The organism is Bradyrhizobium sp. SZCCT0231, from assembly GCF_018130245.1.
In the GTDB taxonomy this organism is placed as follows: Bacteria; Pseudomonadota; Alphaproteobacteria; order Rhizobiales; family Xanthobacteraceae; genus Bradyrhizobium; species Bradyrhizobium japonicum_F.
In genome coordinates, this window is the sequence record NZ_JAFCKP010000002.1 from 56,257 (window position 1) to 286,942 (window position 230,686).

A 230,686-nucleotide genomic window follows, 5' to 3' on the forward strand; every position below is an offset into this window, starting at 1 on the left:
GCTGCAAAGATCGTCACGGCGGCGTAGTCCGAACGCAGGCATCGCGCGGCCGGGTGCGGAATGAACACCAGATCGGCCAAACGGCCGGCTGTCACTGCCGAGAGCCGGGCCGGCGACAGCGGCACGGCGTCGGTGGCGTGATAGGCATCGAGCCAGGCCCGCTCGATGCGCGCGACGTCGGCGAGCCAGGGCATGGTCCGCGCATGCTCGTACTGCGCGATGAATTCCGGGAAATCGCGGCCGTATTCGAACAGCAGCGGCGATGTCGGCGGATCGCTGCGCACATGGAAGCGCGCCATGGCGCGGAAGAAGTCGGTGCCGGTGATGCGCTGCACTGCCGGATAGATCGCGGCCAGTGCGTCGATCAGGCTGACCGTGACGTTGTTGCGGTAGACGTCGTAGCGCCGGTTTGCGGCCTTGCCGCTTGGGCCTGTCACGACATCGGGCGTGCTGCGCGCCGGATCCAGCAGCGCCGGCGCGAACGAAGCGGCGAAAGACAGGCCGGATTCAGGCAGCATGACGGTCTCCTGCCATTGCTGTGGACTGATGGCGGTCGAGGATCGCCTGTGCGGCAGCGGCCTCCGCTTGCAGCACCGGCCAGTCCGGAATCTTGCTGTCCCATTCGATCAGCGTCGGGACGGCCCCGCGGCGCCGGACCACGATCTCGTAGAGCTTCCAGACGGCGTCGGCGACCGGGCCGTCGTGGCTGTCGATCAACAGCAGGTCACCTTCGTCGTCGGCCTGCTCGGCATGACCGGCGAGATGAATTTCCCCGACGCGAGACAACGGGAAGTCCGCGAGGTAGTCGAGCGCCGCGTATCCCTGATTGGTCGCGGAGACGAACACATTGTTGACGTCGAGCAACAGGCCACATCCGGTGCGCTCTGCAATGGCGCGGATGAAGTCGGTCTCGCGCATCGACGATTCGCGGAAGGCGACATAGGTGGAGGGGTTTTCCAGCAGCAGCGGGCGCCGGATCGCCTCCTGCACCTGGTCGATGTGATCGCAGACGCAAGCCAGCGTCGCTTCGGTATAGGGCAGGGGCAACAGATCGTTGAAGAAGCTGGTCTCATGCGTCGACCAGGCGAGGTGCTCGGAGACCAGCGCCGGCTGATAGCGCGCGACCAGGCTACGGAAGCGCGCCAGATGCGCCTTGTCGAGCGGCCGGGGTCCGCCGATCGACATGCAGACGCCGTGCAGCGAGAGCGGATGGTCGCGGCGGATCGTCTCCAGCGCACGATGCGGCGGGCCGCCGGCGCCCATGTAGTTCTCGGCGTGGACTTCGAAGAAGCCGCGCCTAGGTCCGCCCTCGAGGATGGCCGGGAGGTGCTCGGGCTTGAAGCTCGTCCCGGCAACGCCGCCGATCGGCGTTGCGAAGCGGAGCGGCATCGCTGCTGGTCGGACCGGTTTGAACACCGTGCTCATCGTGCTGCTCCGTTCGCGCTTCCCGTCGCGCCGGCCGTCAGACCGGCTTCAGCGAGCCCTTCTTGCCGCCCGGCAGCTCGATGCTGGTGCAGGTGCCGCCCTGCACGAATTTCCAGGCGTTGCCCTGGAAGTCGACGGTCGAGGTGCCCTGGCAGGTCGTGCCGGGTCCCGCCGCGCAATCGTTCTGGCCCTTCAGCGCAATGCCGAAGCACTTCTCTTTCTTGGCGGCGACGGCGGCATCGGCTTCGGCCTTGGTCAGGGGGCCGGCGGAGGCAAAGGTCGCGAGCGCGGTCGACACCGCACCGGCGAGGACGAGGGAGGTGACGGCATGTTTGGCAGACATCGAGGTTCTCCTGTTCGAATGGTGTCGCCCGGCAGACGAGCGCGCATGATCTCCTTCGCTCCGCGCACCGCCTGCGTTACGGGCAGGCTGCTCACGAATCCGTGAGACCGATTGGATCGGGCGCACGGGCGGTGCGCTTGGGCGGGGATTAGCGGGCAAGCGTCGGCGCAAAGCCAATGCCCAGCTTCTATCGAGACGTTAGCCTCCCGGCATTGGCGACCGGCGCCCGCTCCTGCCAGACGTAACGAACGAGCGTCGGCGGCCGTAAGGCAGTGTCGGTGACTCGCAACGAGGCGCAGGCGAAGACAGCGATGAAGGTCGATCCCGAACGACGGCTTCATGCGATCGCGGGGCTGACGGTCAGCATCCGCCTTGCGGTGTCCGCGCTGGTGCTGGCTGCGATCCTGCTGACCGCGGCGCTCTCCAGCCTGTTGTGGTGGCGCACGGCGGAGGCGACCAGCCGGCAGCTCGCCTCGACCATCAACGAGCAGATCGTGGCGGCGGTGCGCAAGGAGGTCTCGGCCATCGTCGACGAGGCGCGCGCCGCGCACACCGCGATCCGCACGCTGTTCCTCCAGAACGTGCTCGACACTCGCGAGGCCGACAAGCGCGAGTTCGTCTTTCTCTCGCAATTGCAGTCGCAGGCGACGATTTCCTGGGTCGCGTTCGGCTGGCCCGACGGCTCCTTCTTCGCCGCGCACAAGCTCGGCGATCGGCGCCTGGAAATGATGGAGATCTCGCTCACGGATCACCAAGGCCAGCGCCGCGTCGACGAATATGACGTGGTGCCCGGCGACATCGAGTTCGCCAACCGCCGCTTCGAGCCGACCGGATTCCATGTCGCCGACCAGGCCTGGTTCAAGGCCGGGCTCGGCGCGGACGGGCCGCAATGGTTCAGGGTGTTGGACCATGCGACCGGCGAGCGGCCGTCGATCGCTTTCGCCGGCCCGATCGACGTCTATCAGGAGCGGCAAGGCGTGCTTGCCGTCATCATCGAATACACCAGGCTCGCGCGTTTCCTGTCGCAGCTCGAGGTCGGACGCACCGGCACCGCCTTCATCGTCGATGGCAGCGGCGAGCTCGTCGCGGCGCCGGACAAGGAGGCCGACGAGCTGCACCCTGCGCGCGCCGATATCACGCTGCTCCCGCTGGCGCGCGCAGCGCTCGACAAGGCGGGAGAGGCCGGCCGCAAGGAGGCCTGGCGGAGCCGGCTCACGTCAGGCGGCGCGGCCTATGAGGTTGCGCTGACGCCGCTGCCGTTTCCCGGCTGGTCGCTCGCGACCGTCATCCCCGAGGCCGAATTTCTCGGGCCGGTCGAGACGACGCTGCACCGCCTGATCCTCGGCCTTGCCATCGGCGCCGTGCTCGCGGCGCTGGCCTCAGCGATGCTGGCGCGGTCCGTCATCGCCGCGCCGCTGTCGCGCGTCGTCGGCGAGCTTCGCCATGTCGAGGCCTTCGCGCTGGAGCAGGTCCGCCGTCATCCGTCGCGGCTCAAGGAGATCGCGAGCCTGTCCGGTGCGATCGCCGAGATGGCGGCCAGCCTTTCCGCCTTCCGCAAGTTCATCCCGGCGGATCTCGTCCGCGGGCTGTTGCGCCAGGGCGTCGAGGCGAGGCCCGGCGGCAGCGTCCAGGAGCTCAGCGTGATGTTCATCGACATCGCCGGGTTCACCGGGCTGTCGGAGCGGCTCGGCGACCGCGTGGTGCCGCTGCTGTCGCGCTATCTCGACCTCACCTCCGAGATCATCGTCGCCAATGGCGGGACCATCGACAAGTTCATTGGCGATGCCGTGATGGCGTTCTGGGGCGCACCGCAGCCGCAAGGCGATCACCCCGTGCGATGCTGCCGCGCGGCGCTCGCCTGCCGCAGGGCGATCGAGGAGTCGGGCCTCGTCGACGATCTCGGCCAGCCGCTCCAGATTCGGATCGGCATCAATTCCGGCCGCATGCTGGTCGGCAATATCGGTTCGGAGCTGCGGCTGAACTACACCGTGATCGGCGATGCCGTGAACGTTGCCAGCCGGCTCGAAGGCGCCAACAAATCCTATGGGACGCAGATCCTGATCGGCGCGGCGACCGAGCGTCTGGCGCGCGGCGCCGTCATCACGCGGGAGGTCGACAGCGTCGCAGTCTACGGACGCGAGGAGGGGCTCTCCGTTCACGAGCTGATCGGGATGGTGGACGAGACGGCGCTTGGCAGCGACACGATCGGCTGGATCGCGGACTACGAGCGCGGCCTCGCCGCCTATCGCGCGCGCCGGTTCACCGACGCGCTGGCCGAATTCGAGACCGTATTGAAACGGCGCGGCCACGATCGTCCGGCCGAGCTGATGCGTGACCGCTGCCGGCAGCTCGCCGTAGCCGCGCCCGACGTCACTTGGCGGCCTGTGGCGGCATTGGCATCGAAATAGCGCAATCACCCGCGGGCCTGTAGCCCGGATGAAGCGCAGCGTAATCCGGGGCCGGTGCTTCACGGCGCGAGCTGACCCGGATCGCGCTGCGCTTCATCCGGGCTACAAACTCGGGTACATATCCCGACTTTCCTTGACGAGCTCAAGACATGAAAACGACGCTGCTCAACCCTGAAAACTACACCCGTTCGCCGTGGAAGAACGGCGGCGGCATCTTTACCGATATCGCGGACGCTCATCGGGTCGGTGCGCCGCAGAAGAACTGGGACAGCCTGCTCTGGCGCTTTGCGTCGACGCCGATTGTCGCGCCCGGTCCCTTCTCCCATATGCCCGGCATCGACCGCTTGCAGATGGTCGTCGAGGGGCGCGGGCTGGTGCTGAAGGCGCCCACGCAGGAATTCGACGAGCGTGAAGCTTTTACGACCGTGCGCTTCACCGGCGAGCTCGAGATCGTGACCGAGCTCGAGGCCGGTCCCGTCGAGGTCGTGAACCTCATGGCGCGGCGCGGTGCGGCTGAGATCGATCTCGTCGCGCTCAAGGAGCCCGGCGACTTCCGGCTCGCCGCCGGCACGCATCTGGTTTACGCGCCGCGCGGCGAATGCCGCATCCGTCTCGACAATGAGGATTTTGCGATTCCCCACGCCGGCACGCTGAAAGTCGAACTGGCCGGGCCATCCCAGCTCGCGCTTGTCTCAGGTCCGGTGGTGCTGGGCTCGATCCGGCTCCTCGGCTAAAACCCCAAACCGCTGCGCACAATCCGTGCAATTGGCTAGGTTGACGCCGCCCGGCCGGAGCACGATATCTGCTTCGCCAAAGACCGCAGCTCGAGGGGCAGGATATGAACGCGCCGCACAACCATGTCCCCACGCAGGCCGACGGCGTCGTCGACTGGCTGACCAACGGAACGCGCGACGAGCGCTTCATCGACGACATCTTCGCGCAGATGTGCATCCGCCTCCAGCAGGCGGGCATTCCGGTGAAGCGCGCGACGCTCCACATCCTGATCAATCACCCGCAATGGCTGGGGGCCCGCATGATGTGGTCCGACGGGATGCGCGAGGCGGAGATTGCGCTGGTCGACTATGACGTTCGCGAACGGGCCGAATATATCGGCAGTTCCGCCAACGAGATTCATGACGGCGCCGCCGAGGTGCGCGAGCGGCTCGCGCAGGATTCCTCGCTCAGCCGCAAGCACGCCCTCTATGACGAGATGCGGGCCAAGGGCCTCACCGACTACGTCGCCTGGCCGCTCTACCATACGCTCGGCAAGCGGCACATCGTCACGTTCGCGACCGATCGGCTCGGCGGGTTCGACGATGCGCATGTCGCCGGCCTGAAGAAGCTGTTGCCGGTGCTGGCGCTGGTCAGCGAGATCCGCGTCAAGAACCGCCTGGCACGGACGCTGCTGGAGACCTATGTCGGCTCCCACGCCAGCGAGCTGATCCTGGCCGGCGCCACGAGGCGCGGCAGCGGCACGACAGTGCGCGCCGCGATCATGATCTGCGACCTCAGGGATTTCACCAAGATTTCCGACAATTGGCCGCGCGATGACGTCATCGACCTGCTCAACGACTATTTCGACGCGATGTCGGAGCCGATTGCGCGGCACGGCGGCGAGATCCTGAAATTCATCGGCGACGGACTGCTCGCCATCTTCCCGCTGCATGAGCCGAACGCCTGCGCCAATCTGCTGCATGCCGTGGCCGAGGCCCGCAAGGCCATGGCCGCGCTGAACGAACGCAACAGCGGGACCGGCCGCGCGCCGCTGAACTACGGCATCGGCGTGCATGTCGGCGACGTCATGTACGGCAATATCGGATCATCGAGCCGGCTCGACTTCACCGTGATCGGCCCGGCTGTCAACATGGCCTCCCGCCTCGAAGCGCTGACCAAGACGGTCGGCAAGAACGTGCTGCTGTCACGCGATTTCGCCGAACTGGTGGCGAAGCAGTTCGAGCTGGAGCATGTCGGCAGGCACGAGGTGCGCGGCTTCAGCGAGCCGATCGAGCTGTTTGCGTATCAGGGGTGAGGCCGGCTAGCGCATATGATGTGTTGGACGGTCTGAGCAAGCGCCTCGCCCTTCGAGACGACCGCTTCCAGCGGTCTCCTCAGGACGAGGCCAATTGGCATCAGGCCCGCTGAAGGTGCTGCCGTATTCTCCGCGCTCGTCCTGAGGGCCCACCATGGGCCGGAGCCGCTCAGGCGCCGCCAATCGGCCGGACGACGGTTCCGCTCCCGCCGCAGGTGGCGCAGGGGGCGCCGGCGCCGCTTGTTCCCGCTATTTCTCGACCGCCCCCGACCAGTCCTTGAAGCCGCCGACATTGTAGACCTTCTCGTACCCCATATCCTTCAGCACCTTCCCGGCCAGCGCCGATCTGCCGCCGGACGCACAATAGAGGATGACGGTCTTGGTCTTGTCGAACGCCTTGTCGTGATAGGGCGACTCCGGATCGGCGCGAAACTCCAGCATCCCGCGCGAGACATGCACGGCGCCGGCAATCTTGCCGCTGGCGGCGACCTCCGGCGCATCGCGAACGTCGACGACCAGCGTGTTGCCGCTTCCGATCATCTCGGCCGCCTGCTCTGACGTGATCTTCGGCACTGCCGCGTTCGCAGCTTCCAGCATTTGCTTGACACTCGTTGCCATCGGTTCTTTCTCCTGCCGCCCCCAAGGGGACGATAGAGGGCAGGATAGCACATCGATTTGGATTGCGCCTCCATCCAGTTGATGGACGCCGCGCTGCGCAAACGGGCGTTCGCCGGCCCCCGCCATGTGCGGAAGCCGTGCGTCGTGCAGATGCGCAATTGAAGGCGCCTTGTTGAAAGAGATTGCGGCGCGAGACTCGTAAGCTGATTTCGTTGGCGGCCCGGACCACGAATGCCGCCCGCTTCATCGGGAGGCGAGGCAAGCCCCGGTGCAACAGAAGAGGTGATCGGCGACATCAGGCGCGACAACGAAAGGAGACGTCAATGCCAACCTGCTCTGGAAATCTTCATGATCGACCCGGACGCTGTGCCGTCTGCGACGGCAGGTTCGGTCTCGTCAGGTATTATGCATGGCGCAAGCCTCTGTGCTCGAAGACGTGCGTCGAGCGCTTCGCGACGCGCCGCCGGGACGATCGCGACTGGCTGGGACGTCTCCCGATCGCCTTCGAAACAGCTCCAGAGAACCGCGCGAGGATGCCATGACGCCCCAGATGTCACGACGAGGCAAGCAATATATGGAAACGGCGCAGAGCCTGCTGCGCGCGGCGCGGAGCATGACCGACGAGGTGGTTGCGACGCGGCTGAAGCTGCTGGCCGATGATTATCAGCGGCGCGCCGAAAAGGCCTCGAGCGCCGATGCCGCCAAATCGGTGACGCGCTCGGCCGCAAGAGCGGAATACGACTGGTCGAAGGAGCTCGCGTGAGATGATCAGGATCATCGCCGTGCTCTGCAGCCTCTCGTCGCCGACGAACTGTCGTGAACAAATCGTCACGACCTCGGATTTCGCCGACGTGACGATGCAGTCCTGCCTGATGGGCGCGCCGCAGCTCGCCGAATGGATGGCGCAGCATCCGGCCGAACGTCTGGCCGCATGGCGCTGCACGATCGGCAAGCAGGGCGGCGGCGGAGGAATTTAGGACGCGAGCTTAGGGCGCGGCGGGCGGCATGGCGGGTTGGCAGCACTGTTGCCAACGCCGGGTAGTGCGACTACGCTTTGCGAAAAGCTACGCCCAAACGGTCTTTGGCCGCACGTTCATGCCGAAATTCCTTCGCATCGGGGTCCATCAGTCGAACGTCTCGGGGTACACGTCGAAGGCGTGGTGCGTCAGGCGCGTTGGCTCGGCGGTCTTCCTGAAGTGGGGCGCCGTGGAGGTGCATGGCGCCGGCGATGGGCGCAAGGTCTATTGGTCGCGTCTGCCGCAGGAGAAGACCGTTCGTTGCGGCTCCGCGCAGCGCGCGCAGGACTACACCAATGCCGCGATCGCGCGGCGCCGCAATCATCGCTACGAGCCGCTGACCGGACCCATCGCGAACCGGCGCCCGTCGGCCGCACGCAGCACCGAGCTCAAGCAGGCGCTCGCCACCATCCTGATCGTCGACATCGTCGGCTCCACCGCGAAGGCCGCCAAGCTCGGCGATGCGCGCTGGACCAAGGTGATGGGCCACTACTACGCCGCCGTCCGCAAGGAGCTGAAGAGCGCGCGCGGCAAGGAAGTCGTCACCACCGGCGACGGCGTGCTGGCGACATTCAGGAAGCCCGCCGCCGGCATCGCTTGCGCGACCGCGATTCAGAAAGCCGTGCGCACGCTCGGCCTCGAGATCCGGGTCGGCCTGCACGCCGGCGAATACACCATCAGCGGCGGCGAAATGGTCGGCCTCGCCTTCCACATCGGCACCCGCGTCGCGGCGAAGGCGCGCGCCGGCGAGGTGCTGGTGTCGAGCGCGGTGAAGGAGCTGATGACGGCGCAGTCCGCGGTGAGCCTGCGGGATCACGGCGTGCACCGGCTCAAGGGTGTGCCGGAGCGGTGGAGGCTGTGGCGGGTGGAGGGGTGAGGGAGCCTAGACAGCCCTCGCGAGGGCTGCGCCCGGGGAGAGGGCTCCGGCCATTCAAGTTTCCGATTTCATGTTGGCGAAACAGTCCCGCAAATAAGCGGCAAACGGGCGCCTTCCCTCGTCCTGGCTCCAATTGTCAATGGCAAGGCGAAAGGCTCCGATGGACATCATCGCAACAATGCGCAGTGCCGGTCGCCGCTTGGGCTGCGGCCACATCGCGCAGAGCGCGTCGAACACCGCCTGCTCCTTCTGCGCGTATTTGGTGGCCTCTCGGGCGCGAAGCGTCTCATTGGCGCGGATGAACCGGTCGATCTCCATCATTTGTTTGCGGGCCTGAACGGTTTCGTAGGACGCTGTGAGCTTTACCAGCGCGTTCTTGACCGCTTCGAGCGGTGTCTGCTTGGTTGATTGCTCCAGAATGGCCCGCCGTATGGCTTCGGCAAGGCCGCCTTGCCAGGCCAGGATGATGTCTTCCTTCGACTTGAAATAGTAGAAGAAGGTCCGACGCGAGATTCCTGCTTCCTCGGCGATAGCGTCAAGTGTCGTCGCCTCATAGCCATTTCGAAGGAAGAGCCTCAGCCCGGTGTCCGCGATGCGTCGCAACGTCTCGCGGCGCTTTTGCTCCCTCAGTCCTTCCCTCTTCGGAGATGTGTCCTCTCCGGCTTGTTTCGACATGAAATGGCCTCATTAAAAATTACACTTAGTGCGATAATTTTTCGCATCAAGTGCGAAGTTACTGCACGTGCGGTCGAGCAGCAAGGTTCGGCCGGCTCGAGGCGTCCAGACCAAACGAAGTGGATCAAGATGACTGCGGACATGGACGGTCCGGCGAACGACCGGGATGCCAATGCCTCGCGCTGCGATTGCTCTGGGGCCGAGCCTGTTTCGCTGCAACCGGAGTTCGGGAAGGGCCAGCGCATGCGCAGCTCCGGCAATATCGAGCTTCTTCGCCGTAGCCGCGCCGGTGACGTCGCCACCGGCCATCGCCGAAATGCGGTGCACCGGCCTCGCCGTGCAATCGGCAGGCCACACGGCCTGCAAACTGCCGTCCGGGCAGCACGCGACGTGCGAGCCGGTCATCCCGCCGAGCCTCGCGCCGATGGCGTGGTGCAGGTCTCGCGTGGGGAACGTGACGAGCGTCGAATCGTCACCCGGAGCCTTGCCGGCGCGGTCAAGGCAATGCGGTCGCCGTACCTCGGCAACATCGGCATCCTCATCCTGCTGTGCGCCATCTCGTTCCATCCCTGCTTCGATCTGGCGAAGGTCGTTTCAAACAGTTTCCTGTGCCTCGGTGCGAAGGCGGCGTTCGCCGCGACCGTCAATCTCGTGGTGGACGAGTGGACGCCGACGATCCAGGCCTTTCTGGCCGGCCGCCTTCTGCGCTGGATCGGTCTTAGCCTGCTGCTCGCGCTGCTTCCCGTGCTGACCGTCATCCGCGCCGGGGTGCCGGCGCAGGTGCGGTCATTGGCCGCCCGCATGCTCGTTCGGCTGCGCGGTGCCCTGAGAGCTTCGCTGCGGCCGCTGAAGCGCGCGGCGCCGCAAGGCCGCAGTGCAGGCGCCGTTCACGAGAAGGTCAACACTCTCAGGCGGTACGAAGCTTGAAAATTACACTAAGTGTAATTTAATGCACCGGACGTGATGTTGTGCCGTGGGAGGTGGCCCGATGCCCGGCTGGAATGCGAGCGATATTCCGTCACAGCGGGGGCGCTCCGCCGTCGTGACGGGTACGGGTGGCCTCGGTTACGAAGATGCGCTCGCGCTCGCGTGTGCCGGAGGCGAAGTGATCATTGCGGGCCGCAATGCCTCCAAGGGAATCGACGCCGTCGCGCGCATCCGATCCCGTCAGCCGAAGGTGAACGTCCGGTTCGAACAGCTCGATCTTGCGGATATTCGTTCGGTTCGGGCCTTCGGCTCCCGTTTGCGCGCCGAACGGGACAGTCTCGACCTGCTCGTCAACAATGCCGCGGTCATGACGCCCCCCATCCGGCAGATGACGGCCGACGGGTTCGAGCTGCAGTTCGGCACGAACCACCTCGGCCATTTCGCGCTGACGGCCGAGCTTCTCCCGCTGCTGCGAAAAGGCGTTGAGGCCCGTGTCGTCACCGTTTCCAGCGTGGCCGCGCGCGGCGGAGCGATCGAGTTCGACAATCTTCAGGCTGAGCGTCGCTACGAGCCGATGCCGATCTACAGCCAGTCCAAGCTTGCGAACCTGATGTTTGCGTTTGAGCTGCAGCGGCGGAGCCGGACATTCGGCTGGGGCATCACCAGCGTTGCGGCCCATCCCGGCGTGTCGCGAACCGACCTGATTCCGAATGGCGGCGGCAGGATGAGCCTCGCCGGCCTGGCGCGGAGCGCCCTGTGGTTCCTGTTTCAGCCGGCGGCGCAAGGTGCGCTGCCGACGCTGTTCGCGGCGACATCGCCGGACATTGTCCCCGGCGGCTACTACGGGCCGGACAAGTTCGGCGAAACGCGCGGTTCGCCGTCCGTGGCGCACGTGCCGCCACAGGCCGATGACGACGCCGTTGCGTCTCGTCTGTGGGACGTCTCGGCAAGACTGACCGGCGCGAGCTTCGCGACGGAGTCGTACCGCACCCACGCGAGGACAGATCCGTGCACGTGATGCGGCCTCGCGCAGGTATGATGCGCCTTGCGCTATCCGGGCTCGGTGCCTGCTGGGTCGTGCTCGCCATCCCGGGCCCGGCGGCCGCGGATGGCGATATTCGCGCCTCATACGCCGTCACGCTCGTCGGCCTGCCGTTGGCGAACGCGACGCTCGATCTGGCGGTTCGCGGCAACGTCTACACGGCCCGCGTCACCTATCAGAGTGCCGGCGCAACCAGGCTCTTGAGCGATGCGGCCGGCGTGGCGGCATCCAGCGGCGCATACAGGGACGGCCGCCTGATCCCCGCAGGCTTCGATCTTGATTATCGGAACGGCCGGCGCAGGCAAAAAGTCACCCTCGGCATGACCGAGGGCGTCGTCAAGACAATGACGATTGATCCTCCGCTCGAGCTGACATCGGATCAGCCCGCGATCGAAGCAAAACACCTCAATGCAGTTGCCGATCCCCTGAGCGCACTTCTCATCCCGGCCGGGAGGGGTGAGGACAAGGCGCAGATCGATGCTTGCGATCGGACCTTGTCGATCCTCGACGGCTTGCGCCGCTACGATGTCCGTCTCGAGCTGCAAGCCACCGGCTCCACCGACCGCAAAGGCTTCTCGGGGCCGACGACGACCTGCCGCGTCGTGCTGAAGCCATTGGCCGGGAGGATCGGCGGAGGCGCAAATGCGAGGGCGGCAGGTGCGGATCCGAGTCAGATCGAGGTCACCTACGGCCGAGCCGTTACACTCGACCTGCACGTTCCGATCTCGCTTCGCGCTCAAACGCGGTATGGCGCCGTCAGCGTTGCCCTGAGGGAATTTGCCGACGGCGGTCCGAAACCCGGCGCACCTCGATGAAGCTGAGCAAATGGTCGCCTGGCAGGACGAAGCAGGGGACTGCAACATGACACGTCGAAATCTGATGCTGGTCGCTTTGGGAATTTGCCTGATGAGCGCTCCTGTCAACGCAACGCCGCCCAACAAGGTGCTCGGCGCCTGGAGTATGGTCTCCGCCCAGATCGATCCCGAAGGCAAGAACCTGCCGGCGTATGGCGTGCGGCCGAGCGGGCTTTTGACCTTCACGCCGGACATGCACTACATCGCGGTGATGACGGATTCGGACATCCCGCGCTTTGCCTCCAACGTGCGGGGTGGGGGCACCGACGCGGAAAACCGCGCGGCCATGGCAGGCAGCATCGGCTTTTTCGGCACCCACACGGTCGATGAGAACGGCGAGTTCAGCGGCAACAACGTTGAAGGCTCCACGTTCCCGAACTGGGTCGGCAGCGTTCGGACGCGGAAGGAATTGCGTATGGTGGTCGACGGCGACCTCATGACCGAGAGTTTTCAACGGCCTGACGGCACGAAGATCGTCATCAGGTGGCAGCGGGTCCGCTAAAGCATGATGGTGTGCCGGAGCGGGCCGACCACCTTCTTTTGCCGGTTCGATTCAAAATCTTACGTACGGCCTTGCCCATACTCTCGCCTCCGCATTCCGTGTGGACCAGCGTTTGAAATACCGTAATGCGGTCTTCCGTTTCCGCGACGGACGAACGGGTGCTAATCGCTACGGGACGCTACATCGGCGAAGGTTTCGATGATGCCCGGCTCGACACGCTCCTTCTTGCTTTGCCGATCTCATGGAAAGGGACGCTCGCACAATATGTCGGACGTTTGCATCGGTTGTATCCGGCCAAGCGCGAGGTCGTCGTCTATGACTACGTCGAATCCATTGGCGGGCCCGGCAGGACTCGAACCTGCAACCTGACCGTTATGAGCGGCGTGATGAAGCTCAGCTTCGTTGATTTTGCTGTGTTTTCGTTTGAATTCGATCGCGTTCGCCACGTTCTGTTGATGTCGTTTCTGGTGCGAAACTGGTGCGGGACAGGGCGCATTGCTGGCGCGCGTGCCGTCGCATTCTAGCATTTGCAGCAAGACGTAGGTGATGCTACAGATTACAGTTAAGGCACTTACATGAACTGCTGAAAGGCTGAATTCAATGCAAATTCGCACACCTTCGCGCCGCCGCTCCGGTTCGACCGATCGGGCGGCAAATGCCGCCCTCTGCGTCCCGACAGCAGTCATGTTCTGCCTGATCGGAGCGATGGGGCCTGCGCTCGCGCAACAGGGCTCCGAGAGCACGGTGGCAGCTGCCGCGATACTTCCTCGCGATCTCAGTCCCTGGGGCATGTTCACGCAGGCCGACATCGTCGTGAAGGTCGTCATGGTCGGGCTCGCTTTCGCCACGTTGGTTACCTGCACCGTCTGTCTGTCCAAGACGGTTGAACTGTTCAGCGCGCGGCGAAATGTGAGGCGGGCCCTGCGCGATCTTGCTATGGCGCGGAGCCTGGACGAGGCGGTGAAAGCCGTCCGCGAGGGACCCGTGGCACGGTTGCTCGAGGGTACTGTCGCCGAACTTGATCTGAGCACCGATCGGATGGACAGGGAAGGAATCAAGGCGCGGATCGCTTCCCGTCTGCAGCAGATCGAGGCGGCTGCAGGCCGGCGCATCGCTTTCGGCACGGGTGTGCTGGCGACCATCGGAGCAACCGGTCCCTTTGTGGGCCTGTTCGGCACGGTCTGGGGAATCATGAACAGCTTTATCGGCATCTCGAAATCCCAGACCACCAACCTCGCGGTAGTTGCGCCCGGCATTGCAGAGGCGCTGCTGGCGACCGCACTCGGGCTCGTCGCTGCTATCCCGGCGGTGGTGATCTACAACCTGTTTGCGCGCCAGATCGGTGCGTATCGCGCGCTGCTCGGCGACGGCTCGTCGGAAATCGCGCGCCTTGCGGCCCGGGATCTCGATGGCGGCGCTATCGCGCCCAAGCGACTACGGCTCGCGGCGGCGGAGTAAGTTGATGGCGATCAATCTCAATCAGGCCGGCGGCGATCTCGCCGAGGTCAACGACATCAACGTGACGCCGTTCATCGATGTCATCCTCGTGCTTCTCATCATCTTCATGGTTGCCGCGCCGCTTGCGACCGTCGATATCGCCGTCGACCTGCCGGCGTCGAATGCCCAGCCGCATCCGCGTCCGGACAAGCCGGTCTATCTCACCGTCAAGCCGGATCTCTCCTTGTCGGTCGGCGACGAGACGGTCAGCCGTGCCGCGCTCGCCGGCGTGCTCGATGCAGCCACCAACGGTCAGAAGGACGCGCGAATTTTTCTTCGCGGCGACAAGATGGTTCCCTACGGCGAGATCATGCGGGTCATGAATGGGCTGCGCACGGCCGGCTATCTGAAGGTGGCGCTGGTCGGGCTGGAGCAGACGACCGAACCATGAAGCGTCTCGCCGCCGAAGATGCGTCGGATCTGAAGCGCTGGACCTACAGCAGCCTCGTCGTCCTGACCATGTACAGTGCACTCGCTGCTTCGCTCGCGACGTGGCAACGGCCCGACGATCTCGAGCCGGCCGAGCCGGCCGGCGCCGTGGTGGTCGATCTTGCGCCGCTGCCCGCCGCGCCGTCGACCACGCCGACCGACATGCCGCCCGGGCCGGAGCAGGCGATGTCCGAGGCGCGCCCCGAGGCGAAGCCGGAGGTCGCACAGCCCGACGATGCGCCCGAGCTTCCGCAGGCTGCCAATCCGGAAGCCGTCGTCGATGCGCGAACCAAGGCGCAGCCCGACGCCGCACCGGAGCAGCAGGCCGCCGCGGCGACGTCGGCGCCGCCGGCCGTGTCGGAACGCATCGCGCCGGCGGCTGCAGCGCCGACCCAGGGAACGCCGAACCTGAAGGATACGCAGGCGGTCGCGACCTGGCGTTCGCAGATCCAGGCACTGGTCGAGCGCAACAAGCGCTATCCCGAAGCTGCCCGGTCGCGCCGCGAGCAGGGCATTGCGCAGGTCCGCTTCACGCTGGATCGCAACGGGATGGTTGGCGATGCGCGGGTGATCCAGGGTTCGGGTTCGGACGCGCTGGACGGCGAAGCCATTGCACTCCTGAAACGCGCGCAGCCGTTTCCTGCGCCGCCCGATACGTTTGTCGGCGACGTCGTGGTGGTCAGGCTGCCGATCCGGTTCACCGTCAAGTAAGGACTGCGCTCCGTTTCGCGCATCCTTTGACCGGGGTGAAACTGAACGGCAGCAGAGATGGGGCGCAGGTCCAATCGAACCTGATCCCGCTTTAATCCCAGGCGGTCGTCGTGCCGAACTTGTAGTTGACGCCGAGGCGGACGGAGTCCGTCCTGACCTGCGCATCGGAATCAAACGACGTTGCCATGCCGGCGGCCATGTTCGGCGTGGCGCGGAATGAACCGAGATCGGCGTGAAGATACTCGACCCGTCCGGTCCAGTTGCCGACCAGCCTGCTTTCCAGCCCGGCGCCGACGGCCCAGCCGAAGCGGAATGTGTCGACATTGAACGGCGACGTCGTCGCAGTCCCGGTCGCGGTGAAGCCTGACACCGTTCCCGATGAATTCACGGTCCCGAACGGAACGCCGGCCGTGACATAGGCGAGGGTCGCAGGCGTCACCGCGACGCCGACGCGGCCGCGCAGCGAGGCCATCCAGTCGAGCCGATAGTTCATGCTGGACGTCATCGGCGCATCGAGCGGGAGCAGCGCTGCATTGCAGGCTGCTGTCGGGCACGTGGTCGTCGACCGGCCGTGCTGGTTGGCGTAGACGAAATCGCCTTCGATGCCAGCCACCATCCGCCCCATCGTCCAGTTGTAACCGGCCTGGACGCCGAGTCCTGCATGATCGAGCCCGGCGCTCGGGCGTTCGCCATAGAGCGGGGTCTGGCTGGCATTGTCGATGAAGCCCGCATAGGTCTTTGCGGCACCCCACGAGTATCCGGCGCTGCCGCCGGCATAGAAGCCGCTCCAGTCCCACGATACGGCGGACGGCGCCTGACGGAAGGTCGATGGTGTATCCTGCTCGCGCGCGGCGCCAATCCTCGTGTTCGCGGGCGCATCGGCACCATATTTGACGTTGAGGAACAGCTTGACCGTCCGGCCCGGCTGCAGGATCTCGTCCTTGTGGAACTGCACGGAGTTGCGGATGTCGGCATTGAGAAGATTGTCGCCGACCAGGCCGGTTGCCAATTCCACCGCTCCCCAGGGAGAATCCTTCCAGCGCTGCCGATGCTCGATCTGGAGCTTGAGCAGATTGTAGCCGTCGGTCGGCGTGTCGAATTGCGCAAAGTCGTTCTGCCTGAAGGCGTGCAGCAGGTTCAGGCGCGCATACCAGGCGTCGCTGCGCCAGTACACGCCGCCACCGAGCCGCATCGGCGGGATGCGCGGCACGTTGCTGCCGTCCGTGAAGGTGGCGCGCACCATGTCGAACTGGCCTTCCAGTCCGAAAATGCCGCCGGAGAGCGGCGACACATCCCATTGCCATGACAGTTCGCCACCGCGGAAGATCGCGTCGCGCTGGGAGTAGGCGACCTGGATGTAGTCACCGGTCCCGCCGGCCGCGCAGGTCGCAAATGTCGCCCCGCAGAAATTGCCGGTCGCCTGGCCGAAGATGAACCTGTCGTAGCGGGTGTAATAGAGGTTGGCGTCGAACCTGACATCGCCGAGCGTTCGCTTCAGGCCGATCTCCGCGGTGTTGGCGGTTTCGAGCGAGAGGTCGGGATTGCCGATCTTGAAGGTTTTCTCCGAGTCGTCGGGGCCGCTTGCGAACAGTTCGAGTGCGCGCGGCGCACGCTGGATCCGCTGCAGCGTCAGGCTCGCCTGGAGATATGACGGAAGATCCTTGATCGCCCCGAAGCTGAGGCTGGTCGGGAGGAAGCTCGATCGGGATGGCGAGCTCGAAGGTTCGTTCGGCGGCGGAAGGTAGCTCGATGGAAATCCGAACGAGGTGCCGGCAACCTCGACGGATTCGATGCGGGCGGCGAACTGGGTTCGCACCGTATCGGTGTGCCTCAACTCCTCGAACAAGTACCCGGCGGCGGTCGTGGTCTGCGCCGGAAGCAGGATCGCCTGGCCGATCGTGTCGAGGCGTTGATAGGCGCCCTGCACGCCGACGATGCCGGTCAGTGCGCCGAGCGGCGTCGCTACGGGTTGGCTCTCCACCTCGACCTTGCCTTCGGTCTGGCGATTCTTGAACGTCGCGCCGATGGTCTGGAAATCTCCGAAAGCGGTCTGGTTGAGAGCGACCTCGTCGTGGCGGTAGTCGGAGTAGCCGAGCCAGTAGCGGACGGCGGCCACCGCCATTGCATCCGGACGATACTCGCCCTTGCTCATGATCTTGGTCTGCTCGAGATTGTTGTGCTGCTGGCTCTCGGACGTGGCGATGCCGGGGACGTGGTAGTCGCTCGTGAAGCGGGAGATCGACAGGCCTGCATATCCGCCGTCGAACAGATAGGAACCGCCGATCGCCGCGCCCGCGCTCTGCATCGACGAGTTCGGCTGCCGCCCGGTGAAGGCCGGCGCCGGGCTGGGCGGCGCGAGATAGGGGTAGCTCGGGATGCGATAATCCTGCGCGCCGCGGCCGTAAACATCCGCGTGCACGGCGGCGTTGCCGGCACCCGCGTCGAGCAGCAGGCCGCTTTCCCAGCCGTTGTCGACCGAGGTGACGGCCGACCGTAGCTCGGCGGCCATTCCGCCGACCGGCGCGGCAGTCGGAATCCGGTTGTTGGTGACGTCGACGATGCCGCCCACGGCCTGGGAGCCGAAGCGCAAGGCGCCGGGCCCGCGAAAAACCTCCGTCCTCTGCAGCGCCAGCGGATCGAGCGGAACGGCGTGGTCCTGCGCGATGTCGGAGACGTCGACGCTGCCGATGCCGTTTTCCTGGATCCTGACCTTGGCGTCGGACAGGCCGCGTAGAACGGGGCGCGAGGACTGGGTCGAAATACCGGCCGAGGTTGCTCCGGGTGCGGTGAAAAACAGATTTCCGAAGCTCGGGCTCGTGCTCGCCTGGATCTGGTCGCCGGTCAGCGCCGATGGCGCGAAGGGCGGAGGGCTGGATGCGACCGCGGGCGGCGTTGCCGGTGCGCTGCGTGTTGGGGTTGGCCGGCCGGTCGGCTCATTGCGCGTGGCACGGCGCGCCGGCCTTGGCTGCCGAGCTTCGACCGTAACCTGAGGAATGTCGACTTCTGCCGGACTGCCGGCCTGTGCCGGCCGCTCCGCGGTGGCTGGCGAAGCGGGTGCCGCGGGCGTTGCGGACGGCGGCGCGTTCGATGGATCCGGCGTCGCCGACGGCTCGGACTGGGCGGCGGGCGGCGCTGACGGGCCGCCGGTCGAGGGCGGGGCGGCCTGCTGGGCTGCCGCGATCCCGTGCAAGCAGATCAGGGCGACCGACGTCGTGCCCAACAGGGACCGACGAGCAACGCAAACACGCATCCTGACCTCCAACACCGTCAACAGCCTTAGTAAAGGCACCAATATGTAGCTCAAGCTACAATTGAAGGGCTTGGATACTAAGTCAAGGTGGGGTTGCTGCAATTGCGAAGCTGTTGCAAGAAAGCGACAGGGCAAAACCGCCGGCTTGCAATGTCCTGCTGGGGAGCCCATGGTCCGTCGGCCATCAATACGGATTCTCCAATGAGCCGGAAGGCTTCACCGACTCGCAATCCCTTGCTGCATGCCCTCCCGACGGAACAGGCACAGGCGCGACGCTTTGGGAAGGCCCGTACGGCGCGGTCGACGGCGATCCTGGAGGACTATGTCGAGTTGATTGCCGATCTGATCGAATCGACGGGCGAAGCGCGCGCCACCGACATCGCGCGACGACTAGGGGTGTCGCATCCCACCGCGATCAACACGATCGCCCGGCTGAAGCGCGAGGACCTCGCCACGGCGCGCCCCTACCGCGGAATTTTCCTGACCGAGAAGGGTGAAGCACTCGCAAGGCGGGTGCGTGCGCGGCACCGTCTCGTTCTCGAAGTGTTGCTTGCACTCGGCGTGCCAAGGGAGACCGCCGAAGCGGATGCCGAAGGCATAGAGCACCACGTATCGGAGGGGACCCTTAAGGCCTTTTCGGAGTTCCTCAAGGAATCTCGGGTCAAGAAGGCGAGTTGACAGAAGTCTCGCTGCCGCAAGATGCTTGCCGGGCCCTGCTTGCCATGGATGCAGCCCTAGCGACCGTCCGCTTTGCTGCCATTGGCGGGTAGCTGGTTGAGCGTGAAACAGGTCTCCCTGGATCCCATCGCGACGCAGCTGCTCATCAATCCGGATCGTTCGAATGCGCGCAAGCTCTTGCGGACTGTTGCCCGCGAGATCGGACGACGATTGTCCTGAACATGCTTCACGACGGACTTGATGGTGGCCGGTCGCCTCTCGCTTTCCAGCAGCAGGTCGATCAGAGAAACCCGTTGTCTGGTCGGGCGGATGCCGAAATCGATCAAGATATTGCGAAGTTCATCATCCGACACGAGATGGCCCCTTGGTGTAGTACAAGCTACATTATCAAGCCTTGGCATCAAGGGTCAAGCTGCGAGTCTTCCCGTGGGTTGCGTGAGGGGTTGACTGCGAAAGCATGGCGACGAGCGGGGCATTTCCGGTGCGGTGGCCAAGAGGCCGCGCAATGAAAGCCTGCTAGGCCGTTGGTGGTGGGCCCGGCAGGACTCGAACCTGCAACCGAAACCGGTGCGGCTGTCCCCTCGATGCTATTGCGAACCACCTGGATATTATATGGTACATGTCCATTATATAGGACAGGAATGTCAGGTGGTGGCCCCCACAAGATACCCGTCGTGTTTAACCGCACGCCGGGCGGGGCTGAGGTCGTGCGGGACTGGCTGCGGGGCTGGACGACGCCGACCGTCAAGCCGTAGGCCTCGACCTCATGCGCGTTCAATACCGCTGGCCGGTGGGCATGCCGCTGTGCCGTGCGCTGGGCGACGGCTTGTGGGAAGTGCGTACCTCGCTGCCCAGCGGCCGGATCGCCCGCGTCCTGTTCAGCGCGCAGCAAGGCCGCATCCTGGTCCTTCACGGGTTCATCAAGAAAACCCAGAAGACCCCGCCGGACGATCTGGCCCTTGCGCGCCGCAGAAACCGTGAGTTCGAGAAATGAAGGAGGCCGACATGGCCGGCAAGAAGACCGTGGCGAGGAAGAAGAAAGCCGTTCGCTCCACCGCCAAACTCACCACGCTCGATGATTTCCTTGGCGAAGAGGGCAAGCGCGACGAGTTCGAAGCCATCGCCGTCAAGGAGGTCCTCGCCTGGCAGATCGAGCAGGCGATGAAGGAGAAGAACATATCCCGCAACAATCTGGCTCAGCGCATGAAGACCTCGCGCAGCCAAATTGGACGCCTGCTCGACCCCAAGGACGGTAATGTCACGCTGACCACGCTTCAGCGCGCAGCGAGGATGGTCGGACGGTCGTTAAGGTTGGAGCTGGTTTGAGATGACCCGAGATCTCACTGAGTGGGATTAAGGGCCTCGCTGTCTACATCCGCGCTCGCTTCGCGGCGAAGTGGCGTCCGCGAAGATAGTGAAACGCTAGCTATGGTGCATGGTAGAGTTGGAGAAAACGTGGGGGAATATCTTGTTCAAGCGTTGGCTCAGACGTAAAAGGGCTTTGCTCGGTTTTGCCTTTAAGAAGCCTGTTGGCATCAAGGATGTAAGAGATCGGATAGCCTACCAAGCGCTATGGACAAGCCGCCTCTCCGCTTTTTTGAGCCTTCTTGCCGTTGTGTTAAGTGCTCTCGTTGCGTTTGTGGCGATCGGCAGTTTGCGGCTGAACTCGCAGACGGCCGAACAAGCGCGACGTTCCTCCGAAGCTCAGATACTCGCCAATAAGACTTTGGCCGACGCTGCAGCTCGCCAGGCAGAAGCTTCCATCTCAGCTGCAAAAACGTCTAGGGACAGTCTAGTTGCCAACCAACGCGCTTGGATCGGGCCTTCCGATGCAAGCATCCGCGATTTCAACATCGGAGGGCCACTCAAGGCCAGCGTTACGTTTACCAATACAGGTCGTGAGCCCGCGCCAACCAACACTAGCCTTACGCCCAAACTCTTCACGATTGAGGAATGGAACAACGGTCTCGCTGTTCAGGACATTGAGCGCTCTAAGTCGGAATGTCTGCAAAGCCCATTCAACAACCAAACCGCCCGAGTAACCTTTCCGACGACTGGCTTCACTACATTCCAACTAGGCTATGACGGCACCCAGCTTTCTCTTCGCGATGTACAAAAACTTTCCGTCACTGCAGATTTAGCTGGAGGAAAGCAAGTTGTGGTTTTCAAAGGATGCTTCGTGTATGTAACGATCGAAGAAGTTAGACGTACATCTTTCTGCTATTTCTATCAATTCAAGGTTTCCAGCCTCGACCATCTGAATTATTGTACGGTTGGGCAGGCGGCAAACTAGTTTACGGCGACATCGCTCTTAACTCACGCCACGTCGCGCAAAGCGAACGAGGTGAATTAAATGCAGCGTCATCGTGACCTCCTCGCAATTCTAATGGCTAGCCGTTTCGACCGGGCATCAGGCGTCTTATCTTCTTAGCGTTGGCGCCAATCGCAGCGCTCCTCGCACGGCTGCCGATAAGCCTCTTCGTGGTAACAACTCGGGGTGTCGCCCTTCTCCTGTTCGCGAAGAAGGTAGCGCTCCCGCGCATGTGGGCTGCAACTATTATCACCCTAAGGCCACGATAGCGGCGCAAGAAGTTCAGCCCCCATCGGACACCAGCGACATCTCCGTTACGGTGACAGTGCTGGCAATTCTCGCCTTCCGTTCCGATCAAAGCAACGAGCGGTAAGTTAGTGCACCGTCACCGTATGCCGAAGTATCTTCTAATTCCCGGTCGAATAACCCTGAAAGGCCGCCTCAGCTGCCGGCCTCTTTCAACGCTGCCCAGGGCGCTTCCGGGGTAAATCCAAGTAGTAGCGCCCTGCGATGAGCGCGTTCTTTACGCCTCCGTGACTGTCGCGGTTTTTGAGTTCACGTGGAACGTTCGCTACGTCGGCCAATTTCCGCCAGATGTCTCGAAACTTGAAGCTAATCCATGGTTTTGCGCTTGCCTCATAGATGATTACGGGCCCTGATTTCGGGAGCGCTCCCCGAAGTTCACTCCAATAGAAGTCGACAACATGACCTAATTCTTCCCGCACCATCGGTGCCTGTTTCAGGTCAATGCGCCCATTACATGTCGCCCCCTTGTGGGTAAGAATCCAATTCGCGTCTATTTGCTCCCACCTGAGTCCGCCAACCCAAACCCTGTCTCCATCCTCAAAGCCAATTGGTTCCCGTGCTTCCGAGCGCGGCAGCCACTCGCCGATAACCTCTCGCTGAGGAAGCATGAGTTCATACTGGAGCGCTTGCGCTAATGCGATGGAAAAATACCCGACTTCCCTGGCCTTCGCTCGGACCGCGTTGGCGTGTTCTTCTGTCAACTGCGTAGCGCGTGGCCGAACACTGCGAGTGCTTATATTGTCCAGTGCGATAAGGACGCGGTAACATTCCTCGTCTTCGGCACTAAGAAATCCATGCCTCACGATCGCTCTAAGCTGGCCAATGAAAGCGTTGCCTACTGCGAACTTTCGGCCATCCGTCCACCGCCTATACCACATTCCGAGCGTTTGACCGTTGATCGACGATAAGGCCCGATTTCCGAAGTCTTTCTCAAGGCGTGACAGATAACGCTCTCGGTCGATTCGGACTTTGAAACTCAGCTTGTGGTGATTGGAATTCTCGTCGTGTTTGTATGCTCTGATCAAGTCAGCGACGGTGCGAGACATGGCACTAGCTCAGTAGAACATGGTCAATGCAAGCCAAGAGGCAAGAACTGGATAAAGTAGGAAGATCATCAAGACCGCGATGAGTGCGCCGACAATTCCTGCCAAGCCCTCACCTCGTATGCGGGTACCTAAAGTTCGAACTTCAAAACGTTGATCTTTCACGACGTGGTTCTCCATTGAAAAACTCGAGAACCACCTGCGAGCGTTGGCTCCTAATGGATGCTTGCTCTGTCAAATTTTGACAAGGCCATCTGCGACATTTCTCCAAGATGTTGGGTTTTCAATGACTTACGTCCGCACGCATCAGCCTGTCGCTCACGGAAAAAGAGTGCGGGTCAGTAATTGCGGGGAGCCATTGCCGCTAAGTCGCTGCCAATCTTCAGGAAGTTCTGAGCGATCCCGCGAATCGCTCGCTGAAGTCCCAAGAGTTCGGGCCTGACGGGAACGAAGCGGCACCGGATGCTCCGGGAGATATAGCCTCTCTTGGTGGGCCCGGCAGGACTCGAACCTGCAACCAGACCGTTATGAGCGGCCGGCTCTAACCATTGAGCTACAGGCCCCGCCGCGAGGCGGCCGCGGCTAGGCGGCCGGCAACGGTGCGCGGTTCGTTTACAGGGCCTGAGGCGGGGGTGCAATCCTCAAGCGTTTTCAAGGCGAAGGGGTCCTGGGTTCGCGTCAGGAACGCGTCAGACAATACGGCCCGATCGAGGCGGAACGCCGGGCTGCGTGGAAAGCGCCGCACGTCGGAGGATCGCCGAATTCGGAATAATCGCATTCTGCCACTGTTTTGCCCGACGAGTCAAACGGCCGTCGCGGTCATCCGGCCGGCGCCGATTTTGCAGCTTCCTTAAGCCCCTGCGATTGCTCACGTCTTCTACTGTGCATGGGGTTGTTTTCGCAACTTTGTTGTGAGAGGGCCTGTTGGCCCCCTCAAATGTCGTGCGGCGAGCTCGGCGGCGGGGCCGCCGCCTAGTCCACCGACACCCCGGCGAACTCGACCACCTTGCGCCACTTCTCGGTTTCGCCCGCGACCAGCTTGCCGAAGTCGGCGGGGGTCATCGGCCTGGGGATGCCGCCGGTCTCGGCGAGGCGCGCCACCAGCTTCGGGTCCTTCAGCGCTTCGCCGACGGCCTTGTTGAGGATCTCGATCACCTCGGGCGGGGTGCCCTTCGGCGCGGAGATGCCGTAGAAGCCGACCGATTCGAAGCCCGGCACGGTCTCGGCGATCGCCGGCACGTCGGGCACGCTCGGCCAGCGCTGCGGCGAGGTCACCCCTAACGCGCGGACGTTGCCGCCTTTCACCTGCTCCATCGCCGAGGGCAGATTGTCGAAGATCAGCTGCACCTTGTTGGAGATGATGTCGGGGAAGGCGACGGCCGAGCCGCGATAGGGCACGTGCACCATGTCGCACTTCGTCATCACCTTGAACAGCTCGGCCGACATGTGCACCGAGGTGCCGTTGCCGGAGGAGGCAAAGGAGATCTTGCCCGGGTTGGCCTTGCAATAGTCGATGAACTCCTGAACCGTCTTCGGCGGAAACGCGTTGGAGACGACCAGCATGTTGGTGAGCTGCATGATGCTGGCCACCGGCACGGTGTCGCGCAGGAAGTCGAACGGCAGCTTCTTGTAGAGCGAGGCCGAGATCGCGTTGTTGGGCGCGACGAACAGCAGCGTGTAGCCGTCCGGCGGCGAACTGATCGCGGCGGCGGCGGCGATGTTGCCGCCGGAGCCGGTGCGGTTCTCGACGATGACCTGCTGGCCAAGCCGGTCCGACAGCCACTGCGCCATGATCCGCGCCACGATGTCGACCGGACCGCCGGCGGAAAAGCCGATCAGCCAGTGCACGGGACGGTCGGGGTAGCCGGCTGAGGCGGGAGGGGTGGCGCTGAAAAGACCTAACAGGACTGCGAGCCCGAAAACACCGTGACGCAAAATTCGCAACATGACACCTCCCATTGTTCTATTGTCGTTGGCTGCATGCTTTCACAAAAACGGGTCGCTGCCTACATCGTCTCTGAGTCGGTGTTGACGCAGGCTCGTTAGGGACGACCATGAGATTCGCGATGATCCTCATCAGTGCGGCGCTGCTCGCAAGCCCCGCCGCCGCCCAAACCGGAGGCACGGCCATTCCGACCGCGACGATCAGCTCAACGATCAGTTTGGGCACCGCAACCCCCGGCGGCGGCTTTCCGCTCTATGGCAACGCCTTCGCCGAGGTGATGAACGCGGCCGATCCGGAAATTTCCATCGTCCCGCGCAACACCAAGGGCAGCAACGAGAACATCCCGCTGCTGGGGAAGGGCGAGCTCGATCTCGCGCTGGTGGCGGGCGAGCCGGCCTATGAAGCCTTTGCCGGCATCGGCCGTGCGCCGGTGCGCTTGAAGATTCTTACGGCGATCTATTCCAACCCCGGCATGTTCGTGGTGCGCGCCGACAGTCCCTACAAGACGATCCGCGATCTCGTCGGTCAGCCCGTCGCGTTCGGCGCCAAAGGCTCGGGCCTGCCGATCCTGGCGCGCTATGTGCTGGACGGACTCGGCCTCAAGCAGGACGAGGACTTCAAGGCCGTCTATCTCGACCGCGCCGGCGACGGCCCGGCGATGGTCGAGGACGGCCGCGTCGCCGCGCTGTGGGGCGCCGGCATCGGCTGGCCCGGCTTTGCCGCGGTGGCCTCCAGCGCATCAGGCGCGCGCTTCATCGCGCCAGCTGCGGACGAGATCACGCGCATCCGCGCCAGGCATGCGTTCCTGAAGCCGCTCACCGTGCCGGCCGGCAGCTACCCGAAGCAGACCGAGCCGATCGCTTCGCTCGGCTCCTGGAGCTTCGTCCTCACCCGCGAGGATTTGTCCGACGATGTCGCCTATCGGCTCGCAAAGACGCTGCACGGCGTCGAGGCGACGTTCTGCAAGAGGCTCGCGCAGGCCTGCGAGACCAATGCCGCGAACACGGTCGCGGCCGCACCGAAGGTGGAGCTGATCCATCCGGGTGTGATGAAGTATTTTCGCGAGGTCGGGGTGGTGAAATAGCGAGTGGCGAGTTGCGAATGGCGAATGGAGGCATCCTCATTCGCTACTCCCTATTCGCCACTCGCCAGCGTCACTTCTTCACCATCGCACAGGCCGGGTCGGGCGGCCCGAACGCCTTGTCGCCGGAGATGGTCGTGAGGATCTTGTAATAGTCCCACGGATATTTGCTCTCCTCCGGCGTCTTCACCTGCACCAGCCAGAGGTCGTGCACCATCAGATTGTCCTCGCGAAGCTTGCCGTTGCGGGCGAAGAAATCCTCGATCGGCTTCTCCCGCATCTTGGCGGCCACTTTCAGCGGATCGTCGGTGCCGGTCTCCTTGATGGCGTTGAGATAGTGCATCACGCTGGAGTAGACGCCGGCCTGCCACATCGACGGCATCTTGTTCATCTTGGCGAAATAGCGCTTCGACCATTCGCGGGTCTTGTCGTCCATGTCCCAGTAGAACGACGTGGTCAGGAGCAGGCCTTGCGCGGCCTGCAGGCCGAGCCCGTGGATGTCGGTGATCAGCGCCAGCAGCGCCGCCATCTGCTGGCCGCCCTTGAACACGCCGAACTCGGCGCCGGTCTTGATCTCGTTCATGTTGTTGGGGGGACCGGCGGCAATGCCGATGATCTTGGCCTTGGAAGCTTGCGCCTGCAGCACGAAGGAGGAGAGGTCGGGCGTTGCCAGCGGCGGCCGCACCGAGCCCAGCACCTTGCCGCCATTGGCGGTGACGACGCTGGAGGCGTCGCGCTCCAGCGAATGGCCGAAGGCGTAGTCGTCGGTGACGAAGAACCAGCTGTCGCCGCCGCGCTTGACCACGGCATCCGCGGTGCCGACCGCGAGCGCGCGGGTGTCGAACACCCATTGGATCGCGTAAGGCGAGCAGAACTTGCCGTGGAAATCCGCGGTGCCGGTGGAGTGGGTGATGAACAGCCGCTTCTTCTCGCTCGCGATGTTCTGCACCGCGAGCCCGACCGCCGAGACCGGCACGTCGACGATCAAATCGACCTGATCGACGTCGAACCAGCGCCGCGCGATGGCGCCGCCGACATCGGCCTTGAGCTGGTGGTCGCCGATCACGACGCTGATCGGCTTGCCGAGCACGGTGCCGCCGAAATCGTCGATCGCCATCTGCGCTGCGGTCACCGAGCCCTGGCCGGTCGGCGCCGAGGCCGGGCCGTTCATGTCGGTGAGCACGCCGATCTTGACGACGTTGTCGGAAACCTGCGCCATTGCCGTGCCCGGCAGCAGCGCTGCTGCGAGTGCGGCCGCGACCGGCAGTCCAAATCTGGTTGGATTCACGCTTGTCCTCCCTGAGCCGGCTCGTTGGCCGGTGTTGCATCCGGGTATGCCCGGCTGAATTGGTTTCTTTTGCAACTATTCGGGGGCAGGCGTCAACGTCAGGCAGCGAAGCGGATCAGTCCTGCGGGCGAAGGATCGTAGCCGGTCAGCTCCTCGGCACGCTGGCGCAGCCGCCGTTCGTTCAGGAAGCGGAGCAAGGTCTGCATGGCGGGACGGAAATAGCTGCGCTGCCGCATCGCAAGGTCGAAGTTCTCCCAGACCAGCGGCACGAAATCGAGACCGGCGGAGCGCGCCGCGCCGCGCGTCGCGATGCCGCAATCGGCCTGGCCGGCGCGGACCAGTTCGGCAAGATCCGGGCCGGTCAGCGCCGGCGTCTCGATGCGGCGCAAATCCCGCGTCGAGGCGCCGGCGCGCTTCAGCAGCACGTCGAGCAGCATCTGCGCGCCCGTGCCCTGTTGCCGCGTCGCCATCCGGGCGCCGGTTGCGAGCACGTCGGTCAGGCCGTGCAGGCGCTTGGGATTGCCGTGTGGCAACACGAGACCCGCTTCGCGGCGCACGAACGCGACCAGCACCGCATCATGCAGGTCGGGAGCTCCCCGCAGGGCTTCGACACTGGCATCGCTGGCGAGATTGTCCGAGGCGTCCAGGGCGTGGAAGTGCACGGCCGCGGCCATCACCTCATTGCGCTGCAAGCGCTCGAGCCCGCGCGCGCTGCCCTCGCTCATCGATCCGAGCCCAGAGCCGGATTCGCGCAGGCTCCAATCCAACAGCTCGTCCTGGCTGCCGCCGAAGACCGGCGGCGGCTCCGCGATCAACATGCCGGCCGGACGCGCGAGGCCCGACAGGACCCAGAGGTCGAGCTCATGCCGTGGGAAGAGCCATTTCCCCGTCACCTTGCTGCAGGGGATCGCACCGGTGGTGACGAGTTCGTAAAGCTTGCGTTCGCCGAGCCGAAGGTAATCGGCGGCTTCGCTGGTCGTCAGGAATTCCATCCTGCATTCCTATGCAAATTCTTGCTTCTTTTTGACGTCCGACGCAGGTGGAATTCTGCATTTCAGATTTTTGTCCGCGGGAACCATGCCCGATCATCTCGCTGCTTTGCAACACATCCGCACGCGCGATTTCTGCTTTGGTGAATCGATCGCTCGCGCGGCGCGGCGGCGTTGCCGAAATTTCCCGGCTGGGCCGCGTGAAAACGCGTCACGAGCGCGGCGCAATCGATCATCATCATGATCGCGTCATTGCCAAGGGGAACCCCGATCATGGGCCGCCTGTCCGTTGCATTTGCGCTTCTCTGCGGCCTTGCCGCGGGCGTCGCGGCGTCGTCCGCGGAGGACCGCGGCATAGTCCTCGCTACGACGACGGCGACGCAGGAATCCGGCCTGCTCGACTATTTGGTGCCGCTCTTCCGCGACAAGACCGGCATCGACGTCACCGTGATCGCGCGGCGCGCCGACGAAGTGCTCGACGGGGCGCGACGGGGCGAGGTCGACGTCGTGCTGATGCACGCACGGCCTCAGGAGGAGAAATTCGTTGCCGACGGCTTCGCCGTGAAGCGCTACGACGTGATGTACAACGACTATGTGCTGATCGGGCCGAAGAGCGATCCCGCGGGCGTGAAGGGCAAGGACATTGCGACGGCGCTGAAGGCGATCGAGGCCAAGGGCGCGCCGTTCGTGACGCGTGGCGATCGGTCGGGCACTCACGCCGCGGAGCTCGCGCTTTGGATCGTCGCCGGCATCGACATCGCCGGCGCCAAGGGCCCCTGGTATCGCGAGGCCGGGACGGGCATGGCCTCGGTGCTCGCGGCCGCGCGCGCCGCGAATGCCTATGTGCTGTCGGATCGCGGCAGCTGGATCGCCTTTGGAGATCGCGGCGATCTCGACATCGTCGTCGAGGGCGACCGGCGGCTGCTCAACCAGTATGGCGTGATGCTGGTGAACCCTGCGAAGTTCCCGAACGTGAAGAAGGACCTCGCGCAGACCTTCATCGACTGGCTGACGTCCCCGGAGGGACAGACGGCGATCGCCGGCTACAAGGTCGACGGGCAGCAGCTGTTCTTCCCCAATTCGGACAGGTCGGGCGGCTGAGGCCGGCATCGCCGGCGGTTGCCAAACCTGACGATGCATGGTCCATCATGGCGCATGACCCAGCGCCTGCCGTCCTCGCTCACGCCGCTCGACACCGCGCTCGCCGCTGTGCTGCGAGGCGTCGATCCCGTCGCGCCGGTGGAGGTGCCGCCGGCGGAAGCGATCGGCGGCATCGCGGCGGGCACTCCGCTGCTTGCCGCCTATCCTTCGCGCGACATCGCGGCCGCAGACGGTTGGGCGCTATCCGCCAATGATCTCGTCGGCGCGTCCGCTTACTCGCCGCTGCCTTTGACAGAAGCACCGTCGTGGGTCGAGGCCGGTGACGCGATGCCGGCAGGATGCGACTGTGTGCTCGATGCCGACGCGGTGGAGGTGTCGGGGCCGCTTGCCCAGGTGCTGGCGGAGGGCGTGCCCGGACGGGGCGTCCGGCGCGCCGGCAGCGACATCGTGGAACGCACGCCTGCCGGCGCCGAGGGCTATCCGGTCGGTGCGACGAACCTGCTGCTCGCGCGCGTTGCGGGCCTGGAGAAAATCGGCGTGCGGCGGCCCCGGCTGCGCATCGTCAACGTGCCGGGCGCAACGGCAACGATGCATCTGATCGCCGGGATCGCGCGCGCAGCGGGATTGGACGTGGAAACGCGTCAGGCTCGTGCACGCGATGAAGCATCGATTGCCGATGTGCTTGATGCGTCCTCCAGCGATCTTCTGCTGTCCATCGGCGGCAGCGGCGTCGGACGCCAGGACGCCGCCATCACGGCTCTGGCGCAGCGCGGCGAGGTGATGGCGCACGGCCTTGCGCTCCAGCCCGGGCGCACCGCCGCCGTCGGACGGCTGGGACAAGTTCCCGTCGTCGCCTTGCCCGGCTCGCCCGATCATGCGCTTGCGGTGTGGCTCGCGCTGGTGCTGCCGCTCGTCGACCGCCTCTCGGCGCGTCGGCCGCGCCCAAAAGTGTCCCTGCCGCTCGCGCGAAAAATCGCATCCAGTGTCGGCATCGCCGAGATCGCTCTGCTGGCCGAGGAACCTCGTGCCTGGATGCCGCTTGCCGTGGGCGAATGGCCGCTTCAGGCAATCGCCCGTGCGGACGCATGGCTGCTCGTTCCCGCCAGTGACGAGGGATTTGCGGCGGGTACGCCGGTCGATGCGCATCCGATGCGGGAGTGATATGGGTCCCGGTATGACGATGATCCCGAAATCACCAGACCCCAGCGCGATCGAGCAGGAGCAGTTCCTCAAGATCCTCTCGCGCGAGGAGGCCTTGGCGCGCTTCGAGGCGGCCTTGTTCCCGCGCGCGCTTCGGAGCGAATCGTGCAAGCTCGCTGCTGCGCTCGGCACGGCACTCGCCGAAGACGTCACCGCGCCGATCGACGTGCCGCCGTTCGACCGCTCCAATGTCGACGGATTTGCCGTGCGCTCCGCCGACCTTGCGACGGCCGGCGAGGGCGCGCCGGTGCGCCTTGCGCTGAATGGAGAGACCATTCATTGCGGCACCGTGCCGTCGCTACAGGTGGCGGCCGGGACCGCGACGCCGATTGCCACCGGCGGTCCGCTGCCGCGCGGCGCCGATGCCGTGGTCATGGTCGAGCACACCCAGCCGGCCGGCCTGGATGCGATCGATGTCCGTCGCGCCGTCTCGCCCGGGCAATTCGTCTCCTACGCCGGGTCCGACATCGCGCGCGGCGAGGCGCTGCTGCGCGCCGGCACCATCATCGGCTCGCGCGAGATCGGCATGCTGGCGGCTTGCGGTATTGCCGAGGTGAGTGTCGCGCGCAGGCCGCGGGTTGCCGTGATCTCCACCGGCGACGAGCTGGTCCAGCCCGGCGAGGCGCTCGCCCCCGCGGAAATCTACGACACCAACGGTGCCATCGTCGCGGCCGCGATCGACGAGAACGGCGGCGAGGCCATCTTCCTCGGCGCCATTCCCGACGATGAAGCCAGGCTCGAGGCGGCCATGCGGCGCGCGCTTGAAGACGCCGACATGCTGGTGCTGTCGGGCGGCACGTCGAAAGGCGCGGGCGATCTCTCCCATCGCATCATCGGCCGGCTCGGCGCGCCCGGCATCATTGCGCATGGCGTTGCGCTCAAGCCCGGCAAGCCGCTGTGCCTTGCGGTGTGCGACGGCAAGCCTGTCGTGATCCTGCCGGGCTTTCCAACCTCGGCGATGTTCACCTTCCACGACATGATCGTGCCGGTGCTGCGCAGGATGGCCGGACTGCCGCCGCGCTCCGATGCAAAGGTCAATGCGACCGTGCCGGTGCGCATCGCCTCCGAGCTCGGCCGCACCGAATTCGTCATGGTCTCGCTGGTCCAGGGCAGGGATGGCCTGATCGCCTATCCCTCCGGCAAGGGGTCTGGCGCGATCACGTCGTTTGCGCAGGCCGACGGCTTTCTGCGCATCGATGCGCTGGCGGACCAGATGGCGGCCGGGACTGAAGCCGAGGTGACGCTGTTCACGCCGCATGTGCGCGTGCCCGATCTCGTCATCGTCGGCAGCCATTGCACCGGCCTCGACCTCGTGACCGCACCGCTCGCGCATGCCGGCCTGACCGTGCGCTCGATTGCGGTCGGCAGCCTCGGCGGCCTCGCGGCGGCCAAGCGCGGCGAGTGCGATCTCGCGCCGATCCACCTGTTCGATGACAAGAGCGAGACCTACAACACGCCTTACCTCGTCGAGGGGCTCGAGCTCGTCCCCGGCTGGCGGCGGATGCAGGGCATTGTCTTCCGCAAGGGCGACACGCGCTTCGAGGGCCTGAACGCGAAAGATGCGGTCGCTGTCGCGCTCGCTGACGCCACCTGCATCATGGTCAACCGCAACCAGGGTGCCGGCACGCGCATCCTGATCGATCGGCTGCTCGGCGGCGCCCGGCCGGAAGGCTATTGGAACCAGCCGCGTTCGCACAATGCGGTGGCGGCGGCCGTGGCGCAGCACCGCGCCGACTGGGGCATGACCATTGCGCCGGTCGCCCATGCGGTCGGCCTCGGTTTCATTCCGCTGGCGGAAGAGCATTACGACTTCGCGCTGGTGACGGCGCGCAAAGACCGGCCGGCAGTGCAGGCCTTTCTCGATGCGCTCGGCTCGGACGAGGCGCGCGCGGCACTCGAGCGAGCGGGTTTCCGGCCTGCGTAGCGACCCTGCAGGATACCTCGCGCGTCCTACGTCTGGCTGACGTCGCGATTATCTGGGTGCAGCTCCTCAACGAGTTCCCGAAATCGTAAGTTCGCTACGACGCATCATCCAGCGCGGCCAGCCGTTCCGCCTCGGCGATGTCCTCGACCGTGTTGGCATTGAAGAACGGGTCGAGCGGCTCGTTCGGCCATGTCACCGTTGCGAGCGGATAGCGCGCGGTCCAGCGGTCGATCTTGCGGAGGTCTTCGACCACCAGCGCCTGGCGCAGCTCGTCGCGCAAGGCGACGTGCCACAGCCCGATCACCGGATGCGACTGCTCACCTGATGCGGCGACCGCGAGCTGCGCGTTCTCACGCGCGCGCGCGTCATGCAGCCGTGCGACGAGATCGCGCGGCAGGAACGGGCAGTCGCCGGCGGCGCTGAGCACCCATTCGATCTCCGGCCGGTTCGCCGCGGTCCAGTCGAGCGCCGCGAGGATGCCGGCGAGCGGGCCGGGAAAGCCGGGCACGTCGTCGGCGACGACTTGCAAGCCGAACGCGGCGAAGCGGGCGGGATCGCCGTTGGCGTTGAGTATCAGCCCGCTGCACTGGGGCGAAAGGCGCGCGATCACGCGCTCCAGAATGGTGCGGCCGCCGATGGTGCGCATCGGCTTGTCGCCGCCGCCCATGCGCCGCGCCAGGCCGCCGGCGAGCAGCACGCCAAGAGTCGGCGGAATGCCTGTCGGCGGAATTTCAGTCGTCACCACCTTCACCCTTGCGCTTGTGCTTGGCCGACTCCTCCTCGACGTAAGCGAGGTTTTGGTCGTAGACGATGCGCTCCTCGCCCGCGAGCGCGATGAAGCGCTTGCCGCGGGTCCGTCCCACCAGCGTCAGTCCGACCTGCCTTGCGAGGTCGACGCCCCAGGCGGTGAAGCCGGAGCGCGACACCAGGATCGGAATGCCCATGCGCACGGTCTTGATCACCATCTCCGAGGTGAGGCGTCCGGTGGTATAGAGGATCTTGTCGGAGGGATCGACGCCGTGGCGGTACATCCAGCCTGCGATCTTGTCGACGGCGTTATGGCGGCCGACGTCCTCGGTGTAGCAGAGCGGGGTGCCCTCCTTGCACAGCACGCAGCCATGGATCGCGCCGGCCTCGAGGTACAGCGAGGGCATGGTGTTGATGGTCTGCGTCATCTGGTAGAGCCAGGAGGTACGCAGCTCCGCCTTCGGCAGCGCGACGCTCTCGACCGCCTCCAGCAGATCGCCGAAGGCGGTGCCCTGCGCGCAGCCCGAGGTCTGCGTGCGCTTCTTCAGCTTGGCCTCGAAATTGGTGTGGTGTGAGGTGCGCACGACGACCACCTGGAGGTCGTCGTCGTATTCGACCTCGGTGACCACGTCACCATATTTCAGCATGTTCTGGTTCAGCAGGTAGCCGAGCGCCAGATATTCGGGGTAGTCGCCGATCGTCATCATGGTGACGATCTCCTGGGCGTTCAGGTAGAGCGTCAGTGGCCGCTCCATCGGGACCTTGATCTCGACCCTGGCGCCGGTCTGGTCGGTACCGGCCACGCTCTGGGTCAGGCGCGGGTCGTCCGGATTGGGGACGATCAGGGGCACCGGGGCTTTGTCGATCTTCATCATGGCGGCGAGGTTAGCATGACATTCGGGTCAAGCCGATATAAGCATGGCAGGGAATGGGCAAAATGCCTCCGCTCGTCATTGCGAGCGGAGCGAAGCAATCCAGAATCTTTCCGCGGCGGCAGTCTGGATTGCTTCGCTCCGCTCGCAATGACGGGGATAGGCCGGCGGGTTCCATCGGCTGACGAGCCATTGGCGGAGATCGAAGGGCATGAAAGTCATCGGCCTTGCAGGCTGGAGCGGTGCGGGCAAGACCACGCTGTTGACGCGGCTGATCCCGCATTTCAACGCGCAAGGCCTGCGCGTCTCCGTCATCAAGCATGCGCATCACCGGTTCGACGTCGACGTGCCCGGCAAGGATTCCTGGCGCCATCGCGAGGCCGGCGCGGCGGAGGTGCTGGTTGCTTCGTCAAACCGCTGGGCGCTGATGCATGAGTTGCGCGGGGCGGCCGAGCCGCGCCTGCCGGAGCTGCTCGGGAAGCTCTCTGCGGTCGATCTCGTCGTGGTCGAGGGCTTCAAGCGCGAGCCGCATCGCAAGATCGAGGTGCATCGTGCCGCCAACGGCAAGCCGCTGCTGTTTCCGGACGACCCGGGAATTGCCGGGATTGCGAGCGACGTCGCGGTTGAAACCCGGCTGCCGACCGTCCATCTCGATGATATCCCCGCCGTAGCCGCGTTGCTGCTCCGGGCGGCGATGCCGATCGAGGAAGCGGTGGCAAGAAGCACCGCCATACGCTGACGAGGCACCATGGCGCAACTGTCGGACGATTGCTTTGCCTTCGGCGGACCGATGATGTCGGTCGACGAAGCCGTTGGCCTCATCACGACGCGCGTCAACGCGATCGCCGATATCGAGACTGTGGCGCTGGTCGAGGCCGACGGCCGCGTACTCGCGCGCGATGTGGCCGCTCCTTTGCCGCTGCCGCCGTTCACCAACTCCGCGGTCGATGGTTACGCCGTGCGCAACGCCGACCTTCCGGCAAGCGCAGAGCAGGCGTTCCCGCTCGACGGTCGCATCCAGGCCGGCGGCCTTGCGCAAGCGCCGATCAAGCCCGGTCACACCGCGCGCATCTTCACCGGCGCGCCGATGCCGCCGGATGCGGAGACCGTCTTCATGCAGGAGGACGTCCGCATCGATGCTTCAGGCAGGATCGTATTGCCGCCGGGGCTGAAGCCCGGCGCCAATGTCCGTCCCGCAGGCGAGGACATTCCGCAAGGTCAGGTCGCGCTCCGCGGCGGCCAGCGCTTGCGGCCGCAGCATGTCGCCCTTGCCGCCGCGTTCGGCCTGACAAGGCTCGACGTCGTCAGGCGCATCCGTGTCGCCGTGTTCTCGACCGGTGACGAGCTGGCCTCGCCCGGCGAGCCGCGCGCCGCCTCGCAGCTGTTCGATTCCAACCGCTTCATGCTGATGGCGATGCTGCGGCGGCTCGGCTGCGAGGTCAGCGATCTCGGCATTCTGCGCGACGAGCGAACGTCGCTTGCGAGCGGCCTGAAGCAGGTTGCGGGTCACCATGACCTGATCCTCACCACCGGCGGCGTCTCGACCGGAGAGGAGGATCACGTCAAGACGGCGGTCGAGAGCATCGGCTCGCTGGTGCTGTGGCGGATGGCGATCAAGCCCGGTCGTCCGGTGGCGATGGGCATCATCGACGGCACGCCGCTGATCGGATTGCCCGGCAATCCCGTCGCGAGTTTTGTCACCTTCGTCCATGTGGTGCGACCGACTGTGCTGGCGCTGGCGGGGAGCCTGCCGGAGCCGCTGACGCCCATCCCGCTGCGGGCGGCGTTCACTTACAAGAAGAAGGCAGGCCGGCGCGAATATGTGCGCGCCTCGCTGCGGCGCGCGCAGGACGGCGGGCTCGAGGCGATCAAGTTCCCGCGAGAAGGGGCCGGGCTGCTGTCCTCCCTGGTCGAGACCGACGGCCTCGTCGAACTCGGCGAGGACATCACGAATGTCGAGCCGGGGCAGGACGTGGGCTTCCTGTCCTACGCCGATCTGCTCTAGAGGCCTTCCGTTGACGCCATCGCTTCGTCCCGCCATGTTGCGGCCATGACCAGAACGACGCTCGACCTCACCGGACTGAAATGCCCGCTGCCCGCCCTGAAGACGCGCAAGGCGCTCAAGCCTTTGCAGCCGGGCGATCAGCTCGAGGTTCACTGCACCGATCCCTTGTCGGTGATTGACATTCCGAACCTGATTCGCGAGACCGGCGACAAGGTCGAGATCACCGAGCGCAACGAGGCGCGCATCGTGTTCCTGGTCGAAAAGAGCGTCGCCCCGTAGAAAGGCGAATGTTCACGGCGGCGACGTTTGACTATGCTGCGCCCGCGGGGGAAACGGCCGGAGCTTCGCTGCAATGCGAAAGGCGCCGGCTATCGCCGTGGATGATCTCAAACCCAAGACTTTCAAACCCAAGACGTTCAAACCCAAGACGTTCAAACCGAAGACATCGGGCATGACTTTCTCAACATCGAGGGCAAGCGCAGCCGCAAGTCCCGCGGTGGGCCGCGAGCCTGCCGTCAAGCTCGGCAAGACGGCTGCAGGGCCGGAGTTCAGCGCGCTGGCGCAGGCCTCGATCCTGATCGTCGACGACGAGCCGGGCATGCGCAATTTCCTGGTGCGCACGCTTGCGCCGCGCTGCAAGCTGGTGGACGAGGCGGCCGATACCGACCAGGCCTCGCGCAAGCTCGATTCCAACCGCTACGACGTCGTCATTCTCGATAACATCATGCCAGGCAAGAATGGCGTCGATTGGCTCGCCGAGCAGCGCGCCGTCGGCTTCTTCGCCGACGCCATCCTGATCACCGCCTATGCCGACCTCGACACCGCGATCCAGGCCCTGCGCGCCGGTGCTGCCGATTTCGTGCTCAAGCCGTTCCGCTCCAACCAGATCCTCAACGCGGTGGCACGATGCCTCGACCGTGTCCGCCTCCAGCGCGAGAACTATGTCCTGCGCTATGCCTTGCGTGCCTCGTCCGACCGCACCTTTCTGCGCGACAATCTGATCGGACAGTCGGCAGCGACGCTGCGCGTGCGTGAGACCATCGCGCGCGTCGCGGGCCTGCCGACCTCGATTCTCCTCACCGGCGAATCCGGCACCGGCAAGGAAGTGGCAGCGCGTTCGATCCACTCGCTGTCCGACCGCGCCGACAAGCCCTTCGTGCCCGTGAATTGCGCGGCGATCCCGCCCGAGATGATCGAGGCCGAGCTGTTCGGACACATCAAGGGCGCCTTCACCGGTGCCGATTCCGGGCGCGAGGGCTTATTCCTGTATGCGCATGGCGGCACGCTGTTCCTCGACGAGATCGGGGAGCTGCCGCTGCCGATGCAGAGCAAGCTGCTCCGCGTGCTCGAAGACCGCCGCGTCCGTCCGGTTGGCTCCGAGCGTGAGGTTCCGGTCGACCTGCGCTTCATCTTCGCGACCAATGCCGAGCTGCAAAGGGAAGTCGAGAAGGGCCGTTTCCGAGCCGATCTGTTCTACCGGCTCAACGTGATGCAGATCCGCCTGCCGCTCCTGAAGGATCGCGGCGATGACGTGCAGGAGCTTGCCGCCATCTTCATGAGCAAGCTGTCGGTTCAGCTCGGCATGCCGCCGGTGCCGATCGACGCCTCGGTGCGGGCGGCGCTCGCAAGCTACGACTGGCCGGGCAATGTGCGCGAGCTGCGCAACCTGATCGAGCGCACGCTGATCCTCGGTGCCTTCCCCGACGATTTCGCCGGTCCCCGCAACAACGGTCAGTCGGCGCCTGCCGACAGTCTCGCGGAGCTCGAGCGCCGTCACATTCTCGGCGTGCTGAAGGAGGTCAATGGCAATCGCGAGGAGGCGGCGCGGCGCCTCGGTATCTCGCGCAAGACCATCGACCGCAAATGCGCGTTGTGGGATGTCTGATGCTGCCGGCCGCAGCGGCGAGCCCGTGCGGGGACGCTCCGTCCGCTTCCGGCTGCTAGCGATCGCGCTGCTGCCGATGCTGGTCATCCTGCCGCTCCTCCTCGGCGTTGCGATCTATCGCTGGAACGCGAAATTCGACGCGACCCTGATCTCCAAGGTGAACGGCGATCTCACCATCGCCCACCAATATCTCGCCCGCATCCTGGAAAAGACCGGCGTCCAGCTCCGGGCGCTCAGCCTGTCGGCCCGCTTCCACGAGGTGCTGGGGCCGGATGCGCGCGGCTCGCTCCAGGATCTGCTCGACGAGACCCGCAAGGAGATCGGTCTCGATTTCCTCTATCTGACCAACGATCGCGGCGATGTCCTGGCCTCGTCGCCGCCGTTGCAGCATCGACCGAGGAGCGACTGGCCGATCATCAAGTCGGCGCTGTCGGGCCAGGTCCCTGCGACGGGCGTCGACATTTTCGGCAATGACGAGCTCGCCGCGATCTCGCCGGCCCTGGCCGAGCGCGCGCGCCTGGACCTCGTGTCGACCCCGAACGCGGTGCCGACCGACCGCAGCACGGAGACGCGCGGCATGGTCGTGCATGCGGCCAGCCGGGCGATGCTGCCTGACGGTGGCGCCGCTGCGCTGGTCGGCGGCACCCTGCTCAACCAGAATCTCGAATTCATCGATACGATCAACGATCTCGTTTATCGCGCGGCGAGCCTGCCGGAGGGCAGTCAGGGCACCGCGACGCTGTTCCTGGACGACGTGCGGATATCGACCAATGTCCGTCTGTTCGAGGGACGGCGCGCGCTCGGTACGCGCGTGTCGGCGGCGGTGCGCTCGGCCGTGCTGGGCGAGGGGCGCACCTGGCTCGACAGCGCTTTCGTGGTCAATGACTGGTACATCTCCGCCTACGAGCCGCTGGTCGACAGTTATGGCAAGCGCGTCGGCATGCTCTATGTCGGCTTTCTGGAGAAGCCGTTCAGCGAAGCCAAATACCAGACATTGCTGATCATCGTCGCGGCGTTCATCGTCATCACCGCCGCGACCGTCCCGATCTTCCTGCGCTGGGCGAGCTCCATCTTCATGCCGCTGGAGCGCGTCACGGCGACGATCACCGAAGTGGAGCGCGGGAACCTCTCCGCCCGCACCAAGATGCCGGTGTCAGGTGACGAGATCGGCCGCGTCGCGGTTCATCTCGACAGCCTGCTCGACCAGATCCAGGAACGCGACCGACAGCTCCGGGAATGGAATGAGGAATTGAACGTCCGCGTGCGGGAGCGCACGCGCGACCTCGAGCACGCCAATCTCAAGCTCGAGGCAACCACCAAGCAGCTCATCATGTCCGAGAAGCTGGCTGCGATCGGCGAGATCACCGCAGGCGTTGCGCACGAGATCAACAATCCGATCGCGGTGATGCAGGGCAATCTCGACGTCATCCGCAGCGTGTTCGGGGCCGATGCCGACAAGGCGAAGGTCGAGTTTCGCCTGCTCGACGAGCAGATTCACCGCATCAGCCAGATCGTGACCAAGCTGTTGCAGTTTGCAAGGCCGGAGGAATATGCCGGCTATGTCGAGTGCCACGCGCCGGCAAACATCATCTCCGACTGTCTGCCGCTGGTGCAGCATCTTCTGAACAAGACCGAGATCGCCGTGGTCAGGGACGACCGCGCCAGCCGGCTCGTGCTGATGAACCGCAACGAGCTGCAGCAGGTCCTGGTCAATCTCATCGTCAACGCGATCCACGCCATGCCGGAAGGCGGAACCCTGACGCTCCGCGCCTTCGATGCCGAGCGCGACGGCCAGCAAGGCGTCGCCATCGAAATCACTGATACCGGCATCGGCATGAGCGCTGAGGTGATCGAAAAGATCTTCGATCCTTTCTACACGACGAAACAGCGGCAAGGCACCGGGCTCGGCCTCTCCATCAGCCAGACGCTGATCAAGCGCCAGGGCGGACAGATCACGGCCGAAAGCCGCGTCGGTTCCGGGAGTACATTCACGGTGTGGCTGCCGGAAGCGGCCTGACTGGACATTTTGTCCGGGGATTTCAGGACATTCTGTCCTCTGCAGTATATTGCGTTGCGGGAAGTCGTTGAATCGTCACGATGCGGCTTCTGGCACGTGCGTTGCTCATCTCACGACAGGGTGTTGAGGGGGATGAGGGCGCGATAGCCGTCACGGCAACGCTGTTTGCGAGGCGACGGGACGTCACCTGCGATCAGCTGCTTGCTCGGCGCACATGAGGCGGTGCGCATCAGACGTTCTCCTTCGACATGAAGTCCGACCTGTCGTGCGCGGCTGCCAAGCACGCACACGACCGGTCTCAAACCGATGTGCCGGCAAGGCCGCGCTTGGGAGGGAATGCTTATGACGACTGCCGATACCGTTCTTGCACCGGTTGGTGCTTCCGGCTTCCTCGATCGTGAACGCACGATCGCGACGGCCGGCTTCAATCGCTGGCTGGTGCCGCCGGCGGCGCTGTGCATCCATCTCTGTATCGGCATGGCCTACGGCTTCTCGGTGTTCTGGCTGCCGCTGTCGCGCGCAATCGGCATCGCGGCGCCTAAGTCATGCCCGGACATGTCGCTGTGGCAGGAGCTGTTCACAACGAGCTGCGACTGGAAGGTCGCCAGCCTCGGGTGGATGTACACGCTGTTCTTTGTCCTGCTCGGCGTCTCCGCCGCGATCTGGGGCGGCTGGCTCGAGCGCGCCGGTCCGCGCAAGGCGGGCGTCGTCGCCGCCTGCTGCTGGGGCGGCGGGCTTTTGATCGGTGCCTTCGGCGTCTACGTCCACCAGCTCTGGATCATGTGGCTTGGTTGCGGCGTGATCGGCGGCGTCGGACTCGGGCTCGGCTACATCTCCCCGGTGTCGACGCTGATCAAATGGTTTCCCGATCGCCGCGGCATGGCGACCGGCATGGCCATCATGGGATTTGGCGGCGGTGCCATGATTGGAGCGCCTCTGGCCAATCTCTTGATCAACTACTTCAAGACGCCCACCTCCGTCGGTGTCTGGGAGACCTTCGTCACGATGGGGGTGGTCTATTTCGTCTTCATGATGATCGGCGCCTTCGCCTATCGCGTGACTCCGGCCGGCTGGAAGCCCGAGGGCTGGACGCCGCCGAGCGAGAAGAAGTCGATGATCACCGAGCACCACGTGCACCTCGACAACGCGCACAAGACGCCGCAATTCTGGCTGATCTGGTGGGTGCTCTGCTTGAACGTCTCGGCGGGCATCGGCGTGATCGGCATGGCCTCGCCCATGCTCCAGGAGATCTTCGCGGGCAAGCTGATCGGGCATCCGGAGCTGACCTTCAGCCAGCTTTCGGTTGAACAGAAAGCTGCGATCGCGGCGATCGCTGCGGGCTTCGCCGGTCTCTTGTCGTTGTTCAACATCGGCGGCCGCTTCTTCTGGGCCTCGATGTCGGACCTCATGGGGCGCAAGAACACCTACTACACGTTCTTCGTCCTCGGCATCGCGCTCTATGCGCTGGCGCCGACCTTCGCGGCGATGGGCTCGAAGCTGCTGTTCGTGGTCGGCTTCGGCATCATCCTGTCGATGTATGGTGGCGGCTTCGCGACCGTGCCGGCCTATCTCGCCGACATGTTCGGCACCCAGTTCGTCGGCGCCATCCACGGCCGGCTGCTGACGGCATGGTCGACGGCGGGCATCATCGGCCCCGTCGTGGTCAACTACATCCGCGAGTTCCAGCTCGCGGCCGGCGTGCCGCGCGACCAGCTCTACAACACCACCATGTACATCCTGTGTGCGATGTTGATCGCAGGCCTGATCTGCAACTACCTGATCAAGCCGGTCGATTCGAAGTGGCACATGAAGGACGCCGATGTCGCCAAGTTGCAGGCGGCGAGCGCCAGCGCTGCAGCCGCAGGGCCGCACGGCTCCTACGGCATCGGCTTTGGCGGGCTCGACGCCAGGGCGGCGCTGTTCTGGGCCTTCGTCGGCGTTCCCCTGGCTTGGGGTGTGTGGAAGACGCTGGAGAGCGCGGTCAAGATTTTCTGATCGCACATTCATCGCGAGCGGGAGCGCTCCATGGGTGCGCTCCCGCCGTAGCTTCGGAGCGGGACTTCGATACGATTTCGCTATCGCAGCATAGGAAGCCTTTATTGATCTCAGGACCAATTCAGGCTTCGTTCTGTCAGTTGGCGCGTTGGACGAACGCAAGGCCGTGTCCGGGCAGCGATCCAGGGGTTGCTCTTGGGCTGCTCTTGGGCTGCGCTTAACTGCTTCCTTGAACATGATAATTTAATTGGCATTTGGCATGCCAGAGGCTAGAACTGGAGCCGTTCTAGAAGCGAGATCGAGACGAATCGATGAGCCACGACGTGCACAAGGTCCGCCCGTTCGAGCATCCCGGTGAGGGACGCCGACGCGCCAAGGCGACCCCCAAGGGGCGGCAGGTCGATCCCACGGCCGCGCACGAGATCGAGCTATTGCTCGGCGACCGGCCGCGGCGGCGCGATCTCTTGATCGAATATCTGCACCTGATCCAGGACAAGTACCACCAGATCTCGGCTGCGCATCTGGCCGCGCTCGCCGACGAGATGAAGCTCGCCTTCGCCGAGGTGTTCGAGACCGCGACCTTCTACGCGCATTTCGACGTGGTGAAGGAAGGCGAGCCCGATATCGCGCCGCTGACGATCCGCGTCTGCGATTCGCTGACTTGCGCGATGCTTGGCGGCGAGAAGCTGCTCGAAGATCTGCAGAGCGCGTCAGGTCCCGGCATCCGCGTCGTGCGCGCGCCCTGCGTCGGTCGTTGCGATACTGCGCCCGCCGCTGAAGTCGGTCACAACTTCGTTGACCACGCCACCGTCGCCAATGTGATGGCGGCGGCCAAGGCCGGCGACACTCACGCGCATCTGCCCAAATATGTCGACTACGAGGCCTATGTCGCCGGCGGCGGCTACAAGCTGCTGGGCCGCCTGCGCTCGGGCGAATTGTCGAAGGACGATCTCCTGAAAGCGCTCGACGACGCTTCGCTGCGCGGCCTCGGCGGCGCCGGCTTCCCCACGGGGCGCAAATGGCGCGCGGTGTTGGGAGAGCCCGGGCCGCGGCTGATGGCGATCAACGGCGACGAGGGCGAGCCGGGCACGTTCAAGGACCGCTATTACCTCGAAACCGATCCGCATCGCTTCATCGAGGGCATGCTGATCGGCGCGCATGTGGTGCAGGCCTCCGACGTCTACATTTATCTGCGCGACGAATATCCGGCCTCGCGCGAAATCCTCGAGCGCGAGATCGCGAAGCTCCCGCCGGGCGGGCCGACGCTGCACATGCGGCGCGGCGCCGGCGCCTATATCTGCGGCGAGGAATCCTCGCTGCTGGAAAGCATCGAAGGCAAGCGCGGCCTGCCCAGGCACAAACCGCCGTACCCGTTCCAGGTCGGCCTGTTCGGCCTGCCGACGCTGATCAACAACATCGAGACGCTGTGGTGGGTGCGCGACATCGTCGAGAAGGGGGCCGACTGGTGGAAGGGCCATGGCCGCCACGAGCGTCATGGCCTGCGCAGCTTCTCGGTCTCGGGCCGCGTCAAGAATCCCGGCATGAAGCTCGCGCCATCAGGCATCACCGTGCGTGAGCTGATCGACGAATATTGCGGCGGCATGGCCGACGGCCATCAGTTCTACGCGTACCTGCCGGGCGGTGCCTCCGGCGGCATTCTGCCCGCGTCGATGGACGACATCCCGCTCGATTTCGGCACGCTGGAGAAATACGGCTGCTTCATCGGCTCGGCCGCGATCGTCATCCTGTCGCACAAGGACAGCGTACGTGCGGCTGCATTGAACCTGATGAAGTTCTTCGAGGATGAGAGCTGCGGCCAGTGCACGCCGTGCCGCGTCGGAACCCAGAAGGCGGCGCTGCTGATGCAGAGGCCGGTCTGGAACCGCGCCCTGCTCGAAGAATTGAGCCAGGCGATGCGCGATGCCTCGATCTGCGGGCTCGGACAGGCGGCATCGAATCCGCTGTCCTCCGTGATCAAATATTTCCCTGACGAGTTCAAGGAAGCGGCCGAATGACCAAGATTACGTTCGAGCTCGACGGCAAGCAGGTCGAGGCCAAACCCGGCGAGACGATCTGGCAGGTCGCAAAACGGCAGGGCCGCGACATCCCGCATCTGTGCTATTCGCCGGCACCGGACTATCGCCCCGACGGCAATTGCCGCGCCTGCATGGTCGAGATCGAGGGCGAGCGCGTGCTGGCGGCGTCCTGCAAGCGCACCCCGTCGGTCGGCATGAAGGTAAAGACCGAGAGCGCCCGCGCAACTGCTGCGCAGAAGATGGTGATGGAGCTGCTCGTCGCCGACCAGCCGGCGCGCGAGACCTCGCACGATCCGGAGTCGAAGTTCTGGCACTGGGCCGAGGCGACTGGCGTCACCGAAAGCCGTTTCCCCGCCGCCGAGCGCTGGGCGACCGACGCCAGTCATCCGGCGATGCGCGTCAATCTCGATGCCTGCATCCAGTGCGGCCTGTGCGTGCGCGCCTGCCGCGAGGTCCAGGTCAACGACGTCATCGGCATGGCTTATCGCAGTCACGGCTCGAAAATCGTGTTCGACTTCGACGATCCCATGGGCGAATCCACCTGCGTCGCCTGCGGCGAATGCGTGCAGGCCTGCCCGACCGGCGCGTTGATGCCGGCCGTGATGCTCGACGACAAGCAGACGCGCGTCACCTATGCCGACAGGAAGGTGGATTCGCTCTGCCCGTTCTGCGGCGTCGGTTGCCAGGTGACCTACGAGGTCAAGGACGAGAAGGTAATTTATGCCGAGGGCCGTGACGGTCCCGCCAACCACAACCGTCTTTGTGTGAAGGGCCGCTTCGGCTTCGACTACATCCACCATCCGCATCGCCTGACAAAACCGCTGGTGCGGTTGCCGAATGCGAAGAAGGACGCCAACGACCAGGTCGATCCGGCCAATCCCTTCACGCATTTCCGCGAGGCGAGCTGGGAGGAAGCGCTCGACATCGCTGCCAAGGGCCTCGTCAAGATCCGCGACGAGAAGGGCGTCAAGGCGCTTGCCGGCTTCGGCTCGGCCAAGGGCTCGAACGAAGAGGCCTATCTGTTCCAGAAGCTGGTGCGTACCGGTTTCGGCTCGAACAATGTCGACCATTGCACCCGCCTGTGCCACGCCTCGTCGGTGGCAGCGCTGTTCGAAGGCCTGAGCTCGGGCGCGGTGTCCGCGCCGTTCTCCGCCGCGATGGATGCCGAAGTGATCTGGGTGATCGGTGCCAACCCGACCGTGAACCATCCGGTCGCCGCGACCTTCATCAAGAACGCGGTCAAGCAGAACGGCGCCAAGCTGTTCGTGATGGATCCGCGCCGGCAGGCGCTGTCGCGCCATGCGACCAAGCATCTGCAGTTCAAGCCCGGCTCCGACGTCGCGATGCTGAACGCGATGATCAACACGATCATCACCGAGGGGCTCACCGACGATCAGTACATCGCCGGCTACACCGAGGGTTTCGAGGACCTCAAGGAGAAGATCAAGGAATTCACGCCGGAGAAGATGGAGCCGATCTGCGGCATCCCGGCGCAGACGCTGCGCGAGGTCGCGCGCACCTATGCGCGCGCAAAATCCTCGATCATCTTCTGGGGCATGGGCATCAGCCAGCACGTCCACGGCACCGACAATGCGCGCTGCCTGATTGCGCTGGCGCTGATCACCGGACAGGTCGGCCGCCCCGGCACCGGCCTGCATCCGCTGCGCGGCCAGAACAACGTGCAGGGTGCCTCCGACGCTGGCCTGATCCCGATGTTCCTGCCGGACTACCAGCCGGTCAGCCGCGACGACTTGCGCGGCGCCTTCGAAAAGCTGTGGCAGCAGGATCTCGATCCCGTCCGCGGCCTGACCGTGGTCGAGATCATGAACGCGATCCATGCCGGCGAGATCACGGGCATGTATATCGAGGGCGAGAATCCCGCGATGTCCGACCCCGATCTCCAGCATGCCCGTGAAGCGCTCGCCATGCTCGATCATCTCGTGGTGCAGGATCTCTTCGTCACCGAGACCGCTTTCCACGCCGACGTGATCCTGCCGGCCTCCGCCTTTGCCGAGAAGGACGGCTCCTTCACCAACACCGACCGCCGCGTGCAGCTCGCGCGCCAGGTGATCAAGCCGCCGGGCGATGCGCGGCAGGATCTCTGGATCATCCAGGAGATCGGCAAGCGCATGGGCCTGTCGTGGAATTATTCCGGTCCCGGCGACGTCTACACCGAGATGGCGGAGCTGATGCCGTCGCTGAAGAACATCAGCTGGGAGCGGCTGGTGCGCGAAGGCGCGGTCACCTATCCGGCCGACGCTCCTGACAAGCCCGGCAACGAGATCATCTTCACCACGGGCTTCCCGACCGCGAGCGGTCGCGGCAAGATCGTGCCGGCGAAGGTCATCCCGCCGGACGAGATTCCCGACGACGAATATCCGATGGTGCTGTCGACCGGCCGCGTGCTGGAGCACTGGCACACGGGCTCGATGACGCGCCGCGCCCAGGTGCTCGACCAGATCGAGCCCGAGGCGGTGGCGTTCATGTCGCCGAAGGACATGCGCAGGAAGAAGCTCGCACCCGGCGACTTCATTCGCCTGGAGACGCGCCGCGGCGCCGTCGAGGTCAAGGTGCGCTCCGACCGCGACGTGCCCGAGAACATGGTGTTCATGCCGTTCTGCTACGCGGAAGCGGCGGCGAACCTGCTCACCAACCCGGCGCTCGACCCGTTCGGCAAGATTCCGGAGTTCAAGTTCTGCGCAGTGCGTGCCGAACGCGCGGAGATGCGGGACGCGGCGGAGTAGGGGAAGTTCTCGGCGGAGGCCGCGTGGCGCCCTCAAACTCCGCTGTCGGCCTCGCGCACGAGACTTGCCGCAGAAACCGCTGTCATGCCCCGGCTTGACCGGGGCATCCAGTACGCCGCGGCTGATGTGGTGAGAGCGAGCGCTCCAATGCGGGCCTCTGGAATACTGGATCGCCCGGTCAAGCCGGGCGATGACACCGAGGGTGGGGCGCGCATACAGTGCCCACACCGTCATTGCGAGCGAAGCGAAGCAATCCAGACGGCCTCCGCGGCAGGATCCTGGATTGCTTCGTCGCTTCGCTCCTCGCAATGACGGTGCTACATGTGACGCATGTCCAAAGTCACCCCAGCCACGCGCGCGCTTGACGCCGCCGGTGTTGCCTTCACCGTTCACACCTACGACTATGATCCCGACGCCGAGAGCATCGGGCTCCAGGCGGCCGCCGCACTTGGCGAGGACCCGGCGCGCGTCCTGAAGACGCTGATGGCGCTGGTGGACGGCAAGCCGGTCTGCGTGATCGTGCCGTCCGACCAGGAGGTCTCGATGAAGAAGCTCGCCGCGGCCGCGGGCGGCAAGTCGGCGCAGATGATGAAGCCGCCCGAGGCGGAGCGCGTCACTGGCTACAAAGTCGGCGGCATCAGCCCGTTCGGGCAACGCAAGCAGGTCGGCACAGTGATCGAGCAGAGCGCGCTCGCGCATGACCTGGTCTATCTCAACGGCGGCCAGCGCGGCTTGCAGGTGCGGCTGAAGCCCACCGAGGTTCGGGATGCTCTGAAGGCGGCTGTGGCGGATGTGCTGGCTTGAAGGCGATGGGGCGGGATCATGAGGTGGCCACTGTTCCTGTGGCTTCAGGTCCTGCTCTGCCTGCCGGCCGAGGCGCATCAGATCAACCTTGCGACGGCGCGCGTGGCGCTGGCCGGCGATCGCACGGTGAGCGTCGAACTGGGACTGAAGGGTAGCGATGTCGATCGCCTGATCGGTTCGAGGATCCACGATGCGCGCCAGGACGCGGTCGATCCCGCCGCGGTCGAAGCGGCCAGGGCCACAATCTTGGAATATCTCGACAGGCACTTGGTTGTGACGGGCGGCGGCACTGCTTGCCCGCGGCGCGATGCCGCGATCCTACCCGATGGTGACGGCGTCATTTATCGCACCAGTTTCGCTTGCGCGAACGCGCCCGGCGATATCGTCTATCGTTCCACTGTGCTGACCGAGACGGACAAGACCGCGCGCCAGGTGGTGCTGATCGCGCAAGGCAAGTCCGAGGCGCAGGCCTTGCTCGACGCCGCCACGACGACGGTTACGCTCTCCACGGCGCCGCCGTCGCTGGTCTCGACCATGCAGCGCTATCTCGTGACGGGCATCGAGCACATCTTCCTCGGCTACGATCACATCGCATTCTTGGCTGCAGTCGTCTTGTGGGCACGCAGGCTCGTTCCGGTCATCAAGATCGTCACCGCCTTTACCGTCGCCCATTCCTTGACGTTGTCGCTGGCGGCGTTGAACGTCCTGGTCATCCCCAGCCGCATCGTGGAGCCCGCGATTGCGGCTTCGATCGTGTTCGTCGCAGTCGAAAACTTCTTTTCGCGCGATGTCGACAGGCGCTGGCGCGTGGCTTTTCTGTTTGGCTTGATCCACGGCTTCGGCTTCGCCGGCGCGCTTCGCGAGATCGGCCTGCCGCCTGATGCGATCGTCCCGGCGCTGGCCGCCTTCAATGTCGGCGTCGAGATCGGGCAGATCGCGATCGTCGCGTTGATGTTGCCGGTGCTTGGCTCGCTGGACAGGCTGACCGCGGTCGGCCGGGAGGAGCCGGCGCGGACGGCGCGGCTGGTCTACACGATGTCCGCCGGGATCGGACTTCTGGGCGGCTATTGGCTGCTGACGCGTGTGTTCGAGGCGTGATCGCGTCGGCGATAGGCCTATTGCTTCTGCAACAGTTTCAGCCGACAGCGCAGCGCCTCGCGAATATGCGCACGCGCCAATTGCTCCGACTTGTCTCCGTCGCGCGCGGCGATGGCTGCAATGATCGCCTGGTGCTCGCCGTGGCTCGTCCTGGGACGGCCTGTGACCGTGAAAGTGGTTGGGCCGAGCAGGGCGATCCAGTCCTGCAATTCCCGCGACGCGTTGTCGAGATAGCGGTTGCGCGCGGCGCGGCAGATCGCCTCGTGGAAGGCACGATTGAGCCGCGCCATCTCGGCTGCGTCGGTTGCGGATGCTTCGACAAAGGCCTGCTCGATATCGCGGAGCGCGTCGATCTCCGGCGCTGAGGCGTGCTCGGCGGCGAGGCGCGCGGCGGCGCCTTCCATGATCTCGCGCATGGCGTAGAGCTCGAGCACCTCTGAAATGTCCAGGTTGCGGACGATCAGCCCGCGGCCGCCGGCGGGCTCGACGAAGCCGCGCGCCGCGAGCCGGCCCAGCGCTTCGCGAACCGGCGTGCGGCTGACCTTCAGCCGCTGCGCGACCTCCTCTTCGCGCAGGCGGTCGCCGGCGCGGTAGCTGCCGGCCTGGAGCGCCTCGCACAGCGATCGGAATACGGCTTCGCCGAGCGCAACGCCGCCGCTGCGCGCGATCGTTCCACCTGCCTTTACGGGCCGTCTGGCCATTGTCCCTCGATGCGCATCCTGCCCATGCAGAGATGCCGCTTGCGCCGTTTATGTATATCTTTGTATACAAAGGTGCGCAATGGCGGATCGGCTCGATCGAGACCGCCTGCTCGCAGAATGTCTCCAATTTCGTCGCATCGGGCAGACGGCATGAGCAGCAAATACGACGTGCTGGTGATCGGCGGCGGCAATGCGGCCCTGTGCGCGGCGATCAGCGCCCGACGCGGCGGCGCCTCGGTGCTGGTGCTCGAAGGCGCGCCAAAGTTCTACCGCGGCGGCAACACCCGCCACACCCGCAACATGCGCTGCGCCCATGATGCTGCGACCGAGATCCTCACCGGTCCCTATACCGAAGAGGAATTCTGGGAGGACCTGCTGCGCGTCACCGGCGGAGAGACCGACGAGGTGCTGGCGCGCCACATGATCCGGGAGTCCAAGGACATCCTGAACTGGATCGTGGAACAGGGCGTGCGCTGGCAGCCCTCGCTCGGGGGCACGCTGAGCCTCGGCCGCACCAACTCCTTCTTCCTCGGCGGCGGCCGGGCGATGCTGAACGCGTTGTATCTCACCGCGGAACGGCTCGGTGTCGCCGTCGAATACGATGCCGAGGTCGCCGACCTCGCGATCGAGGACGGCATGTTCCTCGCCGCGCGCCTCGAGCGGCCGGTCAGGGGTGAGACCGAGATCCGCGCGACGTCGCTGGTTGCGGCGGCCGGCGGCTTCGAGGCCAACATCGAATGGCTGAAGCAATATTGGGGCGAAGCCGCCGACAATTTCCTGATCCGCGGCACGCCCTATAACCGCGGCTCGATCCTGAAGATGCTGCTCGACAAGGGCGTGCAGGAGGTCGGAGATCCCACCCAGTGCCACGCGGTCGCGATCGACGCCCGCGCGCCGAAATTCGACGGCGGCATCATCACGCGGCACGACTCGGTCGTGTTCGGCATCGTCGTCAACAAGCACGCGCAGCGCTTCTACGACGAAGGCGAGGACATCTGGCCGAAGCGCTACGCGATCTGGGGCAGGCTGGTCGCGGCGCAGCCCGACCAGATCGCGTATATCATCTTCGACTCGACCGTCGTCACCAGCTTCATGCCGACGCTGTTTCCGCCGATCGCCGGGCAGACTGTGGCCGAGCTCGCCGGCAAGCTGGAGCTCGATCCGGCCGCGCTGGAGAAGACCATCACCGAGTTCAACGCGGCGGTGCGGCCCGGCACCTTCGATCACACCATCCTCGACGACTGCCGCACCGAGGGCATCACGCCGCCGAAGACCCACTGGGCGCGCCGGATCGAAACGCCGCCTTATCTCGCCTATCCGGTCCGTCCCGGCATCACCTTCACCTATCTCGGCACGCGCGTGAACAAGGAGGCGCGGATGCTGATGAAGGGCGGCAAGCCGTCCGCCAACATGTTCGCGGCCGGCGAGATCATGGCGGGCAACGTGCTCGGCAAGGGCTATGCGGCCGGCATGGGCATGACCATCGGCAGCGTGTTCGGGCGGATCGCGGGACGGGAAGCGGCGAAACATGCACGGAACTAGGATTCTCGACGAAGCCGACCGTCTGATGACGGTCTGCAATTCCTGCCGCTACTGCGAGGGCCTGTGCGCGGTCTTTCCGGCCATGGAGATGCGCCGCGCCTTCTCCGACGGCGACCTCAACTATCTCGCCAATCTCTGCCATTCCTGCGGCGCCTGCTATGTCGATTGCCAGTTCTCGCCGCCGCACGAGTTCGACGTCAACGTCCCCAAGACGCTGGCGGTCGCGCGCGCGGAATCCTATGCGGCCTATGCCTGGCCGCAGGCGCTGTCCGGCGCCTTCGCTCGCAATGGCCTCGTCATCAGCATCATCGCCGCGCTCAGCATGGCGGCCTTCATCCTCGGCTTCGCCGCGCTCAACGACCGCAGCGTGCTGTTCGGAGTCCATACCGGTCCAGGCGCGTTCTACAAATTGATGCCGCACAATGCGATGGCCGTGCTGTTCAGCGCCGCCTTCCTCTACGCGATCCTCGCCCTCGTCATGAGCATGCGCGCCTTCTGGCGCGACATCGGCGCGCCCATCGGCAATCGTGCCGATAGCGGCTCGATCTTTCAGGCGATCCGCGACGCCGGCGAGCTGCGCTATCTCCATGGCGGCGGCGTCGGCTGTTACAATGAGGACGACAAGCCCACTGACCGGCGCAAGCTCTATCACCACCTGACCTTCTACGGCTTCATCCTATGCTTTGCAGCGACGTCGGTGGCAACGCTCTATCACTACCTGCTCGCGCGCGAGGCGCCATATCCGTGGTGGGATCTGCCCGTGGTGCTCGGCACGCTCGGCGGCATCGGCCTGATCATAGGCCCGATCGGTCTGTTCACGGCCAAGATGCGGCGCGATCCGGCATTGCTTGACGAGAGCCGTTACGGCATGGACGTCGGCTTCATTGCCATGCTGTTCCTGACCGGCGTTACGGGCATGCTGCTTCTCATCCTTCGCGAGACTGCCGCAATGGGGCCGCTGCTCGCGCTGCATCTGGGCGCGGTGTTCGCGCTGTTCATCACCATGCCCTACGGCAAGTTCGTGCACGGCATCTATCGCTTCGCCGCGCTGGTGCGCTACGCGCAGGAGCGGCGCAGCGAAGGCGGGACTTGAGCGGGCACGAGCCGACCTATGTCTTCGCGGCTCGCGCCCTGCGTCGCGCCGACCTGGCGCATCTCTCTTACGCCACCTCGCGCTCCGGCGCGGACGCCTGTTCGCGGGCCATCGCCGTTGCCGTGACATAGTCGGTCTTGCCGGTGCCGAGCAGCGGCACCTTGTCGACCACCATGATCGTGGCGGGCACCGTCAGCTCGGACGCGCCGATCGCCTTGGCCTGGGCCTGCATCGCGCTGCGCTCGGCGTTCTTCTCCGTGGTCAGCAGCACGATGCGCTCGCCCTTGCGCTGGTCGGGGATCGACACGGCAACCGAGCCGGCCTGCGGCCACAGCGCCGTCGCGATGGCTTCGACCGCCGACAGCGAGACCATCTCGCCTGCGATCTTCGCAAAGCGCTTGGCGCGGCCCTTGATGGTGATGAAGCCGGCTTGGTCGATCGCAACGATATCACCAGTGTCGTGCCAACCCTCGGCGAGCACTTCGAGCACGCCGGGATTTTCGGCCCTGAGGTAGCCGAGCATCACGTTCGGCCCACGGACCGAGAGGCGGCCGCCTTCCTCGATGCCAGGAACCGGATCGAGACGGCTTTCCATCAGCGGCGACAGGCGGCCGACGGTGCCGGGACGGTTGGCCATCGGCGTGTTCATCGCCAGCACCGGCGCCGTCTCGGTGACGCCGTAGCCTTCGAGGATGCGGATGCCGTAGCGCTCCATGAACACCTGCCGCGTGCGGTCCTTGACCGCCTCGGCGCCAGCGATCACCAGGCGCAGGGTGCGGAAGTCGTAAGGGTGTGCCGAGCGGGCATAGCCGGTCAGGAACGTGTCGGTGCCGAACAGGATGGTGGCGCCGGTCTGGTAGATCAGCTCGGGCACGATGCGGTAGTGCAGCGGGGAAGGGTACATGTAGATCGGAATGCCCGCCAGCATCGGCATCATCATTCCGCCGGTCAGCCCGAAGGAGTGGAACACCGGCAGCACGTTGAACACCTTGTCATTGGCATTGGCGTCGACCCGGGCCAGCGCCTGCGCCGCGTTGGCGAGGATGTTGCGGTGGGACAGCACCACGCCCTTCGGCGTTCCTTCCGAACCCGAGGTGAACAGCACGACGGCCGGATCGTTCGCCTGGCGGGACACGCGCGGCGCGGTGCCGGCGAGCAGGCCCTTGATCTTGTCAGTCGTGCCGATCGAGGCGCGGACGTCCTCGAGATAGACCACGCGCGCTTCCGCCGAGATCGCGGCCATCAGCTTGTCGAGCTTGCCCTTCTCGATGAAGGCCTTCGAGGTCAGCACCGTCTTGACCTGCGCGGCCTTCATGGCGGCGAGGACGTTGACCGGGCCGGCCGAGAAGTTGAGCATCGCCGGCACCCGGCCGATGTTCTGCAGCGCCATGAAGACGACGGCGACGCCCGCGGAGTTCGGCAGCAGCACGCCGACATTCTCGCCGGCGGCGGTGCCGCTCTCCAGCTTCCGGCTCAGCACCTGCGCGCCGAGGATCAGCTTGCGATAGGTCAGCTTGGTGCCGAGCGCGTCCTCGATGATGACCTTGCCGGTGTCGCGGTCGCGATAGGCGTGTCCGAGTGCTTCGAACAGCGTGTGATCGAGCATGGCGTTCTTGACGAGGGCGTCGATCATGACGTCCTGGAGCGCGGCGCCGGCGGCATTGCGGCGCGCCTTGCCCTTGAGCGTTTCATCGACCGGGAGCTTGACGGGCGGCAGGATCGTGACCGTCACCCGCGGAAACCAGGACCGCTTGATCTGGCTAGAGTTGAGATAGCTGAGATACGAGCGCTGCGCGCCTTCGATGCGAACCGGCACGACCACGGCATCGGCCTTGTCTGCGATCATCGCGGTGCCGTCATAGACCTTCATCAGCGAGCCCGAGACGGTGATGCGACCTTCCGGGAAGATCACGACAGGCTCGCCCGCGGCGACGAGCTTGATCAGGTCGCGGGCGGCCAGCGGCTTGGTCGGATCCATGGTGTAGTGCTTGACCACGCGCAGGAACGGTTTTGCCCACCAGGCCTTGGCGATGCCGGTGTCGACCGCGAAGCTCGCGTCGATCGGCAGCACGGCGTGCAGCAGCGGGCCGTCGACCAGGCTGACATGGTTGGGCGCGATCAGCATGCGCGTGCCCGGAGGCGGCAGGTTCTCGAGCCCGCGAATCTCGGTGCGGAACAGCGCGCGGAACAGCAGTCCGCCGAAATCGCGCACGCCTTCCTTGCCCCACTTCGTGAGGACGAACCAAACCGCGCCAAAGCTGGCGACGCCGAGGCCGAAGAAGATCCAGCCGACATGGAGACCGGCCGCCTGCAGCAGCGCGACGAACAGCGAGCCGATCACCATGAAGGCGGCCTGCAACACGTTGCCGGCGGCGATGATGCGCGCGCGCTCGGAAGGCTCCGACCAGGCCTGGACCGCGGCAAAGGACGGAACGACGAACAGGCCGCCGCCGAATGCGAAGGCGACGAAGTCGGCCAGCATGCGCAAGCCCGCGAACGAGGTGGCGAAGCCGAGTGCGGTGATGTCGTGCCCCTTGGCGGTCACGCCGATGGCGAAGGCGAGATCGAGGCCGGCAAAGCCCATGATGATGGCGCCGATCGGCACCAGCGCGAGGTTGGGGCGGACGTGGCTGAGGCTGGCGGCAAACAGCGAGCCGATGGCGATGCCGATCGCGAAGGTCGCAAGGCACAGCGTCACCACGCCCTCGGTGCCGCCGACCACCTCCTTGATCAGCGCCGGCAGCAGCGACAGCACGATGGCGCCGACCAGCCAGAACCAGGAGACGATCACGGTGCCGTCCCAGAGGCGATGGTCGGCATGCAATGTCCTGAGCAGGCTCACCGTCGAGGTCCAGGGATTGGCATCGACGGGCAGATCGGGCGCGGAGGGCGTTGTCTGCGGAATGCGGGACGCGAACGCCCAGGACAACACAGCCAGCACGACCACGGCGGAGGCGACCCAGCCCATATGTGCGGAGCCGGCCACGAACTGGCCGCCGGCGACGGTGCCGAGCAGGATCGCCATGAAGGTGGCGCCTTCGACCAGCGCGTTGCCGGTCGCGAGCTCGCCGAGCTCGAGCTGGTCCGGCAGCATGGCGTATTTCACCGGGCCGAACAGGGCGGCGATGGTGCCGAACAGCGCGAGCGCGGCGAACAGCAGCGGCACCGAATGCAGGAAGAAGCCGGCGGCGGCGAAGGCCGCGGCAAAAATCTCGGCGAATTTGAGCCGCCTTGCGACGACGGATTTGACGTATTTGTCGGCGAGCTGGCCGCCGAGCCCGGACAGGATGAAGTAGGGGAAGATGAAGACGGCGCCTGCGACCGTCACCAGGGCATCGCCGTGGCCGGTCGCCGCGCTGTAAAGCAGGATGATGACGAGCGCGTTCTTGAGCACGTTGTCATTGAGCGCCGAGAAGAATTGCGCCCAGAACAGCGGCGCGAAACGGCGTGACGACATCAATTCCCTGATCATGACTAATCCTGTCTGGAAAGGCAGCCTGAGGTTGTACGTTGCCGGTGAGGCGTCACGACCGGAGGGATTTGGGACGAACGCGTGCAGGATAGCGACATCGCCGGCCTGCGCTGTCCCCTCAGTCCTCCGATCCTGTTGGTCTCCAAGTGGTCTCGTTAGGTTCGCAAATATCTGGTCGAGGGCGCGGCGAGCTCGGGCGGAGCGGCCTCGCTCGCCCGGATATGGCGCCGGGCGATGAAGGAAGAGCTGAACCGCATCGCTGAAATCCGCCGGATCGGCCGCGCACGTCTGGACATGGTGAGTCCATCCTTGCGGCCGGCGCTTGCATTCGAACCGACCCGCGTGCGCGCGCCTTAAGTGAGATGGGAGAGGTGGCGAAAGGGCGAGAGGCGGCCGAGCAGGCTGAACCGCCGGCCTTCGTGACGCGCACGGGCGCGATTGGCCCGCCACATCCGGAAGGTCGCCCGGCGTTCCGCGAGCACGCCCGCAACGTCGCAGGCATTGGCGATGCGATTGATCGGCGCCATGGCGAACCGCAGCAGGGTCCGGCCGAGCCCGGTCACGAGGGCGACCGCGTCATCGACGAAGGTGGCGGCGATATCAACAGCGAGGGTTTGCATTTTGCAGGTCTCCGGGTTAATTTGAACAATGTTCACATGAGTAGTTCTAAAATGAACAATGTTCAAGAAGAATCGCTGCGCGACCAGAAAAAATATCGGCGCCGGCTCCAGATCCTGGAGATCGCCCGCGGCATTATCTCAGCTAAAGGGCTGAGATCATTGAAAGTTCGGGATGTTGCCGAGGCTGCCGGCTGCTCGGTCGGCAGCGTCTATAACGAGTTCGGCGACTTTGACGGGGTCATCCTGACCGTCAATCGGGAGACGGTTCAGGCACTCACGGCACGGCTGCGCGGGGTTCCGGCCGAGGATCCGGTCCGCCAGCTCTATGGGCTTGCCGACACTTATCTCGACTTCTTTGCGGGGCACGCCAATCTGCTGCGCTCCCTGTTCGAGCATCGGATGGAGGATGATCGACCTTATCCGGACGACATCCTTCAGATGGTGATGGATGCTTTCGCGCTGATGCATCCACCCCTGGTGCGGCTATTGCCGGATGCGGATGACGTGAAGATCGCGCTGCTGTCGCGCACGCTGTTTTCCGCCGTGCATGGCATCATCTCGCTCGGCCTCGAGGAGCGCATGGTGGCGGTGCCGCCGCAGATGCTGCGCCAGCAGATCGAACAGTTCGTCGACACCCATCTCAGAGGACTCGGGATTCTGCCGGTCGGCGCACGGCTCCCCTGATGAGGCGCCGCCGCTACCAGGCGTAACGCAGGCTCGCGGTGCCGGAATAAGTGGTGCTGTGGGCCGCGAACTCGCCGTCGAACTTGGCCGAGAGGGCAACACCGTTCGAAAACTTCAGCTCGGCGCCGGCGGATGCGAGGGCAGCGTCTTTCGCCGGCGTCGCGCCATTGACGATGAAGCTCGCGCCGGGCAGCGCCTGGAAGGCGGCGACGAGCGTCGGATCGCTCACCCAATCATGGGCCCAGGCCGCGCGACCGCGCAACGTCAGGACCGCATTCGGCGAGACCAGCGTCGTCCGATCGAAGCGCGCGCCGAGTTCGCTTCGTGTGTCGGAGGCCGTGCGTCCCTGATAGGTCAGGCCGAAACCGCTGCCCGCCGGATCGGTCTCGGCATAGGTCGGCGTGCGAAATGCCTGCGCCTGCGCGGCCGCGTAGGGCGTGAAGCCGCCGATCGGCGTAGCGAGGCGATAGCCGCCCTCGATGCGGCCACCGACGGTTTGAGCGTTGAATTTCGCGGTGAGCTGATTGCTGAATGGTGCGAGGCGGTCCGTCGACATCCAGTGATTGGCCACAGCGAGCGAGGCCGCGAAATAGGCCGGGCCCGTACGCACCGCGGTGTAGACACCGACCTGCATTGCATCGCTCTTGCCGCCGCCGATCGCCTGCGCGAGGTCCCATCTGGTGCCGCCGCCGGAGAGCGCAAAGCCGACCAGAGCGTCGCGGCTGAAATGATAGTCGGCTCCGGCCGCGACGCCGCCGGCGCGCGCGCTGAGGTCGTGGCTGCCGATCACGACGGGATCGCCGCTGGTGCGGTTGGTGCCGCCGAACGCCGCGCCCCAGGCCGTCCAGCGCTCTGCAAAGGCAGGTGCCTTCGCGGCCGGTGCGCCCAGGACCTTGTTGTAGGCGAGCGCGATATCATCCGGCAACGCGGCGCGCTCGGGACTGAAGCCGAGCACGGCGCCGCCTGTGGCGTTGCCTACGCTTCCGCGTCCGCTGACGAAGGGATCGAGCATGAGGCCGAGGAACTGGCCTGTGAACTGGAAAGCGCCCTGCCGGGCTCCCGTCGCGGCTTCCCCTGAAAGTTGGTCCAGGCTGTAGCGGAGCTGGGCGTCGCTCTGGCCTGCAAACGATGCGAGGAAGGGCAGGTTGGGGCCAAACGCGCTCAGCGCGCCGGCCACGGCCTTCTGGTTCTGCGTCTGGGCGACAGATTGGAAGACAACCGTGTTGTAGTTGAGGGTCAGGAAAACGGAGAACCCGTCATAGCTGAGGGCTGAGGTGAAGAATTGCGGATTGTATCCGCTGAGCGTTACCGCGGAGAAGGTGCCGGTGAGGCCAGCCGTCGTGCTGAGGATGGTATATTGCGTCGAGGGGTTGTAGGCGCCTGCAAGTGTGGTGACGGCGACGGTGCCGCCGGTCAGCGTCGCGCTCACGGCGGCAATCTTGTCTGATTGCCCGGCCGCATTGACCGAGATCGCGTAGGTCGACCCTGACTGGAACGCCGCATTGCTGTTGACGACGAACTGACCGAGATTGCCGGGCGCGACCCTGCCGCCCGACAGCACAGTGAGTGATCCGATCATGCCGCTGCCACTGAGCGTGCCGCCGCTGACGACCGTCGCGATGTTGGGCATCGAGCCGTTGACGATGAGGGTGCCGGCCTGGACCATCATGGTGGCCGCGTCCATCGTGGTTCCCGTCAGCGTCCAGGTGGAGCTGCCCGTCTTTTCCAGCGCCTCGAATTCCCGGAACTGGTTCGCCGCGCCGAATGTGCCGAGGTCGAACGTGCTATTGGCCGTTCCGCCGAAGCGCAGCGTGTCCAACCCGTTGCCGCCCTGGACCCAGCCCGTGATGCTCGAGCCTGCACGCAGCTCCAAGACGTCGCTGCCGTCCTTGAGATCCATGGCCGTGCTGGCGCTGGTCATGATCGTGCCGGAATTGATGACGGTGTCCTGGCTGGCGGAGCCGAGGATCGCCGAGCCTGAAGCACTCGAGATCGTGCCGGCATTGTTGATGGTGTTCCCGCCGCCCGCGCCGCTGAGATCGATGGCCCCGACAGTGCTGGCCTGGACAACGCCGCCCGACAGGATGGTCACCTGATTGTTCGCCGACCCGGCGCCGATGCCAATGCCGCTCGTTCCGGGCGCGACACTTCCAACCGTTCCACCGATGACGACGATGTTGTTGCTGGAATTGGCCAGGCCGAGCGCCACCGAGCCGGGGGGCGATGACACAACCGTAGCACCCGCATCTATCGTTATGGTGTTGTTGTTGCTGCCGCTGGTCAGACCTATGCCGTCGCTGTTGGCGGAGGTGATGGAAGCGTTGTCGAAAACCCGGATGGCACCATTGGATGCCGCTTCGAAGTTGATGCCCGCAAAGGTGGGCTCGTTCAGGGAGGTCGCGGTGCCGTCGCCGATGTTGGCGGTCACACCGCTCACCCCGGCCGCCGTTTTGACACGTGTGTTGCCCGCCCCGGTGCAGGTGATCGAATCGCCTGATTGGAGGGCCGTCTGCGTACCGCTTCCGGTGATCACGCACGCCGCCTCCGCCGGAGCGGTAAACCAGGTCAGCGCCGTGCCTGTGGCAAGAGCACCGATCGCGGTGCTCAAGAGAAGCGCGTGCCGCCGGGGCGTCTTTGCACGACGAGCATCGGGCGGGGGCATCCAAACAGTCCAAGGCACCTGCAAACTCCTCTTACGATGCGGTCCGGGCCGAGTCGGGCGCGCAACGCCGGCCGTCGCCATGCTTAGTGACGGAGGCCTTGGCCTTCTTGGACCAGCGCGCAAGTCGATGTGTCGAAATGCGAAAGACGCAGCCATTTTGGGAGCCATGTGGCTGCGACGTCACATCATTGCGCGTCTCGAGACCCTTGGGCGATGCCTGCGATCGGATGCCGGCGGGTTGCGGTGGCGCGGACGGCGATCAGCCCCGTGCCGCGACGGCTTCACGCGCCCTGGCTGCAACGACGACGACGTCCGGTCTTCCGCTGTCGACCTGGACTCGGTTGCGTCCCTTCTCCTTGGCGCGGTAGCAGGCGGCATCCGCGCGCCGCATCGCATCCTCGAGCGTGGCTGTGCGGTCGGCGATGCAGGCGACGCCGATGCTGGCGGTCACCGCGAAGCAGCGATCGTCCCAGGCGAAGCTGAACAGTTCGAGCGATCGTCGCAGCCGTTCGGCGATGTCGACGGCGTCTGACGGCGAGCAATGCGGCAGGATCAGCCCGAATTCGTCGCCGCCGAGCCGGGCCACCAGATCATATGACTGCCTGTGGTGTTGCAACAGGCGCGCGACCTGGCAGAGCAGGCGGTCGCCCGCCAGATGGCCGCAGCTGTCGTTGACGTTCTTGAACTGGTCGAGGTCGAGCAGGATCAGGGTGAGCGGACCTGCCGCGGCATTGTCCAGCTCGCCTTGCAGGCGCGCCTCGAAGGCGCGGCGATTGGCGAGGCCGGTCAGCCAATCGTGCGATGCCTGCCAGGCGAGGCGCTCCTTCTCGGCGTGCAGGGCGTCTTCGAAGGTCTGTCGCTGCAGCACCAATCGGCGCGTGTGCCAGATCAGGAGCAGGATCAGCGTCGCGGCGGTGACGATGTTGATGAACGTCAGCGTCAGCTTGATGGCACGGGAGCCTTCACCGAGGACGGTGGAGAACCGGTTGGCATGAACGGTGAACTGCGTGTTGAGCTCCGAGAGCCGCGACGACAGGAATTGCAGGCGGCCGTCGTCCTGAATGGGGCCGTTCTCCAGCTCGGACCGGATGACCTCGCCGAAGATGCTCAGCTCCAGCAGCATGGGATCGGTGGCAGCCCACTCGCGGATCGCGTCCTGAAGGAAGCTGACGCGATTGAAGTAGCGAAACAGCCAGATCAGTCCCGGTACGTCATCGGGATGGTTGCCGCCTTGCAGGAAGCCGATGCGGGCCGCCTCGACGTCGACCGGATCGCGCTCGAGCGCCCAGCGTGCGAACTCATCCCCGATGGGAACGGCGAGCGAGGCCTGATATTGCGCGAACTGGCTCGGCTCGCCCGAATGCAGATAGCGATTGAGGAAATAGACGGCGTTCTTCTGCGAGCGCGACCACAACGCTTCGCCGGCGACATAGGCGCGGACCGAGGACATCACCTCGAGGCTGAATCCCGCGACCGCCGCCTGGAGCACGACGACCATCACGAAAGGCGAGACGAGCTTGATGACGTGAAGGAAGCTGCGTCTCTCCGCCGACGTCGCTGTACTGCGAAACACCCTATTCCCCAAATCGATCAACGATCCCCACGGAGCGTTGCGCCTGCAACGCAAAGTAGACGAGATGGTTGCTCAACTCGACCCGAAGGGGCGGAGGACTCCGTCGCAGCGTGAAGCCGTTGTGAAGCCGGCCTCTGCAAATCGCTTCAAATGCAGGTCGATCGGAACTGGCGCGGCATCGGCGAAGCAATGCCTCGCATTCATCGTGCGCGATTTACCCGATCGAGAGAAGTCTGGTTCGCTGCTAGACCAGCACCGGCTTGCGCACGCGGCCGGCGTCGCCGAACACGCGCAGGTAACGCTCGATCTCCGTGGGCAGGCCGGTCGCCTTCTCCGGATTGTCGGAGAGCTTGACGGCCGGACGGCCGTCGACCGACGAGACCTTGCAGACCAGTGAGATCGGATCGAGATTGAACGAGCCGTCCGGCGTGCAGCCGACGAAGTCGTTGGTGAGGTTGGTGCCCCAGCCGAAGGAGAGCCGCACCCGCCCGGCGAAGTGGTGATAGGTGTCCTCGATCGAGCCGACGTCCATCGCGTCGGAAAAGACGAGCAGCTTGTCCTTGGGATTGCGGCCCTTCTTCTGCCACCAGGCGACGATCTCCTCGCCGGCCTGGATCGGCGGCGCGCTGTCGGGGCGGAAGCCGGTCCAGTCGGCGACCCATTCCGGCGCATCACGCAGGAAGGCCTTGGTGCCGAAGGCGTCGGGCAGCGCGATCAGGAGGTTGCCGCCATAGGTCTGGCGCCACTGATCGAGAATGCGGTAAGGGGCCCAGCGCAATTCCTCGTCGTCCCTCGCGAGCGCGGCCGCGACCATCGGCAGCTCATGAGCGTTGGTGCCGATGGCTTCGAGATCGTTGTCCATCGCGAGCAGCACGTTGGAGGTGCCGATGAAGGAGGAGCCCAGGCCTTCCTTCACCGCCTCGACGCACCAGCGCTGCCAGAGGAAGCCGTGGCGGCGGCGGGTGCCGAAGTCGGACAGCCGCAAGTTTTCGAGCTTGCGCAGCCGCTCCACCTTGGTCCACAGCTTGGCCTTGGCACGGGCGTAGAGCACGTCGAGCTCGAAGCGGCCGCGGCCCTTCATCGCCGCGCGCGAGCGCAGCTCGTTGAGGATCGCAAGCGCCGGAATCTCCCACATCGTGGTGTGGGTCCAGGGGCCATGGAAATGCAGCTCGTACTGGCCTTCGACCTTGCGCAGCTCGTACTCAGGAAGGCGGAATTCCGCCAGCCAGCGGATGAAGTCCGCCGAGAACATATGGGTCTTGCCGTAGAAGGTGTTACCGGCCAGCCAGATCAGCTCTTTCTTGGTGAAGCGGATGGTGCGGGCGTGATCGAGCTGGGCGCGCAGCTCGCCCTCGTCGATGATCTCGGCGAGCCGCACATGGCGCGAGCGGTTGATGACCGAGAAGGTCACCTTCTGACTCGGGTAATCCTCCCGAATCATCTGCAACATCAATAGCTTGTAGAAGTCGGTATCAAGCAGGCTGCGGATGATGGGATCCAGCCGCCAGCTGTGATTGTAGGTCCGGCTCGCAATGTCGGTCACTGTCATGAGGGGATTTTAGCGCGGCTCCCCTTGCGCAACCAGTGGGTTTGGGAAGGGCAGTCTTGCGGATGGCGGCACCTGATATCTGGACTTGATGTCAGCACTTGATATCAGGACTTGATATCGGGCTTGGCGGCCGTCGCCGCGACCGCCTCGAGCTGGCTCCTGACCCAGCGATGGGCCGGGTCTTTCTGGTAGCGCTGGTGCCAGACCATGAACATCGGCAGCTCGGCCAGGGTCCGCGCGCGGGACGCGAGCGGTATCGGCGTCTGCGCAAAACCGCGCATCACGCCGGATGCGAGCAGGCTCGGCATGCTCGCAAGCATCTGCGAGCCGCGCAGGAACGAGGGCACGCCGGAGAAGCTCGGCACGGAGATCGCGATGTCGCGGTGCAGCCCGTTCGCCGCCAGCCGGCGGTCGAAGTCGAGCCGCTCATTATCGGTATAGACCACTGTGATGTGACGCGCCGCGAGATAGGCGTTGCGGCTGGCCGGCGCGGCACGTGCCTTGGCATCGTAGTAGCAGACGTAGTGATCCCTCAGCAGCCGCTTCTGCACGATGTCGACGCCGGATGGCGGCAGCGGCGTGATCAGGAGATCGCAGCGGTTCTCACGCAGCATCGCGGGCGAAGGCGATTGCGAGGGTATCACGCGCAGGTTCAGGCTCTTCACCTGTCCCGCGACATGATCGAAGAAGCGCGGCAGCAGCAGGTCGCGCTGGAAGTCGTTGGCGGCGATCGTCAGCGACAGCTGGGCCTGGGCCGGCGCGAAGCTGACGCCGCCGGCAAAGCTGCGCATCTCATCGATCAGCGCGCGTGCCTTGCCGGCCAGCGCCTGGGCATGGGCCGTCGCAACGATGCCGCGGCCGGACTTGGCGAACAGCGGATCGCCTGCGATCCGCCGCAGCTTGTTCAGGGCGTGGCTGACGGCGGATTGCGTCAGGCCCAGCCGTGTTGCGGCCGCCGTGACCGAGCCTTCCTCCAGCACGGCGAGGAACAGCCGGAGGGCGTGGCCGTCGAGGGTCAAATGATCGATTTCTTTCATGCAATATATTATAATCGATCTATTTATCTGTGGAATAGTCCGGCTCATGATGTCCCGATAAGCCGCGCCCGACCCCGGGCTCCCAGGGAGAGACAACGCCGATGAATGCCCAGGCGCCAGCCTTGCGCGATCCCCGCCTCAACCGTCCCGAGCCGTTCACGCCGCCGCTCGGCGACGGCGGCTTCTTCCAGCGTGATCGTTCCATCCATCCGCCGGCGCACGCGCCGGGGTACAAATCCTCGGTGCTGCGCTCGCCGCGCCAGGCGCTGCTGTCGCTGGAGAACTCGATCTCGGAGATCACCGGGCCGGTGTTCGGCCACAACGATCTCGGTCCGCTCGACAACGACCTGATCCGCAATTACGCCAAGGACGGCGATCCCGTCGGCGAGCGCATCATCGTCCACGGCCGCGTGCTGGACGAGACCGGCCGGGGCGTTCCGAATACGCTGGTCGAGTTCTGGCAGGCCAATGCCGGCGGCCGCTACCGGCACAAGAAGGACACGTATCTGGCGCCGATCGATCCCAACTTCGGCGGCTGCGGCCGCACGCTGACCGACGACACCGGCTACTATTACTTCCGCACCGTGAAGCCGGGCCCCTATCCCTGGCGCAACTACGTCAACAGCTGGCGCCCCGCCCACATCCATTTCTCGGTGTTCGGCTCGGGCTTCGCCCAGCGGCTGATCACGCAGATGTATTTCGAGGGCGATCCCCTGATCCCGGTCTGCCCGATCCTGACGACGATCCCGGACAAGGATGCGCTCGACCGCTTGGTGGCGCCGCTCGACCTCAACGCCTCGACGCCGTTCGACTCGCTCGCCTACCGCTTCGACATCGTGCTGCGCGGCCAGCGCTCCACCTATTTCGAAAACCGCACAGCGGGGAACTAAGTCCATGCCGCAGCCGCTCAACTATCTCAAGGAAACCGCCTCGCAGACCGCCGGGCCCTACGTCCATATCGGCCTGATCCCGGCGATGGCCGGCTTCGACATCTTCGAGAAGAACTTTTCCAACGTGCTGGTGACGCCGAACACCAAAGGCGAACGCATCACGCTGGAGGGCAAGGTGCTCGATGGCACCGGCTCGCCGCTGCGCGACGTGCTGCTCGAGATCTGGCAGGCCAATGCGGCCGGCCGCTACAACCATCCGGCGGATCGCTCGGCCGGTGCGCTGGAGGATGAGTTTCGCGGCTGGGGCCGCGCCGGCTCCGACTTCGACAGCGGCCTCGTCACCTTCGAGACCGTCAAGCCCGGCGCGATCACCGACAAGACGGGGCGCAAATGCGCACCGCACATCAATGTCTGGATCGTCGCGCGCGGCATCAATATCGGTCTCAACACGCGGCTCTATTTCTCGGACGAAGAGGCCGCCAACGCCGCCGATCCCGTGCTCAATCTGATCGAGCAGCCGGTCCGGCGCGCGACGCTGATCGCAAAGCGCAGCGAGCGTGCCGGCAAGATCGTGTACTCCTTCACGATCAATTTGCAGGGGCCGGAGGAGACGGTGTTCTTCGACGTGTGAATCTCCGGCGGTCGTCTCGTCACTCGACCCGGTCGTCGCGTTTGATCGTTCCGCGCGCGAGGAATTGCGGTGGTTGCCGCAGCTCGCGCGATGCCGGGCGCTCGATCGGATCGCGCCCCAATTTTGGTCTCAGTTCTGCCAAATCGATGAAGACGTCCGCCTGCCGGCGCAGGTCGTCAGCGATCATGGGTGGCTGAGTGGAAAGCGTGGAGACGACCGTCACGCGGACTCCGCGGCGTTGCAAGGCTTCCACCAGCGAACGGAAATCCCCATCGCCCGAGAACAACACGATCTGGTCGACATGCTTGGCGAGCTCCATCGCGCTTACGGCGAGGTCGACATCCATGCTGCCCTTCACCTTGCGGCGGCCGGTGGTGGCGTCGATGAACTCCTTGGTGAGCTTGGTGACGACGGTGTATCCGTTGTAGTCGAGCCAGTCGATCAACGGGCGGATCGACGAATATTCCTGATCCTCGATGACGGTCGTATAGTAGAAGGCCCGGAGCAGCGTCCCTCGGCTCTGAAATTCACTGAGCAGGCGCCTGTAGTCGATGTCGAAGCCGAGCGCCTTGGCGGTGGCATAGAGGTTGGAGCCGTCGATAAAGAGCGCAATCTTCCCAAACGAAGACATTATGCACAAATCCCCAGTTCGACACGAAAGCCGACGGTCCAGCCGAAATGGCGCGGTGTGTCGGCCGGAAAATACTGAAGGCGCCGATGGCTTGCTGAAAAAGCGGCGCAGACGACCGGACAGGGCTGGTCGCCTTGCGCCCAGGTTAGGGAGGTTCCATGCCACCGGCGCCAGGGCGCCGAATGCAGTCACGCTAAGTCGTGCGCATCCCCTGCTCAATTGTACGGAGGTAAAGGGCCCCTATCCAAAGGATGGGACGCCATATACGAAGGTAAGTGGCAATGAGAGCCATCGCGGTTCGCAGCGTCGGCGTCGACCACATGTGCCCTGGGTCTTTCGTCCGATGCGTCAGCCTTCGTCGCCATGGAGCTGCGCGCGAAACGCGCGCGGCGATACGCCCGTGGCGGCGGCGTAGACCCGGCTGAAATAAGCGGGATCATCGAATCCGAGCGCATAGGCAATCGTCGAGACCGGCAGGTTTGTGTAGACGAGGTTGCGCCGCGCCTCGCGGATCAGCCGGTTGAGGATGAGATGCGAGGCGGTGTCGCCGGTCGCCGCCCGCGTGATCCGGTTGAGATGCGTCGGTGTCACCGACAGCGCCTCGGCATAGTCGGCGACGCTCCAGCGCTGCAGATGATGCTGCTCCAGCAGGGCCTCGAAGCGGCGGAACAATCCGCTTTCCGCCGTACCGTTGCCGCCGCTCTCGCCCGCGAGCGCGCGCGCCACGAGCCCGACCATGGCCGACGACAAGGCGCGGAGCACATGCGCACGGCCGAAATCGCGTCCGGCGTGTTCGGCGAAGATCTGCTTCATGACGGCGCGGATCTGCGGCGTGCCGCGCACCACGCCCGATTGCGACAGGACACCGCGCAGGCCTTCGGCCGAGAGCAGCGCCTCATCCAGAATCTCCGCCGCGATCGTCAGGACCCATCCCTGGGTATCCGGCACGAAGCGGAAGCCGTGGACGTGGCCGACGGGCACGTTGACGATCTGCATCGGCTTGAGCGGCACCACGCGCCCGTCAAGTGTCGCCTCGCCGCCGCCGCGCTCGATCAGCAGCACCTGGTGCAGCCGGGCATGGCGATGCACGGCCAGCGTCCAGTCGTGCAGCACCGACCGCGACGCGATCGTCTCGCAATGCACGACATCAGGCAGATCTCCGGACTCGCCGAACAGATTGTAGACCCGGATCGGCGGGGCAGGGGTGGCGTTCTTCATGTTCGAATAGTACAAGACAAAGGCGAAACCCTCCATCCGTTTGCAGCGTTGATTCTGCAAAAAAGTGCCGACGGGAGGACGCAAAAATGAAAGTTCAGGTCTGTATCATCGGCGGTGGGCCGTCCGGGCTGCTGTTGTCCCAGCTCCTGCACCTCAAGGGCATCGATACGGTCGTGCTGGAGAAATACAGCCGCGATCACGTGCTCGCCCGCATCCGCGCCGGCGTGCTCGAGCACGGCTTTGCCAAGCTGATGCGCGAGGCGCAGTGCGGCGAGCGGATGGACCGCGAGGGCGAGATCCACAACGGATTCGAGATCGCCCATGACGGGGTGCTCTCACATATCGACCTGCACAAGCATTCCGGCGGCAATTCGGTGCTGGTCTACGGCCAGACCGAGCTGACGCGCGACCTCTACGAGGCGCGCGACCGCTTCGGCGGCAAGGTCGTGCACAATGCCGAGGATGTGACGCCGCACGACCTGACCTCGGACCGGCCCTACGTCACCTATCGCTCGAACGGCGAGACGATCCGCGTCGATTGCGACTACATCGTCGGCGCCGACGGTTTCCACGGCGTCAGCCGCAAGTCGATCCCGAAGGACGTGCTGCGTGAATATGAGAAAGTCTATCCGTTCGGCTGGCTAGGGGTGCTGTCGCGCACCAAGCCGGTGTCGCCGGAGCTGATCTATGTGAAGCACGAGCGCGGCTTTGCGCTCTGCTCCCTGCGCTCGCAGGTGCTGAGCCGCTACTACATCCAGGTGCCATTGACGGACAAGGTGGAGGACTGGAGCGACGATGCGTTCTGGGCCGAGCTGAAGCGCCGTCTGCCGGACGAGGTCGCCGGCCGCCTGATCACGGGACCCTCGATCGAGAAGAGCATCGCGCCCCTGCGCAGCTTCGTCGCCGAACCGATGAGCTATGGCCGGCTGGTCCTCGCCGGCGATGCAGCTCACATCGTGCCGCCGACCGGCGCGCGCGGATTGAACAGCGCCGCGTCCGACATCTACTATCTCTATCACGCGCTGCTCGCGCATTATCAGAGCGGCGACGATACCGGTCTCAAGGGCTATTCCGCCAAGGCGCTCGCGCGGATCTGGAAGGCGCAGCGCTTCTCCTGGTGGATGACGATGATGCTGCACCGCTTCCCCGACCGGATCGAATATGAGGATCGTCTGCAACAGACGGAGCTGGACTATCTGCTCTCGTCCGAGACGGCGCAGCGCCTGCTTGCGGAGAATTATACGGGGCTGCCGTTTTAGCGCGGTCGCCACTTTCACCCTCCCCTGGAGGGGGAGGGTCGATCGCGCGCAGCGCGAGCGGGGTGGGGTGATCTCTCCACACGAACACTGTGGACGGGGAGGGACCTTCACCCCACCCCGCTACGCATTGCGCTACGCTTCATGCGTAGCGACCCTCCCCCTCCAGGGGAGGGTAAGAGGTGGACCGCTACTTCCCTTCCAGCGTATTGACCGGTGTCCAGTCCGGAGGCGGCGGAGCTTCCGTTAGCGCCTTCGCACGCTTGGCGAACAGAGCTGACGTCGGATCGATCTTCGCTACGCCTCCGAACGCATCGGCCGCCTTCGCAAACTCCCTCGCCCGCCAGCAGCGCAACCCCTCCGCGTACGCCGCGGCGACCTTCGCCTGCGCGACGCTCTCCGCGCCCCTCGCGGCCAGCGGCTCGAATACCCTGATCGCCTCGCCGCGGCCCATCACCCTGATCGCATCGAGCTCGCGCCAGGCGAAAGTGTCGCCGGTCTGCGCGACCGTCGCTTCCGATGCCATGATCGCGGTGCCGTAATATTTGTTGGCGCCTTCGAGCCGCGAGGCGACGTTCACGGTATCGCTCATCACGGTGTAGTTGAAGCGGCGCCGCGAGCCGATATTGCCGACCACGGCTTCGCCGCTGTTGAGCCCGATGCGATGCGACAAGCCATGACCGGCGAAGGCGGGATTGCCGGCGTTGAGCTCGGCCAGCTTCTCGTGGCACTTCAGCGCGGCACGCACTGCGTTGCGCGCATGGGCGGGATCGTCGGCCGGCGCGCCGAACATCGCGACGATGGAGTCGCCGATATATTTGTCGACGTAACCGCCATGGCCTTCGATGATGTCGGTCATGGCTGAGAGATATTCGTTCATCAGCGTGACCAGCTCGCCCGGCGTCATCGTCTCTGCGATCGAGGAGAAGCCGCTGAGGTCGGAGAAGAACATGGTGACGTTGCGCATCTCGCCGCCGAGCGCCGGCATCTTGCCGGAGGCGACCATGGTCTCGATCACTTCGGGCGCGAGATAGAGCGCAAAGCTCTTGCGCAGGAAACGCTCGTCGCGATCGGCCAGCACGAAGCGATAGCCGATCATCATGGCGAGCGCGGCGAGGCTTGCGAGCGCAGGCTCGGTCAGCGGCAGCGCCAGCGCATGCACGAATGCGCCGACGGCGGCGGCTGCGTAGACGGCAGTGAGGGCGAGCCAGGCGATCACCGCGCCGCCGGGTGCGAGCATGCAGGCCGCGCAGGCGATGACCGCTGCGAGCGCTATCGTGAGAATGGTCCGCATGGGAAAGCCGAGCTCGGTCACCGCGTCCTGCTCGATCAGGTTGCGGACCACGGTGGCATGCATGAACACGCCCGCAATGTCGCTGCGGGTCTTCTGTGCGGTGCTGGCAGGGGCAGGCAGGGCGCATCGTGACCCCCGCGAGCCGTCATATCCGCCGGACAGCCGCATCGAGGTGAGCTTGCGATCCTCGAAATTGAGGATGGTGCCGAGCAGCACGATCTTGCCCTCGAAGGCGCGGCGGAAGAAGTCGGTGTCTCCCTTCTCGACACACGCGCGCAAATCGGCGAATGAGTAGGCCGGGACGTCGCGGCCAAGGCCGCGGAAATTGAGCGTGAGCGTGTTGGGCACCGCGCTCGGGATGGCATAGCCGGACAACGTCGCGCCGGACGGACCGATCTCGGGCTTGGTACCGAGCGCGCGCGCGGCAAGCTCGACCGCCATCGCCGGAACCGGCTTGCCCTCGATGGAGAAGCTCAGCGGCATCCGCCGGATCACGTCGTCGGGGTCGGTGTGGACGTTGAGAGCGCGGATGTTGTTCTTCACCGCCAATTGCTGCGCGCGATCGGGCCTGTCCGGATGGTCGTTGCTCAGGATTTCGCCGAGCACGAGCTTGCCGCTGTCGGAGAGTCGCCTGAGCGCAATCAGATAGTCGCGGTCAAATCCCCTCACACGGCTGCCGAACGACGCGTCGCCAAAGGGAATCTCCGACTGCTCGATCGAGCTCATGAAGATGACGTCGAAGCCGATCACCTTGGCCCCGCCCTCGGTGATGCTGCCGAGCACCCGGGCGATCTCGCGCGTCCAGGTCTGCGTCGGCGATCCCTTGAAGGGTGGCGTGTCGTAGGTTTCGCCGTCGATCGCCACGACGACGACCGGCGACGTCGCGGGATCGCGGCGGTCGCCAATGATCTTGCCGCGCAGCGCCGTGAGGATGTCGAGGGAGAGACCTTGCAGCGCCCGAAGCGGTGGTGACGTGAAGACCGCGCCCGCAAGGAGCGCGATCAGGATCGCCGCAACGATGTCCCGCCTGCCGATCCGCCGCATCGCGCGGCCGTCTATTCGAGACGCAGCAGGCGGCCGATGATCGGGGTCGGCGACGAGGTGGCGCTGGCGTCGATCTGGAAGGTGTAGCGCTTGGCACCGAGAATGGCGAGATAGCTGCCGCCCGGGGTCAGTGACTTCCCGGCCTTGGCAAAGTCATAGAACTTGCCGCCGATCATGGCATCGCCCTTGAGCGGCACACTGATCGTGGGTTCCTTGCCGTCGGTGCGCTCGATCACCAGCGTGCTGCCGGCTTTGGCTTGCACCAGTGGCGAGACGCCGTAGAGCGTCGGCAGCTTGGCCGGCGCGCCCTTCGCGTCCGACCGCACGGTGCGGAAGGTCGTTGCGGCACTCTGGTTCGCCTCGCGCTCGGACAGTTTTGCCGCATTGGTGTCGCAGGGCACCTTTTCCCGCTTGACCTCGCCCAACTGCACGGTGCTCTGCTCGGCGCCGACCAGGACGACACCCTCGCTGATCGTCTCGCGCTGGCAGGATTTGAGGTAGCTCAGCGTGATGCTGGCCTTGGGTCCGAGCTTGATGATCTTGCCCGGCGCCACGTAGTCCATGAACGCGATGCCGTCGACCTTGCCCTGGACGTCCTCGACGATCGCGGCAGGAGTCTCCGCCAGAGCGGGGGCCGCAAGGCAGAAGGCGCCGACACAGGCGCCGATCAGGCTTTTCATGGGAATTCTCATCCAATTCGACGATGCTCGGGTGCCCCGTCCTGGTTCGATGCCTAGCAGCAGGGCGCCGGGGCAAGTGTGACCAGAATCACTCTCAGTTGTTGGTGCCACTTTAGCAGGAACAGGTTCAAACCGGCGACCGCAGAAAAGTGGAGCCGCGGCAAGATGTTGGGGGCTTGATCACGTCAGGCGCTCCTGCGCGCAGGCCAGCGCCTCCACGGGTGCGGATGTGCGTGTCCCGGATGCAATGTCTGGCGGGCTGCACCCGCTTGCATACAATTGCGCGAATTACCGGGGAATGTGACCCGTAGTTGTACGGATGCTCGCGTTAGGAGTTTACTCACTCGATTCGCGTCAAACGAGTAGCGGAATTTAGCAAAGGCGGGTGCAGCGATGGCGCTCAATCCCATGGAGCCGAAGTGGTCGTTGCGGTTGCCCGCCGATTGCAGCATCGCGGCCATTCGCAACGTCTATGAGCTCATCCGCGAGGCATTCGGCCGCCAGGAACGGCTCGAGATCGACTGCTCCAGCGTCGACAAGGCCGACGTGACTTCGATCCAGCTTCTGCTGTCGACCGCCAAGACGGGCGAGGCTCAAGGCCGCCCGGTGGTCCTGACCTCCTTCTCACAGTCTCTGCGCAACACCCTTCGCCGCGCCGGCTTCGCCAGCGAGGCGCTGATCGATCAGCATTTCCCGCAAAAGAAAGATGGCATCTAATGGCCACGATTCTGACCGTCGACGATTCCCCCAGCATCCGGCAGATGATCAAGGTCGTGCTCGAGCCGGCCGGTCACAAGGTGATCGAGGCCGGCGACGGCGCGCAAGGGCTCGCCAAGGCGCAAGCCGGCAAGCTCGACCTCGTCATCACCGACCTCAATATGCCCGTCATGAACGGGCTGGAGTTGATCCGCGCATTGCGCAAGCTGCCGAGCGCGGTCGGCCTGCCCATCGTGTTCCTGACCACCGAATCCAACGACACGGTGAAGCAGGAGGCCAAGAGCGCCGGCGCCACCGGGTGGATCACCAAACCCTTCAAGCCTGAACAGTTGCTCGCCGTGGTCGGCAAGCTGGTGCGCACATGAGCGCAATGGACCCGACCGAGGTCTTTCGTCAGGAAGCCAGCGAGCTCTTCGAAGTTCTTGAAGGGGCCTTGCTCGATCTCGGCCAGCGTCCCGACGACCGCGAGCTGGTCGATTCCGCCTTCCGCGCCCTGCACACGATCAAGGGGTCGGGCGCCATGTTCGGCTTCGACAAGGTCGCCTCCTTCACCCACGAATTCGAGACCGCCTTCGACCGCGTCCGCAAGGGCGAGATCAAGCCGACGCAGGAGCTGATCTCGGTCGCGCTCGCCGCCAAGGACTACATCCGCACGTTGATCGAGGATCCGCAGTCGACCGATGACATCATCGGCGAAGCCATCCTCGACGACCTCAAGCGCTTCGTCTCGGCCGACAAGCCCGTCGCTCCGGTCGCGGAAACGCCGCCGCTGTCGCCGGCCGAGAGCAAGCAGGTCGGCTGGCACCTGTATCTGGAGTTCGATTCCCACATCCTGCGCAACGGCTCGAATCCGCTCGACCTGCTCGAAGATCTCTGCAAGCTCGGCCCCTGCTTCGTCGTGCCTGTCACCGACGGCATCCCGTTCCTCGACGAGATGGAGCCGGAGGACTGCTACCTGAAATGGGACGTCAAGCTGCACGCGGCCTGCGACAAGGACGCGATCGACGACGTCTTCATGTTCGTCCAGGACGAGATGAAGCTGACGCTCTCGCCGCTCGCGCATGTCGAAGCGCCTGCCCCGGCGCCGCTGTTCCAGCTCCTCGACGAGGAGCCGGCGCCCATCGCCGAGATGGTTGTGCCGATGGTGGAGGCCGTTGCCGCGCCGGTCGCCGAGCAGGCTGTCGCGAAGGCTGAGCCGAAATCCGAAGCCAAGCCGGAGCCGAAGTCCGAGGCCAAGCGTGAAGAGCGCGGCATCGCCACCGTTCGCGTCCAGGCCGAGCGCCTCGACGAACTGATGGACCGCGTCGGCGAGCTCGTCATCGCCCAGGCGCGGTTGAGCCAGCTCGCCGCCTCCGGCTCCGATCTCTCGATCAAGATGATCGCCGAGGAGATCGAGCGCCTCGCTTCCTCCTTGCGCGACACCACGATGGGCGCCCGCATGGTGCCGATCGGCTCGCTGTTCGGCCGCTTCCGCCGCCTCGTGCACGACCTGTCGCGTGATCTGTCCAAGCCGGTCGATTTCGTCACCACGGGCGAGGATACCGAGCTCGACAAGACCATGATCGAGTGCCTGGCCGATCCGCTGGTGCACCTGATCCGCAACGCCATCGACCACGGCATCGAAGACACCGTCACGCGCGCTGCCAACGGCAAGACCGAGCAGGGCCGCATCGAGCTCGCCGCCGTGCATTCCGGCGCGCAGGTGCTCGTCACCGTGAAGGACAATGGCGGCGGCCTCAACACCGCGCGCATCCGCGCCAAGGCGGAAGAGCAGGGGCTGATCGCGGCCGGCGCCGTGCTGAGCGATCACGAGATCCACCAGTTCCTGTTCCACCCGGGCTTCTCGACCGCGCAGACGATCTCGGCACTGTCGGGCCGCGGCGTCGGCATGGACGTGGTCAAGCGCACCATCGAGAACATGCGCGGCTCGATCGACCTGTCGACCAGGTCCGGCCAGGGCACCACCGTGACGCTGCGCCTGCCGCTCACGCTCGCGATCATCGAAGGCCTGCTGATCCGCGTCGGCGAAGGCCGCTACATCATTCCGCTGCCGGCGGTGGAGGAATGCGTCGAGCTGACGGCCGAGGACGAGCGTTCGCGCGGCCGCAACTTCCTCAACGTGCGCGGCAACCTCGTGCCGTTCCTGCGCCTGCGCGAGCTCATGGCCGCGTCCGGCGCGCCCGACCGGCATCAGAAGACGATCATCATCTCGACCGGAGAGACCCGCGTCGGCCTCGTCGCCGACCAGATCATCGGCAACCACCAGACCGTGATCAAGTCGCTGTCCAAGCTTCACTCCGACGTCACCATCTTCTCCGGCGCGACGATCCTCGGTGACGGCACGGCGGCGCTGATCCTCGACGTCGCGCAGTTGGTCTCGCTGGCGCAGTCGAAGGTCGAGAAGCAGCATATCAACGAGGCGGCGTGATGAACGGGAATTTGGCGGGCGAGCACCAGTCCGGCGCAATGCAGGTCGTGATGATCGGCCTCGGCGAGGAGAAATTTGCACTCGACGCCGGTCTCGTGCGCGAGATCATAGATCCCGTCCCCGTCACCAAGGTGGCAGGCGCGCGCGCCTTCGTTCCCAGCGTGATCAACGTGCGCGGTAACGTCATTCCGCTCGCCGACCTGCGGATTCGCTTCGGCATGCCGCAGCTCGACAACTCGGCCGACACGCGCATCGTCGTCATCGAGCTCGAGATCGACGGGGAGCCCGTTCTGGTCGGCGTCACCGCCGACAAGGTCTACGAGGTCACGGAGATATCGCAGGCAGACGTGCAGCAGACGCCGCGCGTCGGCATGCACTGGAAGCCGGAGTTCATTCGCTTCATTGCGAAGTGGCGTGAAGAGTTCGTCATCGTTCCGAACATGGAACGCATCCTGAATTGAAATGAGGTCTCGGGCGAGACCGGGGTAGGGGCTGGAAATGAGATTTACCGTCAAGGCAAAGCTTGCCAGTGCGTTCGGCGTGATCATCATGCTCTCCATGGTCGCGGGCGGGGTCGCCTACATGAAGCTCGGCGACATGATGGCCACCGCTGACAGCATGGTCCTGCGCGCCGCGCGGATGGAGAAGGCAACGCAAATCGAGAAGGACATCCTGCTGCAGATTCGAGCGGAAAAGAACGCCATTCTGGCACTGGAGGGCGAGACCGACCGGTTTGGCGCCGAGGCGGCGAACATTCGCGAGGCGGCGGCGAAGACAAGGGAGGAAGTCTACGCCCTGGCAAGCGAGGCCGGCAGGAAGCTGCTCGAAAATTTTGCGAAAGCATATGCCAGGATGAATGCCTTCCAGGAAGACACTTTCAGGCTGGCGAAGAGCGACAAGGCCAAAGCGACCGAGCGCTCCATGAATGAGGGGCTTAAGATCTATTCAGAGGCGCTCGAGTCCATGGGCGCCTATGTTGCGAACACGAAGAAGCAGATGGCAGAGCAGGCCGTCCAATCGAAGGAGCAGGGACACCAGGCTCAGTTCCTGCTGATGACCCTGATCGGCGCCTCGCTTGCCGTCGCGATCGGGGCTGCGCTCTGGATCTCGATCTCGATCAGCCGATCGCTTGGACGCGCAGCCAGCCTTGCTGGTGCGGTGGCCGACGGTGATCTCAGCCAGACAATTTCCGACGCCAGCAACGACGAGATCGGTGACCTCGTCAAATCGCTCAACGCGATGGTCGATAAACTCCGGCAGATCGTCTCCGAAGCTCTCACCGCGGTCCAGAACGTCTCGGCGGGCAGTCAGGAGCTTTCGGCCAGCGCCGAGCAGCTCTCGCAGGGTGCGACCGAGCAGGCCTCGTCGGCAGAAGAGGCGTCGTCCTCGATGGAGGAGATGGCTTCCAACGTAAAGCAGAACGCCGACAACGCCAACCAGACGGAGAAGATCGCGACGCAATCGGCCAAGGACGCCGAAGCCAGCGGCGGCGCGGTCGGCCGCGCTGTGGAAGCGATGCAGACGATCGCGGAAAAGATCACCATCGTGCAGGAGATCGCACGCCAGACCGATCTGCTCGCGCTCAACGCGGCGGTCGAGGCCGCGCGCGCCGGCGAGCACGGCAAGGGTTTTGCAGTGGTCGCCTCCGAGGTGCGCAAGCTCGCCGAGCGCAGCCAGGCGGCGGCAGCGGATATCGGCACGCTCTCGACCGAGAGCGTCAAGGTCGCGCAAGAGGCGGGGCAGATGCTGTCCAAGCTCGTGCCCGACATCAAGAAGACCGCGGAGCTGGTGCAGGAGATCACCGCGGCCTGCCGCGAGCAGGACGTCGGCTCGGCCCAGATCAACCAGGCGATCCAGCAGCTCGACAAGGTCGGCCAGCAAAACGCCAGCGCCTCCGAGCAGGTGTCCTCGACCTCGGAGGAGCTCGCTTCGCAAGCCGAGCAGCTCCAGTCCACCATCTCGTTCTTCCGGATCGAGCAAGCGACGCGCAAGGAGAATGCCGCGGCCGAGCCGATCGACCGCGCCGTCGGCCAACTCCGGGCCAAGGCTGCGGACATGAAGGCTGCGCACATGAAGGCTGCGCACATGGCGGCCGTCGATCGCGGCGCGAAGAAGCCGGCCCCGGTCCGCAAGCCGGCACGTGCGGTGAAAGTCGCCGGCGGCGGTGGCTTCGCCTTCGACATGCATGACGGCGAAGACGACCGCGACGCCGAGTTCCAGCGCTGATCAGCCGGTCCGGCTCTCATGCCGGACCGCATTCATTCGCCAACCTCCGGATCCTTGGACTGCATCATGGCCGCAACCTCGCAATATCTGACGCTCGGGCTCGCCGGCGAGACGTTCGGCATCAGCATCCGCAATGTCCGTGAGATCCTCGACATGCGGCCGATCTCGCGGCTTCCGCACGCCCCGAGCTTCCTGCTCGGCATGATCGACGTGCGCGGCAGCGGCTATCCGATCGTCGACCTCCGGACCAAGCTCGGCCTGCCGAGCGTGCCGGCCACCGAAGCCACCCGCATCATCATCCTCGACGTGCCGATGAAGGACCGCCTGGTCGGCGTCGGCTTCGTCGCCGATTGCGTCTTCGAGGTCACCGACATCGACGAGCAGGCGATCGAGCCCATCCCCGAGGTCGGCGGCAAATGGCAATCCGATTACGCCGCCGGCATCGGCCGTAAGGGCGAGAAGTTCGTCGTCATATTCGACCTCGCCAAGCTGATGGCGAACGACAAGATCCCGGAAGGGCGCGATGCCGGCGCAGACGCGCCTCGCGCCGCCTGAGTTTGCAAGAGTGAAGCGTGGTCACGCGTAAGCACCCCAATTCGAACCAACGAGACTGACATGAGATTCACCGTCAAAGCCAAGCTCGCCAGCGCCTTCGGCGTCGTCATTCTTCTTTTCGTCATAGCAGGCGTCGTAAGCTACACGAAGTTGTCCGACATGGCGGCAACCGCGGAGTCCATGGTGCTTCGCGCCAAGCGGATGGAGAAGGCCGCCGAGGTCGAGAAGATCATCTGGCAGCAGCTCAGGGCGGAAAAGAACGCAATTCTCGGAACGCCAGGCGAAGTCGATGAATTCGCCGCGCAGTCCGCCAAGCTCCGCGAGGAGGCAACCAAGATCAGGGACGAGGTCCGCGCACTCGCCAGCGAGGGCGGCAAGAAGCTGCTCGACAACTTTGCGAGCGTTTACGCCAGGATGAACGCCTATCAGGACGAGACCATCAGGCTGGCAAAGACGGACAAGGCGAAGGCTACGGAACGCTCGATGGGTGACGGGCGCAAGGTGGTCGCGGATGCCACGGAGGCGATGGGAGCTTATGTTGCGAACTCCAAGCGACAGATGGCCGAGCAGGCCGCGCAGTCCAGCGAGGAGAGTCATCGCGCGCAGCTGATTCTCATCGTCCTGATCGTCGTCTCACTCATCGTTGCGGCAATCGGCGCAACCTGGATATCGATCAACATCAGCCGGTCCCTCGCCAAGGCCGTCGATCTGGCGGATGCCGTCGCGATCGGCGATCTCAGCCACAAGATCGATGCTTCCAGCAACGACGAGATCGGCGATCTGGTCAAATCTCTGAACGCGATGACCGCCAATCTCAACGCGACCGCTGCCGTCGCCAACGAGATCGCACAAGGCAATCTCACGGTCGAAGCCAAGCCGCTGTCGGACAAGGACACGCTCGGCCTCGCGCTCGAACGCATGGTCGAGAAGCTTCGCCAAATCGTGTCGGAAGCCCTGACCGCGGCGCAGAACGTCTCCGCCGGCAGCCAGGAGCTCTCCGCCAGCGCCGAGCAGCTGTCGCAGGGCGCGACCGAGCAGGCTTCGTCCGCCGAGGAAGCTTCCTCCTCGATGGAGGAGATGGCCTCGAACGTGAAGCAGAATGCGGACAACGCCAGCCAGACCGAGAAGATCGCGGCGCAGTCCGCCAAGGACGCGGAGGCAAGTGGGGCCGCGGTCGGCCGCGCCGTCAACGCGATGCAGACCATCGCCGAGAAGATCACGATCGTGCAGGAGATCGCGCGCCAGACCGACCTGCTCGCGCTCAACGCGGCGGTCGAAGCCGCGCGCGCCGGCGAGCACGGCAAGGGCTTTGCGGTGGTCGCTTCCGAGGTGCGCAAGCTCGCCGAGCGCAGCCAGGCGGCCGCGGCCGAGATCGGCACGCTCTCGACCGACACCGTCAAGGTGGCGCAGGAGGCCGGCGCGATGCTCGCCAAGCTGGTTCCTGATATCAAGAAGACGGCCGAGCTCGTCGAGGAGATCACCGCGGCCTGCCGCGAGCAGGACGTGGGCTCGGCCCAGATCAACCAGGCGATCCAGCAGCTCGACAAGGTCGGCCAGCAGAACGCCAGCGCATCCGAGCAGGTGTCCTCGACCTCGGAGGAGCTCGCCTCGCAGGCCGAGCAGCTGCAGTCCACCATCGCCTATTTCCGCATCCAGCAGGGCGCAAAGAGCCAGGCGGCCGCGCCGATCGACCGGGCGGTCAACCAGCTGCGCGCCAAGGTGGCCTCCATGGCGGCGGCCGAGCGTCCGGTCAAGAAGCCGCAGGCCAAGCCGGTGCGCGCCGCAAAGGTCGCCGGCGGCGGCGGTTTCGCCTTCGACATGAACGACGGCGAGGACGACCGGGACGCCGATTTCCAGCGCTAGGACCCGCGGGGGCTCCTGCGGACCGGCTCGTTCGGTGTGGACCGGTCCGCTTTCAGCGGTGACGTGAACGCGTGGGATTCAGGATGGCCAGGATGGCCCGACATTCAGTGCAGGCGGCCATCCCGGACGCGGGCCGTCGTCCATGATGCCCGCCATACAGGACACGGCCGTGCATCTGTCCGAGCGCCACTTCCGGGCCATCGCCGAATTGATCGAGAGCCAGGTCGGCATCAAGCTGCCGCGGGGCAAGCGGCTGATGCTGGAGGGGCGGCTGCACAAGCGCGTGCGCGCGCTGAGCTTCTCCGGCCTCAATGAATATGTCGAGAACCTGTTCGAGGCGGATCATTTCGACACCGAGCTGACGCATCTCATCGATGTGGTGACGACCAACAAGACCGACTTCTTCCGCGAGCCGCAGCACTTCACTTTCATGCGCGAAGTTGCGATTCCCGCCCTGCTGAAAGCACATGGACGCAAGAACGCGAACCTGAAGATCTGGAGCTCGGCGAGCTCCACCGGCATGGAGGCCTACACCACCGCGATGGTGCTGGACGACATGATGCGGAGCGGCTCGCGCTTCCAGTACCGCATCCTCGGGACCGACATCTCGACCGCGGTGCTGCGCCTTGCCAGGACGGCGATCTACAGCCGCGACGTGCTCGCCCCGGTGCCGGAGCAATTCATAAAGCGATATTTCTCGTCATCGCGGGACAAGTCGCGCGGCGAGGTGCGGATCGTACCCGAGTTACGGCGCATGACACACTTCATGAGGATGAACCTCATGGACAAGTCCTATCCCGTCGATCGCGACGTCGATATCATCTTCTGCCGCAACGTCCTGATCTATTTCGAGCGCGAGACCCAGCGCAAGGTGGTCGAGCAATTGTGCAGCCATCTGCGTCCGGGCGGCTATCTGCTGGTCGGGCATTCGGAATCGATGATTCACAGTGCCGTGCCCGGGCTGAAGCAGGTTCAGCCAACCATCTTCCAGGTCTAGCCGGAGCGCAACCAGAATGCCGAGGGAGAAAGTTCGCGTGCTGATCGTGGACGATTCGGCGTCGGTGCGCCAAATCCTGCTGACGATCTTGAGTGAAGACCCTGATATCGAGGTGATGGCGACCGCGTCCGATCCGTTCGTGGCGGCCAAGCGGCTCGAGAAGGAGTTGCCCAATGTCATCATTCTCGATCTCGAAATGCCGCGCATGGACGGCATGACCTTCCTGCGCAAGATCATGGCGCAGCATCCGATTCCGGTGATCATCTGCTCCTCGCTGACCGAGGAGGGCTCGAACGTGATGTTCGAGGCGTTCGAGGCGGGCGCGGTCGACATCGTGCCGAAGCCGAAGATCGACACGCGGCAGGCGCTGCTCGAATGCTCCACGCGGTTGCGTGAGGCCGTGAAGTCGGCCGCCCGCGCCCGGGTGCGCCCGCGTGCGGAGCGTCGCGCCGTCGAGAAGAAGCTGACCGCCGACGCCATCATCCCGCCGCCGGTGCAGGGCAGGGTGCGGCCGACCACGGAGCGCATCGTGTGCATCGGCTCGTCGACGGGCGGCACCGAAGCGCTCAACGACGTGCTGGAGATGCTGCCGGCCCACTGTCCGCCGCTTGTCATCGTCCAGCACATGCCGGCGGGCTTTACCGCCGCTTTTGCCAGGCGGCTCGACGGCATCTGCCAGATCAGGGTCAAGGAGGCCGAGGACGGTGAGCCGGTGCTGCCGGGCTGCGCCTATATCGCGCCCGGCGCCCGTCACATGCTGCTCCAGCGCATCGGCCTGCGCTACCAGATCGCGATCAAGGATGGGCCGCCGGTGTCGCGGCATCGCCCCTCGGTCGACGTGTTGTTTCGCTCGGCTGCCCAGCATGCCGGCGCCAACGCGCTCGGCGTGATCATGACCGGCATGGGCGATGACGGCGCGCGCGGAATGCTGGAGATGAAGAAGCTCGGCGCCGCGACGCGGGCGCAGGATGAAGAGAGCTGCGTGGTGTTCGGCATGCCCAGGGAAGCCATCGCCCATGGCGGCGTCGAGAAGGTCGTGTCGCTGCACCACATCCCGCGCGAGATCATGCTCTGGTATCAGGCCGGGCATCCAGCGGTGGCAGGTTGATGGCAATGGCGCTCATTCCGGCCAATGCGCTCACCGAGGCCATCGCAGGGATCGAGGACGTCTCCTCGCGCATCGAGGACGTGTTCGCGCGCGTCGGCCACGAGCTCGGACGCGGGCATCTCATCTTCAAGGAGCTGAACCAGGGCCTTGCAACGCTCTCCTCGGAACTCTCAGGTGCGGAGATCGAGGGGGCCGCGACCGCGCTCCAGGAGATCGCCGCGCGGCTCGGCGACCTCGCGCAGGCGCTGCCGGCCGAGACCGCCCTGCTTGAGACGATCGGCAAGAGCACGGCGGAGGCATCTGCTCTGCTCAAGCCGCTGTTCAAGCACATCCAGATGATCACCATCATCGCCCGCAGCGCGCGGATCGAGGCGGCCTCGCTCGACGGCGACCGCGGGGGCTTTCTCGCCTTCACGCAGGAGGCCTACGATCTCGGCAAGGCCGTGCAGGGCGCGATCGAGGGCTGCGCGCGGGATCAGCAGCGCCTGTCCGAGGCGGTCGCCACCGCATTCGGCCGGCAGAAGGAGTTCGAGAGCCGCTACCGCAATCAACTGGCGGCGGAGAGCGTCGAGCTCGGCTCCGCCTATTCCGGATTGCACGATCAGCGCAGCAACGGCAGCCATCTCGCCGATCTCGCGAGTTCCAGCACCAGGAAGATCGCCGAGGCGGTGGGCAGCGCGATCATCTCCCTGCAGGCCGGTGACAGCACGCGTCAGCGTCTCGAGCATGTCTCGCACGGCCTCACGCTCGCCTCGGGACCCGCCCCGAGCCTCGTTCCCGAGCCTGTCGCGAGCGACGACGGCGCGCGCACGATTTGCCAATTGCAGGCGGCCCAGCTCAGAGATGCCCAGCGCGAATTCGGCGGCGACATCGGGCAGATCGTTGCTGCGCTGACCGCCATCCTGCGCGAAGCGGGCAGTGTCGTCGGCCACGGCCGCACCCTGTTCGGCGGTGAGAACGACGGCTCGTCATCGTTCCTGGCGCGCATCAAGCAGACGCTGGCGCACGCCTCGACCATGATTGCGAGCTGCGAGGGCGCCGGCCGCTCGGTGGACGAGGCGCTCGCGATCGTCGAGGACACGCTGACGAAATTCCGCCAGGCGATCGCCGGGCTGGCCGAGGCGACAGTCGACATCACGCTGATCGGAATGAATGCGGGCCTCAAGGCAAGCCATCTCGGCAGCCGCGGCAGCGCTTTCGTCGTCATCGCCAACGAGCTCAAGGCCACCGCCGACCAGGTCTCGGCGGGGGCGGGGCGTCTGAGGCCCGTGCTCGACGGCATCGAGCGCTCGGCCGGGAAACTGAAGGAGCTCCGCGTGCAGGGCGATCCGACGCAGCTCGCCAAGCTCGAACCGCAGATTCTCCAGGCGCTGCGCGAGGTCGAGGCCGGCAATGAACGGCTCGGCAAGCTGATGAGCCGGCTCGTCGACGAAGGTGCGGAATTCGAGGGACTCATGAATTCGGCGCAAGGCCTGATGACCACGCTCGGCGAAGGCTCGACGGCATTGCCTGCGGTCGCGGCGCGGCTCGAGACCGCGAGCGCGGGTGCGCAGAAGCCGCGGCCGCAAGCGCAGGACGAAGCGATGCTCGACGAGCTGTTTGCGCGCTACACGATGGAGCGCGAGCGCGACGTCCACCGGGAATTCCTGCAAACGCTCGGGCTGACGTCGGCTGCCGCCACGCGCCGGGTCGAGGCAGTCGAGACCGCGGACGACGGCATAGAATTGTTTTGATGTCGCTGCGGGCGTCGCCTCGTGCGCCCGCAGAAATTTGACGGATTGACTTTGCAGGGCGTTAACCGTGGCGGAACGCTCGCCGCGGCGATCATTGTCGCGCCTCACTGTTCGTTGCAAATACGCATGGAATTCATGGGTGGATGCTTCCATGCTGAAAGAGGGCAAATACGCGGCGTGGTTCAGAACCGCACAAGCGCAAGGCACCGGTATCGTGCATCTGGCCCAGGGTCGGATCTCGGGCAGTGACAGCTTCTTCACCTATGGCGGCTCCTACCAGTTCGATGACGAGCAGCGTTTCACGGCCGTTCTGACCACACGGCGACATGCCGACGGTCCGCCGACGGTGTTCGGGCTCGACGAAGTCGAGGTCGAACTCTCCGGCGTGTATAGCGGTGCGATGGCGACCTGTTCGGGCACGGCTCGCGAAGCGCCCGAGGTGAGGTTCGAGGCGACGCTGATCTACAGCCAGGAGGACGCGCCGGCTGCCGACGCCCGGTGCGCGGTCGTGAAGCTCAATGCCGACAAGCTGCCCAAGAAGCCCGACGGCCGTTCCCGGCCGCGGCATCCGTTCCCGGCTGGCTCACCCAAGTAAAGCCGGAACGACAACAATCCGCGTCCGCCCGCGCTCGCGCCTGAGGCGCGATGAGATCTTTGTTTGAGCATGATCTCTTCGGAAAACCGCTTCACACTTTTCCGGATCATGCTCTGGTGCCACGATTAGCATTGCATTGACGTTGTTGTCTCGAATTCGCGCTGCAGCAACTCTGCCTTTAGAAGCGAGGGCTAGTCTTCGGCCGATCTAGCGTGGTGGAAGAACATGCCTCAAATCTGGATGACATACGACGAGCTCGGCGCGCTTTGCGGCTGCGGTGCAACGGAGGCCCGGGAGCGTGCCATCCATTTGTCGCTCGATCGTCGGAAGAGCCGCGACGGCGCGACGCGCGTCAAACTCGATCTGGCGCTGACGGCCAAATTCTTTGCATCGGTTCGTGAAGCGGATCTCGATCTCGATTGCGCCATTGAAGCGCTGCACAACACCCATCGGCGGATGGCCGAGCTCCTGGCTCCCTCCGAACTCCACAACAGGCGTGGGGTGGCTTGAGCCGGCGCGGCATCTCGCCGAAGAGATGCTGGCCGTTTCAGGACGGTGGTCTGGGCAGGAACGCCAAGATCATCTGGGCGAGCATGACGCCCACGGTGCCCCCCGCCGCCTTCTGTAAAACGTCGAGGAAGCCCGGATCGCGGTCGGGTATGAAGGCTTGCATGAACTCCAGCCCCATGGCGACGGCTATGACGAGAGAGCAAGCCAAACCGAGCCGTCCGGGCAGCAGGAAGGAAAGCAGGAAGCCGAGCAGCCCATAGGCGCTGAAGCGCTCAATCACGACGACCCAATAGGCCTCGTGATGCCCCATGAGCGCGGGTCTTCCCGACAGCTTCGCCAGGGTGGCATAGACGATCAGCGCAAGACAGATGCTCGCGGCTGCAATGAGGTGGTTCCTGCGCATGGCGCCAACATACAAGGTTGGTCGCCGGTCAGGATCGAAAGCCGAAAATATCGTTAAAGGCCCTGTTGTCGTCGAAGGCCTTGCTCGCACGAGCCTGTCGTCAAGGTGATACGTTCGGGCGGCTCAGGAGAGTAGAACTTCTTCCCGACGGTCAGGCCGCCAAAGCCGTGTCGCCGGAGACCGCCGCGTCTGACTGCCTCACGCGGCGCGACTCGACGAGCTCATCGAATCCGGCGGGAGGCAGGGCGACGCAATGAAATAATTCTGGCCCTCGCAAGCGGAAGTTTGGTCGCAACAGTCTGATCCGGTTCAGGCGAAATCAGGCGAGGCTTCGAGCAAGGCTTTAGGCAAGGCTTGGAGATTGATCCTAGCCAGCGGGGGCCAAGATAGGCTTTAACGGAGACCGGCCCGGAAGGCCTGCCCGAGCGATGGCCTGACCAATGGTCCGGCGGCCCGGGGATAGAAACGAGCATGGAAAGTTGAGCAGTATGATCAGGACGTTAAGCCTCCTCCTCCTGGCATTGGCTGTCGGGACCTCTGTGGCCTCGGCGCAGGGGACCAAAGACACGCCATCGGGCACGCAGCCCACTTCCGCGACCCGCAGCGGCACAGGCACGAATTCCGGGTCGGACAGCATGGGTGGCGCGTTCAAGGGAACGGGGACGCCGAATTACGGCACCAGCCCGGGGATGGGCTCCCAGAAGAAGTCGCACAACTAGTTGAGCAGGCTAGATCACCGGACGGGACGCTCAATCAATGCTCGCCGCCTGCATGCGGCGAGCGTTGCCGTTTTTGCAGTCAGGTTTTCTTCGCCGCCTTCGACTTCAACGAAAGACCAAGGCGCAACGCCATGCGCTTGATCGCATCAGGCGAGCGCCCGAGAGCTTTCGCCGCTTGTTCCAGCGAGGCTGAAGACTTGGCCAACTCCATGAGCCGGCGGTCCTCTTTGAACGACCAGGGCCTGCGCGCCATAACCGAAATGTTCCTCTCGTCGACACAACGACAAAGCCGCCCAGCGGACCCATGTTCGCTCGACGGCTTTGCTTGGGTGGGGCCGGGCTTGGGGGAGCCCGGTGCGAGAGATGGATAAGCAATCGCTGAGACTTCGCAACAAACAACGCGGATTAAGCTAACCTCTCAACCTTACCGGGACGAAGTTGGTGCAGGGCGCTCCGTATAACCACGGATGTCTCGTCCGCCGTGTCGTCGCGAAGCCGCCATGCGTTCGAAAACATGTCGGAAGCATATCGTGCAGATCGCAGCTCGGCCCGGCCACGGCGCGTTCAGCCGCTTCGTTTGAGCCTGCTCGCCGAAGTGAACGGGGGTTAACATCGCCGGCTGGATATCGCTCTCGAACAATGAGAGATTTCGTCATCCTCTGGGGACTTGGCTTTCGCGACGACCAAACATCGGGCAACACGTTGCACAAACTTCATGTTCGTCTGACAAAAGTTTCAGCGCCGATGATCTTGAAGTCGTCGCAGCATCACGTTGAAATGGACCGGGAGGAGCGTTCCGAAAATTGGGAACATTCCAAATGTTTGCAGTTCTGGTTTTGATTTCGATTTTTGCAGCTGGCTTTTGCTGTGGCTATGGTGTGCGGGCGTGGCGCTCGCGCAAGCGATCGGCGCGATATCGTCTTTATGCGCCCTACACGCCGGCATCGACGGGAGCCAGGCAAAGCGAGCATCCATCGTAGTGGCAGAACCATGGGCGCGATGTTGAGCTGGAGCAGATCTTGGCTTGCGGTCGGTCGGATAACCATGTGCAGTTAGGTTAACATGGTGCGCTCCTTGAGAGCTTCGGCAAGGCAACCTAAAAGGCAACCTAAACGTATCAGTTCATGGCGAGAGTTTAGCCGCCTCGATATTTTTCGCGGCTCGCATAGGTGGGCGTGAATGGCGTATTTGATTGCGTTGCTGGGCGCGACTTTCGTCCTCATTTTGATCGCATTTGTTCGTACCTTTGATCGGCGGCCGAAGGATCTTCCGGGCCCCTGGATCCTGAACGAGGGCCATTCGAATGACTGATCCAAGGCACAACGCGCCCCGCAGATATTTCGTCGACGCCCAGGGGCATCGTGTTCTGATCGGCCTGTCTCCGGAAGAGACGGCAGAGTTCGAGGCGCTCGATCTTGCGCCGAACGAGACAGTGCAATTCGCATCCGAGATCTGCGTGAGCGAAGGAACTGCTGCCACGCACGAAACTCGCTGGGTCGAGCTCTATTCCAAGCACGAAGGAGCCTGGCGGACGTGGATCGCACAAAACCAGGCAGGACGGGCGCAGGATTTAGGCTTTGTTAACTATGTCTGACCGATGGTAGCCGCCTGGATCTCGAATGTGGGATGGCCCAGATGTTTCAGCTGTTCCTGAGAGCGCGCGCACACAATCTTCTCGGCTCCCGCCGCGAGGACAAAGGCTTCAAAGCCCGCTCCGTCGAGCGCGATGCGGAGACCGACCGCGTGCGGATCGGTGCCGTCGTGGCGGCGATCGAAACAGCGTTGCAGGAGGCGGAGAGGGAGCAGGCCGGGCTCAACCGGCGTGTTGACGATGCGCTTGCGCGTGCGTCCGTCACCTTCGGAAACGGCACCGATGAATATCTCGAGCGGGAAGCGCTCGATAATTATCATCAGGATCTCTTCGCGGCCGACATCTCGAACGGCCAGCGACGGCTCAAGGAACTGGCCAGCACCATTGCCCACTTGAAGTTCGTCAAGACCGCAATGCTCACGCGTTTCCCGGATTTCAAGCCGCCGCAGCTCAACAGCTAGTAGCGGGGATCTTGCTGCGCGCTCTGCGGCACACAGGGCAGGCCACGTGACAATCCAGCACCGCTTTGCCGTTGGGCGCTTCCATCCTTTTTGATATGCTTCCGGTAAGAAGTCCCGGATTTGAAGGAGCGAAGAGGTGCCGGTCAAGAATTTGCGGACATTGGTTGGATTGGCATGTGTCTTGATCCTGGCGGCGCCGGCGACGGCCTCGGCCATCACCGTCGAGGTGGCGCGCGCATGCGACGCGGCGGTGGCCAAGGCCTTTCCGCCCAGACAAATCGGCAATCCCGCGGCCGGGAGCGCCAAGGGAACGGGCAAGGATCAGCGCGAATACTTCCAGAAATGTGTCGCCAACAACGGCAAGGTCGACGACATGCCGGCGGACGCGCCAAAGGACAACAAGCCGGCCAAATAGGAAACGGGGAGGCTGCGCTAGCGTCGGGGCGGCGGGCAGGGCGAGTAGAACGCGCCGTTGGCCGCATTGATGCGTTCGACGCATTGATTGGGATCGGTGATCGTTCCAGCCACGGTGAAGTCGTAGCCCATGCCCTTGACGACGACGATGTAGCGGCCGGGCGCGAGCGTAAAGCCGTCTTGCTCCGGCTGGAGCAATAGCATCCTCGACTGGTCTTCGATCGGACCTACCTTGTAGGGGTAGGACATGCTGCGGATGACCCAGGAATCGCCGGCGCTGACCATGGAGGCTTTCCCGGTGGCATCGACGCCCATGGCACGGGAGACTTTCGCGACCACCCGAACTTCGGTCCCGCTTGCATCGACACCCCCGTCGGGCCTGAAGACGATGAATTTGATATCGCCGTCCGGCAATGTGGTCACGCTCGGCGTGTTGATGGCGGCGGAGATCGCGACGCGCCGGTCCGGGATTTTTCCAGGTACCGGCTTGAGCTCATGGAGCTGACCCTCGCTCAAGGCGTAGACGCCGAACGTCGTCGGCAATGGCATCGAGGGGTGCGCAGCTGGCCCCGGCTCCTTTGAGCTGTCAGGCGTTCGTTCGACGGTCTCGCCCACCGAGGGAGTCGGGATCGCGGTTGGTTGAGGCTCCGGACTCTTCGGCGCACGCTCGGACGGCGGCGCCACCTGCGACAATGCGGCCAGTTGTGTCTTCAGCCGTGGCCAATAGACGACCGCGGTACTGGCGCCCGCCATGACCAGGAGGATGGCGGTCAGTCGAACGAGAGAATTGAAGGCGCCGCTCCGTTTGGGTTGGTCGAGCGATCTCGGCGGTGTGGCAGGATGGCGCGGCGCCTCGGCAGCCGTCGGAATGGGCGGAGGAACAGGGACGTTGACCGCCGGAGAATTCGCCGCGGAGGCTGCGGCAGCCTTTGGCGGTGAGGATGTTCCGCTTCGTTCAAAGGACTGCTCGACCTCCCCAATGGCGCGTTCGAGGACTTGCTGGAGCGCTCGCGCTTCCCGCGCATCGGCGTGGGTGAATTGTTCCAGAAGCTTGATACGCGCCAACTCGTACACGACATCCCGCATCTGCCCGGGGTCGTCGGAGATTTCGCGGATCCGCTCTGTCAGCAGGCGGACAAGTCCGGCCTTGATCTCTTGCGCCGTCGAGGCGTTGGCTGCTGTGTCGCCGGGCTCCGTCATCAAGGCCGATCAACTAGCCCGGATAGTGCTGTTTCGCTAGGCTTTTTCACCCGAATCCTGTTGGCCAAACGGCGGACTGCTCCGATGGGGCCGACCTGCAAAGGTCCTGCGCGATCGTCTCGAAGAGCTTGCTTTTGGTCAGAAACCTGTGACATTTCGCCCAGCTCCTCTTTCCGGTGTTCGACCATGCGCGGCATTTTGACAGCAATCATGTTCTCGGCCTTTCTGGTTCAGTCTGCTTCTGCGCAAGGGACCAAGGATCAGGCCAACACCACCAGCTCCAGCATCGTGACGACATCCGATAAGAAGAAGCAGACCACCCAGGCTGCCTCGCGGCCCACCGCTGTCCGGAATGTGACTACGGGGAGCCTTCCGGCCGGACGGGCGGCCCAAGGCGTCTGGAGGGATGGCAAGCTGATCGCGGTGCCTCGCTGAGGTCACCCGTGCCTCGGTGGGGTCACGCAACGAACCGTGATGCCGCCGTGAAGGAACGGTGGTCGCCTCCCTGACGTTCTTACTCGGGAGATCTCGCATGAAACGATTAGTCTTGATCACACTCGCGCTTGTCGTGTCTGCTGCCAGCGCCTGGGCCCAGGGCGTCAATGACCCCTCGTCGCCCAATCGTAACGTGATCATCGTCAACCCGTCGCAGCCCGCGCCCCCCAACGCGACGCCGAATATTCCGAGCCGGATCGAACCTCCCGTGACGACTTACGGACGGGCCCGGCCCTATCGCGGGAACACAACGCGGGGCAGCGGGTCGAGCCGTCGCTATTAGAGCGGAATGGCCTCAGGGTGAATCGATTGCCGCTCGTTCACCTCTCCCGCTTGCGGGAGAGGTCGGCGCGAAGCGCCGGGTGAGGGCTTTCTCCTCTTGGGGATTGTCCCATTGCGGAAGCACCCTCTCCCCAACCCTCTCCCGCAAGCGGGAGAGGGAGCGCACCTCCGTCGTTGCAGCGATCAAGCCTCATCTCATCATCATGCTTTAGTCGCGCTGAACACCAAGATTGCAGGCCGAATTATTGCGGATTGACCTCGACCTCCAGGGTCGATGTCCCTGCAGCGTGACGGTTCTTGCCCGAGATCAGCAGCGTGAACTTGTCGGAGCCGCGCGCCTCGTTTTCTGCCGAATAGCGGAAGCCGGACCCGACCACCGCCAATTGTCCCCGTGATGGCCCGCTCACGACCGATACCTTGAAGATCTGCATGTACGACCAACGCAGTCCCTGGATGCAGTCGGCTCCAGGGGCGATCGACATCGTCCATTTCACCGTATCGTGCGACAAGGCGAACGGGGTCCGTTCCTTGATGCAGAGAGGACTGGCGTGAGCCACGAACCCAGGCATGGCGGACGCCGCAACGGCAACACCTAACAGCAATACCGGTCTTGCACGCATCCTCGGTAACTCCACGAGCGGATGCCGAAACTTAGCAGCAATGACCTAATGCGGTCTTAGAACGGAGCTGTTTGCCCTCAAGACCGATCATACGACGCGGATCTCAGGTACACCAATCATCCGGTCGACCTTTCCCTAATCATGTCATCCTACCCCTGTTTTGCCCGACGGATCAAATCGAATTTCGGGAAAGTCGTAACCCATTGATTTGGCTGGTGCCGGCTACTGTGCATGGGGTTGTTTTTCGTATTTTTTTGAGGGGACGGCCCCGCGCTCTTAAAATGTTGCAATTGGCAACCGCATAAGCTGAAGTTGCGGCGGCCTCGCTGCTGCTCGGCCCACTTGGGAGTCGTCGGAGTGCGATCCACTCGCCGCAGGTCCGTATCAGATCGCTGGATATCGGGGCGCGCGCCGGTTAAGGCGACCGTGGCCGCCGCTTTCGGATTGGCCCTCTATGCCTGTCCGCTTCCCTGCCTCGCTCAGACCGAGCCGGAGCCGTCCGTCAGTGACTATCTTCCACCAAGCGAGCCGGAAATTTCGCGCGACGAATGGCGGCAGCGGATCGAGGACGCACGGCGCCGCGCCAAGGAGGTTGCGCGCGAGCGGCGGGAGCATCCGGAGCCCTACAAGCCGATTCCGGAAGATCCGGACCTTGTCGCGACCGAACGTCTCCTCCGCGACGACAGCCTGCAGCGAGGCGACATCGTCGCGACCAAGAAAGGCATGTTCGTCTACCAGGGGCGATCCGACCAACCGCGCCGCGATCAGGACTTTGTGCCGGTCAATCCGAAATCGGTGCGCTGAGTTAGTACCGCCGCAAGATCTCGTTGAATTTGGGATCGGTCACTTTCGTCGTCTCGAGCAGCAGCGACTTGCCTTGCGGCGTTGCCTGCACATAGGCCGCGATCAGCAGAGGCTCGTAACGCGAACGATTGGCCAGCGCCGACCGGATGTCGGATTGCGCCAGCAGCTTGATTTCTTCGTCGGCTGCAGCGGCGCTCGAGGTCACGGTCTGGACGCGAGAGAAGGCAACGTCGATCGGCACCGACCCGGTCAAATAGGACATCTTCACCGCCGGCGTGACCGCCTCGCCGGCCTGGGCCTGTAGCGTGCCGAGCGTGAGCCACAGCGCGGGCCGGATCGGTGAGACTTTCAAGGCGGCCACGACCGCGGCCTGGACCGTCTTGTTCTCGCTGGCCCTTCCGCCTGCGTCGATCGACGGACGGTGAAGAATGTCAGCGGCCATCGCCGCCGCATAATTCGCCAGCAGATCGCCATCCCATGAGAAAGATGCCAGGCCGCCAGCGGCCGCCAGCCTGGCCTTATCGGGCGGAATCTCGCCCGAGAACAAGTCGCCGGCGCGAAAGCTCGGTCGTACGAGATCGCCGTAGAACGCCATGCCGGCGTGAAGCGCCAGCACGGTCGCGGTGCAGATGCCGATGACGCGAAGCAGGTTGATGCGGGTCATGGAGGAATTGACGAGGCTATTGCGGCGAGCCAGCGACGGGACCGAGATTCGTCCTGAGCTCTCAAATTGCGAGCAGACTATCGCCTTGGATCGTGAGCAGCGTCAAGTTTCCGGTCGCGTATGCGCCGGTGTCGATGTTGATGCGGTTCGGGCGGATATCGGGCGCGCTGACCGGCGTATGGCCGTGAACGATGTATTTGCCGAAGCGCTCCTCGGAGGCCAGGAATTCCTCGCGGATCCAGAGCAGGTCCTCATCCTTCTGGCGATCGAGCGGGATGCCCGGCTTGACGCCGGCATGGACGAAAAAGAAGTCGCCGCAGGTGAAGGACGAGGGCAATTGCTGGAGGAAGGCCAAGTGCTCCGGCGGCAGCGCGCGTCTCAATCCCTCGATCAGCTCGACCTGCTGCTCCGCGGACGGATTCATGGTCGGCGTGATGCCGTAGGAGACCAGCGTCAGCAGGCCGCCATAGTGGCGCCACTCCTGCAGGCGGGCGGGGTCCTTGAGCACCTCGAGCAGGAAGACCTCGTGGTTGCCCTTCAGACAAACCGTCTCGTGCGATTTCGAGCGTTCGATCAAGAGATCGAGGACGGCGCGCGAGTCCGGGCCGCGGTCGACATAGTCACCGAGAAAGACCTGAATGGCGCGTTCGGGGGCCGAGCGGGCAAGATCGACGTCGATGACGGTTAACAGCGATTGAAGCAAATCGGCGCGGCCATGCACGTCGCCGATCGCATAGACGCGAACGCCGTCGGGAAGCCGAGGCTTGGTCTTCTTGCGAAAGCGCGAGGAAAGGCCCATCAGGTCGGTCGAATCGTATCCAGCGTCACGAGCGGAACGTCGTGACCGCTCTTAGCAGAACAAGTCACGCATCGGTATTCTTAATTGTCCCTGACCAACGCGCCCGCATTTTGATTAAAGCATCGCGCGGCCTTTGAGCCGTATTTCAAGACGTCTCGCGTAGCGTCTCCCCAACAAGAACGGGGGGCGCGACATGCGCAAAGTTGTAAAGTTCCTGGCGGCCGTGGCCGCTATCGTCGTTGCTGCGGGGGCGCAGCAGAGCGCGGAAGCCGCCTTTGTCGGCGCGCCCATGGGGCTGCGGGGTGCCATCCACTACATCAAGTTCGATCAGCCGACGCTGGCACCGATGGCGTTCACCATCTTTTGCCTGAAGTACAAGGACGAGTGCAAGCCGCGGCCGCAGCAGATCGTCTTCCGGGGCGGACGGCTGAAGCTGACGGCCGAGCGCATGGCGCAGATGCAAGAGGTCAACCAGCGGGTCAATACCGCGATCCGTCCCGAGCCCAACCTGGAAGGGCTGCGCGGCGAGAAGTGGTTGCTGCATCCGGCGAGCGGCGATTGCAACGACTACGCTGTGACAAAACGCCACGATTTGATCGCCAAGGGCTTTCCGGCGCGCTCGGTGCTGCTCAGCGAAGTCGTGACCACCTGGGGCGAGCATCATCTCGTGGTCGTGGTGCGGACCTTCTCTGGCGATCTCGTGCTGGACAATCTCTCCGGCCACATCATGCCCTGGTCGAAGAAGTCCTATCGCTGGGTCCGCATCCAGTCGCCCAAGAATCCGAACTACTGGGCCTCGCTCGGCGATCGCGCGGTCTGATCAACCGCGCTCTATCGTGATCCGGATTGGCTGACGCTTTGCGACAGCCCCAATCCCACGATCACCGAAAGACACAGGATTGCTGCCGGACGCAGCAATCCGGGACCCGCAAAGCTCTGGACCAGCGCAAACAGAACACAGGCGGCGGCTGCCGCCGGAAAGAACGAGTCGCGTCCGCGCTGCAGAGCGCCCAAGAACAGGCGGACCAAAGCGATCAGGCTCACCGCGATCATGGCGACCAAGCCGATCCATCCCATCCCTGCAAACACGGAAGTCGCCGCCGAGGGCGCGGATAAAACGGCACCGGCATCGCTCTGATAGATCCTGCCCACCGCAGCAAAGGTCCCGGCGCCGGCACCGAACCAGCGTGTATCGGCCAACATGCGATCGAGGGCGGCCTTCGTCTCGGTCCCCGTCTCCGGAACGAGCCGCAGGAGGATCGGTCCGGAGCTCTTCTCGAACAGGAAGGTCAGCACGATCGCCGCGCCGATCAGTGCTGCCACCGACAATGCGCCCGCGGCCAATGGCGACAGGTCAAGTCTGCGGATGACGAGGATCAGCAGGATCACCACGACCCCAAACGCCGCTGCGATCGCGCCGTTCGTTCCGGAAAACCCAAAGATCGCGGCGGCGCTGACCACCGCCCCGACAAGACCGCAAAGGCCGATCGCGACCGAGCGGAGGACCGAGTGATGGGTTTCGGCCCGTTCAGCTGCAAGCTGCATGACCGCCAGATTGAGCATGAGGCCGAGGCCGGCCAAGGTCGTCGTGAGGTCATGGGGTACGCTTGCAGCAAGCGCCGGCGAGAGCCGATGCAGGTCCAACATCAAGGCGGAGACCGCGGTTACTCCGCTCAGCACGAACAGAACCAGCTCGGCACGGCCGCGGTTGCGGACCACCAGGATGGCGACGCCGAGCAACGAGATCGCGGCAAGCGCCAGCAGCAGCGCGTTCACCGTCAAGCCGATGTCGGCGGTGATCGGCCCGAGCGACAGACCTCCGAGGACGTCGTGGGCGCTGGCCCAGATCGGATGCGCCCACCTCAGCGGAAGCGGGGCGAGCTGGGCCGCGATGCACAGCGGAATGGCAATCAGGATCCAGCGGCCCCAGGAGGTCGCGCGAACATAGTGCTCGTAGTCGGCCTTTCGCGTGCTCAAGGCGGCCGCCAGCAGGCTTAGCGCTGCGGCCATCGTCCCGAGCTGCGCACCGAACGTGGCGCCGGCGATTTCGAGAGCGGAAGCGGAAACGATGGAGACGATGAGGGCAAAATAAGCGAGGGACAAACGGCGCTCGAAGGGAATCCTGAAACGGTCAGGTCACCATACAAGCGGGCGGCGCGTTTTCAAACAGAGGCCTGCGTCACGATCAGCGGGTGGCCTTGACCGGTCGACCGAAGATGCGGGTGGCGCGTGCGGCGGCAAGGGCAAAGCGCGCCCCCGAACCGAAGAGGTAACCGCCCTGGAGGGCGATCGCGGCGAACACCGCAGCCTTCATGCCTTCAAGGAAGCCAAGGCTGGTCATCATGCTAACTGGCAGCATGGTGAGCACCAGTGCAAATGTGACCGGCAGGAGCACGAATACGCGAAAGCGTTGGCCCAGCACGGCACCTACCAAAAAGCTGAAAATCAAAAACGCGGTCATCCGAAACACTCTCCGTGCTTCGGACCCTAGGTTCCCCTCCCTAAAAAGACCCTTAAGTTGTATGGCTAAATTTGGCCTATAGGCTGCAATTTGCCAGCAGTGAATTGTAGGCTTCCCGCAGCCCGTTCAGCGCTACCATACCCTTGATCTCGCTGTCGCCCTCCTTCACGACCACGGACAGCGAGGGCGTCGTCTGCCACTTGCCGGCGGCAAAGGCGGAGACCTCGTCGGGCAGGAGCACGGCTGCACCCGCGGCCGCCATGCTGGCGTCGAACGTCAGCGTGCCGCCGCCGCTCGCGGCGATGGTCACCTTGGGGTGGCTCCGGGGCGGGAAGGGCCGGATCAAGGCCACCAGCACGTCGATCTTGCCCTTCGGTGCACACCGAACGATCAGCCCAGCGAAGTCCGGGTCGGACTGGGTGGTGTCCGCCGTCTTCATGATCGCGGCGAAGCTCTCGCCGTCCTTGGTCCCTTGCGTCCGGGTGAATTTCCAGACGGAGGAGGACGCAGGGGCGGCGACGGCAACGACCGTTGCTCCGCGACAGGACGCCCCCGCCATCCCAAGGCAGGGGATGGCAGGGCCCCACGTGCGATCAGAGGCGCCAAGGAGGGAACCCGCCAGCAGCGGGATCAGAAGGAGGCCAGACAAGGGGATTCCTGCTCTTAACGGGCCAAGCCTTAGCAGACGGCGGCGAGGCCAAGAAGCCTTGGGCTCGACACACCGATCCCTCGACTAGGGCGATTTGCTCTCGAACCGGGCACACGAAATACAACAAATGGTCACAAAGGGTTAAACTAGGCCCCAAACAGTGGCCTGCACGCAACAGTGGCCAACGGATCGCTCCGTTAACCACCGGCAACACTTGTCGCACCCACCCCTAGGCCGTACCAATTTACGTCAATTGGGGACCCTCGGGCGCGATTCATGTCATCTATTGCCAAGACCTATGTGTTGAAGCTTGCGTTGCTGGCGATCGCTTTGGCGCTCGGAGCCTGTTCGACCAATCCCGGCTCGGGACCGCTGACGGACGACGTCAACAACAAGATCCAGACTGAAAACGCGCCGGCCTATGAGCTGGTGCCGCTCAATCCGGCCACCGTGAAGATCCTGCACACCCATGAGCCCAAGGGGCTCGCCGGCATGTTCACCGACCGCCGTCCGCCCGCCAGCATCGTGTTCGGCATCGGCGACGTCGTCAGCGTCACCATCTTCGAAGCCGCGGCAGGCGGTCTGTTCATCCCGGCGGAAGCCGGCGTCCGTCCGGGTAACTATGTGACCATCCCGGATCAGTCGGTCGACAATGACGGCTTCATCACCGTGCCCTATGCCGGCCAGATCAAGGCGGCGGGTCTGACGGCGGTCCAAATTCAGCGCGCGATCGTCGACAAGATCGGTAACCGCGCCATCGAGCCGCAGGCGGTCGTTGCGATGTCCTCGCAGCGGACCCAGCTCATCAGCGTGCTCGGCGAAGTCAACTCGCCGGCGCGTTATCCGGCGAGCGCGGCGGGTGCCAAGGATCGCGTGCTCGATGCGATTACCCGCGCCGGCGGCATCAAGGGCCAGGGCTTCGAGACCTGGGTCATGCTTGAGCGCGCGGGCAAGCGGGCGACCGTGCCGTTCGAAAATCTCGTGATGACCCCCGAGAACAACGTCTATGTGCGTCCCGACGACAGCATCTACGTCTATCGCGAGCAGCAGAAGTTCCTGGCGTTCGGCGCCAGCGGCCAGAGCGGCGAGTTCAACTTCGATGCCTGGCGCATCAACCTCGGCGAAGCCGTCGGCAAGGCTGGCGGCCTCTTGGATGGCCAGGCCGATCCGGCTGCCGTGTATCTCTATCGCCGCGAGCCGCGCGAGGTCGCAGCCCAGCTCGGCGTCGACGTGAGCAAGTACACGTCAGAGACGGTCCCGGTCATCTTCAACGTGAACTTCCGCGATCCCGGCGGCTTCTTCCTCGCCACCAAGGTCATGATGAAGAACGGCGATATCATCTATGTCTCGAACTCGCGCAATGTCGAAGTTACCAAGTTCCTCACCTACCTGCGTGTGATCATGGCGACCGGCAGCGATGCCGTGAACCTCGCCAACGACGCGCTGATCTTCCGCAACAATGTCAAGCTGGCGCCGTAAGACGCCGACTTGACCGACCAAAGACGATGGCACCGGGGCTTTGTCCCGGTGCCATTTTCGTTTAGCAATCGAAGCGGTTCTGCTGCGGCGACGAGCTCGGGATCTCGATCGGGCGCCACTCGGCACGGCGCGCCGGCCATCGGTCACCCCGCAGCATTGCAAGGGGCTTCATGCGCTTTCGAACATCTTGCCGCCTTTTGGCTCTCGTCCCTCTCGCCTTCGGGCTCGCACCGGCCGGGACGGCTCTCGGCGCTGCCGCAGAGCTGGGCGTCCGCCACCGCATCGATGTGATGGTTTTTGCCGAGCCCGATGCTCCGATCTTGTCGCGCCTCAAGGGAGCCAAGGGCGAGCTGTCCTTCACCGTCCGCCTCTCGGCGAACTCCAAGGAGAGCAAGTTCTTCGGGATGCTGCGCCCGTCTTTCCCGGATATCGTCGTGCCCGATGGCCCGGGCAAACCCCTGGTGCAACAGACCAGGCTCTGGGAGGAGGATGTCTGCCATCAGCGCCGCGGCCTGCCGAAGGTCACCGTGACCCGGCTTGAGGGGCATTTTGCCGAAGGGGAGGGGCGGATCGAGATCTCCGCCTTCAACCGGCACATCGGCCTCCTGGTGCCGCCCGATGAATTAACCCCCGGAATAAAACTCGATCAGGGGAGTGATGGCTTTGGACTATTCTATGCGTTCCGGGCGCAGACCCGGAACAGCCGCCTCAACGTGGATCTGAAGATCTATCCGATCGATTGCTTCCTCTAAGCTCAAGCAAACCTCGCCCGAACAAAGCTCGCCGCAGAACGACGATGCGCCTTTGGCCTCCCAACATGATCTGGTCCAGGATTCGCTGGTCGTGGAGCCTGCCCGCGACCTTCATCCTGTTCTTCGTGGCGGCGGGCGCGCCGTTTCCGTTCGGCTCGACCAATGATCTGTCGATCGCGTTCTGGTGCCTGTGTCTCGGCATCGCGGTGATCTTCGCGCCGACGCGCGATTTGCGGGCGCCGCATCTGTGGCTGCTCGCCGGCATCGCCGTGATCGTCGCTGCTTACGCCTTCGTGCTGCATGAGCAGCTCTCCGACCATCCGTGGGTCGCGCCATTCCAGCCGATCTGGAAGCAGGCCTCGGATCTGCTCGGCGTGCCGATCGCCCCGTCCGCGTCGATCGTCAAGAACGAGGCGTTCTTCGCGCTCGGCGCGCCGCTCGCCAACATCCTCGCCATCGTGCTCGGCATCACCATCGGCGCCGATCGGACGCGCGCGCGCCGCTTGCTGTGGGTGATCGCGATCTCGGGCGCGGCCTACGCGCTCTACGGCGTGCTCTCATTCCTGATCGAGCCGACCATGATCCTGTGGCGGGACAAGACGGCCTATCTCGGCAGCGTCACCGGCACCTTCATCAACCGCAATACGGCAGCGGCCTATTTCGGCTCCTGCGCGGTGATCTGGATGCTGCTGATCCTGGAGGACGTCCGCCGCCGCCTGCCGGAGCGGCATATCGAATGGCGGCGTCTGTCGCTCGACCTGCGCGCGATCCCGCCGAAACAAATCCTGCCGCAGCTAGGCTGCCTCTTGATCTGCCTGATGGCGATGTTCATGACGACCTCGCGCGCCGGCGTCGGCCTGTCGCTGCTCGCGATGATCGTCGCGTTCACACTCTTCCTCCGGAAGGATCTGCCGCCGCGCACCGGCATCTGGATCTCGCTCGGCTCCGGGCTTGCCGTCGCGCTCGGCCTCTTGCAGCTGCTCGGCGGCCGCGTCTCCAGCCGCTTCGACAGCCAGGGCCTGGTCGACGAGGGCCGCATCGAAGCCTGGAAATCGACGCTTCGGATCATCGCCGACAATCCCTGGTTCGGCACCGGCATGGGCACCTTCCAATGGGCCTTCCCGCCGTATCGCAGCCCCAACATCTCGATTCGCGGCGTCTGGGATGCGGCGCATTCGACGCCGCTGGAGCTTGCCTCCGAGGTAGGCATTCCCATGGCGCTGCTGGTGGCGCTCGGCTGGGCCGTCATGCTGCTCGTGCTGGCAAGGGGCGTGTTCGGACGGCGGCGCGATGCCATCATCCCGCTGGCCGCGGTGGCGACCGCGACGCTGTCGCTCTTGCATTCGTGCCTCGACTTCACGCTCCAGGTGCCCGGCTACAGCATTCCGTTCTTTGTGCTTTTCGGCGCGGGCCTGGCGCAATCCTTCCGCACCCAGGAGGGCCGCCCGACTGCGGAGGCGGGCGCCACCAGGGGGCGAGGCGAGCGCCGCATTTCAACCGCAGGCGCTGCCCCGCACGCGCTGCCCGAGCTTCATAAAAGTGTCTAGATTTGAAGCAGTTGCGCCGTTTACGAAGTCTTTAGAATAAATGGACAGCCCTTTTCTCTTCGGCTAGGTTCCTGCAACTAGCACAGCCATTTGCCCGGGCCGAGGAAGCAATCGGGACAGCTGATTTTTCGGAGGTCGATTTATGAGCGTTATCAAGATTGCGCTTCGCATGGCTGCGGCCGCGGCCCTCGCCGCGACGATCAATTCGGCCGCCAGCGCCGCCATTTACCCGCCGCAGCGCCAGCTGCCGGTCACCGTCATTTCCGACTTCAAGGCTTCGCCGAATAGTCTGCTGCAGCAGTATCCGACCGGCGGGCCGCAGCTGATCTCGCGCGTGCGCGACCTCGGCGCCTCCGATCCGACCACGCTCCCGGGCCTGATCGCGCTTCTGAAGGATTCCGCGACCACCACCGACCAAATGCGTGCGATCGTCGCCGGCCTTGCCCAAGTCGCCCGCATGGCCGCGCAGCAGGACCAGGCCTACGCCAATGAAATTCAATCCGCGATCGCCGGCACCGGCAACCCCGACGTGATCGCTGCCTACCAGGCCGCGACCGGCGACGTCGCGATCGCCGCGACCGGCGGTGGCGCGGGCGGCGGCGGCACCGGCGCAGGCGGCCCGACCGGCAACGGCTTCCCCACCGGCGGTGGTGGCGGCGGTGTCGTCGTGTTTGGCAACAACACGACGGGCAATAACGCACCCAATACCGGCAACGGCGGCGTTGTTGGCAGCACGAACAGCGTCAGTCCGCGCTGAGCGGAGCCGGCCAAGCGGCCGGCCGATGAGATCTCACGGCAGCGGCGCCAGCGGGCGCCGCTTTGCTTTTGCGCCGTTAAGCTTCAAGCAAGAATCGCGCAAGCTGCGTTGCGCGCTGCATCGGCCGCGTTCAATTGCAGGCAGGGTTGTGTTAGTGTTGCGCGCAGCGCGGGCTTTGGCATCCGGTTTGCTCCGGACGCAACGTCAATCCTTAAACGACACATCGATCCATTTCAGGAATTGCTAGATGTTGCAGGTGAACAAGCCGACCTCAGAAATCAATCGTGATTTCGCCGAGGCCGACGGCTCCCAGTCGCAGACGCTGACCTCCTATCTCGACATTGTGAGGCGCCAGTTCCCGACCATGGTCGCGATCGTCTCGGCCTGCGTGATCCTGGCGCTGCTCTATCTCTTCACGGCCGCGCCCCAGTTCACCTCAACCGCCTCGATGGTCATCGACACCCGCAAGGTGCAGCTGTTCCAGCAGCAATCGATGCTTGGCGATGTCGCCATAGATTCGGCGACGGTGGAGACCCAGGTTGAGATCCTGAAGTCCGAGAACATTAGCCTCGCCGTGATCCGCGATCAGCACCTGATCGATGATCCCGAATTTACCGGCGGGAGCGGCGGTCTGCTCGGCTCCGTGATCGGCACCGTTGCTAGCCTTTTTTCCGATGGGCATGCGTCGTCCGAGTTCGAGCTGACGCGCAAAGCGCTGGAGCGCTTCGAGAAAAACCGCACGATCAAGCGTCTCGGCCTCACTTATGTGATGGAGATCGGCTACACCTCGCGCGACCCCGTCAAGGCGGCGCGCATCGCCAACGCGATCGCCGACACGTACATCGTCGACCAACTCGAGGCGAAGTACCAAGCCACCCGCCGCGCCAGCGTCTGGCTGCAGGACCGCATCAAGGAGCTGCGGACACAGGCATCCGCCGCGCAGAAGGCGGTGGTAGATTTCAAGACCGCCAACAACATCGTCGACACCGGCGGTCGGCTGATGAACGAGCAACAGCTTGCCGAGGTGAACAGCCAGCTGATCATGGCGCATGCTGCCACGGCCGAGGCCAAGGCACGCCTCGATCGCATGAACGACATCCTCAAGCAGGAGATTCCGGACGCTAACGTCACCGACGCACTGAAGAACGACACCATCGTCAAGCTGCGCGCGCAATACGTTGATATGGCCTCCAAGGAATCAATCTGGGCAGCCAAATACGGCGCCGACCATCTGGCCGCTGTCAATTTGCGCAGGCAGATGGCGGAGATCAAGAAGAACATTACAGACGAGCTGAAGCGGATCCAGGAATCCTATAAGAGCGACTACGACATCGCGATGACGCGCGAGGAGAGTATCAAGTCTAGCCTCAGCAACGTCGTCTCGGAATCGCAACTCACCAATCAGGCGCAGGTGCAGCTCCGCGAGCTTGAGAGCAGCGCGCAGTCCTACCAGGCGATGTACGACAATTTCCTGCAGCGTTACATGGAGAGCGTGCAGCAGCAGTCGTTCCCAATCACCGAGGCGCGCGTGATCAGCGCGGCGACTACGCCGCTAGTTAAGAGCTATCCGAAGACGCTGATTGTCCTTGCCATCAGCCTGCTGGGCGGTCTGATGCTCGCTTTCGGCGCGGCGATGGCGCGCGAGCTCAACGATAAGGTGTTCCGTACCACCGGCCAGGTGGAGCAGCAGTTAGGCGCTAATTGTGTCGCGATCCTGCCCGCGCTTATCACTCAGGCGTCCGCTACAGCTCTCTCGGGCAAGCTTGGCCGCAAGAAGGCCCCTTCCGAGCCGAATCTCTTGCGCTATGTCGTGGACAATCCCCTGTCGCGCTTTTCAGAGGCGGTGCGGTCGCTGAAAGTGGCGGTCGATCTCAATTCTGTCGTGCGCGAGAACCGGGTGCTCGCAGTGACTTCGACGCTACCGAACGAGGGCAAGAGCACGCTCTCGATTAACCTCGCGCAGCTGATGGCGCATTCGGGGGCCAAGGTGCTCCTGGTAGATTGCGACCTGCGCAACCCCTCTCTGTCCCGCGTGCTACGGCCGGATGCGACTGTGGGGCTGATCGACGTCGTCGCCCAGAAAGTGCAGCTTCAGGATGCCATCAGCGTCGATCCGCAGACCGGACTCGCAGTGCTGTGCGCCGGAGCTACTTCGAAACTCTTGCACACCAACGAGATCCTTGCGTCCAAGGCAATGCATGCCGTGATCAGTTTGCTGCGTGGGCGATACGACTATATTGTGCTCGACATGCCGCCGATGGCCCCCGTGGTCGACGTGCGCGTCACGTCGACCTTCGTGGATTCTTATGTGTTCGTGGTCGAGTGGGGCGCAACGAACATAGACGTTGTCAAACACAATCTGCGCAGCGCGCCGGAGATTCAGAATAAGCTGCTCGGCGTGGTCCTCAACAAGGCCGACACGAGGGCGCTGGCGCGCTATGAATCTTACCATGGCCGCTACTACTACCAGAAATACTATGCCCGCTACGGGTACGTCGAGTAAAGGCTATGTTGAGCAGGCATCAGCCAAGATGGTGGATATACGTGCGTGCCTTGCTGCTGCTGCTCGGATTTGTCTGCCTCGTCTGGACGTCGATCGCTTGGCCCTCATTCCGGTTGACGGCGCCGGCCCGTGACGTGGCCGCGCGGATCAGCGCAGACGAACGTTTCAAGCCCGGCGTACTTCCCGATTGGCAAGTGCGCATGAACGCTGCGCCGCGCGGGGCTGTCCTGCAGCCGGATTTCTCGCAAGCAGATGCGCTTATTGCGTTACGCGTAGCTGAAGAGGGTTTGCGGCGGAAGAATTCGGAGGAGTCTGACCGCGAGACAGTCTCGGCTGAGGTCAAGGTTAGGACCGCGCTTTCCTTTAGTCCGAACAATTCTTTCCTTTGGTTGATGGCCTATTCTTTAGAGATGTCGCGTAGTGGATTTCAAGCTAAGAGCCTCAGGTATCTCGATCAGTCCTATGCGACCGGTCCGCGAGAAGGCTGGATCGCGCTTCGCCGCAACAAGATGGCGCTTGCGGTTTTTCCGGCACTCGAACAGCTGACGCAAGCGAATGTTGTTTTGGAATTCTCGAACATCGTCGACAGCGGCTTCGTTGAAGAGGCTGCAGCGAATATGAAGGGGGTTGGCTGGGATCAGAGGGAGCGGCTGTTAGTGAGCCTCGGGGGGGTAGATATTGCCGCGCGTGACGCTTTCGCCAAGGTGTTGGCTCGGGCCAGCGTCAATGTCAGCGTACCCGGCGTTGCCTCAGACGAAAGGTGGTTTCGATAATGGCAAGCACTTTCTTCAGGCTTCGCGGATGTGCTATTGCAGTTCTTGCTACTTTGCCCTCAGCATCAACGGTCTTAGGGCAGACCAGCCTTCCGAACCGGTCGGGACTTACGCTTCAGGGACCCGCCGAGCAATCCGCTGACCCCATTGTTCGCGATGCTCTTGGCCACCCGTGCCTTGACATTGAAGCGGCTGCCGTTCCCCACGTCAGTGATCGGCAAATGCTAGATCATATAGTTAGCATCAGAAACAAGTGTCCGCGGATCATCAAGGCTAAGGTCTGTTATTTCAATTCTCAGGCATGCAACGAGCTAACGGTGCAACCCTACAAGCGAACCGACACTATTTTGGGGACAATGCGCGCAATGAAGTTCTTTCGCTATTCTATCCAGCAGAGATGAGCTTGTTGTCGCAACGTGACCGGCGTCGGACGAGTGCGCTCCTGGACAGGCGTATCCTGGTAGGTGCAGCTACTTACGCTTATGCCAATAGAGCTGCATCGTTCATCATTTCATTCGGTTCATTGGCTGTGATGGCGCGGCTACTTACGCCGCATGATTTCGGCTTGGTTGCGATGGTAACCACATTCACCGGACTGCTTACATCGCTGCGTGATTCTGGCCTTTCCTCGGCGGCTATACAGTCCAAAGATCTTCCGCTGGCCGATAGAAACGCTCTCTTTTGGTACAACGCCGGCCTTTCAGTTTTAGCATCGACCTTGGTGCTGCTCGCTGCTCCGCTTGTCAGCCAATTCTATCGTGAAGATGATCTGAAGCCTCTTTTGTATCTTACTTCGTTCGGATTGCTTGCATCGGGAATCGGTACGATACACGCCGCTATCCTGAGACGGGACTTCAATTTGAAGGGCGTCTTTTTCGCTGAGATCGGTGGGTTAGCAGTAGGGGCGATTGTGTCCGTGCTACTTGCCTACTTTACGCGGAGCGCGCTGTCCGTCGTTATTGGAGCCGCTCTGCAGGCTATCGCTACCTCAGCTATCGCCATTCTGTTTGGACGTTGGGTGCCGAAGATCGATACCACCAGCAGGCTGGGCTTCCAGTATCTGCTCTTTGGCTTCAGGGTTAGTGCCTACGCCATTTTGAACTTTATTACTAACAACATCGGGTCAGTTGCCGTGGGATATCAGTCAGGGTCAACTGCGATGGGGGCCTTCAATCGCGCCCAAGCTCTGTACGGTATGCCTGTCTCGTTTGTTCTAAATCCATACCTTCAGGTACAATTTCCGCTCCTCTGCCGAGTCCGAGGAGATGTTGATCATACCCGAAAAATCTATGGCGACCTTCTTGTCCTTACCAGCACTTTATTTGTTCCGTTAGCGGTTCTGCTGCCCTTTATAGCAGTAGCAGCGACAACGCTAGTGCTGGGCAATCAATGGACGGCGGCGGGGCAGATACTTGCGTGGCTCTCTCCTTCGCTCGCTGCACTCGGACTGATGGGACCATTTGGTCAGTTCATGATGAGCCAAGGAAGAGTAAAGGAGCTCCAGTGGTGGGGCTTCGCTGATGTTGGCCTGCGAGGCGGGGGGGCCGTGATCGGCTCATTCTTTAGCCCCACAGCCGCAGCTGCTGGATTTTCATTCGCGACTCTGCTGATAGCGGTTCCGATCATGGTTTGGATAACTCAGCGCGATGGCATTTTCTGCTTCAAAGATTATGCTCGAGCCTGCTTTCCAGGCATCCTCATTGCGTTGATGGTCGGAGTGACAGCGCTAGCTGTGAGTCGATTTGCATCCGGAAACTCGTTTGGACCTTTTGCGGAAGCCTTGATGGTCCTTTCTGCATCTCTTGTTCCCTGGGTTGCGTTGGCCGCGGCCGTTCACCTCTCTCCGATTAAGCTTTACTTTCTCCCTGGCTATCAAAAGGATACAGATAGCTTCGAACACTAAGCTCCAAAGAAATTAAAATGGTCAGCACACATCTCCCTAAGCTCGTCGTTCTAGTGACCTGCTTCAACCGCAAGGACGTCACGCTAGAAGCCCTACGCGCGCTTCCGGCGGCGATCAATAATTCATTCAAGTCTCAGCTGGTGCTTGTCGATGACGGAACCGACGGTACGTCGGAGGCAGTTCGCAACGAGCACCCCGAGGCCATATTGGTAAAGGGATCGGGATCGCTTTTCTGGAACGGCGGTATGCGACTGGCTTGGCAAACTGCACTTGCGCTCAGCCCCGATTTCTTTCTTTGGCTGAACGACGACACCACTCTCCGACCTTCAGCGATCGCGGACCTGTTGAAGGAGTATCGACACGCATCCAATCCCCGGACGATAGTAGTGGGGCGAACAATCGACCCTCATACTCGAGCCGTATCTTACGGGGGACTCGTCAGGTCGAGGATTGTATCGCGACTCAATTTTCGGTTCTTGACCGAACAGGAAACCGAATGCCACACGATGAACGGAAACTGTGTCCTCATTCCAGCCATCGCTGCGAAGGAGGTTGGTATCAATTCCGAAAATTATCGTCACGCCTTCGGGGACATAGATTACGGCCTGCGTGCGAGGCGATTAGGATATGGAATCATAGAGCTAAAGCAGCCGGTTGCCCAACAGGAGCCAAACCAAAAGTTCGAGGCCTCTATCGGCTCACTGACTTTGAGCAATTGGCGTTTCATTACTACAAACGCGAAGGGCATTCCTTGGCGGGAATGGTATAGGTTTTGTTATGAATTTGGTGGCCCTCTCTGGCCACTTAATTTTGCAGTCAGGTACCTTAAGATACTCCGGCTGCGATGAGCGTGCTGCTACCATCAACGTTTCTATTCGTCCTACCCTTCATTCAGTTGGGCTACTCTTACTATGCCTCTGTCTCGACGGCCGGGGCGGCGCTGATTCTCTTTATAGCGGGGGCGTCCAATTTTCGAACACTGTGGCAGCAAAACCTTGTGTTTCGTTCAATTGCTTGCTTGCTGATGATCCTCGCCACGGCATCATATGGCGGCGCATCAGGTCAAGACGTGCTCAGAACTGTGCGAGAGGCGGTCGCTTTCTTTCTTGTGACTGGGTCTGCGCCGTGGTCGCTGCCTATTTTCAACTCGCGAATATTATCGCGAGTTCTGTTCGCCATCTGGCTATTCGGTCTCGGCACGTTGTTGATGGTGATCGTTCAGACAGTGTATCTTCGATCGCATGCCTACTTCGGAATTCCGATGGAGCTTTTCTCCCAAAACACAAATACTCTGCCTGGAGAACTTGCTCTACTCTACTCGAATCTTCGCCCCAGCGGGACCTTCGCTGAGCCCTCCTATCTGGGTGGAATCTGCTTATCGCTCATCTTCGCTATCAGTCCTCTCTTGAAGAAAAGGCGCTCGGTCCAGCTGCTTGCAGCGCTTCTTGTTGTCATCGTCGGCATTTCCAGATCGCTGTCAGGTATACTCTTCATATTTCTCTATCTTTCGATCTGTATGAGAGGGGCGCTGCGTTCGCCGGCGATATTCTACGGCTGCGTCGTTTCGCTATTTGGTATCCTGCTAGCGGTTACGTTGACGGACAATCCGATTTCAGATCGCCTCTTGACTGGAGGCGACTATGACGCGTCGATCATGGGTCGTATCTTCGGTCCGCTGGAGGCAATCCCGAAGATACTTCCGCAGTATCCTCTGGGAATCCCGTTGGCTCCGTTCCAGGATATGGGCTATTCCTTCTCGGGTGATCTCGCCGCGGCAGAAATGACACACAATGGGTTGTTCAATCTGATCATCAACTACGGCTTTGTTGGTTTCTTACTGGTGGGAGTAGTTCTTTTCAGCTTTCGAAACACGGAAGTGTTGGTCTACGTTCTGGCGCTTTCAATCCAGAACGGAGGTTTCCTAACCGTCGATAAGTTCGTCATCATCGCGCTCTCGATAATGCTACACAACTCACTTCGCGCGTCGACGCCGCAAAGAAAGAGAGTTGATGTCTTGCGCGAATTCCAATCGTATTCATTGGGACGATCGACCGGTCCAGTTTCGTCGAGTCTTAGATAGTGTACGTATGAAGATTTTAAGGATAATAGGCTCAGTTGACCAAAGATTTGGCGGGCCGATAGAGTCACTGCTCCGTACCGCAGAAGAGATGCGGAATCAGGGGCATCAGATCACGGTCGCCTCTCTCGATCCACCTGATGCGCAGTACCTACCCTCCTTTCCATTCGAGGTGCACGCGCTTGGGCAGCGCGGGATGCGCTCTCGGGTTCGGTACTCGACGACATTTGTGCCGTGGCTGCGTCGGCACGCGAGCCAGTATGATGTGGCCATTGTAGAGGGGCTTTGGAACTATTCGTCGGTAGGTACTTGGCTGGGGCTTGCCAAGCAAATACCTTATGTAGTCTTTGCTCATGGCATGCTGGATCCTTGGTTTAGGAAGGCAAGCCCAACAAAGCATTTTGTGAAGCAGATCTACTGGCATTTGGCAGAAGGTCGCGTCTTGAGGGACGCCGACTACGTGCTGTTTACCTGCGAAGAGGAGCGTAGACTCGCCCGCCAAAGTTTCCACGGGCACCGATATCGAGAGCGCGTGGTTGCATTTGGCACGGCGGATGCACCAAGGCTTGACGAAAAGCGTGATATAGCGTTCCGGCAACTTGTGCCCGAACTGAAGGATCGAGAATATCTGCTCTTCCTGGGGAGGATCCATCCGAAGAAGGGTTGCGACATCCTGATACGGGCTTTTGGTGCCATCGCATCCGAGTTCAAGGAGTTGGATCTCGTTATTGCAGGGCCCGACCAAGTAAACTGGCGCCAGGCGCTGGAGTTGGAGGCAAGGCGTCTTGGAATCTCCAATCGGATACACTGGCCGGGCATGTTGACTGGTGACGCAAAATGGGGGGCCTTTCGCGGCGCTACGGCGTTTGTCCTACCCTCTCATCAAGAAAATTTCGGAATTGCCGTCGCTGAAGCGCTGGCATGCGAATTGCCGGTGCTGATCTCCAACAAGGTTAACATCTGGAGGGAGATCAAAGCATCAGGATGTGGCCTTGTCGCAGAGGACACAGAGGCAGGCACGGTGAGTTGTCTGCGGCAATTCCTACGATTGGACACGGCAAACAAAGCCAGAATGCGACAATTGGCACGCAATTGTTTCTTGAAGCAATTTGAAGTCAAGCGTGCTGCTGAGGATTTGACCTCTGTTTTAACGGAAATCCTTTCTGATGAAGCCTCTTGATGCAAAGCATAGCAATTCTGTGGTTGGCGAACCGAGCTTTCCACTGTCGAATAGATTGATTCGGGCGTTGTGGAACATCACTTGGCTACTACTCGCGTCGTGGACCCCCCCGCCACTGAATCCGTGGCGACGTTTCTTGCTTCGTCTCTTCGGGGCAAAGATCGCGTCAACGGCTCGTATTTATGGATCCGCCAAGATTTGGTTCCCACCTCATCTCACAATGGGTGAACACTCGGTGCTTGCTTGGGGGGCGCTGTGCTACTCTCAGGCGCCGATTGTGTTGGAAGACTTTGTCGTGGTCTCGCAGAGGGCGCACCTTTGCGCTGGCACGCACGATATAGATGATCCAAACTTCCAGCTTATTACCAAACCCATCCTCCTGAAGAGAAAGGCGTGGGTAGCCGCCGACACGTTTATTGGTCCGGGCGTTACTGTAGGAGAAGGCGCTGTTATCGGCGCCCGCGCCGTGGTCTTTAAAGACGTGGATGCTTGGTCAGTCTTTGTCGGGAATCCTGCAAAGTTTGTTAAGATGCGCAAATGCCATCCGTAGCTCTCTATTCCATTCGTTTGGGTAGCGCTGGTAAGGCCAGTGCCTTTGAAACATCGGGGTGTAGCGACAAAAATGTCGATACAGCCTCGCGAGCCGACTTTGCTCCAATTTCGTCAGGAAGTGAAAGTCCATCCTGATTGTCACTTAGATTGACCAATCTTTCCGTCGCGTCCCCCAGGAATCGCTTCAGTGCCCCGCCAGCCACGGCATTAGACCGTATCTCGTTTCCGCCAGGCTCGCCCTTTTGCTCCGTGCTAATGGCAGCGAGCGATGGATATCGAACTCGCCACGTTTCCGATTGAAATGGCATTGCAACGAGCTTCTTCTCGAACTCGCTAGAGACCATCGGCCGCTGCCAGGTCATGCCCCGGTTGTCCGCCAAAATGGCCGCTTTGGTGGGAGCTAGAAACAGATTGCGAGATATCTTGTTGTCACGCCCGCCACCAAGCAAGATCGGGAGGTTCACTTTATAGAACACGTTTCTATCAATCGTTGCGCCGCTAAATTGGTCATCTAGGTAGACACCCACGGCTGTCCTCTTCGAGTTGGGGAGAATGTCGTGGAAGAAATTGCCAGTAATCAAGTTCCCGCGCATGCTCCAATCCCGACCCATATAGATTGCGCCGGCGTCGTCGGTTTGCGTAAGCAAATCAGTAAGCTCATTGCTTTCGATGGTGTTGTCGTTGCCGGAGACTGTAATTCCGGAATGCGGGCCGTGCGCTATGAGACTGCCTACAACCGTATTTCCAACTCCTTGGAGCTGAATGCCAGGCCGGTAAGCGGGATTCTCTAGTCCGAAGTACGCAACTACGCTGTTTCTGACGAAATTGTCGGACCGAGCAAGCGTTCGTCGGTTTCCTCCATCAAGTGAAATGCCGCCTTCCGCGGTTTCCGAGATCAAGCAGCGATCGAACGACACTCGAGCGCTAGCGGAAACGACTGCCCCCCATGTTCCGGTGCCCTTAATCGAGCACTCTCGCACCTCAATGTCAGAGGAGTTAACGATGCGGATAGCCTCTCCTAAGGTTTGACCGAGTTGCAATCGTTCAATGTGGACATTTCTTGCATTCTGCAGCACGAAGATGTGCTTCGATACGGATACAGAAACCTCGCTTTCTTGTCCTCCATACGGAATGAACAATAGATGGTTCGGTGAATTCAAAACCATTTGCCCTGGAGAACTGAGGCCTCCGAGAATATTTTCGACGAAGAATCGAAAGTGACTACGTGCTTGAAGGGGCGTTTGCAGTCGGTCTACTTGAAAGGTCTGGCTCGCTGGATCGAAGCTCTTTACAGGGACGGACTCGTATGCCCAGTCACGGGCCCAATATCCGGAGATCCACATCGCCTTTTCATGCGATAGCTGTTTCGTCTGCTCTGGAGACAGTCGAACTTCAGGGGACTGGCCAGAGAGCTGAACGCTAATATCCTCACTGAACCCCTGACGGGGCCAGCGGGCGAACGTTAGGCGCCGATCGCCTTGAAAGACTTCAAGACCAGAGCTTGAAATCTTGGTGTAGGTGCTCCTCTGTGATTTGTGGAATTCAAAAGGTTGGCTTGGAAGTGCAACGAATCGTGCTTCCGCGGGAATGCGAACGTCAGGGGCGTCGCTCGGGACTGCAGGGCGGCTTGAGATCAGGGCCGATCCAAGCAGTTGGCTGCTGCCATCTGGTGCTCCTCTGATGGTCAATGGGGAGCTTGGAAGCCCCGAATTCATGGCGTTTAAGAGTATTGGTTCTGAAAGCCTGTGGATGCCGGGAGGGAGTTCAATAGTTATCTCTTCTCCAGCAGCCAATCCAGAGCGAATCTTGGGCACCGCCTCGACTGCTTCGAGTAGGCTGGCGAATGTATTCTCGGTTGATGAAGTTTCTGGTTGAACAAAAATGGTGCGGGCCGAAGCGCGAGGAGAAGCAATTGCAGTAAGTGTGATGGCCAACAATGCTAACTGAATCATTCGAGGTGCGAATAGCGATGAAAAGACAGGTCGCTCAGAGTTGTCGATACCCAATATAATCAATACGGCTTTTGCAAAACGGTGCATCGATGAGAAATTTGGTCCCAACCGCATGTGTGGTAGTTCCGACATTTCGACGGCCTGAACTTCTTGAGCGCTGCCTCAGGAGTCTCCAAGGGCAGTCCCAGCAAGCTCATGAAATCAAGATAGTAGCCTCGGATCCAGCGGAAAAGGAAACTATTGAACGTATGGTTGAGCTGCTTGGTCTAACCCAAGCAGATGTCATTGCTAAAACGCGCTTGCTGTTGGGAGGTGAAGCGCGAAATGTGGGGTGGAGATCTTGTTGTTCTGATATCGTTATGTTTGTGGATGACGATGATTATTGGGACAGTGAAAAAATAGCCAAGCACACTCGCAAGCACATCGAGAGTGCGGCGGAGGTCGTTTACTCAGGCGTAGTCTACACATTTGGATCATCTGAACAAGACTTCGTACGCTTGGCCAGGCCGCCGGCCTCAGACATGAGAACGGCGTTGCTTCGCGATGGATTTTGTCCACCCACAACTAGCTGCGTCTCCGTTACGAGATCTGCGCTTGAAGGCGCATCAGGCTTCGACGAAGCACTCAAGTCATATCAAGATTGGGATCTTTGGTACCGCTTGGCAGGCACGTGCAAGTTCGCTTCTATCTCGGAGCCCTTGGTGTATTTTGTGCAACACCGAGGCGAACGTGTCTCGATGCAAAGTAGCAACCGCATTCAGGCCGCGAAGCAACTGCTTGAGAAGTACGGAAGATCGCAGCAGTTGCTGGAGTTCTTAAACAGAGAACTTGTTCGCACGCTTGAGCGAGCGTTAGTTTTCTCCGCAAGAGAGGGGGACGGTACCTCTTTTCCAAGATTTTGGTCCGAAGTTCGGGCCGGAAATCTGAAAGTTGTGCACTGGCGAACGTACTGGATATCTTTGAAGATGCTGGTCTATTTGTCTAACCACCTCTTTGCGCGAGCTCTAAAGGCCGATTAGGTGGCGGCTAGATTCGGAGCGCGCCGGCCCGAAAAATCGCTCTTGAAGCGAGTCAACAAGGGCCGTTCGATGAACCTGTGGATGATCATCCCTCCAGCGATACCAGTGCATGCAGCAAGCAGGATCGCGCCGTGGGGGGGCAAATTTGGTATTGCGGACTTTAGGAGCCGAAGCACGGCGGAGATGATATGGGGATGGAAGAGATATATTGAATATGAAGCTTCTCCAAGCAAGATGCCGAGGCGATTGCGCTTGGCTGGGCTTGTGAAAGCTGCAAAGGCAACGATGGGTGCAGAACATAGAGAGGTGAACACAACCGATTCGAGCGTGCCAAGTGTGCGACCATAGAAAAAAGCGAGCGTCATCATTATGACTGTGGCGGAAACCAGCAGTCCGAATTGGTAAGAGATAACTGCCTTAGCGCCGCCCACTCTTAAGTATAGTAAGCCTAAGCAAAACCCGACGCCGAACTCTAGATTAACTGGGCTGACGAGGAAATCCCATAGATCGTTTCTTCCCGCCCCCCCCAGCAATGCGCTCAGCACCGGCCCAGCGAACCATAGAAAAATCCCGTATCGAATTAGTGGATACCCAAGCCAGGTAAATCCAAAAAGAAAGTAGAAAAGCATCTCATGTCTCAGCGTCCAAATGTTGAGCGGAGCAACTTGGCCAACCGGAAATAGGAAGGCTGCACGCAAGTAATCCGCCCAGTTCGCAGATACTCCGCCCAACATACGAAGAATTGCATAAGAGCCAATTGCCAGCCACATTAACGGTAAGATCCGGAGCGCTCGCTTCCTTAAAAAATCTAGAAAGGTCAGTTCCGGGACAAAGTCCTTCGGACGAAGGGCAACGTACGCAATGATGAATCCACTCACGACGAAAAATATGTCGACCCCATGAGCTCCGTACATGAGGAAATTGTTGAAGATAGTCACGCCAAAGTATTTGTCGAAAGCTCCCATTCCAGCGGAATGGTCGAATACGACCGCGATGGCAGCAATGCCTCTCAGATATTGGATGCCAACGACTTCGGCCTTCTTATTGCTGGTGGGATTGGCGTTTGACGCCGACACGAGTTTGGGGTCAATCTGAACTGACATTGCGATGCTAGTAGGCAGCAGGATGTAAAAATTGTGCGGCGGCGGTTCGGAAGACAATTCTAGTGTCCAACCACAAGCTCCAATTGTTGATGTACCACAGATCATACTCCACGCGCTTCTGCATCAGGTCGAGCGTGCGGGTTTCTCCGCGATAACCATTAACCTGGGCCCAGCCGGTGATGCCGGGCTTGACGTGGTGGCGGAAGGCATAGTTGCCGATGATCTGCTCATATTCGGTGTTGTGGGCGGCCGCGTGCGGGCGGGGGCCGACCAGCGACATGTCGCCCTTGAGCACGTTGAGGAGCTGCGGCAGCTCGTCGATCGAGGTCTTGCGCAGCCATTTGCCGATCGGCGTGACGCGCGGGTCGTTCTTCTGTGCCTGCACAACCGTCGCGCCGTCCTCGAGCACGCGCATGGTGCGGAATTTGAAGATCCTGAACGCGCGCCCGCCAAAGCCGTGGCGGGTCTGGCGGAAGAACACCGGCCCCGTCGAGGTCAGCTTGATCAGGAGCGCGGTCACCAGCATCACCGGCGCGAACACGAAAAGCGCAAGGCTCGCGCCGACGAGGTCCAGCGCGCGCTTGAGCGCGCGTTCGCGCCACGAGAGCGGGGCGCGGCGCAGCTCGGCGGTGAAGGTGCTGCCGGTGCCGGTCAGCGGATAGCGCAGGAAGCGCGCCGTGTTGGGGTCCGGCACCAGATGCACCGGGAGGGGGAGGATCTTCAGCACGTCCAGAATGCTGTCGATCGCATGCTGCCGGCTCCAGTTGATCAGGAGGAAGACGTGCTCGATCCGGTGCTCGCGCGCGTAATTGATCAGCTCCTCGAAGCGCGGCGCCAGCGAGGAGAGCAGCAGCGGCGAAGCGAGCTCCTTGGCCGGGATCTCCATCAGGCGCATCAGGCGGTAGCCGTGCTGGCCGAGGTCGTCGACCGCGTTGGAGGAGGAGGCAAGGCCGAACTCGGCGATCATGATCGCGCGGCCGTTGGCGAAGGCTCCGGTGCGCAAGGCATGCGCGGTCCAGCGCGCCGCCACGGTCTTCCAGGCCAGCAGCGCGGCAAGGCCGACCAGATAGAACGAGATCGTGGTGCCGCGCGAGAACTCGTCGCTGACCTTCATCGTGAAGGCGATCGCCAGCAGCGCGCCGAACAGGAAGGTCCACGTCGTCAGCGTCATCCGGAACGTGCGGGCAAGGTTGGTGACGGTCTTCAGGCGATAGCCCTGCTGCACGATGGTCAGCAGGATGAAGTTGACCGCCACCAGCACGCTCGCCGCCGCATAGACATCCGCCTTGCCGAGCGTGCCCGCGGTCACGACGTGATAGCCGACCGCGCAAGCGATCCCGCTGACCACGATCAGCGCCGCATCGACCACAGCCATCAGCCGCTCGACAACCACAGGTCGCAGCCAGCTCGGCGCAAATCCCACAGCTGTTTCGGCGACTGGCTCGACCACACGAATTTCCGTCGTCGAATCGGCGACGGGCACCGGCCGAGTGGAAAGAATTGTCATCCTGCCAAACCCATTGACGCAAAATTCATTAGCCCGAACAAGCCGTGCTATCGGGCGAAATCGCTGTTAGAACAAGGCGAAGGAAAAATTAACCTTACCCCACAAGCTTGCATTGTAGCCCATCTCGCCTCGACTGATATGTTAAATTTCACAACCCGTTAGGAAGTCTTCGTTGCCTCGCACCCAGTCCCGGCGGCGGACCCGGCCGAGAGGGAAGCGGTACCTCGCCATTGGCCTTGCGGCCGTCGCCTTGGTGGGACTCGTGCTTCTCCTTCTTCGTCCCGATGCGGCGCCCATCCGAACTCCGGCGGCTTCCAGGCCCGTCGCGATCAAGCTCCTCCTTGACGGGCGATATGGCGCGCGGTTTGCCGGCGAGCTCGCTGCATCCACGCAGGGATATTTCTCCTCCCGCGTTGAGGTGTCGGTTCAGCCCGAAGATCCTGACTTCGTCCAAACCATTGCACGCCAACATGCCATCGGCGTGACGAGCGGCCAGAACTTCCTGCTGGCGAGCTGGCGCGGCGTTCCCGTAACCGCCTTCGCTGCAAGCTTCCTCGATACCTCTGTCGCGATTTTCACGCTCGAAAGCTCGGGCTTGCGGCGGCCGGCTGATCTGGTCGGAAAACGGGTCGGATACCGCAGGGCGAGTGAGGGGGACGTCGTCTTTGATGCCATGATGGCGCAGCTCGGGCTTCCCCGAAGCCAGATCACCAAGGTCCCAGACCGCGAGAGCTTCGAGGCTCTGAGGGCCGGGGAGGTAGATGCGATCATCGCCGCCATCGACGAGCAGCCCGATCCCTCCAGTCCGACCTTCGCGAAGCTGAACGTCATCAAACCGCAGGACCACGGCATCCATGTCCCGGGCCAGGTTTATTTCGCGAGCAATGATCTCATCCATGACCAACCGTCGGTGATCGCCGACGTCCTTCAGGGGCTCATTCGAGGATGGCAATTTGCCTACGCGGACTATGCACGGAGCGTGCCCGTTCTCGCCGGCACCGGCCCGGCCAGGCTGAATTCCGAGCGCCTGAAATTCGAGCTGCAGCAGCAGCGCTCGCTGGTGCTGCCGACGGGCGGCCGCATCGGCGACTACGACGAAAGCCGCTGGCGGACGCTTCGCGATATCCTCCTGTTCGCCAAGCTCGGCGAGGAGGACGTGCCTTTGGCTCAGACGGTCAACTACCAGTTCCTTCGGGATGTGTACCGCCGTTCACCCGACCTCGCTGCTCCGGGCGCCTGGAGTGAGGAAAAATAGGACCAAGAAGCCACACTTGCGCGCCATATCGTCCCAAAAGGCCCTCGGCCGCCCCGGCATCGGTTGCATTTCCGCCGGTGGCCTTGGTAAAGTTCGGTTCACTATTTGGGCTAGTCGCGGAGTGGCGTTATGGACCGTGACGTTGGTCGACTGGGGTCTGACAAGCACGAGTCGGGGATCAAATCCGCAGGGGCGAGGAGCTTTTTGGATGTTTAAGACGTTGATGCGGGCAGGTCTTTTGGCTGCAACTGTCACGTTCTGCGCAGCGAGCGGAGCGAACGCTGCAATGCAGATGCCTGCGCCGGCAGCCCTGCTCACGGGCGCGAGCCAGATGACGCCTGTTACGTTCTGGGCGCAGCCGTATCCATATCGCTACGTGCCGTGGCGCCGTTGCCCCTTGGTGCGTGTCGAGACGCCTTATGGGTGGTACATGGACCGGGTTTGTGCGCCTGTCGGTCCGGTTCTGCGCCGGGCGTACTGAGATTGAAGTAAACCGAGCGGCGGCTGCCGTTTTTCAACGATCCTTCAAGGCAGCCGCACAGCTGATGCGGCTGCCTTGCTCGTTTTTGTTTCATTGTGTGCTGATCATTTGTGCGCGCAGCGCAGGTTCACCATGAATATCTTTGTCGGGCCGGGACAGGCTGTCGCATGGTGAAGATTGTGTTAGCAGTTTGGCGGGGCTGCATCGGCAGCGTGATTGCGTAATGCTATCGGTCGCCGGATCTCGCCAGAGTGGTGGTGATCCGGCTAACCGGATACTGATAGAGGATTACGATGACAGGGGTTTCAACTTACGATCTCGCGGGCAAGCGCATCTTCGTCGCGGGTCACCGCGGCATGGTGGGATCAGCTGTCGTCCGCAGGCTTGCGTCAGAGAATTGCACCGTGCTGACGGCTGATCGGCGTGAGCTGGACCTGACGAAGGAAGAGCCCACGCTGAAATGGCTCGAGGCCAATCGTCCGGAGGTCGTGGTTCACGCCGCTGCAAAGGTCGGCGGTATCGCAGCCAACAACAATTTCCCGGTCGACTTTCTCTGCGACAACCTTGCGCTGGAATTGAGTGTGATCCGCGCAAGTCACGCGGTTGGTGTGCAGCGCCTGCTGTTCCTCGGCTCGTCCTGCATCTATCCCAAGCACGCCAAGCAGCCAATCGCCGAAAGCGAATTGCTGACAGGGCCGCTCGAGCCGACCAACGAATGGTACGCAATCGCGAAGATTGCCGGCCTCAAGATGTGCCAAGCGTATCGTCGGCAATATGGCGATGATTTCATCTCGGTGATGCCGACCAATCTCTACGGCCTCGGCGACAATTATCATCCGGACCACAGTCACGTCCCCGCAGCGTTGATCCGGCGCTTCCACGAAGCCAAGCTCGCTAATGCACCCAGCGTCTCCGTCTGGGGCACCGGCACGCCGCTCCGCGAATTCCTCAATGTCGAGGACTTTGCGGATGCCTGCGTTTTCCTTCTGAAGAATTATTCAAGCGACCTGCCGATCAATGTTGGCAGTGGCGACGAATTGTCGATTGCCGAATTCGCGACAACTGTCGCGGAGGTCGTGGGCTATGGAGGCAAGCTCGCGTTCGATACCTCCAAGCCTGACGGAACGCCACGCAAGTTGCTGGATAGCTCGAGAATCCGAGGGCTTGGTTGGCAGCCGAAAGTTGCCCTGCGGGCCGGCCTCGCGGCGGCCTACGCAGATTATCTCGAAGGCTACGGACGTCATCTGGAAGTCGGCGCAACGCGCTGAGTAGACTACTTAGATTGCAAGCGACTTTTTTTATTCTGAAGTTTGAATTGGGGCGGGCTTTATGCGTGTTCTCTTGGTCGGCATCAATTATGCCCCTGATCTGATCGGCGTGGCGAAATATAACGCCGAGCTCTGCGAAAGTCTGGTAGCCGAAGGTCATGAAGTCAGAGTGATTACGGCGCCTCCCTACTATCCCGCCTGGAAGATCCCTCCGGCGTTCAAATCCTCGTACTTCAGATCGAGAGATGTTGACGGTGTTCGAGTAACGCGTACGCCGATTTATGTGCCCGGACATCCCTCTGGCGTTAGACGGCTGGTCCATCACGCCTCATTCGCGCTCACGAGCGCGGCCCCGGTTCTTTTTGAGGCGCTATCCTGGCGGCCCGACGTCATGATCGCTGTCGCGCCATCGCTGATGTCGGCTGCCTTCGTCTCGTTCGCCGCTCGTCGCGTCGGCGCCAAATCATGGCTTCACGTGCAGGATTTCGAGGTGGATGCGGCGTTCGATCTTGGTTTGCTGCGCAATCCTTCTCTGCGAAAGTGGATGCTTCGAGTCGAAGCAGCGATTCTCAAATCGTTCGACAACGTTTCAACCATCTCTCAAGCGATGGTAGAGCGGTTGAGAATCAAGGGTCTTAGGCCAGACAAAACCGCCGAGGTGAGAAACTGGATTGACACCACCGCGATCTGCCCGGGCTCTCGCGCGACCAAATACCGTCAGGAGCTAAACCTGGGCGAGGACGATATCGTTGCACTCTATTCCGGAACGATGTCCAACAAGCAAGGCCTTGAACTCGTGATCGAGGCTGCGATTGGCTTAGAGAAAAGTCATCCGCACATCCACTTCATCCTTGCTGGCGAGGGGCCTCATAAAATGAGGCTCGAGCAGCTTGCCGCCGGACATCGCAATATCCACTTTATGGGGCTTCAGCCCAATGACAGCTTCAATCAATTGATGGCCACGGCCGATTTCCATCTGATTCCGCAGAAGGCCGAGGCCGCCGACCTGGTGTTGCCCTCGAAACTCGGCGCGATTTTCGCATCTGCTCGGCCGGTCATTGCGATGGCTGAAGAAGGCACCGGCCTCGCGGCGGAAGTCACGAATGCGGGTCTTGTGATTCCACCGGGAGATTCATCGGCTCTCGAGCTTGCAATTTGCCAGCTTAGTGAAGCGCCGACCCTCCGCGAGCACTATGGCGAAGAAGGAAGAAAGCGAGCCCTTGATCGTTGGGATCGACGCACGATCGTGCGCCGGTGGTCGGAGGCCATGACCGGGCAGGGCAATGCGACAGGGCAGACGAATGTCGGCCTGACGGGCGCTGCCGGCGATATTGGGCTTCCGGTGGAGGATGCCGTTCGGTCGCCCTGAGGGATTCGACCGCAGTTGGATGCGGTGATGTCATCCGAAAAAAATGAGCGCCGCGATGGGCGCTCATTTGCTTGGCTTGGTCGCCTTTCTGGCCGATCTACAAGAACTACTCGTGTCGCGGATAATACCTAAACCCGTGCTGCTTGATGAGTTCGTCGCGCTTTGCGGCTTCGAGATCTTCCTTCATCATTTCTCGAACCAGGCTTTCGAACGACGTCTTGGGCTCCCAGCCGAGTTTCTGCTTGGCCTTTGACGGATCACCAAGAAGCGTCGCGACCTCAGTGGGGCGGAAATAGCGTGGATCGACGGAAACGACACACTTGCCGGTCTTGGCGTCATATCCTTTTTCTTCGACGCCACTTCCTTCCCAGCGAACTGTCATGCCCACTTCGTTGGCAGCGACATTGACAAAATCTCGGACAGAATGCTGCACGCCCGTAGCAATCACGAAATCTTCCGGCTTGTCCTGCTGCAGCATCAGCCATTGCATTTCGACATAGTCACGCGCGTGTCCCCAGTCGCGGAGGGCGTCCAGATTACCCAGATAAAGCCGCTCCTGCAGGCCCAAATGGATGCGCGCCAAGGCACGCGTGATCTTCCGGGTGACGAAGGTCTCGCCGCGGACGGGAGATTCGTGGTTAAAGAGGATGCCGTTGCATGCGTACATCCCATAGGCTTCGCGGTAGTTGACCGTGATCCAGTAGGCATAAAGCTTGGCGACCGCGTAGGGCGAGCGCGGATAGAAAGGCGTGGTCTCCTTTTGGGGGATCTCCTGGACCAAACCATACAGTTCAGATGTTGACGCTTGATAGAAGCGCGCCTTCCTCTCCAAGCCGGTAATGCGCATGGCCTCGAGGATGCGCAAAGTGCCGAGGGCGTCGGAATTCGCCGTGTACTCGGGTTCCTCGAATGAAACGGCAACGTGGCTCTGGGCCGCGAGATTGTAGATTTCGTCCGGCTGCACCTGGCCGACAATACGTATCAGGCTCGAAGAGTCCGTCAGGTCGCCGTAGTGCAGGCGGAACGCTGGATTCGGCTCATGAGGGTCCAGATAGAGATGATCGATGCGATCGGTGTTGAAGAGTGAGGTCCGGCGTTTGATGCCATGGACCTCATATCCTTTTTCCAAGAGCAATTCGGCGAGATAGGCGCCGTCTTGACCTGTCACGCCGGTAATAAGTGCACGTTTCTTTGTCATAAATAATCTCTAGGTTCGGTAGGCTGTTCGTACTCGAAAACGAAGAGAATAGGGAGATGGCTGGGTCAAAAATGCAAGCTTAGATTAACGGCTTTGAGGTCTGCCGAATAGGCAACAGAGGTCCTGCTAAGGTTATTTCGAACTTGTGTTCCCACTATGAAATTCTGGCTTTATGGATGTTGCACGATTTGTGAATTGAATTTGGCCTGGAGCTTCTGATTTTGGACAAACGCATAATCCCCCTGATCATGTGCGGCGGTGCCGGCACGCGGCTGTGGCCCGCCTCGCGCGAGGTGCGCCCCAAGCAATTCCTGCCGCTGTTCGGCACGCGCTCGACTTTTCAAGACGCGCTGCTGCGCGTCTCCGATCCCTCGCTGTTCGACCGGCCGATCGTCATCACCAACGCGTCCTATCGCTTCATGGTGCTGGAGCAGCTCGCCGAGATCGGCATCGAGGCGGACGTGATCCTCGAGCCGATGCGGCGCGATTCCGGTCCCGCGATCGCCGCGGGCGCAGTGTTCGCGCAGAACCGCGCCAGTGAGGCGATCGTGCTCGCGCTCGCCGCCGACCACGTGGTGCAGGACAATGCCGCCTTCGTCGCCGCCTGCCGCGAAGGCCTTGCCGCCGCGAATGCCGGGCGCGTCGTCACCTTCGGCGTCAAGCCGGAGCGGCCGGCGACCGAATACGGCTACATCAATCCGGGCGAGGTGATCTCTGGCGAGGTGCATGCGGTTGCACGCTTCGTCGAGAAGCCGGACGCGGTGAAGGCATCCGACTACGTCAATTCGGGCTATCTCTGGAACAGCGGCAACTTCATGTTCCCGGCCGCTGTGCTGCTCGACGAATATCGCAAGGTCGATGCGGCAAGCGTCGAGGCCGTCGCCGATGCGGTCAACAATGCCGGCCGCGATCTCGGCTTCGTCACGCTGGAGCCCGAGGCGTTCGGCGCGGCGAAGGCGATCTCGATCGACTATGCCGTGATGGAGAAGACCTCGCGCGCCGCCGTGGTGCCGGTGTCGTGCGGCTGGTCCGACGTCGGCTCCTGGCACGCGGTGTGGGAGCTCTCGGACAAGGACGCGCTGGGCAATGCGGCGCACGGCACCGCGGTGTTCGAGGACTCCCGCAACTGCAACGTCACCACCGATTCAGCGCTGGTCGCGCTCGAAGGCGTCGACGATCTCGTCGTGGTCGCCACCGCGGACGCGGTTCTGGTCTCGCGCCAGAAGGATGCCAACGGGCTGAAGCGTCTGGTGACCAAGCTCAAGACGGTCGCACCGAAGGTCACCGAGGAGCATCTGAAGGTGCACCGGCCGTGGGGCAGCTATCAGTCCGTCGACAATGGCGCGCGTCACCAGGTCAAGCGCATCGTGGTGAAGCCGGGCGGGCGGCTGTCGCTGCAGAAGCATCACCATCGTGCCGAGCACTGGATCGTGGTGCGGGGCACGGCCCAGGTCACCGTCAACGAGGCCGTGAAGACGGTGCACGAGAACGAGTCCATCTACATCCCGATGGGCGCCGTCCACCGGATGGAGAATCCCGGCAAGATCCAGCTGGAACTGATCGAGGTCCAGACCGGAAGCTATCTGGGGGAAGACGACATCATCCGGATTGAAGACGACTATCAAAGGTCGTAACCAGCAAACTCCGAATCACGCGACCCGGGCCGAGAAGCGGTATCTTTTTCGGCTTAAGGCCCGGGGAACGTGTAACTTTTTGAATCAAATCGTGTCCGGCCCGCGAGGGCGGCATTCGCCACAAATGTGGCGTCCGTGCTAGAAGCGGCCCGGGGATTTGCGTTGAATCGGGGTTTGCTCAGATGAGTTCCAAAGGGTCTGCACCGGCAAAGGCCGGCTTGCGCGTCGGCGTCATTGGTGCCGGTGTGATGGGCAGCAACCATGCGCGCGTGCTCAGCGGTCTTCCCGGCGTCAGCCTCGTCGGCGTCGTCGATCCCTCGCCGGCACATCGCACGCGGGCAACGGAACTTGCCAATTGCGAAAGCTTCGAGACGCTCGACCAGCTCTTCGCCGAGGGCGTCGATGCCGTCACCGTCGCGGCGCCGACCCATTTGCATCACGAGGTCGCGCTCGCCTGCATCGCCAAGAACATCCACGTGCTGGTCGAGAAGCCGATTGCGTCCACGGTCGAAGAGGGCCGCGAGATCGTCGCCGCCGCGCAAAAGGCCGGCGTGACGCTGATGATCGGCCATGTCGAGCGCTTCAATCCGGCGGTCGCTGCCGTCAAGCAGGCGATCGCGGGCGAGGACATTCTCTCCATCGCGATCACGCGCGTCGGCCCGTTCCCGCCGCGCATGTCCAATGTCGGCGTCGTCATCGACCTTGCCGTGCACGACATCGACCTGATCCGCTGGTTCACCGAATCCGACATCGTCGAGGTGCAGCCGCAATTGTCGAGCGCGGTTGCCGAGCGCGAGGACATCGCGCTGTTGCAGTTCCGCACCGCCAACGGCGTGCTCGCCCACATCAACACCAACTGGCTGACGCCGTTCAAGGCGCGCAGCGTCACGGTCGCGACCCGCGGCAAATACGTGATGGGCGATCTGCTGACGCGCCAGGTCACCGAATGCTTCGGCTTCAAGCCGGATGGCAGCTATTCGATGCGGCATCTGCCGGTCGGCCATGACGAGCCGCTCCGCGCTGAGCTGATCGCGTTCCTCAAGGCGGTGCGCCATGGCGAGACGCCGGCGGTCACGGGCGATGAGGGCGTTGCCAGCCTCGAGATCGCGACGCAGTGCCTGGAGACGCCCTCGCGTCCTGCGGCGACGTCACCTGCCCGCAAGGCACCGCGCCGCGTCGCCGGCTGATCTCCTCTCCATGTCGACCACTCAAGAAGCCGCCAAGAATCAGGTCATGAACCAGCATCTGCGTCCCGATCCCATTCCCTTCATCGACGTTGCCTCGCAGCGCCGCCGGCTCGGCGCCTCGCTCGATGCCGCCGTCAAGCGCGTGCTCGACCATTGCCAGTTCGTCAACGGGCCCGAGGTCTTCGAGCTCGAGAAGCAGCTTGCGGTCTACGCTGGCGCCAAGCACGTCATCGGCTGCGCCAGCGGCACCGATGCGATCCTGATGGTGATGATGGCCAAGAATGTCGGGCCCGGCGATGCCGTGCTGTGTCCGTCCTTCACCTTCATCGCGACCGCCTCGCCGGTGGCGCGGACCGGTGCGACGCCTGTCTATGTCGACGTGGACGAAGCCACCTTCAACATGAGCCCGGAGTCGCTCAAGCGCGGCATCGCGACCGCCCGCAAGGCCGGCCTCAAGCCCGTCGCGGTGATTCCGGTCGACCTGTTCGGCCAGCCCGCCGATCACGACGCGATCGCCGAGATCGCCAGGGCCGAGGGCCTGTTCGTGCTCGACGACGCCGCGCAAGGCTTTGGCGCGAGCTACAAGGGCCGCAAGCTCGGCACGTTCGGGCACGCCACCGCGACCAGCTTCTTCCCGGCCAAGCCGCTCGGCTGCTTCGGCGACGGCGGCGCCATCTTCACCGATGACGACGAGCTCGCCGCCACGCTGCGCAGCATCCGCGTGCACGGGCAGGGCGTCGACAAATACGACAACGTCCGCCTCGGCCTCACCGGCCGGCTCGACACCATGCAGGCCGCGGTCCTGATCGAGAAGCTGAAGATTTTTGACGACGAGATCGCCGCCCGCAACAAGGTCGCGGAGCGCTACGCGCGCGGGCTCAGCAACGTCGTCACCGTGCCGCGCCTCGCGCCCGGCAACACCTCGGTCTGGGCGCAGTACACGATCCGTCTCCCTGAGGGGACCGACCGCGACGGCTTTACCGCCGCGCTGAAGGCCCAGGGCGTGCCGACCGCGATCTATTACGGCAAGTCGATGCATCAGCAGACCGCCTACAAGCAGTATCCGGTCGCCGAGGGCGGATTGCCGGGCTGCGAGAGCCTGTCGCAGGACGTCATCAGCCTGCCCATGCACGCCTATTTGACCGAAGCCGACCAGGAGCGAATCATCGCCGCCGTCCGCGGCGCGCTGGCGGGCTGACGTCTCTTTTCACCTCTCCCGCTTGCGGGAGAGGTCGCGCCGAAGGCGCGGGTGAGGGGTCTTTCCTCTGGGGGAGTCTTCGTTGTCGACACAACCCTCTCCCCGCCCTCCCCCGCAAGCGGAGGAGGGAGCGCACCTCCATCGCCGCTAGCACCTAGACCTAATCGCGCCATGCTCTAAAACAGGCGCATGCTCGGACGCATCTTCACGGTCGGTGGTTATACGCTGCTCTCGCGGCTGACGGGGTTTGCCCGCGACATCATGCTTGCGGCGATTCTCGGCGCCGGCCCGGTGGCCGACGCCTTTTTCGTGGCGCTGCGGCTGCCAAACCATTTCCGCGCGATCTTCGCCGAGGGCGCGTTCAACGCCGCCTGGGTGCCGGCCTATGCGCATGTCCATGGCGAGAAGGGCGAGGCGGCCGCTCACCTGTTCGCCGACCGCATCTTCACGCTGCTCTTGGCCTCGCAGGTGGTGCTGCTGATCGCCGCCTGGCTGTTCATGCCGCAGGCCATGAGCATTTTGGCGCCGGGCTTTTCCGAGGACGCCGAGCAGCGCAAGCTCGCGATCGAGCTGACCCGGATCACCTTTCCGTATCTGCTGCTGATCACGCTGGTGACGCTCTATGGCGGCATGCTCAACGTGATGCAGCGCTTTGCCAGCGCAGCGGCCGCCTCGATCTTCCTCAATGTCGCGATGATGATGACGCTGGCGGTTGCCGTCTGGTTTCCGACCGCGGGCCATGCCGCGGCCTGGGGCGTCCTCATCTCCGGCTTCCTGCAATATTTCCTGCTCGCCGGCGATCTCGCCCGCCATGGCGGCTTGCCGCGCTTTGCGCCGCTCAAGCTCGATGAAGATGTCCGCGGCTTCTTCAAGGCGCTGGGGCCCGCGACGTTGGGCTCGATGGGCACGCAGGTCGCGCTGTTCGCCGACACAATCATCGCGACCTTCCTGCCCGCGGGCGCGCTGTCGGCGCTCTACTATGCCGACCGGCTCAACCAGCTCCCGATCGGCGTCATCGGCATCGCCATCGGCACGGTGCTGCTGCCGGAGATGTCGCGGCGCATCACGGCGAACGACCATGACGGCGCGATGAAGGCGCAGCGCCGCGCGTTCGATTTCACGCTGCTGTTCTCGATCCCGTTCGTGGCGGCCTTCCTCACCGTGCCCGACGCGATCATGCGCGCGCTGTTCGCCCGCGGTGCGTTCTCCAAGGCCGATGCCGCCACCGCCGGCGCGACGCTCGCAGCCTATGCCATCGGCCTGATCCCCTTCGTGCTGATCCGCAGCGCGGTCGCGACCTTCTATGCCCGCAAGGACACCGCAACGCCGGTCCGGGCGTCGCTGACGGGCATCGCCGTCAACGTTGCGCTGAAGGTCGCCCTGATGGGATCGCTCGCCCAGATCGGCCTCGCGCTGGCAACCGCCGTCGGGGTCTGGACCAATCTCTTGCTGGTGCTGTTCTTCGCCGTGCGGCGGGGCTTTCTCGTGCTGGACCGCGCCTGGCTGATGTCGCTTGCCAAATTCCTGCTGACCGGCCTGACCCTGGCGGTCGCCTTCTGGCTGATCGCGCGCTTCAGCGGCCCTTTGCTGGGCGCGATGCATTTCCGGGACGAAGTGGTGCTGGTCCTGCTCGCCGTCGGCGGCACCATCGTCTACGCGCTCGCGATCCTCGCGCTGTTCGGCCGCAACTGGCTGGTCTCGCTGGTGCGCGGCTAGGCGTTACCGGCCATCATGCCCCGGCCAGGGCCTTTCATGTGGTTCGCCGATCGTGATACGATCTTGGATGTTCAGGTGCCGCCCTCAGGCAACAAAGCGATGAGGCAGTGACCATGGCATTCCGCTCTCCCTGGCCCACATCTCAAATTGACAAGTTCGTCACCAGCAATGCCGACCTGCTGATCCTGATCGGCCGCATCCTGCTTGCATGGGTCTTCGTAGGCAGTGCATACGGAGCGCTTACCAACTTCAGTGGTTCAGTGAGCTATTTTCGTTCGCTGAACCTTCCAGTGCCCCAGCTGTTCACGGCGACTACCGTCATGGTGGAAGTGCTGATATCGGCTGGTTTGATACTCGGAATCGGTACGCGCTACTGCGCAATCTTGGTTCTTCTCTTTGTATTCTCGGCCACGGCCATCGCCCATCGTTACTGGGAATATCCCGCCGGTCCCCAACAGATTGGGCAGTACAACAATTTCTTGAAAAACATCTCGATATCGGGAGGCGCTTTGTTGATCCTGGTCACCGGGGCGGGGCGGTTCTCCCTCGATCGGAGGCTGGCAGGCTAGCAGCGTGTTCGTTTCAGCCTCTCTCTCAGCGCGATAGCCAATAACTTACCTGAGCTACCCGGAGGCGTGGTGCAAGCATCGTCGCTCCCTCGCAGAGTCGAGAGACAGCGCGGCGGCACGATGTGCGCGCTTGGTTCGTTCGTCCTTGCGCCATCAACGCGACGCGCGGCTCTGCCAGCCTGGAAGCTGCCAAGCCGCGCCCTTGAGGCCATTATTGCGTCACTTCGCCCTAAGCCTGAAGGCAACCTCGAGCAGATGGCTGAGGAGTTTTGAGACAGGCTTCAGGCGCTCACCTATGATCCCGAAGAAGAGCATCAGCCACGTCGCCAGCGCGGCACACCACAACAGGCTTTCCAATGTATCGGGCATGAGAGCCCCCCTTCAAACAACTACTTGAAATCCGAGCAGTGTTGCCGATCGGGACCCGCGCGGCAAGGACTCCAATAAGTGGCAAGACGCCGAAATACTCGGAACAGCGGCAGCTCACCCTGACGTTCGCCAAGCACGGCGTCCGAGTGTACGTCGGGGAAGCCAGACCAATCTGCTGCGGTGCTCTTCTTCGCCGTCAGCGAGGCTTCCTCGCGCCAGACCGCGCATGGCTGCTGTCGCCGGCCAAATTCCTGCTGACCGGGATAGTTCTGGCCGTAGCTTTTTGGCTGATTGCGCGTTTCAGCCCAGCCGCTCTTGCCTCCGGGCACACCTTCCGGGACGAAGCGACGCTGGCCCTGCTCGCCGTCGGCGGCACGATCGTCTACGCCCTCGCGCTCCTCGTGTTGTTCGGCCGCAAGTGGCTGGTCTCGCCGGTGCGCGGTTAGGGCCTACCCTCTACCGGAGGATTGATCTAACGATAGAGGCTTCAGCCAGTTGTCCATCGACGGAAACGATCGGCAGCCCTGCATGCCACAGCATCTGAGCCTTACTGCGGTAGTCGTTCGAGACTATGACGAGGCGATTGCATTCTTTGTTGGCAAACTCGAATTTGAACTTCGGGAGGACACCCGTCTCGACGAAGAAAAGCGCTGGGTTGTTGTTGCGCCGCCCGGCAGCGACGAGAGCGGCATTCTGCTGGCCAAGGCTACGACCCCGGGCCAAGAGCAAGCCATCGGAAATCAGAGTGGCGGCCGCGTCTTTCTGTTCTTGGCGACTGATGATTTCAATCGCGACTACAAAGCGTTTCGAGAGCGAGGCGTGAGGTTTCTCGAACAGCCGCGGCGTGAGGTCTACGGCACGGTGGCAGTGTTTGAAGACCTCTACGGAAATCGCTGGGACCTGATTGAACCGACGTAGGATGTGGGAAGTCGCCACACTTTGCTCAATGAGGGCACTGGCTCGCCGTCGGAGACAAGATCGTCTACGCGCTCGCGATCGGCCGCAAGTGGCTGGTCTCGCTGGTGCGCGGTTAGGCGCGTATCAATGAGTTCGTGATGTCTGCTTGACCCGCGAAAGGCGGACCTGCGCCAAGTGGCCATAGAGAAGGACGACGATACCTGAGAGTCCCAGGCCGATCGCTCGCACAACCCAAAAAAGGCGGTCGATGAAAAAGAGCCCGACCCGGTGGCTCGGTTCCCAGGATTGGTAAGCCCAGACGCAGCCAGCCAAGGCGATGCTCAACGCCGCCAGGCGGAGCGCGGCCTCGCGATAGGGATGACCTCTGCACCAGCGAACGAGGGTATCGTAGGCCTTCCACTGGGGCCAAAGAAGCAAAAGCCAAAGCGAATACTGAATAGCAAACTGCGATTCGTGCTCTGCCAGCACCCGCATTTGCCGATGGAGATGGATGCTATCGATGGCGAGCCAGGCCACGTGGTGGAGATGAGCATTCGGGCAGAATTTGGGGCCCGTCCGCGCGGGCCCGGAACGTGCCGGCGCGAGGGCTCGCTTCTAGGATGCAGTCGATTTCCATACATCCCTTGATTTTGTGTGATTGCCATGGTATTCGCGCCGCATGATCAAATCCGTGCGCAACGTCAATCTCTCGCACATGACCTGCTTCGGCTGGGCCGTGGAAGGAGTCGCGCGCTAGGAATTCGACGACGACATCTTTTCCACCAGGCCCCGCCGGCATCGGACGGGGCCTTTTCATTGGCCACGCTCCCTGCCGGCACAACAGCAGGAGCATTCGATGCCACCACAATTGACGAACAGCACAAGCGAGCCGGAGGTCGACGCCGCGCGGCTTCGTCTCGACTTTTCTATCGCCTTGAGCCTGCTTGGGCGATACTGGCGCGCGTTTCACGGCTGGCGCCGGCAGTCACGTGTCACCTTGCACGACCTGAGCGACAGGGAGTTGATGGATATCGGCCTGACGCGCGGCGAGATCGATCACCTCACGCCCGAACGCGCCCTCGATCGGCTGAGAGATCGCGTAGCGGATCTATGGAGGCGCGGTGGGATGTAACTTTTTAAGGGGCTTGGTGGACCGCGTCTTCGCGGCCGATCCTTCGAGGCGCCCCGCTTTTGGCGGGGCTCCTCGGGATGAGGTCTTGTTTCGCAGCGCAATCTGGATGCCATGGTGGCGGGGGCGCGTCGCGTTCGCCGCCTGCGACCCATATGCACGCCTAAACCCGTTTGCCTTGCCACTTTTTCCACGGCAATATGCCGGCAAAACAACCATAGGACGGGTCAAGACAAATGGCGGCTCCCATCAAGTTCGGCGTTGGCCAAAGCGTGCTGCGCAAGGAGGATGACGCGCTCATCCGCGGCAAGGGCCGCTATACCGACGACTACGCGCCGCAGGCCGCGCTCCGCTGCTTGATGCTGCGCTCGCCGCATGCGCATGCCAAATACACCATCGATGCGAGCCGGGCCCGCGGCTTGCCCGGCGTCGCGCTGATCCTGACCGCCGATGACGTGAAGGATCTCGGCAATCTGCCCTGCCTGTTCAACCTTGAGACCGATCCGTTCACCGGCCCGCCTTATCCGATCCTCGCCAAGGACGAGGTGCGCCATGTCGGCGATGCCATCGCCTTCGTGGTCGCCGAGACCATCGACCAGGCCCGCGACGCGATCGAGGCGATCGAGGTCAAATGGTCGCCGCTGCCGGCGGTGACCGGTGTGGTCAACGCCGTGAAGAAGGGCGCGCCGCAGGTCTGGCCGGACAAGCCGGGTAACGTGCTGTTCGACGTCTCGATCGGCGACAAGGCGGCGACGGAAGCTGCCTTTGCGAAGGCGGATGCGGTGGCCGAGATCAACATCGTCAATCCGCGCGTGGTCGCGAGCTTCATGGAGACGCGCGCGGCGGTGTGCGAATACGACGCCAAGCGCGACCATCTGACGCTGACGGTCGGCAGCCAGGGCAGCCACCGCCTGCGCGACATCCTGTGCCAGAACGTGCTCAACATCCCCACCGACAAGATGCGGGTGATCTGCCCCGACGTCGGTGGCGGTTTCGGCACGAAACTGTTTCCCTATCGGGAATATGCGTTGATGGCGGTGGCCGCGCGAAAACTGAAGAAGGCGGTGAAATGGGCGGCCGACCGCTCCGAGCATTTCATGGGCGACGCGCAGGGCCGCGACAACGTCACCACCGCCAAGATGGCGCTGGCCGAGGACGGCAAGTTCCTCGCGATGGATTGCGACCTGATGGGCGACATGGGCGCGTATCTCTCGACCTTCGGGCCCTACATCCCGCATGGCGGTGCCGGTATGCTGCCGGGCCTCTACGACATCCAGGCCTTCCACTGCCGGGTGCGCACCATCTTCACCCACAGCGTGCCGGTCGATGCCTATCGCGGCGCCGGGCGGCCCGAGGCGGCCTATGTCATCGAGCGTCTCGTCGATGCCTGCGCGCGAAAACTCGACATGACGCCGGACGCCATCCGCCGCAAGAATTTCATCCCGCCCAAGGCGCTGCCGTACAAGACAGCCACGGGCAAGGTCTATGATTCCGGCGACTTCGCCGCGCATCTGAAGCGCGCGATGGAGATCGCGGAATGGAAGGAATTCCCCAAGCGCGCCAAGGCGGCCAAGAAGCACGGGCTTATCCGCGGCATTGGTCTTGCGAGCTATGTCGAGATTTGCGGCGTGATGGGTGAGGAGACGGCCAACGTCCGCCTCGATCCCAATGGCGACGTCACCGTGCTGATCGGCACGCAATCGAGCGGGCAGGGCCATCAGACCGCCTATGCGCAGATCGTCGCGGAGCAGTTCGGCCTGCCGCCGGAGCGCGTGCATATCCACCAGGGCGATACCGACGAGATCGCGACGGGCCTCGGGACCGGCGGCTCGGCCTCGATTCCCACGGGCGGCGTCTGCGTGGAGCGCGCTGCGGGCGATCTGGGCAAGAAGCTGAAGGAGCTTGCAGCGCAGGCGCTGGAGGCCAGCGCCGGCGACCTCGAGATCACCGACGGTGTGGTTCGCATTTCCGGCACCGACCGCTCGATCTCCTTCGCCGATCTCGCCAAGCGGCCCGGCGCCGATCCGTCGAAGCTGAACGGCAGCGCGACCTTCGCCAGCGCCGACGGCACCTATCCCAACGGCACGCATCTGGCGGAGGTCGAGATCGATCCGGCCACCGGCATCATCAGAATCGTCAACTACGTGATCGTCGACGATTTCGGCAAGACGCTCAATCCGCTGCTTTTGGCGGGCCAGGTGCATGGCGGCGCCATGCAGGGCATCGGCCAGGCGCTGATGGAGCAGGTAGTCTATGGGCCGACCGACGGCCAGCTCATCACCGCCACCTACATGGACTACGCGCTGCCGCGGGCGGCGGATGGTCCGTCCTTCGTGTTCGAGACCCACAACGTTCCCTGCAAGACCAACCCGCTGGGGGTGAAGGGGGCGGGCGAGGCCGGCGCGATCGGCTCCTGCCCGGCCGTCGTCAACGCCATCGTCGACGCGCTCTGGCGCGAATACAAGATCGGCCACATCGACATGCCGGCAACGCCGGAGCGGGTGTGGATCGCGATCAACGAGCATCACCGCCGTCACACCCTCTAAACCCGATCTCCGCGCGCACGGGAATAAACGCGCCGCGCGGGGTTCTACCCATGATGGGTCCCGGCTTCCCGTGAAGCCGGCGAAGTCTCATTCCCTGAACGTCTCGAGAGCCGGAGAAACGAACCAAATGAAACGGACGATAATTGTCGCGGGCGCCCTCGTGCTGGGCGCGGGTGCCGTGATGGCGCAACAGGAGATTGCCGTCCAGCAGGACAATCTGATGCGAGCGATCGCCAAGAATCAGTATGGCGTCCTTCAGAAGATGAGCAAGGGCGATATTCCCTTCGACAGGAAAGCGGCCGATCAGACCATCGCCAGCATCGAGGCCGATGTTGCCAAGATCGCCAAGACCTTCGAGATCAATCCCAAGCAGGATGTCGTCAACGCGACCTATGGCTCCTCGCCGAAGGTCTGGCAGAACAAGGCCGATTTCGAATCCAAGATCCCGCCGGTGCAGAAGGCGATCGCCGACGTCAAAGGCAAGATCACCGATGTCGCGAGCCTGAAGGCGGCCTACACCGCGATCAACGACCGTTGCAATGATTGTCACGAAACCTATCGCGTGAAGTTGAAATAACCAGGCGATGAGGAAGCAGTGAAGGGGGCGGTTGCGAAGGCAGCCGCCCTTTTTGCGTGGCCGCGAGCCGCAGCGAGGTAGTAATTCTGTCCGCAAGGGCCTGACGGATCGCTCTCAGAGCAGCTATCTTTGTGGCAAAGCGCCGTGCGCTCACACGAGTCGATGCATCCTCCTCCCGACACCCTCAGGACATCAGGGAGTTCCAACGCGCGGCGAGCATCTCAATCAACAGCGAGACAGGCCATGGTAAAACCGTTCCCGTCGAAGACCCATATCGGCAACCATATGCTGCATCCCGAAACCTTGATGCTGACCTATGGCTATGATCCACAATTGTCGGAGGGCGCCATCAAGCCGCCGGTGTTCCTGACCTCCACCTTCGTGTTCAAGACGGCCGAGGACGGGCAGGACTTCTTCGATTACGTCGCCGGCCGGCGCGAGCCGCCGGAAGGCATGGGTGCAGGCCTCGTCTATTCGCGCTTCAATCATCCCAACAGCGAAATCGTCGAGGACAGGCTCGCGATCTACGAGCGCACCGAGAGTTGCGCGCTGTTCTCATCCGGCATGGCGGCCATCGCAACCACGATCCTGGCCTTCGTTCGCCCCGGCGATGTCATTCTGCACTCCCAGCCACTCTATGGCGGGACGGAAACCCTGCTGACGAACACGCTTGCGCGTCTGTCGATCGGCGCCGTCGGCTTTGCCGACGGTATCGACGAGACGGCAGTCAAGCAGGCGTCGGAGGAGGCTATGGGCAAGGGACGGGTTTCGATGATCCTGATCGAGACGCCCGCCAATCCGACCAATGGCCTCGTCGACATCGCGATGATCCGCCGCGTTGCCGACGCGATCGGAAAGACACAGGGACACACTCCGATCATCGCCTGCGACAATACGCTGCTCGGACCGGTGTTTCAGCGGCCGATCGAGCACGGTGCGGACCTGTCGCTGTATTCGCTGACCAAATATGTCGGCGGTCATTCCGACCTGATCGCGGGCGCCGCGCTCGGCTCGAAGGCGATCATGAAGGGCATCAAGGCCTTGCGCGGCGCCATCGGGACCCAGCTCGATCCGCATTCCTGCTGGATGATCAACCGCTCGCTGGAGACGCTGAGCCTGCGGATGGAGAAGGCCAACGACAATGCGCGCCTCGTGGCGGACTTCCTGCGCGATCATCCGAAGGTCGCCAAGGTCCACTATCTCGGTCATCACGAAGAGGCTTCGCCGGCCGGGCGCGCGTTTGCGAGGCAGTGTCTCGGTGCCGGATCCACCTTCTCCTTCGACATCGCCGGCGGCAAGGAGGCGGCGGTCAAATTCCTCAACGCGCTGCAGATCCTCAAGCTGGCGGTGAGCCTCGGCGGAACGGAATCGCTTGCGAGCCTGCCTGCAACCATGACCCATTCCGGCGTTCCCGCCGACATCCGCCGCAAGATCGGCGTCCTCGATTCCACGATCCGGCTGTCGATCGGCATCGAGCACCCGTCGGACCTGATCGCTGACCTGACGCAGGCGCTGAACGCGGCTTGAGCGTGATCGAAAAATGCGTAGCCCGGATGGAGCGCAGCGAAAGCCGGGATCGCATCCGCGGAGACAATGGCCCCGGATTGCGCTGCGCTCCATCCGGGCTACGAAATTCAGCCGCCTTGGAATTGAAAAGCCGGACGCTCCCTCCTTGCGTCCGGCCTTTCCGCGACGAAGCCGCGTTTTCGCTTTACTTCGTCACCTGACCGCGGATCTCGCCGCCCGGGTTCGCCGCGGTGTGGATGTTGATGTAGTACTTGCCGCCGAGCAGATCGGCGGCCTGCGCGTCCGTGAGCGTTGCTTCGCCCTTGACCGGGCTCGAGGCCGCATTCGGAATCGCGACCGCGACGCCGGCGTTCTTGCCGGCTTCGGCAGGCCCATGGAAATGCGCGGCGGTGGCGGGGCCGGAGAGGCCGGAATAGGTGACGGTCCAGGACAGTTTCTTGCTGGCAGCGTCGTAGTTCAGATCGGCCGTTCCCGTGGCGCTGCTGGCGATGGCGGGGACTTCGGCTTTGGCGTCCAGCGTTGCCTTGAGCTTCTCCGCGTTGGCCGGGGCGGCGAACGCAACGGCAGCTCCGAGCGCCAGTGTGGCAAAAACGGCTTTGGTCATGGGTCTCTCCCTGTTGACGCCTGATTGCTCTTCAAACAGTACATCATGCGGTTTATTCCGGCATTACAGCCTGGCCGTCTAAAATTTTCGTGGTTGGATCGGGCGCGGCATGACCCTTAAGTTCGCGCGCTCACGATGGAATGATTGAATGCTGCGACGAATGCTTCTTGCCGCCCTGATCGCCGCCGCCTCGGCGTTCGCCCTGCATTGGTGGTTGACCGCCCCGGCCGCGCTGGCCCTGCCGGCGCCGACACGCAACCCCGATCTCGCCAACGGGCGGGAACTGTTCAACGCCGGCGGCTGCTCGTCCTGTCATGCCATCCCCAATCAGCCCGATCGCCTGCGGCTCGGCGGCGGGCTGGCTTTGGGCTCGCCGTTCGGGACGTTCTACGCCCCCAATATTTCCCCCGATCCGGCCGACGGGATCGGCCGCTGGAGCGAGGCTGATTTCGTCAACGCCGTGATGCGCGGCATCTCGCCCGCGGGCGCGCACTATTTCCCCGCGTTTCCCTACACGTCCTATCATCTGGCAAGAATCGACGACGTTCGCGACCTCTTTGCCTATCTGAAGACGCTTCCGCCAGTGTCCGGCAGAGTGCGCGAGCACGCGCTGCCGTTTCCGTTCAACATTCGCCGCAATGTCGGCATCTGGAAACTGCTGTTCATGGACAGCGCGCCGGTCGTCGCGGACGCCGCGCGCTCGCCGCAATGGAATCGCGGGGCTTATCTCGTGAACAGTTTCGGCCATTGCGCCGAATGTCACAGCCCGCGCAATGCGCTGGGCGGCATCATCGCCGGCCAGCGATTGGCCGGCGGTCCCAATCCGGAAGGCGAGGGCTGGGTCCCGAACATCACCCAGAAGCGCCTTGGCGAGTGGAGCGCGAAGGACCTCGCCTATTTCCTCAAGACGGGTGAATTGCCCGATGGCGACAGCGTCGGCGGCGCGATGACGCGCGTGATCAAGAACACCTCGCAATTGTCTGACGAGGATCTCGCGGCGATGGCGGAGTACCTCAAATCGCTGACGCCGGTGGACGGGCCGACGCCGCCGAAACGCAAGCAGGGGAGCTGAGCCGCAACGCTAGCCCGTACCGAACGCCTTGAAGGTGATGATGGTGAGGGTGTCCTGGATGCCCGGCAGCACCTGCACCTTCTCATTCACGAAATGGCCGATGTCGGTGTCCTTGTCGACGTAGAACTTCACCAGGAGGTCGTATTGGCCGGCCGTGGAGTAGATCTCGGAGGCGATCTCGGCTTCGGCAAGCGCATTGGCCACCGTATAGGACTGGCCGAGCTTGCATTTGATCTGAACGAAGAAAGGAACCATCGCGGGGACTCCGAAAGCGTATCTGGCGGCTAATAGGCCAAAACCAGCCGGATTTAGCAAGCGAACTTGCGAGGTCCTCCGAGGCGCGCCGTTCTAGGATGGGACCACCATCGCCGCCAATGCATCCCTGAGGCGCTGGGCGAGCTCAGCCTTGCGGTAGGGCTTGGTCAGCACGATCGCTTGCGCCTGCGCGCGGCCTTGCTCGACCAGGGTTTCCAGCGCGTAGCCCGAGGTGAACAGGACCGGCAGACCGGGACGAACCCGCCGCGCCTGATCGGCGAGCTCCCAGCCGCTCATGCCGCCGGGCATCACGACGTCGGTGAACAGCAAGTCGATGCTGGGATCGCTGCGCAGCTGCTGCAGGGCATCCTTGCCGTTGGCCGCGGCAACGACGCGATATCCGAGAGCTTCCACCCTGCGAATGACGGAGGAGCGGACGAACGGATCGTCCTCGGCGATCAGGATCGTCTCGTAGCCTCGCGGCGCCGCGTCCTCGCCGTCTGGAAGATCGGGCTGGGATTGTCCGGTGTTCGCGCGCGGCAGGTAGATCCTGAGCGTGGTCCCAAGGCCTGCCTCGCTGTAGATCGAGACATGGCCGCCTGATTGCTTTGCAAAGCCGTAGACCATGCTGAGGCCGAGGCCCGAGCCCTTGCCGACCTCCTTGGTGGTGAAGAACGGCTCGAAGGCGCGTGCGCTGACATCAGGCGTCATGCCTTCGCCGTCGTCGGTGACCGAGATCAACGCGTAAGCACCGGGTGCGACCTCGGGGTGAAGGGCGCGATAATCGTCGTCGATCGCAGCCAACTCCGTGCTCAGCATCAGGTGTCCTCCCGATGGCATGGCATCCTGCGCGTTGAGGGCGAGGTTCAGCACGGCGGACTCGAGCTGGGCGCGGTCGGCAAAGGCCAGAATCGTGCCGGGCCCGGAGGTCGTCCTGATCTCGATGTCTTCGCGCAAGGTGCGCTTGAGCAGCTTGAACATGGAATCGAGCAGGCTCCGGCAATCGATCGTCTGGGGCTGGAGCAGCTGGCGGCGGCTGAAGGCGAGCAGCCGCTGCGTCAGCTCGGCTCCCCGTTCGCCCGACTGGCAGATGTCGTCGGCAAAGCGCCAGAGGTCGGGCCTCTCCTTGAGCTGCTCGCTCAGGTGCTCGGCATTGCCGATGATGACGGTCAGGAGATTGTTGAAGTCGTGCGCGATGCCGCCGGAGAGCTGGCCGACCGTCTCCATCTTCTGCGCCTGCTGAAGCTGCTGCTCGGTCAGCTTGCGCGCGGTCAGGTCGTGGACGATGCCGACGAAGATCAATTCGCCGTCCTGCCGTGCCTGGCCCACCGACAGGTCCACTGGAAAGGTCGAGCCGTCCTTGCGCAGGCCGATGGCCTCGCCGCCGGTCTCGAAATGCCTCGCCTCGCCGTCACGCGCCGCATCAGCGTCGGGCATCAGCATGCCGACTTTCCGGTTCATCACCTCGTCGGCGCGGTAGCCGAACAGGCGCTCGCAGGCCGGATTGAACAGCAGGATGCGGTCCTGCGCATCGAACAGGATGACCCCGTCGACCGCGGTCTCGACGATCGCGGTGAGACGCGCCACGCTCTCGCGCATCGCGCGCTGGGCGTCCCGGACCTGCTGCAGCAGGAGCGTGGCGTCGCGGCGCCTGGTTTCCTCCTCCTCGAGCGCGGCCTGGACCTGTCGCAGCTCGAACGGCGAGGGGATCGTCAGGATCTTCGGCAATAGCGGCCAGAGCGCAGCGGCGGTGAAGACCGACGCGACCGCCGTGGCCGCCTTGGCGAGGCCCTCGATGCCGTAGACCGGAACCCAGAGCGTATAGATCGACAGCACATGGGTCAGGCCGCAGGCCATGATGAAGATCGCGAACGCCCAGTAGACCCAGCCGAACTTGAGGTCGCGCCGCTTGGTGACGAGGATGGCCAGGGCAAACGGGATCGAGAAATAGGCGGCGGCAATGCAGGCGTCGGAAACGACGTGAAGCCAGATCAGCTCAGGCTCCCACAACAGGCAGATGCCGTGCGGCGAAAGCATGGACGAGTCGAGGAGACGTTCGAAATAGGCCCACATCGTTCCACCCCAATGGTGTTCCAGGTGGCCTGCGGGGCGGCCCGCAACAACGCTAGACAGTCCCACCACCTGACGTCTCACGCAGTCGGCGAAGCACGCTAAGGTGCGAGACTATACCAAGGGACCGGCCAGGTTGCATTTCTCAAGCGCGCGCCCCTGGCCGCGCCTTGCCCACTGATTCGCGGGACGCGCAGCTGATTCGCGAATCACGTTTCGGCTCGGCGCGCTTGCTGGCGTTCCACGGTCGCGCTAGGACAGGCCATGGCGGCGTCCTCAAGCAAATGTATCCCGCGATGACGACCCCGGTCGCACTCACCATCGCCGGCTCCGATTCGAGCGGCGGCGCCGGCATCCAGGCGGACCTGAAGACCTTTGCCGCGCTCGGCGTCTACGGCGCCTCCGTGATCACGGCGCTGACGGCGCAGAACACGCGCGGCGTCACCGGCATTCACGCGGTGCCGGCCGAGTTCGTCACCGAACAGATCGACGCGGTGTTCTCCGATCTCGACATCGGCGCGGTGAAGATCGGCATGGTGGCCCAGGTCGCCAGCATCGATGCCATCGCGGCCGCGCTGTTGCGCTGGGCGCCCCGCCACGTCGTGCTCGATCCCGTCATGGTGGCGACCTCCGGCGACCGCCTGCTGGCCTCTGAGGCCGTCGACGCCCTGCGCACCAAGCTGATCCCGCTGGCCGCCGTGATCACGCCGAACCTGCCGGAAGCCGCGGCCCTGCTCGGCGAGCCCGTCGCGGCAAGCGAGGCCGAGATCGAAGCCCAGGGCCGCCGGCTGCTGGCGCTCGGCTGCCGCGCCGTCCTGGTCAAGGGCGGGCATGGCGAGGGCGCGGAGAGCATCGATTACCTCGTCGGTGCCGAAACCACGATCGCGCTCGCCGCGCCCCGCGTCGCCACCAGGAACACCCATGGCACGGGCTGCTCGCTATCCTCCGCCATCGCCGCGGGGCTGGCCAAAGGCGAGGGCCTGGAAAACGCCGTGCGCAACGCCAAGGCCTGGATCAGCGCCGCGATCGGCGCCGCCGACCGCTTCAGCGTCGGGCACGGCCATGGGCCGATCCATCATTTCCACAAATTTTGTTGAAGCCGGGGCCCGCGGCAGCGCGACCGCGGTGCTGGGCACGACAGTCTCCACACCGTCATGGCCGGGCTTCTCCAGGCTTGTCCCGGCCATGACGACCTCTTGCAAAGGCTCAAACGCGATCACCCTCCCCTGGAGGGGGAGGGTCGGCTCACATTGAGCGCAGCGAGATGTGAGACGGGGTGGGGTGAAGGTCTCTCCACGTCCGACAGTGCCCCAGAGGAGAGATCACCCCACCCCGCTCGCGCTGCGCGCGATCGACCCTCCCCCTCCAGGGGAGGGTAGGAGGCTGTGCGGCGCCATGTCGCCTGATTGTCGCATGCGACTGATATTCGCGGGGAGGGCGAGGCAAGGCGTGATTCGTATTTGAAGGTGCCTCAAGGTTCAATCGGTCATCCCCCTGTCACGGGACATTGTTACAGGCTGGCGCATGGGAAGTTACGATGTGAGTGACGAGAGCCCGGAGCGGCGCTTTCGCACGTTGTTCATCTCCGACGTTCATCTCGGAGCCCGCGGTTCTCAAGCCGATCTTCTGCTCGACTTCCTGCGCTACCACGATGCCGACACGATCTATCTCGTCGGCGACATCGTCGACGGCTGGGCGCTGAAATCGAGCTGGCACTGGCCGCAATCGCATAATGATCTGGTCCAGAAGCTGCTGCGCAAGGCGCGCAAGGGCGCCAAGATCATCTACATTCCCGGCAATCACGACGAGTTCCTGCGCAACTATTACGGCACGCATTTCGGCGGCATCGACGTCGTCGAGAATACCGTCCACACCGGCGTCGACGGCAAGCGCTTTCTCGTCATCCACGGCGACATCTTCGATCTCGTGGTGCAGAACGCACGCTGGCTCGCCCATCTCGGCGACAAGGCCTACGACTTCGCGATCCAGATGAATCGCCTGGTCAACTTCTTCCGCCGCCTGTTCGGCGTGCCCTATTGGTCGCTGTCGCAATGGGCCAAGCAGAAGGTCAAGAATGCCGTCAACTATATCGGCGCGTTCGAGCAGGCGCTCGCCGCCGAGGCGCGGCGCCACGACGCCGACGGCGTGATCTGCGGCCACATCCACTACGCCGTGATCCGCGACGAGGGCGGCATCCGCTACATGAATTGCGGCGACTGGGTCGAGAGCTGCACGGCGCTCGTCGAGCATGACGACGGTCATTTCGAGATCATCACCTGGGCGGATCATTTGCAGAGGCCGGCAGCCGTCCCGCAGGTCGCGGCAAGAGCTGCATGACCAAGAGCTGCATGACAAGGGCCGCCTGATGCGCATCCTGGTCGCGACCGACGCCTGGCACCCGCAAGTCAACGGTGTGGTTCGGACGCTGACCAAGCTCGCTGACGCCGCGGAGGCGCTCGGCGTCGAATTCTCGTTCCTGACGCCGCAATCGTTCCGCACCTTTGCGATGCCGAGCTATCGCGACGTGCGCCTCGCCATGCCGCGCCCGGCCCGGATCGCAAGGCTGATCGAGGAAGCGCGCCCGGACAGTATCCACATCGCGACCGAAGGGCCGATCGGCCTGATGGTCCGCCGCTATTGCCGCCAGCGCAAGCTGCCGTTCACGACCAGCTTCCACACCCGTTTCCCCGAATATGTCCGGGCCCGCGTGCCTGTTCCGGGCTCGCTGATCTGGCGGGCGCTGCGGCGATTCCACAGCCCCAGCCGCGCCGTCATGGCGGCGACGCCTGCGCTCGCGCGCGAATTGACCGAGCGCGGTTTCGACAATGTCGTGCTGTGGCCGCGCGGCGTGGACACAAGGTTGTTCCATCCCCGCGCCATTGATCTCTGCCTGCCCGCACCCGTGTTCCTGTCGGTCGGCCGGGTCGCGGTGGAGAAGAATCTCGAGGCGTTCCTGGACCTCGACCTGCCCGGCACCAAGGTGGTGGTCGGCGGCGGCCCGGCGCGCGCCTCGCTGGAGGAGGCCTATCCCGATGCGATCTTCCTCGGCGAGAAGCATGGCGAGGAACTGGCGGATATCTATGCGGCCGCCGACGTGTTCGTGTTCCCCAGCAAGACCGATACTTTCGGCCTGGTCCTGCTGGAAGCGCTCGCCAGCGGCCTGCCGGTCGCGGCCTTCCCCGTGAAGGGACCCCGCGACGTGATCGGCGATGCGCCGGTCGGCGCGCTCGATCACGATCTGCGCAGTGCCTGCTTCGCCGCGCTCGACATCTCCCGGCAGGATTGCGTCGCGTTTGCCGCCAATTACACCTGGGAAGCCTCGGCGCGGGTCTTCATCGACAGCATTTTGGCGGTCGGGGCGGTGCTGCCCGGCCGGGCCGGCGCGGAACAGCCGCGCTTCGTCGCCTGATCGGGAGAAGCCTCGCGCGGAGGTGTCTTGCCCGGGCCTCATCGGCCGCGATAACATTCCGCCATGACCGAACAGCTCCTTCCGGTCGGCCCCGCCGACATCGATGCCGCAGCGCGCGTGATCGCGCCCTACGCCATCCGCACCCCGCTGTTGTCCTTTCCCGTGCTCAACGAGCGTGTCGGTGCCAAGGTGTTCTTGAAGCCCGAGATGCTCCAGCGCACCGGCTCGTTCAAGTTTCGCGGCGCCTTCAACAAGGTGTTCTCGATCCCACAGGACAAGCGCGCCGGCGGCGTCGTTGCGTTCTCCTCCGGCAACCACGCCCAGGGCGTGGCGGCGGCGGCGAAAATCCTCGATATGCAGGCAACCATCGTGATGCCCGCGGACGCGCCGCTGTCCAAGCGCGAGCGCACCAAATCCTACGGCGCCGAGGTCGTGCTTTACGATCGGGACAAGGACGACCGCGAAGCGATCTCGCGCGGCATCGCCGAGAAGCGCGGCGCGACACTTGTAAAACCCTATGACGATCCCTTCGTGATCGCAGGCCAGGGCACCGCCGGCCGCGAGATCGCGGAGGACATGGCAGCGCTCGGCCTCAGCCCCGACATCGTGGTGGCGCCGGCCTCCGGCGGCGGCCTGATCGCGGGTGTCGCCACGGCGGTGAAGGCGCGCTATCCGTCAGCCGAGATCGTGGTGGCCGAGCCCGAGGCGTTCGACGATCACGGCATCTCGCTGACCGCCGGCCATCGCGAGCCGCATCCGCCTGCAGGCCGCACCATCTGCGATGCGCTGATGGCGCTGATGCCTGGCGAGATGACCTTTGCGATCAACAGCAAGCTCTTGGCGCGCGGCGTCACAGCCTCGGACAAGGAAGTCGGCGCGGCCGTCGCCTTCGCCTATCGCGAGCTGAAGCTGGTGGTAGAGCCGGGCGGCGCGGTCGGTCTCGCCGCGCTGCTCGCGGGACGCCTTGATGTCTCCGGGAAGAACGTCGTCATCGTGCTCTCCGGCGGCAATGTCGACGCGGATCTGTTCGCCGAGCTGGTGGCCTAGTCGTCATTCCGGGGCTCGCGAAGCGAGAGCCCGGAATCCATTTCCACAACCGTCGCTGCCGCAAAATGGATTCCGGGCCCGCGCCTTGCGGCGCATCCCGGAATGACAGGAACTGACATGAAGAAGGGGCAGAGCGCTTCTGCTCTGCCCCTTTGTCGTCTCGCTCGCCGCAATCAGTGTACGAAGCCGCCGCGACGGTTGCCGCCATTGTTCATGCTCGGCGCCTGGTTCATCGACTGCCGAAAGTTGGTGTTGCTGTTGACCATGCGGTTCGGCACCGTGTTGAGCTGCGGACGGTTGTTCTGCACGTTGTTCTGCACCTGCACCTTGCTCACCGGGTTGTTGTTGGGCTTCGCGATGCCGATGTTGCCGTTGTTGATGCGGATCGGCTGGTTCTGCGTCTGAACATTGACCGGCTTCACGTCGACCTTCGTGCCGCCTTTGCCGACATTCACCGGCATGCTCACGATCTTGCCCGGGGTGCCGTTGCCGGCGTCCGGCTTGGTGTTGGTCGCAGGCAGTGTCACGATCTTGCCGATGCCGCCCTTGCCGTTGGTCGTGTTGGTCGGCGCGGGCAGGGTGACGATCTTGCCCGGGGTCTGCGACGGCGTGCCGTTCTGCGGGTTCGGCTGGTTGTTGCCCGCCGGCAGGTTGACGATCTGGCCGCCATTGCCGAGCTTGCCGATGACATTGCCGTCGACCGGCTTCTGCACGACCGGCAGGTTGCCGTTCACCTGCGCGCCATTGCCCTGCTGCATCAGCGGCATGTATTTGGGCTGGCCGAGATTGCCGATCTTGATCGTCGGGGCAATGTTCTGCGGCGCCAGGAATTTGGTCGCCTGCATCAGGGGGATCTGCTTCGGCTGTGCCTGCAGCTTCAGCGCGACCTGTGCATAGGGGCTGTTGCCGTAGCTGTCATGGAAGCTCTTGTAGGCAAGCGGCGAGTTGGCGAGCACCGCCTTGTGCCAGGCCTGCGAGATCAGGAGGTTCTTGAGCAGCCAGCGGATGTGGTCGCACAGCGGGTCGTGCGGATACATCTGGATGAACTCCTGATAATATTCCGGACGGCCCTCGGACACGACGTAGTCGTAGGCCTGGCGCGTCGAGCGGCTCGGCAGGTTGGAGGCCATCTGCACGACCGGCGCATTCATGGGCGCACGGTTGGCGGCAACCGCGGTGTCACCGAAGAAGGTGAAGTCGCTCGTGAGCGAGGAGCTCTCCCAGGGGATCTGCGCGCCGCTGGTGGTCTGGTTGACCTGCAGGCGCACGCGCTTGAACAGCTGCTCGATCGGCACGTTGGGCTCGCGCGCGACGTTGAGGAAGGCCTGCGTGTAAGGACTGTGACCATTGGTGCCGTCGAGCGCCTCGGCGCCCGGCGCGGTCGAGTAGCCGACGATCGAGCCGTTCGGCGCATCGACGATGGCAAGGCCGCGGCCGGCGTCGTTCACGTTCGGGAACGGGTTGTTGCGGCAGGCATCGAGGATGACGATGCGCATGCGGCTCGGGATCGTCTCCAGCGTCGACATCACGTCGACGAGGCGCACCGAGTTGTTGACGAGCTCGGTCGGGCTGGTCACCTTGGCGTCGACGGGAACGAGATAGTTCTCACCGGCGAGCTGCACGCCGTGACCGGCGTAATAGATCATCGCCACCGTGTTCGGGCCGCGCGAGGCGACCTTGGCGGAAAAGTCCTGGACGACGCGGAGCATGTCGTTCTGGGTCAGATCGGTCGCGGCGACCACTTCGAACCCGGCGGAGTTCAGGAACTGCGCCATCGATTGCGCGTCATCGTCGGGGTTCGCAAGTTGCGGCGCGTTCTGGTAGTTCGCATTGCCGATCACCAGCGCCACCCGCTGCTCCGGGCCTTGCAGGGCGGTGGGAGCCGGCGCAACCGGGGCGACTTGCGCGGAAACGGGCCCGCAGGCGAAGCCGAACAGGCTTCCCACGAGGCTAGCCGTCATCAAAAAAGGCTTTAGGCGGAACATGGCGTGCTCCTCTGGCACTCATCTCGATGCGAGATTGGTTGCGAGGAAGCTTGGCCGCGTTCGAGCCCAGCGGTCCGTGATCCCTGTCACCATGGCCGCGTACGTGATCTGAATCACGCTCGGAACCTGCTATGGTGAGCGATCGATTGGGAGGAAGTCCGTCACATGCTGAAATCGATCGATCCGATCCTGACGCCTGACCTGCTCTGGCTGCTGGCCGCGATGGGGCACGGCGACGACCTCGTTTTCGTCGATGCCAATCACCCCGCCACCCGCATCGCGAAGAGCACGACGTCGCAGCGCCTGATCCAGCTGCCGGGCATGAGCATGGAGGTCGCCATCCGCGCCATCATGTCGGTCTATCCGCTCGACGATTTCGATCCCGATCCGGTGCGCGTGATGATGCCGGTCGACGATCCCGATAGGGTGCCCGAGGTGCAGCATGCGGTGCTGGCGGAGATCGCGCGCGCCGCCGGCCGACCTGTCACGCCCGGCAAGCTCTCGCGTCCGGATTTCTATCGCGCAGCGGCGGCGGGGTTTGGCGTGGTGCAGGTCGGCGACAGCAGGGGCTATGGCTGCTTCCTGATCAGGAAGGGCGTGATCAGTTAGGGGGCCTGCGTTCGATCGACGCACCGCTTGGTGCAAGGCGGATGCGATCTCGTGTGCGATGATCCCGCGCATGGCGACGTTCAGCCAGCACTCGAATTTGAATGGCCTTCCAGCAGGCGAGTATCTATGGTCGATCCATGTCTCGCCTTATGTGTCTATTCGTTGCTGTCATCGTGTCGCTGCTGCCTGCCGTCGCGCCCGCCGAGCCCGTGCAAAAGCGTCCCAGGCCGGTCTGGAAGGGCTACGGATTCCTGCCGGGCTATCGTCAGCCGCTGAGCAACAGCATTCCGCTCTACAAGCAGAAGGACGCCATGCGGCGCCTGTCGCGCGCCGACCGGCGCCATTGGTACATCGACCCGGTTCCGCAATATTACCGCTGGGATGGCGAGTGGCACTATTTCGGTCGCCCCGGCTTCAACGGCGGCCGCTACAACGGCGGCAGCTTCGGCCCGTGCTGGACACGCACGCCGATCGGGGCGGTGTGGAATTGCGGGTGATCGCGCGCTGCGGCTAGGGGAAACTGCGGACGACCTCGATCAAGCCGACGATTGCGGCATTGAACGCATCGAGGTCCTCGGCCGGAATCCAGTACTCCAGGTGTGAGCGCCCGCCGGCTTCCTGCACGTCGTATTTTTCGATGAAGCTGCGCTTGACTGCAAAGCGTGTCACGAAACCCGAGCCGCTTGCTGGGACATTCCAGTCGCGCGCGATCTTGACGGCGTAGTCTTCCGTCAGCACCGGATAGAAGATCGGCTGGTCCGGCAGGCGCGGCGGAAATGCGCGCATGCCGGATTGCTCGATCAACTCCAGCTCTTTTGGGCCGACGGGACGCCAGAGGGTGAGGGTGTGTTCGGTGGGCATGGCCGCGATGATCGAGATCTTCTGGCCTCTACATACACCGATGCGGTCCTCCACTCCATCACCGTCACCCCCGCGCAACGGCGGAGCCGTTGTCGCTGGAGGTGCTCGCCTCTTCGGCGAGCCTCGAAGGGCGACGGCCCGGCTGCATCGCGGCCGTTCATCCTTCGAGGCTCCCCGCACGATGCTGCGCATCGTGCGCCTCGCGCCTCCAGCGACAACGGCTTCGCCGTTGCGCGGGGATGACGGAGTTGATAGGTCCGTCATTGCGAGCGCAGCGAAGCAATCCAGAATCTTTCCGCGGCGGCCGTCTGGATTGCTTCGCTGCGCTCGCAATGACGATGTGGCGAGAGCGTGCGCCTCGACGCTCACCTCGTGCCCCGGACGCAGCGCAGCGTCTCTTCGACGGTGCGCTGCTGAGCCGGGGCCCACATTGCCGAAGAGTTCGTCGCCTCTGGGTCCCGGCTCTGCGCGGCATCGCTTGCGCGTTGCAGCTTGTCCGGGACACGGTGCTCGGCTTTACGAGAAGAACGCGATCTTCTCGGCCTGGGTCATGCGGCGGATCGGGGCGAGCGGGTCGTTCGCCGGTGCGCGGGGGTTTCGCAGGATGCCGCTGGCGAGGATGGTGGCGCCGAGCGAGGGCTCGGGCAAGGGCGCGGACAGGGGCGAGGGCATCGGCAGCGTCGCGGTCGGCGCTGCCGCGAATGATGCTGCGGCCGCCATGGCCGGGGCCTGCTGCTCCATCACTTCGGCGGCGGCTTCCGCAATGGCGTCGGTGAGGCGCGCGAGCGAGTCCAGCGCGATCGGTGCGTCCGCGGCGGGCTCCTCGGCGACGGCTGCGACGACCGGCTCGGCTGCGATCGGCTCCGGCAGCGCGGCGGCAACCGGCGTTGCGATCTCCGAGGCCATCGGTTCCGGCGTTGGCGCGGCCATCTCGACCGGCTCGATGATCTCGTCGAAATCAGGATCGGGCGCGGCCATCTCCAGCGCGATCGCATCGAGGATGGCTTCGTCCTCCGCTTCCGCAGCGGCGTCGAGCGCGACCGCGTCGCTTGCCTCAGTCGAGGCAGCCGCGTCAGTGGCCGGCTCTTCAAACGAGACGCCTTCGAGCTCGGCATCATCAGGCACGACATTGTCGAGCGCGGCGTTTGCGGCGGAGATCCGGCTTTCGGCTGCGATCTCCTGCGGCGTCTCCGTAAAGGCCACGGGCGCTTCGCTGGCCATCGCCGCAGGCGCCGTCTCGACAGGCGAGGCTTCTGCGACGGATGACGACGCCTCCTGCGCCGGGGCCGGCGCGGCCTGCGGCGTTGCGCCGCCGTCCAGCTGCTCGACCCGATCCTTCAGCAGATCGAACGCAGCCTCGAGCTCGACGCGAGGGTCGAGGGTCGAGATATGTCCGCAGGCGGCCTCGATCGAGGCGAGCTGCGAATCAATGAGGTCGCAGATTCGCCCGTCGGCGCCGATCTCGCGCCAGCGCCAGGAGATCTCCTTGATGATGCGCACCCCGCGCGGGATCGGCGCGAGGCTGGCCTCGATCGCCGCGGGATCGAACGCCGCGATCGCGATCGTCTCGGCCTCGCGGATGGCGCGGCGGATCTCGACCAGCGCCTCGGGCAGGCGGTCCTCGACGACGGGTTGCCGCTGTGCCGCAAGGGTTTCCTCGATTCTGGCGACTGCATCCAGCACCATGCTCGTGTCGGCATTGCGGTTGCGCTTGGCGTATTCGCCGAGGAACCAGCGGCCGCGCGCGGTCTCCATGAAGGCTTCGCGGATCGCGTCGTAATCCTGCTCGTTCGGCTCGGCCGCGCGGGCAGACATGGGCGAGAGGGCGAATGCTTCGTTGGCCATGACAATCTCGTCGCGCAAATCAGTGCGCGTTACTGTAACGATCACCACGATATCGACCGAATCGCAATTGGTTTGATGCAGTCCGAATCACAAATCCCCATCGCGGCAGCGCAGAAGCGGCGATTCGCCGTGAACCTCGCTGTGTTCTATTCGGCCTTCTTCGCGGTTCTGGGCACGCATATGCCGTTCTTCCCGGTGTGGCTGAAGGCGATCGGCGTGGACGCGGCCTGGATCGGCCTCATCAACGCGCTGCCGGCGATCGCGCGCTTCACCACGCTGCCGCAGGTCACGGCCTTTGCCGAAAAGAGACATGCCATTCGCGCCGGCATCATGGTGTCGGTGCTGGCGACGGCGATCGGATTTTCGGCCGTCGGCCTGCTGCAGCAGCAGCCGCCGCTAGCGCTGTTCCTGGTCTACGCGCTGACTTGCATGATATGGACGCCGACGATGCCGCTGACCGACGCCTATGCGCTGCGTGGCGTTGCCCGCTACGGGCTCGACTACGGACCGTTGCGGCTGTGGGGCTCGGCCGCGTTTGCGGCCGGCTCGCTCGCCTGCGGCTATCTCGTCGACGTCATCGCACCGCGCGACCTGATCTGGGTCATCGTGGCGTGGGCCGTCGTTGCGGTTCTCGCCAGCCTGCTGCTTCAGCCGCTCGACGATCTCGGGCGGAGGACGCCGGAGCGGCATGCCGGCAAGGCGCTGCTGCGCGATGCCGGCTTCTGGGCCGTGATCGCATCGGCGGCGTTGATCCAGAGCAGCCACATTGCCTTCTACACCTTCTCGGCCATCAACTGGCAGCTCCATGGCATCAGCGGGCTGACCATTGCGGCGCTGTGGACGCTGGGTGTGATGGCCGAGATCGTGGTGTTCGCGCTGTCACCGCGCTTCTCGCTGCATCCGTCCACGCTGATGGCGATCGGGGGCTCGAGCGCCGTGCTGCGCTGGATCGTCACCGCCAGCGAGCCGCCGCTCGCGCTGCTCGCGATCGCCCAGCTCGGCCACGGCTTCAGCTTCGGCATGACCATCCTCGGCACCATGAATCTCCTGGTGCAGCGTGTGCCCTCGCATCAGATCGCGCGCGGGCAGGGCTATTATGCCGCCTGCACAGGGTTGCTCGGCGCGGCGACCTCGATCGCATCAGGCGCGATCTATGCCCGCATCGGTGATGGTGTCTATTACGTCATGGCCGCGATGGCCGCTGCCGGTGCGATCCTGATCTGGTCGGCGCGGCATCGCCTTACGGCTCAGCCCCAGAGCGAAGCGTCCGGCGGATAGACCAGGCTGCCGTCATAACGCAGGCCGTGGTCGCGGTCGCGCGCCAGCAGCAACGGCCCGTCGAGATCGACGAAGCGCGCCTGCGGCGTCACCAGCATCGCAGGCGCCATCGAGAGCGAGGTCGCGACCATGCAGCCGATCATGATCTCGAAGCCGAGCGCTTGGGCGGCATCGGCCATGGCAAGGGCCTCGGTGAGGCCGCCGGTCTTGTCGAGCTTGATGTTCACGGCATCGTAGCGTTCGCGCAAGGGCGCGAGCGAGGAGCGGTCGTGCACGCTCTCGTCGGCGCAGACCGCGAGCGGGCGCCTGATCCGCGCCAGCGCCTCGTCCTTGCCTGCCGGCAGCGGCTGCTCCACCAGGGTGACGCCGGCTGCGGCGCAGGCGGCGAGATTGTGCTCCAGATTGGCCTCGGTCCAGGCCTCGTTGGCATCGACGATCAGCTCGGATTCGGGGGCGGCCTTGCGCACCGCCGCGATCCGCATTGCATCGCCGTCGCCGCCGAGCTTGATCTTGAGCAGCGGCCGGTGCGCGGCCTTGGCGGTCGCCGCGGCCATGGCCTCGGGCGTCCCTAACGAAATCGTGTAGGCCGTGGTGCGCTCGCCCGGGACCGGGCGGTCCAGCAGGTTCCAGGCCCGCAGGCCGGCCGCCTTGGCCTCCAGGTCGATCAGGGCACAATCCAGGGCGTTGCGGGCCGCACCGGGCGGCATGGCGGCCTGGAGGGCCTGCCGCGTCATCCCGCCCGCCACGGCCTCCTGCATGGCCTGGATGGCGGCCAGCGTCGCCTCGGGCGTCTCGCCGTAGCGGGGATAGGGCACGCACTCGCCGCGGCCGGTCAGGTCGTCCCGGCTGACCTCCGCCACGACCGTCACGGCCTCGGTCTTGGCCCCCCGGCTGATGGTAAAGCTGCCGGCGATCGGGAAGCGCTCGATTCGCGCCGCCAGAGACACAAGTTTGCTGGAAGTCATTTTGAACTCTGGCGAAATCTGAACCTGCTAGTTACCTCTAGCAACTAACATTAACCACTTGGGGATACCTTCTCTGGGTAAGGGCGCGTGCGCAACCATCTGATTTTCTCCGCCCCGGCACGGGAGCGGACATCTTGAATAGCGATCCGAAGCTGGAGCGGATTGCGAAGGGCAACGCGCTGGCACTCTGCGCCACCGGGACCTGGACCGCGAGCTTTGCGCCGGTCCTGGAGCGGATGGTGGCTGACGCCGAGAAGCTCGCCGGCAGTCCGCAAAGCATCTTCATCGACGTCTCCGAGGTCGCCAAGCTCGATACGTTCGGCGCCTGGCTGATCGAGCGGCTGCGCCGCAGCCTGACCAAAGGACCCGTCGAGGCGCAGATCGCGGGGCTATCGGCCAATTATTCCAGCCTGGTCGACGAGGTGCGGCGGGTCAGGGCGACGGCCGTGGTCGACAGCAGCCCGATCACCATCACCGGCATGCTGGAGCAGATCGGCCGGGCCGTGGCCGGCGTCGCCGGCACGGTGGCAGGCCTCGTCGACATGCTCGGCGCCGTGCTCGCGGCGGGTTTTCGCGTCCTGATCCATCCGCGCTCGTTCCGCCTGACCTCGACCGTCCACCACATGGAGCAGGTCTGCTGGCGCGCGGTGCCGATCATCGTGCTGATCACCTTCCTGATCGGCTGCATCATCGCGCAACAGGGTATTTTCCATTTCCGCCGCTTCGGCGCCGACATCTTCGTCGTCGACATGCTCGGCGTGCTGGTGCTGCGCGAGATCGGCGTGCTCTTGGTCGCGATCATGGTCGCGGGCCGCTCCGGCAGCGCCTACACCGCCGAGCTAGGCTCGATGAAGATGCGCGAGGAGATCGACGCGCTGCGCACCATGGGCTTCGATCCGATCGAGGTCCTGGTGCTGCCGCGCATGATGGCGCTGGTGCTGGCGCTGCCGATCCTGGCTTTCCTCGGCGCGATGGCCGCGCTCTATGGCGGCGGTCTGGTTGCCTGGCTCTATGGCGGGGTCCAGCCGGAGGCCTTCCTGCTGCGCCTGCGCGACGCCATCTCGATCGACCATTTCATCGTCGGCATCGTCAAGGCGCCGGTGATGGCCGCCGTGATCGGCATCGTCGCCTGCGTCGAGGGGCTCGCCGTGCAGGGCAGCGCGGAATCGCTGGGTCAGCACACCACGGCGTCGGTGGTGAAGGGCATCTTCTTCGTCATCGTCATGGACGGCGTGTTCGCCATCTTCTTCGCCTCGATCGGGATGTGACGATGGCTGGCGAGATTCAAAATCCCATCATCCGCGTCCGCGACATCACCGTGCAGTTCGGCGCGACGCGCGTGCTCGATGGCCTCAACCTCGACGTCAAGCGCGGTGAGATTTTGGGATTTGTCGGCCCCTCGGGCGCAGGCAAGTCCGTTTTGACGCGCACCATCATCGGTCTGGTGCCGAAGGTCGCAGGCTCCATTGAAGTGTTCGGCGTCGACCTCGATTCCTCCAGCACGTCGCAGCGCCGCAACGTCGAGCGGCGCTGGGGCGTGCTGTTCCAGCAGGGCGCGCTGTTCTCCTCGCTCACCGTGCGGCAGAACATCCAGTTTCCGATGCGCGAATATTTGCGCGTCTCGCAGCGGCTGATGGACGAGATCACCATGGCCAAGCTCACCATGGTGGGCCTCAAGCCCGAGGTCGCCGAGCGTTTCCCGTCCGAGCTGTCCGGCGGCATGATCAAGCGCGTGGCGCTGGCGCGCGCGCTGTCGCTCGATCCCGACCTCGTCTTCCTGGACGAGCCGACCTCGGGCCTCGATCCGATCGGCGCCGGCGACTTCGACGAGCTGGTCCGGACGCTCCAGCGCACTTTGGGGCTGACGGTTTTCATGGTAACCCACGATCTCGACAGCCTTTACACCGCGTGTGACCGCATCGCCGTTTTAGGGAACGGTAAGATCATTGCGGCAGGGTCGATCGCCGACATGCAGGCCTCGCAGCATCCCTGGCTGAGGCAGTATTTCCATGGCAAGCGCGCCCGCGCGGTCATGGGTTAAGTGGCTGGGTTGAGAGCTGGGTTGTAGCCGGAGCACCTGATGGAAACGCGGGCGAATTACGTATTGATCGGCTCGTTCACGCTGGCGGTGATCGCCGCCGCGATCGGCTTCGTGCTGTGGTTTCAGTCGCTGCACACCACCAAGCAGCGCAGCCCCCTGCGCGTCGTGTTCGAGGGTCCGGCGGCGGGCCTGCGCAACGGCGGCAGCGTCAATTTCAACGGTATCAGGGTGGGCGAGGTGGTTTCGGTGAAGCTGGACAACCCGCGGCGGGTTGTCGCACTCGCCATGATCGAGAACAATGCCCCGATCCGCAAGGACACCCTGGTCGGCCTCGAATTCCAGGGCCTCACGGGCGTCGCCGCCATCTCGCTCAAGGGCGGCGACGAGGCCGCGCCGGCGCCGCCGCTCGACCAGGACGGCATCCCGACGCTCACGGCCGACCCCAACAAGCTCCAGGACGTCACCGAGGCGATCCGCGCCACGCTGCAGAACGTCAACAAGATCGTCGCCGACAATCAGGAATCGGTGAAGAACTCGCTGAAGAACCTCGAGGCCTTCACCAATTCGCTGGCGCGCAACTCCGAGAAGATCGACGGCGTGATGGCCAAGGTCGACGGCGTCATGCTCAAGGCCGACAGCCTCATGCTCGGCCTCAACACGCTGGCCGGCGGCAAGGACGGCGGCGAGCTGTTCCAGGCGGTGAAGTCGATCCGCGAGCTGGCCGAGGATTTCGACAAGCGCTCCGGCGCGTTGATGGCCGACGGCCGCCGCACCCTCGGCGACATCAGCCGCGCCGTGAACAATTTCGACCGCAACCCGACCCGCGTGCTGTTCGGCGCCAGCAACTCATCGCAGCCCGCCCCGCCGCCCGAGCCGCCGAAGCCGGCATCCGCCCCGAGCGGCAGGCGGTAGGAGCCACCACGTTTCCTTCATTGTCGCGCCAGGTCTCGTGTCCCGGACGCGCTGCAACGCTCTTCGCGTTGCTGCGCAGAGCCGGGACCCAGGGGCCGCGTGCTCCGTGGATGCATGGGCCCCGGCTCTGCAGCGCACCGCCGAAGGGGCGCTGCGCTGCGTCCGGGGCACGAGCAAAACAAAAACGGAGCCCGCAAGGGCTCCGTCTTCATTCGCTATTCGCCATTGGCGAGCTTCCGCTTACCCCAGCCGGCCCGCCGCATGCGCGAGCAGGGTGTAGACCAGCCCCGTCTCCGAGGTCAGGTGGCCGCGCAGCTCCTGCGGGCCGCGGCCGTCGCGGGCGACTTCGTCGAGCAGGCGCTCGAACTCGGCGACGTAGCGGTCGACCGTGCTCTTGAAGTTGCGGTCGGCGCGGTACTTGCGGGCGACCTCGTCAAAGGCCTTCTGGCCGGCGGGTGTGTAGAGGCGCTTGGTGAAGGCCTTGTTCTCGCCGCGCTGGTAGCGGTCCCACATCTCGGCGGCGAGGTTGCGGTCCATCAGCCGGCCGATGTCGAGCGACAGCGATTCCAGCGGATTGCTGCTCGCCTGCGGGGCCTGCGGCTGCGGCGCGGGTGCCGGGCGGCCACGGGGAGCCTCACGGCCGGCCGGAGCGCCCTGGTTGGCATCGGTGCGGTTGAGCAGGTCCGACAGCCAGCCGTCACGGCCCTGGTCGTTGCTGGAAGGCGCAACCGGCGGCGCCTCGGTGCGGCGCGAGGGAGCCGGCATGCCGAGGTCCGGCGGCGGCAGCGTCGAGGCGCTGCCGGTGTCGCGCATGCGGGTCTCGGTCGCCCGGCCGCCGACAGCCGCCATCATCGGCTCTTCCTGACGCTGGACGGCGACGGAAGCGCGGCCCGCCGTGGTGACATCGAGCCCGCGGCCATGCTGGGCCACGATGCGGTTGAGCTCGGCGAGGGCCTCGATCTGGTCGACGATCACCTTGCGCATCTGCGCCGTGCTCTCGGCGGCCTCCTGCGGCATCTCGAGCACGCCGCGGCGCAGCTCGTTGCGGGTGGCTTCGAGCTCGTTGTGCATCTCGAACGCCATCTGCTTCATGCTGGAGACGAGGTTGGTGAACTTCTCGGTCGACTGCTTGAACATCGCATCCGCTTCGTCCGTGGTCTGGCGGTAGATGTCGTGCATCGCCTCGATGGTCTGGCGGTGCTCCTCCTCGGACGCCGCACGCACCACCTCGAACTGGCGGGTGATCGCGGCCGAGCCTGCGCCGGCGGTCTCGGCGACGACGCGGGCGATGTCGCGGGCGCGCTCTTCGGCGGCCGCCAGTGATTCATCGAGCAGGCCAGTGAAGCGCGACAGCCGCTGATCGAGATCGGCCGTGCGCAGGTCGATCGTGGTGACGAGCGATTCCAGCGCCTGCTTGCGTTCGGCGAGCGAGGCGGTGGTGTTCTTGTTGCTCTGCTCGACGACCTGCGCGGCCTCGACCAGCGCCTTGCCGTGCTTGTCGAACTGGGTCGACAGCTCGCCGAGATCCTGGAGCGCCTTCGTGGTCTTGCTGTTGAAGACGTTGAGCTGCTCTTCCAGGTTCTGCGTCGCAGCGCCGTTGCGCGAGGTGACGTCGTTCATCGCCGAGACGAAGTCGGCGACGCGGGTCACCAGCGCCCGCTCGAGCGAGTTGAGGTTGTCGTGCGCGCCGGTCAGCACCTCCTGGAGCAGGATGTTGCCTTCGCGCAGGCGCTCGAACAGGGCGACCGTGTCGGTGCGCAGGATCTTGCTGGTCTCCTGCATCTCGGTGACGGCCGCGATCGAGACCTGGCGCGACTGGTCGATCGCGGAACGCGAGGCCTGCTCGAGGTCCTTGAGCGACTTGCCGACCGCGCTTGTGGCGATCTCGCTCGCCGCGTTGATGGTGCGGGCGACTTCCGAGCCGTTGCCCATCATGGTCTGCGAGAAGGCCTGGCCGCGCGTCTCGATCGACTTCAGCGCGTCGGAGGTGACGCGGTCGATGTCGAGCGTGAGCTGGCTGGTCTTGGAGCCGATCGCGTCGACCAGCGCGCCGCGCTTGGCGTCGATCATGTTCGACAGACGGTCGGCCTGCTGCTGCACATAGGTGACGATCTCGTCGGTCTTGCCGGTCATGGCCTGGCCGAAGCTGGAGCTGGCGGCGAGCACCGAGCGCTCGACGTCGGCCGAGCTCGACTTGACCCGCGAGCTCGCCTCGTTGGAGGCGGAGATCAGCGCGTTCTGGGCGTTGAGCGCGCTGGTCTGGATGTCGTTGGTCGCGTTGGCGGTGGCCGCGCTCAGCGTACGCTCGATCTCGGTCGAGATCGTGCGGATCTGGCTCGCGGCGTCGGCCGAGGTCGAGGTCAGCGAGATCTGCGCCTCACGCGCGCTGTTGAGGATGGTCGAGGCGGTGTCGGCGCCGACCGCGGTCAGCGTGCGCTCGATGTCGGTGGTCAGCGACTTGATCTGGCCCGCCGCATCGGTCGAGGCGGAGATCAGCGAGCCCTGGGCCTCGCGAACGCCGCTGGTGAGCGCCTCGATGGTGGCGCCGCCGGCGGTTGCCAGAGCGCGCTGCATTTCGGCCGCGAGCGAACGGACCTGGCCGGTCTGTTCGGCCGAGACCGCGAGCAGGGTGCTCTGGGCGTCGCGGGCGCTGGTGGTGATCGTCTCGGCGGTCGACTGGCCGACCTGCGAGAGCGAACGATGCACCTCGGCCGCGAGCGACTTGACCTGGCTCGCCGCATCCGAGGACGCCGTGACCAGCGTGCTCTGGGCCTCGCGGGCGCCGCTCATGATGGTCTCGGCCGTCGAGGTGCCCGCCATCGTGAGCGAGCGCTGCACGTCCGAGGACAGCGCCTTGATCTGGTTGGCGGTCTCGGTCGAGGCCGCGATCAGCGCGCTCTGCGCATCGCGGGCGCCGGCGGTGATCGATTCCGCCGTGGTGGTGCCGGCCAGCGACAGCGACCGCTGCACGTCGGCGGTGAGCGCCTTGACCTGGCTCGCCGCATCCGAGGACGCGGTGACGAGGGTGGTCTGCACCTCGCGGGCGCCGGCCAGGATCGAGGCTGCGGTGGCGGAGCCTGCCGCCGACAGCGTGCGTTCGACGTCGGCCGCGAGCCCCTTGATCTGGTTGGAGGCCTCGCCCGATGCCGCAACCAGCGTCGACTGCGCTTCGCGGGCGCTGGTCAGGATCGAGTTCGCCGAACCGGTGCCGACCGCAGTCAGCGCCTGCTCGACCTCGGCCGAGGTCATCTTGAGCTGGGCGTTGACGTCGGAGGAGACCGTCAGCAGCGACTGCTGCGCGGTGCGCGCGCCGGTCTGGATCGTCTCGCTGGTGTTGACGACGAGGTTGGTGAGCGAGCGCTCGGCGTCCTCGACATGCGAGCGGATCGCGGTCGAGATCATCTCGGCGCGGGACATCATGTCCTCGCTGGCCTGGCGTCCGCTGCTCTCGATGCGGCCGGCGACGGCCTCGACGCGCGAGCCGAGCAGGTCCTCGAACTGCGCCACGCGCACGTCGATGTCGCTGGCGACCGAGCCGACCTTGGTCTCGATGGCCTGCTGGATCTCCTGGAAGCGCGCCGTGACCGTGTCGGTCAGATGCGTGCTGCGGCCGTCGATGATCTCGGTGACGCCGGTGATGCGGCGATCGACCGCCTCGATCGCCTGCGCGGTGCCGTCCGTGAGCGTCGAGCTCAGCAGCGTGAGGCGGGTGTCGATCGACTGCACGGCCTGCGAGGCGCCGTTGGTCACGGCGGTGGTCAGGTAGGTGAGGCGGGAGTCGATGGATTCGAGCGCCTGCGACGCGCCGCCGGTGAGCGTCGTCGTGAGGTGCGTCAGCCGCGTGTCGATCGACTGGATGGTCTGCGATGCGCCATCGGTCAGCGAGGTCGTGAGGTGGGTGAGGCGGGAGTCGATCGACTGGATCGCCTGCGCGGCACCGTCGGTCAGCGAGGTCGCCAGCGTGTCGATGCGTCCGTCGATGGTTTCGGTCATGGACTTCGCGCGGGTGTCGAACGACTGTTCGAGTGCGGCGACGCGGCCGACGAGCTGCTCGTCGAAGGTCCTGATGTGGCCGTCGATCGTGCCGTCGAGGCTGGCGATCTTACCGTTCAGCGAGGCATCGAGATGATTGACGCGTTCGCCGATCGTGGTCTCGAATTGCACGAGGCGCTGGTCGAGCACCGCCGTGATCTTGCCGCCGTTCGCCGTGAAGCGGGTGTCGAAATTGTCGACATAGGTCTTCAGCGTCTCGGCGATGTCCTCCGTGCGCTGGCCCATGCGCTCGACGATCTCGCCGCCGAAGGTCTTCACGGTGCGGTCGAACTCGGAGATGTGGCGCGTGATCAGCGCGCCCAGCGTACCGGAGTCGCGGGCGAACTTCTCGACCAGCTCGGTGCCCTGGTTCCTCACCAGCTCGTCGAAGGCGCTCATCTGCAGCGACAGCGAATCGTGTGCGGTCTCGGTCTGGCTGACGACCTTGGCGACCAGCGTGTTGACGGTGGCGTCGAGCGCCTCGCTCGCCTTGTCGCCGCTCGTCATGATCTGGCCGGCGAGGCGGTTGCCGGCGTCGTCGATCTTGGCGGAGATGTCGTTGGAGCGCAGCTCGAGCTCGAGCAGCAGCGAGTCCGACGAGTTCTTCAGGGAATCGTGCACCTGCTCGGTGCGCTCGGAGATGCCGTCGACGATCGCGGCGGAACGCTGCTCGAACTCGCCGGTGATGCGGTCGATGCGTTCGTTCAACATCTCGTGGACGCGGTCGGCGAGATCGACGAACTCGTCGTGGACGTGGCCGGTCTTGAAGTTGAGGCTGGTGGTCAGCCGCTCGCTGGCGTCGAGCACGGCGCGCGTGGTCTCGTTGCTGGCTTCCTCGAGGCGGTCGAGCAGGTCGCCGCCGCGCTCGCCGAGCGCCAGGATCATGTTGTCGCCGGCATTGCTCAGGGCACTGGTGATGTGGGCGCCGCGCTCTTCGAGCGCGCCGGTGATGGACTTGGCAACCTCGTCGACGCGGGAGGCGATCGCGTCCGAGATCAGCGCGATGTCGTGGCGCAGGTCGATCTGCACGCCGGAGATGGCGCTGCGGACCTGCTCGGCCTGGCCGACCAGATTGTCGCGCTGATGCGCGATGTCCTGGAGCAGGGCGCGGATGCGCACCTCGTTGTCGGAATAGGCGCGTTCGAGCGCCGCGACCTCGTTGGCGACCAGCGTCTCGAGCTCGCCGGCGCGCGCAATCGCCCGCTCGATGCCGTCGCCCATCGCCGCGACCTCGCGGCGGATGGCCTGGCCGACGGTGACCATGGAATCGGAGGCCGAGCCTTCCGGCTCGGAGAAGCGGATCGCGACCTGCGCCATCGCCTGCGCGATCATGCGCATTTCCTGGCCGCGCCAGACGAGGCTGGCGAGGAAGTAGAACAGCATGATCGGTGCGAAGAACATCGCGACGAGACCGGCGATGACGAGCACGCCGCCGCTCTGGCCCATGGCGGCCTGGATCGAGGGCAGGAAGCCGACGGTCAGCGCGGCGCAGGCGGCGAGCCAGATGCCGGCGAAGATGGTGGCGAAGGTGTAGACGCTGCGGGCAGGGCGGCCCTTCTGAAGCGCCTGGAGCAGCTGGCCGATGGTCTCGCGGTCGTCATTGGCGGCGCGGCGCGAGGTGCGCGGCTCCTCGACCGGGTCGAACACGGTCGCCCGCTCATTGGCGGCCGGTCGCGGCTCGAAGCTCGGCTCGTCGAAGATCGGGGGCGCGGGCGGCGGCACCGGGGGTGCCGTTTCGTTGCGCATCGCCGCATTGCGGCTGGTATCCGCAGCGGTGTCGCTGATGTTCAGTGCTTCCTGGATCGCAGAAAGCGCAACTTCTGTGGGGTCTTTGACCTTTTTCGGAGTGTTCGCCATGTTCAGTCCGAGCCCTCGTTACTTGTACGCGTCCCCCCGCGAGCCCTGCGCGCGGCGCAAGCCCACAGACCGGATCATGCCGCTTGCGCGGATCTCCCAGCCGTCCCCACCCGGACGGCTTGTCCGCCAATTTCCGCAACATCCTATTGGCAGAGCGTCGCGAATGAAATGCCCGCGATTAAGACAATCTTAATCATCGTTAACAGGATCGCGGCGTAACGCCTTAGCAATAAATGCAATTCTCCACCGAACCCGGCCGATTAAGGCAACTTTTCGTCAATAAACGGGCGGATGTACGTCAAACAGCCCAAACATTTCGTTAACCATTTTCATGCTTGGGTAAGGGGAACCTGACCGCCGGACCGGCGGCCGCCGTGCGATGCCGGGGCCTGCGCCATGACGCCTGAACTGCAACGGATGGACTGGATGCCTTCGCCCCCGCTTGCACCCTACAGCCCGCTCGACCTCGATCACCTCTCCCGGATGACGCTCGGCGACACCGAGCTGGAACAGCAAGTGCTGGCGATGTTCGCCGAGCAGGCGGTCCGCCTGCTGGCGGCGATGGCTGCGATGCCGGCCGAGACCGGCGCGCTCGCGCACAAGCTCAAGGGTTCGGCGCGAGGGATCGGCGCCTTTGCGGTGGCCGATGCCGCCGCCAGCCTGGAGACCGCGATCCGGACCGGCCATGGCCGGCCCCATGCCTTCGCCGCGCTGAAAGAGGCGGTGACCGAGGCCCGCGCCGCCATCGAGGCGATCCTGAAGCCGTAAGCCGATACGGTCGGAGCCGGGCTCTAGTCTTTTGTTTTGACGCGTTTTCTTCCCGCAAAGCGGGATTCACTTCGCATCAAAACGCTATGGCGCCGGGCTGACCGACCCGTTATAGGACAGCCCGGACCCTCCTTCATTCCCAGCACTGCGGCAGCACGAGCACATATGGCCAAGATTCACTTTGTCGACCACAAGGGCGAAACCCGCACGGTGGAAATCGAGAACGGCGCAACCGTGATGGAAGCCGCGATCCGCAACAGCGTTCCCGGCATCGAGGCCGAATGCGGCGGCGCCTGCGCCTGCGCGACCTGCCATGTCTATGTCGACGAAGCCTGGCGCGAGAAGGTCGGCAGCCCGACGCCGATGGAAGAGGACATGCTCGACTTCGGCTTCGACGTGCGCCCGAATTCGCGCCTGTCTTGCCAGATCAAGGTTTCCGACGAGCTCGACGGTCTCGTCGTGGCAACGCCGGAACGCCAGGCCTGATCGCCAAGCCTGATTGCCAAGCCTGATCGTCTCTAGATACGCTAGATGCCCGGCGGCACGACCTCAATGCCGCGCTTGTGCCAGCGTCTGAGCTTCTCGATCACCTCTGCGGTCAGCGGCGCGGGTCGCCGCGTCGCCTCATCGAGCAAGACGCCGACCGACGTCGCCGACGCGACGCACTTTCCTTGCGAGAACACGACCTGCTCGAAGGTCACCGACGTTCGTCCGAGCTTCACCACGCCGAGGCCGAGCTCGATCGTGTTCGGCCAATGCAGCTCGGCGCGGAAATGGATGTCGAGCCGCACCATGATCCAGGCGAGTCCCGGCGGCGTCAGGCCGTATTCCGGAAGCTTCATCAGCGTGACGCGGCCGGTCTCGAAATAAGTCGCGTAGACAGCATTGTTGACGTGCTGGTTGGGATCGAGATCGCCGAAGCGGACATTGTCGCTGAGGCGGTAGGGATAGTCTTCCAGGCGCGGCGTCGTATCGAGGCGGCTTGGTGCGTTCACCGATTGATCTCCGTCATGTCGCATCCCGTTACAGCCCAGTTATTCTGACCCGGCAAGTGGGGGCGGCCGCGGGGGCGATCCCGCTTTTATGCCTTCCCTGTTCCATCCCCGTTGGCTAGACAGGCAGGGTCACCTCTGCCCAAAGGGCTCCGTCCAACCGATAACGACCGATAAAGAGACGACATGAGCGACGTGATCAAAACCGATGTGCTGATTATTGGCGCCGGCCCCTGCGGTCTGTTCGCCGCCTTCGAGCTCGGCCTTCTCGACATGAAGGCGCATTTCGTCGACATCCTCGACAAGGTCGGCGGCCAGTGCGCCGAGCTCTATCCGGAAAAGCCGATCTACGACATTCCCGGCATTCCGCAGGTCTCGGGGCAGGGGCTCACCGACGCGCTGATGGAGCAGATCAAGCCGTTTCACCCGACCTTCCATCTCGGCGAGATGATCGAGACCGTGGAGAAGATCGGCGATCCCGCGTTCCGTTGCACCACGGACACGGGCAAGGTGTTCGAATGCAAGGTGGTGGTGATCGCGGCCGGCGGCGGCTCATTCCAGCCGAAGCGGCCGCCGGTGCCGGGCATCGAGGCCTATGAAGGCACGTCTGTGCATTACGCCGTGCGCAAGATGGAGACGTTCCGCGACAAGAACGTGCTGATCGTCGGCGGCGGCGATTCAGCGCTCGACTGGACGCTCAACCTGCATCCGCTGGCCAAGCGCATCACGCTTCTGCACCGGCGCGACGAGTTTCGCGCTGCGCCCCACAGCGTCGAGCAGATGCGCGCGCTGGTTGCCGGCGGCAAGATGGATCTGCGGCTCGGTCAGGTCACCGCGCTCTCCGGCACTGACGGCAAGCTCACCGGCGCGACCGTCAAGGGCAATGACAACAGCGTGAGCGAAATTGCCTGCGACACCATGCTGCCGTTCTTCGGGCTGACCATGAAGCTCGGCCCGGTGGCGAACTGGGGCATTGCGCTGGAGAACAATCTGGTGCCGGTCGAGACATCCGCGTTCGAGACCAACGTATCAGGCATCTTCGCGATCGGCGACATCAACACCTATCCCGGCAAGATCAAATTGATCCTGTGCGGCTTCCACGAGGGCGCGCTGATGTCGCAAAAAGCCCATCGTTATGTTTATCCGGAGAAGCGGCTCGTGTTCCAGTACACGACCTCGTCCTCCAGCCTGCAAAAGAAGCTCGGCGTCCACTGACGGAACGCAGCGGGGGGCGATGCCCCATGTTTCTGGTGCTGGAACCGTTCGCGAAATCGCCGTAGTCTGCGGCCATTCCGGTCGTGGAATAGCAAGGTGATCTAATGCGGAATTTTTCCAGCTTTCGGCTGCTCTCCTTCCTGGCGTTCGCATTGTCGCTCGCGACGGTGACGCCGTGTGTGGCGCAGACCGCCGAGCCCACGGCGGCGGGCCTCTGGCAGAAGGTCGAAGACGGCAGGACAGTCGGATGGTTCCTCTTCGTCGATCGCAACGGCGTCTTCGAAGGCGTGATCGCCAAGACCTTCCCGCGGCCAACCGACAATCCGAACGAGGTCTGCTCCAAGTGCACCGACGATCGCAAGAACGCGCCGGTGCTCGGCATTTCGTTCGTCCGCAACATGAAGCGCGAAGGATTGAAGTACGAGGGCGGCAACGTGCTTAATCCGCGCGACGGTCAGATCTGGAAGGCCAACATGCGGGTCAGCCCCGACGGCCAGACCCTGACGCTGCGCGGCTATCTCGGTTTCGCACTGCTCGGCAAGGATGAGACCTGGGCGCGCCTGCCGGATGCCTACATGGCCCAGGTGGATCCTGCCATCGTGGCAAAATACCTGCCCGCGCAGGCTGCCGCCGCGAAGCCGCCGGCGCCCGCGGCGAAGAAGGGCGGCGCGATGGCGCCGGCGAAGCAGTAAGGGCGTACGTCGCGCACTGCGCGGCCTCAATAGCTCTAGCTTTGGCGCAGGGTCCTTCCCCGCCACCGGGTCTCCAGCCTGTGCGGCCATCTTCGCCGAGAGGCGAACACGTGCCAGACCCGCTCCAGTAGTTCCCCGGAATGCGCGCTGGCGCTGGATTTGCATAGCTGTCGGCAAAGCTGCTGGGGGAGCGAGTCGCCGTCTCCACGCCTGCCGCGCACCATGCGGAGGGCGGACGGCAGCGTTTGCCCCGCGGCGATCACTTCGACCGCGGAGACAACATGAGAGCAATATCGTGTGCCGCCACGCTGCTGGGATCGATGGCGCTATTGGCTACAGCGGCGTTGGCGCGCGACGACGGCCGCTACGCCAACTCGCCATTAAAACCCTGGTTCGAGAGCCTGCATAGCGAATTCGGGCAATGCTGCTCCGATGCCGACGGCTACGTCATTGCCGACGTCGATTGGGAGTCCGATCGCGGTCACTACCGCGTGCGCATCGACGACGAATGGGTCGTGGTGCCCGACGGTGCGGTGATCACCGTGCCGAACAAGATCGGCCGCACCATGGTGTGGAAGCACTATGTCGACGGCCATCCCCGCGTGCGCTGCTTCATGCCGGGCAGCATGACGTAGGCGTGCGTGCCATTCCGGTCGGCGCGGAGCGCCGAGCCCGGAATGACAAAGCGAAGCTTAGTGTGCCTGGCTTTCCGAACCCGCGCTCGCGAGCTGCTTGATCCGCGGCGACAGCACCGACACCTGCGCGGGCGAGGCGGGCATGCCGGCGACGGTCATCGCAGGGCTTGCCGACTGCTCCTCGACGCCGGCGCCGCCGAGCACCTGCACCTGCGTCGCCGTGATCGGAAACGACGTCACTTCGTAAGAGGGGAGCTCAGCGGCGAGCGCGGTGGCCGAGCTCGCAATCATGGCGCCGGCAACGGCAATCATCGAGAGAACACGCATTGGAAAATCTCCGTGGAAGATGTCAATCGGAGGTTTGGTCGCCTCGATGCCGAAACAGGTTCGCTCGCATGCGAACATTCCCGTCGCCTTCGGCGCAGATATTGGTTGCTTGATGCGAAAGGACGAAACGCGGAAGAAGTTTTTCGCACCAATGTTTCCGGACGGTTTCGCCGAAGCGCCGATGCCCGCCTAACGCTCTTGCAGGTCAAGCTGCGGAGATTTGACCGAGGCGGCGGCCGCAGGAAAGCGCAGGCGCATCGTCGTGCCGCAGCCGGGCGCGGAAGCGACGATCAATTCGCCGCCGTGAGCGGCCATGATCTCGCGGACGATCGACAGGCCGAGGCCCGCGCCGTTGCCGGCGGCGTTGCCGGTTTGAAACGGCTCGGTCAGCCCGTGTTCGGCGCCATCGGGCAGGCCCGCGCCGTCGTCGTGAATCGAGATGCCATCGCTACCGAGCGTGGCGACGATGCGCCGCGCGCCATGGGCGTGGATGAGCGCGTTGCCGACGAGATTGGCAAGCGCGCTGCGGACCGCAGCGTCCACGCCCTGCACCATGAATGGACCTTTCCCGTCCTGCTCCAGCGCAAGCTCGATGCCGGCGTCCAGCGCCGAGGGGCCGAAATCGGCCAGCACATCCAGCGTGATCTGGGCAAGATCGATCGGCCGCTTCGCGATCGCATGATTTTGCAGGCGCGCGAGGTCGAGCATGGCCGAGACCAGCGAGGTGAGACGGCGGACGTCGCGCACCAGCTCGGCCTTCAGGGCCGGATCGGGCACGTCGTCGATCTTGGCGCGCAGCAGCGTCAGCGGCGTACGGAGCTGATGGGCGGCATTGCCGAGGAAGCGGCGCTGCATCCGGATATAGGCGTCGATCTCGCCGAAAGCTCGGTTCAGCGCCTCGACCAGGGGCTTCAACTCGGAGGGGACCTCCGACAAGGATATCAGGCCTTGTGGCGCCGACGGATCGATCGCGAGCGCGCGGCGTGCGACCCGTTCGATGCCGCGCGAGACGAAACGTGCAGCAAGCGCCGAGCCGATGGCGACGGTCGCCGCAAAGGCCAGCGCCACCAGCAGGATCGAAGAAATCCTGTTGACAAGGAAGTTCCCGGCCATTCGTCCGAAGCGGACCTGAGGCTCGCCGACCATCGTCGTGAGCTGCAAGGAGCCCCGTTGCGCAACGGCGAGACAGAACGTGCTCTTTTGGTCGTGGGTGCTGAAGACGGACAGGCCGACCGGCCCGCGATAGGGGAATGCGAAGGGGAGAGGCGGCCGGTGCTCGCTCCCGTACTCGCTGACGAGATCGCCGATGGATACGACGTACCAGAGGTTTGGACTGTCGGCCTTCAATTCCTCGAGCGCGGGAGTCGGACGTATCGTCAGGTTTTGCCCATCGGTATCAGTGGCACGATCGAGAACGGCGGCCACGACCCGGCAGGCTCTGAACTCGCGTTCCTCCAACGGGTACCTCGAGACGAAGATCGCGACCATGATCAGAAAGATCGCTGTGGCGGCGATGCCGAGCGAGAACGCAAAGGTTCGGGCGATCGACCTCATCGCGGCGTTGCCAGCCGCAGGATGTAGCCGATGCCCCGCATGCTGCGGATCTCGACGTCGCCGCCGAGCTCGGCCAGTTTCTTCCGCAGGCGCGAGACCTGCGCTTCGAGCGTATTGGACTCGATCTCGTCGTCGAAGCCGTAGATCTCCTCGATCAGGGCGGCGCGGGTGATGACGCGGTCGCGCCGCATCAGCAGCGCACCTAAGATCAGCGCCTCGCGCCGGCGCAGCAGGATCTTGGTGTCGGCGACCACCGCCTCGTTGCTGCCGAGATGCAGCTCGACATTGCCGAGCGACAGCACCGATGGGGCGAGCAGCCGGGGCCGTCGCAGCACCGCGCGCACGCGCGCAATCAGCTCCTGCGGTTCGAACGGTTTGCCGAGATAGTCGTCGGCGCCGCCATTGAGGCCTTCGACGACGTCCTCCTTCGTGTCCTTGGACGTCAGCATGATGATCGCGGGCCGTTCAGCCGACCGGCTCAGTGCCGTAACCACCTGGAGTGCATCTCCGTCGGGCAGCATCCGGTCGACGATCGCAAGATCATATTTGAAATTGTCCAGTGCCTGGCGCGCATCGGCGATCGAGCCGACGAGGTCGACGATACCGTGCAATTGCCCGAGCAGGCGGCTGACATAGGCGCCGATCTGTGGTTCGTCTTCGATCACGAGGGAGCGCACGCGGGTCGTCCTTGACTCTGCTGGGGCAACAAAACCCTGACCGTGACGCTCCCTGGCCGAAGTCTGGCGTTTCGGCTCGTGCGCAAGGGTTCCCATTAAGGCAGCGAGCTTGGCGAATAAAAGGCAGGAACGGGAGGGCTGACTGGCGCTGGCCGTCGAAGTTTTGGAGCTCGAGCGCGGCGCTGCAATGTTGGGGCAATGTTGGTCCGGCGGCGCATCTGGTGCGCGGAATGTCGCAGGGGCGGTCGCCCGTTGCAATCTTGGGGCAATTTTGCCGGACCACATGCTGAGCTCCTAACCACACCAGTCGACTCGGCCAGCAAGGCCGGTCCGGGGCCCTGAAATGAAGCATATCGACGAAGCCGCTCTCCGCCTCACGGTGAAGGCGCGGCGGACGACCGCCTGTCTCGCTGCACTCGGTGCGACCATGGCGTCTGCGCAATCCGCATCGGCGCAAACCGCGTTCACGCTGCCGGCTCCGCCATTCGAGCTGCCGATGCTGCCTTCGCCGTCCGGAAGCTGGACCGTCATGGTCGGTATCGGCGGCGAATACACGCCTGATTTCGTCGGATCGAAGAACAGCAAATTTCGTCCGATCCCGATCTTCACCATCCGCCGTGCCGGATCGATCGACCAGTTTCGCGGGCCCCGCGACAGCGCCAGCATCGCGTTGCTCGACGTCGGCAATTTTCGCGCGGGCCCAGCGTTCAAATACGTCTCCTCGCGCAAGAGCGACAAATATGCCGAGCTGACCGGCCTCGGCAATGTCGACGCCGCATACGAGCTCGGTGGTTTCGTCGAATATTATCCGGTGGACTGGCTGCGCCTGCGCAGCGAGTTGCGCCAAGGTGTGGGCGGCCATACCGGCACGGTCGCCGACGTCTCCGCCGACGTCATCGTCCCGCTGATTCAACGGCTGACGATCTCGGCCGGCCCGCGCTTCACCTGGAAGAGCACCAAGGCCACCGCGCCGTATTTCGGCGTCGATGCCGCTCAGGCGCTGGCATCAGGGCTGCCGATGTATGACGCCAGGGGCGGTGCGCACTCGGTCGGCTTCGGCAGCCAGATCTCCTACCGCATCAATCCGCAGTGGGAGGTCCACGCCTATGTCGAGTACGAGAAGCTGCTCGGTGACGCCGCGGACAGCCCGTTGGTGAAGCTGCGCGGATCGTCGAACCAGACCACCGTCGGTGTCGGGGCGTCCTATTCGTTCGATTTCAGGATTCGATGAGCCGTCATGCGCCGCATTGCTTTTCTATGGGTTGGACTCGCGGCCGCTTGCATCGCCCTCGGCGCCGCCGCGGCGTTCGAGACGCGCGCGAGCCGACTTCAGGCGATCAAGACCGTCGGCATCATCTCGGCGATCGGCGAGGAGATGAGCCTGACACGAGCCGGCCTGACCGGGCTCGGCGATGCCGCGCAAAGCGCCTCGATCAGCGCATGGGGGCTGGACGAGCTGATCGTCCAGCAGGCGACGAGGCTCTTGAGCGGACGCTTTCGCGTGCAGCCGGTGAATTACAGGCGCGCCGCGTTCGCTGCCGTCAGGGATTCGGCGGTTGCGCCCGTCAACCTCCTGCGCAGCGATCCGTTCAAGGAATTGGTTCGCAGCGATATCGCGCCGCAGGGGTTGGACGCGTACATCGTCATCACCCGCGCGAGATCGAAGCTTGGCAATGGACGCAACGTCGAGGGCGTCGGGCTCGCCGAATACCGGACGCTGCTGGCCGACTACGGCCTGATCCACGCGCTGTACGAAGTTCGCGTCATCGACGGCAAGACGTTCGACGTGATCGAGAAGCGCGCGGCCGCACCGCTCGACAACACCGGGACCGTGCGGATTGCCGGCCCGAGCGGACCGGTCGACGAGACGTTTGGCGGTCCGGCTTCGAGCGAGCGATTGCGCGCGGCGATTGCGGACCTGATCACGCGTAGCCTGCCCGTTACGCTAGGCGATATGCACTTGATTGACGGTCAATGAAGCCACTTGGCCGCTAGAGGCATTTCCGTTCCGATGGAATCGGAACGGGGCCCCTTTTTGTTTTGACGCGTTTTCTTTACGCGAACCGATACCCACTTCGCTTGAAAACGCTTTAGGTCACCGGCGCCGGATTGAATAGCGTCAGATCGTTGTGGATGCCCCAGCGGTCCGACCACGGCTTGGTGCGGCCGGAGGCGACATCGAGCATCAGGCGGAACAGGTCCCAGCCGCATTCCTCGATGGTCTTCTCGCCGGTGGCGATGCTGCCTGCGTCGAAGTCGATCAGGTCCTTCCAGCGCCGCGCGAGCTCGCTGCGGGTCGCGACCTTGATCACGGGCGCTGCCGCGAGCCCGTAGGGCGTGCCGCGGCCGGTGGTGAACACCTGCAGCGTCATGCCGGAGGCGAGCTGCAGCGTGCCGCAGATGAAGTCGCTTGCGGGCGTCGCCGCGAACAGCATGCCCTTCTGCGTCGCTTTCTCGCCGGGCGACAGCACGCCGGTAATGGCGGAGGAGCCGGACTTCACGATCGAGCCGAGCGACTTCTCGACGATGTTGGCAAGGCCGCCCTTCTTGTTGCCGGGCGTGGTGTTGGCGCTGCGGTCGGCGCCGCCGCGGGCGAGATAGGAATCGTACCAGGCCATCTCGCGCACCAGGGCGCGGCCGACATCCTCGTTGATGGCGCGCCGGGTCAGCAACTGGATGGCGTCGCGCACTTCGGTGACTTCCGAGAACATCACGGTGGCGCCGGCGCGCACCAGGAGATCGGCGGCAAAGCCGACGGCGGGGTTTGCGGTGACGCCGGAGAAGGCGTCGCTGCCGCCGCATTGCAGGCCGATGACGAGATCGGAGGCCGGGCAGGTCTCGCGCTTGCGGGTGTTGAGCACCTTCAGCCGCGCTTCGGCCTGGGTCATGATCGCATCGACGATCGCACCAAAGCCGTCGAAGGCCTCGTCCTGCATGCGGACGATGGCATCGTTCACACCTTCCGGCACCAGGCGCTCCGGCGCAAGCTTCTCGCAGCCGAGGCCGACGACCAGGATCTCGCCGCCGAAATTCGGGTTGAGCGCGAGGTTCTGCAGGGTGCGGATCGGCACGACAGCGTCGGGCGCGGTGATGGCGACACCGCAGCCATAGGCATGCGTCAGCGGTACGACGTCGTCGACGTTCGGGTACTTCGGCAGCAGCTCGGCGCGGATGCGCTTCACCGTATATTCCATCGTGCCCTTGACGCATTGCACGGAGGAGGAGATGCCGAGGATGTTCTTGGTGCCGACCGAGCCGTCCGGGTTGCGGTAACCCTCGAAGGTGAAGCCTTCGAGCGGCGGCAGCGGCGCGGGGACGGCGGTGGAGATTTCCAGCTTGTCGAGGGCAGGGGCCTCCGGCATGCGGATGCGCGCTTCGTCCACCCATTCGCCGGCCAGGATCGGCGACAGCGCGTAGCCGATGATCTCGCCATAACGGATGATCGGTGCGCCTTCCGCGATGTCGACCAGGGCGGTCTTGTGTCCCTGCGGCACGAAGGCGCGCAGCGTCAGGCCGCTGGCAAAGCGGGAGCCGGCGGGGAGCCCGAAATCATTGACCACGATCGCGACGTTGTCGCGCTCGTTGAGCTTGATGTAACGGGGCTGCTCTTTCGCTGCGACGTCCTGGTCCATGAAAGGACTCCGGATTTGTAGAAATCGTAGGGTGGGCAAAGGCGCAACGCGCCGTGCCCACCATCTTCATACCGTACGTAAGCGGTGGGCACGCTTCGCTTTGCCCACCCTACGATATCTCACCCCGGATACGTATAAGCCGTCTTCACCGTGGTGTAGAACTCGCGGGCATAGGAGCCCTGCTCGCGGGCGCCGTAGCTCGAGCCCTTCCGGCCGCCGAACGGCACGTGATAGTCGACGCCGGCGGTCGGCAAATTGACCATCACCATGCCGGACTCGCTGTTGCGCTTGTAGTGCGTGGCGTATTTCAGGCTGGTGGTGCAGATGCCGGAGGCGAGGCCGAACTCGGTGTCGTTGGAGATCGCCAGCGCTTCTTCGTAGTTCTTGGCGCGGATGACGGCGGCGACCGGGCCAAAAATCTCCTCGCGTGCGATGCGCATGTTGTTGTTGGCCTCGGTGAACAGCGCCGGCTGCAGGTAGTGGCCGGGGTTCTCGCGCTTGAGCAGCTCGCCGCCGAAGGCGAGCTTGGCGCCCTCGTCCTGGCCGATCTTGATATAGCGCAGGTCCTGGTCGAGCTGGTTCTGGTCGACCACCGGGCCGATATGCACACCGGCCTTGAGCGCGTCGTCAACCGACAGGCCCTTCAGCCGCTCGGCCATCGCCGCAACGAAGCGGTCGTGGATGCCTTCGGTGACGATCAGGCGGGACGAGGCGGTGCAGCGCTGGCCGGTCGAGAAATAGGAGCCATTGACGGCGACCTCGACGGCGGTCTTGAGGTCAGCGTCGTCGAGCACGACCAGCGGATTCTTGCCGCCCATCTCGAGCTGGAATTTCTTCATGGGGTTCGAGAGCACGCAGGCCTGCGCGATCTTGCGCCCCGTCTGCACCGAGCCGGTGAAGGAGATCGCGGCGACATCGGGATGGTCCAGCAGGGTCTGGCCGACCACGGAGCCGGAGCCGACCACGAGGTTGAACACCCCGGCGGGAATGCCGGAACGGGTGATGATCTCGGCGAGCGCATGTCCAGAGCCAGGCACCAATTCGGCCGGCTTGAACACGACGGTGTTGCCATAGCAGAGCGCCGGGGCGATTTTCCAGGCCGGGATCGCGATCGGGAAATTCCAGGGCGTGATCATGCCGACGACGCCGACCGGCTCACGGGTAAGCTCGACGTCGAGGCCGGGGCGAACGGAAGCGCCCTTCTCGCCGATCAGGCGCAGCGCTTCACCGGCGAAGAACGCAAAGATCTGGCCGGCACGCGCGACCTCGCCGATGCCTTCCGGCAGGGTCTTGCCTTCCTCGCGCGCGAGCAGGCGGCCGAGCTCTTCCTTGCGGGAGAGAATCTCGGCCGAGATCTTGTTCAGCGCGTCATAGCGCTCCTGCGGCGTCGAGCGCGCCCAGGCGGGGAAGGCGGCCTTGGCCGCTGCGATCGCCTTCTCGGTCTGCGCCTTGTCGGCCTTGGCGTATTCGCCGACGAGGTCGTTGGTGTTGGAGGGATTGATGTTCTTGGTGACGCCGGAGCCGTCGACCCACTCGCCGCCGATGAAGTTCTTCAGGATCGCAGTCATCTCGTTCCTCCAAAGGAAGTGTTCTTAACGCACCAGGCAGGGACGCTTGTCGTCGAAGGTCCAGCCGGGGATCAGGTCCTGCATGGCCATAGCGTCATCCCGGGCGCCGAGTCCATGCTTCTTATAGAGTTCATGCGCGGCGTCGATGGCCGCCCTGTCGATTTCGATACCCAGGCCCGGCCTGTCGGGCACGGCGATCTTGCCGCCCTTGATCTGGAGCGGCTCCTTCGTCAGCGCCTGGCCGTCCTGCCAGATCCAGTGGGTGTCAATCGCAGTGACCTTGCCGGGGGCCGCGGCGCCGACATGGGTGAACATGGCCAGCGAAATGTCGAAATGGTTGTTGGAATGCGAGCCCCAGGTCAGGCCGTTGTCACGGCAGGTTTGGGCGACGCGCACCGAGCCTTGCATGGTCCAGAAATGGGGATCGGCCAGCGGGATGTCCACCGACCCTAAGCGCAGCGCATGGGAGAGCTGCCGCCAGTCGGTAGCGATCATGTTGGTGGCGGTCGGCAGGCCCGTGGCGCGGCGGAACTCGGCCATGATTTCGCGGCCTGAGAAGCCGGCCTCGGCGCCGCAGGGATCCTCGGCATAAGCGAGGATGCCATGCATGTCCTTGCAGAGGCGGATCGCCTCATCCAGCGACCAGGCGCCGTTCGGGTCCAGCGTGACGCGCGCGTTGGGGAAGCGCTTTGCGATGGCGGTGACGGCCTCGATCTCCTGCTCGCCGCGGAGCACGCCGCCCTTGAGCTTGAAATCGGCGAAGCCGTAATGGTCGTGGGTGGCCTCCGCGAGCCGCACAACGGTCTCGGGCGTCATCGCCTCCTGGTGGCGGAGATTGAACCATTCCGCCTTACCGGTCTCGCCGGTGACGTAGTCGAGCTTCGACCTGCGCCGGTCGCCGACGAAGAAGAGATAGCCGAGCGTCTCGACGCTCGTGCGCTGCTGCCCCTCGCCGAGCAGTGCTGCGACAGGAAGCCCAAGGTGCAGGCCGAGCAGATCGAGCAACGCGGACTCAACGGCGGTGACCGCATGGATCATCACGCGAAGATCAAAAGTCTGCTTGCCGCGGCCCCCGGCATCGCGGTCGGCGAAGGCGGTGCGGATGTCGGCCAGGATGTTGTTCATCGCGCCGACGGTCTTGCCGATCACGAGATCGCGGGCGTCCTGGAGCGTCTGCCAGATCTTCTGTCCGCCCGGCACCTCGCCGACGCCGGTGTGGCCGGCATTGTCGGTGAGGATGACGATGTTGCGGGTGAAGAACGGCGCATGCGCGCCGCTCAAATTGAGGAGCATGCTGTCGCGGCCTGCGACCGGGATCACCTGCATCGCCGTGATAACAGGTGCGCCGGCGACTGACGCGCCAGAAATCTCGGTCCGGGCCATCGCACGCTCCTCCCTGTTGTCTTGTTATTCTGCAGCCTGTTGTGACGATCGTGCGGCGGGCAGCTTCTTCACCAGCGCGGTCAGCTCCGCGATCTCCGGCTCGGTGAGATCGGTCAGCGGCGGACGGACCGGGCCGGAATCGCGGCCGATCACCTTCATGCCGGCCTTGATGATCGAGACCGCATAACCCCTCTTGCGGTTGCGGATCGCGATCAGCGGCAGAATGAAGTTTTTGAGGCCCGCATGGATGGTCTCATGCTCGCGCTTGCGCACGGCGGCGTAGAAGTTGGTGGCGAATTCCGGCACGAAGTTGAACACGGCCGAGGAATAGGTGGTCACGCCCATGTCGAGATAGGGCAGCGCAAACGTCTCCGCGGTCGGCAGGCCGCCGATATAGGTCAGGCGGTCGCCGAGCTTGGTGTAGACGCGGGTCATCAGCTCGATGTCGCCGATGCCGTCCTTGTAGCCGACGAGGTTCGGGCACCGCTCGGCGAGGCGCGCGAGCGTATCGGGCTGGAGGATGGCGTTGTCGCGGTTGTAGACGATGACGCCGATCTTCACGGAGGCACAGACCGCCTCGACATGGGCGGCAAGGCCGTCCTGCTCGGAGTGGGTGAGATAGGGCGGCAGCAGCAAGAGACCGTCGGCGCCGGCCTTTTCCGCACCGATCGCGATCTCGCGGGCGATCGCTGTGCCGTAGCCGGTGCCGGCGAGCACGGGCACGCGGCCCTTGGTCTCGTCGACGGCGACCTTGACGATTTGCGGAACCTCTGAGGGCGTCAGCGAGAAGAACTCGCCGGTGCCGCCGGCGGCGAACAGGCCGGCGACGTCATAGCCGCACAGCCAGTCCATGTTGGCGCGGTAGGTCGCCTCGTCGAAGGAGTAGTCAGCCTTGAACGGCGTGACGGGGAAGGACAGGAGGCCCGATCCGATCTTCTGGGCCATTTCCTGCGGGGTCATCTTGCTCACGGGCGCTGCTCCCTTCGTGCGTGTTGTGGAGGACGCAAGCCTGCGCGTCCATGCGCCGTGGTTTAGGAGACCGTTCGATGCGCGTCCAAGCCAAAGCCTATATCGACCGATGCGGATTGAGCATCAATCCTCCGTCAGCTCCGCGGAGGACAATTCGCCGGCGATCTTGACCAGCGCCGACAGCAGCGGATTCTCGTCCTCGCGCCGCCACACCATGAACAGCTCGACGGGAACGCGGGTGCGCAGCTTCAGCGGGCGCAGCCGTACGTCGGAGATCTTCAGGCTCGCGGCTGCGGCCGGCACGATGGCAAGGCCGAGGCCGGCGCGCACCATCGCGAGGATGGAGTGGATCTGGCTGAGATGCTGAACGTAGCGCGGCAGCACGTCGGCGCGGGTGAACAGCGCCACCAAGAGGTCGTGGAAGTAGCGGCTCTCATAGGGCGAGTACATCACGAAGGGCTGGTCGTCGAAATCCTTGATGGTGATGCTGTCGGCGTTCGCCAGCGGATGTCTCTTCGGGATCGCCGCGAGCAGGGGCTCGGCGACGACGCGGCGGCTGGTCAGCTCGGGCCGCGCGATCGGCGGCCTCAGCAGGCCGGCGTCGATCTGGCCCGAGGTCAGCGCCTCGAATTGGTCGCCGGACACCATCTCCTTCAGCGAGAAGTCCACCTCGGGCAGCTTGGCGCGGCAGGCGGCGACGAGCTCGGGCAGGAAGCCGTAGGCGGCGGCCGCGGTGAAGCCGATCTTCAGCGAGCCGGTCTTGCCGAGCGCGATGCGGCGGGCGACCTGCGAGGCGCTCTCGGCAAGCTTGAGGATACGCCTCGCCTCCGGCAGGAAGCTGCGTCCCGCGGGCGTCAGGCGCACCGAGCGGCTGGTGCGCTCCAGCAGCGACGCGTCGATGATGTGCTCGAGCACCTGGATCTGCCGGGACAGCGGCGGCTGGGTCATGTTCAGCCGCGCAGCGGCGCGGCCAAAATGCAATTCCTCCGCCACCGTGACGAAACAGCGGAGCTGGTTGAGGTCGAACATCGATACATGCCTTAGATGAATAAGGCGTTTCCCCGGCACTTCTAGCATCGATCATCCCCAAAACAAAGACGGCGGCCGTGAAGCCGCCGTTGAGTTGCCTGTCCCGCTCCGGTTGTCCCGGAGCGCTCAGGAGGAACGTTTCAGCACGACCCGTTCGATCCTGCCGACGACGAACCGGCAGCAATCGCGGCGGTCCGTTCAAAGCTCGAATGTTTCCTCACCGCGAGTCGTAGAGGCGCGCGGCAGGGTGTCCAAGTCTAAGGGGGTATCGATCGATACCGTTTTTGGATTGATTGAAGGGCGGGAGCGGGAACGACCGGGGTGTTGGCAAACGTGCCCGCCACGCACACCGCTGTCATTCCCCGCGAAGGCGGGGAATCCAGTACGCCGCGGCGTTTCGATTCATCACAACCGTTACGGAGTACTGGATCGCCCGATCAAGGCGGGCGATGACCACCGAGGGTGTAGATGCAGCGCGCGTTACTGCTGCGCACTCGGCAGCAGCTGCGGCAGAAATCCGCGCGTCACGTTCGGCGGCACCGCATCGAGCCCGAGCACGGCGCTCGCGGCCGGCAGCGCCGCATCCGCCATCGCGGCATGACCTTCGGCGCTCGGATGCACCGCGCCGCCATAGACGGCGGAGAGCACGCCCCAGGTCGCGTCGTGAATGTCGGTCGGCTGGCTCGCCGCCGGCAAGCCTTGCGGATAGGTCATCGCAGCAAAATAGCTGTCATTGGCGTCGCGGATCCAGCGCGCGCGGGGCAGGTAGGCGCGATATTCCGAGGCGCCGCGGCCGCACAGCATCGGCTGGCTCGCCGCGCTGACGATATCGGGGTTGAAGCTTTGGCCGTTCCCGGCAAAGCAGCTGCGGTCGAATTCGGGATCGTTACCCGAATGGGCGCAGAAGCCGTGATCGGCGAACGCGGCCTGATGCGCGTCGACGAAGGTCATGCGGTCGGCCTCGGGATCGCGGCACAGCGCGCCACGGGTGCAGGTGGCGAGCCCCTTCAGCTGCGGCAGGAATTCCGTGTCGACGAAGGTGGAGACGCGGGCGAGGCGCTGCGGATCGGCGTTGAAGGCCGGATGGATATCGAAGCCGGCACGGCCGCCGCGGCAGGGCGCGCCGCCGTCGCCGAGCGCAGGATTGGCGTAGGAGACATAGACCACGTGCGAGAGGTCGCCGCCGACGAGCAGCTTCAGCGCCTCGCGCAGCTTGACGAAGTTCTGCGGCAGCTCGCGCTGTAGCGAATCGCGGGAATCATCGACGCTCGCCATCACGCCGGAGCGGCGGAACAGCGCGCGCTCGGTCGCGGTGTCGACGATGACGTCGGCGACCAGGCCGGAGAAATAGACGTCGTTGGCGCCGACCGACAGCAGCACGAGATCGAGCGTGCGGTCGGGCTGGCGCTTCTTTGCCGCGGTGACTGCCTCGCGCAGCTCGGCGACCTGGGCGGTCACGCTGGTGTTGCAGACGCCGGTCTTGCCGGGCGGGCATTCGCGGGCGCGCTGCGAGCCGAGCAGGCCGTCGCCAATGCTGGCGCCGGTGCAGGCGAGCGGCAGGTAGGTGACGGCGATGTGGGTGTAGCGCACCGCGAGCGCCAGCGCGGTGCGCGTCTGGTAGCTGTATAGCGAGCGGTGGCAGGGCGCGTTGAACCAGAGCGCGCTGTAGCGTTGCCAGTTGGCGAGCGTATCCGGCGCCTCGCAGGCGCGCCCGCCCTTGAAGCCGTGGCGGCTCGGCCGGTAATACTGCGCGCCGGCGGTGCCGAGATAGGAGCGGAAGCAAAAGCCTTCGTCCGACAGCGCCAGCGGCCGGTCCGGATTGCCCTCGCCGGAGGCGATGCTGTCCCCGAGGCCGGCGACGAAGATGTCGCGGACCTGGATCTCGGTCTGGACGCGCTGGGTCGGATCGGAGCCGGCGGAGACATCGACGGTCGCAACCGTCTGCTTGCCGTAGCGGACGCGCAAATTGATCGGCTCGGCGCAGTCGAAGGTCGAGGCTTGCGGTCCGTCGCCGTCATCGAACGACCAGGCGCAGGTGGCGCCGACCGGCACCGCGCCGGTCAGGCGCACGGTCACCGGATGATCGATCGGCGTGATGTAATTCTCTTTGACGTTGTCGCGGGTGCAGGGCTGGTTGACCCGGCCCTGGAGGTCGATGCACAGGCGGTTGACCATGTTGCGGGCCCAGCCGCGGCCCTCGCTCTGCAGCTCCAGCGATTGTTCAGCGGCAAGGATGCTGCGGTTACGCGCGTTCTCGACATGGAGCAGGAAGTCGCGCTCCTCGCGGAACAGCCGGAAGCGGTTACGCACCTCCCAGCTGATCTGTATGGTGCCGGCGTCCTGAGCGGCGGCGCGTTCGGCCGGCAAGGCCGTCAGAATCGCGGCAAGCAGCAGAGCGCTTGCGGCGATGGTACGAAGGGATAGAGGGATCATGGCGGGGTCTTCAACGGCAAAGTTGAGGCGGAAATAAGAGAGCATTGCTCCGCCGCCCGCAACCTTTGTCTGGGCCAGCCGCCTTAACGCTTGTTGGCCTGCCGCAGCAACCGCTCGCGCTCCATCGGCGTCACTTGCTTGGGCAGGTTGGCCTGCGCGCAGGCCTCCGCCAGCCGCCGCCGCTCCTGCCATGGCTCGACCACGTTCATCCAGAGCTCGCGCGTGCCCATGATGGAGATGGCGAGGCCGAACGGAATCACGAAATAGAGGATACGGAACACCAGCAGCGTTGCCAAAAGCTGTTCGCGGCCGAATTCGGGCAGCGCCACCAGCATGGCGGCATCGAACACGCCGATCGAGCCGGGCGCGTGGCTGGCAAAGCCGATCAGGGTTGCCAGAATGAACACGACGGCGAGCGACATGAAGTCGATCGGCGGGTTGGCCGGCATCAAGAGGTACATGGCCGTGGCGCAGAAGCCGAGATCGACCACGCCGATCAGGATCTGCACCAATGTCAGCGGTGCCGATGGCAGCACCACCTTCCAGCCTTTCTGGCCGAGCTCGCGGCGCTTCTCGCCCATGCAGAGCCAGACCAGATAGGCGCCGATCGAGGCGAGGCCGCCGAGCGCGATCAGGCGGTTGATCGACGATGGGAGCTGGTCCATCGAGGAGGCGGCATCCGGATGGATGGCCATGCCGATCGAGAGCACGAAGATGTTACCGAGCCAGAAGGTCAGGCCCGACAGGAAGCAGATTTTCGCGACGTCGATCGCGTTCAGCCCGTAGTCCGAATAGATCCGGAAACGGATCGCTCCGCCGGTGAAGACGGTGGCGCCGATGTTGTGGCCGATCGAATAGGACGTGAAGCTGGAGAGCGCCGCGATGCGATAGGGCACGTGCTTCTTGCCGATCGTTCGCAGTGCAAAAAAGTCGTAGAAGGTCAGCGTACAGAACGCGAAGAAGACGCAGATCGCCGCCAGCCCGATACTGCCGCGGGGAATCTCGGTCAATGCGGTCAGGATGACCCCGGTATCGATGCCCTTGAGGGTCCGCACCAGCGTGGTGATCGCGAAGGCGATGATGAAGACGCTTGCGGCAATGCCGAGCCGTCGCCAGCCGATCCATCTCTTGAAGCCGCGTTTCAGCGCGGGCAGCAGTCCGTGCATTCATCCTCCCGGCGGGGGGCAAAGACCGACCGGGCCAGGCATTGGCCGGTCGGGCGCGATTACGGCCAAAGCAAGCATCGATCGCTAGGCATGATCCAGCTCATTTAAGGCAAAAACAGCGGCTTGTGCAGCCCTTGACAACAATAGGTTCTGCGTTGGACCGGCCACTTTTGTCATACGCGGTTCATATCGGCTGCGCGTTAAGCATATGAGTCGTGAAACCGGCCCCGCTCGCGCGCTTGGTGTGCCGACATGATTTCAAGTCCTGGCGCCGTCCGCATTGTTCCAGCGCAAGCGGTTATCGGCCTGTTTGGAACGCCGATGCCGCGTGCCCGTTAGGCTCCATCAGCAATCGAACATGGCGGAATCATGCGGCTTCTCGTGCAAGCCGGCGCCTCCGTGTTCCCAAAACCCGAGAGGATCGGAACGATGGGACTGTTCACAAAGGACATCAAGACCATGAACGACCTGTTCGTGCATCAGCTTCAGGACATCTACTACGCCGAGCAGCAGCTCACCAAGGCGCTGCCGAAGATGGCGAGCAAAGCCACCGATCCGCAGCTGAAACAGGGCTTTTTGACGCACCTTGAGGAAACCAACCAGCACGTCACACGACTTGAGGAAGTGTTCAGGATGCACGGCGTCGCCGTGAAGGCGGTCGATTGCCCGGCCATCGACGGCATCATCGAGGAAGCCGACGAGACCGCCGGCGAGGTTGCCGACAAGGCTGTGCTCGACGCGGCGCTGATCAATGCGGCCCAGGCCGCCGAACACTACGAGATCGCCCGCTACGGCAGCCTGATCGCCTGGGCCAAGCAGCTCGGCCGCAACGACTGCGCGGCGGTGCTCGCCAAGACGCTCGAGGAAGAAAAGGCGACCGACAAGAAGCTGACGAAGCTTGCGGAGAGCAAGGTGAATCTGCGCGCGGCGAGCTGAGGACGTCCAGTTGACAAGCGCCGCACGGTGGTCCGCGCGGCGCGTTGTCTCTCGCTTCATCCGCTGTCATGCCCCGCGAAAGCGGGGGCATCCAGCCGGCATGATCGCCTCGGGGCGAGGATGAACAATGCGAGCGATCACACACATCTTCCATTCACCATTCCCGAAACAGTTTGTAGCCGGTTACCGATCGTCCATCTCTGTCGGGTGAAGTGCCGGTCGATAGGGGCCGGCAATGCATCAAGTTCTCTACTGTCTCACCGACGAGCATGACTGGCGACTGGTCGCCCTTGGCGGCGCGGTGTGCCTGCTCGCCAGCGCGGCGGCGATCAGCCTGTTTCAGCGCGCACGCGCCACGCACGGCCCCGGGCGTCTGGCCTGGATTGCCCTGGATGCGGCCGTCAGCGGATGCGGCATCTGGGCGACGCATTTCATCGCGATGCTTGCCTACGGGCCGGGCGGCGCCGGCGCCTACAACATCCCCGTGACAATTCTCTCGTTGATGCTTGCGATCTCCGTGACCTTCGTGGGGTTGAGCCTCGCCGTAGCGTCCTCGCGCCCGGTGTGGATCGTTCTCGGCGGCGCCATCGTCGGCACGGGTGTCGCGGCGATGCATTACACCGGCATGGCGGCGCTGGAGATGCCGGCACGGGTGGATTGGATCGGAAGCACGGTTGCCGCCTCGGTGCTGTTCGGCATCATCTTCGCAGCGCTCGCGCTGTTCGTGGCTGCCCGAGGCGACGACATTCGTCATGCGCTGAGCGCGACTGCCTTGCTCACGGTCGCCATCGTCGCGCATCACTTCACCGCGATGGGCGCTGTGCTGCTGACGCCGGACCCGACGCTCGCGATCAGCGGGCTCTCCATTCCACCGGCCTCGCTGTCCTTCCTCACTGCCAGCGCCGCTGTCGCGATCATCGCCATTGCGCTCGTGGCCGCGCTGCTCGACCGCCGCGCCAAGGGCGAATTGGGCCGCCAGCAGATCGTGTTGGACTGCGCGCTCGAGAACATGTCGCAGGGGCTGTGCATGTTCGACGCCGACGGCAAGATCATCCTGTTCAACGAGCGCTACGCCGCGATGCTCCGTCGTACCGACATCCTGCTCACCGGCCGGCTACTGGTCGATGTGTTCAGGGAAGAGCAGGCCAAGGGCCAGTGGCAGGGCGACGCCGATGAATTCTTCGCGCGCCTCATCGCTGACGCACGCGAGGGCCGCACCACGACCGACGTCGTCAACCGGTTCGGCCGCTCCATCCGGGTCGTCAACCAGCCGATGCAGGGCGGCGGCTGGGTTGCGACCTTCGAGGACATCACCGAATGGCTGGAGGCACAGGCCAAGATCTCGCACATGGCCCGCCATGATGCGCTGACCAGCCTGCCGAACCGGGTGCTGTTTCACGAAGAGCTCGAGCAGGGGCTGCGTCGGACCAAGTCGGGCGACCAGCTCGCCGTGCTTTGTCTCGATCTCGATCACTTCAAGGACATCAACGACTCGCTCGGCCATCCCATCGGCGATGCGCTGCTCAAGGAGGTCGGCCGCAGGCTGAAGGCCACCGTCGGCGAGCACGACACCGTGGCGCGGCTCGGTGGCGACGAGTTCGCGGTGGTCCAGATCGGACGTTCCGAGGAGACCGCTGCGAGGTCCCTTGCCGAGCGCCTCGTCGAGGTGATCTCGGCGCCTTACGAGATCGACGACCATCAGATCGTGATCGGCGTCTCGATCGGCATCTCGCTGTCGCCGCAGGACGGCAGCAATCCGGACGAGCTGTTGAAGAACGCCGATCTTGCGCTCTACCGCGCCAAGGCGGATGGCCGCGGCACCTATCGCTTCTTCGAGACCGGCATGGATGCGCGCGCTCAAGCGCGGCGCCTCTTGGAAATGGATCTGCGCGCGGCGCTGCAACGCGACGAGTTTCAGGTCTATTATCAGCCGATCCGTGACGTCGCCAGCGGTCGCGTCGTTGCCTTCGAGGCGCTGTTGCGCTGGAACCATCCGCAGCGCGGGCTGATCGCGCCCATCAACTTCATTCCGCTCGCCGAGGAGACCGGGCTCATCGTTCAGCTCGGTGAGTTCGTGCTGCGCTCCGCCTGCACCGACGCAGCCACCTGGCCCGACGACGTCGATGTCGCCGTCAATTTGTCGCCGGTGCAGTTCAAGAGCCCGAACCTGATAGCGTCCGTGACCGAAGCATTGGCCGCCTCGGGACTTGATGCGTGCCGTCTCGAGCTCGAGATCACCGAATCGGTGCTGCTCCAGAACAGCGAGGCGACGCTCGCGACTCTCCACGAGCTGCGCGCCATGGGCGTGCGGATCTCGCTCGACGATTTCGGCACCGGCTATTCGTCGCTGAGCTACCTGCGGAGCTTCCCGTTCGACAAGATCAAGATCGACCGCTCCTTCGTGTCGGAGCTGGCGACGCGCGAAGATTCCATGGCGATCATCCGTGCGGTGACCAGCCTCGGCCGCAGCCTCGGCATCGTCACCACGGCGGAAGGCGTCGAGAACGACGTGCAGCTCGAGCTGCTCCGGCGCGAAGGCTGCACTCAGGCGCAGGGTTATCTGTTCAGCAAGCCGCGGCCGGCGTCCGACGTGGCGATGATGCTGGACCGCCCGCGGCTGCGCGCGTCGGCGTAAGGAAGGCTATTGTTTGAGCGTGATCTCCGCGCAAACGCGTTCCGCGTTTGTCGCGAGGGAAAACCGCTTCGCACTTTTCCGGATCATGCTCTAGCCGCGGCGCAGTGCGAAATGCGCGCCGCAGAACGCCATCACGGCACCGAGGCACAGGGCGGCAAGCCCGGCGAGCACGCCCGAGACGGTCGGGATCGGGCTCGGCGCCGAGGCCGCCTGGCCCGCCCCCGCAAGCAAGAGCACGCCGACCGCGATCAGGAACTGCCGCATCCGCTGCGGGATCTGTCCGGAGACGGCGCTCTGCATCAGGCTCGCCGTGAAATAGCCGCCGGAGAAGCCGACCGTGGCGATCAGCCACCAGGCGATCGCCGCGCCCGCGGGGATGAATTCATGCGCGTCGGAACGCCAGAGGCCGCCGAGGTCGAGACCGTAGCGCGCGCCCAGCATGTGCACCGCGAGCGCGAGCAACACACCGGAGATCATTGCGGCGCCGAGAATCAGGCGGCGCGGAAAATAGGTCGTCTCAACCATGCCTCGCTTGTAGGATGGGTGGGGGCGATCGCGCAAGCCGATCGCGAATGGGATCAAGGATCGATATGCGGGGAGCTGAAGCTGGTTCGGCCACGAGCTACGCCTACAAGGCCTCGCTGATCGGCTCGGCGCATCGCTTCGAGCTGACGGAGGAGGGATTGTCCTGGCACATCGCCGGACGCTCCGGCCTGTGGCGCTACGACGAGATCTCGGCGATCCGGCTGTCGTTCCGCCCGGTGTCGATGCAGCAGCACCGCTTTCGCGCCGATGTCAGCCGCGCCGGCGGCGGCCGCATCGCGATCCTGTCGACGAGCTGGCAGACCGCGGCCCTGATGGCGCCGCAGGACAGCGGCTTTCGCGATTTCCTCATCGAGCTCCATGCGCGGATGGCGAAAGCGGGCAGCCGCGCCGAATTGACCGCAGGGCTCGGCCGCAAGACCTATGCGGCGGTGCTGGCGTTCCTGGCGGTGCTCGCCGTGGCGATGGCGGGCCTCCTGATCCGCGCCCTGGTGATCGGGGAATTCGCCGGCGTGCTGTTCATCCTCGGCTTCGCCGCGCTGTTCGCCTGGCAGGTCGGTGGCTTCGTCCGGCGCAACCAGCCGCGGAGCTACAGTTTTGATTGCGTGCCGAGGTCGCTGCTGCCTTAGTCTTCACAGCACGCTACTCCGTCGAGTCGAAATCCTCTTCCTTGGTGCCGAGCAGCGAGACGATGGTGCGCAGGCCGGAATCGAGCTGCTCGGGCGAGGGCGGGGCGAGGGCGAGCCGCACCGCATTCGGCGCGTGACCATGCGCGATCGCGAAGGTCGAGGACGGCGTCAGCGCGATGCCGCGCCTTGCTGCTGCGGCGACGAAGGTTTGCGAGCGCCAGTGCGGCGGCAGCGTCAGCCAGAGATGATAGGAGCGCGGATCGGCGGCGAGCTGGTAGCCGGCGAGCAGCCTTGCGGCGGTCTGCTGGCGGCGCGCCGCGTCGATGCGCTTCAGGCGGGTCAGCTCGGCGACGGTGCCGTCGGCCATCAGGCGCTGTCCGGCCGCCAGCGCGTGGCCGGAGGCGATCCAGCCGCCGGTGCGGACCGCGCTCATCACGCTTTCACGCAAGTGAGGCGGCGCGACCAGGATGCCGAGCGCAAGGCCCGGCGCGACCTTCTTGGACAGGCTGTCGATCACGATGCAGCGGTCGGGCCCGAGCGCGGCCAGCGGCGTGTCGTCGGCGAGAAAGCCGTAGACGGCGTCCTCGATGATGGTGAGATCGAGCTTTTCGGCAACGCGCATGATGTCGGCGCGCCGCGCCGCGTTCATGGTGACGCCGAGCGGATTCTGGATGATGGGCTGCAGATACAGCGCCGACAGATGGGCCTCGCGATGCGCCTTCTGGATGGCGTCGGGCCGCGCGCCGAATTCGTCCATCGGGATCGGGACCAGCGTCACGCCGAGCCGCGCGGCGATGCTCTTGACGTAAGGATAGGTCAGCGCCTCGACGCCGCAGCGGCCGCCGGTCGGAACGAGCGCCGCGAGCGCGGCGGCGAGCGATTGCTTGCCGTTGGCGGTGAAGAAGATCTGCTCGGCCTGGGGCGCAAAATCCTTGCGCGCGAGATAGGCGGCGGCAGCAACGCGCGCGCTCTTGGTGCCGGTGCTGGTCGAGACGCGCAGCGCGGATTCGAGCGCGTCGATGCGCTCGAGCCCCGCAAGGCTCTTGGCGATCATCGCCCATTGCTGCGGCAATAGCGGATAATTGACTTCGAGATTGATGCGCGCATCGGCCGGCTCGCGCATCGTTTCGACTTCACGCCTGACGTCGCCGGAGATGAACGTGCCGCGCCCGACCTCGCCGACCACGAGCCCGCGGCGGAGCAATTCCGTATAGACCCGGCTCGCGGTCGAGACCGCGATGCCGCGGTCATAGGCAAAATTGCGCTGCGGCGGCAGCCGGTCGCCGGGCCTTAACGTGCCGTTAGTGATGTCGGCTGCAATGGCATCGGCAAGCTTCACGTACTCGAACTTGGACATTATTGCACCGAGAGCAATGTTTTACTTGCTCCGAGAAGTGTACTGGAGCATTTAAGTTCCATCAAGTTCCGCGATTGAGCCGAGGGGAGCGAGAGCAATCCGATGGCAAAATGAGGTGCAGGCGCCCACAAGCGTCCGCGCCAATGGCACCTGCTTCGCCGCGCGGGACGACAGGCCGGAGAAGAAGAATGACCACGATCTCGCAAACTGCCGGGCGGAGTTTACGCCCATCCTCGTCGGGCGGATTTTTCACTGCGCTCGCCCATGCCGCCTCTGCGCTGTTCAATCGCCTGGAGCGCCGCTCCGCCGTCAAGACGCTGAACGAGCTCGACGACCGCGCCCTGCGCGACATCGGCATCACGCGCAGCCAGATCGAGGATGCGGTGTACGGGCAGTTCAAGACCGAGCTGTCGCGGTATTTGTAAGGTGCATTCTCGTGTCCCGGACGCGCTGCAACGCTCTCGGCGTTGCTGCGCTGAGCCGGGACCCAGCGGACCGCACTCGCTGATGCATGGGCCCCGGCTCTGCGGCGCATCACTTCGTGCTGCGCAGCGTCCGGGGCAAGCGAGCTCGTGGGCACAGCTGTTTCCATACCGTCATTGCGAGCCAACGGGTCCGCGCGAAGCGCGGCCCGATGACAGGCTCCGCGAAGCAATCCAGAATCCCTCGGCGGAGGCAGTCTGGATTGCTTCGTCGCATCAGCGCAAAATTGCTTCGTAATTTTGTCGCGGGCTCCTCGCAATGACGGAGTGTGTGGCGATAGCGCGCATCCCTCTCGTGTCCCGGACGCGCCGCAGCGTTCTTACGCTGCTGCGCAGAGCCGGGACCCAGGACGCCGCGGTACTTGCTGCAGCATGGGCCCCGGCTCTGCAGCGCATCGTCGAAGAGACGCTGCGCTGCGTCCGGGGCACCAGAGTAGAGTTTTCGTACACAGCTGTCTCAACGTCGTCATTGCGAGCGCAGCGAAGCAATCCAGAAATGCATCCGCGGAAAGATTCTGGATTGCTTCGCTGCGCTCGCAATGACGGAGTGTGTGGCAGAAAAATCGCCCTCCAAATGCTGCTGTCATTCCCCGCGCAGGCGGGGAATCCAGTACGCCGCGGCCTTTCGGCTCAATCACTGCCGTCTCGGAGTACTGGATCGCCCGGTTAAACCGGGCGATGACAGCGAGTGTGTCGTCGCAGACGTGCATATGCATCCTCGCGGCGCATCTCGCCCGAGCTTTGCTTCATCTCTTCACCCTCAAATGAAAGAGGGCGCAGGGAAGGCCGGGAGCCGGCTGGCACCCGCGGTCCACTGTGCGAAAGGCAGTAGCGAAATCTGCACAGCGGCATACAGGTGAAGCCAGGACATCCCGGCCTTCCCTGCGCAGTGGTTTTACGGCTTATGTCGCGCTCTCCCCGGGGAGCGATGCACTATTGCCCCCGTCGCCTTGCGGATGACTGATGCGCGTGCCCGGTCGGGCCGCCACATCACCGCAAGACTTGGCGCACAGACCCCGGGCGCCAGGACCACACGATTTCGCCGTACGCCGATCACACCGGTCGTGTGCGCGAGGTCTTTGCTCACGGTTGCCCGCCCTGCAAAACCCTTCGCGCCGATGTCACCTGCGTCCACCGCCGCCCAGCCCGCGTTCGTGACGATCGCGATACGCCCCTCTTCCTTGGGCCGGGTTGCGTGCACTATCCGCCAATTCCGAAATTCGGTAAAGCGGAATATTTTTGGCGGCACGTATTGACCGACCGTTTGGGTGTTTTGCCTGTCGGGCAACGCAAGGGATTGTAGCTGCGTAGGGTGGGTTAGCCGAAGGCGTAACCCACCTCTTCTGCCGCAGTGGAGACTAAATCGGTGGGTTACGCCGAGCGGTCTGCGCTTCGCGCAGTCCGCACGGCTAACCCACCCTACGAGACCGGGCTACGACGACACTCAATGCCTCACCACCAGCACCGAGCACTTGGCGTAGCGCACGACGTGTCCGGCGTTGGAGCCGAGGAAGTAGGTGCGCATCGCCGGCCGGTGCGAGGTCATCACGATCAGGTCGGCCTTCATATTCGCGGCTTCCTCCAGGATCTCGTGATAGATGCCGCCCTGGCGCACCACGCTGGAGATGCGGGAAGGCTCGATGCCGGATTCGCGTGCGACGATGGCGAGGGCTTCTTCCGAGGTCTGGCGCTGCTGCTCGTCGAAATCGGCCGGCACGTATTCGGCCAGCATCACCGGCGTCATCGGCAGCACGTTGAGCAGGCGCACCGTGCCGCTCCAGGTCTGAGACAACGTCGCTGCAGTCGCGATCGCCGGCTTGGCGAGATCGGTATCGGCGAGGTCGATGGGCACGAGGATGGACTTGAACATCTGCGCCTCCAAATCTTTCGATCAGCACGTCTTGCTGGTACGTCGCGCGATCACTCCGATCGAAGCAGCTTGGGGCTGACGAACAGCACCAGCTTGCCGCGGCGGTAGGCCACGTCCCCCCAATCCTTGACGTCAAAGTCGAAGATCGCAAGCCCCGCGGTGGGCAGGTTGTGGGCGAGCGCCCTGGCGCCATCATGATCGCCGCCGCCGATCAGCATCAGGGCGACCTCGTGCATGCCGGGATTGTGGCCGATCAGCAGCAACCGCTTCGGGGCGGCCGGGGCGGTTGCAGTGCGAATGGCTTCCAGGATCTCGGCGGCATCGGCGCCATAGAGCTCCGGCAGGACCTCGACCTGCGGCGCCGGGACGCGGTCCTTCATGGCCTTCCAGGCGATGTCCCAGGTCTGCCGGGCCCGCACGGCGTGCGACACCAGCACGGTATCGGGGAAGGGCGGATGGGCGGCGATCCAGTCGCCCATCTGCGCGGCATCCCTGTGGCCGCGGTCGTCGAGCCGGCGGTCCTGGTCACGGCCGCTCGGTGCGTCGGTCTCGGTCTTGGCGTGACGCAGCAGCATCAAACGGCGCATGGCATTCTCGAATCGTTACGCGTCCAGGATAATCTACAGGCGCCGGTTGAGGACAAGGTGACAAGGGCCCGCACAGTCCTCTAAGAAAACTGCATGAGCGAGACTTTCACAAGCGTGTCCCAGGAAGAAGCCGGCTTTCGCGACCGCGCGCGGCTGTCGTTCGATCTCGATGCCGACATTTGTGTGATCGGGGCAGGGCTTGCCGGCCTCTCCATCGCGCTGGAAGCCGCCCGGCTCGGGGCCAGCGTCGCGGTACTCGAGGGCCGGCATATCGGCTGGAACGCCTCCGGCAACCAGCTCGGCACCGTGATGCCGGGCTTTGCGCTGCCGCTCACCGACCTGATCGAGCGCATCGGCTTCGAGGACGCCCGCGAGTTGTGGACGCTGTCGAAGGAGGGCGCCGAGTTCGTCCGTGCCAACGCCGCGGAAGAGAACATGCCGGGAATCGGCCTTCGCGACGGCGTGCTGGAAGTCTCCAACGTCGACGCCGGCGACCGGCTGATCAGCCGGTTGCAGATCTTGAACGAGGATTTCGATACCGAGGTCGAGGGCTGGCAGGCCGATCGCGTTCGCGACGTGCTCAAGACCGATCGCTACTTTCACGGCGTGTATTACCCCAAAGCGTTCCAGGTCGACGGCCGGAAATATGTGCATGGCCTTGCGGCGCTGGCGCGGCGGGCCGGCGCCCGCATCTTCGAGGACACGCCGGTGGTCAGCATCGATCATTCCGGCATCCGCAAGCGCATCGTCACGCCCTCGGCGCGGCTGCGCGCCAGCCACATCGTGCTCGCGGGCAACATCCATCTCGGCGCGCCCTTGAGGCGCCTGTCGGAGACGCTGCTGCCGGTCTGGCGCTATGCCGGAATCACCGCGCCGCTCGGCGGGCGCCTGCACGAGATGATCGCCTTCAAGGGATCGGTGATGGATTCCGACGGCGTCGACCATTTCCGGATCGTCGATGGCGACCGGCTGATGTGGGAAAGCCCGGAGACCACCTGGGCGGCGCGTCCGCAGCGCTTCGCGGGCGCCGTCAGGCGGCGGATCGGCACGATCTTTCCCGAGCTCGGCAATGTCGAGATCACCGAGATGTTCGGCGGCGCCACCGGCCAGACCGTGCACGGCATGCCGCAGATCGGTCAGCTGCGCAAAGGCCTGTGGGTGGCGAGCGGGTTCGGCCGCCAGGGCATGAACACCTCGGCCATGGCCGGCCAGATGATCGCGCGCAGCATCTTGTGGGGCGATGAGCGCTGGAAGCTGTTCTCGCCGTTCGAGCTGGTCTGGGCGGGCGGCGCCACGGGGCGCGTCGCCGGCCAGCTGGTCGGGATCTGGGGCAGGGCGAGTTCCGCCGCGGCAGGCGCGCTCGCCCGCTATCGCGAGCGTGCCAGGGTCAAGGATCGGCAGCGCGAGGCGCGCCTCGCTGAAGCCAACCGGGCCGCCGGCACCGGTCCGCGTCGTCCCCCGGACGGCGTTCGGCCGCGACCGGCCCCGCCGCAGAGACCTGCGATCGAAGCCGCGGAACCGGTCGCGCACGACGACCGCGTCTCGCAATAAGTTGAGAGAAATCCTGCCCGGACGTGTAACGTCGGCCGACAGAAGCCCGTATCTCAGGGCGTGGACTTCCCGCGCACGGAGAATGACATGTTTGACCGCCGCATCCTGCTCACGACTGTCGCCGGCCTGTTTGGCCTTGCGGCCTTCCGCTGGCTGAGAGCCTCCCCCGCCGAGGCTGGTGAGAAGGCCGCGGAAAAGTTCGAGATTGTGAAGACGGAGGCTGAGTGGCGCGCCCAGCTCACGCCGCAGCAATATGAGATCCTGCGCAACCACGGCACCGAGCGGCCCGGCTCCAGCCCGCTACTCAAGGAGAAGCGCAAGGGCATCTTCGCCTGCGCCGGCTGCGATCTGCCGCTGTTTACGTCGGAGACCAAGTTCGAGAGCGGCACCGGCTGGCCGAGCTTCTATGCGCCGATCGAGGGCAATGTCGGCAAGACCGAGGACCGCACCTACGGCATGGTCCGCACCGAGGTGCATTGCCGGCGCTGCGGCGGCCATCTCGGCCATGTCTTCGACGACGGCCCGAAGCCGACCGGATTGCGTTACTGCATCGATGGTTTCGGGCTGGTCTTCCACCCGGCTGCGGCGTCGGCGACGTAGGCGGTCATTGGGAGCCTAAGGTGAGCAGGACGGCTTTGAAGTGGACGCTATCCGGCTGCGTTGTTCTCTATGTTTTGCTCACGCTCGACGGCCTCACTGATGATGGCGAGACAAAAACCATTCGGATCGCATTGTGGGTAACGATCTTGGGCCTTGCCGCTTGGCTGCTAATTACCCGCAAGAGGTCATCTGCAAATCAGGACACCAAGATCTAAACCTAGCTGCAGGTTGACAGCACCGGTGGCACCGGAACGACCGATCGCCCCGGCAATTGTTGCCGGTCCCGGCAAATGTGCCCCGGTCGTTAGACCGGGGCTTTTTCATTAAGCCATTGATTTTCTGAAGATACCAGCATTGGCATAGGCCTTGCGACGTCTCTCCCGATTGCGGCCATGGTCGACCGGCCGCCGAGATCGGATTTGGAGACAAAGTTATGGGTATCTTCGATGCAATGAACACCTCGGTGGGTGGCCTGCAGGCGCAGTCTTTCGCGCTGCAGAACATTTCCGGCAACATCGCGAACTCATCCACCACCGGGTACAAGGGCATCGGCACCAGCTTCGTCGACCTCATTCCGGACTCCTCGGTCCCGAGCAAGCAGGTCGCGGGCGGCGTGACGGCCAACGCCAAGGCCACCATCACCACGCAGGGCACGATCTCGTCCTCCAGCGTCGCCACCAACATGGCGATCACCGGCGACGGCTTCTTCTCGATCCAGAAGGCGAGCGGCGTCGTCGACAACGTGCCGGTGTTCACCGGCGTCACCTATTACACGAGGCGCGGCGACTTCCAGCTCAATGCCAACGGCAATCTGGTCAACGGCGCCGGCTATTACCTGATGGGCGTCACGGTCGATCCGAAGACCGGCAACCCGACCGGCAGCGTGGCGAACGTCCTGCAATTCCAGAACAACTTCATTCCGGCGCAGGCGACCACCTCGATCCAGTACGCGGCGAACCTGCCGACCCAGCCGAACACAGTGGCGAAAACGACCGCGTCGACCGGCACGCTGCTGGCGGCCGGCGGGCTGAACCCGTCCGATTTCGCGGCCAACCCGCTGCCGGTCGGCACGCCGCCCGCGCCCTATGCCAACGCAACGGTGTCAGGCGCGGCTGCAACCGGCAACATCCGCTCGGCCTACTCGTCGACGACGGCCACGGGCACGGTTGCGCTCCAGAACAATTCGTCGGCGGTGGCCTCGACAACCACCTCCCTTGACAACGCCGCCGGCACGCATCTCGCCTCCAGCATTCTGACCGCGTTGAGCGGCCAGACGCTGACCATCAACGGCAACACGATTACCTTCAACGGCGGCACCACGGTCGCCACCGTCGGCAGCAACACCACGATCGGTCTCGGTGCGGGCACGACGGCGACTGTGGCCGACATCCTGAACGCGATCCAGACCGCCGGCGGCGCCGGCGTCACCGCTTCGCTCTCGGTTAGCGGCAATATCCAGATCTCGACCGGCACCGGCACCGACGTGGCGGTCGGCAGCGGCACGGCCGCCACTGCGCTCGGCATCAGCAGCGTGACGCGCGGCGGCAACGTACTGTCCTCGCCCGCGATCTCGGGCGCGACGGTGCTGAGCGGCACTGCGACCGCCGGCGGCGCCCAGGTGCTCACATCCGGCTTCTCCGCCGGCGACACCATCACGGTCAACGGTCAGACGCTGACTTTCATCTCGCCGCCGGCGGTTCCCGCCGCCAATCAGATCCTCACCACCGACAACGTCACGACCCTGCTCGGCAAGATCGACGCGCTCTCCGGCGCCTCGGGGTCGTCGGTCAGCAGCGGCGGCGTGATCACGCTCAACACCGGCACCGTCTCGAACCTCTCGGTGTCCAGCTCCAACAGCGCCGCCTTCTCGGCGCTCGGCTTCACCTCGACCATCACCAAGAACCGCGACGGTGGCGGCACCGCCGGCACCGGCGGCGTGATCGGCAACGACATCGCCACCTTCACCAAGGAGTCGATCAGCGGCGGTGCGGTGACCGCCTACAATGCCGCCGGCACGCCGGTGAACCTGCAATTGCGCTGGGCCAAGACCGACAGCGCATCGCTCGGCGCCGGGCATACCGACAGCTGGAACCTGTTCTATCAGACCGATCCGAATGCGACCGGCACCACGGTCGGCTGGGTCAACACCGGGCAGACCTTCACCTTTGCTGCCGACGGCTCGCTGACCTCGCCGAGCGGTTCGGGCATCACCATCAACAACGTCACCGTCAGCGGCCAGTCGCTCGGCTCGGTCGCCTTCAACATCTCCTCGGGCGGGCTGACGCAATATGCCAGCACCAGCGGCGCGGTGACCATCAACACCATCACCCAGAACGGCTATGCCGCCGGTCAGCTCCGCTCGGTCGCCGTCAACAACAATGGCGTCGTGGTCGGCACCTTCTCGAACGGCCAGAACCTGAACCTCGCCCAGGTGCAGCTGTCGCATTTCAACGGCACCAATTACCTCAAGGCGATGGATGGCGGCGCCTATGCCGCGACGGAACAGTCGGGAGACGCCATCGACGGCGCCTCGGGCACCATCAGCGGCTCGTCGCTGGAGGGATCCAACACCGACATCGCCGACGAATTCACCAAGCTGATCGTGACCCAGCAGGCCTACTCGGCCAACACCAAGGTGATCACGACCGCGAATTCGATGGTGCAGGACCTCTTGAACGTGTTGCGCTGATCGGCGCGTGACGTAACCAAAGGCGGGTCAGTGATATGGGTTTGAGTTCAGCCCTCGCCAGTGCGATGAGCGGCCTGCGTGCCAACCAGGCCGCGCTCTCGATCGTCTCCTCGAACGTCGCGAATGCGCAGACGCCGGGTTACGTCGTCCAGACGCCGAACCAGATCGAGGTCACCACCGGCGAGTTCGGCTCGACGGCGATGACGACCGGCGTCAGCCGCGAGCTCGATACCTTCGTGCAGAACCAGCTGCGGACCGAGACCGGCGGCAGCGGTTACGCCGACCAGATGGCCAACATCCTGAAGCAGCTTCAGAATGTCTATGGCACGCCCGGCAATGCCGGAACGCTCGAAAGCGCGCTCAACAAATTCACCACGGCGCTCCAGGCGTTGTCGACGAGCTCGGGCGCGTCGTCGGCGCAAACGGTTGCCCTCGGTGCGGCGCAGGCGCTCGCGACGCAGCTCAACGTCACCACCAAGGGCATCCAGTCGCTGCGCTCCAATGTCGAGCAGGATCTCGGCAACTCGGCGCAAGCCGCCAACGCGGCGATGAAGCAGATCGCCGAGATCAACACCAAGCTCCAGGGCCTGTCGGCCAACGATCCCTCGGCCGCCACGCTGATGGACCAGCGTGACCAGGCCATCAACACGCTGTCGAAATATGTCGACGTCCGCGTCACCACAGACGGCTCGAACCAGGCCAACATCTACACCACGACCGGCATTCAGCTGGTCGGCGCCGGGCTCGCCTCGGAATTCTCCTTTGCCTCCGCCGGCGCGCTGTCGGCGACCTCGCTCTACAACATCGATCCGGCCAAGTCCGGCGTCGGCGCGTTCAACATCAAGCTGCCGAACGGCTCGCAGGTCGACGTCGTCGCCAACAACGTGGTGTCCTCCGGCCAGATCGCGGCCGACCTGAAGCTGCGCGACCAGACGCTGGTGCAGGCGCAGAACCAGATCGACGAGCTCGCCGCCACGATGGCCAGCGCGCTGTCCGACAAGACCACGGCCGGCAGCACGGTCACCGGCCCGCCGGCCGGGTTCGATCTCGACCTCGCCGGAGCGGCGCCGGGCAACACCGTCAACATCACCTACACGGACACGGCGACCAACACGCAGCGCCAGATCACGCTGGTCAATGTGACCGACCCGGCCGCGCTGCCGCTCCAGAACGCGACGAACGCCAACCCGATGCGGATCGGCGTCAACTTCTCCGGCGGCATGGGAGCGATCGCCTCCGCGCTCAACACCGCGTTGTCAGGCACGCATCTGTCGTTCTCCGCCGCCCCGCCGCCGGCGTCCGCCACGACACTGCGGCTGACCGACGACAACACCGGTCTTGCCAAGGTCAATTCGGCCTCGACCACCAAGACGATCTCGTCGCTGACCTCGGGCAATCCGCAGTTGCCGCTGTTCACCGACGGCGGGCAGGCGCTCTACACCGGCGCAATCACGGCATCGGGCTCGCAGATGACCGGCCTCGCCGGGCGCATCGCCGTGAACACCCAGCTGGTTTCCGATCCGACCCGGCTGTCGGTCTACAATACCTCGCCGGTGACGCCCGCGGGCGACACGACGCGTTCGGACTATCTCTATTCGCAGCTCACCAAAACGGTGTTCTCCTATTCGCCGCAGAGCGGCCTCGGCTCGGCGAGCCAGCCCTTCACCGGCAGCGTCTCGAACTACCTCCAGCAGTTCCTGAGCGTCCAGGCCAACGCCGCGACCCAGGCGACGCAGCTGCAGCAGGGCCAGAGCGTCGTGGTCTCGACGCTCCAGGCCAAGTTCGACTCGACCTCCAAAGTCAATCTGGACTCGGAGATGTCGAACCTGATCCAGCTTCAGAATGCCTACGCCGCCAACGCCCATGTCATGTCGGTGGTGCAGAGCATGATGAATACGTTGATCCAGGCTCAAAGGTAACAAGTAACAGGGCTCTGAAAGATGTCGATCAGCAGCATCAACTACTCTTCGTCGATTCTCGGCGCACAGATCCGCAACATCAATCAGCAGCTCACCGACCTGTCGACGCAGCTTTCGACCGGCAAGCTGTCGCAGAACTATTCCGGCATGGGCACCAACGAGGGCTTTGCGATCGCCGGGCGCGCGCAGCTCTCCAACATCGCCGCCTATACCGACACGATCACCAACGTCAACGTCAGCATCAACCTCGCCAACACCGCGCTGCAGTCGCTGACGAAGATCCGCAGCACGGTGCAGACGGGCTCGGCCTCTACCGCGCAGGACCTCAACGTCAACGGCCAGACCGTCGCGCAGAACACCGCCGCCGCCCAGTTCGGCTCGATGGTCGGCGTCCTCAACACGCAGACCGGCAGCCGCTATCTGTTCTCCGGAACGGCCGTCAGCACCCAGTCGGTCGCGGATGCCGGCGACATCATCAATGGCACCACCACGCAGGCCGGCTTCAAGACCGTCATGGCGGAGCGCCAGGCCGCCGACCTGGGGGCCAACGGCATGGGGCGGCTGGTGCAGACGCAGCCGACGCCGAGCTCGGTGCAGGTGTCCGAGGACGTCGCGGGCTCGCCGTTCGGGCTCAAGATCAAGTCGGCGTCCTCGACGCTGACGGGCGCAACCGTCACCGGCCCGAGCGGCTCGCCGGTGTCGTTCTCGGTCGATCTCAACGGCGTCAACCCGAACAACGGCGACAAGCTCAGCATTCAGTTCACCCTGCCGGACGGCACGACCGAGCAGATCGACCTGACCGCGTCCTCGGCCACGCCGACGCCGCTCGGCAGCTTCGCGATCGATGCAAGCACCCCCGTCAATCCGAACAACACCGCCGCGAACCTCAACACCGCGCTGAACACCGCGATTCAGAAGCTCGCCAACACCTCGCTGGTGGCGGCATCGGCGATCGTCGCCGGCGATAACTTCTTCAACACCGCGAGCTCGGCGATCGGCACGCCCGTCAACAACCAGGCGGTGCCGCCGGTCCCTGTCACCGGCGCGACGGCGCTATCAGGCGCGAGCCCCTCGGACTCGATCTCGCCGGGCTTCGTCGCGGGCGACACCATCACCGTCAACGGCACCACGCTGACCTTCGTCAGCTCGGGTGCGACCGGCAACCAGCTCAACGTCACCGACAGCATCCAGGCCCTGCTCAGCAAGATCGACCAGATCACCGGGACGTCGAAGCCCTCGACGGTCCATGGCGGCTCGATCACGATCAACACCGACGATGCGGCGAGCCTCAACATCACGACTTCGAACACCGGCGCGCTGAGTGCGCTCGGTTTCAGCTCGACGCCCGTCACCGCCACGCAGCCGCCGCTGCGTGTCGGCTCCTCGCCGGCGAGCTCGGCGACGACGCTGGTGAACGGCTCGGCCACCACCGTGAAATGGTACCTTGGCAATGACGGGCCCGGCTCGCCGCGCTCGACCGCGATGGCGCGGGTCGACGATGCCGTCACGGTGCAGTATGGCGCCCAGGCGAATGAGGATGCGATCCGCCGGCAATTGCAGGCGATCGCGGTGTTCGGGACCTTCTCGACCTCGCCCACCGGCCAATATTCGGGCGGGCAGGTCTCGGCGCTGAGCCTGCGCACGACCCAGGCGCTGACCCAGCAGCCCGGCCAGCAGCGCATCGAGGACATCCAGACCGACATCGCGATGGCCCAGAACACGATGAAGGACGCCTCCACGCGCCAGACCCAGGCCAAGGCGCAGCTCCAGACCATCATCGACCAGGCGGAATCGGCTTCGCCCGACCAGGTCGCGAGCGAGATCCTGGCGCTCCAGAACGCGCTGCAGGCGTCCTACCAGGTGACCTCGAACCTGGCGCAGCTCTCGCTCGTCAAGTTCTTGTAAGGATGCGTTAAGACGCCGTTAACCATGCCTGTTTACCTCTTGGTGAGGATTGCAAGCGGGGGCGGAGCGGTCGATGTCTGACAGGATGCAGCTGGTGGTGGCGACGCCTTGCTTCGGCGGGCAGGTGTCGAGCATCTATGCGAGCTCGATCTTTGCGCTCCAGCGCGCCGTGCACGGCATGTCCAATCTCGAGCTCAAGGTGCACTTGCGCGACGGCGATGCGCTGATCACGCGGGCGCGGGCCAACCTGGTCGCGATGTTCCTGGACGATCCCAAGGCGACACATTTCCTGTTCATCGATGCCGATATCGGGTTCAAGCCGGAGCAGGTGTTCCGGCTCATCGAATGCGGCGCGGACGTCGTCGCCGGCTGCTATCCGATCAAGCGGGTCAACTGGGACAAGGCCGCGCGTGCGATCCAGTCAGGTCGGGCGGACTTGCCGGCCGCCTCGCTCGACTATGTGCTCGAGATCGAGGATCCCGACCGCATCGTGGTGGTCAACGGCTTTACCCGCGTACGCTATGCCGGCACCGGCTTCCTGATGATCCGGCGCCACGTGCTGGAGGCGATGTGCCGCCACCCGGACTATGCGAGCCTGCAGTTCTTCCGCGAGCATTCGCACGATACGCTGGCGGCGAGCCCGAACCGGTTCGCGCTGTTCGAATGCATGATCGATCCGGCAACCGGCACGTATCTGTCCGAGGACTTCGCCTTCTGCAAGCGCTGGACCGATATCGGCGGTGAGATCTGGGCCGACATTCAGAGCTCGCTCGATCACGTCGGGCCGTCGGTGTTTCGCGGCGACATCGCCTCGCAATTCGCGCCTGCGGCGGCGGCCGATGCCGCGGCGTGAGCGGTCCGGGATGAGCGCCGGCACATCCCGTCTGTCAGAGATGGAACGCGCGTCCGACGGCGGTTCGCGCTATCGCCTGCGCGATCTCTTCACGCCCCTCGACACGCTGCTCGTCTCCGGCGGAGATCCGCGGCTCGCGCTCGATCCCAAGGACCGCGTCAACGCCTATGGCTGCGCGGCTTCTCCGGAGCCGGAGATCTGGAATTTCGCCTCCTCGACCGCATCGACGATCTCGCAAGCGGCCTATGACCGCGCCGCGCTGGCGCGCGAAGAGCTGATGCACAAGTGCCTGTTAGACGAGGTCGAGATCGCCTTCGATGCGCGCTGCGAGGACATGCGCGACGAGTTGCGCGGCCATCTCCAGCTCTCGCCGCGCATCGACGTGGTGTTCTCGCCGTCCGGCACGGACTCGCAGCTCCACGCCCTGTTTCTGGCGCGCGCGGTGCTCGGCGCGCCGCCGGTGACGATCGTGGTCGGCGCCGACCAGACCGGCAGCGGGACGGCCCATACTGCGCGTGGACATCATTTCAGCGCCATGACGGCGGGCGGCGTTGCGGTTCGCAAGGACGGCGCGGTCGCCGGGCTCGCCGGCGCAAGTCTTGCGCTGCCACTGTGCGAAGCCGCGCCCGGGATCGCCATGCGCGCGGACGCCGATGAAGCGGTGCTGCATGCGGTCGAGGCCACGATCGCGCAAGGCGCGCCCGTGCTGCTCCAGATCATGGCTTCCTCGAAGCTCGGATGGCGTGCACCGAGCGCGGCCTGCCTCGACGAGATCGCGCGGCGCTGGCCACGCAAGGTCCAGATCGTCGTCGACGCCTGCCAGGCCAGGCTCGGCCGCCGCCGGCTGCGCTCCTATCTCGACCGCGGCTATATGGTGCTGATCTCCGGCTCGAAATTCTTCGGCGGGCCTGCCTTCAGCGGCGCGGTGCTGGTGCCGAAGGGCCTCTCGCGGTCGCTCGATCGGGTGCAGGGAATCGCGCCTGGCATCTTCGACTACGCCGGCCGTTGCGATTGGCCGGTAGCCTGGACGGCGCTGCGCTCGCGGTTCGAACGCCGTCCGAATTTCGGTCAATGGCTGCGCTGGGAGGCGGCGCTGGCCGAGATCGGCAGCTACTACGCCGTGCCTGCGGCCTTCCGCGCCGGGGTGCTCGCCGAGCTTGCCGCCGGCATCGACAGCATGATCGCGTTGTCGCCGTCGTTGCGCGCTGTTCCAGCCGCGCCCCACATGACCGGCGTGGACGACGAGGAATTCGCGCAAGCCACGATCTTTCCGTTCGCGCTGCTGCGCGACGGCAAGCCGGTCTCGATCGCCGAGACCGGCGCCGTTCATCGCGCGCTGGCACGTGACATGAGCGAGGCGATCAGCGGCAGCGCGGCGGACCGGCAGGTCGCCGCACAGCGCTGCCTGATCGGCCAGCCGGTCCGGCTGGAGCGGCAGGGCGAGACGCCGCAGGCCGTGCTGCGCCTCTGCGTCGGCGCGCGGCTCGTGACGGAGGCCTGGTCGCCGGACGCCGAGCAGGCGCGACGCAATGTGCAGCACGTTCTCGACCGCATCGCCGATGTCCTGGTGAAGATCGAGCTGCTGCTCGACCGCGGCGCAGCCGCGGCCGTGCCGGTCAAGTCCGCGTCCGAGGTGTGAGATGCAGCATCCAGTTTCCGCGCCGATCGGCTTGACCGCGGCGAACTATGCCGACCGCATCGGCTTTGCGCAGCTGACGCGCCGGGCCTTCGAAGGCGTCGATCTGCATCCGCTGCGCGACCAGCTCGTGGCGCGGATCGCAGCGGGGACGGCGCTCGCGGGCGAAGGGCTGGATCTGTCGTTGATCACCCAGCTTCTGGGCGACAAGGATCAGGGGCTTGCGATCCAGTCCGAGGTGCTGGCCTTCCATCAATTGTTCCGCACGCCCAGCGCGGCCCCGAAACCGGGCTTGCGCGTGCTCGCGCTTGCAGCCGACATCGACATGGGCGGCAACACGCCGATCGATTTCCTGCTCGAAGGCTCCGACGTCGAGCTGCTGACCCTCTATGTGGTCAAGGGCGTCGGTCTGCCGGAAACCTTGCCCGAGCACGACGTTGCCGTCGTGGTCGCGTCCGATTCCGAGGAATGTCGTGAGGCGCTCGCACTGATCGAGAAGGCCGCGCCGCACTGGCCGCGGCCGCTGCTCAACTGCCCCGATCGCATCGGCAATCTCGATCGCGACAAGCTGTATCGGCTGCTGGCTGGCGTGCCGGGTCTGGACATTCCCGCGACCATCCACGCGACGCGCGCGCAATTGTCCGATCTCGCCCAGGGCCAGATCGCCTGCGAGGACATCGCCGGCGAACTGCACTTTCCGATCATCGCGCGGCCGCGCGGCTCGCATGCCGGCGTCGGGCTCGCCAAGCTCGACGATGCGGCGGCGCTCGCGGCCTATCTCGCTGAACGGAAAGAGCAGGACTTCTTCGTCGCGCGCTTCGTCGACTATGTCAGCCCTGACGGACTCTACCGCAAATATCGTCTCGCCATGGTCGACGGCAAGCCTTTCGCCTGCCACATGGCGATCGCCGATCGCTGGGACATCTGGTATCTCAACGCCTACATGGCATTCAGCGAGGAGAAGCGGGCCGAGGAAGCCGTCTTCATGCGCGACTTCGATCACGCCTTCGCCGCGCGCCATGGAAGCGCGCTCGACGAGATGAGCCGGCGCGTCGGGCTCGATTATTTCATCGTCGATTGCGCCGAGAACGAGCAGCGCGAGCTGCTGGTGTTCGAGGCCGACAACACCGCCGTCGTGCACAACATGGATTTGCCAGCCGTGTTTCCTTACAAGCCGCCGCAGATGCGCAAGATCTTTGCCGCGTTCACGGCGATGCTGGCGCGGCATGCAAAGACGGACGAGGAGAGCGCAGCATGAACGAGATCATCCGCAGCACGCAAAGCTCCGTCACGAGCACCTCGCTCGATCCGCAGGACTGGAGCGAATTTCGCGCGCTGGCCCATCGCATGCTGGACGAGACGATCGACGGCATCGCCAACGTTCGGGCGCGGCCCGTCTGGCGGCCGATCCCCGATGACGTCCGTGCGGCATTCAGGGCCGACGTGCCGCGCGAGGAAAGCGACCTCGCCGAGGTCTATCGCGAGTTCTCCGAACATGTCGCGCCCTATGCGACCGGCAACGTCCATCCCGGCTTCATGGGCTGGGTGCATGGCGGCGGCACCGCGGTCGGCATGCTCGCGGAAATGCTCGCGGCAGGCCTCAACGCCAATCTCGGCGGGCGCGACCACATGCCGATCGAGGTCGAGCGCCAGATCATCGACTGGATGCGCCGCCTGTTCCTCTTTCCCGAGAGCGCGAGCGGCATCTTCGTCACGGGCACGTCCATGGCCAACCTGATGGCGGTGCTGGTGGCGCGTACGAGCGCCCTCGGCACGCTGGCGCGGCAGCACGGCATCGGCAACGACGGCGCGCTGCTCACGGCCTACACGTCGCAGGCTGTGCATGGCTGCGTCTCCAGGGCGATGGACGTTGCCGGGTTCGGTACCGATGCGTTGCGCAAGATCGACGTCGATGCCGATCATCGCATCGACGTTGCCGCGCTGCGCGCGCAGATCGCGGTCGATCGCGAGGTCGGCTTCAAGCCTTTCCTGGTGGTCGCATCCGCCGGCACGGTCGATATCGGCGCGATCGACGACCTCAGGGCCATTGCGGAGCTGTGCCGCGAGGAAGGAATCTGGTTTCACGTCGACGGCGCTTTCGGTGCGCTCGCGATCCTGTCGCCCGAGCTTGCGCCGCTGCTCGGTGGCATCGAGCTCGCGGATTCAATTGCACTCGACTTCCACAAATGGGGACAGGTGCCTTACGACGCAGGCTTCCTATTGGTGCGCGACGGCGAGCAGCATCGGCAGGCCTTTGCGCAGCCGGCGGCCTATCTGCGCCGCGAGGCGAGGGGGCTTGCCGCGGGCGCGGTCTGGCCCTGCGATCTCGGCCCCGATCTGTCGCGCGGCTTTCGAGCGCTGAAGACGTGGTTCACGCTGAAGACGTTCGGCACCGATCGACTTGGTGCGGTGATCGCGCGAAGCTGCGCACTCGCAAGATATCTCGAGGCGCGCGTGCTGGCCGAACCTCGGCTGGAATTGCTGGCGCCGGTCAATCTCAATATCGTCTGCTTCCGCTACCGTGCCGATGATGCGGTCAATCGCGAGATCGTCGCCGACGTCCAGGAGTACGGCGTCGCAGCGCCGTCGAGCACGACGCTGGACGGCAGGTTTGCGATCCGCGCCGCGATCGTCAATCACCGCACCGACGAGACCGACATCGATGTGCTGGTCGCGGCCGTGCTGGAGTTCGGCGGACGGCGGAGCGGTGGCGGGCTGGTCGAGGTCGAGGCGCCGCCGCTTGCGGCGCAGTAGCGTTGATGCATGCCTGAAACGACAACGGCCCCGGAGGCGATCCGGGGCCGTTGTCGTTCGCGCAGCTTGGGTACGCGAAGCGTGTGGTCAGGCGGCGGAGCTCACGTCGGCCTTGTCTGCTTCCGCCTTGGGATGCGTGGCCGCGTACTGATCCCGCAGCTTCTCTTCATAGGCAATCAGCTTGCGAGCGTCCTTCAGCGCCCGGTAGAGGTCGCCGTTCAGGATGTTGTTGTTGATGGCTTCGATGATCGGCCAGGAGCTCGGCACCGCGGTGACGATGTCGCGCACCAGGTTGAAGTAGGTGCCGTGCTGGGTCTGCGGATCCGGCGAGATGTACATGAGCTGGACCGCCAGATAGACGAGCTTGGCGGGCGTATCGGCGGTCTCCGGCGTGAGGATGTCACGCTCACGCAGGATCGGCACGTTGTCGCCGTCGATCAGGAGGCGGGCGCGCTGGTCCGTGTTGGTAATCACGCAGTTGCCGACGATGATGCGTTCGTGCGGTCTGAGCTCGACCTTGAGGGCCATGCCTGTTCTCCATCAACGCTTTCGTAACCGAGCGTTCGTTGCGGCTCATCTAGGCCTGATTCTCGCTTGGAAGTAGTTAACGAGTTGTAAAGCGCTGGCGTTCACGCGAAAAAATCCAACATTGTCAAGGTGATATGTGCGCGATGGCGCGGCGGTGTGCGCAGCTCCCACACCCGAATCATGCGCGACCCAGCAAAACCACGGGTTTCATTTCATGTTTCGTTAGAGGTCTCGACGCCACGGTCCGACGGTCGCTGGGTCAATCTCGATCCAAGCAGACCCGTAACAGTAGCGTCGTTTACCAGAAAGGTAACAGAGTCATGTCCGGTATCGTCCTCTCCTCGTCGGTTCGTCAGAACCTGCTTTCCCTCCAGTCCACCGCTGACCTCCTCGCCACCACGCAGAATCGTCTGTCGACCGGCAAGAGCGTCAACTCGGCCCTGGACAATCCCACCAACTTCTTCACGGCACAGTCGCTCGACAACCGCGCCAGCGACATCAACAACCTGCTCGATGGCATCGCCAACGGCGTGCAGGTGCTGCAGGCTGCCAACACCGGCATCACCTCGCTGCAGAAGCTGATCGACAGCGCGAAGTCGATCGCCAACCAGGCGCTGCAGACCACCGTCGGCTACTCCACCAAGTCCAACGTCTCCGCCACCATCTCCGGTGCGACCGCGGCCGACCTGCGCGGCACCACCTCCTACGCCAGCGCGACCGCGAGCAGCAACGTCGTGTATAGCGGCGCCGCCGGCGGCACCACGGCCGCGAGTGGCACCACCACGCTCGGCGCCACCATCGGCTCCTTCACGGGTACCGCGGGAACGGCCGGTGACGGCACCACGGCCCTGACCGGCGCCATCACCCTGATCGCCACCAACGGCACGACCGCGACCGGCCTCGTCGGCAACGCCCAGCCCGCCGACGGCGATACGCTGACGGTGAACGGCAAGACCATTACCTTCCGCTCGGGCGCTGCTCCGGCCTCGACCGCCGTTCCGTCCGGCTCGGGCGTCAGCGGCAACCTCGTCACCGACGGCAACGGCAACACCACCGTCTATCTCGGCACCGCCGGTACCCCGGCTGCGACCGTGAACGATCTGTTGACCGCGGTCGACCTCGCCAGTGGCGTCAAGACGGCTGCCATCAGCGCCGGTGCCGCGACGATCGCCACCAGCGTCAACCAGACCGCTTCGAGCGTTGCTGCGGGCGCCGTCACGCTGAAGAGCTCGACGGGTGCGGATCTGAGCGTCACCGGCAGGGCCGACCTGCTCAAGGCACTCGGCCTGACCACGTCGGTGGGCGGCGGCAACGCCACCGTGAGCGTTAACCGGACCACGAGCGCGGCCTCGCTCGGTGCGACGATCACTGACGGCTCGACGCTGAACGTCAACGGTAAAGTCATCACCTTCAAGAACGCGCCGATCCCGGGCTCGACCGGTGCGCCGAGCGTTCCGACCGGCTTCGGTGCCAGCGGCAACATCCTCACCGACGGCGCCGGCAACTCGACGGTCTATCTGCAGGGCGGCACGATCAACGACGTGCTGAAGGCGATCGACCTCGCCACCGGCGTGCAGACTGCGACGATCGCTGCCAACGGCACCGCGACGCTTGCGACCGCCACCGGCCAGACCAACTCGTCGATCAACGCCTCGGGCCAGCTCAAGATCTCGACCGGCGTCAATGCCGACCTGTCGGTCACCGGCACGGGCAACGCGCTGAACGCGCTCGGCCTCGCCGGTAACACCGGGACGGCGACCGCCTTCACCGCGGCCCGCACCTCCGGCATCGGCGGCATCGCCGGCAAGACCTTGACCTTCACCTCCTTCAACGGCGGCACGGCGGTCGACGTCACCTTCGGCGACGGCACCAACGGCACGGTCAAGACGCTCGATCAGCTCAACACCAAGCTGCAGGCCAACAACCTGTCGGCGACGATCGACGCCAACGGCCTGCTCACGATCTCCACCACCAACGATTACGCGTCCTCGACCATCGGATCGAGCGCCGCGGGTGGTGCGATCGGCGGCACGCTGACCTCGTCGCTGACGTTCTCGACGGCTTCCACCCCCGTCCAGGATACGGTTGCCCAGACGGCGCGTGCCAACCTGGTGTCTCAGTACAACAACATCCTGAACCAGATCGACACGACGGCGCAGGACTCCTCGTTCAACGGCGTCAACCTCTTGAACGGCGACCAGCTCAAGCTGGTGTTCGACGAGACCGGCAAGTCGAACCTCAGCATCACCGGCGTGACCTACAACTCCAAGGGTCTGGGCCTCGCTGCGCTGACCAGCGGTGTCGACTTCATCGACAACGCTGCCACCAACAAGGTGCTGACCAACCTGAACGCCGCCTCGAGCACGCTGCGCTCGGAAGCGTCAAGCCTCGGCTCGAACCTCTCGGTGGTGCAGGTTCGTCAGGACTTCAACAAGAGCCTGATCAACGTGCTGCAGACCGGTTCGTCCAACCTGACGCTGGCCGACACCAACACCGAAGCGGCCAACAGCCAGGCGCTGTCGACCCGCCAGTCGATCGCGGTCTCCGCGCTGTCGCTGGCCAACCAGTCGCAGCAGAGCGTGCTGCAGCTGCTCCGCTAACCAGCGGACGACATCGCAAGACGATCATGGCGGCGGGGCTTCGGCCCCGCCGCTTTCTTTTTGTGGCGCCGGCACCAGAGTGCCGCTTGGCGAAGCGGGGACGAGGCATTGGGATGCAGCGAATTGCTCACTCTGAGTTATGGTTGACAAGTGGCAAACGCTTCATCGGTGCACGAAAAAGCATCATCTGATCATGATGATACAGCGAAGCTAGATCTGGCTGCGCTCGCTCATATGGTGAATCCCGGCAAGGACTGCCGCGACACGCTTCATGCTTTGTTAGCCTACAACGTTCACCGTCCCGGCCATCGATTAATCCTAATCGAAGTTTGTTGCGTTGCGTACCAGAAGGGTAACACTCAATGTCCGGTATCGTTCTCTCTTCATCGGTTCGTCAGAACCTGCTCTCTCTCCAGTCCACCGCCGATCTTCTCGCTACCACCCAAAGCCGTCTGTCGACCGGCAAGAGCGTCAACTCGGCCCTGGACAATCCCACCAACTTCTTCACGGCACAGTCGCTCGACAACCGCGCCAGCGACATCAACAACCTGCTCGATGGCATCGCCAACGGCGTGCAGGTGCTGCAGGCTGCCAACACCGGCATCACCTCGCTGCAGAAGTTGATCGACAGCGCGAAGTCGATCGCCAACCAGGCGCTGCAGACCACGGTCGGCTATTCCACCAAGTCCAACGTCTCCACCACGATCTCGGGTGCGACCGCGGCCGACCTGCGCGGCACGACCTCCTATGCGAGCGCGACGGCGAACAGCAACGTCGTGTATAGCGGCGCGGCCGGCGGCACCACCGCGGCGACCGGCACCACGACGCTCGGCGCCACCATCGGCACGTTCACGGGCACCGCGGCAACGGCCGGCAACGGCACCACGGCCCTGACCGGCGCCATCACCCTGATCGCCACCAACGGCACGACCGCAACCGGCCTGGCCGGCAACGCCCAGCCCGCCGACGGCGACACGCTGACCGTCAACGGCAAGACCATCACGTTCCGCTCGGGTTCTGCTCCGCCACCGGCGTTCCGTCCGGCTCGGGCGTCAGCGGCAACCTCGTCACCGATGGCAACGGCAACACCACCGTCTATCTCGGCACCGCGGGCACTCCGACTGCGACCGTCAGCGATCTGTTGACCGCCGTCGATCTCGCCAGCGGCGTGAAGACGGTTTCGATCAGCTCAGGCGCTGCGACGATCGCGACAAGCCTCAACCAGACCGCTTCGAGCGTTGGTGGCGGCGCGGTCACGCTGAAGAGCTCGACGGGCGCGGATCTGAGCGTCACCGGCAAGGCCGACCTGCTCAAGGCCCTCGGCCTGACGACGTCTGTAGGCGGCGGCAACGCCACGGTGTCCGTCAACCGGACCACGAGCGCGGCCTCGCTGGGTGCGACGATCACGGACGGCTCGACGCTGAACGTCAACGGTCACGTCATCACCTTCAAGAACGCGCCGACCCCCGGCACGACCGGTGCGCCGAGCGTTCCGAGCGGTTATGGTGCGAGCGGCAACGTCGTCACCGACGGCAACGGCAACTCGACGGTCTATCTGCAGGGCGGCACGGTCAGCGACGTGCTGAATGCGATCGACCTTGCCACCGGCGTGCAGACCGCGACCATCAACGCCAGCGGCGTTGCGGCGCTTGCGACGGCCTCCGGCCAGACCAACTCGTCGATCAACGCCTCGGGTCAGCTCAAGCTCTCGACCGGTGTCAATGCCGATCTGTCGATCACCGGCACCGGCAACGCGCTGAACGCGCTTGGTCTCGCCGGCAACACCGGGACGGCGACCGCCTTCACCGCGGCCCGTACCTCCGGCATCGGCGGCATCAGCGGCAAGACCCTGACCTTCACCTCCTTCAATGGCGGCACGGCGGTCAACGTCACCTTCGGCGACGGCACCAACGGCACGGTCAAGACGCTCGATCAGCTCAACACCAAGCTGCAGGCCAACAACCTGTCCGCAACGATCGACGCCAACGGCCTGCTCACGATCTCGACCACCAACGATTACGCGTCCTCGACCATCGGATCGAGCGCCGCGGGTGGTGCGATCGGCGGCACGCTGACCTCGGCGCTGACGTTCTCGACGGCTTCCAGTCCCGTCCAGGACACGGTTGCGCAGACCTCGCGTGCGAATCTGGTGTCTCAGTACAACAACATCCTGAACCAGATCGACTCGACCGCGCAGGACTCCTCGTTCAACGGCGTCAACCTCTTGAACGGCGACCAGCTCAAGCTGGTGTTCGACGAGACTGCAAAGTCCAGCTTGAGCATCACTGGCGTGACCTACAACTCCAAGGGTCTGGGCCTCGCCGCGCTGACCAGCGGTGTCGACTTCATCGACAATGCTGCCACCAACAAGGTGCTGACCAACCTGAACTCCGCGTCGAGCACGCTGCGTTCGGAAGCTTCGGCTCTGGGCTCGAACCTGACGATCGTGCAGGTTCGTCAGGACTTCAACAAGAACCTGATCAACGTGCTGCAGACCGGCTCGTCCAACCTGACGCTGGCCGACACCAACGTCGAGGCGGCCAACAGCCAGGCGCTGTCGACCCGCCAGTCGATCGCGGTCTCCGCGCTGTCGCTGGCCAACCAGTCGCAGCAGAGCGTGCTGCAGCTGCTCCGCTAACCAGCGGACGACATCGCAAGCAAGATCGGACGGCGGGGCTTTGGCCCCGCCGTTTTCTTTTTGCGCACTGCCCGAGATTCGAGAGGGCAGGCGACGCTCGAAAAAGTAACCAGCGGTTATGGTTAATGGAGCGTAAGCGCCAGGAATCGCCAATGATTTCAGGTGGATTGTCGATCGTGCCGGCGCCTTCGGCTCGCTTATGGTGAACCGGCGCTTATGCAGGCTGCACGCCTTTCACCCTTTGTTAGCCACGTCACGGCACGCTGGCCCCGTCACTCGATCCAGAAGCGATCGAACGAAGACGCGTAAGCCAGAAGGGTAAGAGTCATGTCCGGTATTGTTCTCTCTGCGTCGGTTCGTCAGAACCTGCTCTCTCTCCAGTCCACCGCCGATCTTCTCGCCACCACACAGAACCGTCTGTCGACCGGCAAGAGCGTCAACTCGGCCCTGGACAATCCCACCAACTTCTTCACGGCCCAGTCGCTCGACAACCGCGCCAGCGACATCAACAACCTGCTCGACAGCATCGCCAACGGCGTGCAGGTGCTGCAGGCCGCCAACACCGGCCTGACCTCGCTGCAGAAGCTGATCGACAGCGCGAAGTCGATCGCCAACCAGGCGCTGCAGACCACCGTCGGTTATTCCACCAAGTCCAACGTCTCCACCACCATCGCCGGTGCGACGGCGGCCGACCTGCGCGGCACGACGAGCTTCGCCAGCGCGACCGCGAGCAGCAACGTGCTGTACAACGGCACCGCCGGCGGCACCACGGCGGCGAACGGCACCACCACGCTCGGCGCCACCATCGGCTCCTTCACGGGCACTGCGGCAACGGCCGGCAACGGCACCACGGCCCTGACCGGCGCCATCACCCTGATCGCCACCAACGGCACCACCGCAACCGGCCTGGCCGGCAACGCCCAGCCCGCCGACGGCGACACGCTGACCGTGAACGGCAAGACCATTACCTTCCGCTCGGGTTCTGCTCCGACATCGAGTGCGGTTGCGGCCGGCTCGGGCGTCAGCGGCAACCTCGTCACCGACGGCAACGGCAACACCACGGTCTATCTCGGCACCGCGGGCACTCCGACTGCGACCGTCAGCGATCTGTTGACCGCCGTCGATCTCGCCAGCGGCGTCAAGACGGTCTCCATCAGCTCAGGTGCTGCGACGATCGCGACAAGCCTCAACCAGACCGCTTCGAGCGTTGGTGCGGGCGCGGTCACGCTGAAGAGCTCGACGGGTGCGGATCTGAGCGTCACCGGCAGGGCCGACCTGCTCAAGGCCCTCGGCCTGACGACGTCGACGGGTGCAGGCAACGCCACGGTGAACGTCAACCGGACCACGAGCGCGGCCTCGCTGGGTGCGACGATCACGGACGGCTCGACGCTGAACGTCAACGGTCACGTCATCACCTTCAAGAACGCGCCGACCCCCGGCACGACCGGTGCTCCGAGCGTTCCGAGCGGTTATGGTGCGAGCGGCAACGTCGTCACCGACGGCAACGGCAACTCGACGGTCTATCTGCAGGGCGGCACGGTCAGCGACGTGCTGAATGCGATCGACCTTGCCACCGGCGTGCAGACCGCGACCATCAACGCCAGCGGCGTTGCGGCGCTTGCGACCGCCACCGGCCAGTCGAACTCGACGATCAACACGTCCGGCCAGCTCAAGATCTCGACCGGCATCAACGCCGACCTGTCGATCACCGGCACCGGCAACGCGTTGAACGTGTTCGGCCTCGCAGGCAACACCGGCAGCGCCACCGCCTTCACCGCGGCCCGCACCTCCGGCATCGGCGGCATCGCCGGCAAGACGCTGACCTTCACCTCCTTCAACGGCGGCACGGCAGTCAACGTCACCTTCGGCGACGGCACCAACGGCACGGTCAAGACGCTCGATCAGCTCAACACCAAGCTGCAGGCCAACAACCTGGCTGCGACGATCGACGCCAACGGCCTGCTGACCATCACGGCATCCAACGACTATGCGTCCTCGACGCTCGGCTCGACGGCGGCGGGCGGTGCGATCGGCGGCACGCTGACCTCGGCGCTGACCTTCTCGACGGCGTCCACGCCCGTCCAGGATGGCGTTGCCCAGACCGCCCGTGCCAATCTGGTGTCTCAGTACAACAACATCCTGAACCAGATCGACACGACGGCGCAGGACTCCTCGTTCAACGGCGTCAACCTGCTCAACGGCGACCAGCTCAAGCTGGTGTTCGACGAGACTGCAAAGTCGAGCTTGAGCATCACCGGCGTGACCTACAATTCCAAGGGTCTGGGCCTCGCCGCGCTGACCATCGGCGTCGACTTCATCGACAACGCCGCCGCCAACAGGGTGCTGACCAACCTGAACGCCGCCTCGAGCACGCTGCGCTCGGAAGCCTCGAGCCTGGGCTCGAACCTCTCGGTGGTGCAGATCCGTCAGGACTTCAACAAGAACCTGATCAACGTGCTGCAGACCGGCTCGTCCAACCTGACCTTGGCCGACACCAACGTCGAAGCGGCCAACAGCCAGGCGCTGTCGACCCGCCAGTCGATCGCGGTCTCCGCGCTGTCGCTGGCCAACCAGTCGCAGCAGAGCGTGCTCCAGCTGCTCCGCTAATAAGCAACTGAAATATCTAGATAAAATCGAGCGGCGGGGCCCTTCGCCCCGCCGCTCTTTTTGGCGTCTGGAGGCGGGCAGGGGCGTTCACGGGCCATTAACCCTATCCCTTAAACCGGCGTTAACCATACTTTAAAGGACACCTCCTAAAACTGGACAAAAGCCCGCTTTCCAGACGGCGCGGCCGATTCGTATCCGGTTCAAGAGGAAGACTCGCCAATGTCCAACATCGTTCTCTCGGCGTCCGTTCGCCAGAACCTGTTGTCGCTGCAGTCGACGGCCGACTTGCTGGCCACGACGCAGCAGCGCCTCGCGACCGGCAAGAAGGTCAACACGGCGCTCGACAACCCCACCAACTTCTTCACTGCGCAGGGGCTGGACAACCGCGCGAGCGACATCAGCAACCTGCTCGACGGCATCAACAACGGCGTGCAGGTGCTGCAGGCCGCCAACACCGGCATCACCTCGCTGCAAAAGCTGATCGACAGCGCCAAGTCGATCGCCAACCAGGCGCTGCAGACCACGGTCGGCTACTCCACCAAGTCGAATGTCTCCACCACGATTCCCGGTGCGACGCCCGCCGACCTGCGCGGCACGACCTCCTATGCGAGCGCGACCGCCAAGAGCAACGTGCTCTATACCGGCGCGGCCGGCGGCGTCACCCCGGTCACGGGAACTGCCGCATTGGGCGCCTCGCTGGGCTCGAGCGCCGGCACCTTTACCGGCACAGCAGCGGTCGCTGCCGACGGCACCACCGCCTTGTCCGGAACCGCCACGCTGCTCGGCACCACGGCGTCCACGACCTTCGGCGCGCCGCCCGCGGACGGTGACACCATCACGGTGAACGGCAAGACCATCACCTTCCGCACCGGCATCGCTCCGACCACGCAGCCGACCGGCTGGGGCCTCGACGCCAGCGGACACATCGCCACCGACGGCAACGGCAATTCGATCGTCTATGAGGGAACGGCGGCTGCGCCCGGTGCGACCGTCAACGACGTCCTCACTGCGATCGACCTCGCCAGCGGCGTCAAGACCGCAACCATCAGTGCGGGCGCGGCGACAATCGCCGTGAGCGGCTCGGCCGGTCCTGTCGGAACGCTTCAGGTGGCATCCTCGATCACGGCGGGCGCGGTTACGTTGAAGAGCTCGACCGGTGCAGATCTGAGCGTGACCGGAAAGGCTGACTTCCTCAACAAGCTCGGTCTGACTGCGGCGACCGGCGCAGGCAATGCGAACGTGACCGCGAACCGATCGACCACCGCCGGCTCGCTCGGCACCCTCGTTCAGGACGGCTCGACGCTGAACGTCGATGGCCACACCATTACCTTCAAGAACGCGCAGACGCCGCAATCGGCGGCAAGCGTGGCCACCGGCTATGGCGTCAGCGGCAACGTCGTCACCGACGGCAACGGCAACTCGACCGTCTACATCCAGAGCGCGACGCTGACCGACCTGCTCAACGCGGTCGACCTTGCGACCGGCGTCAAGACAGCCAGCATCTTCAATGGCGCGGCGACACTGTCGACCACTGCGGGCCAGATCCCGTCGTCGGTCAACAGCAGCGGTCAGCTTGCGCTCTCCACCGGCGTCAACGCCGATCTCTCGATCACCGGCACCGGTAATGCGCTCAGCGCCTTCGGCCTCAGCGGCAACACCGGAACGGCGACCGCCTTCACCGCGGCCCGCACCTCCGGCGTCGGCGGCATCAGCGGCAAGACGCTGACCTTCACCTCGTTCAACGGCGGCACCCCGGTGAACGTCACTTTCGGCGACGGCACCAACGGCACCGTCAAGACGCTGGACCAGCTCAACGCGCAGCTGCAGGCCAACCACCTGACGGCGACGATCGACGCCAACGGCGTGCTGACGGTCACCACCGTCAACGAATACGCCTCTTCGACGCTCGGTTCGACGATCGCGGGCGGTACGGTCGGCGGCACGATCACCGGTGTTCTTGCCTTCACCACCGCGCAGCCGCCGGTCCAGGATCCCGTGGCGCAGACCGCGCGCTCCAACCTGGTCAACCAGTTCAACAACATCCTGGCCCAGATCGACACGACGTCGCAGGATTCCTCCTTCAACGGCGTCAACCTGCTCAACGGCGACACGCTGAAGCTGGTCTTCAACGAGACCGGCAGCTCGACGCTGAGCATCAACGGCGTGGTGTTCAATGCGGCGGGCCTCGGTCTCAGCAATCTCGTCAACGGCGTCGACTTCATCGACAACGGCGCCACCAACAAGGTGCTGGCCAGCCTGAATGCGGCCTCGAGCACGTTGCGCTCGGAAGGCTCCGCGCTCGGTTCGAATCTGTCGATCGTGCAGGTGCGTCAGGACTTCTCCAAGAACCTGATCAACGTGCTGCAGACCGGTTCGTCCAACCTGACGCTCGCCGATACCAACGAGGAAGCGGCCAACAGCCAGGCGCTGTCGACCCGCCAGTCGATCGCGGTCTCCGCGCTGTCGCTCGCCAACCAGTCGCAGCAGAGCGTGCTGCAACTGCTCCGCTAATTTCGCAGCGCAAGTTCGCTACTCGAGATTTCGCGGCGGGGCTAACGCTCCGCCGTTCTTTTGAGGGAGATCGCTAAGACAGGATTAGCTGAGATCGACACGCATCGCGCCATGCAAGTTTACATCGTGCGTGCGTGCATCTAGCGTTGCGCTGACGAAGAGCTCCGTGCCCCGTAATTGTCCGGAGTGCTTCCAAGCACACACGTAAGCAAATCTTAAGCGGTGCTGCCTAGGGTTGGGAAAGAAATCCTTAAGCGCGTCCAACGCGCTAGGTAACGTCCAGGGTGTGATTGATGTCGAATTCCGCTGCCTCGGCTTATGCGCGTGTCGCAACGACCACCGCATCTCCTCGCGACATCGAGGCGCAGACCCTGCTCAAGGCCGCCAACAAGCTCCAGGACGCGGTGAACAATGCCGATCCGCTCAGCGAGCAGACCATGCAGGCCTTGATGTTCAACCGCAAGCTCTGGACCATCTTCTTGAGCGAGGCGATGCGTGACACCAATCCGCAGCCGATCGACGTCCGGCAGAAGATCGCCAACATCAGCGTGTTCGTGCTGAGCCAGACCGCCGCGCTGCAGATGAGCCCGCAGTTCGATCACTTTCGCCCGCTGATCGAGATCAACCGCAACATCGCCGCAGGTCTGTCCGGACGGCCGTGACGGAGCATTGTCGTGGTCGAGCATTTTGTCGACCGCGGGCCAGGTTCACGCTGACGAATTTCGGCGAGGGCGCAGATCAATAACATCGTCACTGATCTTGCGGCCGGCTTGGCTGATGTCGATCCGCCGTTGCGGCGAGAGACACCCAGCCGTCAGGCGCTGACGTCCGTGCTGAGTGGACGCGAAGGCTCGGACTTCATGTCCAGGGCGTGGAAATAGGCGCGCCGGCGCAGCATCGCCTCGTCCGGGAACTGGTTCACCACCGTGTCGGTCTTGTCGTTGACGACCTGGAAGACGAAGGACGCGGCCGCCTGATCGAACACGACCTGGCGCGAGATGTTCTCGTGGTTCTGCAAATCACTGCGTATGGGCGCGTTGGTATCGGCCGCGGCGACCGTCTGGCTCACCGGAAGCTCGGTTTGCACAGCCTCGTTCGCCGCCGCGTTGGACGTCGTCACGATCTGCGTGGGTGCCGGGATCCCCACCGGCCTGATGCTGAAATCTGTACTCATGGCAGCCTCCTGGTTGCCTTACGTGAGTCAAATCCCAACCCCTCTAATAGCGCAACCATGGAACACCAGGTTTGAAGACCCGGTAAGGAAACGTGCCTAACTGCGCGACGCTATCGCCGCGCAATCTTTACTAAAATCGTCGCTTGTCGGTGTGCGCGCTCAGAGCGAGCGGCTGACCGCGAGCGGGGTGATGTGGCGCGGCCCCGGAGCTGCGCGCCGCCCCGCGGCCGTATAGGTATTCGGCACGTTGCGCTTCTGGATCTCGGCGTTGACGCCGCGCACGACGCTCTCGGAGACCGCGTGCGCGGTCGCGAGCACGGTGAGATTGACCTGGAGCATCGCGCGAAACGCGTCGTGGTGGCGATGCAGCGTCGAAAGCAGCTCCGGCGCGGATTTCTCGAGCTGGGCCTGGTTCGCCTTCAACTGGCTGACGGCACCGACGTAATTGCGCGACAGTTCCTGCTTGCTGCTCTCGAGCGTCATCGCCTCGCGGACCTTGCCGGCGCGAACGAGCTCGGTCTCGCGCTCGATCAGTCCGAGCAGGGCGCTCATCGCATCCATCAGGTCTTCGGCGAGCTTGCGCGCCTCGGTGCTGCCGGGCGCAGTGTTCGGACGCTGGGCTTGCATCGGCTGACGTGAGGCGTTGAAATGGTTCATCTCGTTTGACCTTATGCCGTGCGGAGAGTGGTTTTCGCCTGCTGGATGATCAGGGTCCGATAGACATCGCGGGCGACACCGACGCCGCCGGCACTGGCGAAGTTCTTGGAGTATTGCTCGGTCAGCATCGAGCGCCACACGCCGGTGCCGGGCGTATCGCCGAACGGGCCTTCGCCCTTCAGGCCCGAGGTCATCTGCGAGAACATGCTGTTGAGGAACATCGCCTCGAAGTCGGTGGCGGTCTTCTGCGCCTTGGCCTGCTGCTGCGGCGAGACCTTCTGCAACGCTGCGGCGAGCTCGAAGTCCGGCCGGCCGTTGCGACTCTCCACCGAGAAGGCCGAAGAGCTGGCGACGCGCGGGGTGTTGATCGCGCCGGTCTGCATCACATCACCTCGATGTCGGCTTCGATGGCGCCGGCGGCCTTGATCGCCTGGAGGATGCTGATCATGTCACGGGGCCCGATGCCGAGGCCGTTGAGGCCGTCGACGAGCTGCTGGAGCGAGACGCCGTCCTTGACGAGCGCCAACTTCTTGCCGTCTTCGCTGACGGTGACACTGCTGCGCGGCGCGACCACGGTGCGGCCGCGCGACAGCGGGTTGGGCTGACTGACCTGCGGGCTCTCGGAGATCGTGACGGTGAGGTTGCCCTGCGCAACCGCGACGGTGGCGACGCGGACGTCGCGGCCCATGACGATGATGCCGCTGCGTTCGTCGATGATGATCTTGGCGGCGAGATCGGGATCAACCTGGAGCTGCTCGATCTCGGTGAGGAAGGCGACGACGTTGCCCTTGAACTCCGGCGGGATCGACAGCTGCACCGTCGAGGGATCGATCGGCTCGGCGGTCTTGACGCCGAGATAGTCGTTGACCGCCGCTGCAATGCGCTTGGCGGTGGTGAAGTCGGCGTTGCGCAGCGCCAGGCGCACGTTCGGCAGCCGATTGAGCGCGAACTCGATCTCGCGCTCGATAATGGCGCCGTTGGCGATGCGTCCCACGGTCGGAACGCCGCGCACGATCTTGGCCGCCTCGCCCTCGGCCTGGAAGCCGGAGATCGCGAGCGAGCCCTGCGCCACCGCATAGACATTGCCGTCGGCACCTAACAGGGGCGTGACGAGCAGCGTGCCGCCCTGGAGATTCTTGGCATCGCCGAGCGCCGAGACGGTGACGTCCATGCGCGTGCCCTGGGTGGCGAAGGCCGGCAGGTTGCCTGTGACCATCACGGCGGCGACGTTGCCGGTGCGGATGGTGGCGCCGCGGATGTTGACGCCCATGCGCTCGAGCATCGCTTGCAGCGACTGCTTGGTGAAGGGGATGTTGTTGAGCGTGTCGCCGGTGCCGTTGAGGCCGACGACGAGGCCGTAGCCGATGAGCTGGTTCTGCCGCACGCCCTCGATGTTGGCGAGGTCCTTGATGCGCGAGGTCGCAGCCGCTGACGTGACCGAGAGCGCCAGCGCTGACAGCGCGGCGCAGGCCACCCCCACAATCCTCACCCAACGAACGCCTGGCATCCTCTGCTCCCCAAGGCCCTTAGAAAAGGCTCCTCAAATCGACAAGACCTGCACGACACTCCCATGACGAGCTGGTCCGGCGCTTTCCTTGCGAGCGCTGTGCCAACCCAGGGCAGCGGGGTAGGTGGCTGAATAGGTTGAATAAATCTGTTTCGACCGGTGTCAGCGGTCGTTCGCCTTCAGGAGCGAAACTGCCGCCTGTCGGCAGATTTTGCCGGGCCGTTTACGTACCGTTAACCATAAAACAGCGAAGGTGAGGCGTCGATCACCCGGATTCCTTCAGATGCGCATCTACGGACCGAACGGCACCACGCTTGGAACGCCGGCCAGCCAGGCCAGGCGGACGGGCTCCGGCACCTTCGTGCTGCCCGACACCTCATCGGCGCAGGAGACGCGGAGCGCTGCTGCACCGAAGGCCGCCGCCAACATCGATGCGCTGCTGGCATTGCAGGGCGTCGAGGAGGATCCGGTCGAGCGCCGCAAGCGCTCGGTCGCCCGCGGCAGGACCGCGCTCGACGTGCTCGACGATCTCAAGATGGGTCTTTTGTCCGGCAATCTCGATGCGTCGACCGTGATGCGGCTGCGCGATGCAGCCGCGAACCTGAAATCATCCTCGGGCGATGCCGGACTCGATGCGGTGCTCTCCGAGATCGAGCTGCGCGTCGAGGTCGAGCTGGCGAAGGCCGGGCGGGCCTGATCGTTATCCGTCACCCCCGCGCAATGGCGAAGCCGTTGTCGCTGGAGGTGGCCGCTTCTTCAGCGGCCCTCGAAGGGCGACGGCCTCCGCTGCAACATCTTGGCCGTACATCCTTCGAAGCTCTCAGCACGGTGCTGCGCACCGCGCTGCTCGCGCCTCCAGCGACAATGGCTTCGCCATTGCGCGGGGATGACGGGGCTACGATGAATTCCCTTCGCACGCCTACGCCGCTTCCTCCTTCTGCTGCGCGTCGTAGCGACGCTGGGCGGCGAGCACGTCTTTCAGATTCTGCTCGGCCCAATCGCGCAAGGCATCGACCGCCGCCGCCAGCGTCAGCCCGAGCTGCGTGATCGAATACTCCACCGTCACAGGCACCGTCGCGATGGCATGGCGCTTGATCAGGCCGTCGCGTTCAAGCGACTTGAGTACCTGGCTCAGCATCTTCTGCGAGATGCCTTCAATCGTGCGGCGCAACCGATTGAAACGCATCGGCTCCTCGCGCAGGAGCAAGAGGATCAGCACCGCCCATTTGTCGCCGACGCGATCGAGGATTTGGCGGGTGGGGCAGTTCGCTGCGTAGACGTCGGGTTTCATCGTCGGTCCTCGGAATCCATCTCGTCGCGGGCGGTACGCGTGACGGCCGTACGTGATCGGCTACGCGTCCAGGTCACCTTTGCGTAATCAGGTAAGCACAAAGTGCTCTCTTAACACCAGCATTCTTTACGATATCTAGTAACTGTTAGTTACTATAGGAGCAAAGGAGCCTTCCATGAAAATCGCAGTCGCCGGCGCCTCGGGCCGGGCCGGGTCGGAGATCACCAAGGAACTGTCCCGCCGCGGCCACGCGGTCACCGCCATCGCCCGGAACCCCGAGAAAATCGCAGCCCTGCCCAACGTCACGCTGACCAAGGGGGATGTGCTCGACCAGGCCGGCCTCGCCAAGCTGTGGGCCGGGCACGACGTCGCCGTGAGTTCCGTGCACTTCCTGGCCAGCGACCCGCTCAAGCTGATCGGTGCGGCGAAGGATTCCAGGGTCGGTCGTTACCTCGTGGTCGGCGGCGCCGGGAGCCTTGAGGTTGCCCCAGGCGTGAAGCTGGTCACGACTCCCGGTTTTCCTGCCCAATACAAGGCCGAGGCGGAGGCGGGCTCCGCCTTCCTTGATCTGCTGCGGCAGGAAAAGGACCTGAACTGGACCTTCATCTCGCCGTCGGCGCTGTTCATCGAGGGGGAACGCACCGGCAAGTTCCGCCTCGGGACCGATCAGCTTCTCGCAGATGCGAACGGCAAGAGCTGGATCAGCTTCGCCGACTACGCCATTGCACTCGCTGACGAGATCGAGCGGCCGACCCATCTGAAGCAGCGTTTCACGGTCGGTTACTAGGCCTTCGACCGCCCCCGGGCTCTTGCGGATAAACCTTCCTGTGCAAGGGTTTGGGGGCGGTAACCGAGTGATTAAGGAAATATTGTCTGTCACAGGAGGCCGCTATATAACGCCCCGCTCAACGGACCCCGTTCCGTTTGCGAGTCGTTGCTTAGACAGATAGGCCGCCCTTGGAAAAGTTGAAAAACTACCGACCGACCGAAAAAGAGCCTTTCATGAACGACCGGCAGAAGGAGTACTTCCGTTTGAAGCTCCTCGCCTGGAAGGATGAGATCCTCAAGGAGTCCAAGCTCACCCTGCAGGCCCTGCAGGAGGAGAACGTGAACCACCCCGATCTCGCCGATCGGGCATCGTCCGAAACCGACCGCGCCATCGAGCTCCGCGCCCGCGACCGCCAGCGCAAGTTGATCGCCAAGATCGACGCCGCGCTCCAGCGTATCGAGGACAACACCTACGGCTATTGCGAGGACACCGGCGAGCCAATCTCGTTGAAGCGGCTCGAAGCCCGGCCCATCGCGACGCTCTCGGTGGAAGCACAGGAGCGCCACGAGAAACGCGAGAAGGTTTATCGCGACGAATAAGGTCCGAGCCGCAGAGATGCGGCTCTTTGTTTTTGGACGCAAGGCGCCACTTCGCGCCGTGCTCGGATTTGCCTGTGGCTTGCCACGTGCCATCAGCGCGAGAGCGCAATCGCGAAAAGTGAATCGCGATCAATGGGCTAGACTCGATTGCTCCGAGCTCACGTGAGTTCGGATGAGAAACAGCCTTCACTTCAGGTGCGGGGGATTTCGCGAGTCGCATCAACGAGATCGACTCTGGAGTTGAGACGTTGATCTAGTTGCATCGAGCATTGCTGTAATCACGCCTCGTGCGCATTTTGCGAGAGCTGCCGGGGGCGCAGCTCCATAAAGCCTCCACCCACTCAATATTTCCTTAAACGCGGGCAAGCGGCGGCAATCCCCCGGCCGGATGCGCTTGTCAGGCCGGAGCGGGGGTGCTGAAGTGTGGCCTTCGAATGCGTAGCGTGGGAGGCGGCGCCGATGGACAGGATTCTCGCAGCCGCAAAGGCGATCGCACTGGCGCGCCGCAATCATGCGCCGCTCGCGGCGCTGGAGCGCCCTCCCGCTGATGAAGCCGAGGGCTATCAGGTCCAGCGCGCCCTGCACGATCTTCTGCTGCCGCATGTCGGCCCGCTCGTCGGCTACAAGATCGGCTGCACCAGCCAGGTGATGCAGGACTACATCGGCATCCCGCACCCTTGCGGCGGCGGCGTGTTCCAGAAGGGCGTCCATGACAGCGGCGCCAAGCTCGCCACCTCCAACTATGTCCGGGTCGGCGTCGAATGCGAGATCGCGGTGCGGCTGAAGCGGGACCTTGCCGCCGGCGAGGCGCCGTTCACGGCCGAATGGGTCGGTGAGGCCGTCGAGGCCTACCATCCCGCAATCGAGATCGTCGACGACCGCTACGTGAAGTGGGAAGCGATGGGCGCCCCGACCTTGATCGCCGACGATTTCTTCGCCGCCGGCTGCGTGCTGGGTCCGTCGGTTCCACGTTCGTCGGTGCCTGACTTAAGGGCGGTCAAAGGCCGCGCCATCGTCAACGGCGAGGAGGTCAGCCACGGCACCGGTGCCGACGTGCTCGGCCATCCCCACAACGCACTCGCCTGGCTCGCCAACCATCTCGCCGCCGAGGGCAAGGGGCTGCACGCGGGACAGCTCGTACTGACGGGCAGCCTGGTCAAGACGCTGTGGCTCAAGGCCGGCGACAAGGTGCGGATGGAGCTGGATGGGCTGGGTGTGGTGGAGGCGGAGTTTACGTAGAGTGCCACGGCATCCTCCGCTGCCATTCCCCGCGAAGGCGGGGAATCCAGTACGCCGCGCCGTATCGGTTTAGCAACTCAGGCCTCAGAGTACTGGATCGTCCGCCTTCGCGGACGATGACAGCAGGGACCTGAGCCAAAATACATGCGGCCCTTGCCAGGGGAGCTAGCAAGGGCCGCGTCGTACATCGTCGTTCGCGCCTAGGTTCGCGAACACGATGTGGGAGCTCTTGAAGAGGCTTAGAAGGGCAGCAGCACGTCCATGACCTGCTGGCCGTAGCGCGGCTGTTGCACGTCCATGATCTGGCCGCGGCCGCCATAGGCGATGCGGGCCTGCGCGATCTTGCTGGAATCGATGGTGTTGTCGCTCTGGATGTCTTCGGGGCGAACGATGCCGGCGACCACGAGCTCGCGGATCTCGTAGTTGACCCGGATCTCCTGCTTGCCCTCGACCACGAGGTTGCCGTTCGGCAGCACCTGCGTCACGACCGCGGCGACGTTGGTCTGCAGGGCCTCCGTGCGGTTGACCGAGCCCTTGCCGTCGGCCGAGGACGTCGAGTCGGTGGTGAGAAGACGTCCGGGGAGAACCTTGAGTGGCTGCGTAACTGTCTGGCTGCCAATGAAGTCCGTAATCCCTGAGTCTTCCTTGCTGGTCCGGCTGCGCTGGGTCTCGTTGGAGAGATTGGCCTTGTCGGTGATGTTCACGGTCACGGTCAGGAGGTCGCCGACCTGGCGGGCGCGCTGGTCCTTGAAGAAGGCGCGGCTGCCGTTACGCCACAGCGAGTTCGGATTGTAGGAGGCGACTTCCGGCTTCGGCATCGGCATCTGCACCGGCTTGTAGCCCGGCTGCGTCGTCGGATTGTCGATCGCCGACAGCTTCGGTTGCTCGCCGATCTGCGACAGGCGGTCGATCGAGGAGCAGCCGGATGCGAGCGCGCACGTCGCCAGCAGCAGGGCAGAGATCGCGATGCGACGAAGAGGGGAGGCCGAACTGAACCTGGACATGACTTACTCTGACTTGGCCGGAGCTTGCGAGAGGCGAACTGGCGGAATCTGGGCTTGGGCGATCTGGGCCGGAGACGCGGGCGTCTGGATCAGGCTCTGCGCCAGGGCCGCGGCCGCCGGCACGTCGTCACGCTTGATTGACGAGGTCTGCTCGACGGCCGGCGCCATTGGTGCTGACTGGCTGGCGCCCTGGACCGTGACCTGGCCGCGGCCGGTGACGATGCCGGTCAACGTGCGCTTGGACTGCAGATTGAGCACGCTGACGCTGTCGCCCTCGGCGCCGTTCTCGATCGCCTTGCCGCGCGTGGTGAGATAGAGGCCGGGCACCTGGTAGATGATGGTGACGGCCTGATCGCGCAGCACGAAGTCGGGCTTGACGATGTCGGCGATGCGGATCGGCGTGCCCGCTCGCATCGCCCGGCGGAGCTGCATGCCGAGGGTGCGATCGCGCGAGGCGGGCTCGCCGGCGACCTCGGCCTTCGGCCGGCGCTCCAGTGAGACGTCGGAGGATTTCAGGAGCTCGGCGCGGTCGATGTCGCGGGTCAGCACGGCCACTTCCACGGTCTCGATCGCGGTGCCGGTGAAGCGGAGCTTGGTCGGCGCCGGATTGTTGTCGTTGTTGATCTCGAAGGTGACGTCGAAACGGCCGCTGCGGGCGTCATAGCGGGTTGCGACCGGCTGGAGCGCACCAGTGTTGGAGGCGTCCAGCCGCATATCGGAGATGCCGCGGTCGAACGTGACGGTGATGTTGGCGGCGTCGCCAAGGCCGAAGCGGCGTTCGAGCGTCGAGGCGACCGCGGCTTCGAGGTCCTTGCTCGCGAGCGTGCGGGCGAGGCGGGTGACCTGGACCTCCTTGATGTCGCCGGTCATCACGCCGATCACCTGTTTTGCGCGAAGCACCGACAGCACTTGCGCGATCGTCAGCGTGCCGGTGGTGCCGAGATCGGGCGAGCGATAGACCGGGATCAGCGCGGCGGATCCTGCGTTGTCGATGAGATCGCCGATCCGCACCACGTCCGAGGTGACGGTGACGCTTCCGCGCAGCGTCGGCGAGGCAATGAATTCGTCGGCGGCCGCCGCCGGCAATGCCAGCGCGAGAAGGGTGGAGATCGTGGCGAGGGTGGCGCGGATCATCGTCATCACCTCAGCGGAACAGCGCCGTGGTCGACTGCATCATCTGGTCGGCGGCGCTGATGACCTTGGCATTCATCTCGTAGGCGCGCTGGGCGGCGATCAGGTCGCTCATCTCCGAGACGACGTCGATATTGGCCTGCTCCAGGCTGCCTTGCGTGATCTTGCCGTAACCCTCGGAGTTGGCGGTGCCGTCCTGCGGCGCGCCGGAGGAGGGGGTCTCGATGAACTGGTTGTTGCCGACGGGCTGAAGGCCCGCCTTGTTGATGAAGCGCGTGACGCCGATCTGGCCGATGATCGACGAGGCCGATGACCCCGGCAGCGTCACCGAGACCTGGCCCTGCTCGCTGACCGAGATGCCCGAGGCGTTGTTCGGAATGGTGATGGTCGGCTGCACCGGGTTGCCCTGCGCGGTGACGACGCGGCCCTGATTGTCCATCTGGAAGGTGCCGTCGCGGGTGTACTGGTAGGTGCCGTCGGGCATCAGGATCTTGAAGAAGCCCTCGCCCGAGATCGCGAGATCGAGATCGTTGCCGGTCTGTGACAGTGTTCCCTGCGTCATGCTGCGCGGCGTGCCGACGGTCTTGACGCCGCCGCCGATGTCGACACCGACCGGCAGGATGGTGCCTTGGTCGGACGACTGGGCGCCAACGCGGCGGACGTGCTCGTAGATCAGGTCCTGGAACGCCGCGGTCTGCTTCTTGAAACCGGTGGTGCGCAGGTTGGCGATGTTGTTGGAGATCACCTGAACGTTGAGTTCCTGTGCCGCCATTCCGGTCGCTGCGGTGTGAAGCGCCTGCATGTCAGTTCTCCTTCGATCAGGCCGGAACGTCGGCGAGCTTATCGATCGCCGATTTGTGGAGGTCGCTCTGCTGCTGCAGCAGGTTGGCGATCGCGGTGTAGCTGCGCATCACCTCGACCATGCGGGTCATCTCGCCGACCGCATTCACGTTCGACTTCTCGACGTAACCCTGCTGCAAGGTGGACTTGGTGTCGGCCTGCTGGTTCGCCGAGCCGGCGCCATAGAGATTGGCGCCGAGCTTGGTCAGCTTGGCCGGATCGTCGAACGACACCATGCGGATCTTGCCGCGGATCGAGTCGGTCCGCGCCGTCCCCTCGAGCACCGTGACGGTGCCGTCGGGCGCGACATTGATGTCGTGGTCGGTCGGCTGGAAGGTGATCGGGCCGGCATTGCCGAGCACGAGATTGCCGTCGGCGGTGACGAGCTGGCCGGTGCTGTTGAGCGAGAACTTGCCGTCGCGGGTATAGAGCTCGCCGCCGTTGGCCTGCACCGCGAAATAGGCGCCGCCGTTGATCGCCATGTCCAGCGGGTTGTTGGTCGGTTCCATCGGCCCCTGGCCGACGTCGCGGAAGGTGCCGCGGTCCTGCACATAGGAGACCCGGCGGTCGCGACCGATGAAATTGTCATGACGTGCGTTCGAGTTGAGATACTCCTCGAACAGCGAATGGTCGGCCTTGAAGCCGTTGGTGTTGGCATTGGCGACGTTGTTGGCGATGACATCCATCTGCCGTTCCAACGTCATCTGCCGTGACAAGCCGATCAGAAGCGCGTTCTGCATCGGAAATCTCCCCTGAGTGAGATCTGCCATTTCGCTCTCCCAAGCGCCTTGGCGGACCCCGTGACCGAGACCTTCAGGTTCTCCCAAACCGTTCGGTCTCGGTCCTCTCTCAGCGAAAGCCGTGCCAACTCAAAAAACTATGTAATTTCAATGCTTTGTTGATTTTTTATGGGCGCGGGAGGGCGGCAGAAAGGTTCTGTTAGCCATGTTTGCCCGGCAGATTTTTCCTAGCGGAGGCCCAATCGAAAGATTCCGTTAACCATTATTACCGTAGCGTTTGCGCATCAGAGGAGCGCATTGCGCTGGGGCATTTGTATCGCGTCATTGTCTGCCAGGAGGCTTCGCTCTTTCGACCCCTTGAGATGAACGAGCGCGGCAACCATGGCAGAGAATGAGGAAGGCGGCGCAGCCACGGATGGCGCGGAGGCCGCTCCGCCGAAGAACAAGCTCAAGCTCATCATCATGGTCGTGGGCGTGCTCGCCGTCCTCGGCGGCGGTGCCGCGACCTGGTTCTTCTTCTTCCGTCATGGCGACGACGAGCATCATGCCGAGGCCGCGCCTCCGCCGAAGCCGCCGGCCTTCGTCGACGTCCCCGACATGATGGTCAACCTCGCCGGCGCGCCGGGCGAGCGCGTGCAATATCTGCGGCTGAAGATCGTGCTGGAGCTGAAGGAAGAGAAGCAGATCGAGGCGATCAAGCCGACGATGCCGCGCGTCACCGACATCTTCCAGACCTATGTGCGCGAACTGCGTCCCTCCGACCTCAACGGTTCCGCCGGCATCTTCCGCCTCAAGGAGGAGCTGACCAAGCGCGTCAACGCGGCGGTCGCTCCGATCCAGGTCAGCGCGGTGCTGTTCAAGGAAGTCGTGGTCCAGTGAGGACGCTGCGGAAGGTGATGGGCTAGCGCCATGGCCGGCAACGAGCAAATGGACCAGGATGCGATTGCCGCCCAATGGGAGGCTTCGCTCGATTCCGAGGATCCCGCGGAGGCCGCAAAGGCTGCCGCCGAGAACGAGCTATCGGAGACCATGGCCCTGCAATGGGCGGCCATGGTCGAGGACGGCAGCCGCGATCTCGGCAGCGGCAAGAATTCCGGCGAGCGGGTGCTGTCGCAGGAGGAGATCGACAATCTCCTCGGCTTCACCGTCGGCGACGTCACGCTCGACGATCATTCCGGCATTCGCGCGATCATCGATTCGGCGATGGTCTCCTACGAGCGTCTGCCGATGCTCGAAATCGTCTTCGACCGCCTGGTGCGGCTGATGACGACGTCCTTGCGCAACTTCACCTCGGACAACGTCGAAGTCTCGCTCGACCGCATCACCTCGGTGCGCTTCGGCGACTACATGAACTCGATCCCGCTGCCCGCCGTCCTCACCGTCTTCAAGGCCGAGGAGTGGGAGAACTTCGGCATGGCGACGGTCGATTCCAACCTGATCTATTCGATGATCGACGTGCTGCTCGGCGGCCGCCGCGGCACGAGCCAGCTCCGCATCGAGGGCCGGCCCTACACCACGATCGAGACCGAGCTGGTCAAGCGGCTGGTCGAGGTGGTGCTGTCCGACGCCGAGCAGGCGTTCCGGCCGCTGTCGCCGGTGACCTTCACGATCGACCGGCTCGAGACCAACCCGCGTTTCGCCGCGATCAGCCGTCCCGCCAACGCCGCGATCCTGGTCCGCCTGCGCATCGACATGGAGGACCGCGGCGGCAATATCGAGCTCTTGCTGCCTTACGCGACCATCGAGCCGATCCGGGGCGTCCTGCTCCAGATGTTCATGGGCGAGAAGTTCGGCCGCGACCCGGTCTGGGAGGGCCATTTCGCCACCGAGATCGTGCAGGCCGAGATCGCCGTCGACGCCGTGCTCTACGAGGCCGACATTCCGCTCAAGCAGCTGATGCGGCTCAAGGTCGGCGACACGCTGCCGCTGGACATGCGCGCCGACGCCAACGTCACCGTGCGCTGCGGCGACGTCACGCTGACCGAGGGACGGATGGGCCGGGTCGGCGACCGGGTCGCGATCCGCGTGACGAAACCCTTGCGCAAGCCAAGTACGACACTTGCGATGTTCGAGAAGGTGGACGAGCAGAACAAGATGATGGAGGCCCCATGAACCACTCCCTGGGAATGGCGATCGAGACGCTGGTGGCTATCCTGCTGATGCTGACGATCATCTACTGCGTCATGCTCAACAAGCGGCTGACGCGGCTGAAGGCGGACGAGCATTCGTTGAAGGCCGTGATCGGCGAGCTGATCACCGCGACCGAGATCGCCGAGCGCGCGATCGGCGGGCTGAAGCTCGCCGTGCGCGACGTGAACGAGAACCTGGGCAGCCAGCTCGCCGCCGCGACGCAGATGTCGGATCAGCTTTACAAGCAGCTCGGCGAGGCCGACAACGTCGTACGGCGCCTGTCCAAGATCGCGATCGCCGCGCGCCCCGTCACCAATCCGGAAACCGCTGCCGCGCCTGTCGCAAAGCCCTCGTCGGCGAAGGCGGTGGCGGCTGCGGCCGAAGCCTTCTCCGAGCGCCGACGATCCAACGGCCTTGCCGCATGAAGCCTGGGCATGAAATCCTTTCGTAACATCCGCGTCATTCCGGTCGTCCTGGTTGCCGTCGCAGGCCTCGCCACGCTGAAGGTGGCGGGCCTCGTGATCAATGGCGGCTATGTCTTCGACTACAAGCCGAACCAGACCAAGAAATCCTGGGCGCAGGAGAACCTGAACTTCCCGACCGGCCGCGAGGACCCGGATATCACCGGATCGACCCATGGTGCGCCGAAGGAGGCGCCCAAGCCGGCCGCGCCCGAGACCAAGCCTGAAGGCACCGTGATCAAGGTGGAGGAAGGCCAGCCGCAGGTCTCGGCCTCGGAGCGTGCGATCCTGGAACGGTTGCAGGCGCGGCGGCAGGAGATCGAGGCCCGCCAGCGCGAGATCGACATTCGCGAAAGCCTGCTCAAGTCGGCCGAGAAGCGCATCGAGAACAAGGTCGAGGAGATGAAGGCGGTGGAAACCCGCATCTCTGCGACGCAGGCCGAGCAGAAGGCCGCCGAAGCCCAGCGCATGAAGGGCCTCGTGACCATGTACGAGGGCATGAAGCCCAAGGATGCCGCGCGGGTGTTCGACAGGCTCGAGATGGGCGTGCTGATCGAGATCGCCTCGGCCATCGCGCCACGAAAGATGTCGGACATCCTGGGGCTGATGTCATCGGAGGCCGCCGAGCGGCTGACGGTCGAGATGGCCCGCCGCGCCAATGGCGGCGGCGATCAGTCGGCCTCGGCCGGCGATCTTCCCAAGATCGACGGAAAGCCGACGCAAAAGCCGAATTGAGGGCTCGAGCGTGCTTTGCGACGAGCCCGTGGCAATCGATTCAACCCAAAGCCATTCCGCTCTAGTTCGCGAAGGCCTGTTGCACCCTGCGAACAGACGGGCGCAACTGCTTCTCGACCTGAGGGAGGATACTGACCTGCTGCTTGATCAGCGCCGCCTTTGTGACTCGAGTCACGAGCTGCAGGGTGCTATGGCAACAGGAACATTCATATGTTTTCAGGGCATATCCTCTGGCGATCGGAACGATCGCTACGACCGCTCTTGCCCTGCTACACACAATGCAACCGGCTTCTCCGCTCATTGATTACCCCCAAAGCTAACCAATGCGATTCGCATCGCCGAGGTCACATCTGATTCAGAGTCGCGCGTGAACCGCAATACCCCGAAGGTTGTAGGTGCGCGCACTCGGCAACCCGTCGCGGCGGCAGATCAAGCTCCCGTGGCGGATGCAGCCGAAGCAGGCGGCATCCTGTGGGACTGCGATGAGTTGACGCGCGCAGGTGTGAAGTGGCGTACAGTGGCGCTCAAGGCACCGTCCTACGCTTCGGCCGGTCGCAATCGGCAGCGCAGGAGGAGGTCATGAACTACTCGTCCGCAGCAGAGCGCGTCATCGAGGCCGTCAACCGGCTGCTCATAGCGGCGATGACATCCGCGTGGAGATCCGCGCTGATCCATCAGCATGCGGCGCCGCCAGAAGGCGACGACGGCAACGATGATGAATTTTCTCTCGAGGAAGCGAACTCCTCGGCGCCCGAAGGCGCCGGCAAGCAGCATTGAAAAACGCAATCGCTCGAGGGCGTCACACGATCAGATCGTGCAGCACATGGCCGTGAGCTGTACTTGCTCCATGAGGCGGATCAACATCGGGCGGAGACGGTTCAGGCATGATCGCCAGCTCGGATCCATGGAATCCTCCAGAATGGTCCTGATGACCGGCGAGGTCGGAGAGATGGTCCGGCACTGCGCTGTGCTGTGAGCCCTGCGAAGCGTCATCCTTGAACCGGAATGACTCGCCGAGCTGCTGCGTCTCGCTTGCAAGCGAACGGCTGTCGCCTCCGGTCGATGACTTCAGAGGGCTTGGGTTGAGCGCCGTGTCCGCCGTTTCATCGCGGCTACGGCCGTGGGCATGAGCCGCCTGGTCGGCGTTTCCCGGGGGCGAAACGACGTGATTCCCGGCATCGTTCCCCAGCGCAAGCCCGCGCCCGGCGTGCTGTTCGGCGGCATTGTGGGCAAAATTCAACGCGGCGATGGCCATGTCAGGCATCTGGCCACCTCCGGCAATCGCGCCATTCTTGCCAACCGCTGCGTCGAGTCCCGTCAAGTGGTCGAAGACAAAGCTGGCCTCCGTCGCTGCGGCCATGTGCTGCACGATCGTAGACAGTCCGCTGGCTGAGGGAGCTACCCCGTCGCTGCGGAGCGTTTCGGTCGCGAGCGTTTGCACTTCGTCTGAACTGGAGGGGCTCGAATATTCGGTCCATCCAATCTGGTCCCAGCTCGAATCGAGGCTGTAGGTCACCTCGGTTGATTGGGTTGTCGAGCTCCCCTCAGCGAGAAGCGTGCCGTCGCCGCTGCCGGCATCGGTCGAGACTCCGGAAGTGGTCGCTATCACAGCGGTCGCGTCACTCTGCGCGGTTGCGGTGAGGTCGATGAGTTCGCCGGCAGCCGCCATCACAGGTGCCGCCGCCGGCGCCAGGATGAAGTCCGACGCGTCGATGGTGGCAATCCCCTGCAAATGGATTTCGAGCAGACTGGAATCGCCGATGTGCAGGGTCTGGTCCGTGGGATTGACGTACACGATGGTTTCATTCGCCGCGCTGTCATAGAGCCAGGCGATCGTATGTGCCGGCACCGCCGTGCTGGTTGAGCTCAACGCCAAGATGGCGAACCCAAGCGCACCAAAGGCGGTCAAGTCGATCTTGTCCGCTCCCGATGCGAAGTCGGTGATGGTGTCGAACTGGCTTGTGTTGGAATCGGCTACGAACAAATATGCGAAACGGTCGTTTCCATTGCTGCCGGTGAGTTGGTCCGCACCAAATCCACCGGTTATGGTGTCGGCGCCGTTATTGCCGTTGACTGTATCGTTGCCCGAGCCGCCGTAGATGACGTCATCGCCATCGTTGCCCTTGATCGTGTCATTGCCGGAGCCGCTATAGAGAACGTCGGCTTTGCCGGTGCCGTTGACGGTATCGCTGCCGGCCCCCGCATAGATAATCTGACCGATGTCGCCGCCGCCCGCGATGGTTTCGCTCCCCGGCGTTCCATACACGTTGGGGGGATCGGTGATCACGACGGATCCGGCGGCCAGGTTGTCAAAATCGTTGGGGTCTGCGTCGCTGGCGCCATGAATGGCGACGGTGACCGTCTGCGTCGTACCGTCGATGGCAGTTACCGTGAAAGTGTCGGTCAAGGTGTCGCCGACGTCGAGCGCCTGAACCACGCTGTTGTTGTTGTCGAGGGTGTAAGTCCATACGCCGGCTGCAGTCATCGTGAAGGTGCCGTATCCGCCGTCACTCGCAGTCTGCGAAGAGACTGCGGTGAACGTGTTCGGCGCGTTGTCGACGTCTGTATCGGTGAGCGTGCCGGTCGCGATGGGGACGCCGGGCGAGAAAGTTCCTGCCTCGGTCACCGAGCCGGTCGTGGTGCCGGAAATGATGGCCGCATCGTTGCTGCCGTGAATGGTGACCGTCACCACCTGCGGCGTGCCGTCGAGGGCTGTGACAGTGAAACTGTCGGTGAGCGTGCCGCCGACATTGAGAGCCTGCACCGCCGCACTGGCGTTGTCGAGCGTGTAGGTCCACACGCCGGCAGCGGTTAACGTAAAGGTGCCATAACCATTCGTGCTTGCCTTGGGCGAGCTCACCGCTGTGAATGTATTGGACGCATTGTCGACGTCGGCGGCAAACAGCGTGCCGGTTGCGCTCGGGCTGCCGGGTGTCGCATTGGCAATGCCGCCGGCCTCGGTCACCGAACCGGTCATGGTGCCGGAAACGATGGCGGCATCGTTGGTGCCATGGATGGTGACCGTCACCACTTGGGCGGTTCCATCCAGAGTGGTCACCGTGAACGTGTCGGTCAGCGTCTCCCCGGTATTGAGCGCCTGCACCGCAGCGTTGGCGTTGTCGAGCGTATAGGTCCACACGCCCGCTGCCGTCATGGTGAAGGTGCCGTAGCCGGCGGCGCTGGCCGTCGGCGAGCCGACTGCCGTGAAGGCATTTGCGATCGTGTCGACGTCGGTGTCGGTGAGGGTGCCGGTCGCGACTGGCGTGCCGGGGGTTGCATTGGCGATGCCGCCAGCCTCGATCAGCGCACCGGTCGTCGCACCGGAGATGATCGCCGCGTCACCGGCTCCGTTGATGGTGATCATCACCACCTGGGCGGTGCCTCCGATCGTGGTCACGGTAAAGCTGTCGGTCAGCGTCTCGCCGGCATTGAGCCCTTGCACCGCGAGGTTCGAATTGTCCAAGGTGTAGGTCCATACGCCGGCAGCCGTCATCGTGAAGGTGCCGTAGCCGCCGGTACTCGTTGTTGGCGAACTCACGGTCGTGAACGTATTTGGCGGGTCGTCGACGTCGGTATCGGAAAGCGTGCCGGTCGCAGTCGGCGTGCCGGGCGTTCCATTGGCAATGCCGCCAGCCTCGATGATCGAGCCGGTCGTGGTGCCGGAGATGATTGCAGCGTCGTTGACACCGTTGATGGTGACCGTGAACGTCTGACTCGCGGAATTGAGGCCGTCGGAAACCGTGATGACGAAACCGTCGGTCGTGGGCGCCTTCAGCGCGTTGATCGCGACGCTGTCAGGCACGAACGTGTAGGCGCCGCTCGTACTGTTGACGTAGAGCGTCCCGTACGGACCAGGCTTTGACAGATCGTATGTCACTCCGCCGAGGACCGTCTCGCCGGCGGTCGCCCCTACGACGCCAAAGGTCAGCTTGGCGCTGCTGCTGGTGCTGCTGGCAGCGAAAATTCCGCTCGTCGCAGTGAATGTATCAAACACCACCGTATCGAGCTCGGTTGGCCCCGCTCCGGTGCTGAGCGTCGGCGGTACAGGGTCGAAAACGGGAATAACGAATGGCGACACAGGCGCCAGCAAATTCTGCAGCGCGGGCGCGTCGGGCTGAATGAAATTGATCGGCTGCAGCGACTGGGATTTGACGTAGGGAGGCGTGCTCGAGCCATGCGGCCCTCGTCCTTCCAGATTGGCGAGCACGTCCTGCTGCGCGGCGCGCAACTCGTCCATGCGAGCGGCCGTGTTCGCGACCTGATTGACACTGACGCTGGATCCCACCCTCTTGACGACGATCGTCTCGCCGGGATCATCGACGATGATGTGCCGCGGGATCCGCTCCTTGGTCACGAGCTCAAATGCGCCGTGCGCAAGGTCCTTGTAAGTGATGGAGTCGTCATCCAGGAATGTGACGTCCGGGTCCGCGGCTTCGGCATTTTCCGCGACCGAGAAGGTCAATGCTGCAAGCGTCAGCATTCCGAAACCGCCCGCGTGACTCCGGGCGCGAATGCCTGCGATTGGCGTATTCAGCTGGAGAGACCCGGTTTCCGCCAGCCGACCTGGTATGAAACTGAAGCTGCCTCGGGTCACGTCGAACAGGGCTGCAGGTGACGTGCCTTCGACGTCGAAGACGAATTCGCTCAGCGCGAGGCGAGTGTCGCAGGAGATGTTGAAGAAAGTACCGTCGATGAAGCGAATCGCGATCTGTCCGTCGGCATCGGTCTCTATCACGTCGGCCCGGTAGACAGGCGCGCCGGCTACGACCTGTGTGGCGACGCCACTGGCTCGCGTGAGCGTGCCGCAGCCGATCGCTGTATGAATATGGCCAATGATTTGCACGGGCAGAGCCGCGGCGGCCCTATTGCCAACCTGGACATCGGATGTAACCAACATGGCTCGACCTCGCCTGGGTGATCGATTCAGGCTCGGCGTGCTGCATGGTCTTTCGGGGCGGCCCTCGCCAAGGGACGAATATCCTGGGCGCTGGCAGCCGAAGGCTTGCCCGCCGAAATCATCAAGTCTGATCCAGAGAGGCGCATTCGCGCGGGGACGGCGGCGCGTAATGCCATTCCCGGCGTATCCCTCCCGCTAAAGTGATTAAATTGACAAACGAAAGCTTATTAATT

Annotated in this window: 200 protein-coding genes, 1 tRNA gene and 1 pseudogene (1 of these 202 cut by a window edge); 128 read left to right on the forward strand and 74 right to left on the reverse strand. The window is 64.2% G+C overall.

Annotated features, from left to right (window positions below):
- The 3 genes in view from JQ566_RS07675 to JQ566_RS07685 are tightly spaced (at most 37 nt apart) and all read right to left on the reverse strand, a layout consistent with a single transcriptional unit that may run on beyond the window.
- A protein-coding gene (locus tag JQ566_RS07675; protein WP_212371641.1) for an HvfC/BufC N-terminal domain-containing protein crosses the window boundary here: on the reverse strand, positions 1-518 show its 5' portion. Its footprint begins 265 nt before the window's first position; the window shows 518 of its 783 coding nt (coding positions 1-518); it begins with the start codon at positions 516-518; the stop codon falls past the left edge of the window.
- Positions 508-1,425, reverse strand: coding sequence for an MNIO family bufferin maturase (gene bufB / locus JQ566_RS07680; protein WP_212371642.1), 918 nt, complete (start codon positions 1,423-1,425; stop codon positions 508-510). The genes JQ566_RS07675 and bufB overlap by 11 nt, the downstream gene beginning before the upstream one ends.
- A 37-nt stretch (positions 1,426-1,462) precedes the next feature.
- A complete protein-coding gene (locus JQ566_RS07685) occupies positions 1,463-1,768 on the reverse strand; it encodes a BufA1 family periplasmic bufferin-type metallophore (RefSeq protein ID WP_212371643.1) in 306 nt (101 codons plus the stop codon).
- A 311-nt stretch (positions 1,769-2,079) separates the two neighbouring features.
- On the opposite strand from JQ566_RS07685, the gene JQ566_RS07690 reads away from it, so the two are divergent.
- The 3 genes from JQ566_RS07690 to JQ566_RS07700 all read left to right on the forward strand — a co-directional run bounded on the left by JQ566_RS07690 (position 2,080) and on the right by JQ566_RS07700 (position 6,205).
- Positions 2,080-4,176, forward strand: coding sequence for an adenylate/guanylate cyclase domain-containing protein (locus tag JQ566_RS07690; RefSeq protein WP_212372117.1), 2,097 nt, complete (start codon positions 2,080-2,082; stop codon positions 4,174-4,176).
- Positions 4,177-4,325: 149 nt separating this feature from the next.
- Positions 4,326-4,910: a HutD/Ves family protein gene (locus tag JQ566_RS07695; RefSeq protein ID WP_212371644.1), complete on the forward strand. Its 585-nt coding sequence runs from the start codon at positions 4,326-4,328 to the stop codon at positions 4,908-4,910.
- A 104-nt stretch (positions 4,911-5,014) separates the two neighbouring features.
- Positions 5,015-6,205: an adenylate/guanylate cyclase domain-containing protein gene (locus JQ566_RS07700; protein ID WP_212371645.1), complete on the forward strand. Its 1,191-nt coding sequence runs from the start codon at positions 5,015-5,017 to the stop codon at positions 6,203-6,205.
- Between the two features lie 249 nt (positions 6,206-6,454).
- Here JQ566_RS07700 and JQ566_RS07705 read toward each other — a convergent pair whose 3' ends face one another.
- Complete coding sequence (locus JQ566_RS07705; protein WP_212371646.1) at positions 6,455-6,823, reverse strand: rhodanese-like domain-containing protein; 369 nt, start codon at positions 6,821-6,823, stop codon at positions 6,455-6,457.
- Between the two features lie 538 nt (positions 6,824-7,361).
- On the opposite strand from JQ566_RS07705, the gene JQ566_RS07710 reads away from it, so the two are divergent.
- From JQ566_RS07710 to JQ566_RS07720, 3 genes are all read left to right on the forward strand, one after another.
- On the forward strand, positions 7,362-7,586 hold the full coding sequence (locus JQ566_RS07710) for a hypothetical protein (protein ID WP_249139317.1): 225 nt from the start codon (positions 7,362-7,364) through the stop codon (positions 7,584-7,586).
- A gap of 1 nt (position 7,587) precedes the next feature.
- Entirely contained in the window at positions 7,588-7,800 is a 213-nt protein-coding gene (locus tag JQ566_RS07715) for a hypothetical protein (protein ID WP_212371647.1), read from the forward strand.
- Positions 7,801-7,918: 118 nt separating this feature from the next.
- Entirely contained in the window at positions 7,919-8,716 is a 798-nt protein-coding gene (locus tag JQ566_RS07720) for an adenylate/guanylate cyclase domain-containing protein (RefSeq protein ID WP_212371648.1), read from the forward strand.
- Between the two features lie 54 nt (positions 8,717-8,770).
- Here JQ566_RS07720 and JQ566_RS07725 read toward each other — a convergent pair whose 3' ends face one another.
- On the reverse strand, positions 8,771-9,391 hold the full coding sequence (locus JQ566_RS07725; RefSeq protein ID WP_212371649.1) for a TetR/AcrR family transcriptional regulator: 621 nt from the start codon (positions 9,389-9,391) through the stop codon (positions 8,771-8,773).
- 129 nt (positions 9,392-9,520) lie between these two features.
- On the opposite strand from JQ566_RS07725, the gene JQ566_RS07730 reads away from it, so the two are divergent.
- From JQ566_RS07730 to JQ566_RS07765, 8 genes are all read left to right on the forward strand, one after another.
- Complete coding sequence (locus JQ566_RS07730; protein WP_212371650.1) at positions 9,521-10,318, forward strand: hypothetical protein; 798 nt, start codon at positions 9,521-9,523, stop codon at positions 10,316-10,318.
- A gap of 61 nt (positions 10,319-10,379) precedes the next feature.
- Positions 10,380-11,336 carry an SDR family oxidoreductase gene (locus tag JQ566_RS07735; RefSeq protein WP_212371651.1) on the forward strand — a complete coding sequence of 319 codons (957 nt, stop codon included), beginning with the start codon at positions 10,380-10,382 and terminating at the stop codon, positions 11,334-11,336.
- Positions 11,336-12,175, forward strand: a complete 840-nt coding sequence (locus JQ566_RS07740; protein WP_249139345.1) for a DUF3108 domain-containing protein — start codon at positions 11,336-11,338, stop codon at positions 12,173-12,175. The genes JQ566_RS07735 and JQ566_RS07740 overlap by 1 nt, the downstream gene beginning before the upstream one ends.
- Before the next feature lie 10 nt (positions 12,176-12,185).
- Entirely contained in the window at positions 12,186-12,716 is a 531-nt protein-coding gene (locus JQ566_RS07745) for a lipocalin-like domain-containing protein (RefSeq protein ID WP_249139318.1), read from the forward strand.
- A gap of 125 nt (positions 12,717-12,841) precedes the next feature.
- Positions 12,842-13,240 carry a hypothetical protein gene (locus JQ566_RS34500; protein WP_249139319.1) on the forward strand — a complete coding sequence of 133 codons (399 nt, stop codon included), beginning with the start codon at positions 12,842-12,844 and terminating at the stop codon, positions 13,238-13,240.
- A 160-nt stretch (positions 13,241-13,400) separates the two neighbouring features.
- Positions 13,401-14,174 (forward strand): tonB-system energizer ExbB, encoded by a 774-nt coding sequence (gene exbB, locus JQ566_RS07755; protein WP_434057811.1) that lies wholly within the window; start codon positions 13,401-13,403, stop codon positions 14,172-14,174.
- 4 nt (positions 14,175-14,178) lie between these two features.
- Positions 14,179-14,604, forward strand: coding sequence for a TonB system transport protein ExbD (gene exbD, locus JQ566_RS07760; RefSeq protein ID WP_212371654.1), 426 nt, complete (start codon positions 14,179-14,181; stop codon positions 14,602-14,604).
- Entirely contained in the window at positions 14,601-15,353 is a 753-nt protein-coding gene (locus JQ566_RS07765) for an energy transducer TonB (protein WP_212371655.1), read from the forward strand. The genes exbD and JQ566_RS07765 overlap by 4 nt, the downstream gene beginning before the upstream one ends.
- A gap of 91 nt (positions 15,354-15,444) precedes the next feature.
- Here the strand turns inward: JQ566_RS07765 and JQ566_RS07770 are convergent, their stop codons facing one another.
- Positions 15,445-18,603 carry a TonB-dependent receptor domain-containing protein gene (locus tag JQ566_RS07770; RefSeq protein WP_212371656.1) on the reverse strand — a complete coding sequence of 1,053 codons (3,159 nt, stop codon included), beginning with the start codon at positions 18,601-18,603 and terminating at the stop codon, positions 15,445-15,447.
- A 201-nt stretch (positions 18,604-18,804) separates the two neighbouring features.
- Between JQ566_RS07770 and mntR the strand changes: the two genes are divergently transcribed.
- Positions 18,805-19,281 (forward strand): manganese-binding transcriptional regulator MntR, encoded by a 477-nt coding sequence (gene mntR / locus JQ566_RS07775; protein ID WP_212371657.1) that lies wholly within the window; start codon positions 18,805-18,807, stop codon positions 19,279-19,281.
- A 56-nt stretch (positions 19,282-19,337) separates the two neighbouring features.
- Here the strand turns inward: mntR and JQ566_RS07780 are convergent, their stop codons facing one another.
- Positions 19,338-19,634: a transcriptional repressor gene (locus JQ566_RS07780; RefSeq protein ID WP_212371659.1), complete on the reverse strand. Its 297-nt coding sequence runs from the start codon at positions 19,632-19,634 to the stop codon at positions 19,338-19,340.
- 413 nt (positions 19,635-20,047) lie between these two features.
- Between JQ566_RS07780 and JQ566_RS34505 the strand changes: the two genes are divergently transcribed.
- From JQ566_RS34505 to JQ566_RS07795, 3 genes are all read left to right on the forward strand, one after another.
- A complete protein-coding gene (locus JQ566_RS34505; RefSeq protein WP_249139321.1) occupies positions 20,048-20,275 on the forward strand; it encodes a type II toxin-antitoxin system RelE/ParE family toxin in 228 nt (75 codons plus the stop codon).
- A gap of 11 nt (positions 20,276-20,286) precedes the next feature.
- Positions 20,287-20,607, forward strand: a complete 321-nt coding sequence (locus JQ566_RS07790) for a helix-turn-helix domain-containing protein (RefSeq protein ID WP_212371660.1) — start codon at positions 20,287-20,289, stop codon at positions 20,605-20,607.
- A 142-nt stretch (positions 20,608-20,749) separates the two neighbouring features.
- Complete coding sequence (locus JQ566_RS07795) at positions 20,750-21,574, forward strand: hypothetical protein (RefSeq protein ID WP_212371661.1); 825 nt, start codon at positions 20,750-20,752, stop codon at positions 21,572-21,574.
- Positions 21,575-22,953: 1,379 nt separating this feature from the next.
- Here JQ566_RS07795 and JQ566_RS07800 read toward each other — a convergent pair.
- From JQ566_RS07800 to JQ566_RS07810, 3 genes are all read right to left on the reverse strand, one after another.
- Positions 22,954-23,106: a hypothetical protein gene (locus JQ566_RS07800; protein WP_212371662.1), complete on the reverse strand. Its 153-nt coding sequence runs from the start codon at positions 23,104-23,106 to the stop codon at positions 22,954-22,956.
- Positions 23,107-23,428: 322 nt separating this feature from the next.
- A tRNA-Ile gene (locus JQ566_RS07805) sits at positions 23,429-23,504 on the reverse strand.
- A gap of 409 nt (positions 23,505-23,913) precedes the next feature.
- Positions 23,914-24,888 (reverse strand): Bug family tripartite tricarboxylate transporter substrate binding protein, encoded by a 975-nt coding sequence (locus tag JQ566_RS07810; protein WP_212371663.1) that lies wholly within the window; start codon positions 24,886-24,888, stop codon positions 23,914-23,916.
- Positions 24,889-24,995: 107 nt separating this feature from the next.
- Here JQ566_RS07810 and JQ566_RS07815 point away from each other — a divergent pair, with 107 nt between their 5' ends.
- The gene (locus JQ566_RS07815) at positions 24,996-25,970 is read left to right on the forward strand and encodes a TAXI family TRAP transporter solute-binding subunit (protein ID WP_212371664.1); all 975 of its coding nucleotides are present in this window, start codon (positions 24,996-24,998) and stop codon (positions 25,968-25,970) included.
- Positions 25,971-26,040: 70 nt separating this feature from the next.
- Here JQ566_RS07815 and JQ566_RS07820 read toward each other — a convergent pair whose 3' ends face one another.
- From JQ566_RS07820 to JQ566_RS07830, 3 genes are all read right to left on the reverse strand, one after another.
- A complete protein-coding gene (locus tag JQ566_RS07820; RefSeq protein WP_212371665.1) occupies positions 26,041-27,255 on the reverse strand; it encodes an ABC transporter substrate-binding protein in 1,215 nt (404 codons plus the stop codon).
- Between the two features lie 98 nt (positions 27,256-27,353).
- Positions 27,354-28,247 (reverse strand): helix-turn-helix transcriptional regulator, encoded by an 894-nt coding sequence (locus JQ566_RS07825; RefSeq protein WP_212371666.1) that lies wholly within the window; start codon positions 28,245-28,247, stop codon positions 27,354-27,356.
- Between the two features lie 62 nt (positions 28,248-28,309).
- On the reverse strand, positions 28,310-28,519 hold the full coding sequence (locus JQ566_RS07830; protein ID WP_212372150.1) for a hypothetical protein: 210 nt from the start codon (positions 28,517-28,519) through the stop codon (positions 28,310-28,312).
- Between JQ566_RS07830 and JQ566_RS07835 the strand changes: the two genes are divergently transcribed.
- From JQ566_RS07835 to JQ566_RS07845, 3 genes are read left to right on the forward strand one after another with little or no spacing between them, the layout of a single operon-like run.
- On the forward strand, positions 28,518-29,345 hold the full coding sequence (locus JQ566_RS07835) for an ABC transporter substrate-binding protein (protein WP_249139322.1): 828 nt from the start codon (positions 28,518-28,520) through the stop codon (positions 29,343-29,345). The two genes, JQ566_RS07830 and JQ566_RS07835, sit on opposite strands and share 2 nt — an antisense overlap.
- A 54-nt stretch (positions 29,346-29,399) precedes the next feature.
- Positions 29,400-30,506, forward strand: a complete 1,107-nt coding sequence (locus JQ566_RS07840) for a molybdopterin-binding protein (RefSeq protein WP_212371668.1) — start codon at positions 29,400-29,402, stop codon at positions 30,504-30,506.
- A 13-nt stretch (positions 30,507-30,519) separates the two neighbouring features.
- Positions 30,520-32,469: a molybdopterin biosynthesis protein gene (locus tag JQ566_RS07845; protein ID WP_212371669.1), complete on the forward strand. Its 1,950-nt coding sequence runs from the start codon at positions 30,520-30,522 to the stop codon at positions 32,467-32,469.
- 94 nt (positions 32,470-32,563) lie between these two features.
- Here JQ566_RS07845 and mobA read toward each other — a convergent pair whose 3' ends face one another.
- Together mobA and JQ566_RS07855 are read right to left on the reverse strand one after the other, a co-directional pair.
- On the reverse strand, positions 32,564-33,220 hold the full coding sequence (gene mobA, locus JQ566_RS07850) for a molybdenum cofactor guanylyltransferase MobA (protein WP_212371671.1): 657 nt from the start codon (positions 33,218-33,220) through the stop codon (positions 32,564-32,566).
- A complete protein-coding gene (locus JQ566_RS07855) occupies positions 33,201-34,091 on the reverse strand; it encodes a formate dehydrogenase accessory sulfurtransferase FdhD (RefSeq protein ID WP_212371673.1) in 891 nt (296 codons plus the stop codon). The genes mobA and JQ566_RS07855 overlap by 20 nt, the downstream gene beginning before the upstream one ends.
- A gap of 208 nt (positions 34,092-34,299) precedes the next feature.
- Between JQ566_RS07855 and mobB the strand changes: the two genes are divergently transcribed.
- The 10 genes from mobB (at position 34,300) to JQ566_RS07905 (ending at position 48,672) form a co-directional block, all read left to right on the forward strand.
- Positions 34,300-34,827: a molybdopterin-guanine dinucleotide biosynthesis protein B gene (mobB, locus tag JQ566_RS07860; RefSeq protein WP_212371675.1), complete on the forward strand. Its 528-nt coding sequence runs from the start codon at positions 34,300-34,302 to the stop codon at positions 34,825-34,827.
- Between the two features lie 9 nt (positions 34,828-34,836).
- Positions 34,837-36,093, forward strand: a complete 1,257-nt coding sequence (locus JQ566_RS07865) for a molybdopterin molybdotransferase MoeA (RefSeq protein WP_212371676.1) — start codon at positions 34,837-34,839, stop codon at positions 36,091-36,093.
- Between the two features lie 45 nt (positions 36,094-36,138).
- Positions 36,139-36,372 carry a sulfurtransferase TusA family protein gene (locus JQ566_RS07870; protein ID WP_212371677.1) on the forward strand — a complete coding sequence of 78 codons (234 nt, stop codon included), beginning with the start codon at positions 36,139-36,141 and terminating at the stop codon, positions 36,370-36,372.
- Positions 36,373-36,544: 172 nt separating this feature from the next.
- Positions 36,545-37,978, forward strand: a complete 1,434-nt coding sequence (locus JQ566_RS07875; protein WP_212371678.1) for a sigma-54-dependent transcriptional regulator — start codon at positions 36,545-36,547, stop codon at positions 37,976-37,978.
- Positions 37,971-39,995 (forward strand): sensor histidine kinase, encoded by a 2,025-nt coding sequence (locus JQ566_RS07880; RefSeq protein ID WP_212371679.1) that lies wholly within the window; start codon positions 37,971-37,973, stop codon positions 39,993-39,995. The genes JQ566_RS07875 and JQ566_RS07880 overlap by 8 nt, the downstream gene beginning before the upstream one ends.
- A 342-nt stretch (positions 39,996-40,337) precedes the next feature.
- On the forward strand, positions 40,338-41,990 hold the full coding sequence (locus JQ566_RS07885) for an OFA family MFS transporter (protein WP_212371680.1): 1,653 nt from the start codon (positions 40,338-40,340) through the stop codon (positions 41,988-41,990).
- 311 nt (positions 41,991-42,301) lie between these two features.
- Positions 42,302-44,005 carry an NADH-ubiquinone oxidoreductase-F iron-sulfur binding region domain-containing protein gene (locus JQ566_RS07890; RefSeq protein ID WP_212371682.1) on the forward strand — a complete coding sequence of 568 codons (1,704 nt, stop codon included), beginning with the start codon at positions 42,302-42,304 and terminating at the stop codon, positions 44,003-44,005.
- A complete protein-coding gene (fdhF, locus tag JQ566_RS07895; protein WP_212371685.1) occupies positions 44,002-46,770 on the forward strand; it encodes a formate dehydrogenase subunit alpha in 2,769 nt (922 codons plus the stop codon). The genes JQ566_RS07890 and fdhF overlap by 4 nt, the downstream gene beginning before the upstream one ends.
- A 330-nt stretch (positions 46,771-47,100) precedes the next feature.
- The gene (gene ybaK, locus JQ566_RS07900; protein WP_212371687.1) at positions 47,101-47,574 is read left to right on the forward strand and encodes a Cys-tRNA(Pro) deacylase; all 474 of its coding nucleotides are present in this window, start codon (positions 47,101-47,103) and stop codon (positions 47,572-47,574) included.
- Between the two features lie 18 nt (positions 47,575-47,592).
- The gene (locus tag JQ566_RS07905) at positions 47,593-48,672 is read left to right on the forward strand and encodes a HupE/UreJ family protein (protein ID WP_212371689.1); all 1,080 of its coding nucleotides are present in this window, start codon (positions 47,593-47,595) and stop codon (positions 48,670-48,672) included.
- A gap of 17 nt (positions 48,673-48,689) precedes the next feature.
- On the opposite strand, the gene JQ566_RS07910 is transcribed toward JQ566_RS07905, so the two are convergent.
- Positions 48,690-49,373: a GntR family transcriptional regulator gene (locus JQ566_RS07910; protein WP_212371691.1), complete on the reverse strand. Its 684-nt coding sequence runs from the start codon at positions 49,371-49,373 to the stop codon at positions 48,690-48,692.
- Positions 49,374-49,523: 150 nt separating this feature from the next.
- On the opposite strand from JQ566_RS07910, the gene tcuA reads away from it, so the two are divergent.
- Both tcuA and tcuB read left to right on the forward strand, forming a co-directional pair.
- Complete coding sequence (gene tcuA, locus JQ566_RS07915) at positions 49,524-50,915, forward strand: FAD-dependent tricarballylate dehydrogenase TcuA (RefSeq protein ID WP_212371693.1); 1,392 nt, start codon at positions 49,524-49,526, stop codon at positions 50,913-50,915.
- Complete coding sequence (gene tcuB / locus JQ566_RS07920) at positions 50,902-52,008, forward strand: tricarballylate utilization 4Fe-4S protein TcuB (protein ID WP_212371696.1); 1,107 nt, start codon at positions 50,902-50,904, stop codon at positions 52,006-52,008. Before tcuA ends, tcuB begins: the two co-directional genes overlap by 14 nt.
- Positions 52,009-52,075: 67 nt before the next feature.
- Here the strand turns inward: tcuB and JQ566_RS07925 are convergent, their stop codons facing one another.
- Positions 52,076-55,480, reverse strand: a complete 3,405-nt coding sequence (locus JQ566_RS07925) for an acyl-[ACP]--phospholipid O-acyltransferase (RefSeq protein WP_212371698.1) — start codon at positions 55,478-55,480, stop codon at positions 52,076-52,078.
- Between the two features lie 234 nt (positions 55,481-55,714).
- On the opposite strand from JQ566_RS07925, the gene JQ566_RS34815 reads away from it, so the two are divergent.
- Together JQ566_RS34815 and JQ566_RS07930 are read left to right on the forward strand one after the other, a co-directional pair.
- Positions 55,715-55,837 (forward strand): hypothetical protein, encoded by a 123-nt coding sequence (locus JQ566_RS34815; RefSeq protein ID WP_283814330.1) that lies wholly within the window; start codon positions 55,715-55,717, stop codon positions 55,835-55,837.
- Positions 55,838-56,151: 314 nt separating this feature from the next.
- Entirely contained in the window at positions 56,152-56,784 is a 633-nt protein-coding gene (locus JQ566_RS07930; protein ID WP_212372120.1) for a TetR/AcrR family transcriptional regulator, read from the forward strand.
- Positions 56,785-56,797: 13 nt separating this feature from the next.
- On the opposite strand, the gene JQ566_RS07935 is transcribed toward JQ566_RS07930, so the two are convergent.
- The 4 genes from JQ566_RS07935 to JQ566_RS07950 all read right to left on the reverse strand — a co-directional run bounded on the left by JQ566_RS07935 (position 56,798) and on the right by JQ566_RS07950 (position 63,605).
- On the reverse strand, positions 56,798-59,212 hold the full coding sequence (locus tag JQ566_RS07935; RefSeq protein WP_349643310.1) for an autotransporter outer membrane beta-barrel domain-containing protein: 2,415 nt from the start codon (positions 59,210-59,212) through the stop codon (positions 56,798-56,800).
- A 493-nt stretch (positions 59,213-59,705) separates the two neighbouring features.
- Positions 59,706-61,019, reverse strand: a complete 1,314-nt coding sequence (locus tag JQ566_RS07940; RefSeq protein ID WP_212371700.1) for a GGDEF domain-containing protein — start codon at positions 61,017-61,019, stop codon at positions 59,706-59,708.
- 244 nt (positions 61,020-61,263) lie between these two features.
- Positions 61,264-62,568: a nicotinate phosphoribosyltransferase gene (gene pncB, locus JQ566_RS07945; RefSeq protein WP_212371702.1), complete on the reverse strand. Its 1,305-nt coding sequence runs from the start codon at positions 62,566-62,568 to the stop codon at positions 61,264-61,266.
- A 104-nt stretch (positions 62,569-62,672) separates the two neighbouring features.
- Positions 62,673-63,605 carry a LysR family transcriptional regulator gene (locus JQ566_RS07950; RefSeq protein ID WP_212371704.1) on the reverse strand — a complete coding sequence of 311 codons (933 nt, stop codon included), beginning with the start codon at positions 63,603-63,605 and terminating at the stop codon, positions 62,673-62,675.
- Positions 63,606-63,706: 101 nt separating this feature from the next.
- On the opposite strand from JQ566_RS07950, the gene pcaH reads away from it, so the two are divergent.
- Positions 63,707-64,495: a protocatechuate 3,4-dioxygenase subunit beta gene (gene pcaH, locus JQ566_RS07955; RefSeq protein ID WP_212371706.1), complete on the forward strand. Its 789-nt coding sequence runs from the start codon at positions 63,707-63,709 to the stop codon at positions 64,493-64,495.
- 4 nt (positions 64,496-64,499) lie between these two features.
- Positions 64,500-65,126, forward strand: coding sequence for a protocatechuate 3,4-dioxygenase subunit alpha (gene pcaG / locus JQ566_RS07960; protein WP_212371708.1), 627 nt, complete (start codon positions 64,500-64,502; stop codon positions 65,124-65,126).
- A gap of 19 nt (positions 65,127-65,145) precedes the next feature.
- On the opposite strand, the gene JQ566_RS07965 is transcribed toward pcaG, so the two are convergent.
- Positions 65,146-65,757, reverse strand: coding sequence for a LabA-like NYN domain-containing protein (locus tag JQ566_RS07965; protein ID WP_212372122.1), 612 nt, complete (start codon positions 65,755-65,757; stop codon positions 65,146-65,148).
- Positions 65,758-66,105: 348 nt separating this feature from the next.
- On the reverse strand, positions 66,106-67,011 hold the full coding sequence (locus tag JQ566_RS07970; RefSeq protein WP_212371709.1) for a helix-turn-helix domain-containing protein: 906 nt from the start codon (positions 67,009-67,011) through the stop codon (positions 66,106-66,108).
- Positions 67,012-67,061: 50 nt separating this feature from the next.
- On the opposite strand from JQ566_RS07970, the gene pobA reads away from it, so the two are divergent.
- Positions 67,062-68,234, forward strand: coding sequence for a 4-hydroxybenzoate 3-monooxygenase (gene pobA / locus JQ566_RS07975; RefSeq protein WP_212371710.1), 1,173 nt, complete (start codon positions 67,062-67,064; stop codon positions 68,232-68,234).
- Between the two features lie 187 nt (positions 68,235-68,421).
- Here pobA and JQ566_RS07980 read toward each other — a convergent pair whose 3' ends face one another.
- Positions 68,422-70,569, reverse strand: coding sequence for an adenylate/guanylate cyclase domain-containing protein (locus JQ566_RS07980; RefSeq protein WP_212371711.1), 2,148 nt, complete (start codon positions 70,567-70,569; stop codon positions 68,422-68,424).
- An 11-nt stretch (positions 70,570-70,580) separates the two neighbouring features.
- A complete protein-coding gene (locus JQ566_RS07985) occupies positions 70,581-71,249 on the reverse strand; it encodes a hypothetical protein (protein ID WP_212371712.1) in 669 nt (222 codons plus the stop codon).
- A 393-nt stretch (positions 71,250-71,642) separates the two neighbouring features.
- On the opposite strand from JQ566_RS07985, the gene JQ566_RS07990 reads away from it, so the two are divergent.
- The 12 genes from JQ566_RS07990 (at position 71,643) to JQ566_RS08045 (ending at position 83,981) form a co-directional block, all read left to right on the forward strand.
- Positions 71,643-71,966 carry an STAS domain-containing protein gene (locus tag JQ566_RS07990; protein ID WP_100231553.1) on the forward strand — a complete coding sequence of 108 codons (324 nt, stop codon included), beginning with the start codon at positions 71,643-71,645 and terminating at the stop codon, positions 71,964-71,966.
- Positions 71,966-72,331, forward strand: a complete 366-nt coding sequence (locus tag JQ566_RS07995) for a response regulator (protein WP_212371713.1) — start codon at positions 71,966-71,968, stop codon at positions 72,329-72,331. Before JQ566_RS07990 ends, JQ566_RS07995 begins: the two co-directional genes overlap by 1 nt.
- Positions 72,328-74,394, forward strand: coding sequence for a chemotaxis protein CheA (locus JQ566_RS08000; RefSeq protein ID WP_212371715.1), 2,067 nt, complete (start codon positions 72,328-72,330; stop codon positions 74,392-74,394). Before JQ566_RS07995 ends, JQ566_RS08000 begins: the two co-directional genes overlap by 4 nt.
- On the forward strand, positions 74,394-74,855 hold the full coding sequence (locus JQ566_RS08005) for a chemotaxis protein CheW (RefSeq protein WP_212371717.1): 462 nt from the start codon (positions 74,394-74,396) through the stop codon (positions 74,853-74,855). The genes JQ566_RS08000 and JQ566_RS08005 overlap by 1 nt, the downstream gene beginning before the upstream one ends.
- A gap of 37 nt (positions 74,856-74,892) precedes the next feature.
- Positions 74,893-76,620, forward strand: coding sequence for a methyl-accepting chemotaxis protein (locus JQ566_RS08010; protein ID WP_212371719.1), 1,728 nt, complete (start codon positions 74,893-74,895; stop codon positions 76,618-76,620).
- Between the two features lie 66 nt (positions 76,621-76,686).
- Complete coding sequence (locus JQ566_RS08015) at positions 76,687-77,175, forward strand: chemotaxis protein CheW (protein WP_212371720.1); 489 nt, start codon at positions 76,687-76,689, stop codon at positions 77,173-77,175.
- Positions 77,176-77,235: 60 nt separating this feature from the next.
- The gene (locus tag JQ566_RS08020) at positions 77,236-79,038 is read left to right on the forward strand and encodes a methyl-accepting chemotaxis protein (RefSeq protein WP_212371721.1); all 1,803 of its coding nucleotides are present in this window, start codon (positions 77,236-77,238) and stop codon (positions 79,036-79,038) included.
- Between the two features lie 142 nt (positions 79,039-79,180).
- Positions 79,181-80,035 (forward strand): CheR family methyltransferase, encoded by an 855-nt coding sequence (locus tag JQ566_RS08025; RefSeq protein ID WP_212371722.1) that lies wholly within the window; start codon positions 79,181-79,183, stop codon positions 80,033-80,035.
- 16 nt (positions 80,036-80,051) lie between these two features.
- The gene (locus JQ566_RS08030) at positions 80,052-81,143 is read left to right on the forward strand and encodes a protein-glutamate methylesterase/protein-glutamine glutaminase (protein WP_212371723.1); all 1,092 of its coding nucleotides are present in this window, start codon (positions 80,052-80,054) and stop codon (positions 81,141-81,143) included.
- Positions 81,144-81,148: 5 nt separating this feature from the next.
- The gene (locus tag JQ566_RS08035) at positions 81,149-82,876 is read left to right on the forward strand and encodes a chemotaxis protein (RefSeq protein ID WP_212371724.1); all 1,728 of its coding nucleotides are present in this window, start codon (positions 81,149-81,151) and stop codon (positions 82,874-82,876) included.
- Positions 82,877-83,027: 151 nt separating this feature from the next.
- Complete coding sequence (locus tag JQ566_RS08040; RefSeq protein WP_212371725.1) at positions 83,028-83,471, forward strand: hypothetical protein; 444 nt, start codon at positions 83,028-83,030, stop codon at positions 83,469-83,471.
- A gap of 225 nt (positions 83,472-83,696) precedes the next feature.
- Positions 83,697-83,981, forward strand: a complete 285-nt coding sequence (locus tag JQ566_RS08045; RefSeq protein ID WP_212371726.1) for a hypothetical protein — start codon at positions 83,697-83,699, stop codon at positions 83,979-83,981.
- 37 nt (positions 83,982-84,018) lie between these two features.
- Here JQ566_RS08045 and JQ566_RS08050 read toward each other — a convergent pair whose 3' ends face one another.
- Together JQ566_RS08050 and JQ566_RS34820 are read right to left on the reverse strand one after the other, a co-directional pair.
- Entirely contained in the window at positions 84,019-84,384 is a 366-nt protein-coding gene (locus JQ566_RS08050) for a VanZ family protein (protein WP_212372123.1), read from the reverse strand.
- A 798-nt stretch (positions 84,385-85,182) separates the two neighbouring features.
- Positions 85,183-85,314, reverse strand: coding sequence for a hypothetical protein (locus tag JQ566_RS34820; RefSeq protein ID WP_283814337.1), 132 nt, complete (start codon positions 85,312-85,314; stop codon positions 85,183-85,185).
- A 1,092-nt stretch (positions 85,315-86,406) separates the two neighbouring features.
- Here JQ566_RS34820 and JQ566_RS08055 point away from each other — a divergent pair.
- The 3 genes from JQ566_RS08055 (at position 86,407) to JQ566_RS08065 (ending at position 87,570) form a co-directional block, all read left to right on the forward strand.
- A complete protein-coding gene (locus tag JQ566_RS08055) occupies positions 86,407-86,697 on the forward strand; it encodes a hypothetical protein (RefSeq protein ID WP_212371727.1) in 291 nt (96 codons plus the stop codon).
- 41 nt (positions 86,698-86,738) lie between these two features.
- The gene (locus JQ566_RS08060) at positions 86,739-87,155 is read left to right on the forward strand and encodes a hypothetical protein (protein WP_212371728.1); all 417 of its coding nucleotides are present in this window, start codon (positions 86,739-86,741) and stop codon (positions 87,153-87,155) included.
- A gap of 181 nt (positions 87,156-87,336) precedes the next feature.
- Entirely contained in the window at positions 87,337-87,570 is a 234-nt protein-coding gene (locus JQ566_RS08065; RefSeq protein WP_249139326.1) for a hypothetical protein, read from the forward strand.
- Between the two features lie 17 nt (positions 87,571-87,587).
- Here the strand turns inward: JQ566_RS08065 and JQ566_RS08070 are convergent, their stop codons facing one another.
- The gene (locus tag JQ566_RS08070) at positions 87,588-88,769 is read right to left on the reverse strand and encodes a hypothetical protein (protein WP_212371729.1); all 1,182 of its coding nucleotides are present in this window, start codon (positions 88,767-88,769) and stop codon (positions 87,588-87,590) included.
- Between the two features lie 186 nt (positions 88,770-88,955).
- Here JQ566_RS08070 and JQ566_RS08075 point away from each other — a divergent pair, with 186 nt between their 5' ends.
- Positions 88,956-89,204, forward strand: coding sequence for a hypothetical protein (locus JQ566_RS08075; RefSeq protein WP_212371730.1), 249 nt, complete (start codon positions 88,956-88,958; stop codon positions 89,202-89,204).
- Between the two features lie 584 nt (positions 89,205-89,788).
- Here the strand turns inward: JQ566_RS08075 and JQ566_RS08080 are convergent.
- Complete coding sequence (locus JQ566_RS08080) at positions 89,789-90,166, reverse strand: hypothetical protein (protein ID WP_212371731.1); 378 nt, start codon at positions 90,164-90,166, stop codon at positions 89,789-89,791.
- 426 nt (positions 90,167-90,592) lie between these two features.
- Here JQ566_RS08080 and JQ566_RS08085 point away from each other — a divergent pair, with 426 nt between their 5' ends.
- On the forward strand, positions 90,593-90,970 hold the full coding sequence (locus tag JQ566_RS08085; RefSeq protein ID WP_212371732.1) for a hypothetical protein: 378 nt from the start codon (positions 90,593-90,595) through the stop codon (positions 90,968-90,970).
- A 1-nt stretch (position 90,971) separates the two neighbouring features.
- On the opposite strand, the gene JQ566_RS08090 is transcribed toward JQ566_RS08085, so the two are convergent.
- Both JQ566_RS08090 and JQ566_RS08095 read right to left on the reverse strand, forming a co-directional pair.
- On the reverse strand, positions 90,972-91,634 hold the full coding sequence (locus tag JQ566_RS08090) for a hypothetical protein (protein ID WP_212371733.1): 663 nt from the start codon (positions 91,632-91,634) through the stop codon (positions 90,972-90,974).
- 61 nt (positions 91,635-91,695) lie between these two features.
- On the reverse strand, positions 91,696-92,433 hold the full coding sequence (locus tag JQ566_RS08095; RefSeq protein WP_212371734.1) for a metallophosphoesterase family protein: 738 nt from the start codon (positions 92,431-92,433) through the stop codon (positions 91,696-91,698).
- 193 nt (positions 92,434-92,626) lie between these two features.
- On the opposite strand from JQ566_RS08095, the gene JQ566_RS08100 reads away from it, so the two are divergent.
- Complete coding sequence (locus tag JQ566_RS08100; protein ID WP_212371735.1) at positions 92,627-93,253, forward strand: transglutaminase-like cysteine peptidase; 627 nt, start codon at positions 92,627-92,629, stop codon at positions 93,251-93,253.
- 11 nt (positions 93,254-93,264) lie between these two features.
- Here the strand turns inward: JQ566_RS08100 and JQ566_RS08105 are convergent, their stop codons facing one another.
- The 3 genes from JQ566_RS08105 to JQ566_RS08115 form a co-directional block, all read right to left on the reverse strand.
- On the reverse strand, positions 93,265-94,536 hold the full coding sequence (locus tag JQ566_RS08105) for a hypothetical protein (protein ID WP_212371736.1): 1,272 nt from the start codon (positions 94,534-94,536) through the stop codon (positions 93,265-93,267).
- Between the two features lie 82 nt (positions 94,537-94,618).
- Positions 94,619-94,894, reverse strand: a complete 276-nt coding sequence (locus JQ566_RS08110) for a hypothetical protein (protein ID WP_212371737.1) — start codon at positions 94,892-94,894, stop codon at positions 94,619-94,621.
- Between the two features lie 76 nt (positions 94,895-94,970).
- Positions 94,971-95,333: a hypothetical protein gene (locus JQ566_RS08115; RefSeq protein ID WP_249139327.1), complete on the reverse strand. Its 363-nt coding sequence runs from the start codon at positions 95,331-95,333 to the stop codon at positions 94,971-94,973.
- Positions 95,334-95,819: 486 nt separating this feature from the next.
- Here JQ566_RS08115 and JQ566_RS08120 point away from each other — a divergent pair, with 486 nt between their 5' ends.
- From JQ566_RS08120 to JQ566_RS34825, 11 genes are all read left to right on the forward strand, one after another.
- The gene (locus tag JQ566_RS08120) at positions 95,820-97,022 is read left to right on the forward strand and encodes a polysaccharide biosynthesis/export family protein (RefSeq protein WP_212371738.1); all 1,203 of its coding nucleotides are present in this window, start codon (positions 95,820-95,822) and stop codon (positions 97,020-97,022) included.
- Between the two features lie 197 nt (positions 97,023-97,219).
- Entirely contained in the window at positions 97,220-97,774 is a 555-nt protein-coding gene (locus tag JQ566_RS08125; protein ID WP_212371739.1) for a hypothetical protein, read from the forward strand.
- 65 nt (positions 97,775-97,839) lie between these two features.
- Complete coding sequence (locus tag JQ566_RS08130) at positions 97,840-99,321, forward strand: O-antigen ligase family protein (protein ID WP_212371740.1); 1,482 nt, start codon at positions 97,840-97,842, stop codon at positions 99,319-99,321.
- A gap of 142 nt (positions 99,322-99,463) precedes the next feature.
- Positions 99,464-100,078: a hypothetical protein gene (locus JQ566_RS08135; protein ID WP_212371741.1), complete on the forward strand. Its 615-nt coding sequence runs from the start codon at positions 99,464-99,466 to the stop codon at positions 100,076-100,078.
- Positions 100,079-100,325: 247 nt separating this feature from the next.
- On the forward strand, positions 100,326-102,581 hold the full coding sequence (locus JQ566_RS08140) for a polysaccharide biosynthesis tyrosine autokinase (protein ID WP_212371742.1): 2,256 nt from the start codon (positions 100,326-100,328) through the stop codon (positions 102,579-102,581).
- Positions 102,582-102,631: 50 nt separating this feature from the next.
- Positions 102,632-103,354, forward strand: a complete 723-nt coding sequence (locus JQ566_RS08145) for a hypothetical protein (protein WP_212371743.1) — start codon at positions 102,632-102,634, stop codon at positions 103,352-103,354.
- A gap of 403 nt (positions 103,355-103,757) precedes the next feature.
- Positions 103,758-105,257 carry a lipopolysaccharide biosynthesis protein gene (locus JQ566_RS08150; protein WP_212371744.1) on the forward strand — a complete coding sequence of 500 codons (1,500 nt, stop codon included), beginning with the start codon at positions 103,758-103,760 and terminating at the stop codon, positions 105,255-105,257.
- A 17-nt stretch (positions 105,258-105,274) separates the two neighbouring features.
- Positions 105,275-106,105, forward strand: a complete 831-nt coding sequence (locus tag JQ566_RS35025; RefSeq protein ID WP_212371745.1) for a glycosyltransferase family 2 protein — start codon at positions 105,275-105,277, stop codon at positions 106,103-106,105.
- Complete coding sequence (locus JQ566_RS08160; protein ID WP_212371746.1) at positions 106,102-107,337, forward strand: hypothetical protein; 1,236 nt, start codon at positions 106,102-106,104, stop codon at positions 107,335-107,337. The genes JQ566_RS35025 and JQ566_RS08160 overlap by 4 nt, the downstream gene beginning before the upstream one ends.
- Before the next feature lie 7 nt (positions 107,338-107,344).
- The gene (locus JQ566_RS08165) at positions 107,345-108,514 is read left to right on the forward strand and encodes a glycosyltransferase (RefSeq protein ID WP_212371747.1); all 1,170 of its coding nucleotides are present in this window, start codon (positions 107,345-107,347) and stop codon (positions 108,512-108,514) included.
- Positions 108,501-109,064, forward strand: a complete 564-nt coding sequence (locus JQ566_RS34825; protein ID WP_212371748.1) for an LbetaH domain-containing protein — start codon at positions 108,501-108,503, stop codon at positions 109,062-109,064. The genes JQ566_RS08165 and JQ566_RS34825 overlap by 14 nt, the downstream gene beginning before the upstream one ends.
- 4 nt (positions 109,065-109,068) lie before the next feature.
- On the opposite strand, the gene JQ566_RS08175 is transcribed toward JQ566_RS34825, so the two are convergent.
- Positions 109,069-111,132, reverse strand: a complete 2,064-nt coding sequence (locus JQ566_RS08175; protein ID WP_212371749.1) for a right-handed parallel beta-helix repeat-containing protein — start codon at positions 111,130-111,132, stop codon at positions 109,069-109,071.
- Here JQ566_RS08175 and JQ566_RS08180 point away from each other — a divergent pair.
- Complete coding sequence (locus JQ566_RS08180) at positions 111,108-112,037, forward strand: glycosyltransferase family 2 protein (protein ID WP_212371750.1); 930 nt, start codon at positions 111,108-111,110, stop codon at positions 112,035-112,037. The genes JQ566_RS08175 and JQ566_RS08180 overlap by 25 nt on opposite strands.
- Here the strand turns inward: JQ566_RS08180 and JQ566_RS08185 are convergent.
- Together JQ566_RS08185 and JQ566_RS08190 are read right to left on the reverse strand one after the other, a co-directional pair.
- Positions 112,034-113,197, reverse strand: a complete 1,164-nt coding sequence (locus JQ566_RS08185; protein ID WP_212371751.1) for an acyltransferase family protein — start codon at positions 113,195-113,197, stop codon at positions 112,034-112,036. The two genes, JQ566_RS08180 and JQ566_RS08185, sit on opposite strands and share 4 nt — an antisense overlap.
- Entirely contained in the window at positions 113,148-114,515 is a 1,368-nt protein-coding gene (locus tag JQ566_RS08190; RefSeq protein ID WP_212371752.1) for an undecaprenyl-phosphate glucose phosphotransferase, read from the reverse strand. Before JQ566_RS08190 ends, JQ566_RS08185 begins: the two co-directional genes overlap by 50 nt.
- Before the next feature lie 394 nt (positions 114,516-114,909).
- Here JQ566_RS08190 and JQ566_RS08195 point away from each other — a divergent pair, with 394 nt between their 5' ends.
- From JQ566_RS08195 to JQ566_RS08205, 3 genes are all read left to right on the forward strand, one after another.
- Entirely contained in the window at positions 114,910-115,902 is a 993-nt protein-coding gene (locus tag JQ566_RS08195; protein WP_349643311.1) for an ABC transporter substrate-binding protein, read from the forward strand.
- Between the two features lie 774 nt (positions 115,903-116,676).
- A complete protein-coding gene (locus tag JQ566_RS08200; RefSeq protein ID WP_212371754.1) occupies positions 116,677-117,651 on the forward strand; it encodes a GDP-L-fucose synthase family protein in 975 nt (324 codons plus the stop codon).
- Positions 117,652-117,712: 61 nt separating this feature from the next.
- Complete coding sequence (locus tag JQ566_RS08205) at positions 117,713-119,020, forward strand: WcaI family glycosyltransferase (RefSeq protein WP_212371755.1); 1,308 nt, start codon at positions 117,713-117,715, stop codon at positions 119,018-119,020.
- Positions 119,021-119,126: 106 nt separating this feature from the next.
- On the opposite strand, the gene gmd is transcribed toward JQ566_RS08205, so the two are convergent.
- The gene (gene gmd, locus JQ566_RS08210; protein WP_212371756.1) at positions 119,127-120,218 is read right to left on the reverse strand and encodes a GDP-mannose 4,6-dehydratase; all 1,092 of its coding nucleotides are present in this window, start codon (positions 120,216-120,218) and stop codon (positions 119,127-119,129) included.
- Between the two features lie 221 nt (positions 120,219-120,439).
- Here gmd and JQ566_RS08215 point away from each other — a divergent pair, with 221 nt between their 5' ends.
- The 5 genes from JQ566_RS08215 (at position 120,440) to JQ566_RS08235 (ending at position 126,522) form a co-directional block, all read left to right on the forward strand.
- Positions 120,440-121,852, forward strand: a complete 1,413-nt coding sequence (locus tag JQ566_RS08215; RefSeq protein WP_212371757.1) for a mannose-1-phosphate guanylyltransferase/mannose-6-phosphate isomerase — start codon at positions 120,440-120,442, stop codon at positions 121,850-121,852.
- A gap of 182 nt (positions 121,853-122,034) precedes the next feature.
- Positions 122,035-123,039, forward strand: coding sequence for a Gfo/Idh/MocA family protein (locus JQ566_RS08220; RefSeq protein ID WP_212371758.1), 1,005 nt, complete (start codon positions 122,035-122,037; stop codon positions 123,037-123,039).
- 10 nt (positions 123,040-123,049) lie between these two features.
- A complete protein-coding gene (locus JQ566_RS08225; protein WP_283814332.1) occupies positions 123,050-124,237 on the forward strand; it encodes a DegT/DnrJ/EryC1/StrS family aminotransferase in 1,188 nt (395 codons plus the stop codon).
- Positions 124,238-124,426: 189 nt separating this feature from the next.
- The gene (murJ, locus tag JQ566_RS08230) at positions 124,427-125,953 is read left to right on the forward strand and encodes a murein biosynthesis integral membrane protein MurJ (protein WP_212371759.1); all 1,527 of its coding nucleotides are present in this window, start codon (positions 124,427-124,429) and stop codon (positions 125,951-125,953) included.
- Between the two features lie 113 nt (positions 125,954-126,066).
- Positions 126,067-126,522: a DoxX family protein gene (locus JQ566_RS08235; protein ID WP_212372127.1), complete on the forward strand. Its 456-nt coding sequence runs from the start codon at positions 126,067-126,069 to the stop codon at positions 126,520-126,522.
- Between the two features lie 219 nt (positions 126,523-126,741).
- On the opposite strand, the gene JQ566_RS08240 is transcribed toward JQ566_RS08235, so the two are convergent.
- Positions 126,742-126,891, reverse strand: a complete 150-nt coding sequence (locus JQ566_RS08240) for a hypothetical protein (protein WP_212371760.1) — start codon at positions 126,889-126,891, stop codon at positions 126,742-126,744.
- Between the two features lie 41 nt (positions 126,892-126,932).
- On the opposite strand from JQ566_RS08240, the gene JQ566_RS34515 reads away from it, so the two are divergent.
- Together JQ566_RS34515 and JQ566_RS08250 are read left to right on the forward strand one after the other, a co-directional pair.
- A complete protein-coding gene (locus JQ566_RS34515) occupies positions 126,933-127,337 on the forward strand; it encodes a hypothetical protein (RefSeq protein ID WP_249139329.1) in 405 nt (134 codons plus the stop codon).
- Positions 127,338-127,419: 82 nt separating this feature from the next.
- Positions 127,420-127,809 carry a VOC family protein gene (locus tag JQ566_RS08250; RefSeq protein ID WP_212371761.1) on the forward strand — a complete coding sequence of 130 codons (390 nt, stop codon included), beginning with the start codon at positions 127,420-127,422 and terminating at the stop codon, positions 127,807-127,809.
- 123 nt (positions 127,810-127,932) lie between these two features.
- On the opposite strand, the gene JQ566_RS08255 is transcribed toward JQ566_RS08250, so the two are convergent.
- Positions 127,933-128,325, reverse strand: a complete 393-nt coding sequence (locus tag JQ566_RS08255; protein ID WP_212371762.1) for a hypothetical protein — start codon at positions 128,323-128,325, stop codon at positions 127,933-127,935.
- A 319-nt stretch (positions 128,326-128,644) separates the two neighbouring features.
- Here JQ566_RS08255 and JQ566_RS08260 point away from each other — a divergent pair, with 319 nt between their 5' ends.
- From JQ566_RS08260 to JQ566_RS08275, 4 genes are all read left to right on the forward strand, one after another.
- Complete coding sequence (locus JQ566_RS08260) at positions 128,645-128,920, forward strand: DUF1127 domain-containing protein (RefSeq protein ID WP_212371763.1); 276 nt, start codon at positions 128,645-128,647, stop codon at positions 128,918-128,920.
- A 233-nt stretch (positions 128,921-129,153) separates the two neighbouring features.
- Positions 129,154-131,463 carry a xanthine dehydrogenase family protein molybdopterin-binding subunit gene (locus JQ566_RS08265; protein ID WP_212371764.1) on the forward strand — a complete coding sequence of 770 codons (2,310 nt, stop codon included), beginning with the start codon at positions 129,154-129,156 and terminating at the stop codon, positions 131,461-131,463.
- Positions 131,464-131,590: 127 nt separating this feature from the next.
- Positions 131,591-132,040: a cytochrome c gene (locus tag JQ566_RS08270; protein ID WP_212371765.1), complete on the forward strand. Its 450-nt coding sequence runs from the start codon at positions 131,591-131,593 to the stop codon at positions 132,038-132,040.
- A gap of 243 nt (positions 132,041-132,283) precedes the next feature.
- Positions 132,284-133,567, forward strand: a complete 1,284-nt coding sequence (locus JQ566_RS08275; RefSeq protein ID WP_212371766.1) for a cystathionine gamma-synthase family protein — start codon at positions 132,284-132,286, stop codon at positions 133,565-133,567.
- A 184-nt stretch (positions 133,568-133,751) separates the two neighbouring features.
- Here the strand turns inward: JQ566_RS08275 and JQ566_RS08280 are convergent, their stop codons facing one another.
- Positions 133,752-134,171 carry a CHRD domain-containing protein gene (locus tag JQ566_RS08280; RefSeq protein ID WP_212371767.1) on the reverse strand — a complete coding sequence of 140 codons (420 nt, stop codon included), beginning with the start codon at positions 134,169-134,171 and terminating at the stop codon, positions 133,752-133,754.
- A 148-nt stretch (positions 134,172-134,319) separates the two neighbouring features.
- On the opposite strand from JQ566_RS08280, the gene JQ566_RS08285 reads away from it, so the two are divergent.
- Complete coding sequence (locus JQ566_RS08285) at positions 134,320-135,243, forward strand: c-type cytochrome (protein WP_212371768.1); 924 nt, start codon at positions 134,320-134,322, stop codon at positions 135,241-135,243.
- 9 nt (positions 135,244-135,252) lie between these two features.
- Here JQ566_RS08285 and JQ566_RS08290 read toward each other — a convergent pair whose 3' ends face one another.
- Both JQ566_RS08290 and JQ566_RS08295 read right to left on the reverse strand, forming a co-directional pair.
- Complete coding sequence (locus JQ566_RS08290; RefSeq protein WP_018642903.1) at positions 135,253-135,498, reverse strand: Lrp/AsnC ligand binding domain-containing protein; 246 nt, start codon at positions 135,496-135,498, stop codon at positions 135,253-135,255.
- 93 nt (positions 135,499-135,591) lie between these two features.
- A complete protein-coding gene (locus JQ566_RS08295; protein ID WP_249139330.1) occupies positions 135,592-137,535 on the reverse strand; it encodes a hybrid sensor histidine kinase/response regulator in 1,944 nt (647 codons plus the stop codon).
- A 329-nt stretch (positions 137,536-137,864) separates the two neighbouring features.
- Between JQ566_RS08295 and thiD the strand changes: the two genes are divergently transcribed.
- The 4 genes from thiD to JQ566_RS08315 all read left to right on the forward strand — a co-directional run bounded on the left by thiD (position 137,865) and on the right by JQ566_RS08315 (position 142,024).
- Positions 137,865-138,665 (forward strand): bifunctional hydroxymethylpyrimidine kinase/phosphomethylpyrimidine kinase, encoded by an 801-nt coding sequence (gene thiD, locus JQ566_RS08300; protein ID WP_212371770.1) that lies wholly within the window; start codon positions 137,865-137,867, stop codon positions 138,663-138,665.
- A gap of 427 nt (positions 138,666-139,092) precedes the next feature.
- Positions 139,093-139,905, forward strand: coding sequence for a UDP-2,3-diacylglucosamine diphosphatase (locus tag JQ566_RS08305; protein ID WP_212371771.1), 813 nt, complete (start codon positions 139,093-139,095; stop codon positions 139,903-139,905).
- A 28-nt stretch (positions 139,906-139,933) separates the two neighbouring features.
- Positions 139,934-140,977, forward strand: coding sequence for a glycosyltransferase family 4 protein (locus JQ566_RS08310; RefSeq protein ID WP_212371772.1), 1,044 nt, complete (start codon positions 139,934-139,936; stop codon positions 140,975-140,977).
- A 63-nt stretch (positions 140,978-141,040) separates the two neighbouring features.
- Positions 141,041-142,024, forward strand: a complete 984-nt coding sequence (locus tag JQ566_RS08315; protein ID WP_212371773.1) for a threonine/serine dehydratase family protein — start codon at positions 141,041-141,043, stop codon at positions 142,022-142,024.
- 173 nt (positions 142,025-142,197) lie between these two features.
- Here JQ566_RS08315 and JQ566_RS08320 read toward each other — a convergent pair whose 3' ends face one another.
- Positions 142,198-144,009: a caspase family protein gene (locus JQ566_RS08320; protein ID WP_212371774.1), complete on the reverse strand. Its 1,812-nt coding sequence runs from the start codon at positions 144,007-144,009 to the stop codon at positions 142,198-142,200.
- A 165-nt stretch (positions 144,010-144,174) separates the two neighbouring features.
- Between JQ566_RS08320 and JQ566_RS08325 the strand changes: the two genes are divergently transcribed.
- The gene (locus JQ566_RS08325; RefSeq protein ID WP_212371775.1) at positions 144,175-144,618 is read left to right on the forward strand and encodes an RbsD/FucU family protein; all 444 of its coding nucleotides are present in this window, start codon (positions 144,175-144,177) and stop codon (positions 144,616-144,618) included.
- Positions 144,619-144,755: 137 nt separating this feature from the next.
- Positions 144,756-145,115 carry a hypothetical protein gene (locus JQ566_RS08330; protein WP_212371776.1) on the forward strand — a complete coding sequence of 120 codons (360 nt, stop codon included), beginning with the start codon at positions 144,756-144,758 and terminating at the stop codon, positions 145,113-145,115.
- A gap of 13 nt (positions 145,116-145,128) precedes the next feature.
- On the opposite strand, the gene JQ566_RS08335 is transcribed toward JQ566_RS08330, so the two are convergent.
- The gene (locus JQ566_RS08335) at positions 145,129-145,479 is read right to left on the reverse strand and encodes an ADP-ribosylation/crystallin J1 (RefSeq protein ID WP_212372128.1); all 351 of its coding nucleotides are present in this window, start codon (positions 145,477-145,479) and stop codon (positions 145,129-145,131) included.
- A gap of 516 nt (positions 145,480-145,995) precedes the next feature.
- Complete coding sequence (locus JQ566_RS08340; protein WP_212371777.1) at positions 145,996-147,324, reverse strand: hypothetical protein; 1,329 nt, start codon at positions 147,322-147,324, stop codon at positions 145,996-145,998.
- 75 nt (positions 147,325-147,399) lie between these two features.
- Here JQ566_RS08340 and JQ566_RS08345 point away from each other — a divergent pair, with 75 nt between their 5' ends.
- Positions 147,400-148,602 carry an MFS transporter gene (locus tag JQ566_RS08345; protein ID WP_212371778.1) on the forward strand — a complete coding sequence of 401 codons (1,203 nt, stop codon included), beginning with the start codon at positions 147,400-147,402 and terminating at the stop codon, positions 148,600-148,602.
- Here the strand turns inward: JQ566_RS08345 and dgcA are convergent.
- Positions 148,572-149,567: an N-acetyl-D-Glu racemase DgcA gene (gene dgcA, locus JQ566_RS08350; RefSeq protein ID WP_212371779.1), complete on the reverse strand. Its 996-nt coding sequence runs from the start codon at positions 149,565-149,567 to the stop codon at positions 148,572-148,574. The two genes, JQ566_RS08345 and dgcA, sit on opposite strands and share 31 nt — an antisense overlap.
- Positions 149,568-149,701: 134 nt before the next feature.
- On the opposite strand from dgcA, the gene JQ566_RS08355 reads away from it, so the two are divergent.
- From JQ566_RS08355 to JQ566_RS08365, 3 genes are read left to right on the forward strand one after another with little or no spacing between them, the layout of a single operon-like run.
- Positions 149,702-150,835: an MlaE family ABC transporter permease gene (locus tag JQ566_RS08355; protein WP_212371780.1), complete on the forward strand. Its 1,134-nt coding sequence runs from the start codon at positions 149,702-149,704 to the stop codon at positions 150,833-150,835.
- 2 nt (positions 150,836-150,837) lie between these two features.
- A complete protein-coding gene (locus tag JQ566_RS08360; RefSeq protein ID WP_162500203.1) occupies positions 150,838-151,608 on the forward strand; it encodes an ABC transporter ATP-binding protein in 771 nt (256 codons plus the stop codon).
- Positions 151,609-151,647: 39 nt separating this feature from the next.
- Entirely contained in the window at positions 151,648-152,520 is an 873-nt protein-coding gene (locus JQ566_RS08365; protein WP_212371781.1) for an MlaD family protein, read from the forward strand.
- A 240-nt stretch (positions 152,521-152,760) separates the two neighbouring features.
- On the opposite strand, the gene JQ566_RS08370 is transcribed toward JQ566_RS08365, so the two are convergent.
- Positions 152,761-158,409, reverse strand: a complete 5,649-nt coding sequence (locus tag JQ566_RS08370) for an apolipoprotein A-IV repeat region-like domain-containing protein (protein ID WP_212371782.1) — start codon at positions 158,407-158,409, stop codon at positions 152,761-152,763.
- 396 nt (positions 158,410-158,805) lie between these two features.
- Between JQ566_RS08370 and JQ566_RS08375 the strand changes: the two genes are divergently transcribed.
- Together JQ566_RS08375 and JQ566_RS08380 are read left to right on the forward strand one after the other, a co-directional pair.
- Positions 158,806-159,177 (forward strand): Hpt domain-containing protein, encoded by a 372-nt coding sequence (locus JQ566_RS08375; protein ID WP_212371783.1) that lies wholly within the window; start codon positions 158,806-158,808, stop codon positions 159,175-159,177.
- Between the two features lie 165 nt (positions 159,178-159,342).
- Complete coding sequence (locus tag JQ566_RS08380; protein ID WP_074121684.1) at positions 159,343-159,663, forward strand: 2Fe-2S iron-sulfur cluster-binding protein; 321 nt, start codon at positions 159,343-159,345, stop codon at positions 159,661-159,663.
- Between the two features lie 41 nt (positions 159,664-159,704).
- Here the strand turns inward: JQ566_RS08380 and JQ566_RS08385 are convergent, their stop codons facing one another.
- Positions 159,705-160,172 carry an acyl-CoA thioesterase gene (locus JQ566_RS08385; RefSeq protein ID WP_212371784.1) on the reverse strand — a complete coding sequence of 156 codons (468 nt, stop codon included), beginning with the start codon at positions 160,170-160,172 and terminating at the stop codon, positions 159,705-159,707.
- A gap of 183 nt (positions 160,173-160,355) precedes the next feature.
- Between JQ566_RS08385 and JQ566_RS08390 the strand changes: the two genes are divergently transcribed.
- From JQ566_RS08390 to JQ566_RS08400, 3 genes are all read left to right on the forward strand, one after another.
- Positions 160,356-161,384 carry an NAD(P)/FAD-dependent oxidoreductase gene (locus JQ566_RS08390; RefSeq protein WP_212371785.1) on the forward strand — a complete coding sequence of 343 codons (1,029 nt, stop codon included), beginning with the start codon at positions 160,356-160,358 and terminating at the stop codon, positions 161,382-161,384.
- A gap of 104 nt (positions 161,385-161,488) precedes the next feature.
- Positions 161,489-162,076 carry a DUF2147 domain-containing protein gene (locus tag JQ566_RS08395; RefSeq protein ID WP_212371786.1) on the forward strand — a complete coding sequence of 196 codons (588 nt, stop codon included), beginning with the start codon at positions 161,489-161,491 and terminating at the stop codon, positions 162,074-162,076.
- Positions 162,077-162,357: 281 nt separating this feature from the next.
- Complete coding sequence (locus tag JQ566_RS08400) at positions 162,358-162,711, forward strand: hypothetical protein (RefSeq protein ID WP_212371787.1); 354 nt, start codon at positions 162,358-162,360, stop codon at positions 162,709-162,711.
- Between the two features lie 57 nt (positions 162,712-162,768).
- Here the strand turns inward: JQ566_RS08400 and JQ566_RS08405 are convergent, their stop codons facing one another.
- From JQ566_RS08405 to JQ566_RS08415, 3 genes are all read right to left on the reverse strand, one after another.
- On the reverse strand, positions 162,769-163,038 hold the full coding sequence (locus tag JQ566_RS08405; protein WP_249139331.1) for a hypothetical protein: 270 nt from the start codon (positions 163,036-163,038) through the stop codon (positions 162,769-162,771).
- A 189-nt stretch (positions 163,039-163,227) separates the two neighbouring features.
- The gene (locus JQ566_RS08410; RefSeq protein ID WP_212371789.1) at positions 163,228-164,592 is read right to left on the reverse strand and encodes a sensor histidine kinase; all 1,365 of its coding nucleotides are present in this window, start codon (positions 164,590-164,592) and stop codon (positions 163,228-163,230) included.
- Positions 164,589-165,269: a response regulator transcription factor gene (locus JQ566_RS08415; protein ID WP_212371790.1), complete on the reverse strand. Its 681-nt coding sequence runs from the start codon at positions 165,267-165,269 to the stop codon at positions 164,589-164,591. The genes JQ566_RS08410 and JQ566_RS08415 overlap by 4 nt, the downstream gene beginning before the upstream one ends.
- A 343-nt stretch (positions 165,270-165,612) precedes the next feature.
- Here JQ566_RS08415 and JQ566_RS08420 point away from each other — a divergent pair, with 343 nt between their 5' ends.
- Positions 165,613-166,500: a MipA/OmpV family protein gene (locus JQ566_RS08420; RefSeq protein WP_212371791.1), complete on the forward strand. Its 888-nt coding sequence runs from the start codon at positions 165,613-165,615 to the stop codon at positions 166,498-166,500.
- 6 nt (positions 166,501-166,506) lie between these two features.
- The gene (locus tag JQ566_RS08425) at positions 166,507-167,247 is read left to right on the forward strand and encodes a hypothetical protein (RefSeq protein WP_212371792.1); all 741 of its coding nucleotides are present in this window, start codon (positions 166,507-166,509) and stop codon (positions 167,245-167,247) included.
- A 112-nt stretch (positions 167,248-167,359) separates the two neighbouring features.
- On the opposite strand, the gene garD is transcribed toward JQ566_RS08425, so the two are convergent.
- The 7 genes from garD to JQ566_RS08460 form a co-directional block, all read right to left on the reverse strand.
- Positions 167,360-168,901: a galactarate dehydratase gene (gene garD / locus JQ566_RS08430; RefSeq protein ID WP_212371793.1), complete on the reverse strand. Its 1,542-nt coding sequence runs from the start codon at positions 168,899-168,901 to the stop codon at positions 167,360-167,362.
- Between the two features lie 119 nt (positions 168,902-169,020).
- Positions 169,021-170,469: an aldehyde dehydrogenase family protein gene (locus JQ566_RS08435; RefSeq protein WP_212371794.1), complete on the reverse strand. Its 1,449-nt coding sequence runs from the start codon at positions 170,467-170,469 to the stop codon at positions 169,021-169,023.
- Between the two features lie 24 nt (positions 170,470-170,493).
- The gene (gene gudD / locus JQ566_RS08440; RefSeq protein WP_212371795.1) at positions 170,494-171,852 is read right to left on the reverse strand and encodes a glucarate dehydratase; all 1,359 of its coding nucleotides are present in this window, start codon (positions 171,850-171,852) and stop codon (positions 170,494-170,496) included.
- Positions 171,853-171,876: 24 nt separating this feature from the next.
- Entirely contained in the window at positions 171,877-172,821 is a 945-nt protein-coding gene (kdgD, locus tag JQ566_RS08445) for a 5-dehydro-4-deoxyglucarate dehydratase (RefSeq protein WP_212371796.1), read from the reverse strand.
- A 123-nt stretch (positions 172,822-172,944) separates the two neighbouring features.
- Positions 172,945-173,850 carry a LysR family transcriptional regulator gene (locus JQ566_RS08450; protein ID WP_212371797.1) on the reverse strand — a complete coding sequence of 302 codons (906 nt, stop codon included), beginning with the start codon at positions 173,848-173,850 and terminating at the stop codon, positions 172,945-172,947.
- A 480-nt stretch (positions 173,851-174,330) separates the two neighbouring features.
- Entirely contained in the window at positions 174,331-176,283 is a 1,953-nt protein-coding gene (locus tag JQ566_RS08455) for an SGNH/GDSL hydrolase family protein (protein ID WP_212371798.1), read from the reverse strand.
- Between the two features lie 83 nt (positions 176,284-176,366).
- The gene (locus JQ566_RS08460; RefSeq protein ID WP_212371799.1) at positions 176,367-177,449 is read right to left on the reverse strand and encodes a lysylphosphatidylglycerol synthase transmembrane domain-containing protein; all 1,083 of its coding nucleotides are present in this window, start codon (positions 177,447-177,449) and stop codon (positions 176,367-176,369) included.
- A 429-nt stretch (positions 177,450-177,878) separates the two neighbouring features.
- Between JQ566_RS08460 and JQ566_RS08465 the strand changes: the two genes are divergently transcribed.
- Together JQ566_RS08465 and JQ566_RS08470 are read left to right on the forward strand one after the other, a co-directional pair.
- A complete protein-coding gene (locus tag JQ566_RS08465; protein ID WP_212371800.1) occupies positions 177,879-178,385 on the forward strand; it encodes a YciE/YciF ferroxidase family protein in 507 nt (168 codons plus the stop codon).
- Between the two features lie 235 nt (positions 178,386-178,620).
- Positions 178,621-181,020, forward strand: a complete 2,400-nt coding sequence (locus tag JQ566_RS08470; RefSeq protein ID WP_212371801.1) for a bifunctional diguanylate cyclase/phosphodiesterase — start codon at positions 178,621-178,623, stop codon at positions 181,018-181,020.
- A gap of 90 nt (positions 181,021-181,110) precedes the next feature.
- On the opposite strand, the gene JQ566_RS08475 is transcribed toward JQ566_RS08470, so the two are convergent.
- Positions 181,111-181,545, reverse strand: coding sequence for a hypothetical protein (locus JQ566_RS08475; RefSeq protein WP_212371802.1), 435 nt, complete (start codon positions 181,543-181,545; stop codon positions 181,111-181,113).
- Positions 181,546-181,610: 65 nt separating this feature from the next.
- On the opposite strand from JQ566_RS08475, the gene JQ566_RS08480 reads away from it, so the two are divergent.
- Positions 181,611-182,192, forward strand: coding sequence for a hypothetical protein (locus JQ566_RS08480; RefSeq protein WP_212371803.1), 582 nt, complete (start codon positions 181,611-181,613; stop codon positions 182,190-182,192).
- 13 nt (positions 182,193-182,205) lie between these two features.
- On the opposite strand, the gene JQ566_RS08485 is transcribed toward JQ566_RS08480, so the two are convergent.
- Entirely contained in the window at positions 182,206-183,549 is a 1,344-nt protein-coding gene (locus JQ566_RS08485) for an aminotransferase-like domain-containing protein (RefSeq protein ID WP_212371804.1), read from the reverse strand.
- A 188-nt stretch (positions 183,550-183,737) separates the two neighbouring features.
- On the opposite strand from JQ566_RS08485, the gene JQ566_RS08490 reads away from it, so the two are divergent.
- Positions 183,738-183,974: a DUF1127 domain-containing protein gene (locus JQ566_RS08490; protein ID WP_167407195.1), complete on the forward strand. Its 237-nt coding sequence runs from the start codon at positions 183,738-183,740 to the stop codon at positions 183,972-183,974.
- A 1,501-nt stretch (positions 183,975-185,475) separates the two neighbouring features.
- Here the strand turns inward: JQ566_RS08490 and JQ566_RS08495 are convergent.
- On the reverse strand, positions 185,476-185,901 hold the full coding sequence (locus JQ566_RS08495; RefSeq protein WP_061883091.1) for a universal stress protein: 426 nt from the start codon (positions 185,899-185,901) through the stop codon (positions 185,476-185,478).
- 50 nt (positions 185,902-185,951) lie between these two features.
- Positions 185,952-186,488, reverse strand: coding sequence for a SixA phosphatase family protein (locus JQ566_RS08500; protein ID WP_212371805.1), 537 nt, complete (start codon positions 186,486-186,488; stop codon positions 185,952-185,954).
- Between the two features lie 93 nt (positions 186,489-186,581).
- On the opposite strand from JQ566_RS08500, the gene JQ566_RS08505 reads away from it, so the two are divergent.
- From JQ566_RS08505 to JQ566_RS08545, 9 genes are all read left to right on the forward strand, one after another.
- Positions 186,582-188,039 (forward strand): NAD(P)/FAD-dependent oxidoreductase, encoded by a 1,458-nt coding sequence (locus tag JQ566_RS08505; protein ID WP_212371806.1) that lies wholly within the window; start codon positions 186,582-186,584, stop codon positions 188,037-188,039.
- A gap of 87 nt (positions 188,040-188,126) precedes the next feature.
- The gene (msrB, locus tag JQ566_RS08510) at positions 188,127-188,639 is read left to right on the forward strand and encodes a peptide-methionine (R)-S-oxide reductase MsrB (RefSeq protein WP_212371807.1); all 513 of its coding nucleotides are present in this window, start codon (positions 188,127-188,129) and stop codon (positions 188,637-188,639) included.
- A 433-nt stretch (positions 188,640-189,072) separates the two neighbouring features.
- The gene (locus tag JQ566_RS08515; protein WP_212371808.1) at positions 189,073-191,328 is read left to right on the forward strand and encodes a flagellar hook-basal body complex protein; all 2,256 of its coding nucleotides are present in this window, start codon (positions 189,073-189,075) and stop codon (positions 191,326-191,328) included.
- Between the two features lie 35 nt (positions 191,329-191,363).
- The gene (gene flgK, locus JQ566_RS08520) at positions 191,364-193,247 is read left to right on the forward strand and encodes a flagellar hook-associated protein FlgK (RefSeq protein WP_212371809.1); all 1,884 of its coding nucleotides are present in this window, start codon (positions 191,364-191,366) and stop codon (positions 193,245-193,247) included.
- 21 nt (positions 193,248-193,268) lie between these two features.
- On the forward strand, positions 193,269-195,152 hold the full coding sequence (locus tag JQ566_RS08525; protein ID WP_212371810.1) for a flagellar protein: 1,884 nt from the start codon (positions 193,269-193,271) through the stop codon (positions 195,150-195,152).
- A gap of 73 nt (positions 195,153-195,225) precedes the next feature.
- Positions 195,226-196,005: a hypothetical protein gene (locus JQ566_RS08530; RefSeq protein ID WP_212371811.1), complete on the forward strand. Its 780-nt coding sequence runs from the start codon at positions 195,226-195,228 to the stop codon at positions 196,003-196,005.
- 10 nt (positions 196,006-196,015) lie between these two features.
- Positions 196,016-197,644 (forward strand): hypothetical protein, encoded by a 1,629-nt coding sequence (locus JQ566_RS08535; protein ID WP_212371812.1) that lies wholly within the window; start codon positions 196,016-196,018, stop codon positions 197,642-197,644.
- Between the two features lies 1 nt (position 197,645).
- Entirely contained in the window at positions 197,646-198,899 is a 1,254-nt protein-coding gene (locus JQ566_RS08540) for an ATP-grasp domain-containing protein (RefSeq protein WP_212371813.1), read from the forward strand.
- Positions 198,896-200,395: a pyridoxal phosphate-dependent decarboxylase family protein gene (locus tag JQ566_RS08545; protein WP_212371814.1), complete on the forward strand. Its 1,500-nt coding sequence runs from the start codon at positions 198,896-198,898 to the stop codon at positions 200,393-200,395. Before JQ566_RS08540 ends, JQ566_RS08545 begins: the two co-directional genes overlap by 4 nt.
- 87 nt (positions 200,396-200,482) lie before the next feature.
- Here JQ566_RS08545 and flbT read toward each other — a convergent pair whose 3' ends face one another.
- A complete protein-coding gene (flbT, locus tag JQ566_RS08550; RefSeq protein ID WP_061025870.1) occupies positions 200,483-200,923 on the reverse strand; it encodes a flagellar biosynthesis repressor FlbT in 441 nt (146 codons plus the stop codon).
- A gap of 320 nt (positions 200,924-201,243) precedes the next feature.
- On the opposite strand from flbT, the gene JQ566_RS08555 reads away from it, so the two are divergent.
- The 5 genes and pseudogenes from JQ566_RS08555 to flaF all read left to right on the forward strand — a co-directional run bounded on the left by JQ566_RS08555 (position 201,244) and on the right by flaF (position 211,941).
- Entirely contained in the window at positions 201,244-203,523 is a 2,280-nt protein-coding gene (locus tag JQ566_RS08555; protein WP_212371815.1) for a DUF1522 domain-containing protein, read from the forward strand.
- A 362-nt stretch (positions 203,524-203,885) separates the two neighbouring features.
- Positions 203,886-206,161: pseudogene (locus tag JQ566_RS08560) on the forward strand (DUF1522 domain-containing protein).
- A 327-nt stretch (positions 206,162-206,488) separates the two neighbouring features.
- A complete protein-coding gene (locus JQ566_RS08565; RefSeq protein WP_212371816.1) occupies positions 206,489-208,768 on the forward strand; it encodes a DUF1522 domain-containing protein in 2,280 nt (759 codons plus the stop codon).
- A 219-nt stretch (positions 208,769-208,987) separates the two neighbouring features.
- Positions 208,988-211,279 carry a DUF1522 domain-containing protein gene (locus JQ566_RS08570; protein ID WP_212371817.1) on the forward strand — a complete coding sequence of 764 codons (2,292 nt, stop codon included), beginning with the start codon at positions 208,988-208,990 and terminating at the stop codon, positions 211,277-211,279.
- 293 nt (positions 211,280-211,572) lie between these two features.
- Positions 211,573-211,941: a flagellar biosynthesis regulator FlaF gene (gene flaF, locus JQ566_RS08575; protein WP_028181463.1), complete on the forward strand. Its 369-nt coding sequence runs from the start codon at positions 211,573-211,575 to the stop codon at positions 211,939-211,941.
- Positions 211,942-212,093: 152 nt separating this feature from the next.
- Here the strand turns inward: flaF and JQ566_RS08580 are convergent, their stop codons facing one another.
- The 4 genes from JQ566_RS08580 to JQ566_RS08595 form a co-directional block, all read right to left on the reverse strand.
- Positions 212,094-212,453, reverse strand: coding sequence for a hypothetical protein (locus tag JQ566_RS08580; RefSeq protein ID WP_212371818.1), 360 nt, complete (start codon positions 212,451-212,453; stop codon positions 212,094-212,096).
- 159 nt (positions 212,454-212,612) lie between these two features.
- Positions 212,613-213,110: a hypothetical protein gene (locus JQ566_RS08585; RefSeq protein ID WP_212371819.1), complete on the reverse strand. Its 498-nt coding sequence runs from the start codon at positions 213,108-213,110 to the stop codon at positions 212,613-212,615.
- Positions 213,111-213,121: 11 nt separating this feature from the next.
- On the reverse strand, positions 213,122-213,493 hold the full coding sequence (gene flgJ / locus JQ566_RS08590; protein ID WP_212371820.1) for a flagellar assembly peptidoglycan hydrolase FlgJ: 372 nt from the start codon (positions 213,491-213,493) through the stop codon (positions 213,122-213,124).
- Positions 213,493-214,617 carry a flagellar basal body P-ring protein FlgI gene (locus JQ566_RS08595; protein WP_212371821.1) on the reverse strand — a complete coding sequence of 375 codons (1,125 nt, stop codon included), beginning with the start codon at positions 214,615-214,617 and terminating at the stop codon, positions 213,493-213,495. The genes flgJ and JQ566_RS08595 overlap by 1 nt, the downstream gene beginning before the upstream one ends.
- Before the next feature lie 283 nt (positions 214,618-214,900).
- Between JQ566_RS08595 and JQ566_RS08600 the strand changes: the two genes are divergently transcribed.
- Positions 214,901-215,314 carry a flagellar assembly protein FliX gene (locus tag JQ566_RS08600; protein ID WP_100231151.1) on the forward strand — a complete coding sequence of 138 codons (414 nt, stop codon included), beginning with the start codon at positions 214,901-214,903 and terminating at the stop codon, positions 215,312-215,314.
- 222 nt (positions 215,315-215,536) lie between these two features.
- On the opposite strand, the gene JQ566_RS08605 is transcribed toward JQ566_RS08600, so the two are convergent.
- Positions 215,537-215,908, reverse strand: coding sequence for a winged helix-turn-helix transcriptional regulator (locus JQ566_RS08605; RefSeq protein WP_212371822.1), 372 nt, complete (start codon positions 215,906-215,908; stop codon positions 215,537-215,539).
- A 175-nt stretch (positions 215,909-216,083) separates the two neighbouring features.
- Here JQ566_RS08605 and JQ566_RS08610 point away from each other — a divergent pair, with 175 nt between their 5' ends.
- The 3 genes from JQ566_RS08610 to JQ566_RS08620 all read left to right on the forward strand — a co-directional run bounded on the left by JQ566_RS08610 (position 216,084) and on the right by JQ566_RS08620 (position 218,515).
- Complete coding sequence (locus JQ566_RS08610; RefSeq protein ID WP_212371823.1) at positions 216,084-216,695, forward strand: NAD(P)-dependent oxidoreductase; 612 nt, start codon at positions 216,084-216,086, stop codon at positions 216,693-216,695.
- Between the two features lie 215 nt (positions 216,696-216,910).
- Entirely contained in the window at positions 216,911-217,276 is a 366-nt protein-coding gene (gene dksA / locus JQ566_RS08615) for an RNA polymerase-binding protein DksA (protein WP_008554760.1), read from the forward strand.
- Positions 217,277-217,735: 459 nt separating this feature from the next.
- Positions 217,736-218,515 (forward strand): 2-keto-4-pentenoate hydratase, encoded by a 780-nt coding sequence (locus JQ566_RS08620; protein WP_212371824.1) that lies wholly within the window; start codon positions 217,736-217,738, stop codon positions 218,513-218,515.
- Positions 218,516-218,754: 239 nt separating this feature from the next.
- On the opposite strand, the gene flgH is transcribed toward JQ566_RS08620, so the two are convergent.
- From flgH to flgF, 4 genes are read right to left on the reverse strand one after another with little or no spacing between them, the layout of a single operon-like run.
- Entirely contained in the window at positions 218,755-219,519 is a 765-nt protein-coding gene (gene flgH / locus JQ566_RS08625; RefSeq protein ID WP_212371825.1) for a flagellar basal body L-ring protein FlgH, read from the reverse strand.
- Positions 219,520-219,522: 3 nt separating this feature from the next.
- Positions 219,523-220,653: a flagellar basal body P-ring formation chaperone FlgA gene (gene flgA, locus JQ566_RS08630; RefSeq protein ID WP_212371826.1), complete on the reverse strand. Its 1,131-nt coding sequence runs from the start codon at positions 220,651-220,653 to the stop codon at positions 219,523-219,525.
- Positions 220,654-220,663: 10 nt separating this feature from the next.
- The gene (flgG, locus tag JQ566_RS08635) at positions 220,664-221,452 is read right to left on the reverse strand and encodes a flagellar basal-body rod protein FlgG (RefSeq protein WP_212371827.1); all 789 of its coding nucleotides are present in this window, start codon (positions 221,450-221,452) and stop codon (positions 220,664-220,666) included.
- A 16-nt stretch (positions 221,453-221,468) separates the two neighbouring features.
- Positions 221,469-222,230 (reverse strand): flagellar basal-body rod protein FlgF, encoded by a 762-nt coding sequence (gene flgF / locus JQ566_RS08640; RefSeq protein WP_212372129.1) that lies wholly within the window; start codon positions 222,228-222,230, stop codon positions 221,469-221,471.
- A gap of 381 nt (positions 222,231-222,611) precedes the next feature.
- Between flgF and fliL the strand changes: the two genes are divergently transcribed.
- From fliL to JQ566_RS08665, 5 genes are all read left to right on the forward strand, one after another.
- A complete protein-coding gene (gene fliL / locus JQ566_RS08645) occupies positions 222,612-223,109 on the forward strand; it encodes a flagellar basal body-associated protein FliL (protein ID WP_212371828.1) in 498 nt (165 codons plus the stop codon).
- A 30-nt stretch (positions 223,110-223,139) separates the two neighbouring features.
- On the forward strand, positions 223,140-224,342 hold the full coding sequence (fliM, locus tag JQ566_RS08650) for a flagellar motor switch protein FliM (RefSeq protein ID WP_212371829.1): 1,203 nt from the start codon (positions 223,140-223,142) through the stop codon (positions 224,340-224,342).
- Positions 224,339-224,785: a DUF6468 domain-containing protein gene (locus tag JQ566_RS08655; RefSeq protein WP_212371830.1), complete on the forward strand. Its 447-nt coding sequence runs from the start codon at positions 224,339-224,341 to the stop codon at positions 224,783-224,785. Before fliM ends, JQ566_RS08655 begins: the two co-directional genes overlap by 4 nt.
- Before the next feature lie 9 nt (positions 224,786-224,794).
- Positions 224,795-225,556 carry a MotE family protein gene (locus JQ566_RS08660; RefSeq protein WP_212371831.1) on the forward strand — a complete coding sequence of 254 codons (762 nt, stop codon included), beginning with the start codon at positions 224,795-224,797 and terminating at the stop codon, positions 225,554-225,556.
- 579 nt (positions 225,557-226,135) lie between these two features.
- On the forward strand, positions 226,136-226,333 hold the full coding sequence (locus JQ566_RS08665; RefSeq protein WP_212371832.1) for a hypothetical protein: 198 nt from the start codon (positions 226,136-226,138) through the stop codon (positions 226,331-226,333).
- A gap of 22 nt (positions 226,334-226,355) precedes the next feature.
- Here the strand turns inward: JQ566_RS08665 and JQ566_RS08670 are convergent, their stop codons facing one another.
- The gene (locus JQ566_RS08670) at positions 226,356-230,453 is read right to left on the reverse strand and encodes a VCBS domain-containing protein (RefSeq protein ID WP_249139332.1); all 4,098 of its coding nucleotides are present in this window, start codon (positions 230,451-230,453) and stop codon (positions 226,356-226,358) included.
- Positions 230,454-230,686 lie beyond the last annotated feature (233 nt).

Coding starts and splice junctions, on each gene's coding strand:
- JQ566_RS07870 (WP_212371677.1), top strand. CDS start 36,139: ATGACCAGAACGACGCTCGACCTCACCGGACTGAAATGCCCGCTGCCC.
- fliM (WP_212371829.1), top strand. CDS start 223,140: ATGGCCGGCAACGAGCAAATGGACCAGGATGCGATTGCCGCCCAATGG.
- JQ566_RS08555 (WP_212371815.1), top strand. CDS start 201,244: ATGTCCGGTATCGTCCTCTCCTCGTCGGTTCGTCAGAACCTGCTTTCC.
- JQ566_RS08305 (WP_212371771.1), top strand. CDS start 139,093: ATGGGAAGTTACGATGTGAGTGACGAGAGCCCGGAGCGGCGCTTTCGC.
- JQ566_RS07875 (WP_212371678.1), top strand. CDS start 36,545: ATGACTTTCTCAACATCGAGGGCAAGCGCAGCCGCAAGTCCCGCGGTG.
- JQ566_RS07950 (WP_212371704.1), bottom strand. CDS start 63,605: ATGAAAGAAATCGATCATTTGACCCTCGACGGCCACGCCCTCCGGCTG.
- JQ566_RS08410 (WP_212371789.1), bottom strand. CDS start 164,592: ATGAGGTCGATCGCCCGAACCTTTGCGTTCTCGCTCGGCATCGCCGCC.
- JQ566_RS07890 (WP_212371682.1), top strand. CDS start 42,302: ATGAGCCACGACGTGCACAAGGTCCGCCCGTTCGAGCATCCCGGTGAG.
- bufB (WP_212371642.1), bottom strand. CDS start 1,425: ATGAGCACGGTGTTCAAACCGGTCCGACCAGCAGCGATGCCGCTCCGC.
- JQ566_RS07720 (WP_212371648.1), top strand. CDS start 7,919: ATGCCGAAATTCCTTCGCATCGGGGTCCATCAGTCGAACGTCTCGGGG.
- flbT (WP_061025870.1), bottom strand. CDS start 200,923: ATGGCCCTCAAGGTCGAGCTCAGACCGCACGAACGCATCATCGTCGGC.
- JQ566_RS08140 (WP_212371742.1), top strand. CDS start 100,326: ATGTTGCAGGTGAACAAGCCGACCTCAGAAATCAATCGTGATTTCGCC.
- JQ566_RS07725 (WP_212371649.1), bottom strand. CDS start 9,391: ATGTCGAAACAAGCCGGAGAGGACACATCTCCGAAGAGGGAAGGACTG.
- JQ566_RS08240 (WP_212371760.1), bottom strand. CDS start 126,891: ATGCCCGATACATTGGAAAGCCTGTTGTGGTGTGCCGCGCTGGCGACG.
- JQ566_RS08465 (WP_212371800.1), top strand. CDS start 177,879: ATGGGACTGTTCACAAAGGACATCAAGACCATGAACGACCTGTTCGTG.
- JQ566_RS08100 (WP_212371735.1), top strand. CDS start 92,627: ATGCGCAAAGTTGTAAAGTTCCTGGCGGCCGTGGCCGCTATCGTCGTT.
- JQ566_RS08340 (WP_212371777.1), bottom strand. CDS start 147,324: ATGGCCAACGAAGCATTCGCCCTCTCGCCCATGTCTGCCCGCGCGGCC.
- JQ566_RS08190 (WP_212371752.1), bottom strand. CDS start 114,515: ATGGCTGTGGTCGATGCGGCGCTGATCGTGGTCAGCGGGATCGCTTGC.
- JQ566_RS08095 (WP_212371734.1), bottom strand. CDS start 92,433: ATGGGCCTTTCCTCGCGCTTTCGCAAGAAGACCAAGCCTCGGCTTCCC.
- JQ566_RS08295 (WP_249139330.1), bottom strand. CDS start 137,535: ATGCTTTCGCCGCACGGCATCTGCCTGTTGTGGGAGCCTGAGCTGATC.
- ybaK (WP_212371687.1), top strand. CDS start 47,101: ATGTCCAAAGTCACCCCAGCCACGCGCGCGCTTGACGCCGCCGGTGTT.
- JQ566_RS07765 (WP_212371655.1), top strand. CDS start 14,601: ATGAAGCGTCTCGCCGCCGAAGATGCGTCGGATCTGAAGCGCTGGACC.
- JQ566_RS08270 (WP_212371765.1), top strand. CDS start 131,591: ATGAAACGGACGATAATTGTCGCGGGCGCCCTCGTGCTGGGCGCGGGT.
- JQ566_RS08275 (WP_212371766.1), top strand. CDS start 132,284: ATGGTAAAACCGTTCCCGTCGAAGACCCATATCGGCAACCATATGCTG.
- JQ566_RS07730 (WP_212371650.1), top strand. CDS start 9,521: ATGACTGCGGACATGGACGGTCCGGCGAACGACCGGGATGCCAATGCC.
- JQ566_RS08055 (WP_212371727.1), top strand. CDS start 86,407: ATGACTGATCCAAGGCACAACGCGCCCCGCAGATATTTCGTCGACGCC.
- JQ566_RS35025 (WP_212371745.1), top strand. CDS start 105,275: ATGGTCAGCACACATCTCCCTAAGCTCGTCGTTCTAGTGACCTGCTTC.
- JQ566_RS08605 (WP_212371822.1), bottom strand. CDS start 215,908: ATGAAACCCGACGTCTACGCAGCGAACTGCCCCACCCGCCAAATCCTC.
- JQ566_RS07970 (WP_212371709.1), bottom strand. CDS start 67,011: ATGGAGGGTTTCGCCTTTGTCTTGTACTATTCGAACATGAAGAACGCC.
- JQ566_RS08090 (WP_212371733.1), bottom strand. CDS start 91,634: ATGACCCGCATCAACCTGCTTCGCGTCATCGGCATCTGCACCGCGACC.
- flgJ (WP_212371820.1), bottom strand. CDS start 213,493: ATGCAGACCGGCGCGATCAACACCCCGCGCGTCGCCAGCTCTTCGGCC.
- JQ566_RS07930 (WP_212372120.1), top strand. CDS start 56,152: ATGAACAATGTTCAAGAAGAATCGCTGCGCGACCAGAAAAAATATCGG.
- JQ566_RS08250 (WP_212371761.1), top strand. CDS start 127,420: ATGCCACAGCATCTGAGCCTTACTGCGGTAGTCGTTCGAGACTATGAC.
- JQ566_RS08120 (WP_212371738.1), top strand. CDS start 95,820: ATGTCATCTATTGCCAAGACCTATGTGTTGAAGCTTGCGTTGCTGGCG.
- tcuB (WP_212371696.1), top strand. CDS start 50,902: ATGCACGGAACTAGGATTCTCGACGAAGCCGACCGTCTGATGACGGTC.
- murJ (WP_212371759.1), top strand. CDS start 124,427: ATGCTCGGACGCATCTTCACGGTCGGTGGTTATACGCTGCTCTCGCGG.
- JQ566_RS08070 (WP_212371729.1), bottom strand. CDS start 88,769: ATGACGGAGCCCGGCGACACAGCAGCCAACGCCTCGACGGCGCAAGAG.
- JQ566_RS08370 (WP_212371782.1), bottom strand. CDS start 158,409: ATGGCGAACACTCCGAAAAAGGTCAAAGACCCCACAGAAGTTGCGCTT.
- flgK (WP_212371809.1), top strand. CDS start 191,364: ATGGGTTTGAGTTCAGCCCTCGCCAGTGCGATGAGCGGCCTGCGTGCC.
- JQ566_RS07815 (WP_212371664.1), top strand. CDS start 24,996: ATGAGATTCGCGATGATCCTCATCAGTGCGGCGCTGCTCGCAAGCCCC.
- JQ566_RS08595 (WP_212371821.1), bottom strand. CDS start 214,617: ATGCCAGGCGTTCGTTGGGTGAGGATTGTGGGGGTGGCCTGCGCCGCG.
- JQ566_RS08530 (WP_212371811.1), top strand. CDS start 195,226: ATGTCTGACAGGATGCAGCTGGTGGTGGCGACGCCTTGCTTCGGCGGG.
- thiD (WP_212371770.1), top strand. CDS start 137,865: ATGACGACCCCGGTCGCACTCACCATCGCCGGCTCCGATTCGAGCGGC.
- JQ566_RS07705 (WP_212371646.1), bottom strand. CDS start 6,823: ATGGCAACGAGTGTCAAGCAAATGCTGGAAGCTGCGAACGCGGCAGTG.
- JQ566_RS07790 (WP_212371660.1), top strand. CDS start 20,287: ATGGCCGGCAAGAAGACCGTGGCGAGGAAGAAGAAAGCCGTTCGCTCC.
- JQ566_RS08535 (WP_212371812.1), top strand. CDS start 196,016: ATGAGCGCCGGCACATCCCGTCTGTCAGAGATGGAACGCGCGTCCGAC.
- tcuA (WP_212371693.1), top strand. CDS start 49,524: ATGAGCAGCAAATACGACGTGCTGGTGATCGGCGGCGGCAATGCGGCC.
- JQ566_RS08235 (WP_212372127.1), top strand. CDS start 126,067: ATGGCATTCCGCTCTCCCTGGCCCACATCTCAAATTGACAAGTTCGTC.
- JQ566_RS08660 (WP_212371831.1), top strand. CDS start 224,795: ATGAAATCCTTTCGTAACATCCGCGTCATTCCGGTCGTCCTGGTTGCC.
- JQ566_RS08080 (WP_212371731.1), bottom strand. CDS start 90,166: ATGCGTGCAAGACCGGTATTGCTGTTAGGTGTTGCCGTTGCGGCGTCC.
- JQ566_RS34500 (WP_249139319.1), top strand. CDS start 12,842: ATGCGGTCTTCCGTTTCCGCGACGGACGAACGGGTGCTAATCGCTACG.
- JQ566_RS08280 (WP_212371767.1), bottom strand. CDS start 134,171: ATGACCAAAGCCGTTTTTGCCACACTGGCGCTCGGAGCTGCCGTTGCG.
- JQ566_RS07910 (WP_212371691.1), bottom strand. CDS start 49,373: ATGGCCAGACGGCCCGTAAAGGCAGGTGGAACGATCGCGCGCAGCGGC.
- JQ566_RS08480 (WP_212371803.1), top strand. CDS start 181,611: ATGCGGGGAGCTGAAGCTGGTTCGGCCACGAGCTACGCCTACAAGGCC.
- JQ566_RS08260 (WP_212371763.1), top strand. CDS start 128,645: ATGCCACCACAATTGACGAACAGCACAAGCGAGCCGGAGGTCGACGCC.
- JQ566_RS08220 (WP_212371758.1), top strand. CDS start 122,035: ATGAGTTCCAAAGGGTCTGCACCGGCAAAGGCCGGCTTGCGCGTCGGC.
- exbB (WP_434057811.1), top strand. CDS start 13,401: ATGTTCTGCCTGATCGGAGCGATGGGGCCTGCGCTCGCGCAACAGGGC.
- JQ566_RS08180 (WP_212371750.1), top strand. CDS start 111,108: ATGAGAAATTTGGTCCCAACCGCATGTGTGGTAGTTCCGACATTTCGA.
- JQ566_RS08045 (WP_212371726.1), top strand. CDS start 83,697: ATGCCTCAAATCTGGATGACATACGACGAGCTCGGCGCGCTTTGCGGC.
- mobB (WP_212371675.1), top strand. CDS start 34,300: ATGAAAGTCATCGGCCTTGCAGGCTGGAGCGGTGCGGGCAAGACCACG.
- JQ566_RS07990 (WP_100231553.1), top strand. CDS start 71,643: ATGGCGCTCAATCCCATGGAGCCGAAGTGGTCGTTGCGGTTGCCCGCC.
- JQ566_RS08005 (WP_212371717.1), top strand. CDS start 74,394: ATGAACGGGAATTTGGCGGGCGAGCACCAGTCCGGCGCAATGCAGGTC.
- JQ566_RS07840 (WP_212371668.1), top strand. CDS start 29,400: ATGACCCAGCGCCTGCCGTCCTCGCTCACGCCGCTCGACACCGCGCTC.
- JQ566_RS34825 (WP_212371748.1), top strand. CDS start 108,501: ATGAAGCCTCTTGATGCAAAGCATAGCAATTCTGTGGTTGGCGAACCG.
- JQ566_RS08310 (WP_212371772.1), top strand. CDS start 139,934: ATGCGCATCCTGGTCGCGACCGACGCCTGGCACCCGCAAGTCAACGGT.
- JQ566_RS08585 (WP_212371819.1), bottom strand. CDS start 213,110: ATGAACCATTTCAACGCCTCACGTCAGCCGATGCAAGCCCAGCGTCCG.
- JQ566_RS07695 (WP_212371644.1), top strand. CDS start 4,326: ATGAAAACGACGCTGCTCAACCCTGAAAACTACACCCGTTCGCCGTGG.
- JQ566_RS08400 (WP_212371787.1), top strand. CDS start 162,358: ATGAGAGCAATATCGTGTGCCGCCACGCTGCTGGGATCGATGGCGCTA.
- JQ566_RS08380 (WP_074121684.1), top strand. CDS start 159,343: ATGGCCAAGATTCACTTTGTCGACCACAAGGGCGAAACCCGCACGGTG.
- JQ566_RS07880 (WP_212371679.1), top strand. CDS start 37,971: ATGTCTGATGCTGCCGGCCGCAGCGGCGAGCCCGTGCGGGGACGCTCC.
- JQ566_RS08395 (WP_212371786.1), top strand. CDS start 161,489: ATGCGGAATTTTTCCAGCTTTCGGCTGCTCTCCTTCCTGGCGTTCGCA.
- pcaG (WP_212371708.1), top strand. CDS start 64,500: ATGCCGCAGCCGCTCAACTATCTCAAGGAAACCGCCTCGCAGACCGCC.
- JQ566_RS08000 (WP_212371715.1), top strand. CDS start 72,328: ATGAGCGCAATGGACCCGACCGAGGTCTTTCGTCAGGAAGCCAGCGAG.
- JQ566_RS08425 (WP_212371792.1), top strand. CDS start 166,507: ATGCGCCGCATTGCTTTTCTATGGGTTGGACTCGCGGCCGCTTGCATC.
- JQ566_RS07825 (WP_212371666.1), bottom strand. CDS start 28,247: ATGGAATTCCTGACGACCAGCGAAGCCGCCGATTACCTTCGGCTCGGC.
- flgH (WP_212371825.1), bottom strand. CDS start 219,519: ATGTCCAGGTTCAGTTCGGCCTCCCCTCTTCGTCGCATCGCGATCTCT.
- flgA (WP_212371826.1), bottom strand. CDS start 220,653: ATGATCCGCGCCACCCTCGCCACGATCTCCACCCTTCTCGCGCTGGCA.
- pcaH (WP_212371706.1), top strand. CDS start 63,707: ATGAATGCCCAGGCGCCAGCCTTGCGCGATCCCCGCCTCAACCGTCCC.
- gmd (WP_212371756.1), bottom strand. CDS start 120,218: ATGACAAAGAAACGTGCACTTATTACCGGCGTGACAGGTCAAGACGGC.
- garD (WP_212371793.1), bottom strand. CDS start 168,901: ATGGACCAGGACGTCGCAGCGAAAGAGCAGCCCCGTTACATCAAGCTC.
- fdhF (WP_212371685.1), top strand. CDS start 44,002: ATGACCAAGATTACGTTCGAGCTCGACGGCAAGCAGGTCGAGGCCAAA.
- JQ566_RS08035 (WP_212371724.1), top strand. CDS start 81,149: ATGGCGCTCATTCCGGCCAATGCGCTCACCGAGGCCATCGCAGGGATC.
- JQ566_RS07770 (WP_212371656.1), bottom strand. CDS start 18,603: ATGCGTGTTTGCGTTGCTCGTCGGTCCCTGTTGGGCACGACGTCGGTC.
- JQ566_RS07690 (WP_212372117.1), top strand. CDS start 2,080: ATGAAGGTCGATCCCGAACGACGGCTTCATGCGATCGCGGGGCTGACG.
- JQ566_RS08620 (WP_212371824.1), top strand. CDS start 217,736: ATGGACAGGATTCTCGCAGCCGCAAAGGCGATCGCACTGGCGCGCCGC.
- JQ566_RS08015 (WP_212371720.1), top strand. CDS start 76,687: ATGGCCGCAACCTCGCAATATCTGACGCTCGGGCTCGCCGGCGAGACG.
- dgcA (WP_212371779.1), bottom strand. CDS start 149,567: ATGACTTCCAGCAAACTTGTGTCTCTGGCGGCGCGAATCGAGCGCTTC.
- JQ566_RS34820 (WP_283814337.1), bottom strand. CDS start 85,314: ATGGAGTTGGCCAAGTCTTCAGCCTCGCTGGAACAAGCGGCGAAAGCT.
- JQ566_RS07740 (WP_249139345.1), top strand. CDS start 11,336: ATGCGGCCTCGCGCAGGTATGATGCGCCTTGCGCTATCCGGGCTCGGT.
- JQ566_RS07980 (WP_212371711.1), bottom strand. CDS start 70,569: ATGCGGCGGATCGGCAGGCGGGACATCGTTGCGGCGATCCTGATCGCG.
- JQ566_RS08490 (WP_167407195.1), top strand. CDS start 183,738: ATGACCACGATCTCGCAAACTGCCGGGCGGAGTTTACGCCCATCCTCG.
- JQ566_RS08110 (WP_212371737.1), bottom strand. CDS start 94,894: ATGACCGCGTTTTTGATTTTCAGCTTTTTGGTAGGTGCCGTGCTGGGC.
- JQ566_RS08670 (WP_249139332.1), bottom strand. CDS start 230,453: ATGTTGGTTACATCCGATGTCCAGGTTGGCAATAGGGCCGCCGCGGCT.
- JQ566_RS08165 (WP_212371747.1), top strand. CDS start 107,345: ATGAAGATTTTAAGGATAATAGGCTCAGTTGACCAAAGATTTGGCGGG.
- JQ566_RS07855 (WP_212371673.1), bottom strand. CDS start 34,091: ATGATGAAGATCGACAAAGCCCCGGTGCCCCTGATCGTCCCCAATCCG.
- JQ566_RS08405 (WP_249139331.1), bottom strand. CDS start 163,038: ATGCGTGTTCTCTCGATGATTGCCGTTGCCGGCGCCATGATTGCGAGC.
- JQ566_RS08540 (WP_212371813.1), top strand. CDS start 197,646: ATGCAGCATCCAGTTTCCGCGCCGATCGGCTTGACCGCGGCGAACTAT.
- JQ566_RS08390 (WP_212371785.1), top strand. CDS start 160,356: ATGAGCGACGTGATCAAAACCGATGTGCTGATTATTGGCGCCGGCCCC.
- msrB (WP_212371807.1), top strand. CDS start 188,127: ATGTTTGACCGCCGCATCCTGCTCACGACTGTCGCCGGCCTGTTTGGC.
- JQ566_RS08495 (WP_061883091.1), bottom strand. CDS start 185,901: ATGTTCAAGTCCATCCTCGTGCCCATCGACCTCGCCGATACCGATCTC.
- mntR (WP_212371657.1), top strand. CDS start 18,805: ATGAGCCGGAAGGCTTCACCGACTCGCAATCCCTTGCTGCATGCCCTC.
- JQ566_RS08485 (WP_212371804.1), bottom strand. CDS start 183,549: ATGTCCAAGTTCGAGTACGTGAAGCTTGCCGATGCCATTGCAGCCGAC.
- JQ566_RS07985 (WP_212371712.1), bottom strand. CDS start 71,249: ATGAAAAGCCTGATCGGCGCCTGTGTCGGCGCCTTCTGCCTTGCGGCC.
- JQ566_RS08525 (WP_212371810.1), top strand. CDS start 193,269: ATGTCGATCAGCAGCATCAACTACTCTTCGTCGATTCTCGGCGCACAG.
- JQ566_RS08020 (WP_212371721.1), top strand. CDS start 77,236: ATGAGATTCACCGTCAAAGCCAAGCTCGCCAGCGCCTTCGGCGTCGTC.
- JQ566_RS08365 (WP_212371781.1), top strand. CDS start 151,648: ATGGAAACGCGGGCGAATTACGTATTGATCGGCTCGTTCACGCTGGCG.
- JQ566_RS08345 (WP_212371778.1), top strand. CDS start 147,400: ATGCAGTCCGAATCACAAATCCCCATCGCGGCAGCGCAGAAGCGGCGA.
- JQ566_RS07905 (WP_212371689.1), top strand. CDS start 47,593: ATGAGGTGGCCACTGTTCCTGTGGCTTCAGGTCCTGCTCTGCCTGCCG.
- JQ566_RS08010 (WP_212371719.1), top strand. CDS start 74,893: ATGAGATTTACCGTCAAGGCAAAGCTTGCCAGTGCGTTCGGCGTGATC.
- dksA (WP_008554760.1), top strand. CDS start 216,911: ATGAACGACCGGCAGAAGGAGTACTTCCGTTTGAAGCTCCTCGCCTGG.
- gudD (WP_212371795.1), bottom strand. CDS start 171,852: ATGGCCCGGACCGAGATTTCTGGCGCGTCAGTCGCCGGCGCACCTGTT.
- JQ566_RS08570 (WP_212371817.1), top strand. CDS start 208,988: ATGTCCAACATCGTTCTCTCGGCGTCCGTTCGCCAGAACCTGTTGTCG.
- JQ566_RS08545 (WP_212371814.1), top strand. CDS start 198,896: ATGAACGAGATCATCCGCAGCACGCAAAGCTCCGTCACGAGCACCTCG.
- JQ566_RS08600 (WP_100231151.1), top strand. CDS start 214,901: ATGCGCATCTACGGACCGAACGGCACCACGCTTGGAACGCCGGCCAGC.
- JQ566_RS08205 (WP_212371755.1), top strand. CDS start 117,713: ATGCGTGTTCTCTTGGTCGGCATCAATTATGCCCCTGATCTGATCGGC.
- JQ566_RS08130 (WP_212371740.1), top strand. CDS start 97,840: ATGATCTGGTCCAGGATTCGCTGGTCGTGGAGCCTGCCCGCGACCTTC.
- JQ566_RS07685 (WP_212371643.1), bottom strand. CDS start 1,768: ATGTCTGCCAAACATGCCGTCACCTCCCTCGTCCTCGCCGGTGCGGTG.
- JQ566_RS08435 (WP_212371794.1), bottom strand. CDS start 170,469: ATGACTGCGATCCTGAAGAACTTCATCGGCGGCGAGTGGGTCGACGGC.
- JQ566_RS08655 (WP_212371830.1), top strand. CDS start 224,339: ATGAACCACTCCCTGGGAATGGCGATCGAGACGCTGGTGGCTATCCTG.
- JQ566_RS08290 (WP_018642903.1), bottom strand. CDS start 135,498: ATGGTTCCTTTCTTCGTTCAGATCAAATGCAAGCTCGGCCAGTCCTAT.
- JQ566_RS08175 (WP_212371749.1), bottom strand. CDS start 111,132: ATGCGGTTGGGACCAAATTTCTCATCGATGCACCGTTTTGCAAAAGCC.
- JQ566_RS07710 (WP_249139317.1), top strand. CDS start 7,362: ATGACGCCCCAGATGTCACGACGAGGCAAGCAATATATGGAAACGGCG.
- flgF (WP_212372129.1), bottom strand. CDS start 222,230: ATGCAGAACGCGCTTCTGATCGGCTTGTCACGGCAGATGACGTTGGAA.
- JQ566_RS08450 (WP_212371797.1), bottom strand. CDS start 173,850: ATGTTCGACCTCAACCAGCTCCGCTGTTTCGTCACGGTGGCGGAGGAA.
- JQ566_RS07835 (WP_249139322.1), top strand. CDS start 28,518: ATGGGCCGCCTGTCCGTTGCATTTGCGCTTCTCTGCGGCCTTGCCGCG.
- JQ566_RS08325 (WP_212371775.1), top strand. CDS start 144,175: ATGCTGAAATCGATCGATCCGATCCTGACGCCTGACCTGCTCTGGCTG.
- pncB (WP_212371702.1), bottom strand. CDS start 62,568: ATGACAGTGACCGACATTGCGAGCCGGACCTACAATCACAGCTGGCGG.
- JQ566_RS08050 (WP_212372123.1), bottom strand. CDS start 84,384: ATGCGCAGGAACCACCTCATTGCAGCCGCGAGCATCTGTCTTGCGCTG.
- JQ566_RS08455 (WP_212371798.1), bottom strand. CDS start 176,283: ATGATCCCTCTATCCCTTCGTACCATCGCCGCAAGCGCTCTGCTGCTT.
- JQ566_RS34815 (WP_283814330.1), top strand. CDS start 55,715: ATGAAGGAAGAGCTGAACCGCATCGCTGAAATCCGCCGGATCGGCCGC.
- JQ566_RS08060 (WP_212371728.1), top strand. CDS start 86,739: ATGTTTCAGCTGTTCCTGAGAGCGCGCGCACACAATCTTCTCGGCTCC.
- JQ566_RS07885 (WP_212371680.1), top strand. CDS start 40,338: ATGACGACTGCCGATACCGTTCTTGCACCGGTTGGTGCTTCCGGCTTC.
- JQ566_RS08025 (WP_212371722.1), top strand. CDS start 79,181: ATGATGCCCGCCATACAGGACACGGCCGTGCATCTGTCCGAGCGCCAC.
- JQ566_RS08470 (WP_212371801.1), top strand. CDS start 178,621: ATGCATCAAGTTCTCTACTGTCTCACCGACGAGCATGACTGGCGACTG.
- JQ566_RS07810 (WP_212371663.1), bottom strand. CDS start 24,888: ATGTTGCGAATTTTGCGTCACGGTGTTTTCGGGCTCGCAGTCCTGTTA.
- flgG (WP_212371827.1), bottom strand. CDS start 221,452: ATGCAGGCGCTTCACACCGCAGCGACCGGAATGGCGGCACAGGAACTC.
- JQ566_RS08375 (WP_212371783.1), top strand. CDS start 158,806: ATGACGCCTGAACTGCAACGGATGGACTGGATGCCTTCGCCCCCGCTT.
- JQ566_RS08315 (WP_212371773.1), top strand. CDS start 141,041: ATGACCGAACAGCTCCTTCCGGTCGGCCCCGCCGACATCGATGCCGCA.
- JQ566_RS08225 (WP_283814332.1), top strand. CDS start 123,050: ATGTCGACCACTCAAGAAGCCGCCAAGAATCAGGTCATGAACCAGCAT.
- pobA (WP_212371710.1), top strand. CDS start 67,062: ATGAAAGTTCAGGTCTGTATCATCGGCGGTGGGCCGTCCGGGCTGCTG.
- JQ566_RS07715 (WP_212371647.1), top strand. CDS start 7,588: ATGATCAGGATCATCGCCGTGCTCTGCAGCCTCTCGTCGCCGACGAAC.
- JQ566_RS08285 (WP_212371768.1), top strand. CDS start 134,320: ATGCTGCGACGAATGCTTCTTGCCGCCCTGATCGCCGCCGCCTCGGCG.
- JQ566_RS08030 (WP_212371723.1), top strand. CDS start 80,052: ATGCCGAGGGAGAAAGTTCGCGTGCTGATCGTGGACGATTCGGCGTCG.
- JQ566_RS08475 (WP_212371802.1), bottom strand. CDS start 181,545: ATGGTTGAGACGACCTATTTTCCGCGCCGCCTGATTCTCGGCGCCGCA.
- flaF (WP_028181463.1), top strand. CDS start 211,573: ATGTCGAATTCCGCTGCCTCGGCTTATGCGCGTGTCGCAACGACCACC.
- JQ566_RS08335 (WP_212372128.1), bottom strand. CDS start 145,479: ATGCCCACCGAACACACCCTCACCCTCTGGCGTCCCGTCGGCCCAAAA.
- JQ566_RS08505 (WP_212371806.1), top strand. CDS start 186,582: ATGAGCGAGACTTTCACAAGCGTGTCCCAGGAAGAAGCCGGCTTTCGC.
- JQ566_RS07925 (WP_212371698.1), bottom strand. CDS start 55,480: ATGATCAGGGAATTGATGTCGTCACGCCGTTTCGCGCCGCTGTTCTGG.
- JQ566_RS08610 (WP_212371823.1), top strand. CDS start 216,084: ATGAAAATCGCAGTCGCCGGCGCCTCGGGCCGGGCCGGGTCGGAGATC.
- JQ566_RS08075 (WP_212371730.1), top strand. CDS start 88,956: ATGCGCGGCATTTTGACAGCAATCATGTTCTCGGCCTTTCTGGTTCAG.
- JQ566_RS08500 (WP_212371805.1), bottom strand. CDS start 186,488: ATGCGCCGTTTGATGCTGCTGCGTCACGCCAAGACCGAGACCGACGCA.
- fliL (WP_212371828.1), top strand. CDS start 222,612: ATGGCAGAGAATGAGGAAGGCGGCGCAGCCACGGATGGCGCGGAGGCC.
- JQ566_RS08515 (WP_212371808.1), top strand. CDS start 189,073: ATGGGTATCTTCGATGCAATGAACACCTCGGTGGGTGGCCTGCAGGCG.
- JQ566_RS08360 (WP_162500203.1), top strand. CDS start 150,838: ATGGCTGGCGAGATTCAAAATCCCATCATCCGCGTCCGCGACATCACC.
- JQ566_RS07995 (WP_212371713.1), top strand. CDS start 71,966: ATGGCCACGATTCTGACCGTCGACGATTCCCCCAGCATCCGGCAGATG.
- JQ566_RS08115 (WP_249139327.1), bottom strand. CDS start 95,333: ATGAAGACGGCGGACACCACCCAGTCCGACCCGGACTTCGCTGGGCTG.
- JQ566_RS07865 (WP_212371676.1), top strand. CDS start 34,837: ATGGCGCAACTGTCGGACGATTGCTTTGCCTTCGGCGGACCGATGATG.
- JQ566_RS07735 (WP_212371651.1), top strand. CDS start 10,380: ATGCCCGGCTGGAATGCGAGCGATATTCCGTCACAGCGGGGGCGCTCC.
- JQ566_RS08460 (WP_212371799.1), bottom strand. CDS start 177,449: ATGCACGGACTGCTGCCCGCGCTGAAACGCGGCTTCAAGAGATGGATC.
- JQ566_RS07845 (WP_212371669.1), top strand. CDS start 30,520: ATGACGATGATCCCGAAATCACCAGACCCCAGCGCGATCGAGCAGGAG.
- JQ566_RS08160 (WP_212371746.1), top strand. CDS start 106,102: ATGAGCGTGCTGCTACCATCAACGTTTCTATTCGTCCTACCCTTCATT.
- JQ566_RS08565 (WP_212371816.1), top strand. CDS start 206,489: ATGTCCGGTATTGTTCTCTCTGCGTCGGTTCGTCAGAACCTGCTCTCT.
- JQ566_RS07965 (WP_212372122.1), bottom strand. CDS start 65,757: ATGTCTTCGTTTGGGAAGATTGCGCTCTTTATCGACGGCTCCAACCTC.
- JQ566_RS08420 (WP_212371791.1), top strand. CDS start 165,613: ATGAAGCATATCGACGAAGCCGCTCTCCGCCTCACGGTGAAGGCGCGG.
- JQ566_RS08580 (WP_212371818.1), bottom strand. CDS start 212,453: ATGAGTACAGATTTCAGCATCAGGCCGGTGGGGATCCCGGCACCCACG.
- JQ566_RS08330 (WP_212371776.1), top strand. CDS start 144,756: ATGTCTCGCCTTATGTGTCTATTCGTTGCTGTCATCGTGTCGCTGCTG.
- JQ566_RS08200 (WP_212371754.1), top strand. CDS start 116,677: ATGACAGGGGTTTCAACTTACGATCTCGCGGGCAAGCGCATCTTCGTC.
- JQ566_RS08265 (WP_212371764.1), top strand. CDS start 129,154: ATGGCGGCTCCCATCAAGTTCGGCGTTGGCCAAAGCGTGCTGCGCAAG.
- JQ566_RS08040 (WP_212371725.1), top strand. CDS start 83,028: ATGCTGAAAGAGGGCAAATACGCGGCGTGGTTCAGAACCGCACAAGCG.
- JQ566_RS07830 (WP_212372150.1), bottom strand. CDS start 28,519: ATGATCGGGGTTCCCCTTGGCAATGACGCGATCATGATGATGATCGAT.
- JQ566_RS34505 (WP_249139321.1), top strand. CDS start 20,048: ATGCGCGTTCAATACCGCTGGCCGGTGGGCATGCCGCTGTGCCGTGCG.
- JQ566_RS08665 (WP_212371832.1), top strand. CDS start 226,136: ATGAACTACTCGTCCGCAGCAGAGCGCGTCATCGAGGCCGTCAACCGG.
- exbD (WP_212371654.1), top strand. CDS start 14,179: ATGGCGATCAATCTCAATCAGGCCGGCGGCGATCTCGCCGAGGTCAAC.
- JQ566_RS07745 (WP_249139318.1), top strand. CDS start 12,186: ATGGTCGCCTGGCAGGACGAAGCAGGGGACTGCAACATGACACGTCGA.
- JQ566_RS07700 (WP_212371645.1), top strand. CDS start 5,015: ATGAACGCGCCGCACAACCATGTCCCCACGCAGGCCGACGGCGTCGTC.
- JQ566_RS08320 (WP_212371774.1), bottom strand. CDS start 144,009: ATGTTCCGCCTAAAGCCTTTTTTGATGACGGCTAGCCTCGTGGGAAGC.
- JQ566_RS08135 (WP_212371741.1), top strand. CDS start 99,464: ATGAGCGTTATCAAGATTGCGCTTCGCATGGCTGCGGCCGCGGCCCTC.